The organism is Pseudomonas sp. 01L34 (genome assembly GCF_056400265.1).
The window spans coordinates 461374-685640 of record NZ_JBFTSX010000002.1; the positions used below are offsets into that span (position 1 = coordinate 461374).

Consider the following 224267-nt stretch of genomic DNA (forward strand, 5'->3'; position numbering starts at 1 on the left):
CTTCTGCCGCTCGATTTCTTCCTCTGTCGGTTCATCGGTCTCATCATCCAGGTCCGGACGCTTTGGTTCAGTGGCCATGCCCACCTCCCGTCCTCAAGGGATCATCCGTTAAGCGTAGAACAGTTTCGCCTCGGACGACTCAGAGCCACCAGCGCAGCAAAAAGAAAAAGCCCATGCTCAACAACATGCTGAGCAGAGTATTGCGGGTGTAAAGCACCAGGCCCACGGCCACCAGCGAACTGATCAGGTAGGGGTTGTCCCACTGCAGGTTCAACTGTTTGTCGGGCATGAACACAATCGGCCCGCAGATCGCGGTGAGCATGCCCGGCACCGCGAAACCGAGGAACTGCCGGGCATTGCTGCTCAAGCGCACCGGCAGCCGAGGTTCGAGAAAGACGTAGCGGTTCAGGAACACCAGCAGGCCCATCCCGATAATCACAGCCCAGACCATCATGTGCGCCCCACGTAGAGTTTGTTGCAGATAAAGCCCGCCGTCATGCCCGCCAACCCCGACAGCACCAGCGCCGAGCCCCATTGCCAATAGCTGAACAGCACCGAACAGAACAGCGAGACTGCCACGCAAACCACTGTCGGAACGTTGCGCACCACCGGCGTGATCAAGGCGATAAAGGTCGCGGCGATGGAGAAGTCCAGTCCCAAGTGTTCAAGGCCCGGAATGCTGCTGCCCAGCACAATGCCCGCCAGGGTGAAGAGGTTCCATGCGATGTAAAACGTCAGGCCCACACCGAGGGCGTACCAGCGATTGAACTGCTGTTTGTCATGCTGGCTGGTCAGGGCGAACAACTCGTCGGTGAGCAAAAAGCCCAGCCCGATACGCCAGCGGCCCGGCAACGGGGAAATCACCGAACGCATGCTCATCCCGTACAGCAAATGCTGGGAGGTCAGCAGCAGCGTGGTCAACAGAATCGAAAAGACCCCGGCGCCGCCCTTGAGCATGCCGATGGCGACCAATTGCGCCGCGCCGGCAAACACGATGCTCGACAGCCCCTGGCCTTGCAGGGGCGTGAGGTTGGCCTCGATGGCCATGGAACCGGCCAGCAATCCCCAGGGCGCGGTCGCCAGGGACAACGGCATGATGGCCGCGGCGCCACGAAGGAATGCAGTGCGCGGCATGAATGAGTTGGACATAACGCTCTACAACCAGGAAAAGTCTTCAGACTGTGCCAGCAGTCATGGCCGATGGCTTGAACAATCTTGCGCACTTGCAACGACTTCACGATTGACAAATACCCCGTCGGCTTTTAAAACTGGGCGCCTCATTCAGGGTGTAAGCAACCATGTCCGCAACCTTCAACCTCAACACTGTCGTCATTGGCTTGATTGCCAAGGCGCAAGGTTGCGTTGCGCACGCCCCTAAATCGAAGAAACAGTCGCTCATGTGACCGGGGCGCGCTGTCCCGTCAGATGAGCTGACAGGACATTGAGCGCGACGGACACCCCTCCTCTTGCTGACTTCCTTCTACGCTTCTGACGGTGACGAAATCGGTCAACCTTCAGGAGAAAGTGCATGTCATCGTTTCAAGGTATCTGGGTTCCCATCGTTACGCCGTTTCACGATGGCGCGATCGACTTCGCCGGATTGCGACGGCTGGTCAGTCATCTGCTGGAAAAAGGCGTCGATGGCATAGTGGTCTGCGGCACCACCGGGGAAGCCGCGGCGCTGGGTAAACACGAGCAACTGGCGGTGCTCGATGCGGTGCTGGAACAGGTTCCGCCAGAACGCGTGGTCATGGGCCTGGCCGGCAACAACCTCACCGAGTTGCTGCAATTTCAAAGCGAAATCCTGAAGCGTCCCCTGGCGGGCTTGCTGGTGCCGCCGCCGTACTACATCCGCCCTTCCCAGGCCGGCCTCGAAGCCTTTTTCAAGACCGTCGCCGATGCGTCCAGCGCCCCGATTATTCTCTACGACATCCCCTATCGCACCGGCATAGCCTTCGAGCAGGCGACCCTGCTCCGGATCGTCGCCCATGAGCGGATCGTCGCGATCAAGGACTGCGGCGGCAACCCAGCCAACACCTTGGCACTGCTCTCCAGCGGTAACGTCGACGTGCTGTGCGGCGAAGATAATCAGATCTTCGGCGCGCTATGCCTGGGGGCCAAAGGCGCAATTGCCGCCTCGGCCCATGTTCATCCCGAGCTGTTCGTGACGCTGTATCAACAGCTTCGCGACAACCGCTTAGCGGCCGGCCGAACGACCTTCTTCCAGTTGCTGCCACTGATCCACAGCCTGTTCATCGAGCCCAATCCCGCCCCGGTGAAAACTGCCCTGGCCCTTGAAGGATTGATCCGCGACGAGCTGCGAGCGCCAATGCAACGCAGCAGTGAAAGCACGACGGTGCGTTTGAAAGAAGTACTGACAGCGCTTGAAGGCGGCAATCGATAGAGCACAAGCGTCCAGCCCGAGTACCATGGAGCGATTCACCCAACACGTCAGGGAATCGACATGCTTTACCGAATCGCCGCCGACGGGCTGGTGCTGTCTCACTTGTTGTTCATTCTGTTCGTGCTGTTCGGCGGGCTGCTGGTGCTCAAATGGCGCCACCTGATCTGGTGGCACCTGCCCGCCGCTGCATGGGGTGTGATCGTGGAAATCTTCCACCTGGCGTGCCCACTCACCGAATGGGAAAACCGCATGCGCCACGCGGCCGGGCAAACCGGTTACGGTGGCGGTTTTATCGAGCATTACGTGTGGCCGATTATTTACCCGGCCGGGCTGACGCCCACGATTCAACTGGCACTGGGCAGCGTGGTGTTGGCGCTCAACGTGCTGATCTATGCGCGGCTGTTCCGGCAATGGAAGCATCCGACCCGTTCAGGCAGTAACCACCGGTCCGGTTGAACTCAGTTGGCGATAACACTCATGTTCCGGCCACTGGCCTTGGCCACATATAGCGCCTTGTCCGCGGCGCCGACAATGTCGTCGGGCTGGGCTTGCGAGGCCGGGTCGTAGGCGCAGACACCCACGCTGACCGTGACCACGCCCTCCACACCCTCAACGTGTTTGATGCCGGCCTGCTGAACCGCACGGCGGATGTTTTCTGCTACCAGAAACGCCCCCACGTAGTCGGTTCCGGGCAGCACCACCGTAAACTCCTCACCACCGAAGCGAGCCGCGAGATCGCCGGGGCGCTTGATGTTTTCGGTGATGATCGTGCTGATTTTGCGCAAACACTCATCGCCCGCCAAATGACCGTAGTGATCATTGAAGTTCTTGAAGTGGTCGACATCGATCATCAACAGCGCAAGATGGGTCTGGCTACGCCTGGCGCGGCCCATTTCCGCGAGAATGAACAGGTCGAATTGACGCCGGTTGGAAAGCCCGGTCAGTGCATCCTCCAGCGCCAGCAACTCCAGGCTGCGGTTGACCTCAATGAGTTTGTCCTGAGTCTCCAACAGATTGTTCTGAATATGATTCTGCTGCTTCATGAGGCGGATCAGGCGATAACCGAGAGCCCCCAGAAACCCCAGCAGCAACAGGACGATGCCCGCACTGAATATTGATTCCTGCCGCCAACTGGCCAGGACTTCATCCTTGTCGAGCCCGGCAAAGACGACAAGCGGATACCCCTCGACCCGTCGAAACCCCACGACCCGCACCACCCCGTCGACAAAGGACCTGACCGTTGCCGTACCGGAATCGCCCTTGGGCAACAGCTGGGTAAACAGCGGCCCTTTGGCAACACTGGTGCCGATATCGGCTTCGTTGAACGGGCGCCGAACGACGATGGTGGCGTCATCGGAGATCAGGTTGATCACGCCGTTATTGCCCATGTCGATGCTGTTGTACAAATCCAGGAAATGCTTGAGGTAGATCGAAGCCACCACCACGCCGGCAAACCGGCCATCAGGGTGATTGATCCGGCGTGACACGGTCATGATCCACTCACCGGTCGAGCGACTTTTTATCGACGGACCGATATGAGGGCCGCGGTCGGGATGATCACGGTGGTAGATGAAATATTCACGGTCGGAATTATTGGCATTGGGCGGTATGACGTTAATGGCGTTGGCGAGCCAGCGTCCTTCTTCATCGAACACGAACAGCCCATGGATCTGTACCAACTCACTGCGCTGAGCCTGGAGCAAACGTTGCAGTCGGGGAAATTTTTCCGGTTGCATGCCATCGATTTCGAGGCGGTCCACCAGGGAGAACAGTAGCGTGTCGGCCTGTTTGATCGATGCCTGCGCCTGCGAGGCCAGGGTTTGCGCCAGGTTGGACATCGCCACTTCGCTCTCACGCAGATGGTACTGACGCGAGTTCCAGCTTTCACCGATCACAATGGCCATCAAGGACAGGCACACCGAAATCAGCAGAGAAACCGCGTATCGAACCTTGAGCGTTGTCTCAACCGGCTCGGGCACCCAAGGCGTGGCGAACCGGGTGTGTTCAATACGATCTTTGACGGACGGATGCCCCATGACGCTCCCTGAATCCCTTATGACATGGCGAATTTTCCCGTTCGCCCTTTTAGCGCCAGCCAGCCGTGACCGGCGCTCAAACCATTACAACCCGATACCGATACGATAGGTGATTTGCACAAAAACGCTCATTGCCAGCGATCGTAATCGCTACATCGGCGTCTGTTTGATCGCCTCAAACCAGGCCGGATTCAATCGCCTCTGTTCGGTCTCGATGCCCAACGCGTCCATCCGTGCCTTGTGCTGGTCCATCTCTCGGGTCAGCTGACTTTGATCGCTGGAGTTGCCGTCCAACTGGTGCATCTGGCTCAGCCCCAAGTGATAAAAGCGCAGCAGCTTCATGGCGGCAGGGTCGCCCTGCTCCACCGCCGCCGTCACCTGGTGCATGACGTTGGTGACGCTCATCAGGCTGCGCTTGAGCTGCCAACCATAGACCGCTGGCGCCATCCACTCCTGCCTCCAGAACTTGCCGCGCATCAGCGCCACCGTCAGCAACAACGCGGCAAACACACCGCCCACGTTGAACCGCAGATTATCGCCGCCGGGTTCACCGAACAACGTCACCGCCGCCGTCGACAGCACCATCGCCAGCGCCAGGAACATCAGGGCGATGATCACCGTGCTGCGCCGCGTCTGGCGTCGATAGGTTTCGGCATTCATTGGCTGGATTTCGAACATCGCGACGGGGTTCCTTGCATCGATGGTAAAAGGCGCTGTGACAAAAAGACTGCGAGGCATTATCGCCTCCCCGAAGGATTTAGCTATGCTGGAGCTCCTTTTCATCTTTTCATCGTCAAACGGGAGCATGGCGATACAGCGCAGTTCGTGCCATCTTCATCATGGATACACACTATTCGGATGCCATGCGCCGTTGCTGGCGGGTGACATCGTTTTAAGGATCATTGAATGACCCAACGACATGTAATCAACGCCTCGGTCAGCCCTAAAGGCAGCCTGGAAACGCTCTCCCAGCGTGAAGTGCAGCAACTGAGCGAAGCATCATCCGGCATCACCTACACCCTCTTCCGCCAGTGCGCCCTGGCCATCCTCAATACCGGCGCCCACGTCGATAACGCCAAGACCATCCTGGAAGCCTACAAAGACTTCGAAATCCGCATTCACCAGCAAGACCGTGGCGTACGCCTGGAACTACTGAACGCCCCCGCCGACGCTTTCGTCGATGGCGAAATGATTGCCAGCACCCGTGAAATGCTCTTTAGCGCCCTGCGCGACATCGTCTACACCGAAAACGAACTCGACGCCTTGAGCATCGACCTGAGCACCTCCCAGGGCATCAGCGACTACGTCTTCCACCTGCTGCGCAACGCCCGCACCCTGCGCCCCGGCGTCGAGCCGAAAATCGTGGTGTGCTGGGGCGGCCACTCGATCAACACCGAAGAATACAAATACACCAAGAAAGTCGGCCACGAACTCGGCCTGCGCAGCCTGGACATCTGCACCGGTTGCGGCCCTGGCGTGATGAAAGGCCCGATGAAAGGCGCGACCATCGCCCATGCCAAGCAACGCATCCACGGCGGTCGCTACCTCGGTTTGACTGAACCTGGGATCATCGCCGCCGAGGCGCCGAACCCGATCGTCAACGAACTGGTGATCCTGCCGGACATCGAGAAACGCCTGGAAGCGTTCGTGCGGGTTGGCCACGGCATCATCATTTTCCCCGGTGGCGCGGGCACGGCCGAGGAATTCCTGTACCTGCTCGGCATCCTGATGCACCCGGACAACCAGGACCTGCCGTTCCCGGTGGTCCTTACCGGGCCGAAAAGCGCCGCACCGTATCTGGAGCAACTGCACGCCTTCGTCGGCGCAACCCTCGGTGAAGAAGCGCAGCAGCACTACGAGATCATCATCGACGACCCGGCCGAAGTGGCGCGGCAGATGACTCAGGGCCTCAAAGCGGTCAAACAGTTCCGCCGCGAGCGCAACGACGCGTTCCATTTCAACTGGCTGCTGAAGATCGACGAAGGCTTCCAGCGCCCGTTCGACCCGACCCACGCCAACATGGCCAACCTGCAATTGAGCCGCAACCTGCCGCCCCACGAACTGGCCGCCAACCTGCGCCGCGCGTTCTCCGGCATCGTCGCCGGCAACGTCAAGGACAAGGGCATCCGCCTGATCGAAGAACACGGGCCGTACCAGATTCGCGGTGATGCCGAGGTCTTGCAGCCGCTGGACCATTTGCTCAAAGCCTTCGTTGCCCAGCACCGGATGAAACTGCCGGGTGGCGCGGCGTATGTGCCGTGTTACCAAGTAGTGGCTTGAGACGCAAAACCTGTAGGTTTGGTTCGAAGTATCAGCGCTACTGAGTTGCCGGTTTGAACTGCCTGAAATGAGAAACCCCGCTTGATGCGGGGTTTCTTGTTTTTGGGGACTGAGTCAGTGGAGCCCACTGTGGCGAGGGAGCTTGCTCCCGCTGGGTTGCGAAGCGACCCCAAATCCAGCAACCGCATTTTTTTGGCACACCGCATATGCCGGTTTTGCGACTGCTGCGCCCGGACGCGGATCGGCCGGCGGGAGCAAGCTCCCTCGCCACAATGGGTCACTCAGTTCTGAGGATCGAGGTTATCCAGCACCCGGTTCACCGCCAACTCCCCAAGCATGACCACCGATTGAATCCCCAACATCACATTGCGATGTGGCATGTCCATCAGTCCGGCGAACTCACTGAGCATCATGCTCGCTGACGCCAGGGATTCGCAGGCGTTGACCAGCAGGGTTTCGTTATCGACCTTCGTACCCACATGGTAAATGGTGCTGGGTTTGCGCTTGGTGGCTTTGGGGATGGGTGGTTTGAGGTAGTGGTCGAGGGCGCGGTCGGCGGCTTCGTGGAGTTTTTTTGAATCGAGGGATTCGTAGGGGGGAAACGTCGTCGGTTTCCGGAGGATTTGGTGTTGGTTTGAACATAAATGAAGCTCCTTGATCAGTGGAGCCGACATCTATCGCTGCTAAACGAAGAAGGTGGCGGCTGTACGCGGGTTAGCAGACCAGGGATCAAGGAACCCGGCGCACCGAAGTGCCCCACGCATAGCCGCCATAACGCGAATGGCGACACTGACGTGCCTTGATATTCATCGAGCTGCTAAACCCGATCGCTGATTCGTCAGCGACCCGGAAACGATAGAGCCCGGCCTCAAGGCGCACAAGTCGGCGGATTCTGGCGTAGTCGTAGGCAACGGCGCAAGGCTGTGTAGCCTGAGTGAGTATCTGGAGATGTCGATTAAACATCGCCTGTTTATTGGTCTTACTGTGGATTTTGCGGTGGATGGGCTGGCCTCTTCGCGAGCAAGAGACTTGGCCTGCCCGTAGCAGCAGCCTCGCGGGCTCGGCAGCTGCTACAACAGATCGCTGACTAATCGCGCCGCAAGAGACTTGGCCTGGCTCGCCACATCAGTTACCGCCGTGCTCTCCCACCACATGCCGCGCAACGGCGGCCCCATGGCGAACAAACGGCTGGCGACCTGCCCATCGGCGCTTAAAACTGCGCCGTCAACCGCGGCGGCAATGCCCAATCCCAACGGCCCCGGCCGTACCAGCCCGCGAGCGAGCAATTGCTGGGGCAACGGCCGCGCCACCCGGCGCCAGTCGTATTCGATGCCGCTGGAGTTGATCAGCGCCGCGCCATGCACCACGCAGGTTTGCGCCTCACCACGACGACGAATGCGGATGCTGACCTCACCGTCCGACGCAGGCTCGAGCCCCTTGAACGATGCGGCATGAATCCGCAACCGCCCTTCCCCGTGTAGCCGCGCCACCAACTCGGCACTCAGCGGCGGCGAGCGATGGTGATGGCTTTCCCACCATGGCCGTACATGCCGCACAAATTGCCGGCGTTGCACATCGGTCGCCTGACTCCACAACCGCCCGATATGCGCCCGAACGGTATCCAACGGCGCTTGCCAGTCGATGCCCTGAGCGATGGCATCGCGGCAATGCCGGCGCAGTTCGCGCACCAGCTGACGCGGTGTGCGAATACTGTGGTCCTCGGCGAGAAAATCCACCCACGCCGGCGGTTGTCGGCGCACATGCGGCAGCAAACCATGACGGGAGAACACTTCGATCGGCCCACGATGCCCGGCCTGCTCCAGCGACACCACGGCATCGACCATGGTCAGGCCCGAGCCGATGATCAGCACCGTCGACTGCGGATCGAGTTGACGCATGGCGGCCACATCCCACGGGTCGAGTGCAGCTGCATTCAAACCGCTGGACTCGGTCTGCGGCGTGCGGGCGGCGGGAAACATTCCGGTCGCCAACACTGCGTAAGCGCCCTGCAATTGCTGCCCATCACTCAGGCTCAACCGCACCGAATCGCTCAACGTTTCCAGGTCCACCACCTCGGCCCGCACATGTTCGACACGCGCCCCCTTCAATGCGCCCACCGCCTGCGCTTCAGCAAGACGCTGCTGCACATAAACGCCAAACAGCCCGCGCGGCGGAAACAGTTCGCTGACCGGCACATGTTGCTCATCCGACTCCGGCCAGCCACCGGCGGCGATGTGTTCGGTCAGCCATTGGGTCAGGTCATCGGCGTTGTCCGGGTCGACGCTCATCCGCGCCGCGTTGCCATTGAGCGTATGCCCCAGTTCCACCGCGCTATAGGCTTCGCCACGGCCCAGTTCTGCCCGCGGCTCGATCACCAGAACCCGGCGCTGACCGGGCAAACGCAACAACTGCGCCGCCAGCATCGCGCCACTCAGGCCGCCACCGATGATCAGGATGTCAGCGTGGCGGATGGCGTCGCTCGCCTGTCCGCGTGGGGTGTCAGTCATGGCGTTCTCACTGGTCAATGTTTACCTGAATAGAAGTCATACAGATCGCCCCGTGTCAGTCACTCACCGGACGCTAGCCTGTGAAGCGAACTTGAGTGCCACGTTAATATTTTGCTCGGCCATCAGGAAGCTCACCTGCTCGTCTCGATGCCATCCCCACTGTTTCTCAGGAGCCGAACTTGAATATAATTTTCTTTTATTTCAATAGGTTGAATAATTATTCAAGAAACACTTGCAGCTTTAAAACAGCAAAGTGTTTATCCAGTGTTAGCCGGTAAACAGTCAAATCACCACATTACGCACAAACCGCGCCGCCACGTCCCCATCATTGCGATAAGAATGCGGTTGATGACTGGCAAACATAAAGAACTCGCCAGCCGCAATTTTCTGCGGCTGACCGCCAAGCATCAGGGTCAGGCAACCTTCGAACACATAAAGCTGTTCGCTGTAGCCTTCGGCATCCGGCTCCGAGGGGTAATGCTCGCCCGGTTCCAGGCGCCATTCCCAGAGTTCTACTTCGCGGGTGGCGGTGGCTTTGGCCAGCAGCACCGCTTTACTGCCCGGGATCGTACCGGCCCAGGCCAGTTCGTTGATGCGGCTCGGGTCGCGAGCGTCGGGGGCCTGGATCAGGTCGCTGAAGGCCACGTCCAGCGCTTCGGCCACGCGGTCGAGGGTGGTCAGGCTGACGTTCTTCTCGCCGGCCTCGATGGCCACCAGCATCCGGCGGCTGACCCCGGACTTTTCGGCCAGGGCGCTCTGGCTCATGTCGGCGGCGTGGCGCAGACGTCGCACGTTCAGGCTGACGTGCTGGAGGACCGAAGCCCGTTGGGTGGAATCTTTGTGCACTATATTGCTCACTGGGTGGCGTTGCGCAGTATACTGCCCAACTTCGGGCGCATTGTGCGTCTCCCTCAGATGGCGCGCAAGGTCATGACGTCAATGAACGCTTCTCATACTTCCCCCCGTTTCTCCCGGTTCAGCAAGGCCGAGTGCGTGCTGGTGCTGATTACCATGGTCTGGGGCGGGACCTTTTTGCTGGTGCAGCATGCGATGACCGTCAGCGGGCCAATGCTCTTCGTCGGCCTGCGTTTTGCCGCGGCGGCGAGCCTTGTTGCGCTGTTCTCCTGGCGCCATCTGCGCGAACTGACCCTGTTCGAACTCAAGGCCGGGGCGTTTATCGGCGTGGCGATCATGCTCGGTTATGGCTTGCAGACCGTGGGTTTGCAGAGCATTCCCAGCAGTCAGTCGGCGTTTATTACCGCGCTGTACGTGCCGTTCGTGCCGTTGCTGCAATGGCTGGTGCTGGGGCGTCGTCCGGGGTTGATGCCGAGCATCGGGATCATGCTGGCCTTTACCGGGTTGATGTTGCTGTCGGGGCCTTCCGGCGCTTCGTTCAATTTCAGCCCCGGTGAAATCGCCACATTGATCAGCGCCGTGGCGATTGCCGCGGAAATCATTCTGATCAGCACCTATGCCGGCCAGGTCGACGTGCGGCGGGTGACGGTGGTGCAATTGGCGGTGACGTCGGTGCTGTCGTTCCTGATGGTGGTGCCGACCCAGGAAGTGATTCCGGATTTCTCATGGTTGCTGTTGTGCAGCGCTTTAGGCCTGGGCGCGGCGAGTGCGGCGATCCAGGTGGCGATGAACTGGGCGCAGAAGAGTGTGTCGCCGACTCGGGCGACGTTGATCTATGCCGGGGAGCCGGTGTGGGCCGGGATTGCCGGGCGGCTCGCCGGGGAACGCTTGCCGGCGATTGCGCTGGTTGGCGCGGGGTTGATTGTGGCGGCGGTGATTGTCAGTGAGTTGAAGACCAAGGGGAAAGTTGTTCCCGAGATCGAAGAAGATTCGGTACAGGAAACCGAACACTGATCGTTCCCACGCGTGGGAACGATCGCGATCTCCTTTGAAACAATGATAAACAGGGTTTCTGCGTCTATCTTGTAGGATTCTGCGACAGCTTGGCGTTTGGTGATCGGGGAGCTGGCACGTATGATGCTTCACAAACTTCCGCAGATTAGAAGCCTATGTCCCTGATAGTTCTACTGCTTCTGCCTTTTATCGGCAGCTGTCTGGCAGCCTTGCTGCCGCACAACGCGCGTAATACCGAATCGCTGTTGGCTGGTCTGGTTGCCTTGATCGGCACCGTCCAGGTCGCCCTCTTGTACCCGCAAATCGCCCATGGCGGCGTGATCCGTGAAGAGTTCTTCTGGCTCCCCAGCCTGGGCCTGAACTTCGTGCTGCGCATGGACGGTTTCGCCTGGCTGTTCTCGATGCTGGTGCTGGGCATCGGCACGCTGGTTTCGTTGTACGCCCGTTATTACATGTCACCAGACGATCCGGTGCCGCGCTTCTTTGCGTTTTTCCTGGCGTTCATGGGCGCCATGCTGGGGTTGGTGATTTCCGGCAACCTGATCCAGATCGTGTTTTTCTGGGAGCTGACTAGCCTCTTCTCGTTCCTGTTGATCGGCTACTGGCACCACCGCGCCGATGCGCGACGGGGTGCTTATATGGCACTGATGGTCACCGGCGCGGGCGGTTTGTGTTTGCTGGCGGGGGTCATGTTGCTCGGCCATGTGGTCGGCAGCTATGACCTGGACAAGGTCCTGGCCGCCGGCGATCTGATTCGCGCGCATGCCCTCTACCCTATTCTGCTGCCCCTGATCCTGATCGGCGCCCTGAGCAAAAGTGCGCAATTTCCCTTCCACTTCTGGTTGCCCCACGCGATGGCGGCACCGACACCGGTCTCGGCGTATCTGCACTCGGCGACCATGGTCAAGGCCGGGGTGTTCCTGCTCGCGCGCCTGTGGCCGTCGCTGTCCGGCAGTGAAGAATGGTTCTACATCGTCAGCGGGGCCGGCGCCTGCACCCTGTTGCTCGGCGCTTACTGCGCGATGTTCCAGAACGACCTCAAGGGCCTGCTGGCCTACTCGACCATCAGCCACCTGGGCCTGATCACCCTGCTGCTGGGCCTGAACAGTCCGTTGGCCGCCGTGGCCGCGGTGTTCCACATTCTCAACCACGCCACGTTCAAGGCCTCGCTGTTCATGGCCGCCGGGATCATCGACCACGAAAGCGGCACCCGGGACATTCGCAAGCTCAGCGGCCTGGTCAAACTGATCCCGTTCACCGCCACCCTGGCCATGGTTGCCAGCGCCTCCATGGCCGGCGTGCCGCTGCTCAACGGCTTCCTGTCGAAAGAGATGTTCTTCGCCGAAACCGTGTTCATCAACGCCACGGCCTGGGTCGAGATGACCCTGCCGATCGTCGCGACCATCGCCGGGACGTTCAGCGTCGCCTACTCCCTGCGCTTCACCGTCGACGTGTTCTTCGGCCCGACCGCCACCGATCTGCCGCACACCCCGCACGAGCCGCCGCGCTGGATGCGCGCGCCGGTGGAGTTGCTGGTGCTCACCTGTCTGGTGGTGGGGATTTTCCCCGCTCAAGTGGTCGGCTCGCTGCTCGCCGCCGCCGCATTGCCGGTGGTGGGCGGCACGCTGCCCGAGTACAGCCTGGCGATCTGGCACGGCTGGAACGCACCGATGTTCATGAGCCTGATTGCCATGTCCGGCGGCATCGTGCTTTACCTGTTGCTGCGTAATCAACTCAAGCAAGGACGCTTCACGCACCCGCCGGTGATCAGCCGTTTCAATGGCAAGCGGCTGTTCGAGCGCAGCCTGGTGGTCATGATGCGTCTGGCCCGACGGCTGGAGCGGCGGATCAGCACCCGGCGCCTGCAAACCCAACTGTTTCTGGTGGTGCTCGCCGCCGTACTGGCCGGGGTGATCCCGATGCTGCACAGCAGCCTGAGCTGGGGTGACCGGGCGAAAATTCCGGGCTCGATCGTGTTCGTGATCCTCTGGCTGCTGGCGATTGCCTGTGCCCTCGGCGCGGCGTGGCAAGCCAAGTATCACCGGCTAGCGGCCCTGACCATGGTCAGTGTCTGCGGCCTGATGACCTGCGTGACCTTCGTCTGGTTCTCGGCGCCGGACCTGGCCCTGACGCAACTGGTGGTCGAAGTGGTGACCATGGTGCTGATCCTGCTCGGCCTGCGCTGGTTGCCGCGACGGATCGAAGAGGTGTCACCGTTGCCGAGCAGCCTGCGCAAGGCGCGGGTACGGCGGGTTCGCGACTTGCTGCTATCGACAGCGGTCGGTGGCGGCATGGCGCTGTTGTCCTACGCGATGCTGACCCGCCAGACGCCCAACGACATTTCTTCGTTCTACCTCAGCCGCGCCCTACCCGAAGGCGGTGGCAGCAACGTGGTCAACGTGATGCTGGTGGATTTCCGTGGCTTCGACACCCTCGGCGAAATCACCGTGCTGGTGGCCGTGGCCCTGGCGGTGTTCGCCCTGCTGCGACGCTTCCGCCCTCCGAAAGAAAGCCTGCAACTGCCGGCCCAACAGCGTCTGCTGGCGCCCGATGTGGTCACCGATCTGGTCAACCCGCGCCACGCCAGCGACACCGCGCTCGGTTTCATGATGGTGCCGGCGGTGCTGGTGCGCTTGCTGTTGCCGATCGCCCTGGTGATCTCCTTCTATCTGTTCCTGCGCGGGCACAACCAGCCGGGCGGCGGTTTCGTCGCTGGCCTGGTGATGTCGGTGGCGTTCATCCTGCAATACATGGTCGCCGGTACCCAGTGGGTCGAGGCGCAAATGAGCTTGCGGCCGCTGCGCTGGATGGGCACCGGGCTGTTGTTCGCCACCGTTACCGGGCTCGGGGCGATGGCGGTCGGGTATCCGTTCCTGACCACCCACACCTGGCATTTCGAGCTGCAGCTGCTGGGTGACATTCATATCGCCAGCGCGCTGTTCTTCGATATTGGCGTGTACGCCGTGGTGGTCGGTTCGACGCTGTTGATCCTCACCGCCCTCGCCCACCAATCGGTACGCGGTCATAAAACCAGCGCGCAAATCAGGCCCGCGGCCAAATCCGTTGTCACCCAAGGAGCCATCTGATGGAAGAAGTCATCGCAATCGCCATCGGTGTGCTGGCCGCGTCCGGCGTATGGCTGATCCTGCGGCCACGGACGTTCCAGGTGGTCATGGGCCTGTGCCTGCTGTCCTATGGCGTCAACCTGTTCATCTTCAGCATGGGCAGCCTGTTCATCGGCAAGGAGCCGAACATCAAGGACGGCGTGCCTCAGGATTTGCTGCACTACACCGACCCGCTGCCGCAGGCGCTGGTGTTGACCGCAATCGTCATCAGTTTCGCCATGACCGCGCTGTTCCTGGTGGTGCTGCTCGCCTCCCGGGGCCTGACTGGCACCGACCATGTGGATGGCCGGGAGCCTAAAGAATGATGGCGATGACTCACCTGATCGTTGCACCGATTCTGCTGCCGCTGCTGACCGCCGCCATGATGCTGATGCTGGGCGAGAAACACCGCCCGCTAAAGGCCAAGATCAACCTGTTCTCCAGCCTGCTGGGACTGGGCATTGCCGTAATGCTGCTGCAATGGACGCAGACCACCGGTGTGCCCGGCTCCATCGGCGTGTACCTGCCGGGCAACTGGCAGGCGCCGTTCGGTATCGTGCTGGTCGTCGATCGCCTGTCGGCGTTGATGCTGGTGCTGACCGGGATCATCGGCGTCAGCGCCCTGCTGTTCGCCATGGCCCGCTGGGACGGCGCCGGTTCGAGTTTCCACGCACTGTTCCAGATTCAGTTGATGGGCCTGTACGGCGCCTTCCTCACGGCGGACCTGTTCAACCTGTTCGTGTTTTTCGAAGTGCTGCTCGCCGCCTCTTACGGGCTGATGTTGCACGGTTCGGGCCGGCCGCGGGTGTCGTCGGGGTTGCATTACATCTCGATCAACCTGCTGGCCTCGTCGCTGTTCCTGATTGGCGCGGCGCTGATTTACGGCGTCACCGGCACGCTGAACATGGCCGACCTGGCGCTGAAAATCCCGCTGGTGCCGGAAGCCGATCGCGGCCTGCTGCATGCCGGCGCGGCGATTCTGGCAGTGGCGTTCCTGGCCAAGGCTGGTATGTGGCCGCTGAACTTCTGGCTGGTGCCGGCGTACTCCGCGGCCAGCGCGCCGGTAGCGGCGATGTTCGCGATCATGACCAAGGTCGGCGTCTACACCCTGCTACGCCTGTGGACGCTGCTGTTCTCCGGCCAGGCCGGGGCCTCCGCGTACTTCGGCGGCGACTGGCTGATCTACGGCGGCATGGCGACCATCGTCTGCGCCGCCGTGGCGATCCTCGCCGCGCAACGCCTGGAGCGCATGGCCAGCCTGAGCATCCTGGTGTCGGCAGGCATTTTGTTGTCGGCCATCGGTTTCGCCCAGCCGAACCTGATCGGCGCGGCGCTGTTTTACCTGGTCAGCTCGACCCTGGCCTTGAGCGCGCTGTTCCTGCTGGCGGAGTTGATCGAGCGTTCGCGTTCGGCCAACGAAATGCCACTGGACGATGACGGCGAGCTGCTGCCACGGCCCCTGGAATCCTTGCAGCCGCCCAAAGGCTTCAACCTCGATGACGACCAGAAAGCCGTGGTCGGTCAGGTGATTCCCTGGACCATGGCCTTCCTCGGCCTGAGCTTCATCGCCTGCGCTTTATTAATTATCGGCATGCCGCCGCTCTCCGGTTTTATCGGCAAACTCAGCCTGCTCAGCGCCCTGCTCAACCCGCTGGGCCTGGGTCATGGCAGCGACGAGCCGGTATCGAACGGCGCGTGGGGGTTGCTGGCGTTGTTGATCCTGTCCGGATTGGCCTCGTTGATCGCTTTCTCGCGTGTGGGTATCCAGCGTTTCTGGACCCCACAAGAGCGGCCATCGCCCTTGCTGCGTCGTCTGGAATGCGTGCCGATCATGGTTCTGCTGGGGCTGAGCATTGCGCTGACGTTCAAGGCTGAACCGCTGTTGCGCTACACCCAGGCCGCCGCTCAAGCATTGAATAACCCTCAGCAATACGTGATGGCGGTGCTCGGCACCCGTGCGGTGCCGAGCCCTGAAGCCAGGGCAGCACTGGTGGAGGTGCAACCATGAAGCGTCTGTTTCCTGCGCCGTGGTTGTCACTGTCCTTGTGGCTGCTGTGGCTGCTGTTGAACCTGTCGATGAGCCCCGGCAATGTGCTGTTGGGCGCGGTATTGGGCCTCTGTGCCCCACTGATGATGCGCAAGCTGCGGCCGTTGCCGATCCGCATTCGTCGCCCCGGGGTGATTTTGCGTTTGTTCTTGCTGGTCGGGCGCGATGTGCTGGTGTCCAACCTCGCCGTGGCCTGGGGCGTGCTCAATGCCGGGCGGCGTGCGCCTCGCTCGCGGTTCATCAAGGTGCCGCTGGACTTGCGCGATGCCAACGGTCTGGCGGCGCTGTCGATCATCTGCACGGTGATTCCCGGCACGGTCTGGTCGGAACTGGCGCTGGATCGCAGCATTCTGTTGCTGCACGTTTTCGATCTGGATGACGAAAACCAATTCATCCAGCACTTCAAGGCGACCTACGAGCGCCCCTTGATGGAGATCTTCGAATGAGCGAATTGCTGTCGAACGCGATCCTGCTGAGTCTGTTCATCTTTTCGCTGGCGATGATTCTGACCCTGATCCGCCTGTTCAAGGGCCCGTCAGCCCAGGACCGGGTTCTGGCCCTGGATTACCTGTACATCATCGCCATGCTGATGATGCTCGCGCTGGGCATTCGTTATGCCAGTGACACTTACTTCGAGGCGGCGCTGCTGATCGCCCTGTTCGGCTTCGTCGGCTCGTTTGCCCTGGCCAAATTCCTGTTGCGTGGCGAGGTGATCGAATGAACGCTGAACTGTCTTTGTGGGTGGAAATTCCGGTGGCGATTCTGCTGGTGCTCAGCAGTCTGTTTGCACTGATCGGCGCGGTCGGGCTGCTGCGGATGAAGGATTACTTCCAGCGCATGCACCCACCGGCGCTGGCCTCGACTTTGGGCGCGTGGTGTGTGGCTCTGGCTTCGATCATTTACTTTTCGGCGCTCAAGTCGGGGCCGGTGTTGCATGCCTGGCTGATTCCGATTCTGTTATCGATCACGATGCCGGTGACCACGCTGCTGCTGGCCCGGGCGGCGCTGTTCCGCAAGCGCATGGCGGGGGATGATGTGCCGGCGGAAGTGAGTAGTCGGCGCACGGAACCCGGGAGTTAGTTCAGGGATTTGTGTTGATTGGCGGGGTCTCTTCGCGGGCTTGCTCGCGAAAGCGATTGACCGCCCCCCCTCAGATCCAGGCCACTGCCAGCAACCCGGCCCCCAACACCAAGCACAACGGCGAATACGCCCAAGTGTCGAGCCGGGCAAACTTCGAATCCTTGACCTGCTTGAAGAACCCCACCAGATTCGAATCGCCGATCGCCCGAGCGAACATCAGCAGCGCAATCGCGCTAATCACCCATTGCAACGACCAGTGATGCACCGTGGGCAGATACAGTCCGACCCGCAAGCACACCAGCATCGCAATCAGCAGCAAACCCACCGCCACCAGCAGCGTGCCAAAGCCCGATGGCTTGAACGCCGGCCTTGATGCCTCACCGCCCTCCCCGGGTACGCTCGGTACCACCGCCTCGCTACCCCACTTGCCACCCGCCGCCCAATACAGGTGGATCAGGCTGATGACCAGAAAGATTGCAGCAATCCATTGCGCGACCAAAAGGCTCATATTCAGACGTCCCGTGTGAAATGTTGCAGCAGAATGAACTTCCTTGCGCGATTTTAAAAGCGCCCGGCACAAGCTGGCGAAGCCTGCAATCTTTTGACTTTGCTTCCAACGGCAAAATCAAAAGATCGCAGGCTTCTACGGGTTTTATGTACACCCGAGCAGTTTATTTCAGCTGGGCAGCGACTTTATCCGCCACATCCTTGGGCACCCAGGCCTGCCACACCTGCGGGTTCGCCTTCATGAACGCCTCGGCCGCTTGACGTGGCGGAGTGTGTTTTTCACTCATCTCCGCCAGGGCCTTGTTCAACGCTTCGATCGGTAAATCGACCTTGCTGAAGAACTCGGTGAGCTGTGGGTACTGTTTCTGGAACGGCGCGGACACACCGATGGACAGCTTCGAGGGCAGTGAGCGAGTCGGCTTCGGATTAGGGTTGTCGGCCTCGGTCAGGGTTTTCCAGGCTTCGGCGTCGAATGGCGGCTCTTGCAGTTGAATCAGCTTGAAACGGCCGAGCAATGGCGTCGGTGACCAGTAATAGAACAGGACTGGTTTGCCGCGACGAATCGACGAACTGATCTCTGCGTCCAGCGCCGCCCCCGAACCACTGCGAAAGTTCACGTAGCTGTCGTTCAGCCCATAGGCCTTGAGCTTCTGCTTGTTGACCACCTCCGACGTCCAGCCGATCGGGCTGTTCAGGAAGCGTCCCTTGCTCGGGGTTTCCGGGTCTTTGAACACATCCTTGTAGCGCGGCAGATCACTGACACTGCGCAGCCCCGGCGCCAGCGGCTTGATGCCCTTGGCCGGGTCGCCCTTGATCACGTATTCCGGCACCCACCAGCCCTCGGTGGCGCCCTTGACCGTATCGCCCAGGCTCGCGACTTTGCCCTCGGCCTCAGCCTTGACCCAGACCGGACTGCGGCCCGCCCACTCTTCGCCAATGACCTGAATGTCATTGTTGGCCAAGGCGGTTTCCAGGGTAATGGTCGTTCCGGGCAAGGTATCGGTCGGCAAGCCGTAGCCCTGCTCGACGATGATCCGCAGAATCTCGGTGATCAGGCTGCCACTTTCCCAATTCAGGTCGGCAAAGTGAATCGGTGCCTGGGCAGCGAATACCGGAACGGGTGAAACCAACAAGCCGAACGTGGCCAGGGTAGCGGCCAGTAACCGTCGTAATCCCTTCATGCTCTTGCACCTCGTGCTGTTCACAGCAATAGCAGGATGGCCTGACAAAGAAGACCACAAGCCTCTGAATACTCAGTCAACTGACTGTAGTAGAGGTTTCTGCTTTCGAGGGGCGAGGATTATTTTTCGGAAGGTTCCTGCAAGCGCGCAAGCTCTCTTCTGACCATGCTGGCGTACGCCGCCGGGCGCAACATATAAATCTGTGACGCTACCCAACTCAGCCAGGCTCCCTGCAGAACGGCCTTTTCAGCCAACAGGCGCTGGGCCTCGGCGTGTGCACTGGCCTGGTTCTGTTCATGGAAATCGGCGCGGGTCTGGGTCATTACTCGCTGGCCTTGAAGGTCACCAGTTCGCCTTTGCGCCACTTGGCGGCCTTGGCAGTCACGGCTTTCAGTGTCTTGGTCAGGCCTTCCTGCAATTGTTGGTGGGCCGCAAACACCATCACCACGCTATGACCTTCCTTGAACACAATGCCGTGGCCGTCTGCGGTGGTCACGAACGCGTAATCCCCCAGTCCGTACACCGTCAATTTGATTTCGCGGAACTTGATATCCAGTTTTCCGCCTTCGCGGCTGGGCAATACGGAAGCGCTGAAATGATCGCCGACCTTGAGTTTCAGCCCGGGCTTGTCGTCTACCACCAGCGCGGCTTCGGTGTCGATCTCGGCAATGTAAATGCCTTCAGCGTTCTGTTCGGTGATGTAGACGAAACGTGACTGAAACTGTTTAACCAGCTTTGCGCGCAAATCACCCAGTACGAACAAAGCATGCATATCGAGATTACTTACTGCCAAGGAAACATCCCCACATCTGAAAATGATGCCGCACGCAGGAAACGCGCACAGCAGAAAAAAGCGGCAATGCCGAGGTTTAGCCAAATGACCCGGGTCGTAATCCTGGAACGAGCAGAGGGCTCATTCATCGCGAGGTTTGGGAAGATTACTGGAACATCCCCCGCATCGTCTTGCCTGGCGGTCGTCAGAGGTTGAAGGAAAACGCCCTTCTGACGGCCAGAAAAACCGGATCACCAACTTTAGGGAAAAATCTCTTTAAAAAAAGCACTTTTCTGACATATCGCCAGTAAAAAATTGCTTTAGATGGGCAGCAATCGCCAACCAGTGAGAGCGATTCTAGAGCAGCCATGCTCACCGAGACTACCCAAAACAACGTACGCACGTCGGTAAAACCACGAAAAGGACTTCATATGTGCACACTGACTCACTTCGCCCAGCCTCACACACACCACACAAACGGCTCGTCACTTCTGCAATCGATAGTACTCCGCCAGCAGGATTTCCTCCCTGAAGCGCATCTGCTCCCGCGTTTTCAGGTGGTATTGGCCGGCAACGCCTTTTTCCACATCAGGGAAATATCCACCGGACGTGTCAGAGGTTTCCGCGCCGACCATAACGAAGCCTGCGCCCTTGCCCGCTCGCTCGAGTCTCGCAACTGACTCATCTTGCGGCATTCACATTTATAGACGTTTCGTCACGCCGGCGACTTAACTCAGCCGCCGGCAGGCAACTACTGCCATACTGCCCGCCCCATGAAACCCGTCTCCAGGGTGGACGGCGCTCAATACAACATAATATTTCAAAGGGAAGACTGCTACGTGACGGAATTTGATATCGGTGAATTTTTTATCCGGGGCGAAGCCAGAGAGGTCGACGGTGAATTCCAGGCAGTCATTATCATGCGCGCCAAACCACCGTTGACCACGGTGTCGTATCACCAGGTCGAAAAGGATCGCTGGTTCAAGACCGCGGAAGTCGCGACGATTGCCGCCCAAGAGTCCGCCAAAGCCCTGAAGCTTGCCGTCGATGACGGTGCGTTGAAGGGCTGACCATCGGGTTTGCAGTCTATGCTCATCCCTGCTTTGAACATCGTTATCGAACTCCCTGGTGCGCGGCCCCCTCAGATGCAATGAAGCCGCACCTCAGACCTCACGCCCGAGGCGATTGATTATCTGCAAGGAGATGAAGATGGATTCACCCACACATGACTTGAAAGGCTTGTTCGACCAGCTCGGCCTGGACTCCAGCGAAAAGGCCATCGACGATTTCATTGCCCTGCATTCACCGTTGCCCGATGACAAGAAACTCATCGATGCCGAGTTCTGGACTCCGCAACAAGCCGGCTTCCTCAAGGAACAACTGCGTGAAGACGCCGATTGGGCGCACGTGGTCGACGACCTGAACCTGCGCATGCACCAGATTCACTAGCTGAGGCTCAATGCAGGCTGTCGGGCATTTCGGCGTTCAATTGTGCCAACCAGGCAGCCCTGCACTCCTCGGCTTCATTACGACTGGAGAACACCGTCCCCCGGCGCTCACCGTTGAGCAGCACCACCCAACAGACGCTCTGCCCCATCGCTCGCAAACTGGCGGGCACGCCGCTGCCGATCATGACCGCGACATCGACTTTGCTTTGCATGCTGACCTCTCGAATTTCATTAGCGACCTAACTATGCAGGCATGTTAATGAGTTCATCCTCGAGGAAACAGCAACGGCGTTGCATAGCTTCGTTGCATATGCGGTAACAATTGCCAGGCTATCAGCGAGGCTTTTCCGGTTTGTAGCCCAACCGCAATCCACCCCAGTGGCGCCCCTTGAGCATGATCGGCACCGAGAGGTCGTGCATCAGTTCACCGGTGTCGCGGGTGTAGGTCTGCAACAGTACGGCCTGCTGGTGGCTGCCACAGCGAATCCCGGTGCGGTCGGCGAACTTGCGCTTGGTGCGGTTTTGCAGGGTATCGACCTGCACGTCGCCGGTCAGTGGCTGGCTGAACACCGTGTTGTGGGTCGGGACATACCCCTGCTGCGTGCAGGCAATGGCGAATACCAGGCCTTCGTGACGCGGCAGCAACGGTTCCTGAATCGCCGGCAAGACCTGATCGGTGTAACGGTCGAAGCGGGTCTGGTATTTGGTCGGGCTGGTGTTGGGGATCGTCTGATAATTGCGATCAAACAGGTCGTCGAGGCTGATCCGCCCCTGGTCGATATCCGCCTCGAAACGCGCGGCAATCTGACTCGCCCCTTCGCGGGCCAGGTCGTAAATCCGCTGGTGATAGTCATCCAGCCCGACTTCGGCAAGGCGTTCGCTGATGGTTTCGGCCTGCCCTTCCATTTGCACCGCCGCCTGGGCCAGGCGCTGGGTTTGCTGGTCACTGATCGCCAGGTCGCTGCGCATTTGTTCGATGGCGTGGAACAGGCTGTCGAGTTGTTCGCGATTAGTGTCCGCGCCCAGAGCGATTTCCCCGACCTGCCTTTCAACACCGGCGGCCAGGCGCGCGATGTTTTCCAGGTGCTGCCCCGTGTGCTCGACCTGCGCAACGCCAGTATTGAGGTCGCTGGCCAGTTGACGAATCTGCTCTACAACTTGCGCCGTGCGTTGTTGAATGTCAGCGACCATCTCCCCGACTTCGCCGGTCGCCGTCGCCGTGCGCGCGGCCAGGCCACGAACCTCATCGGCCACCACCGCAAACCCGCGACCGTGTTCCCCGGCCCGCGCCGCTTCGATGGCTGCGTTCAACGCCAACAGATTGGTCTGGCTGGCGATGGACTGGATCACCAGCGTGACCCGCTGGATATCGTCACTGCGCAGGCTCAGGGCTTCGATCAACTCGCGGCTGTTGCTGGCACGCTGACTGAGTTGATGCATGCGCGCGATGGACTCGATCAGTTCCGTACGCCCTGCCGCACTGCTCTGATGGGCTTCGCTCGCCGCGCTCAAGGCTTCCCGGCTGAGTGTCGAGGTAGCCTGTTCGGTGGCGATCATCACTTCAGCGCTGCTGACAATCTGTGCTGCGGCGCCGAGTTGCGATTGCAGCTTGTCGGCCAGTTGCTTGACCGAAAAGGCCACGCCGGCGGCCGACAAGGCGTTATGACTGGTGGTGTAGGAAAGATCGCGAGTCAAACCGGCGATGGCGCTGGCGTTGTCAGCCGGGGTTGCCTGCGGCAGCGTGCGCGAGCGCAGGCGCGGCAGCCAGATAATCAGCACAGCCAATGGCAGGCCAAGGTAAAGCGACCAGCCAGCCAATGCCATGCCACACAGCAAGAGCATCAGGGCGATGCTTTGCAGAGTCGGCGTGAGCCACTGGTTTTTCGGCAAAAGTACGGCTGCGGGCACTGCCCCAGCCAGAGACCCGTCTCGCATCATCGTTTGTCACCCCAGGCATCTTCTAATTGTTGTATCCGCATTAAACGCCACCACAAGGCCATTATCTATGGTCCGTTAGTAGTGGGGGGTTGCAGCAGATCAATAGAAGTGCACGGGTGTTTTCGCAGACGTCGAAAAGCAAAGATCGCAGCCTTCGGCAGCTCCTGCACGGGTTCACATAAACCTGTAGGAGCTGCCAAAGGCTGCGATCTTTTCAAGGCAGCCAGTTATTAGCTGGCTGCCTCACAGAATCAGGCCTGACGCTGGTGCTTGTCGATCTGCTCGTGACGTTCTTGAGCTTCGATGCAGTACTTGGTGGTCGGGCTGATCAGCAGGCGCTTGAGGCCAATTGGCTCGCCGCTGTCATCGCACCAGCCGAAGCTGTCTTCCTTGATGCGTTCCAGGGCCTGTTCCAACTGAGGCAGCATGCGCTGGTCGCGATCGATCGCGTTCACCAGCCAGGTGCGCTCTTCTTCGACAGAAGCTGCGTCAGCCGGATCGGCCGGGGTGTCCAGGCTCTCGATGGCGATGCGATTCTGTTCGATGCGCTCATGGGTTTCGACTTTCATGTTCTGCAACAGCTCAGAGAAAAAAGCATGTTGCTCGGCATTCATGTAGTCATCCGCCGGCATGGCCAGCAACTTGTCCTTTGTCATTGATATCTCTATAAAAAAACGTGCATTAAGGCGAATTAGGGAGCGTTCCGTTGAGCCTTGTGCGGTCATTGGAACGGCGCCGTTTATTCCAAGCGCCACCCGGCACTCAATTTACGAGGGGCGGCAGTCTAAGGCCGACTTGAGGCCTCAGCAACTGAAAAGACAGCAAATCTGTCCGACAAAGCCCTGAAAGTGCTCTATGGCGAGCTTTGAGGCGCTTATCGGAGTGCGTTTATAGCAAGAAATTCAGTCCAGCGGCTGTATATAGAAGACAAACGGCTGCGCCACGCGGGTCAGGCGTGGCGCAGTTTCGTCTTTCGTGTGGGTTTAGCGCTTGAGTTTGCGCTTGTTGCGGTACTGGTCGATGACCACCGCCACCACAATAATCAGCCCCTTGATAATGTCTTGAATATAAGCGTCAACACCGACAAAGGTAAAGCCGCTGGCCATGACCCCGAGAATCAATGCCCCGATTACGGTGCCAGTGATGCGCCCAACGCCACCGGCCAGGCTGGTGCCGCCGATGACCGCCGCGGCAATCGCGTCCAGTTCATAAGACATGCCCATCCCGGCCTGCCCCGTCGCGGCCCGTGCCGACGCCACCACCCCGGCCAGGCCGGCAAGCAACCCGGCGATGCTGTAGACAATCACCAGATGCCGCTTGACGTTGATCCCGGAGGTGCGCGCCGCCTGCATATTGCCGCCGATGGCGTAGGTGTATTTACCGTACTTGGTGTAGCGCAGGGCAATGTGAAAGATCACCGCCACCACCAGAAAGATGATCACCGGCATCGCGCCATGCCCAATGGCCGTGTAGGAATCCGAGAGCATGCTCACCGGCTGACCTTCGGTGTAGTAGCGCGCCAGACCGCGCGCCGAGACCATCATGCCGAGGGTGGCAATGAACGGTGGAATCCCGGTGATTGCAATGATGCTGCCGTTGATCGCCCCCGCCAGCAATCCCACCCCCAGCCCGGTGATCACTGGAATCCACACCGGCAAGTCAGTCAGGGACGGAAACACCGCCCGGGCAAAGTCCGAGGTCTGGGCCAGGCTGGCGGCAATCATCGCCGACAGCGCCAGCACCGAACCCGAGGAAAGGTCGATACCGGTGGTGATGATGACCTGGGTTACCCCGATTGCCAGCAGGCCGATGATCGACACTTGCAGGATCATCAGCACCAGGCGCTGAGAGTTCATCAGGAAGCTCTGGTCCCGCACGATCCAGCCGAACAGCTCGAAGACCAGGCCGATGCCGATCAGTACCAGGAAGATACTCAGCTCGGTCGGGAAGCGTCGACGACTCTTGACCGGTGCCATTGCAGGCTTGTTTTCCAGTATCGCGTTCATAACCACTCACCCTTCTATTGCGTCATCGACGGCGGCCATGGCCACCGCCGGCATCCATTAGTGAACCGCGGACATGCCCGAGGCCAGTTGCATCACTCGTTCCTGGGTCGCTTCGCTGCGGTCGAGGGTGCCCATCAGGTCGCCCTCGTGCATGACCATGACCCGGTCGCTCATGCCCAACACTTCCGGCAGTTCCGAGGAAATCATGATCACCGCCATGCCTTCGCTGGCCAGGTACGAGATCAGCCGGTAGATCTCGGCCTTGGCGCCGACATCGATGCCCCGGGTCGGCTCGTCGAGAATCAGGATTCGCGGGTTGGTCATCAGCCAGCGCGCCAGCAACGCCTTCTGCTGATTACCGCCGGACAAGGTATCGATGCACTGCTCCAGCGACGGCGTTTTCACCCGCAGCTTCTTGCACATGTCTTCACACAACGCGCGCAGGGCTTTCTGCTGGATGAAGCCGTTGCCGACGTAATGGGGCAATACCGCCATTTCCATGTTTTCCAGCACCGACAGGCACGGGAACAGGCCGCTGAGCTTGCGATCTTCGGTCAACAACGCGAAGCCCTTCTCGATGGCCATGTGCGGATCAGTGATGCGCACCACCTCGCCGTCGAGCCGGATCTCGCCACCGTCACTCGGAGTGATGCCGAAAATCGCCTCGGCGACATTGGTCCGCCCCGAGCCCATCAACCCGGCAATGCCCAGGATCTCCCCGGCATGCAGGTCGAAGGAGACATCCTTGAAAATGCCGTCCAGCTTGAGATCGCGTACCGACAGCAACAGATCGCCGATCGGCTTCTCGCGCACCGGGAACAACTGGCTCAGTTCGCGACCGACCATCATCGAAATCAGGCTGTCGCCGTCCATGCTGTCGGCCCGTTGCAGGCCGATGTAGGCGCCGTCGCGGAACACCGCCACTTCATCGGCGATGCTGAACACTTCGTTCATTTTGTGAGTGATGTAGATGATGCCTTTGCCCTGGCTCTTGAGGTCGGCAATGATCGAGAACAGGTGGGCTACTTCCTTATCGGTGATAGCCGAAGTCGGTTCGTCCATGATCAGGATGTCGGAGTCGTAGGACACCGCCTTGGCGATCTCGACCATCTGCCGTTCGGCGATGCTCAGGTTGCCCACCTGCTCTTCCGGGTCGAGATTGATCCGCAGCCGCTCCAGCAGTTTGGCGGTGCAGCGGTGCATTTCGCGGTGATCGATCATGTGCAGGCCGTTGAGCTGCTCGCGGCCGATCCAGATGTTCTCGGCGATGCTCATGTGTGGCATCAGGTTGAGTTCCTGGTGGATCATCGCAATCCCGGCCTGGAGCGCGGCCAGTGGCGTTTCGAAGACCACCGGCTTGCCCCGCAGGCGCAACTCGCCAGCGTCCGGCTGGTAGATGCCGGCAATGATTTTCATCAGGGTGGATTTGCCGGCACCGTTTTCGCCCATCAGCGCCAGCACGGAACCGGGACGCACCCGCAGCTGTACGTCGGACAAGGCCACCACACCGGGAAAACCCTTGCTGACGTTGATGATCTCCAGCAGGTACGGCTCATCGACAGGTGTTGCGGTTGGCTGGATACCCACCAACGGGGTGCTCGAAGCAGTCGCTGAAGCGAACATGATCAGGTACTCCATCAGCAAGGTCGCGTCGCAACCTTGCGTGCTTATTGTTGTTATCGAACGGACGGACTATTTGAACTGGTCAACGTTTTGCAAAGTGATCAAGCGATACGGCACCCACACGGCCTGCTCCACCGGTTCGTTCCTGGCCATTTTCACCGCCGTGTCGACCGAACCATCAGCCTGCCCCTTGGCGTCCTGGAACACCGAAACCAGCAGAGAGCCCTTCTTCACCGCGTTCAAACCGTCGGGCGTACCATCAACACCGGCGATCAGCACACTGCCTTTGGCGACACCCGCCTGTTGCAGGGCCATTGCCGCGCCAATCGCCATCTCGTCGTTGTTGGAGACGACCGCGTCGAACTTGCGGCCCTGGGTCAGCCAGTCGTTGACCAGGGTCATGCCCTTGTCCCGCGACCAGATGCCGCTCTGCTCTTGCTCGATCTTGATGTTCGGGTACTTGGCCAGCACCTCTTTTACGCCCTTGGTACGGTTGGTGGTGGAGTTGTTGGCCAAATCACCGAGCAGAATCACGATGTCGCCCTTGCCGCCCATTTTTTCCGCCAGGTACTGCATCTGCATCTGACCGGCCTCCAGATCGTTGGAGGCGACAGTGACCACGCCTTTGGGCAGGTTCAGGTCGTCGGGACGACGATTGACGTACACCAGCGGAATGCCGGCCTTGACCGCCGCTTCGGTAATTTTCTTGGTGGCGGCGGTATCCACCGGGTTGACCACAATGGCGTCGACCTTCTGGCTGATGAAGCTTTCTACCTGGCTCAACTGCCTGACCACGTCGCTGCGCGCATCTTCGAACTGCAGCTTGACGCCATCGGGATAGGACTTGGCTTTGGTGTCCATGGATTCGCGCAGGTAGGTCAGCCAGGTGTCATCGAACTGGGCCATGCTGACGCCGATCTTCATGTCCGCGAGTGCGGCACCGCTGGCGAGCATCAGGGACAAGGCGAGCGAGGCGAAACGGATCTTGGTCTTCATGAAAGGTCTTTCTCCACATTCTTGTTGGTTTTATGGATAAGGCGTGACGATTTCAGTAAGCGGGCAAGCGGACTATCGGCGCTCCCGGAATGCAGCAGACCAGGGCGCCCTTGCGTTCGACGCAAAGCAAGCGAGAGACGGAATGAAACGAGACGCGAGGCAGGTCGCGAGAGAGGTGCAGCGCGGAACGTAAAGCATGCAGAGCAGAGTTGAAGGTTTTCATCGACGGTACCTGGCTTTGTTTCTTGTTTTTGGTGCGTCCTTCACTCGTTCAAAGCCTGCTTGAGCGTGATCGGACGTTGATAGTCGGCAACCTGGAAACGACTTTATTGGAAAATAATTTCTATATCAACTCATTTTAGAATTTTATTCTGATTTTGTTCCATGGCTTTCAAATGCGCTCAACGCCACCACTTGATGGCGCTCGAAACTGAGCCGCGCAGCGTCTAGCACGCGGGTGGTCGCCAGTGCATCACGGGCCTCGACCGGCAGTGGGCCACCGCTCTGTAACGCGGTTTGTAGCTGCAAATAGAACTGGTTCCAGCAGCCTCGCTCGGACGGCACCCGCTCGCGCACCTCGCCCTGCTCGAACCAGCCCCAGCGACGATGCTCTTCGACGCCCCAGCGCTCGCCCTCGGATTTGGGCGTGAGCCCGGCCAGGGCCGACGCCTCTTGCCCGTCCAGACCGTCGACGCTGTAGCAGCCCTGGGTGCCGGTCACGCGAAAACGCGGGCCCGGGGTGTTTTGCAGGCAACTGCCACTCAGGTGCGAGATCACGCCACTGGCATGGGTCAGGGACATAAAGAAGCCGTTGTCGAAGGTCTGGCCTTTTTCGAGGTAATCCAGTTCGGCGTAAACCCGGGTGACGGGGCCGAACAACAGCAACGCCTGATCCACCAGATGGCTGCCCAGATCACGCAGGAAACCACCGCCGCTGCCGTTGTTCACCGACTGTGGCGAGTAGCGTTCGATCCGCGACTCGAAACGGGTGACCTGGCCCAGGGCACCAGACCCGATGAGTTTGCGTACGGTGAGGAAATCCGAATCCCAGCGCCGGTTCTGGTAGACGCTCAAATGCACGCCCTGACGCTCGGCCATGGTGATCAGGGTTTGCGCCTGTTGCGTATCGGCGGCGAACGGCTTGTCGCTGACCACCGCCACCCCGTGTTCGATGGCGTCGAGCACCAACGCCGGACGACCTTTGAGCGGCGTGGATACCACCAGCACATCAATCCCGGCTTCGACCAGTTGGCCAATGCTGTCGAAGGCCGGCACACCGGGATGTTCCGTGGCCAGCAGTTGTCGGCGCTCGGCGGAACGGGTGACCACGCCCACAAACGTCGCCGCCGGCAAACTGCTGATCAGCGGCGCATGGAAAAACCGGCCGCCATGGCCGTAACCGACAAGTCCGATACGCATGAAAGTATTCTCCTTATAGAACGCGGCCCCTGTGGGAGCGGGCTTGTGTATGCCGCGGTTATTGGCAGAGTTCGCGGGTCACGCGTTCGAGCATCATTCGGTTGGACTCGTCCGGCCGGTCTTCCCAGGCGAATACCGAGACGGTGGCGATGCCATCGAACTTGATCTCGCGCAAGGTGCCGAAAAACGCTTCCCAGTCGACCTCGCCCTGGCCGATGTCCAGGTGCTGGTGCACTGTGGCGGTGACGCCCGGCGGGTTGACGATATAGCGCAAGCCCGAAGAAGCCTTGTGGTTGTAGGTGTCGGCGATGATCAAGTGACTCAGCTTCGAGCCGGCGTACTTGAGCATCGAGGCGATGTCACCCACGCCATCGTCATAGAAAAACGTGTGCGGCGCGGCGTAGAGGTAGTTGATCCAGTCGCGGTCCAGACCGCGAATGATGTCCACCGACTCGTTGTTGCGCTCGCAGAAATCATAAGGATGGGCCTGGATATCGAGCTTGATGCCTTCGCGTTCGAACTCGGGGATCAGTTCGTCCATGGAACGCATGAACTGGTTCTCGCAGACCAACGGGTTGTCCGACTGGCCGGTGAACTCGGTGTTGACCAGTTCGCAGTCCATCTCCACGGCAATCTGGATCGCCCGCTTCCAGTTGCGCACGGCGGCCACGCGCAAACCTTCATCGGCGGCGGCCCAGTGGTACATGGGTAATAAAGAAGAGAGTTTGACCCCGGTGTCGCTCAGGGCTTTGCGAAATTCCTTGATCCGCGCCTTGTCGACTCGCGGGGCTTTATAGAACGGCAGGAAATCTTCTCGGGGCGACAGCTCGATGTGTTCGTAACCGAGCTCGGCGACCTTGTCGACCATCTTGCCCAGGGACAGGTTGCGGTACATGTAGGGGTCTAGTGCGATGCGCATGTTTTTTTGTTCTCCTTAACCAGAAATCGACACCATCCCCTGTAAGAGCGAGGCTTGCCCGCGAAGACGGACCTTCAGCCGACATCAATGTTGAATGTGTCGACGTCTTCGCGGGCAAGCCTCGCTCCTACAGGGGTCAGTGGTTAACCGTAGAAGCGTGGGCGATCAGGGAGTGCGACTTTGACGATCTGGCCGCTGTTCTGCGCCTCGATGCAAGCATCCGCAGCGACGGCGGCGGCGAAACCGTCCCACGCCGATGGCCCACCGACCTGCCCGGCGCGCACGCCATCGATGAACGCCTGCAACTCGACGTCGTACGCGGCGATGAACCGATCCTTCCAGTCCATCAGAATCGCATTGGACAGTTTCGCTCCGCTGCGCAGTTGAACCTGCGACGGCTCCGGCAGTTTGGCGATGCCCGTTTCCCCTACCACTTCGCACTGGATGTCGTAGCCGTACTGACAGTTGACGAACACTTCCACGTCGATGCGCGTGCCCTTGGCGGTTTCCAGCAACACGATCTGCGGGTCTTTCAAATGGGCGTGGGCCTTACTGGTCTTGCGCGGGAACACCACTTGCACCGACACATAATCGTCGTCGAGCAACCAGCGCAACACGTCCAGCTCATGGATCAGCGTGTCGGTGATCGCCATGTCGGTCTTGTAGTTTTCACCTACGGTCGGATTGCGGTGTGCGCAGTGCAGCATCAGCGGCTCGCCGATCTGGCCACTGTCGATCACCGATTTCAATGCCCGATAACCTTCATCGTACGGGCGCATGAAACCAACCTGCACCAGTCGCTTGCCGTGGGCCACTTCGGCCTCGACGATCTTGCGGCAGCCTTCGGCGGTGACCGCCAGCGGTTTCTCGCAGAACACCGGTTTGCCCGCCGCAATGGCCGCCAGCACGAACTCTTCGTGGCTCGGGCCCCAGGAGGTGACGAGGATTGCGTCGACGTCCGGTGCCTTGATCAACGCGTGGCCATCGGGATAGACCTCGGCGGTCAGCTTCAGATCGGAGACGACCTTGGCCGCTTGCTGCAAATTGATGTCGGTGACCGCGACAACCTGACTGTTGAGCAAGGTCTGGCTGCAACGACGGATATGGTCCTGGCCGATGGCCCCGGTGCCGATGACGCCGATACGCAACGAATTGGAAAGCGAAGACATATAAACACTCCTGTTGTTCGTTTCAGGGCAATCAGTATTGACGGGCCTTGGCCAATCGTTCGTTGAGGGTCTTGGCCACTGCGTCAGTGCGCGCGCTGGTGGAGACTTGCGCCACGCCGACCCGCCACCACGACAGGTATTTGTGAATCATGGTTTTGGGCAGGACCTTGATGTCGATCAGCGTCGACACCGTCTGCAACCGCGCATCCGCCAACGCGGCTCGCAGATCTTCAACCGTGTTCACCTTGTAGGTCTTGCAGCCGTAAGCCGCCGCGCTCATGGCGAAATCCACCGGCACGAAACCGCCATCGAGCTTGCCGGTTTCAGGATTGCGGAAACGGAACTCGGTGCCGAAGCTGTCCATGCCGTGTTCCATTTGCAGGTTGTTGATGCAGCCGAAGGTCATGTTGTCCAGCAACACCACGTTGATCTTGCGGCGCTCCTGGATCGAGGTTGCCAGCTCCGAGTGCAGCATCATGTAGGAGCCGTCGCCCACCAGCGCATAGACCTCGCGCTCAGGCTCGGCGAGCTTCACCCCCAGTGCCGCGTTCACCTCGTAACCCATGCACGAATAACCGTACTCGACGTGGTAGGTGTTCACACCCTTGCTGCGCCAACTGCGCTGCAAGTCGCCGGGCAGGCTGCCGGCGGCGGCGACGATCACCGCGTCATCGGCCAGGGTTTCATTGAGCACACCGAGCACCCGGCTCTGGGTCAGGCAGGAACCGGTCAGCTCGATGAATTCGCGCAGCACCGCCGGGTCCAGGTGGTCGTTGATTTCCGGCACGAAGTTTTGCGTCTGGTACTCGACCTGATAGATGCGGTCGACTTCCTCGTCCAGCTGCGCCCGGGCCTGTCGGGGTTGATCGCCCCAGCCGGAGCGATAGTCGCCCAACACAGCGGCCAAGGCGTTCAAGCCGGTTCTGGCGTCCGCCAGCAGTTGCACGCCATCGAGTTTCAGGGCGTCGCAAGGGCTGATGTTGAGGTTGAGAAATTGCACGTCCGGGTGTTTGAACAAGGATTTCGACGCGGTGGTGAAATCGCTGTAGCGGGTGCCGATGCCGATGATCAAATCTGCGTCCCTGGCCAACAGGTTCGCCGCCAGGCAACCGGTTTCGCCGATCCCGCCGACGTTCAGCGGATGGCTCGACACCACCGCGCTCTTGCCGGCCTGGGTTTCGGCGAAAGGAATATCGAAGCGCTCGGCAAAGGCCTGCAACGCTGCATTGGCACCGGAATACTTGACCCCACCGCCGCAGATGATCAGCGGTTTGCGCTTGCCGTTGAACAACGCCACGGCATCGCCAAGCATCGCTTCGGTGGCCGGACGGCGCTCGATGCGATGCACGCGTTTTTGCAGGAAGTAATCGGGATAGTCGTACGCCTCGGCCTGCACATCTTGCGGCAAGGCCAGGGTCACGGCGCCGGTTTCGGCGGGGTCGGTGAGCACGCGCATGGCGTGGATCGCCGCAGTCATCAGTTGCTCGGGACGGTTGATCCGGTCCCAGTATTTGCTCACGGCCTTGAACGCATCGTTGGTGCTGATGCTCAGGTCGTGGAACTGCTCGATCTGTTGCAACACCGGGTCTGGTTGGCGGCAGGCGTAGACGTCGCCGGGCAACAGCAGCAAGGGAATACGGTTGGCGGTGGCCGTCGCGGCAGCAGTCAGCATGTTCGCCGCGCCCGGGCCCACCGATGAAGAGCAGGCGTAGATCTTGCGCCGCAGGTGTTGCTTGGCAAAACCAATGGCCGCGTGGGCCATGCCTTGCTCGTTGCGGCCCTGATGGACGATCAGGTCGCCGCTGTCCTGTTCCAGGGCTTGCCCCAGACCCAGCACATTGCCGTGGCCAAAAATGGTAAAGATCCCGGCGACGAATTTGCTCTGGACCCCATCGACCTCGATGTACTGGTTATCGAGGAATTTCACCAGGGCCTGGGCCATGGTCAGTCTTGTTGTGGTCATGCTTGCACCTTTTCCGTATGCAAATCCGATGTCAGCTCAGGGATTTCTGCAGGTGATCCATACTCGCGCCGATCGCCGTCTGGATATCCGCCAGGTCATGGACGCTGTCGGCAAACGGTTCGAACGACAGGTAGCCGCTATAGCCGCTACTGAGCAAGGTGTCGATCTGCGCCGCATTGCCGAGGATGTCGCCCTCGCCCACCAGCACCCGATGGCCGTCACGAATGGTCGCCAGTGGCGCCTCGGCATCTTCGACGCCGGAGATGTGCACCAACCCGGTCAGTTCAGGGAAGAATTCATGCTCGCTGGCCAGGTGATGGTGGAAGGTGTCATGCACCAGACGAAACACATCCAGCCCTCCGATGGCCTTGATCGCATCGACTGCCGTGCGTTTGCGCCGCAGCGAGCATTCTTCGAAACCCAGCGGTTCGATGAAGCCGAGAATGCCGTGATCGCGCAGGATCGGTGCCAGTTCACTCAACGCCGTGCGCAGGCCGGACGCACGCTGCGCTTCGGTTCGTGGATCGGCGCGGTCGTTCAATGGGCACATCACCAAGCCCCGTGCGCCACAGTCACGGGCATAAGCGGCAAGCTTCAGGGCGTGTGCGCGGCGCTCGTCATTCCAGACATCGAACGGATACAGCGCGTTGATCGACAGCACAGTGATGCCTTTGGCCGCGCACAGCTCACGGACGTGTTCGGGTGCGGTGCCATCCTCGATCTCGACGCCTTTGAGGTCGTTGCGAATCTCGATGGCGTCGGCCTTGAGGGTCACCGCCAACTCGATGAACGCCGGCAGGGACAAACGTGGGGCGACCATACGGTTCAAGGCGAAACGCAGGGGTTTGCTCATTTTTTGTTGTTCTCCGCACACGTGAATTATTTGGCTGTCGGCATGCTGAATTCAGGGCCCTTGGCGATGCTGTCGGGCCAACGCTGCATCACGCTTTTGTAGCGGCTGTAGAAGCGAATGCCTTCTTCGCCATAAGCGTGGTGATCACCGAACAGCGAGCGCTTCCAGCCGCCGAACGAGTGCCAGGCCATGGGCACCGGAATCGGTACGTTGATGCCGACCATGCCGACCTTGATGCTGCGGGCAAACGAGCGGGCAATGCCGCCGTCGCTGGTGAAACAGGACACGCCGTTGCCGAATTCATGGGCGTTGATCAGCGCCACGGCGCTGGCGAAGTCCGGCACGCGCACAATGCCCAGCACCGGTCCAAAGATCTCTTGCTGGTAGATGCTCATCTCGGTCGTGACCTTGTCGAACAGCGTGGCGCCGACGAAGAAGCCTTTCTCGGCGCCCGGCACCTTGAAGTTGCGCCCATCGACAATCAGCTGCGCGCCCTGGGCCACGCCTTCGCCGATAAAACCCTCGACCTTGGCCTTGTGTTCGGCGGTCACTAGCGGCCCCATGTCGCTGTCGCCCTGCATACCGTTGCCGACCTTCAGTTGATCGATGCGCGGCAGCAGTTTGGCAATCAACTGGTCACCGACATCACCCACGGCCACGGCAATCGAAATCGCCATGCAACGCTCACCGGCCGAGCCGTACGCCGCGCCGATCAGCGCGTCCGCCGCCTGGTCCAGATCGGCATCGGGCATGACGATCATGTGGTTCTTCGCCCCGCCCAGCGCTTGTACACGCTTGCCGCGCGAGGTGGCTTGCTGGTGGATGTACTCGGCAATCGGCGTCGAGCCGACAAAGGAAATCGCCTCGATGTCCGGGTGTTGCAGCAAGGCATCGACCGCCGCCTTGTCGCCCTGGACCACGTTGAACACACCGTCCGGCAACCCGGCTTCGGTGAGCAAGCGAGCCATCAACAAACTGGCGGATGGATCACGTTCAGACGGTTTAAGGATGAAGCAGTTGCCGGTGACCAGCGCCAACGGGATCATCCAAAGCGGCACCATCACCGGGAAGTTGAACGGCGTAACGCCGGCGCAGACGCCCAATGGCTGGCGCAGGTTCCAGTTGTCGATGCCACCGCCGATGTTGTCGCTGAAATCGGTTTTCAGCAGGTTCGGCGCACCGCAGGCGTATTCGACGATTTCGATGCCACGGGTCACTTCGCCCTTGGCGTCGGAGAACACCTTGCCGTGTTCGCGGCTGATGATTTCGGCCAGTTCGTTGTGATGGCGGTCGAGCAATTCCTTGAACTTGAACATCACCCGCGAACGGCGCAGGGACGATTGCTCGGACCAGGCCGGGAACGCCTTCATGGCCGAAGCGACGGCCTCGTCCACGGTCTTCTGGCTGGCCAGCCCGACCCGCGCCTGAACGCTGCCGGTGGCCGGATTGAAGACATTGCTGAACCGCTCGCTACCGCTGTCCTGCACCTGACCGTCGATGTAATGACCTATGACCGGGGCGTCGCTCATTGTTCTTGTTCTCCCTTTGAATGTTGGAATTTAGAGATCCAGTAGCCAGCTGTGCTGCGGATCGTTATGGAACTGCCAGACGCGTTTCGGGCCGGCCATCACGTTCAGGTAATACGACTCATAGCCGTAGGGCACGCTGACCGGGTGATAACCCTTGGGCACCACCACCAGGTCGCTGTTTTCCACCGCCATGGCCTGATCGATACTGCGATCGTCGGTGTAGACCCGCTGGAACACGAAGCCCTGGGGCGGGTTGATCTGGTGGTAATAGGTTTCTTCGAGAAAGCTCTGGTGCGGCAGATCGTCGGTGTCGTGCTTATGCGGCGGGTAGCTCGACGAGTGACCGGACGGCGTACGCACTTCCACCACCAGCAGCGAATGGGCGGGCTCGGTGTCCGGCAAAATGTCGCAGACATAACGGGTGTTGGCGCCCTTGCCGCGCACGCTGCGTTTCATGCTGTCGGGCTTGATCAGTCGTGGGCCGAGGTTTTCGGCGGTGGAACCGGGCGCCGCGCACACGGCGATTTGCACGTCGCTCAACGCCACCACTTGGGCCTGGCTGCCGGGTGGCAAATACACGGCGAACGGTGATTTGTCTTCGAACACCGACTGACGATCGCCGATGTTGTCCCAGTCGAACGCGCCCTGCCCCGGTGCTTCACCCTTGATGCCGACCCGACCGCTGAGCAGCACCAGGCACAATTCCTTGTCGCCCGCGCTGACCGGTAGGGTTTCGCCAAGACTCAGGCGGTAAGCGGCAAAACCGACGTATTCCAGCTCTCCCTGCCCCAACTCGACCATGGTCCGGCCACGGGCATTGCTTTTGACCAGCAGGCTCATCGCGCGGTCCTCTCGTCGAGCAAGGCACGCAAGGTGTCGTAGCCTTTTTTCGCGTAGACGTAACTTGGTGCCACCGCCGGATCCTGCTCGGCTTCCACCACCAGCCAGCCGTGGTAGTCGGCGCCCAGCAGCACGTCGAGCAAGGCGCCGAAGTCGATGTCGCCATCGCCGGGCACGGTGAAGGTGCCGTTGATGATGCAGTCCGGGAAGCTCCACAGGTTGTTGCGCGCCAGTTGCACCACCGGTTTGCGCACGTCCTTGAAATGCACGTGGCAAACCCGTTCGATGTGTTTGCGTAGCACCTGCAACGGCTCGCCGCCGCCCATGTAGCAGTGGCCCGAATCGAACAGCAGTCCGACTTCGCTGCCGGTCAACGCCATCAGTTTGTCGATGTCGGCCGGGGATTCGACGTAGGCCCCCATGTGATGGTGATAGGCCAGACGCACGCCCTGGGACAGGGTGAAGCGCGCCAGTTCGGTGAGTTTGTCGGCATATTCTTGCCAGGCCTGCTCGGTGTGGAAACGTGGGCGCTCGACCAGTGGAATGCGCTGGCCTTGAATGGAGTCGGCGACTTCGCCATAGACCAGCACCTTGGCGCCGTTCTTCGCCAGCAGCTCGACATGGCTGCCGATGGCGTCGATTTCCTCGGCCACGGAACGGCGGGCCAGACGGCTGGAATACCAACCGGACACCAGCGCCAGGTCGTAAGGCCGCAGCACATCGCCGACGCCCTTGGCGTCCTTGGGGAACTTGCCGTTGAGTTCGAAGCCTTCGTAGCCGATGTCCTTGCCTTCACTGAGGGCGGTGCTCAACGGCGTCTCGCCACCGAGGGACGGCAGGTCGTCGTTGCTCCAGGAGATCGGGTTGATGCCAATTCGGATAGCGGGCATGGCTGCACCTTTTATTGTTTTCTAAATTACCGTTGAGTCTGAGGCCGCCTTCGCGGTGTGACGTCAAGCGCGGGCCGTGCGCCAGGCATCGATCAGTTCGACGAAGGTGCCCTGCACCTGGCGAATCAGTGCCTCGTCGTCGATTTCACCGGCCAGCCACGCGCGGCTCGGTTCCTGGAAGATCGTCCGACCCACGGCGAAACCACGGCAGGTCTGGCTCTGGCTGGCCTGTTGGAACCCTTCGGCCAAGGTCGCCGCCGGGGCATTCAGGCCCAGCAGCACCACGCCACGGCAATACGGGTCGCGTTCCTGGATCAGCTCGTCGAGTTGTTTCCACTCCTCGGCGCTTTGCGCTTCGATCTTCCACCACGCCGGGTAGATGCCCAGGTTGTAGAGGCGTTTGAGAGCGCGATAGAGCACGTCTGGATGCGGTGATGGGTGATCCTTGGGCGGAATGATCTCCAGCAGCAATTCATGCCCGCTGACCTGCGAGGCCTGGTACAGGCCCTTGATCTGCGCCTCCTGCTCCAGACGCAGCAGAGGCTCGTCGTCGGGATGGAATTGCACCAGGCATTTGATGATCTGTTCTTGCGGCCAGGCGATCAGGTTGCTGCCGATCGAGCGCCCGTGTTCGAACGCCAATGGCCGCGAACCCTGCACTTCCACTGGCCGCGCCACCCACCAGCCACGACCGGTGGCGGCGTTCAGCGAGTCCTGACCGAAACGTTGATCGGCCAGCAAGCCGACATCGGCGTCGACGCCCTGCTCACGCAAATCCGCCTCGACCCGTTCCACGGCTTTGATAAAGAGTTGTTTGAGTTCGCAGATGGCGCTCAGGTCGCGCCCGCCCTTGTGGGCCAGCTCCACCAGTTGCCCGCGATGATCGAAGGCAAAGATGAACAGTTGCTTCCACTGTTTGCGCGGCACGCTGACCTGATGCAGACGCTGCAATGTCACGTCCTGATCCGGCCGGGTGATCGGCACCGGGCTGTTGAACAGGTAATCGAGTTCGGCGCGGGTCGGCATCGCCGGGGCGCAGGCATGGCGCGACACCACCAGACCGCCGCAGGCATTGGCCAACTGGCAGCAGCGCTCGTCGCTGGCGTCCTCCAGCCAGCCACTGAGGAAACCCGACATGAAGGCATCGCCGGCCCCCAGCACATTCAGCACTTCGACGCGCACACCGGGATAGATCGCGCCGTCTTCGAGACGCGCCGGGATCGCCCCGTGAATCACCGTGCAACCTTGCGGGCCGAGCTTGACCACCAGGGTTGCCGCGCTCAGGCGCCGGACATTGCGCAGCGCGGTGAGCAGATCCTCGGAGCCGCCGGCGATCAGGAATTCTTCTTCAGTACCGACGATCAGGTCGAAACGCGGGAGGATTTTCTGCACGTGCTGGCTGACGTTCTGGTCGGCGACGAAACGGGTTTCGCCGTCCGCCTTGCCGGCCAGGCCCCAGAGCACCGGGCGGTAGTCGATGTCCAGGACCCGCCTGACGTTGTGCTTTTCGGCGTAGTCCAGCGCCTGAATGCTCGCCTTGTAGACACCGTCGGTGGAGAAATGGGTGCCGGTGATCAGCAGGGCTTTGCTGGAAGCGATAAAGGCTTCGCTGATGTCTTCGGCGCGCAACGCCATGTCGGCGCAGTTTTCGCGGTAGAACACCAGGGGAAAGGTTTCGCGATCCTTGAGGCCCAGCAGGACCATGGCGGTCAGGCGTTCCGGATCGACCTTGATGCCGCTGACGTCGCAGCCTTCACGGACCAGGGATTCAACGAGGAAACGGCCCATGTGGTCGTCCCCTACCCGGCTCAACATCGCCGACTTCAGCCCCAGTCGCGCGGTGCCGAAGGCAATGTTGGCGGACGAACCGCCCAGGTACTTGGCGAAGCTGCTCACATCCTCCAGCCGCGCCCCGACTTGTTGCGCATAAAGATCGACGCCAAGGCGTCCGAGGCAAATCAGATCCAATTGACGCCCACTGGCAAAACGAGTCTGGCCCATGCTGGCTCCTGTTATTTTTATCAGCCTGCGTCCGGGGCGATGAAGGCGCCGAACACTCTTGGTGGATGCAGACTAAAACGACCGGGGCCGAACAATCAATATTTATTCTATATATTTTTTACGTGGAATATTTTTTCCAATAAACTTTGATACAAGCGTTCCAGACACCGTGCATCGTTTCAGCAGGCCCCAGGCCGATTGCAAGCTCAAGATTTTATTCCGGCCTACCCTGTAGACTGCGCATAGCCAACCTATTGTCAGGGGATGACGAGAACCGTCATCCCTATAAGAACAAGCCAGAAGGATTTCTTATGTCCCGCACCGATCAGCCGGCTACGACCGAGAGCTCGCCCGACAGCGATCTCGCCAGCCCTCCGATCAATGCCGAGCGTCTGTTGCAGCTGATCACCGAGGAGTACGAAAGTCTACCGCGCCAGCTCAAACGCATCGCCAGTTACATGAGCCAGCAGAGCGACCGGATCATGGTCGACCGCATCAGCGACATCGCCCGCGAATGCGAAGTGCACCCGTCGGCCATCGTGCGCTTTTCCCAGCGCTTCGGCTTCAGCGGGTTCAGTGAAATGCAGGCGCTGTTTCGCGAGGCCTACACCCACAAGACCACGCCGGTGCAGAACTACCAGCAACGCATCCGCAGCATGATCGCCAACAAGTCACAGAAGGCCAACGGCGGCGACCTGGCGCGCGAATGCATCAACGCCACCCTGTCAGGCATCGAGCGATTGGGGCTGGAACTCGATGACCAGGCTTTCGACAAGGCCGTGGACCTGGTGGTGAATGCCGACAACATCTACGTGGTCGGGGTGCGCCGCTCGTTCGCGGTGGCCGATTACCTGGTCTACAACTTGCAACACACCAACAAGCGCATCCACCTGGTGTCGGGCCTTGGCGGCAGTTACCGCGAGCAGATGCGCAGCGTGCGCGCCAACGACCTGGTGATCGCCATCAGCTTCACGCCCTATGGCAAGGAAACCCAGCACTGCCTGCGCATCGCCCAGCACCATCAGGCGAAAACCCTGATCATCACCGACAGCAACCTCTCGCCATTGGCCAAGCGCGCCAACACCGTGCTGCTGGTCAACGAGGGCAGCTCGTTTGCCTTCCGTTCATTGAGTGCCACCTTGTGCCTGTGCCAGGCGCTGTTCATCGCCGTGGCTTATCGACTGGAATTGAAGGTCGATGAGATTCATGAGCAGGCAGGCTTTGAGGATTAGCCTTCGAGGATGAACAATAGGCCTGAGGATCAGCGCGAAATCGTTTGCACGTCGCTGAACCTCGGCTAAGGTTGTCCATCCCCAAGGACCGTCTGTAAGGAGAAACTCAATGAAACTGATCGGCATGCTGGATTCGCCCTACGTGCGGCGCGTCGCCATTTCCGCCAAATGCTTGGGCATCCCGCTGGAACACGCGTCGGTTTCGGTGTTCAGGCACTTCGAGCAGTTCCAGCAGATCAACCCGGTGGTGAAGGCGCCGACGCTGGTGCTGGATGACGGTGAGGTGTTGATGGATTCAACGCTGATCATCGATTACCTCGAAGCCCTGGCCGCTCCGGGTAAAAGCCTGATATCCGACAATCCGGCTCAACGCTTGCGCTCGCTGCGGCTGATCGGCCTGGCATTGGCGGCGTGCGAGAAGTCGGTACAGCTTTACTACGAACGCAACCTGCGGCCAGCGGAGATTCAGTACGCGCCTTGGGTGAAACGGGTCGAAGGACAATTGGCGGCAGCGTATTCGGCGCTGGAGCGGGAGCTGGAAAAGCAGCCGCTGAAGACCGATGGCTCGATTGCTCAGGATGGGATTAGCCTGGCGGTGGCCTGGAGTTTTACCAACCTGGTGGTGCCGGATCAGGTGGATGCTGCGCAGTTTCCACTGATCAACGCGTTCACGGCGTATGCCGAAGGGCTTGAGGTGTTTATCGATACACCGATCGAGTAGGCAATACGCAGTAAGCCCAAACACTGAAAATCCCTGTGGGAGCGGGTTCCGCATTGGGCAATGCTCACCACAGGGGCCTGACGATCTGGCTGATTACCGCTTGGCCAATTCCATAATCATCCGCGACAGCAAATAAATCCGCGGCGCCACGCTTTCGACCTCGGCGTACTCCTCAGGCGTATGGATATTGCCGCCGACAATCCCGAACCCGTCCAGCGTCGGCGTACCAACACCCGCGGACAAACTCGCATCTGCCGCCCCGCCGCTGCCTTCTTCCGTCAACTTGCGGCCAATTTCGCCGTAAATCCCTTGGGCCATGGCCATCAAGCGATCCGATTCCGCCGTTTGCGGCATCGGTGGCAAGCCGCGCTTGAGGCTGGTGGTGACTTGCGTATCAGCAATCAGTTTGTCCTTCGACACCCGCGCCAGGTCCTTTTCGATCCGGTCGAATTCCTCCGGCACCGCCGCCCGCACATCAGCCTTGGCCGTAGCCTGATCCGGAATCACGTTGGTGCGGTCGCCGGCCTTGAGCACGGTGAAGTTGATGGTGGTTTTCTTCTCTTCATCGCCCAGTTTGCCGAGTTGCAAAATCTGGTGCGCGGCTTCCATGGCAGCGTTACGCCCCAATTCCGGGGCAACGCCCGCATGCGCAGCCTTGCCTTTGACCTCGACCACGGCAGTGGCGCTGCCTTTGCGCCAGACCACCAGGCCATCGGCCGGGCGGCCCGGTTCGAGGTTGAGGGTCACATCGTGGGCCTTGGCGGTTTTCTTGATCAGGTCGGTGGCGACGTCCGAGCCGGTTTCTTCACTGGCATCGAGCAGGAAGGTGATCTGCGCGTAGTCCTTGAAGTCGAGGTTCTTGAGGATTTTCAGCGCGTAGATCCCGGCGACGATGCCGCCCTTGTCGTCCATCACGCCCGGCCCATAGGCGCGGCCGTCCTTGATGTGGAACGGACGCTCGGCGGCGGAGCCTTCCTTGAACACAGTGTCCATGTGCGCCATCAGCAGGATCTTCGCCTTGCCGGTGCCTTTGAGGGTAGCCAGCACATGGTTGCTCTCGTCCGGGGTGTTGGGCACCAGTTCGATGGTGGCACCCAGTTTTTTCAACTCTTCGATGGCGATGTCGCTCACCTGGGTCAGGCCCGGTTCATAGCCGGAGCCGGAGTCGATGTTCACCAGCCGTTCCAGCAGTTTCAGGGCTTCAGCCTTGTACTGTTCAGCATCGGCGAGGACTTGTTTGTGGGGTTCGGCGAAGGCTGCGGGGGTGAAGGTGCCGAGGGCGAGGGTCAGGCCAAGACTGGTGGCCAGGAAGGAACGCGGGAGCTTGAACGTCATGAATCGATCCTTGTTTCGTGTCGGGGGTCTTTAGACCCTACCTGACTACGACGCAAGGCTCTACACCGGATGCGACACATACAAACCTGCATGACCACACATTCCCTGTGGGAGCGGGCTTGTGTGGTTATTGGGTTACACAGAATCCAGCAACTCTTTACGCGGCTTGCCGTCGCCATGGCAAATGACGCGGTTACGGCCGGTGCTCTTGGCTTCGTAGAGCGCCTGGTCGGCGTCGTTGAGCCACAGGGTCGCTTCGTCGTGGGCCGGGTTGAAGGCCGCCAGGCCGATGCTCAAGCTGACCTTCAGCGCCGGGTTCTGCTCGTAACCCAACGTGGCGAAACGAGCACGCAGCGCATCCATCGCCACGGCGGCACGCTCCAGCGGCAGGTCCGGCAGCAGCACGCAGAATTCGTCGCCACCATAGCGCCCGGCGACATCGGCTGCCCGCAGGTTCTGCTTGAGAATTTTGCTCAGCTGACGCAAGACGATGTCCCCGGCGACATGGCCGTAGGTGTCGTTGATGGTCTTGAAATGGTCGATGTCGATCAACGCAATCGCCCCACCCTTCTGCTGGCGCCGGCAACGCTGAAACTCGATTTCCAGCTGGTCTTTCCAGGCGCCGTGATTCAGCAAGCCAGTCAGGCTGTCGGTGCGGCTCAGGGCCAGCAACTCGCGCTTGTGTCGGCCCAGAGTGTGGGCCTGACGGAAACAGACCCAGCCCAGGGACATCGGATAAATCGACAGTAAAGGTAAACAGGCGTATAGCTGAAATGGACTGGTTTGCGGGACAAAAGCCGGCATGAACACCAGCAGCCCGAGGCCGATCCCGAGGATCTGCGCGACGGCGCCCGCCAACAGAAAACGCACGCCACCGATGGCCACGTTGTGCATCGCCATCATCGACAGCGTAGCTGCGCTGGGCAGCGGATTGAACTGCATGGCGGCCACCCAGAAACCGCCGAGAAACGCGTCCACCAGAATGTTGCGGTGTTCGGCGTGATAAGGAATTTTCGCCCGACGCGCCCATTGATAGGCCACATGCGGCCAGATGACGCCGTTGAACAGCATCACCACCCAGACCCAGGGCGCGGGGTCGAGTGGATACATCCCTGCACCGACACACAATAGTCCAAGGGCCAGACCCAGGATGCGCGACCCATAAAGCCTCCTGGCCAATGAAAGTCCCTTTCCTCCCTTTTTTTCCATAGAGGCCTCTGTACTACTGAACCGAGCCTGACATCACATGGGTGAAAGTGATTGAAGTCTATCAGGGGAACGGCGAATAGCCATCACCGGATGACGGTCTGACAGCTGGTAGCTCCAATAGTGTGGCATCGCGATGAGGCGAGTGCCCAATGTTTGTCTATACATGAAGTAAGGGATCGATAAACCACGATAAACAGGAGGCCGCTGCAGAGGCTCCGCCAACCACCTTCCGTCCTGATCACTGCAAAAGGAATAGCCTGATGCTTTTGTTGGTTGTCGTTATCGCCGTTTTCGCGGCCTGGAGCTGGTTGAGCTACCCGGCCATCGGTTACTGGCTCTATGACTTGAACATGGCGCTGGAGGCCCGGCTGTATCGGTTGCACAAGCTTATCGTGCCGATCACCGAAATGACCGTCTCGACCTGGCAAGGCGGCCCCTACGAAGCCTCCAGCAACATACTGATGCTGCACGGCTACAGCGCCGACAAGAATATCTGGCTGCGCTTCGCCCGGCATTTTGTCAACGACTACCGGGTGATCATCCCCGACCTCGCCGGCCATGGCGAAACTGGTTTCAAGGCCGGCGGTGGCTACGACATTCCGGTCCAGGCCAAGCGGTTGATCCAGTTGCTCGATGTCTGCGGGGTCGAGAAGGTGCATGTGATCGGCAACTCCATGGGCGGCTACATCGCGGCATGGCTGGCGGCCAATTACCCCGAACGTATCGTCTCCCTGGCGCTGCTCGACCCGGCTGGCGTCACTGCCCCGGAACCCAGCGACATGGAGCGCCACCTGGCTCGCGGCCATAACCCGTTCCTGATTCATTCCCGCGAAGAGTTTCAGCATTTCTACGCCATGACCATGGCTTCTCCGCCATGGGTACCGGGGATCGTGCTGGACGCCGTCGCCCAGCGCTATGAACAGCAGCGCGACGAACTGGAAGAAATCTTCAGGGACTTCCGGGCCAGCCCGCCGATGGAGCCAAAACTGCCCGATATCAAATGCCCGGCGCTGCTGCTGTGGGGGCGCAAGGACCGCTTGATCGACGTCAGCAGCGTGCCCGTCTGGAGCAAGGGCATCGCCGATCTGCGGGTGGAAATCTGGGACGGTGTCGGCCACATGCCGATGGTTGAGCAGCCGACCAAAACAGCACGCTTGTACCGGGAGTTTTTGCGGGCGCATCACATGACCCCCACCGCCTCATAGCAGCTGCTACGAGTTGGCAGATAATTCGGGGGGGATGCTCGGCGATTCATACGAGGCGCGATTGATGAACATTCTTTACGACGAACGCATCGACGGCGCCCTGCCCAATATCGACAAGGCCGTGTTGCTCAAGGCCTTGCAACAGGAGGTGCCGGACCTGGACATCCTCTGGCGCGAGGAAGAACTCAAGCCCTACGAATGCGACGGTCTCTCGGCCTATCGCACCACGCCGATGCTGGTGGCCCTGCCCCGGCATCTTGAACAGGTGCAGGCACTGCTCAAGCTCTGTCATGCCCGGAACGTGCCGGTGGTGGCGCGCGGAGCCGGCACCGGGTTGTCCGGCGGTGCGCTGCCGCTGGACAAAGGCGTGTTGCTGGTGATGGTGCGATTCAACAACATCTTGCACATCGACCCCGCCGCCCGCACCGCACGGGTCCAGCCAGGGGTGCGCAACCTGGCGATTTCCCAGGCAGCGGCGCCCTTCGGTTTGTATTACGCGCCGGACCCTTCCTCGCAAATCGCCTGTTCCATCGGCGGCAACGTCGCGGAAAACGCCGGTGGCGTGCATTGCCTCAAGTACGGCCTGACCGTGCACAACCTGCTGAAACTCGAAATCCTGACCCTTGAAGGCGAACACCTGACCCTCGGCGCCGACTCGCTGGACGCGCCGGGGTTTGACCTGCTGGCGCTGTTTACCGGCTCCGAAGGCTTGCTGGGGATCATCACCGAAGTCACGGTCAAACTGCTGCCCAAACCCCAGGTCGCCAAAGTCCTGCTGGCCAGTTTCGATTCCGTGGAAAAGGCCGGTCTCGCGGTGGCCGAGATCATCGCCGCCGGGATCATTCCCGGTGGCCTGGAGATGATGGACAACCTGGCGATCCGCGCCGCTGAAGACTTCATCCACGCCGGTTACCCAGTGGATGCCGAAGCGATCCTGCTGTGCGAACTGGACGGCGTCGAAGCCGATGTCCATGACGATTGCGAGCGAGTCCGCGAGGTGTTGCAACAGGCCGGCGCCAGCGAGGTGCGCCAGGCCCGGGACGAGGCCGAGCGCGTGCGGTTCTGGGCCGGGCGCAAAAACGCCTTCCCGGCCATCGGCCGCCTCTCGCCGGATTACTACTGCATGGACGGCACCATACCCCGCCGCGAACTGCCCGGCGTACTCAAGGGCATCGCCAACCTGGCGCAAGAATATGGCTTGCGGGTGGCCAACGTGTTCCACGCCGGCGACGGCAACATGCACCCGCTGATCCTGTTCGACGCCAACCAGCCCGGCGAACTGGAACGGGCCGAAGCCCTCGGCGGCAAGATCCTCGAACTGTGCGTGAAAGTCGGCGGCAGCATCACCGGTGAACACGGCGTGGGCCGGGAGAAAATCAATCAGATGTGCGCGCAGTTCAACAGTGACGAGCTAACGCTGTTTCACGCCGTGAAAGCCGCGTTCGATCCGCAGGGTTTGCTCAACCCCGGCAAGAACATCCCGACCCTGCACCGCTGCGCGGAGTTCGGTGCGATGCACATCCACGCCGGGCAATTGCCGTTCCCTGATCTGGAGCGTTTCTGATGGCAGATTTCGATGCCAGTGCAACCCTGCTCGAGCAGGTCAGGCAGGCGCGGGAAAATTCCACGCCGCTGCGCATTCAGGGAGGGAACACCAAGGCGTTTCTCGGCCGTGAAGTGGCCGGCGAAGTGCTCGACACCCGCGCCCACTGCGGCATCGTCAGCTATGACCCGACGGAACTGGTGATCAGCGTTCGCGCCGGCACACCGCTGAGCGAACTGTTTGCCGCGCTGGATGCCGCGGGGCAAATGTTGCCCTGCGAGCCGCCGTCGTTCGGCGAAGGCGCCACGGTCGGCGGGATGATCGCGGCGGGGCTGTCCGGGCCACGGCGCCCGTGGGCCGGCTCGGTGCGGGACTTTGTCCTCGGTACGCGGGTGATCAGCGGTCTGGGCACTCACCTGCGCTTTGGCGGCGAAGTGATGAAAAACGTCGCCGGTTATGACCTGTCGCGCCTGATGGTCGGCAGTTACGGCTGCCTCGGGGTGCTGACTGAAGTCTCGCTCAAAGTGCTGCCCAAACCCCGGCAATGCCTGAGCATCAGCCTGGACATCGACTGCGCCCGCGCCTTGGCCAATCTGGCGCAATGGGGCCAGCAACCGCTGCCCATCAGCGCCGCCAGCCACGACGGCCAGCGTTTGTACCTGCGCCTGGAAGGCGGCGAAGGCTCGGTCGCGGCGGCCCATCAACGGCTCGGTGGCGAACCGTTGGACTCGGCCTATTGGTCCGACCTGAACGAACAACGACTAGACTTTTTCAATGAAGGCCTGCCGTTGTGGCGCTTGTCATTGCCCAATAACCTCGGGCCACTGGACTTGCCCGGCGAGCAACTGATCGACTGGGGTGGCGCGCAACGCTGGTTGAAATCAGCAGCCGATAACATTCAATCACTGGCTCAGCAGCACGGCGGCCATGCCACCTGTTTCAGCCATGGCGTCACAGAAATGCCTTTCCAGGCCCTGGCCCCGGCGCTGCTGCGCTATCACCGGCAACTCAAGGCGCAACTGGACCCGCAAGGGTTGTTCAACCCCGGCCGGATGTACGCGGAGCTGTAAGATGCAAACCAATCTCAGCGAAGAGGCCCGACAACTGCCCCGCGCCGAAGAAGCGGACAAGATCCTGCGCACCTGTGTGCACTGCGGTTTTTGCAACGCTACATGCCCGACCTATCAACTGCTCGGCGACGAACTGGACGGGCCGCGTGGGCGCATCTACCTGATCAAGCAAGTGCTCGAAGGCGCCCCCGCCACGGCCCAGGCCCAATTGCACCTGGATCGCTGCCTGACCTGCCGCAACTGCGAAACCACCTGCCCGTCCGGGGTGGATTATCACAACCTGCTGGACATTGGCCGCGCCGTGATCGATCAAGCGGTGCCACGCCCGGCCAGTCAACGACTGTTGCGTCAGGGCCTGCGGGCATTGGCGCCAAACCCGAACCTGTTCAAGACCCTGCTGCAGATCGGCGCCACTTTCCGGCCGTTGCTACCACGGGGGGTTGAGGCGAAGTTACCCCACGACCTCCCTGCTCCGGGCGAACGCCCCGTCCCTCGGCATGCGCGCCAGGTGTTGATGCTCGAAGGCTGCGTACAACCCGGTCTGTCACCGAACACCAACGCCGCGACGGCGCGGGTGCTGGATCGGCTGGGAATTAGTGTGATTACGGTGCTGGAAGCCGGCTGCTGCGGCGCGCTGGACTATCACCTCGACGCCCAAGCTGTGGGCCTGGACCGCGCCCGACGCAACATCGACGCTTGGTGGCCGTACCTGGAAAGCGGCGCCGAAGCCATCGTGCAAACCGCCAGCGGCTGCGGCGCATTCATCAAGGACTACGGGCATCTGCTGGAGCGCGACCCGGTTTATGCGGCCAAGGCCCGGCGAGTCAGCGAAATGGCCCTGGACCTGGTGCAAGTGCTGGCCGATGAGCCGTTGGAGCGAGTTTGCGCCGCCACCGACCGGCGGATCGCCTTTCACTGCCCCTGCACCTTGCAGCACGCACAGAAACTCGGCGGCGCGGTCGAGGCCGTGTTGACGCGGTTGGGCTTCAATCTCACAGCTGTACCCGACAGTCATTTGTGTTGCGGCTCGGCGGGCACCTATTCGATCACCCAACCGGAGCTGGCCCGGCAACTGCGCGACAACAAACTCAACGCCCTGGAAAGCGGCCACCCAGAAGTCATCGCCACCGCCAATATCGGCTGCCAGAGCCACCTCAACAGCGCCGGGCGCACCCCAGTCAGGCACTGGATCGAATTGGTGGACCAAGTGCTGCGTTGACCGAGCAGCCTGAGTGGCAAGAACAGTCCTTGGCAGAATGAAGTTCGTCAGAAACTTCGTTTGTCGGCGCCGCCGAAGGCTGCGATCTTTTCCGGCATCCGTTACGTCACTGCGCCAGGAATTTTTTTCATGAGCCACCCGAATTTCGTCAGCCCCGACCTGATCCGCCAACGCTTCTCCAAAGCGATGTCCGACATGTACCGCGAAGAAGTGCCGCTGTACGGCGCGCTGATGGAACTGGTGGAACAGACCAACCGCCACGTGCTGGACAGCGACCCGCAAATCGCCCGCCAGCTGCACAGCACCGGCGAAATCCAGCGACTGGACCTGGAACGCCACGGTGCAATCCGCGTCGGCACCGCCACTGAACTGGCAACCCTCGCCCGCCTGTTCGCGGTGATGGGCATGCAACCGGTGGGCTATTACGACCTGACCCCGGCCGGCGTGCCGGTGCATTCCACCGCGTTCCGTGCCGTGCATGAGGCGGCGTTGCAAGTCAGCCCGTTCCGGGTGTTCACCTCGCTACTGCGCCTGGAACTTATCGAAGACACCGAACTGCGGGCCTTTGCCCAATCAGTGCTGGACCAGCGTTCAATCTTCACCCCGGCTGCGCTGACGCTCATCGAGCGCGCCGAAACCCAGGGAGGGCTGACCGAATACGAGGCGCAGGACTTCGTCGCACAAGCCTTGGAAACCTTCCGCTGGCACCACAGCGCCACCGTCACCGCCGAGCAGTACCAACAACTCAGCGCCCAGCATCGACTGATCGCCGACGTGGTGGCGTTCAAAGGCCCGCACATTAACCACCTGACGCCGCGCACCCTGGACATCGACATCGTCCAGGCACAAATGCCCGCCCATGGCATTACCCCCAAAGCGGTGATCGAAGGCCCACCCCGCCGCCAATGCCCGATTCTGCTGCGTCAAACCAGCTTCAAGGCGCTGGACGAGCCGATCGCTTTTACCGATCAAGCCGAGATGCGTGGCAGCCACAGCGCCCGCTTCGGTGAAATCGAACAACGCGGCGCAGCGCTCACGCCTAAGGGCCGGGCGCTTTACGACCGTTTGCTCAACGCTGCCCGGGATGAGCTCAAAGAGTTCCCCAACGAAGCCAATGCCGCACGCTACAACGCGCTAATGACGCAGCACTTTGGCGAATTCCCTGACACCGTTGAGGATATGCGCCAACAGGAACTGGCGTACTTTCGCTACTTCGTGACCGAAAAAGGCCTGGCGGCGGATGGGCTGAAAGACGCGTCGCTGGAGGATTTGCTCCGCGACGGGTATGTACGGGTTGAACCGCTGGTGTACGAAGATTTCCTGCCGGTCAGTGCGGCGGGGATTTTTCAGTCGAACCTGGGGGACGCGGCGCAAACCCACTATGGCGTGCATTCGAACCAACAGGCGTTCGAAAAGGCGCTGGGACGGCCGACGATTGATGAGTTGGGCTTGTATGCCGAGACGCAGCGGCGATCGATCGAAGAGTGTTTTGCAGCATTGGGCTTGAAGGTTACCGATTAGGCGTTATGGCCGCGAAAAGATCGCAGCCCTGCGGCAGCTCCTGCAGGAATACGTATTTCATGCAGGAGGGGCCGCCTCGTCGTTCGTCGCGTCGTTGCAGGCACGGCACGTTTTCAACCTTTTAAGCCGCACCGCCCTTGGCCTGTTGCTCCAGGTGCAGTTGCAGCTCTGGATCGATCTTCAGCGCAGCGGCCAGTTCATCCAGATAATTGCGCTCGGCGTCCTGCTGATCGTCCACCAGCATCACGCTGGCCAGGTACATCTCGGCGGCCATGCCCGGGTCCTGAGCGGACTGCGCCACATCGGCGGCATCCAGCGGCCGGGCGACTTCGTCATCGAGCCATTGTTGCAGTTGCGGGTCGTCGGTATGGCGGCCGATTTCAGTGCTGATCATTTGTTTCTCGGCGTCGTCGATACGGCCGTCGGCCTTGGCGGCGGCGATCAAGGCGCGAAGGATGGCGTGGCTGTGGTCTTCGATTTCCGGACCGGACAACAGATCAACGGTACGCGGCGCCTGTTGGGGTGCCGAGGCCTGGCTGCGTTGCCATGCCTGATAGGCCTGGAAGGCCATCATCCCCAAAGAGGCCAACGCCGCATAGTTGGTGCCGCCCGAGCGCGATTGGCTTGAACCGCCCGAAGGGGAACCGCCGCCCAACAGACCACCGAGCAAACCTCCCAGACCTCCGCCGCCAGCACCTCCACTCGCGCTGCCACCCAACAGGCCACCGAGCAAGCCACCCAAGCCGCCTTGAGTCGACGCCGCACCACCACCTTGTTGCGACAACGAGCCCTGGCCGGCCCGCAGTAATTGCTCAAGCAAATCGCTGGTGTTCATGACGACGTCCTCATTGATGGGCAGAAACCAAGTCAGGCAACGATAGTCCTCGCCGGACATTCCGCCAACTCCGTCTGGCTGACGTCAAATGGTGCCCCTTCACACTCCTGACAGAAACTGACAGCGCCTCCTTTTATGCTGCGCCCACCTTCTAATGGAGCAACCCCATGATCACTCCCCGTTTCATTTTGCTTTTCGTGGACAACCCCGCCGTCAGTGCACGGTTTTATGAGTTTCTGCTGGAGCGCAAGCCCGTGGAAGAGTCGCCGACCTTCGCCCTGTTTGTCCTGGACGACGGCTATAAACTGGGGCTCTGGTCGCGGCATACCGCCGAACCTGCAACGACTGTAACGGGCGGCGGGACCGAGCTGGCGTTCCCGGTGGAGTCTGCCGAACAGGTCGATGCACTGTTTGCCAAGTGGAGCGCTCTCGGGCTGACCATGCTGCAAACACCGACCGAACTCGACTTCGGTCGCACCTTCGTCGCCCTTGACCCGGATAGCCATCGGCTGCGTGTGTTCTTTCCTCATTAAGCTGACAACACTGGCATACAACGCTCATGACGTACCCCGGATATTTCCGGGGTATTTTTTTGCGCGGCGTCTAAGATTCAAAGGTGGTGAACCTTATCCCCGAAAATCCGGTCGATACCTGCAACCCGATCCGGTTTGCCGACGCCCTCAATAGCAGGGTGATAACTGGCTGCTTCATTTTCTGGAGAACGCCCCCGTGATATCCACCGTACACATCGCCAGGCTCAAAGCATGGGGCGCCCATGGTTTTACCGCCACCGGCGTGGTCACTGCTTTCCTCGCGACCCTCGCCCTGCTGGAGAACCAGCCCACCCATTGCCTGCTGTGGCTGGGCGTGGCGCTGATCGTCGACGGGCTGGACGGCGCGCTGGCACGCAAGGTCAATGTGCAATCGGTGCTGCCGAGTTTCGACGGCTCGATCCTCGACCTGGTGATCGACTACCTGACGTATGTGTTTATTCCGGCGCTGTTCATCTACCGTTACATCCCGTTGCCGGACTACACCCTGCTGCTGACCGTGTCGCTGATTCTGGTGTCGTCGCTGTTCTGCTTCTGCAACGTCAACATGAAGAGCAAGGACAACTACTTCCAGGGCTTCCCCGCTGCGTGGAACGTGGTTGCGCTGTGCCTGTACATCATCGGTCCGTCGCCGTGGATCACGTTGCTCACCGTGATCGGCCTGGCGCTGTTGACCGTGACTCGAATGAAATTCCTGCACCCGTTCCGCGTGCGCCGCTTCATGCCGATCAACATTGCCGTGACGGCCATCTGGTTGCTGTGCAGCTTGTCGCTGGTGCTCAACCATCCGGTCATCAATCCACTGGTGATGGGCCTGTGGCTGCTGATGTCGGCGTACTTCCTGGGGATCTGCATCTGGCGCACGGCGCTGGAGTGGTTCGACGGCTCGCGGCTCAAATAGGCACTACGATCATGCCCATCCATATCGTGCGACTCGGCTCACCCCGCACCGCAAATGAAGGCCTGCGCCTGGGCACGGTACGCCGCCCGCCCCGTGGCGTACCGAAGGCCGAATTCGCCAGCCGTGATTTCTATGATGTGTGGCAACCGCTGCTGTCCCCCAGCTCCGAACTGGTGGCCGAAGCCAAAGCGGCAGAAGATGCCAAAGCCTGGGAGAACTTCAAGCGCAAGTTCAAGGCCGAGATGAACCATCCCGCGCCCAGTCAGCTGCTGGACCTGCTGGCCGCCCTCTCCCATCAAACCTCACTGGCCATGGGGTGTTATTGCGAAGACGAAGCGCACTGCCATCGCTCCGTATTACGGGAGTTGCTGGAGGCACGGGGCGCAAAAATTGTTTAGCCAAGATGCAGATTTGATCGCTCGCCCGAATGTTCACGGGCAAGCTGAATACACTTCATAGCCAGAATGGTCGTCGGGTCGATCAATGCCACTTGATGACCTTTGATCATGAAGGCCTCGCTATGCTGCAGCACCAGCGGCAACTCCGTGCATCCCAGGATAAGCACATCGGCGCCCAGTTCACACAAGTGCTCGGCGGCGATCAGGAGTTGGTCCCTGCAAAGGCCCTCGGTGAACCCGGCCTTGATCCCGAGCGACCCATAAATCGCATCCATGACCAACGCCTGGTAATCCACACCGGGGGCGATTATGTGCAGCCCGGCCCGCCGGGCGGCCTCGTGGTAGACCTGACTCTTGATCGTGCCCGACGTCGCCAGCAGCCCCACTGTTTTCCCGGCGCCATACCGCTGAACGATGGCCTCTACCGTCTCGGCAAGCATGTTCACAATGGGTACGCGCAAGTGTGCCTGGATGCCCTCGACGAATGCGTGGGCGGTGTTGCACGGGATCGCAATCGCATTGGCTCCTGCGCTTTCAAGCCGCTTGCAGGTGGCATACATCGCCATCGTCGGATCAGTTTCGTCATTCAACAAATTGGCGGTGCGATCAGGAATCTGGGGGTTTTGTTCGACCACCATCTTGATGTGCTCCTGGTCACGGCCGGCCGGTGTATGCGCAACCACCTTGCCCATGAAATCGACCGTTGCCGCAGGCCCCACCCCGCCGACGATCCCAAGCTTGAAGGGTGGGCGATTCGACTGACCTTTCTGCTGGGTCGCGAAGACGGCATAAATCTCATTGATATCCAGCACCGTGATGCCCCGCCGCTGCAGGTCGCCGCTGACCAACGAGAGCTCGGTCATGCCCGGCAAGACCATCGTGGCCCCCTGCTCCTGAAGCGACAGGCAGGCCTGATACACACATTCCAGCGGTACACCGTCAAGGTAGCCATCCTTGATGCCGTTGACGCCATACATCGCTTCCATCAACCCCGATTGTTCGTCAGCACCTGGATAAACGAGTTTGAAGTCGGAGCCGAAGTAGCGTTCGAACAAACCGGCGTGACGAACATAGTCTGAGGCGAGAATGCCCAATACCGTGCCGGGTTCAACAACATGGTCGATGTGCATGCGCAATGCGGCCATCATGTCCAGAACCGGTATGCCTATCTCCTCCTGGATCTCTTCGCGGAAAGTGTGACTGGCAAAACACGGCAGTACGATCGCGCTGACCCCGCTGGCCTCGAAAGTCTGACAGACCTGGAAAACATAGAACTTTCTGGAGGTCATGCTCGCGCCCCGATCCAACGGCATCAGCACATCTTTGAACGGGTGTTGCTCGAACAGGAAGTGATAGCGGCCTTGATCCTCCAGCACCGCCCTGGACTTCACCAACTTATAGAAAAGATCGCCGCCGGCCAGTGAGCCAAGCCCGCCGACGATGCCCAGTTTGTGTACCAATGAAGACTCACGGGATGGCTTTGATTTCGTTTTCATGGTGATAGCGCTCAGACAGTGGCTACAGAGCGAACAGGCAGCGGGGACGCCTTGGTTTGCGGCACGTCGTCCGGCTCTTCGAGAGGCTCGGATTTAGCGATCACGGCCGTTGCGATGCTGTTGCCCACCACGTTGGTGGCCGTCCTGGCCATATCGAGGAACTGATCAATACCGATGATCAGCAAAATGCCAGCCTCCGGCAGATTGAACATGGGCAACGTCGCCGCCACGACCACCACCGAAGCCCGGGCAACACCCGCCATGCCCTTGCTGGTAATCATCAGCGTCAGCAAGATCAGCAGCTGCTGCGTAAAGCTCAAATCAATGTTGTAGGCCTGAGCGATAAACATAATGGCGAAGGCTTGATACATCATCGAACCGTCGAGGTTGAATGAGTACCCCAGTGGCAGTACGAAACTGGATACCCGCTTGGGTGCGCCGAACTTCTCCAGGGCTTCCATGGTTTTTGGATAGGCGGACTCACTACTGGCTGTCGAGAATGCCAGCAGAATGGGTTCGCGGATCAACTTGCCCAGGGTAAAGACTGAACGCCCCAGAAACAGGTAGCCGGCAGCGAACAACACGCCCCATAGAATCACAATGCCCAGGTAGAACTCGGCAATCAGTTTTCCATAATCGACCAGCAAGCCGAGACCTTGGGTGGTGATGGCCGAAGCGATGGCGGCAAAGACACCGACTGGCGCAAAGGCCATGACATAGTCAGTGATCTTGAACATCACCTTGCCCAGTTCTTCAATGCTGTCGGTGATCTTCGTATAGCCAGCGCGCTTGATGCCTGCCAGCGCAAAGCCGAAAAACAAAGAGAACACTACAATTTGCAGAATCTCATTGTTGGCCATGGCTTCTGCGATGCTTCGAGGGAACACGTGACTGATGAATACCTTGAGGCTGAAGTCACCCGTGCTGACAACGGCCGGCGCCGCTGCGCCTTGAGTCACCTGCAGATCCAGACCCGCGCCTGGCTGGAACACATTCACCAGCAACATGCCAATGAACAGCGAAATGATTGAGGCCGACACGAACCAGATCATCGCCCTCGCGCCGATCCGCCCTACGGAACGGGAATTACCCATGCTGGCAATACCACCGACCAGTGTGGCGAACACCAAAGGCGCGATGATCATCTTGATCAACCGCAGGAAAATGTCCGTCACCATCGAGAAGTAGGAGGCGATCTCCCTGGCGGCTTTCTCATCCGCTGCGAAATGATGGCAGGCCCAACCTGCAAGGACGCCCAAGGCGATAGCCATCGCAATCTGGCGGGGTAGTCTGTTTCTTTTCACGGTGCATTTCCTCAAGTGGTTTTGTAGGTCTTTTTACTTGGCAGGAGACAAGATTGAAGTGCCCCGATGTTCTGCGGCAGCGGGGTTGTGGCACCGATTCTAAGGACGCCCTTCACGCCGGATGATGAGTAATCACCATAGGCTGATGCGTTTTTGGAATAGTTTGCGAAATTCCCTCAATGGCGCCATTGCACCGCAGTAAACTCTTCGCCAGAGACGCAGTGAGGTGCCAGCATGCAAACCAAATGGTTGGACGATCTTCTGGCGATTGCCGAATGGAAGAACTTTTCCCGAGCGGCGGAAGTGCGTTGCGTCACGCAGTCCGCGTTGTCCCGGCGGATTCGTTCACTTGAAGAATGGGTGGGCGCCGAACTGGTGGATCGCGGCACTTATCCTGTCCAGCTGACTCAAGCGGGCCGCAGCTTCTGTGAAGAGGGGCGCGAGGCGCTGTCGGCATTGCTGCAATTGCGCCTGGCCCTTCGCGAAGGCGAACGAATGCCGGGACGCTCGATTCAGGTCACTGCCGGGCACAGTCTTTCAATGACCTTTCTGCCTAAATGGCTCACCCAGTTTCAACAGCAGAATGAGCCCTTCAATGCTCGCGTGGTGGCCGCGAACATCCACGATGCGGTGATTGCGCTGGAGGAAGGTAGCTGCGATTTGATGATCGTCTACCACCATCCCCTCGCCCCGATCCAGCTCGACCCCGAGAAGTTCGGCAGCTTGACCCTGGGGCATGATTCGTTCGTTCCACTGTGCGCGCCGGACAATAACGGCAAACCGTTGCATCGGCTGCCGGGGACGGCCGCCAAGCCAGTGCCGCACCTGGCCTATACCGCGACCACTTTTTTGGGGCGCGTGGCCGATATCGTCATCAAGAATGCACCGACTGCTTGCGTGCTTGATCGTTGCTTTGAGGCGGACATGGCCATGTTGCTGATGAGAATGGCGATCGAGGGCTACGGCGTTGCCTGGCTGCCCCTGAGCGCCGTGACCGATGAACTGGAGCGAGGGCAATTGGTGCTGGCCGGCGGCGATGAGTGGAAGACCCGGCTGGAGATACGTTCGTATTGTTCGATCGCCAATCAGAACCCGACGATGCGCGAGCTTTGGAAGACGCTTGAGACCGCATCGCGAGCAAACCCGCTCCCACATTAGAACCGGACGAGGGGTTGATCATGGTCAATAATGAAAGGATTGAGATGTATTGAACGACCACCGTCTGCTCGCTTACCCACGGGAGGTTTGTCATGTCTGGTGAATCACGCTTCATGCTGGTCGCTTCACCGCTGATGGAACACAGCCCCGCCTTCGACCGGGCCGCGATGCTGGCCAAGGCCGAGGGGGCAGCCCTGCACATCGTGGCCTTCGACTATCTGGAAGGTCTGGCGACCGCCAGCCTGGTCAACGAAAAAGCCCTGGAACAGATGCGCCTGGGCTACGTCGAGCGTCACCGCCAGTGGCTTGAGGAACAGGCCCATCCCTTGCGCAAGATCGGTGTACACGTCACCACCGAGGTGGCCTGGGTCGAGCATCCGCTGGAGGAAATCCTGATTCACCTCAAAGAGCAGCCGATGGACGTGCTGATCAAGGCGCTGGAGCATCAATCGCGGCTGTCGCGACTGGTGTTTACGCCCCTCGACGTGCATTTGCTGCGCGAATGCCCGGTGCCGCTGCATTTCGTCAGCCATGCCACTCGCGCGTTGCCGCGCAAGATCGTCGCCGCGGTCGACCCGCTTCATCGCGACGATCACTACAAAAGCTTCAACGACAGAATCCTTCACGAAGCATCGAAACTGGCGAGCGCCTGCAATGCCGAGCTCGATGTGGTCTACGCCTGTGACCTTTCAGCCATCAGCGCGGATGAGTTCAACTTCTATAACGGTTCGGCGCTTTTCTCTTCAGGCCAGATCAAGACCCTGTTCGACCTCCAGGAGGATGCGTTCAACGAACTGGCCGCGCGCAACGGCATCGCGCCGGAGCAGCGGCACATGATCATGGGCAACCCGACCAAGGTACTGACCCACTACACCGAGACCCATGATGTGGATGTGATCGTCATGGGCCGGATCGGCCATCGCGGCATGGGCCGGTTGATCGGCAGCACGGTGGAGCATGTGCTGTACAAAATGCCATGCAGCGTGTGGGTGGTGTACACCGAGTCACTGGATGAGTGACTGCAACGGCTGAATACCAAATTGTGCACATACCTTTGTGGACGCGACCCCTGTGGCGAGGGGGCTTGCCCCCGTTCGGCTGCGAAGCAGTCGCAAAGCTTTTGGGCCGCTTCGCGACCCAACGGGGGCAAGCCCCCTCGCCACAGGGGTCGCGCCCACGGGGATTTTGTGTTCTCGACTCAGCGCCGGGTGATCACCACCTCCAGGTATTCGCCGGGCACCACCAGCGACCGCTCCCCTGCTCGGTTCAGGCGCTTGAGCAGTTCCGTCAGGTCGTGTTCCAGGGCGGCGGACCCTTCGGGTGGCAGGGTCGCAAAAGCCTTGTGAACCGGGCCATACCAGGTGCGGAAGGTGTCGATGAAATGGGCGGCCGAACGATAGCGGAAGTTGAATAAGCGTCGTGTCACCTGAAGCACGAAGTCGCGCTGATCGAAGTGCGAGTGCAACCACGCTTCGGAGCCCCAGTTTGAAGGTGGTTGAGCCCCTACGGGTGGCGGCATGTGGCGCCCCAGGACCTTGAACATCTGGCCAACGAAGCCTTCAGGCGTCCAGTTGGCAAGGCCGATCCGGCCTCCCGGGCGGCACACCCGCGCCAATTCCGCGGCAGCCTTTGGCTGATCCGGGGTAAACATCACCCCAAAGGTCGAGAGCACGGCATCGAAACTGGCATCCTCGAAAGGTAGCGCCTCGGCATCGGCCACCTGAAAGGTCACGTTCAGGTGTTCCGCCCGTGCCCGGTCTTCGCCGCGCTCAAGCAGCTTGGCCACATAGTCGGTGGACGTGACCTTACAGCCCCGGCGCGCAGCGGCAAGCGTGGCATTACCGTTGCCCGCAGCGACGTCCAGCACCCGCTCATCGCAGAGCAGGTCGCAGGCTTCAGCCAGTTGTTCGCCGACGATCTGTAAAGTGGTGCCGATCACGGCGTAGTCGCCGCTGGCCCACGCAGTCATCTGACGGTTTTTCAGGGCGGTGAGATCAATGGGTGTGCTCATGAAGTCTGCTCCGCTGCGGGTTGGAACGGGTCTCGGCTTACTCCGCCGTGGTGGGGTCGATGATGCTCATGACTCGGGAAACGCTGTTGATCGGAAAGCCACCTTGTTTGGCATGCTCCCTGATGAGTTCCTCGCTCGGCGCGATGTACACGCAATAAATCTTGTCGCCCGTGACGTAACTCTGCTGCCATTGCACTTGCGGCCCCAACCCGCGCAACACATCGCAGGATTTTTGCGAGATCGCTTTGAGTTCCTGCGGCGGCAGTGCGCCAGCTCCTGGAAGCTCGCGTTCAATAATGAACTTAGGCATAACCCTCTCCCTTTCATGATGGTGATGGCAGGGTCGCAAGTGACCCCGTCCACAAACTAAAGCTGCCGGACAGGTATCCGTCCTGCCCGGTCGTCCGGCAGACTCACGAAGTACGCCGGTCTCCGATGCATGGTCATGCGTTTGTAACGCAGGATTAACACCCGGCCCCGGGATTGCCGATGCGCCATGAATCAGCTCTTATGGGCCACCGCCTTTTGAAAGGATTCCCCCATGCCTCGCCTGGACTGGCTCACTCACCACATGCACCACAGCGACATCTTTGCTTCATGGATTCACCAACAATTCCACTATGAATACGCCGACCAGCCCTTGCCTCAGTGGCAACGGGAATTCGCTGACGGCCAATTCAACGGCACATGGCAATGTTTGATCGCCCTGGATGAAGACCGCCTGCTGGGTGGTGCGGCACTGGCCGCCGCCGACCTGGCTCACCGGCCTGACCTGGGTCCTTGGCTGGCTTGTGTGTTCGTCACACCCCAAGCAAGGGGAAAAGGATTAGCGGAGCGCTTGATTGAGGGGATATGCGCGCAGGCCAGGGAACGTGGCGTGGCGAAGATCTATTTGCACACCCGGGACCAGAGCGATTACTACGCCAGACGCGGGTGGACAGTGCTGGAGCGTTTTCAGGCCTGGGAAAACGACCAATGGCTCATGGTGCGCAACCTGTGAGCCATTGATTGGAAAGGTTACGCGGCAGGCGCCTTGGCCTCTTCCAACAGCTGCCGGATCATCTGCTCCTGAGACTCGTAGCGACCCTCGCCAAAGTGGCTGTAACGCACCTGCCCCTTGGCATCGATCAGGTAGTGAGCCGGCCAGTATTGGTTGTCGAAGGCGCGCCAGATCGCGTAGTTGTTGTCGATCGCCACCGGGTAGGTGATACCGAGTTTTTTCACCTGATCGCGAACGTTGTCGAGGATGCGTTCGTAGCCGTATTCCGGGGTGTGCACGCCGATCACCACCAGGCCGTCCTTTTCATATTTTTTCGCCCAGCCCTTCACGTAGGGCAAGGTGTGCTGGCAGTTGATGCAGTCATAGGTCCAGAAATCCACCAGCACCACCTTGCCGCGCAGGGAGTCGTTGCTCAGCGCTGGCGAGTTGAGCCATTCGACCGCGCCGGAGAGTGACGGCATCGCACCTTTGGCCGCGTCCATCGGGTCGGCCTTGACCTTGCTGACCAGGTAATCGACCACTTTCGGTACGGTTTCCAGCACCTGCTGTTCAACGGTCGTGACGCCTTCGGACGAAGTGCCGGCGAGCAGCCTGTTATCGGTTCCGGTGGCGATGACCGCCGCCGCGACCAACACCCCGGCACCGGCGCCGCGACGCAGCCAACCGGTGACCGGAATCGACGGTTTCAAGCGATTGACCAAGCCGCGACCGGCGAAGATCAAGGTGCCCAGTGACAACGCGCTGCCCAGGCCATACGCCACCAGCAGCAGGCTGGTCTGGGCGTTGGCGCCTTGCAGCATGGCGCCGGTGAGGATCACCCCGAGGATCGGCCCGGCACACGGAGCCCAGAGCAGACCGGTGGCGACGCCAATCATCACCGAGCCCAGCGGGCCGGACATTTTGCGAGTGTTGGGGTCGAGGCGATTGCCCAGCAACACGAACGGCCGCGCCAGCCAGCCGCCGATGCGCGCGGAGATCAGCGACAGCGCAAACAGCACCATCACGATCAGCGCCACATGGCGGCCGGTGTTGTTGGCTTGTATCACCCAATCGCTGCTGACCACGGCCAGGCTGGAGATCAGGGCGAAGGTCAGGGCCATGCCACCGAGAGTGAGCAGGATCGAGGTGCGTGTGCGTTTAACACCGGCAAACAGAAACGGCACGACCGGGAGGATGCAGGGGCTGAGGACGGTCAAAATGCCGCCCAGGAATGCGATGAGAAACATGGGGATCACCTTGAATATACGAGTCCGATGTGGGAGCGAGCCTGCTCCCACACTGGGAATATCGAGTTCATCGGAACAGTGCCTGGCTTCAAGCCATCTGGTTTTCCAACTGCTGGCCCTGTGGCGTCCGGCTGGAGCCGTTCTCTGCAACCAATTGCCCCTGCGGTGTGCGGCTGGAACCAGCCTCGGCCACCAGCGGCGTCAGTTGGAAGCAGGTGCTGCTGACACAGCTGCTCTGTTCAACAGCCGCGTTGGCATGAGCGGCGACGCCGGCTACGGAAAAGACGATGGCGGTCAAAAAGCGGGTGACGTTGTTCATGGAGTTCTTCCTGTTTCAAAAAAGGGATTGATAACGGGTGAGCAAAAGACTCAGTTGTCTTCGTTGCAGTTGTCAGCGAATTTGCGGTAATCAAGGGCCTGGGTTTTGCCTTGGGAATCCAGGTAGGTCATCCGCGCATTCACAATCCCGCAGGAAGGCGTGGCGTCCTCTTTCATCGACAGCACTTTCTGGATGTCCAGGTGCGTGCCATAGGTGTAGGTTTGCGGGGTGACATTGGCTTCGGCCCGGGCCGACAAGGTGCAGATGTTCAGGGCGGCAAACAGGCAGGCGGCGTAGACGGCTTTGGTATTCATGGTGGTTTCCTCGGGGCTTCAATGAGTCAATCGTTGCCAAATCGTTGATGGGGCCGAGGCGGTTTGGGTTCGCCTCGATGGAAGCCATTAGAAGCCCGCGAGGTATCCCGTCTGTGTCTGGAACAGGCGCGAGTAAATTGCTATGTATCAGCACCGGCCGGCGATACACAGCGATACAAAACCCCTGAAATCGGCTGTTTTTGCGTCCCCGTGTATCCGCCGACAGGCCAGATACACTGCAATACAAACCGCTGCGGGCGAGCGAGCCTTGACTCGGTAGACTGCGCGAAAACTCCTACTCAAGAGGCATGGCGACCATGGAACACGTCGATCACATTCTCATCGTGGACGATGACCGCGAGATCCGGGAACTGGTGGGCAATTACCTGAAGAAGAACGGCCTGCGCACCACCGTGGTGGCGGATGGACGGCAGATGCGCGCGTTTCTGGAGACCACGCCGGTGGACCTGATCGTGCTCGACATCATGATGCCGGGCGACGATGGCCTGCTGCTCTGCCGCGAGCTGCGCGCCGGTAAACACAAGGCCACGCCGGTGCTGATGCTCACCGCGCGCAACGATGAAACCGACCGCATCATCGGCCTGGAAATGGGTGCCGACGACTACCTGGTCAAACCGTTCGCCGCCCGTGAACTGCTCGCCCGGATCAACGCCGTGCTGCGGCGTACGCGGATGCTGCCGCCGAATCTGGTGATCACCGAAAGCGGTCGCCTGCTGGCGTTCGGTCGCTGGCGCCTGGACACCTCGGCCCGGCATCTGCTGGACCAGGACGGCACCATGGTCGCCCTCAGCGGCGCGGAATACCGTTTGCTGCGGGTGTTCCTCGATCATCCTCAGCGGGTGCTCAATCGCGACCAGTTGCTCAACCTGACTCAAGGTCGCGACGCCGATCTGTTTGACCGCTCCATCGATTTGCTGGTCAGCCGCTTGCGTCAGCGCCTGCTCGACGATGCCCGGGAACCGGCCTACATCAAGACCGTACGCAGCGAAGGCTATGTGTTTTCCCTGCCGGTGGAAGTGCTCGGTGCGCCGTCATGAACCTTGCGCTGCACTGGCCCCGCACGCTGGCCTCGCGGCTGTCGCTGATTTTCCTGATCGGCCTGATCCTCGCCCAGGCGCTGTCCTTTGGCGCGCAGTACTACGAGCGTTATGAAAGTGCGAAAAATACGATGTTGGGCAATCTGGAAACCGACGTTTCAACCTCCCTCGCCATCCTCGACCGCTTGCCCGCCAACGAACGAGCGAGCTGGCTGCAGCGCCTGGAACGCACCAACTATGGTTATCTGCTGAATGAAGGTTCGCCCGGCACACCGATGGCGCCCAGCGATGTGCCGATTGCCGTCCCCTCGATTCAGGACGCCATCGGCCATGAATATCCGCTGACTTTTACCGACATCCCCGGCCCGAAGAAACACTTCCAGGCCCATCTGAAACTGAAGGACGGCAGCCCCGTCACCATCGACGTGCGCCCCGCGATGGTGCCTTTGTCCCCGTGGTTGCCGGCGGTATTGCTGGGACAACTGGCGCTGCTGATCGCCTGCACCTGGCTGGCCGTGAGAATCGCCATCCGCCCGCTCACCCGCCTCGCCCAAGCCGTGGAAACCCTCGACCCCAACACCCACGCCGTGCACCTCGACGAAAAAGGCCCGACCGAAGTCGCCTACGCCGCCAGGGCGTTCAATGCGATGCAAGCACGTATCGCGGCGTATCTCAAGGAGCGCATGCAACTGTTGGCGGCGATTTCCCACGACCTGCAAACCCCGATCACGCGCATGAAACTGCGTGCCGAATTCATGGACGACTCCAGCGAAAAAGACAAACTGTGGAATGACCTCGGCGAGATGGAACACCTGGTGCGCGAAGGCGTGGCCTACGCCCGCAGCATCCATGGCGCCACCGAGGAAAGTCGCCGCACCGATCTGGATTCGTTCCTCGACAGCCTGGTGTTCGACTATCAGGACATGGGCAAAGACGTGCAGCTGGGCGGCAAAAGCGCCGCAGTCATCGACACCCGGCCCCATGCCTTGCGGCGAGTGCTGGTGAATCTGGTGGACAACGCGCTGAAATTCGCTGGCGCGGCTGAGTTGTGGGTGGAAACGAAGGCCGACGGCAGCTTGTCGGTGAAGGTCATGGACCGAGGGCCGGGGATTGCCGAAGAGCAATTGGCCCAGGTGATGCAGCCGTTCTACCGCGTGGAGAATTCGCGTAATCGCAGCACCGGCGGGACCGGGTTGGGGTTGGCGATTGCCCAGCAATTGGCGCTGGCGATTGGCGGGGCGCTGACCTTGAGCAATCGCGTGGACGGTGGGTTGTGTGCGGAGCTCAAGTTACCGAAGCCCCAATAAACACCGCAAATCCAATGTGGGTGTGGTGTTTGGGGGATTGTGTGCAGTCAGGCCCTTGTGGCGAGGGGGCTTGCCCCCGTTCGACTGCGAAGCAGTCGCAAAGCCCCCCCTAGCGAGCCTGACAAAACCGGATTGCTGATTTTGGGGCCGCTGCGCTGCCCAACGGGGGCAAGCCCCCTCGCCACAAAAGCCGCGCTAGACGTTATTCCGCAGGCCGAGCCCGCAACCGCCGTCCAATGACATCCAGCACATCGCACCCATCCCGTAACGGAATAGCGCAGAGCAAGGCAAAGTCACTGAGAATGAAGGATTCGCACTCGACCGAACCGCTCATCGACATGTTCTCAAGCACCTGAGTGACTGCGCGAATTCGATAGCTGGCAGCGTCATACAAAACATCGATCGGCGCGTGGGTATCGACGAACAGGGTGGGCATGTCGGTGCAGTTGCCGGTGAGGGCCATGAAGCGGTTTTCGGGGTGGGGGATTGGTTTTTCGTAGGGTGGATCGGGTGTAAGCGTCTTCATTGATTTAAGTCCTAACGTATGGATTGAAGCCGCCAGAAATCACTTCCACGCGAATAGGTGGCGGCTGTACGCAGGTGTGGAAGACCGGGACGTTAGGCACCCGGCGCACTCGAAAGCGCCCCGCGCACAGCCACCATGAAACACAGACGATAAAAAACGCCGAACTGGTGGCGCTTGATGCGCCTAACGATAGAAGGGCTTCCACGCCCTGTCACTGAATTTGCAGTGACCTCCCAAAGACTATCGATGAGGCGCGCTGCGCACCAGTTCATGGAAACCGCTACAACTTGAAGGAAACTTCCGACGACTTTGCCCAGAAATTTCGCACCTCCGTAAAAAATGATCTATTTAGACACCGGTGGGAAATAAGGTAATTTTCTTAAATTCCAGATCTAGAAAGTCATCGTCGCTGCTGCCGACAACGGTGCTGGCATTGCCGAACCTGATGATTCGTTCCATGTCCATCAGCGAAGGCAAATCAGTAGCACGGCTGGCCGTGTCCGCCGCCTGGTTGAACCAACGCTTGAGTTGTTTGCGATAGAGCCTCAGGGTCTCCGTAAAACCGTCGAGCTCCTGCTCAATGCGGGCGATATGCTCCATCAACGCACCGAACGGTATGGAGTGGAATGAAAAATCGGGTCAAACATGTGCAATCCCTCGCGCAGGAAATTCGGCGCGCGAGACTTTGCGGGGGATCGATCAGGAATGAAGTCGGGAAAGGTGGAAATGGATGTAGGGCGATTCGCTGATTAGCAGCGACTAAAGGCCGCTATGCCGATTACCCCCTCCCCATGCATCTGCCGCAACAACGCCAATCCACTATCGATAAAGGCCTGCGACCCCGCCGTCCCCGCCTCCACCGCCAGCCCTTCCAGTTGCGACCGACCATCGAGCTGAGGAAATTCCCCGATCCGCTGCAACAACCGCCACGCCAACGGGCTCAGTTCAGAGAAGCGCACACTCCAGTCTTCAGCCCGACGCACCAACAGCAACGTCGGCTGAGTCGGAGGCACTTGCGGCCGATAATCCGGCCCCACTTTTTGCACCGGCCAGCCATAGGCCAACGGCCAGGCCAGTGGCGAAACCTGCAACGGTTGATCCAGCAGCAGCCCTGCATCACCGGCGGGTAGCGGCTCGGCGTCGGATTGTTGCAGGGCCATTTCGACCCATTCGTAATGCGCCAGCTCGACCATGAACGGTGGCCACGGCCCATCGTTCAGCGCCAGCGGCATCGATGCGAGGAACTCGACAAACTCCCGGGCGATCTCGCCGAATTTTGGCGTGTGAGCGCGGTAGTCCCGCAGGAAGATTCGCACCAGAGAACGCCAGTCACTGTCCCCCAGGATTCTCACCAACACCGGAAAGGTGCCGCTGAGCAACGACGACAGATTGGAGAACACCAGGTCGCGATAAACCTGCGCCCGTGCCACATCCATCCCGGCAGGCGGTGCGCAGTGGTCGGGATCGCGCAGGTAACGAGTCAAGGTGTCTTGCTGCTGATATAGCGTCGGCTTATCCATGGTTAGCCTCCTGCTGCAGTCGGCGGATGGTCTGCAACTCGCTGACCAATTCAGAGAACGCCGGGTAGTTGAAGTCCCGCTCAAGCAGCGTCGGCTGTACGCCGAACCGCGCATACGCCTCGGCCAGCAAAGCCCAGACCACCGGTTTGACCGAGGCGCCGTGGGTGTCGATTTTCAGGGTGTCGGATTCGTCAAAATGCCCCGCCACATGCATCGCGACCACTCGCCCCGTGTCGATGCCCGCCAGAAACGCTTGCGGATCAGAACCGTGATTGATCGAGTTGACGTAGACATTGTTGACGTCCAGCAGCAGGTCGCAATCGGCTTCGCGCAGCACTGCGTTGGTGAACGTCAATTCGTCCATGTCCTGCTGCGGCGCGGCGTAGTAGGAGACGTTTTCCACTGCCAGGCGCCGACCGAGAATGTCCTGTGCCTGACGAATTCGGGCGGCAACGTGATGCACCGCTTCCTCGGTAAACGGCAACGGCAGCAGATCGTAAAGATGCCCGTCATCGCTGCAGTAGCTCAGGTGTTCGCTGTACAGCGGCACCTTGTAGTGATCGAGGAAAACCCGCACTTCCCGCAGAAACCCGACGTCCAGCGGCGCCGATCCGCCCAGCGACAAGGACAAGCCGTGACAGGACAACGGATAACACTCGGCCAGGGCACGAAACGCCGCGCCATGCGCGCCGCCGAAGCCGATCCAGTTTTCCGGCGCGACTTCCAGAAAGTCGAAAGCGCCCGCCGAGGCTGCTTGAAGGTCCTTCATCAAACCGCGGCGCAAGCCTAGCCCGACGGTCGCCTGCGCAGATGTGAGGGGAATTTGCATGGTGTCGATCTCATCCTGGGATCCGGTCTCCAGCGCCTGAACACTCAGTGCCGGCCGGCAGGCCCAGTCAAACGCCTCGGTGTGTCGGGTCTGTGTGCGCAAACACCCCTCTTCTCAGCGCACTGTATCGGACAGGCAGCCAGATACAGAGGGATACACGAACTAGACTTGTTGATTACCCCCGCAGGGGGGAGCCAGGACGCGGTTATCGTCCTGTTCATTCCCACGATCACCGCCCACAGGCGCATGCCTCGACAAACAATGCCTGCGGGCTGTGATCCTGCTGAAGGAGCACACAAGATGGACGAGGCCAGACTCAATGATTTCATGGGCAAACTGGTGAGCGACATGGGTGGCGCGGCGATGCTCGCCAACGTCATCCTCGGCGAAGAACTCGGCCTGTACCGGGCCATGGCCGACAGTCAGCCCGTCACCCCCGAAACACTCGCCGCGAAGACCGGCTGCAACACCCGCCTGCTGCGTGAATGGCTCAGCGCCCACGCCGCCTCCGGTTACATGGAACACCGCGACGGCCAGTTCCGCCTGCCCGAAGAGCAAGCCCTGGCGCTGGCGATCGAAGACTCACCGGTTTATGTAGCCGGCGGTATGGCGGTGGTTGCGTCGTTTTTCCATGACAAGGACAAATTGGTCAACGCTATGCGCGGCAACGGCGCCCTGCCCTGGGGCGATCACCATCCTTGCATGTTCAGCGGCACCGAGCGGTTCTTCCGCCCAGGCTACAAGGCGCATCTGGTCAGCGAGTGGCTGCCAGCCCTCGACGGGGTGGTCGCCAAACTGGAAGCCGGCGCGAAAGTGGCAGACATCGGCTGCGGCCACGGCGCCTCGACCGTGATCATGGCCCAGGCTTTCCCCGAGTCGCGGTTCGTCGGTTTTGATTACCACGCGCCCTCGATCACCGTCGCCACCCAGCGCGCAGAAGAAGGTGGCGTGTCCGGTCGGGCGCGGTTCTTCCAAGGCACCGCCAAGAGCTATCCGGGCGACGACTATGACCTGATCTGCTATTTCGACTGCCTGCACGACATGGGTGACCCGGTCGGCGCCGCAAAGCATGCCTATGAATCGCTCAAACCCGACGGCACGGTGCTGCTGGTGGAGCCCTTCGCCAACGACACGCTCGACGAGAACGCCAACCCGGTGGGACGGCTGTTCTACGCCGCCTCGACCTTTATCTGCACACCCAACTCGCTGTCCCAGGAGGTCGGCCTCGGGCTCGGTGCCCAGGCGGGCGAGGCACGGTTGCGCAAGGTCTTCACCGAGGCGGGGTTCACCCAGTTCCGGCGAGCCACGGAAACGCCGTTCAACCTGATTCTGGAGGCGCGTAAATAAGGGCAGGATCATCACCCAGACTGGCGAAACCCCAATCTCTGTGGGAGCGAGCTCGTGTGGCGAGGGGGCTTGCCCCCGTTCGACTGCGAAGCAGTCGTAAAACCAGTCACCGCGTTCTAAATCCAAGATCGCGGTGATTGGTTTTAGGGGTGCTTCGCGCCCCAACGGGGGCAAGCCCCCTCGCCACACAAGCCCGCCCCCACAGGTGACCGTGATCAGCTCAGACGCTCGCCAAGGTTTTCGGCCTTGAGAATATCGAACAACGCCTGCGCCGCTGCCGACAGTTCTTGCCCCGTCGTCAGCACCCCGATCGCCCGTTCCACCACCGGGTCGCGCAGGGTGATGCAACGCGCGCCCAGCTCGCGCATCTGCCCGGCGCACAACGCTGGCACCGCGCTCACGCCCAGTCCGCTGGCCACCATCCGCCCGACCGTTGCCAACTGATGACTTTCAAACTCCACCGGCAATTTCATGCCCCGCGCTTGCAAATGCTCTTCGAGCATCACCCGCACCGTGGACGGTCGCTGCAAGGTAATGAACGGTTCCTTGAGCAAGGTCTGCCAATCGATATAGCCCAAGTCCGCCAGCGGTGAATCAAGCGGCACCACCGCCACAAACCGGTCGATGTACAACGGGGTAAATTGCAGCGACGAACTCTGGGTCGGCTCAAACGCCACGCCCAGCTCCACCTGGCGGTCGCGGACCATTTCCAACACCTGCTCGTTGATCACGTCGTTCACCGTGACGTTGACCTTGGGATAACGCGCGCGAAAGGTCTTGAGGATCGGCGGCAGCAGGTTGCCGGCAAACGATGGCATCGCCGCCAGCGTCACGCGGCCGCGCTGAAGGGTGAAACGTTGGCGCAGTTCATCCTCGGCATTGTCCCAATCCGCAATCAACCGACGAGCCAATGGCAGCAGCGATTCACCCTCGGCGGTCAGAGCGACGTTGCGGGTATTGCGGGTGAACAGGCGCCCACCCAGGCCCTCCTCCAGCGCCTTGATGGTCAGGCTCAACGCCGACTGGGACAGGTGCAGCCGTTCGCAAGCCACGGCAAAGCTCAAACTCTGGGCCACGGCCAGGAAGGCGCGGATCTGTTTAACGGTCATGGCCACTGTCTCCAACATAGCGCGCACTCATTGGTGAGTTTTATCTATCAATCAACCTTAAAAATCAACTTAACAAATAAATCCTGTGGCGAGACACTCCCTCCCCATCCGGCTAGCCAGCCGCCCACAAAGAATAAAAGAGGTGCATATGGCAGGGTTCGACAAGCGCGTGTATTCCTATGAGGAAGCGATGGCCGGTCTTGAAGACGGCATGACCGTGATCTCCGGCGGCTTCGGCCTGTGCGGGATTCCGGAAAACCTCATCGCCGAGATCCGGCACCGGGGCACCCGTGACCTCACCGTGGTCTCCAACAACTGTGGCGTCGATGGGTTCGGTCTCGGCGTGCTGCTGGTGGACCGGCAGATCCGCAAAGTGGTGGCCTCCTACGTCGGCGAGAACAAACTGTTCGAAGACCAACTGCTTAAAGGCGAAATCGAAGTCGTCCTGACCCCCCAAGGCACCCTCGCCGAGAAAATGCGCGCAGGCGGTGCCGGCATCCCGGCGTTCTTCACCGCCACCGGCGTCGGCACTCCAGTCGCTGAAGGCAAGGAAGTGCGCGAATTCAAGGGCCGCCAGTACCTGATGGAAGAATCCATCACCGGTGACTTCGCCATCGTCAAAGGCTGGAAAGCCGACCATTTCGGTAACGTGGTCTATCGCCACACCGCCCAGAACTTCAACCCGCTGGCCGCCACTGCCGGCAAGATCACCGTGGTCGAAGTCGAAGAAATCGTCGAACCCGGCGAGCTGGACCCGTCGCAGATCCACACCCCTGGCATCTACGTCGACCGGGTCATTTGCGGCACGTTCGAAAAGCGCATCGAACAGCGCACCGTGCGTAAATGATCCCCTGCCCCCGGACCGAATGAAGGAATAACAACAATGGCACTTTCCCGCGAACAAATGGCTCAGCGCGTCGCCCGCGAAATGCAGGACGGCTACTACGTGAACCTCGGCATCGGCATTCCGACCCTGGTCGCCAACTACATCCCCGAAGGCATGGAAGTCATGCTGCAATCGGAAAACGGCCTGCTCGGCATGGGCGCCTTTCCGACCGACGCCGAAGTCGACGCCGACATGATCAACGCCGGCAAGCAAACCGTGACTGCGCGTATCGGCGCATCGATTTTCTCCTCCGCCGAATCGTTCGCGATGATCCGTGGTGGCCACATCGACCTGACCGTACTCGGCGCGTTCGAAGTGGACGTCGAAGGCAACATCGCCTCCTGGATGATCCCCGGCAAACTGGTCAAGGGCATGGGCGGCGCGATGGACCTGGTGGCCGGTGCGGACAACATCATCGTCACCATGACCCACGCCTCCAAGGACGGTGAGTCGAAACTGCTGCCCCGCTGCAGCCTGCCGCTGACCGGCGCCGGTTGCATCAAACGCGTACTGACTGACCTGGCCTACTTGGAAATCCACAACGGTGCGTTCATCCTCAAGGAACGCGCACCAGGCGTGAGCGTTGAGGAAATCGTCGCCAAGACCGCCGGCAAACTGATCGTGCCTGACCACGTCCCGGAAATGCAGTTCGCTGCCCTGTGAGGAATCCGTCCATGCAAGACGTTGTGATTGTTGCTGCCACTCGCACTGCCATCGGCAGTTTCCAGGGCGCGTTGGCCAATGTGTCCGCGGTGGACCTCGGTGCTGCGGTGATCCGCCAGTTGCTGGCGCAAACCGATCTGGACCCGGCGCAGGTCGATGAAGTGATCATGGGCCAGGTATTGACCGCCGGCGCCGGGCAAAACCCTGCGCGCCAGGCTGCGATCAAGGCCGGCCTGCCCCACACCGTACCGGCCATGACCCTGAACAAGGTCTGCGGCTCGGGCCTCAAAGCGCTGCACCTGGCGGCGCAGGCGATTCGCTGCGGCGATGCCGAGGTGATCATCGCCGGTGGCCAGGAAAACATGAGCCTGGCCAATTACGTGCTGCCGGGTGCCCGCACCGGTCTGCGCATGGGCCACAGCCAGATCGTCGACACGATGATCAGCGACGGTTTGTGGGATGCGTTCAACGATTACCACATGGGCATCACCGCCGAGAACCTGGTGGACAAGTACGGCATCAGCCGTGAAGCCCAGGACGCCTTCGCTGCCGCCTCGCAACAAAAAGCCGTGGCCGCCATCGAAGCCGGGCGTTTCGTCGATGAAATCACCCCGATCCTGATCCCCCAGCGCAAGGGCGATCCACTGGCCTTCGCCACCGATGAACAGCCGCGGGCCGGCACCACCGCCGAGTCCCTGGGCAAACTGAAACCGGCCTTCAAGAAAGACGGCTCGGTGACCGCCGGCAACGCCTCTTCGCTGAACGACGGCGCCGCGGCGGTGATCCTGATGAGCGCCGCAAAAGCCAAGGCCCTCGGCCTGCCGGTGCTGGCGAAAATCGCCGCGTACGCCAACGCGGGCGTCGACCCGGCGATCATGGGCATCGGTCCGGTCAGCGCCACCCGTCGTTGCCTGGACAAGGCCGGCTGGTCCATCGATCAACTGGAGCTGATCGAGGCCAACGAAGCCTTCGCCGCGCAATCCCTGGCGGTGGCCAAGGACCTGGAATGGGACCTGAGCAAGGTCAACGTCAACGGTGGCGCGATTGCCCTGGGTCATCCGATTGGAGCGTCGGGTTGCCGGGTGCTGGTGACCTTGCTGCACGAGATGATCAAGCGTGACGCCAAGAAAGGCCTGGCCACCCTGTGCATTGGTGGTGGTCAGGGCGTGGCATTGGCGATCGAGCGCTAGCCCGAGACCGCGTTGTCGTTCATCGCGAGCAGGCTCGCTCCCACAGGTGACCGCATTCTCCCGAGAGCACTCGGTTACCTGTGGGAGCGTGGCTTGCCCGCGACGACGGCGGCACAGTCAACATTGATGTCGCCTGACACACCGCTTTCGCGGGCAAGTCCCCTCACCACAACGGCTGGAAACCTCTGGCCCTCAGGCAAATTTCACCAGGTTCAAGACCGGCAACGGACCGCCCGGGAACTGCACCAGCCGCGCCCCGACACTCAGTTCGCCCAGATCGATTCCAAAGAAGCCCAATCGCTCGATCAGCGCTGCCACTTGAGCCTTGGCCTCGGCATCGTCACCAGAAAGAAACAACACTCGCCGCCCACCCTCCGCCGCCGGATCACTCTCAAGCAGATGCGCTTGAAGGTGATTGAAGGCCTTGACCACCCGCGCGCCAGGTACCCATTCGGCAAACACTTCACTGGACGGACGGCCCTGCAAATCCACCGCTTTGAACGATGGCGCCTCGATCGAATTGTTCGCGTCGATGACAATCCGCCCGCCGAAATCCGGCAATCCGGCCAGTGCCGTTGGCAATTTCGACCAGTTCACCGCGACCAGAACGATCGGCTGCGCGGCCGCTTCTTCACGGGTGCCGGCCCGCGCCGTCGGCCCGAGTTCTTCCACCAGTGAGGCCAGGGTTTCCGGGCCGCGGCTGTTGGCGATGACGACTTCAATGCCCTGACGGGACAATGCTTTGGCGAAGGCTGTGCCGATGGCGCCGGCGCCGATGATTCCGATAGTGCTCATGGTGTTCACTCCGTAGTGGGTTGGTGGAGTGAATACTGCGCTTGCCATTACTACTTTATTAGACGGTAATGAGTTGAATGATCTTCAAGTATTAATATCAGGTGTCTGAGATGGAAACACTCGCCAACCTCGAATCTTTCGTGCGCAGCGCTGAAACCGGCAGCTTCTCCGCCGCCGCACGGTTGCTCGCACTGACGCCCGCCGCCGTCAGCCGCAACGTGGCGATGCTTGAACGCAATATCGGTGTGCGGCTGTTCCAGCGCTCGACCCGCAAGCTGTCACTGACCGAAGCCGGCGAACGCTTTCTGGCCAGCATCGGCGGCAATCTGCAGGCGCTGCAGACGGCGATCAGTGCGGTGTCCAGTGATCGCGGGGAGCCGGCGGGGGTGCTCAAGGTCAGCTTGGCGCCGACGTTCGGCATTGACCACGTGTTGCCGCTGTTACCGGAATTTCTGGCGCGCTACCCGCTGATTCGCTTGGAATGGCACTTTGAAAACCGCCAGGTCGATCTGATCGCCGAAGGGTATGACGCCGCCATCGGCGGCGGTTTCGAGCTGACACCCGGGGTCGTCTCGCGGACGTTGGCAGCGGCGGATGTGGTGGCGGTGGCCTCACCGGCGTACATGGCCGGACGCACCCTGCCCAGCAGCCCGGCGGACCTGGCTCAGTACAACGGCATTGTGATGCGCGGCATTCGCACCGGGCGGGTGCGCCAATGGGTGATGCGGGATAGCGTGGGCAATGAAGCCAGCGCCGAGCTGAGTGAAAACATCGTGCTCAATGACCCTGCCGCCATGCGTGAAGCGGCCCTGCTCGGCCTTGGTGTGACGCTGCTGGTGTCGCCCGATGTCATCGCCCATATCCAGCACGGCGAACTGCTGCGCTTGTTGCCGGACTGGCATGCCGACGCGGGATCGATCTCGCTGTATTACCCGAGCCGCACGTTGATGCCGGCCAAGACCCGGGTGTTTATCGATTATCTGGTTGAGGCGTTTGAGCGGGGGTGAAGATCAAAAGAATGACTCAGCCCACAAACTGCAAAATCAACCAGCTGTTGGCCGCACTGATTACCGTAAACAATCCCCACGCCAACACCCGAGTTGGCAGCCGATTCACAAACGGCCCCATGAGCGTCTGATCGTTGGTCATGCGAATCAACGGGTACAACGCGAATGGCAGTTGCAGGCTGAGTACCACCTGACTCAACACCAGCAGTTTGCCGATTGCCCCGTCGCCCATCAGCCACACGCCGATAAACGCCGGGATCAGCGCCAGCCCGCGAGTGATCAAGCGCCGTTGCCAGCAGGGCAAGCGCAGGTTCAGGTAGCCCTCCATGATCACCTGGCCCGCGATGGTGCCGGTGAAGGTCGAGCTCTGCCCCGACGCCAGCAACGCCACACCAAACAACACGCTGGCCAACGCCCCGCCCACCAATGGATCGAGCAAGTGATAGGCATCCTGGATGTCCACCACGTCGGTGTGCCCGGTCTTGTGGAAGGCCGCGGAAGCAAGAATCAGGATCGCCGCGTTGACCAGCAGTGCCAGGGCCAGGGAGCCGATGGTGTCGATGCGCGCCAGTTTGACCGCGTCCTGCTTGCTGGCCAGGTCTTTGCCGATCATCCGCGTCTGCACGATCGAGGTATGCAGGAACAAGTTATGCGGCATCACCGTGGCCCCGAGAATGCCGATGGCCAGGTACAACGGCGCCGCATCGCCAATCGCCGAAAGTGACGGTGTGAAACCGCGAGCGACATCCGGCCAATAGGGTTTGATCAGCCACAGTTCGACAAAGAAACACGCGCCGATCGTGCCCACCAGCACCAGCATGATCGCCTCCAACCGGCGGAAACCCCGGTTTTGCAGGGCCAATACCAGCAACGTGTCGAACGCGGTGAGCGCAATGCCAAACGTCAGCGAACAGCCCAACAGCAAGTGGAACGCCAGGGCGCAGCCGAGCACTTCGGCGAGGTCGGTGGCGATGATCGAAATTTCCGCCAGCAGCCACTGGGTCCGTGCGGTCCGCGTGCTGTAGCGCTCCCGGCATAACTGCGCCAGGTCGCGCCCGGTGGCGATACCCAGACGCGAGCACAAACACTGCACCACCATCCCCGCCATGCTCGCCAGCAACACCACGAACAACAGGCTATAGCCAAACCGCGAACCGGCCTCGATGGCCGTGGCCCAGTTGCCCGGGTCCATGTAGCCGATGGACACCAGCAAACCGGGGCCGGCAAAACGCAGAACGCGCTTGTAGAACGAAGCACCAGGGTCAACGGCAACCGTGCCGGCCACTTCCGGTGGGCAAAACGGCGCGGTGCCGACTTTGGGCAAACTGAATTTCACGCAAGCATCCGTCAACAGGTGGGAGCGCGCAGCTTAGACGTTTCGCGCACCCGGGTGTAGGCGCTCAACGCTTGCGCAGAGACCGCCTTAAGCAATCCATCGCCCGCAATGCTAACGTGACCGGCTCACACAAATGGAGATGCGTGCGTGCTGATGCTCAAGCTGCTGGTGATCCCGGGGTTTCTGCTGCTGATTTCCCTGGCCGGTAAACGCTGGGGACCAAGCGTGGCCGGTTGGCTGTCGGGGTTGCCGGTGGTGGTCGGGCCGATTCTGTTGTTCCTCGCCATCGAGCAAGGCCATGTGTTCGCCGCTCAAGCGGCAACGGCGGCGCTGTCAGCCATGTTCGCGATGATTGCCTTCTGCGTGACGTATGCCCAGGTCGCACAACGCTTGAGCTGGCCGTGGGCGCTAACGATGGCGCTGCTGGTCTGGGCGTCGGTGGCTGTTGTGCTGTCGCTGATCCCGCCATCGCTGGCGCTCTCGGTGATCGCCGCCGCCACCGCGTTGCTGGCCGCGCCGTACCTGTTTCCCTCGGTGCAACCCGTCGTTTCAGGCCCGGCGCCCAAATCCGACAAACTGCTGCTGCGCATGATGGCTGGCGCCCTGCTCACGTTGGCCGTGACGCTGCTGGCCAGCACCGTCGGCGAGCGCTGGAGCGGATTGCTCGCAGTGTTCCCGGTGCTGGGCAGTGTGATGGCGGTATTTTCCCAGCAGACTCGCGGGCCAGCGTTTACGGCGGCGTTGCTGCGGGCTACAGCTACCGGGATGTATTCGTTCGCGGCGTTTTGTCTGGTGCTGGCGTTGGCGTTGCCGAGGTTCGGCTGGACGGGATTTGCATTGGGGATAGGCGCCTCGCTCGGGATGCTGTTGGTGACTAAACAACGGGCATTGCGCCCGGCGCCTTATCGTTTCAACGAACGGCAACGATGATCACCACACGCCTTGTGTAGCAGCTGTCGAGCTTGCGAGGCTGCTGCTACAAATCGTGATCCGTGGGATGATCGCCGTCATAGCGCGACCATCCCACGGAGAGTTTGAATGTCATTATTGAGTAAAAAAGCCGTTGTTCTGCTGCTGACAGCGGCTGCCAGCCTGGGGGCCTTGAATGCGCAGGCGGCCAAGGCCACTTCCAGCGACAAAGCGCCGACCCAGAAGGTCTCGATGCTCGGCGGCAAGTTCACCTTCACCCTGCCCAAGGGCTTCATCGCCAATCCGCTGCCCGCCGGCGACGCGGCCACCGGTACCGCCGGGGCGACGGGCACGATGTACACCAACCAGACCACTAAAACCGTGGTGATCGCCGCCGAAAACACCATTCCCGGCGGCGCCAACGTCAAGGACAACGACGGTGAGTTCCTCGACGCCACCGTGTCCGCCTTCGCCACCGAGCAACGCAACGCCTTGCCGGACTTCAACAAGCTGAGCGAAAAAAGCCTGACCCAAAAAGGCACGGGGCTGGGCCTGCGACAGATCGACAGCACCGCCACCCAGGGCGGCGGCATGACCCTCGACACCTCGCTGATGGCCGCCTCTGGCACTCGCATGGCCATCATTCAGGTCATCTCCCGCCCCAACGACAAAACCGGCCACGAAACGCTGGTGAACCAGATCATCTCCGGCAAATAAACCCGACCGGCTCAGGGATTGAGGCGCTGCAACCAGGCGCTCAAATCCTGCATCTCGGTGGCGCTGATACTGTGGCCGATACCTTCGTAGGCATGGAACTCGGGCTTGAGTGACAGGCTTTGCAACAGGCTGTCGGCCTCAGTGCCGTCGGTGTAGGGCAGGCGTTTGTCGGCGGTGCCATGACCGATGAAAATCGCCAGCGGCTGGCGTTTTTCATCCGGTTTGAGTTCGGACTTGAGCACCGGCAGGATGCGCCCGCTCAACGCCGCAATGCCGCCTACCGCCTCGGGATGACGCAACGCGACTTCATAGGACATGATCGCGCCCTGGCTGAAACCCACCAGGAATACCTTGTCCGTTTCAGTGTGATATTTCTTTGCCGCTTGTGCGACGAAATCCAGCAGCACCTGGCGGCTGGTTTTCAGGTCGTCAGTCTCGCCGTTATAGGCGCCCTCGCCCTTTTTGCGAAACCACTGGTAACTGCCCTCTTCCAACGTCATCGGCGCCCGCACCGACAGGTAGGTGTACTGCCGCGGCAATTCATCCTTGATGCCGAACAGGTCCTGCTCGTTGCTGCCGTAACCGTGCAGGAAAATCACCAAGGGCTGGTTACGGGATTCAACGTTGGCCTGTTCCAGGTACTTGAGCGGCAGATCGGTGTGTAGCGGGATTTCAGCGTGGACGGCGGTGGACGCCAGGAGCGTGAGCAGAGCGAGAAACTTCAACATAAACCTTCCTTCACAGCGCGCAGGATTCGGGGCAGAGCCTAACACTGTGAGGCGGGATGTCGAACTTTGTCCGGATCTCTGCGGCCCCGCCCCCCCCCCTGAAAAATGTCCTGCCAGAACCTCAGTCGTTGACCAGTTTCCCGACCCGGATCGGCTCACGTCCGGCGACTTTCGCCTGCCAGGTGCCCGGTTGCGTGTAGCGCCCGCGATCGATGGCAAACAGCACGCCGCTGGTTCCGGCGCACACGGTGGTGGCCCGGTCGCTCAATGGATCGACTACTTCAAACAACGCGTCGCCCCGCTCCACCCATTCACCTGAATTGCGCAGGAAACTGACCACCCCGTGATGCGGTGCAAACAGGTACTCGGTGCCTTCGAACGGCAGGCCCTCACAGCATTCGCTTGGCGCTTCCGGCCAGGTGCCGGTGATGAAACCCTGTTCAGCGAGGAACCCCAGGATCGCCTCACAATTGGCCTGGGCCTGATCGACCCGTGTATCGCCCATGCTGCCCAGCTCCAGCGTGGTCGCCAGGTTGGCCGGCGGGATCGCAGCCTCGGGAAAGGCCCGCGCCAGGCGCAACCACGGCGTAGAGCACGACTCATCGAAAGAGCTGCCGCCGGAATCCTCACACAACAACGCCACCCCGGCCTTCAGGCGAGCCGCCAGGGAGCGCCATTGCGGCCAATGCTGCGGCAAGGCATACAGGTGAATCGCCGCGTCGAAATCGCAATGCAAGTCGAGGGTGATGTCGGCCTCGCAGGCGTGGCGCAGCAGCAAGCGGTGCATGGCTTCCAATTGCGAAAGCGGTGCCGGCAGACCATCGAGCACCTGCCCCATGGTCTGGCGAATCAGTACGATGTTGGCCTGGGCGTCCCCCCCCAATTGATCGCCGATCAACTCAGCCACCGGTGCGCTGAGTTCAACGAACGAGCGGTTGAAGTTCTTGCCGCTGCCCAATTCGAAGCGACCCATGTGGCTGCCTTGCAGGTGCTGATCGAGGCCGATGGGATTGGCCACCGGCACCAGTTCGATGATGCCCTGAAGTTGCCCCTGGGTTTCGAGCTCGGCCAGACGCTTCTTCAGCTCCCAGGCGGTGCGCATGCCCGGCAGTTCGTCCGCGTGCAGACTGGCCTGGATGTAAACCTTGCGAGTACCCGCGCCATAACGAAACACGCTGAGCGTGCGTTCAGTCCCCAGATGGCTCCAGGGCAGTGAATGATCGATGCGTTGCATGGGGACTCCTGAATATCTGTGCGATGAGGCCATTCTTGTGGGAGCAAGCCTGCCCGCACCCACAAAGTCCAGCATGAAAAAATGGCCACCGCATCCACGGTGGCCACTTCTCTACGGCGTATTAATGGCCGTAAACATCGAAGTTGAAGTACTTGTCCTGCACTTGCTTGTACTTGCCGTTGGCGCGAATTTCAGTGATGGCGGTGTTGAATTTGTCTGCCAGCTCTTTATCGCCCTTGCGCACGGCAATACCGGCACCACCGCCGAAGTACTTGGCGTCTTCGTAGGTCGGGCCGACAAACGCGAAGCCTTTACCGGCATCGGTTTTCAGGAAACCGTCGTCCAGGTTGACCGAGTCGGCCAGCATCGCGTCAAGGCGACCGGCAACCATGTCCAGGTTGGCTTCCTGCTGGGAACCATAACGCACCAGGTCGATGCCGGCCGGCACCAGCACTTCGGTGGCGAAGCGGTCGTGGGTACTGGCGCGCAGTACACCCACTTTCTTGCCCTTGAGCTCGGTCAGTGGATCCTTGACGTTGGTGCCTTCCTTCATCACGAAGCGCGCCGGGGTGTGGTAGTACTTGATGGTGAAATCGACGTTCTTCTTGCGGTCGTCGGTGATGGTCATGGACGACAGGATCGCGTCGATTTTCTTGACCTTCAGGGCCGGGATCAGGCCATCGAACTCTTGCTCGACCCAAGTGCACTTCACTTTCATCTGTTCACACAGCGCGTCACCGATGTCCACGTCGAAACCGGTGAGTTTGCCGTCGGGGGTTTTCATCGAGAATGGCGGGTAACCGGCTTCGATCCCGAGGCGAATCGGTTTGGCGTCTTCGGCCACGGCGGTCAGGGACAACATCGACAGTGCCAGGGCACCGAACATCACTCGCTTCTTCATTTATAACTCCTGTGTGCGGAGGCTTTTATTGGCAGCTTTCGATTGGCAACTTTCGGCTAGTGAAGACCGAAGTGGCCGGCAGTCTAGAGCGGCTACAGGAGGGCAAATTGTGTTTAGGCGACAAATACTTATAAAAAAGAAGCCGAGGGATTCGACGCACTTGAAGTGTGCTCCGAGGTGGTGCAAGGACTGTAGGACAATCCTTTGCTTCAGACAAAACCTACACATTTTCGGGTACTGATCCGATCGAAGAGTCGCACTGGCGATGAACCTTTTTTTGCCTCACATTGACCCGCCAACCGCCCCCACAAGAGAAACGTGATGCCCGCGCTGAATCTGATCCAGCACCATCCTGCCGAAGGCCCCGGCGCCATTGCCGAATGGGCCCGGTCCCGAGGCATTACCCTGAACGTGTTTCGCGCCGACCTCGGTCAGTTGCCGTCGGTGAGCGCGACACCGCTGATTCTATTGGGTGGGCCTTATGAATCAGGTGCCGGGCCGGTATGGCTGGAAACAGAGCGTCAGTGGCTGGCGGGCAGCCTGGATCAGGGCGCGGCGGTGTTCGCGATTTGCCTGGGGGCGCAGTTGCTGGCGCTGAGCCTGGGCGGCAATGTGCGGCGGATGGCTCACACCGAAACCGGCTGGACTACCGTGACCTTTGCCGATGGCCAGACGCTGAAGGTGCTGGAATGGCACGAAGACGCGATCGATCTGCCGCCCTCTGCGCAGTTGCTGGCCAGCAGCCAGGTTTGTGAGCAGCAGATGTATCGCGTTGGCCCGACGCGGGTGGGGTTGCAGTTCCACCCGGAATGGAATGCTGAATCGGTGGCGATCCTCAATGAGCACTTTGGCGAGGAATCACCGCTGCCCCGGGAGCCACAGGACAGCGTCGCCTATGCAACGGTGTTTGACTGGTTGCGGGTGACGCTGGATGGATGGTGGACAGTATCCTGTGGCGAGGGGGCTTGCCCCCGTTCGGCTGCGAAGCAGTCGTAAATCCTTGGGGATCGCAGTGACTGGTTTGGGGCCGCTTCGCGACCCAACGGGGCAAGCCCCCTCGCCACATTTGATCACCTGTATCTGAACGTCAGCATTCACAACCAATGACTGTCTTGGCGGTGTGAGCAACCGCAACACTCAACTCAAACCCTTCATCCAGCCACCCGGTCACCCCGCCGATCATCTCCTTGACCGGGTAACCCAGCGCCGCCAGTTTCACCGCGGCCTTGTTGGCGCCGTTGCAGTGAGGTCCGGCGCAATAGACCACAAACAGCGTGGACTTCGGATAGGCCGCCAAGCCATCAGCTGTGATCAATCGACTCGGGATGTTGATCGCGCCTGGCACATGTCCGCGTTCGAACGCCAACGGTCCGCGCACGTCCACCAGAACAAAATCCACCTCGCCGGCCTCTTGGCTGCTGTAGACGTCGGAACAATCGGTTTCGAAGGTCAGACGATTGCTGAAGTGCATCAGGGCTATGGCGGACGGGGCTGCGGGAATCTCGCGAACCAGGCTAGGCATGGGCTGTACTCCAAAGTCTCAGTGGGTGTGAGAAAACTTTATCTGCTCCGGCCTTGCCGCTACAGTGGCGCACAAGACACTCACCGGGAATTTTCCGCCAAATGCAGCCCTCCCCAGGTTTAGTCGCGATTCTGGCCTACGACGGCCTCTGTACCTTCGAATTCGGCATTGCCGTGGAGATCTTCGGCCTGGCGCGGCCAGAGTTCGATTTCCCTTGGTACGAGCACCGCATCGTCGCCGTCGACCAAGGGCCGATGCGCGCCATGGGCGGCATTCAGGTGCTGGCCGACGGCGGGATGGAACTGCTTGAGCGCGCCCGAACCATCATCATCCCCGGCTGGCGCGACCGCAGCGCACCGGTGCCGGAGCCCTTGCTCGCCGCGCTGCGCCAGGCCCATGCCCGAGGCGCGCGGTTGCTGTCGATCTGTTCCGGGGTATTCGTACTGGCGGCCACCGGTTTGCTGGACGGTCACGGCGCCACCACCCATTGGCGCTACACCGCTGAACTGGCCGAGCGCTTCCCGAACATTCTGGTGGATCCGGACGTGCTGTATGTCGATTCGGGTCAGTTGATCACTTCGGCAGGCAGCGCCGCCGGCATCGATGCCTGCCTGCATCTGGTCGCGCGGGATTTCAGCACGCAGGTGGCCAACTCGGTGGCCCGGCGGTTGGTGATGTCGCCGCAACGCACCGGCGGCCAGGCACAGTTCATTCCGTCACCGGTCAGCCCGACGCCGCGCAGCGATCTGTCGCGGGTCATGCACTGGGCGCGGGAACGTCTGCATGAACCACTGGAGGTTCGCGACCTCGCCAGCGAGGCGGCCATGAGTGAGCGCACGTTTCTGCGGCGGTTCACCGAAGCCAGCGGTATGCCGCCCAAAGCGTGGCTGCAGCATGAACGCCTGGCCCGGGCCCGCGAGCTGCTGGAGAGCACGAATCAAAACACTGACCAGATTGCCCAGCACTGCGGTTATCGCTCGGTGGAGAGTTTCCGGGTGGCATTTCGCAGCGTGGTCGGCGTGCCGCCTTCGGTATATCGGGAACGGTTCGGGCGCAAGGTCAGTGCTGTTTGAATCATCTCAGTCCAGAGGCGTTACAGACCGCCCCATCATTCTTCATCAATGGCGATAAAAACAATAAGGACTCATGAGGAATCGCACTAACTTATCGCCAATCTTAATATCAAATATCTCGACTGCTCACCCGCCGCGATAAATAAAACGATATTAAAAATTACTCTTGCACAGCCCATTGCATATTTATCGGCGCCTGCTTAACTGCAAAAACTGCTGATGACAGCAGTGCCCGCAAATACCACGGAAGGAGTCGTTATGAGCAGTTCAACTCGCCATAGCATGCCCCCCTATGGGGTGGCCATCCAAGGCGCGATCAAGGCAGGCGACCTGCCGCAAATGAAGACGCTGTTGAAACAACGCGATGCATCCACACCAGAAAATAAAGAGCTAAACACTGCTTACGAGCAGTTGGTTAAGGAAATCGCACGCCTGGAAAAGCACTGATAGCTATTTCCGCGCCCCTTATTGCAATGGAGGCAATAATTATGTCTGGTTCTAATCAGCAACCTGTCGGCTTGTTCCCACTCTGCTACCGAATTGGCACTTCGGCCGCCGGCGCACAAAACCTGGCACTCAATCTTCTGGTTTTTACCCCAGATCAAACGGTAAGCGGCACTGCCGAAATTACTCAGGCCACTAACCCACCACTGGATGTGCACTCCGATGTCTGGGGCGAATACACCTACCTGACGGTCATGAGCCCTGGCGTCAGCAAGATCCTGATCACTGCTCAAGGTAATAACGGCGGCCCAGGCTCGAACTCAATCGTGAATTTCAAGTTGCATCTGGTGGTCGATAGCGACTGGAGAGAAGGTGTCGCCAATTACGAGTACTTCAATGGTGAACGGTGGGTCCAGGTCACTGCTCCCGCTCATCTTGTCGAGGCGGTACCCTCCAACGCTTATAAATCAGTGCCTTTGGAGCCCGGCCCGGTCATTCCAGCCTATCCACCGATCATGCCGCTGTACGCCGCACCGATTCAAAGTGCCATTGCCAGCGGTGACCTGGCCCAGATGAAAAACCTGGCCCGCCTGGCCCAACAACAACTGGATCAGCAACCCCAACTGCAGAGCGCGCTTGAAACGGCCAAGGGCGAAATCAGCCGGCAGGAACGCCGCTGACCCGCTCACGAAACATGCCCGAGTTGTCCAGAATACAAATAAGGGAGTAGCACCATGTCAATCGGACTTTTTCATACCCGCCTGAATGTCAGTAGTCACCTATTGGGCGCACCGGTTTTAACCCTGGATCTGCTGGTAGATACCGTAAAGAAAAAAGTCAGCGGGGTTGCCAGCATTTTCCAAAGCACCTATCCGCCTCTCAACTTCCGTGCCCGTGTATGGGGTGAATACTCCGAGGCCAAACTGGTGCCGACGGCCGAAAACCACATCATCCTCACCTTGGCGGGCAGCCCGAGCGGCCCTCTCAGCCAGATCGCCCAGACTTTCGGCTTGAAAGGCATTTTAGGCGCCGACTGGGCGAGCGGTTATGTCGACTACAAGTACCAGGACCAGGGTATCTGGCATTACGTGAAACACGCAGCTGTCAGCCAGGCTCCAGTGATTGAGCGCCCAGAGCATCCGCACCATGCGGTGCCGCTCTATGCCGTCGCGGTACAGCAGGCGCAAACCAGCGGTGACCTGGCGCAACTGAAGTCCGTGGTGAGCCAGGGTGAACAGCAATTGGCCAACAGCGGTGCCCTGCGCAGCGCTCTGGAGCAGTTGAACGCTGAAATCGCCCGCCTGGAGGCCCGCTAACCCCGGGCAGTTAAGCGCCCCCCCCTGTGGGAGCAGGCAAGCCCGCTCCCACAGACTCCGCGCTATAGACCAACAACAAAAGGTAAATCCGGTCGCGCCATTGACTCAAGGAAGGCGCGAACACTTCGATGGATTCGTGCCGCGCACGCGTTGGTGCGCAAGGATTTCCCATGTCAGACAGTCGCCCTGCCCGCTACCTCAGTGAAACCGACCTCAAACGCTACGTGCCGGTGCATGTGGTCTGGGAAATCACTCTGGCTTGCGATCTCAAATGCTTGCATTGCGGCTCACGCGCCGGCCATCGACGCCCCGATGAACTGAACACCCGGGAGTGCCTTGACGTCATCGATTCCCTGGCGGCACTCGGCACCCGCGAGATCACCCTGATCGGCGGTGAAGCCTATTTGCGCAAGGACTGGACCCAACTGATCCAGGCTATCCACGATCACGGCATGTATTGCGCGATACAAACCGGTGGGCGCAACCTGACGCCCGCGAAAATGCAGGCAGCGGTGGACGCCGGACTCAATGGCGTCGGTGTGTCACTGGATGGACTGGCCCCACTGCATGACGCAGTGCGCAATGTTCCGGGCTCGTTCGACAAGGCGGTGGACACCCTGCGACGCGCCAAACAGTCCGGGCTTGCGGTGAGCGTCAACACACAAATCGGCGCGGCCACGTTGCCCGACTTGCCCGAGCTGATGGACCTGATCATCGACCTCGGCGCCACTCACTGGCAGATCCAGCTGACGGTCGCCATGGGCAATGCCGTCGATCACCCGGAGCTGCTGTTGCAACCCTACCAACTGCTGGAAGTGATGCCGTTGCTGGCGCGCCTCTACCGCGAAGGGGTTGATCGCGGCCTGCTGATGAACGTGGGCAACAACATCGGTTACTACGGCCCTTACGAGCACATGTGGCGTGGCTTCGGCGACGAGCGCGTGCACTGGAGCGGCTGCGCCGCCGGCCAGACCGTGCTGGCGCTGGAAGCCGACGGCACGGTAAAGGGTTGCCCGTCATTGGCCACGGTTGGATTTTCGGGCGGCAACGTACGCAACATGAGCCTGCACGATATCTGGCATTACAGCGAAGGCATGCACTTTGGCCGCCTGCGGTCGGTCGACGACCTGTGGGGCTACTGCCGAGGCTGTTACTACAACGACGTCTGCCGTGGCGGCTGCACCTGGACCTCGCACTCCCTGCTTGGCAAACCCGGCAATAATCCCTACTGCCATTACCGCGCGCTGGACCTGCAAAAACGCGGGCTACGCGAGCGCATCGTCAAGCTCGAGGATGCGGCAAAAACCTCCTTCGCCGTCGGACGTTTTGATCTGATTACCGAGCGTATCGATACCGGCGAGAAGGTGAACAGCGTCAGCGACAGCGGCCAGGTGATCAAACTGGCCTGGGCGAACCAGGGCCAGAAATCGCCTGACGAAGGACGTATTCCACCGCAACTGGCGCTGTGTCGTGGCTGCTTGCAGTACATCCATGCACACGAAGTGACGTGCCCCCACTGCGATGCTGATGTCGCCGCCGCGGAAGCCGTGCACCAGACAGACCGTGCCCGGCAACAAGCGATCATCAACACTCTGACCAGCCTGCTGGGATTGCCGCAAAATAATTTGATGTAACGTTTATGCCGACGCATCATCAGGGAAGCGACCTCGCAGATCGCTTCCCTGGCACATCACCCGGCATGCGGGTCTGCGCGTTGCGAAAAGGACGGTTACTGAGCCGTTGGGTGTTCGACGATCAGCGATTCGATGTTCATTTTTTTCGCCCGGGTCAGCGCCGCCGTTATTTCAGCTTGCCTCGCCTGCGCCTCGGCTTGCGAGCCGAACGGCCCGACCAGAATACGAACCTTTCCATTTTCCTTCACGATGTTGGGAACGAAGCTGTGCTCAATCAACCAACCGCTCAGGTCACTGACCGCCTGGGGGGTCTCGCCACGCACTTCGACGTCCCACTGCGGGCCCGTTACCGCCGCGGGGACGGAGGCGACTGCCGGTTGCGGCTTTTGAGCGTCAACCCCTTTATCCTCACCGCATCCGGCCAGCGTCAGTACCGCGATTACCAAGACCATTTTGCGCACAACGCTTTCCTCCGAATGCTTAAAGCGGCGATTTTAACATCCATGGATCCATCCCGAGTGCCGCAAAATGGGCTCAAAACAACGAGAATGATGGTGGCGGCCTCTGTATAGTTACACCTTGGGAATTAATGCAGCATCTGCGCGTCAGAAAGAGGCACCCAAACCGTGAAACTTCGCACTAATCTATATCTAATACCGACCTCTGCACTGTCCGAATCAGGTGCCCTACAAAGCAATCAAGGAGAAAACCATGCTGATACTCACCCGCAAAGTCGGTGAAAGCATAAACATCGGTGATGACATTACGATCACCATCCTGGGCGTTAGCGGCCAGCAAGTCAGGATTGGCATCAACGCCCCGAAAGACGTTGCGGTGCATCGCGAAGAAATTTATCAACGCATCCAGGCTGGCCTGACCGCCCCGGACAAGCCGCAAACGCCCTGAATCCTGCTGCAGTCAGTAGCCAGCCCATTCTGCCTCGAGTAACGGCTGGCTAAGATTCAAGTGCCGCATCGTTCTGCGCTCCGTCTCTCTTTGCGATGCCATCGCAACACGGAGCCGATACTACTGCCCTGGCTCCTGCCATGACTGTCAGACGTTTCGGATTTGCAGCGAGAAAGAGCGCTCCCCTGCCCGGTTAGCCAAACGTCACACCACGCGCCATGCCCGTAGCCGCCACGACCATCAGCACCAGCAACAGCGCCTCGATATGACTGATACGGGCAAACAGCGTTGCGCGCCCGGTATCGATAGCCGCGCCGCGCCCCAGCGCAATCCGCCATTTGATCAGCGTCACCATCGGTGCAATCTCAAGCAACAGGATGACCACCAAGAGCGTCATCTTGAGATGAAACAGGGGTTGGTGAAGATAGTAATCAGTGCCTTTTTCGTACCCGCCAATGGCTCGTAGCCCACCCGTGATCAGCAGAGTGACTGCAGAGATCCCCCACAGATTATCTGCAATCAAAACACGGCGAGCGTCCCCTGCCCCGGCACTCAGACGACGTAACGCCGTACCGCGGGTCAGTACAGCCCAAAAACCCAGACCAAAGGCCAAGAGGTGAACCGCCGCCAGAAACCAGTGAGCCAGCATCGACATACTCCCATCAGGACAAAGTTGAATCAGCCTTACAGTAGTAGTCCATCGTGTCGGATTTGCTCACGCATGTAGCTGGGCTGATCTCCCGCACCTCGCCATCGGGCAAATTGCAGGCGAAAAAAAACCGGGTTCCTGATGGATACCCGGTTTTTGAGAGTCCTGGACTTAATCCAGTCGTTTCGAGATCGAAGTACGAGCGCTGCTCAACCCTTTCGTGTTGTGATCGCCAGGCGTAGTGGCCGAAATGGCAGAGGCCTTGGCAACTCCTCGCGTGTCCCTGGAATGCGCAATGCCCGAAGTGACTGCGCCATGGCCACGGTCACTGTTACGTTCGCTACCAAAGTGGTTGCCATTGACGCCACGGTCCCGGACGGCTTTGCCGGCGTGATCACTGCTCAAGCCTGCGCCACGGCCGACATGGGTGCCACTCAAGCCTGCGCCACGGCCGACGTGGTCGCTGCTCAAGCCTGCACCACGACCGACATGGGTGCCACTCAAGCCAGCACCAAGGCCGACATGGTCGCTACTCAAGCCTGCGCCACGGCCATTGCTACTGACGCCGCCGGAATGGCCGGAACCGCCGTTGCCGCCAATGCCACCATGACCACCACCGTTACCGCCGCCATTGCCACCACCGTTACCACCGCCACCGCCGCCGCCATTACCGCCACCCTTCGCGTAGGCAGAGCTCATGGTGGACAGTTCAGCGGGCAATAACGGGGCGGCTGCAAGCATCATCACGCAGGACATGACAGCAACAAAACTCTTGTTTTTAAATAGCATGGTGGGGTTCCGTGGAGGTTGATATTGCACGGAATAATTGACCGATTCGGCCCCACACAGTTCAAAGGCCGGCGACCAGTGGGCAGGCAATGTGCAGCTATCGAACCTGCACAGCGCTTCCCGTGATTTTTCTGATCGTTATGCTGCAAGGGCGCGATTGAAATTTATCGCCCTCACATCAATCGAACGCACCATTGAGCACCTCGTAGATGATCCCGGTAGCGATGGCCACCAAAATCAAGTCAGTGCCAGCCTGCTGCCACTCATAGCCATCGTAGTGGGGAAGCTGGCCGAGCAGACGGCCATCGAGTTTTTTAGCGATCCCCGGTGGTAGCGGCTTCCCGCGCGCGAGGTTTTTCTGAATACCCGGCGGCAAGGCGGGCCCCGGGCTCCAGTAGTCGCGATATCCACCGACGATGCCAAGGACGCTACCGTGGTTGATGCTCGGGCCGTGACTCCAATCGTCCCCTCCTGAACCTTTCCCTTTGTTGCCATGACCGGAGTTGCCATGGTCCTGGTTGTATTGCGGATTTCCCTTGCCGCCTCCCTGGCCCTTCCCGTTTCCGGGGTCAGCCAATGCAGTCACGGAACCAGACACCAAGGCAAGACACGTCATAGCGGCGATCAACGAGCGAGATCTAAACATATCCGTTCTCTCAGAAAGGGGATGCCCCCTGAAGAATGTAGACGGCTATGGCGGTATTAGTTCAGCAACAGTGTTTACTGGAAGTAAGGCGCCGAGTTGGCGTTTTTGAGGATTTTGCAAAAGCCAGGTAAATCGTAGACAACAAAAAAGGGCCCACCTTTCGGTGAGCCCTTCCAGACCGCCCAGCAGAGCGGATTTTGTTTGGTAGGCGCGATTGGACTCGAACCAACGACCCCCACCATGTCAAGGTGGTGCTCTAACCAACTGAGCTACGTGCCTGCTGTGAGGCGGCATTCTACGGAATTCCGGAGGGGTGTCAACACCTTTTTTTCACCTAACCCTATGAATATGCAAAATATTTAATTTCTCTGTGGCAAAGAAGATTTTCCGGTGGCTGGCGGTCGATTTTTAACTCGGGTAGGATCAATGCACTCGTAAAATATATTAAACAGAGGCTGCAGGATGGCGAACACTCCCTACCCAGAGTCCTATTACGCCGCGTCGGCCAATGCGGCGCCAGCGCGCCCGGCCTTGCAGGATGATGTAGAGACTGATGTCTGTGTAATCGGCGCCGGTTACACCGGCCTGTCCTCTGCCCTGTTCCTGCTGGAAAACGGTTTCAAGGTTACGGTGCTGGAAGCCGCCAAGGTCGGTTTCGGTGCGTCGGGACGCAACGGTGGCCAGATCGTTAACAGCTACAGCCGTGATATCGATGTGATTGAGCGCAGCGTCGGCCCCAAGCAAGCTCAGTTGCTGGGGCAGATGGCGTTCGAAGGTGGGCGGATCATTCGTGAACGAGTGGCCAAATATAATATCCAGTGCGACTTGAAGGATGGCGGTGTGTTCGCCGCCATTACCGACAAGCAGATGGGCCATCTGGAGTCTCAGAAGCGCCTGTGGGAGCGTTTCGGTCACACGCAGCTTGAGCTGTTGGATCAGCGTCGCATCCGCGAGGTAGTGGCTTGCGATCAATATGTCGGCGGCATGCTCGATATGAGTGGCGGGCATATTCATCCACTCAATCTTGCCTTGGGCGAAGCAGCAGCCGTGGAGTCGTTGGGCGGCACTATTTACGAGCAATCGCCGGCAGTGCGCATCGAGCGCAGTGCCAACCCGGTGGTGCATACGCCTCAGGGCAAGGTCAGGGCCAAGTTCATCATCGTCGCCGGCAACGCGTACATCGGCAATCTGGTGCCGGAGCTGGCGGCCAAGTCGATGCCCTGCGGGACTCAAGTGATCACCACCGAACCCTTGGGCGATGAATTGGCCAAGCGCCTGCTGCCTCAGGACTACTGCGTCGAAGACTGTAACTACCTGCTCGACTACTACCGCCTGAGCGCCGACAAACGCCTGATATTTGGTGGCGGCGTGGTGTATGGCGCGCGGGACCCGGCGAACATCGAGGCGATCATTCGACCGAAGATGCTCAAGGCCTTCCCGCAACTCAAAGACGTGAAGATCGATTACGCCTGGACCGGCAATTTCCTGCTGACCCTGTCGCGTCTTCCTCAGGTCGGGCGACTGGGCGATAACATCTACTACTCCCAGGGCTGCAGTGGCCACGGCGTGACGTATACGCACCTGGCGGGCAAGGTATTGGCCGAAGCATTGCGTGGTCAGGCTGAACGCTTCGACGCCTTCGCCGACCTCCCCCACTACCCGTTCCCCGGCGGGCAATTGCTGCGCACACCGTTCGCTGCGTTGGGCGCCTGGTATTACGGATTGCGGGACAAGCTCGGGGTCTGATCGACCGACTCAGGAGCGGCGACTTCTTGTAGCGAAGTCGCCGTCGAAGCCCAACAGATGTCAGTGGCGCGCAAAGTGACTCGGCCGTTGTAGCGCCGAGGCTGGATGCAGAAGGATCAGAGCGCAAAGGCGCGAAAGAAGAAAAAGCCAAATCGCAGACACAAAAAACCCCGGTCTTTCGACCAGGGTCTTTGCTATCGACTCGAAAATTGCCAACGGCCTTCTTCGTAGCTCCAAGGCGTTCAGTGGGCCTTGATGCAGATATGGCGCAGCGGACGGGACTCGAACCCGCGACCCCCGGCGTGACAGGCCGGTATTCTAACCGACTGAACTACCGCTGCGTATCGCTTTGAGCTGACGCTCAAGTAACTCGTCTGATTGAAACTTCGAGACTTTTCAATCTCGCTTTTCAATCTCGAACCAGGGTAAACCTGACTCGGAAAATATGGCGCAGCGGACGGGACTCGAACCCGCGACCCCCGGCGTGACAGGCCGGTATTCTAACCGACTGAACTACCGCTGCGCGTCGGTGGAGGCTTTTCAGCTTCCCTCTTGCTTACACAAGAGTCTCAAGAGTTGGTGGGTGATGACGGGATCGAACCGCCGACATTCTGCTTGTAAGGCAGACGCTCTCCCAGCTGAGCTAATCACCCTTTGCATCTCTGAGGCCGCGAAATTTACGCAGGTACCGAAGCTAAGTCAATACCCCGCTTGAAGTTTTTCTAAAAAAGACAAAATCGTGTCATTCCGGACGAGGCCGACAACCGTCAGACCGCTTTCGCGAGCAGGCTCGCCCCCACAGTGGACCGCGCTTCTTCAGACAACAGGCTTTCTAATGTGGGAACGGCCTGACTAAGGGCGGCGAGCCGACGATGATGGCGACACATTCAACATCAATGCCGGGGACAGTGCCCCTGCCCTGTTACTCGCTGTAAATCATCTTCTTGGTCATGCCACCATCGACCACAAACTCCTGGCCCGTGACAAAACCAGCGTTCTTCGACAACAACCAGGCCACCATTGCCGCCACGTCCTCGACAGTCCCTACCCTGCCCGCCGGATGCTGCGCATGATCAGCGTCAGTCAGCGGTTCGGCGCGCCGTGCCGCTGGATCCCGCGCATCGATCCAGCCGGGACTGACCGCATTGACGCGAATCTCTGGCCCCAAACTGATGGCCAGGGCGTGAGTCAGGGCCAACAGGCCGCCCTTGCTCGCCGCATAAGCCTCTGTGTCGGGTTCCGACTGCGCGGCGCGGGTCGAGGCCAGGTTGACGATCGCGCCGCTGTGAGCGCGCAGGTACGGCGCACAGTGCTTGGCCAACAGCATCGGCCCACTGAGGTTCACTGCCAACACCCGGTTCCAGTAGGCCAGGTCGAGGCTTTCCAGGGTGATGTTGTGCGGATCGGCCACCGCCGCATTGCACACCAGCGCATCCAGACGCCCGAACTGCCCCAGCACCTCGGCCACACCCAGCGCCACCTGCGCTTCATTCGCGACGTCCATGGCGATGAACCAGGCGTTTTCGCCGAGCACCTTCGCCACTTTCGAACCACGCTCGCGATCCAGATCGGTCAACACCACCTGCCAGCCTTCGCTGATCAGCCAGGCCGCAATGCCCAGGCCAATGCCGCGCGCGGCACCGGTGACCAGCGCGACGCGGCCATGGGTACCCGTGGTCGGCGACGACAACTCGATCACAAGGCAGCCAACCCGCGCGCCAGATCGGCTTGCAGGTCTGCCACGTCTTCCAGACCGACCGCAATGCGAATCAGGCTGTCACGAATCCCCGCGGCTTCACGCTCTTGCGGCGCCAGACGGCCGTGAGAGGTGGTGCTCGGGTGCGTGATGGTGGTTTTGCTGTCGCCCAGGTTGGCGGTGATGGAGATCAGGCGAGTCGCATCGATAAAGCGCCAGGCGCCCTCTTTGCCGCCTTTGACCTCGAAGCTCACGACCGCACCGAAACCCTTCTGCTGACGCTGGGCCAGTTCGTGCTGCGGATGGCTCTTGAGGCCGGCGTAATGGACTTTCTCGATGCCGTCCTGCTGCTCCAGCCACTCGGCCAGTTGCTGGGCATTGGCGCAATGCGCCTTCATGCGCAGGCTCAGCGTTTCCAGGCCCTTGAGGAAAATCCAGGCATTGAACGGACTCAGGGTCGGCCCGGCAGTGCGCAGGAAACCGACGACTTCCTTCATCTGCTCGCTGCGACCCGCCACGACACCGCCCATGCAACGACCCTGGCCGTCGATGAACTTGGTCGCCGAGTGCACGACAATGTCCGCGCCCAGCTTCAGTGGCTGCTGCAGCGCAGGCGTGCAGAAGCAGTTGTCGACCACCAGCATCGCGCCCTTGGCGTGAGCGATTTCCGACAGGGCGGTGATATCCACCAGCTCGGCCAGTGGGTTGGAAGGCGATTCCACGAAAAGCAATTTGGTGTTGGCCTTGATCGCCGCATCCCAGCCGGACAAGTCCGCCAGAGCTACGTAATCGACTTCGATGCCAAAGCGCTTGAAGTACTTCTCGAACAGACTGATGGTCGAGCCGAACACGCTGCGCGACACCAGCACGTGATCGCCGGCACTGCACAGGCTCATTACCACCGCCATGATCGCGGCCATGCCAGTCGCCGTAGCCACGGCTTGCTCGGCGCTTTCCAGCGCGGCAATGCGCTCTTCGAACGCGCGCACGGTCGGGTTGGTGTAGCGCGAGTAAACGTTACCCGGCACTTCACCGGCAAAACGCGCAGCCGCGTCGGCGGCGGTACGGAATACGTAGCTGGAAGTGAAGAACATCGGATCACCGTGTTCGCCTTCCGGCGTGCGGTGCTGACCGGCGCGTACGGCCAGGGTATCGAACGCTACGCCTTCGAGGTCGCTGTCCAGCCGACCGGCATCCCAATCCTGACTCATGCTGTCACTCCTTGCCTTGCTCTTTATTTAGTAGATACAAAACCGGCCCCTCAGGGCCGGTAGTTACTCAGTTGTTGTACAGATCAATGATCGCACTGACTGCCTGGGTCTTGACCTTGGAGGCATCGTTACGTGCCTGCTCGATCTTGTTCAGGTAAGCCTCGTCGACGTCGCCGGTGACGTAATGGCCGTCGAACACCGCGCAATCGAACTTGTCGATCTTGATCTTGCCGCCACCGACCGCTTCGATCAAGTCAGGCAGATCCTGATAGATCAACCAGTCAGCGCCGATCAGGTCGGCAACGTCCTGGGTCGAACGGTTATGGGCGATCAGCTCGTGAGCGCTCGGCATGTCGATGCCGTAGACGTTCGGGTAACGCACGGCCGGGGCCGCGGAGCAGAAATAGACGTTCTTGGCGCCGGCTTCGCGAGCCATCTGGATGATCTGCTTGCAGGTGGTGCCACGAACGATGGAGTCGTCCACCAGCATCACGTTCTTGCCGCGGAATTCCAGTTCGATGGCGTTGAGCTTCTGGCGTACGGATTTTTTCCGCGCAGCCTGACCCGGCATGATGAAGGTCCGACCGATGTAGCGGTTCTTCACGAAGCCTTCGCGGAACTTGACGCCCAAGTGGTTCGCCAGCTCCAGGGCCGCGGTGCGGCTGGTGTCCGGAATCGGGATGACCACGTCGATGTCGTGGTCCGGACGCTCGCGCAGGATCTTCTCGGCGAGCTTCTCGCCCATGCGCAGACGGGCCTTGTAAACCGAAACGCCATCGATGATCGAGTCCGGACGTGCCAGGTAGACGTGTTCGAAAATGCACGGGGTCAGCGACGGGTTGGTCGCGCACTGACGGGTGTGCAGCTTGCCGTCTTCAGTAATGTAGACCGCTTCGCCGGGTGCCAGGTCGCGAATCAGGGTGAAACCGAGCACGTCCAGCGAAACGCTTTCGGAGGCGATCATGTACTCGACGCCTTCATCGGTGTGACGCTGACCGAAAACGATTGGGCGGATGCCGTGCGGATCGCGGAAACCGACGATGCCATAACCGGTCACCATCGCCACGACTGCGTAACCACCGACGCAACGGTTATGCACGTCGGTGACGGCCGCGAACACGTCTTCTTCAGTCGGCTGCAACTTGCCACGCTGGGCCAGCTCGTGTGCGAACACGTTGAGCAGCACTTCCGAATCGGAGTTGGTGTTGACATGGCGCAGATCAGATTCGTAAATCTCCTTGGCCAATTGTTCAACGTTGGTCAGGTTACCGTTATGCGCCAGGGTAATGCCGTACGGCGAGTTGACGTAAAACGGTTGAGCTTCGGCCGAGGTCGAGCTGCCCGCGGTCGGATAACGCACATGGCCAATGCCCATGTGGCCGACCAGGCGCTGCATGTGACGCTGATGGAACACGTCACGCACCAGGCCATTGTCCTTGCGCAGGAATAACCGGCCATCGTGGCTGGTCACGATACCGGCAGCGTCCTGGCCGCGGTGCTGGAGGACGGTTAGCGCGTCATACAGCGCCTGATTGACGTTCGACTTACCGACGATACCGACGATGCCACACATGCGACGCAACCCCTACTTAATGGATCTGAACTGAACACAACTCACTGAGGCGTTTTGGCCGTCGGCAAGAGGTGCTCCTTGAACGGAATATCAGCGGGTACGCTGATTCCGCTGGCAAGCCACTGACTGCTCCACCCGAGGATCAGGTTTTTGGACCAGTCTGCGACCAATAGAAATTTTGGCACGAGCTGCGACTCTTTCCACCACTCGTCCTGCTGTACCGGCCCCAGGCTCAACAGCCCGACCGCCACGACCACCAGCAACACGCCACGCGCCCCGCCGAAAGCCATGCCGAGGAATCGATCGGTCCCGGATAGCCCGGTGACGCGAACCAACTCGCCGATAAGATAATTGATCATTGCGCCTACGATTAAAGTGGCGACAAACATGATGGCACAGCCCGTGATCACACGAGCCGACGGCGTAGCAATGTATCCGCCCAGGTACTCGGACAATGAACCACCGAACATCCAGGCAACGACTCCTGCGATGATCCAGGTCAGCAGCGAGAGTGCTTCCTTGACGAAGCCGCGGCTCAGACTGATCAAAGCGGAGATGGCGATGATTGCAACGATCGCCCAGTCAACCCAGGTAAATGGCACAGTGCAGCCTACAGACAGATGAGGCGGCGCATTTTAGCAGAGCCCATGGCTGTCGGTAAGCTGAGATTGTCAGTGCTTTTCAAATCGGGGTGATAGATTTAGCCGCGCTCAGGCTGGAAACGCACCACAAAACCCTTGAGGTTCTGCTGGCGACTCAACAAATCACGCAGACGATCGGCTTCCGCACGCTCGATCAGCGGCCCGACGAACACTCGATTCTTGCCATCGGCGGAGCGAATGTAGGCGTTATAGCCTTGGCTGCGCAGGGTTTTCTGCAAACTTTCAGCGCTCTCACGGCTCGCCAGGCTGGCCAGTTGCACCGACCAGCTGACCGACAGGCCATTGGCATCGACGCGACTTGGAGTAGCGACCGGCTTGGTCGGTGCAACCGCGATTGGCTGGGCAGGTGCCGGTACAGGCTTGGCAACTGGCGCTGCTGGAGGCGCGACTGGTTTGGCAGCCGGCGGCGCTGGCGCTACGGGAGCCGTTGGTGCAATCGGTGCCGACGGCGCTTGCTGCTCGGCAATTTCATCGTCGCTTGGCACAGGCTCTTGCGGCAATGCCTGTGGTTCAGGCACCGCGACCGGCTCGATCTGCACTTGCGGTAACGAGGAGGCATGCGGTGCGGCAGGCGCGTCGACCCTTACCTGGCGCTGTTCGTCCTGACGGGAAAACAGCATCGGCAAGAAAATCACCGCCAGCGCCACCAGCACCAAGGCACCGACCATGCGCTGCTTGTACGCCTTATCCAGCAAAGCCATTTGCCGCTTCCTCCGTGGAGTGCCGGGCCAGCCACTCAAGGGCCTCGGCGACACAATAAAATGATCCGAATAACAGAATCTCGTCGTCGCTCGTCGCCTGCGCGCACTGCCCTTCCAGGGCAGCAGCCACGCTGTCATAGGACGTAACCGAGGCGCCAAGGTTCTGCAACGCTGCGTGCAACTGAGCTACCGGCCGTGCCCGCGGCGAATCCAGCGGCGCGACGGCCCAATGCTGGACACTAGCATTCAATTCACCGACAACACCATCCAGGTCCTTGTCCGCCAACAACCCGAACACCGCCAGACGCTTGCCGGCCGGCGGTCGACTGGCCAGACGCCGAGCCAGATATTCTGCCGCGTGAGGGTTGTGCCCCACGTCCAGCAGCAGATTCAGACGCTTGCCCTGCCAGTCGAACTGCCGACGATCAAGACGACCGACGATCCGCGTCGCTTTCAACGCTTCAATAATCTGCGCATCCACCCAAGGCAAACCGAGCAGAAGGTAAGCCTGCAACGCCAGTGCAGCGTTTTCCATCGGCAGATCGAGCAATGGCAGATCGTGCAATTCGACCGCACACCCTTGAGCATCAACGCCGCGCCATTGCCAGTTGTAATCGGTGATACCGAGGTCGAAATCGCGCCCACGCAGGAAAAACGGGCAATTGAGCTCGCGCGCCTTATCCAGCAGAGGTTGAGGAGGATTCAGATCGCCGCACAGTGCAGGAGCGCCCCGGCGGAAGATTCCGGCCTTTTCGAAGGCCACGGATTCGCGGGTATCACCCAGGTAATCCGCATGGTCGACACCAATGCTGGTGACGAGCGCGATATCGGCATCCACCACGTTGACCGTGTCCAGGCGCCCGCCCAGGCCGACTTCCAGCACCACTGCATCGAGACCGGCCTGTTGAAACAGCCAGAACGCCGCCAGGGTGCCCATTTCGAAGTAAGTCAGGGATGTTTCGCCGCGACCCGCCTCGACCGCGGCAAAGGCTTCGCACAGCTGCGCGTCAGTGGCTTCGACACCATTGACCTGCACCCGCTCGTTGTAACGCAGCAGGTGCGGAGAATTGTAGACACCCACGTTCAGGCCCTGCGACCGCAGCAATGAAGCCACGAATGCGCAGGTAGACCCTTTGCCGTTGGTGCCGGTGACCGTGATCACCCGAGGCGCCGGCTTGCCCAGCCCCATGCGGGACGCTACCTGTTGCGAACGCTCCAACCCCATGTCGATGGCTGAAGGATGCAACTGTTCAAGGTAGGCGAGCCACTCGCCAAGGGTGCGCTCGATCATAGGTTCGCAGGTACCGGTGGGACCACGATCGGCTCGACTGGCGCGGCGACGAATTTAGGCGTCGGCTTGCCGGTCAGTTGTGCCAGCAGGTTGCCCAGACGGGGACGCAGCTCCTGACGAGGGATGATCATGTCGATCGCGCCGTGCTCCAGCAGGAACTCGCTGCGCTGGAAGCCTTCCGGCAGTTTTTCGCGAACGGTTTGTTCGATCACGCGCGGACCGGCGAAACCGATCAGGGCTTTCGGCTCACCGACGATCACGTCGCCGAGCATCGCCAGACTGGCGGAAACACCGCCGTAGACCGGGTCGGTCAGCACCGAGATGAACGGAATGCCTTCTTCGCGCAGACGTGCCAGCACCGCGGAGGTCTTGGCCATTTGCATCAGGGAGATCAGCGCTTCCTGCATCCGTGCACCACCGGAAGCGGAGAAGCAGATCATCGGGCAACGGTTTTCCAGGGCGTAGTTGGCGGCGCGCACAAAGCGCTCACCGACGATGGCACCCATCGAACCACCCATGAAGGAGAATTCGAAAGCCGACACCACGACCGGCATGCCCAGCAAGGTGCCGCTCATGGAGATCAGTGCGTCTTTTTCGCCGGTCTGCTTTTGCGCAGCGGTCAGGCGATCCTTGTACTTCTTGCCGTCACGGAATTTCAGACGGTCAACCGGCTCCAGGTCCGCGCCCAGTTCGGCACGACCTTCAGCGTCGAGGAAGATGTCGATGCGCGCGCGTGCGCCGATACGCATGTGGTGGTTGCACTTGGGGCAAACGTCCAGGGTCTTTTCCAGCTCCGGACGATACAGCACCGCCTCGCAAGACGGGCATTTGTGCCACAGACCTTCAGGCACCGAGCTCTTCTTGACCTCGGAACGCATGATCGAAGGGATCAGTTTGTCTACTAACCAGTTGCTCATGCTTTCTTTCTCCAGTACCGGCGGCCCGAACGCTCTGGTTCGCAGCCCCGCGTATGCCCTTGAGCTAAATTCATATGTGTAGCGATGATCGATGGATTGCCGGGTCAGCGAGACGCTGACCTGCGTACGACCCAAAAATTCTCAGCCATGCCTGCTTTGTGCAGGTGCACCTCTTTTGTACAGAGCAGTGGACGGCGGCAGTCTGCCAGCCGTCACATCAACGACGTGCTACCGCGTACCGCTTTGATGAATGCCTGAATCTTTGCGTGATCCTTGATGCCCTTGCTCGCCTCTACCCCTCCGCTGACGTCCACCGCGTAAGGCCGAACCCGGGCAATCGCCTCGGCGACGTTATCTGGCGTCAAGCCACCCGCCAGGATGATCGGCTTGCTCAAGCCTTGCGGTATCAGTGACCAATCGAAGGCTTCACCGGTTCCACCAGGAACACCTTCGACATAGGCGTCGAGCAAAATACCGCTGGCACTTGGGTATGCGTCACAAGCCGCCGCAATGTCATCACCGGCCTTGACCCGCAATGCCTTGATGTACGGTCGGTGCCAGCCTTCGCAATCAGCGGCGGTTTCGTCGCCATGGAACTGCAACAGGTCCAGTGGCACGGCGTCGAGGATTTCCCCCAACTCGCAACGGCTGGCGTTGACGAACAAACCCACGGTGGTCACGAACGGCGGCAAGGCCTTGATGATCGCCCTCGCCTGCTGGAACGTCACGGCCCGCGGGCTTTTGGCGTAGAACACAAATCCGATGGCATCGGCCCCGGCCTCAACCGCCGCCAACGCATCCTCTATGCGGGTAATCCCACAAATTTTGCTGCGAACGGCCGACATGTCGATAGAACCTCAGGGCAATTCCGGGAAAGTCCCGGATGGTATCAAAAGCGTTCGAAGGCGTCAGCCGTCAAGTTCCGAGAAGCCGGTGAGGAAGTGTGGGCCGATGTAACGCTCGGGCAATTCGAACTCGTCGCGATACTCGACCTGCACCAGATACAGACCAAACGGATGAGCCGTCACCCCACCGGAACGGCGAATGCGACTCTCCAGCACCTCTTTCATCCACTCCACGGGACGCTCGCCAGCACCGATAGTCATCAAGACGCCTGCGATGTTGCGCACCATGTGGTGCAGGAACGCACTGGCACGGATATCCAGCACGATCATTTTGCCATGGCGGGTAACGCGCAGGTGATGCAGCTCCTTGATCGGCGACTTGGCCTGGCACTGGCCGGCGCGAAAAGCACTGAAGTCGTGGGTGCCGACCAGATACTGGGCGGCCTCGGACATGCGCTCAACGTCCAGCGGGCGGTGGTTCCAGGTGATTTCTTCGTTCAGGTGCGCCGGGCGGATCTGATCGTTGTAGATCACGTAGCGATAGCGCCGGGCGATGGCTTTGAACCGCGCATGGAAATGCGCCGGCATGACCTTGGCCCAGCTGACGCTGATGTCGTGCGGCAAGTTGATGTTGGCACCCATGACCCAGGCCTTCATCGAGCGCTCTACCTGGGTGTCGAAATGCACCACTTGGCCGCAAGCATGCACACCGGCGTCAGTGCGCCCGGCGCAATGCAGCGACACGGGTGAGTCGGCGACTTTGGACAAGGCCTTTTCAAGAAGCTCCTGCACCGTGTCCACACCGGAGGCCTGACGTTGCCAGCCGCGATAACGCGAACCTTTGTATTCAACGCCCAACGCGATCCGGAAAAAGCCGTCGGCCGCCATTTCGGCGGCCGGATTATCTATATTTGCCAAGGGGTGACAGCCTGCTGATCTACGCAAAGGCAGGCATTATAAGGCCGCTGGACCGGGATACCAGTGTAACTGTGACACGGCGTTGAATGTACCAACCCCATCGCATCCCCCAAACAAAAACGGCAGCCTGGATGGGCTGCCGTTTTGTTTAAGCCTTACCGACGATTCACGCCAGACGCGAGAGCATTTCCTTGGCTTCGCTCTTCTGCCCCGCATCGCCCTCGGTCACCACCTCATTGAGGATGTCCCGAGCACCGTCATTGTCGCCCATGTCGATGTAGGCCTGGGCCAGGTCGAGTTTGGTGGCGACTTCGTCAGCGCCAGAGAGGAAATCGAGCTCGTCATCTGACGCGGCCAACGCATCTTCCTCGGTGAAGCTTGGCTCGCCGAGGCTCTGGGACAAACGATCCAGCTCGGCATTGACGTCGTTGAGTTCGCTTTCAAAGGCGTCAGGCTTATCCGGGGCGGCGTCCATTTCATCGGCCAGCGACAGATCGAAATCAGCCGGCAACTCCAGATCGTCGAGCGGCGCCTCGGTCACCTTTGGCGCCTCAGTGACGGTCGGCACTTCAGCGACAGGCAAGTCCTTGAGGTCGCCATCCAGGCTCAGCAGGAAGTCGTCTTCAGCCAGAGTCTCCGGGGAAGCATCGCCGCCCAGATCCATGTCCAGGTCGAAGTCCGACAGGTCGTCGAGGCTTTCCTTGATTTCAGTCTGTTGTTGCAACACCGACTCAAAGCTCAGGTCGTCGTCCAGCGGAAACTCATCCAGCTCAGCCAGAGACTCTGGTTCTGGCTCAGGCTGTGGCTGCGGTGCTGGCTCGACTGCAACCGCAGGCGTGATCGGAGTAGCCGCTTCCAGATCGTCGAGACTCAGATCGAAAGCACTGTCAAAGTCAGCCAATGCCGGTTCCGGGGCTTGCGGCTCGTCCAGCAGCAGGTCCTTGACGTACTGTGCGTCCAGCTCGGCGGCGATAGCTGCGGCGGCCAGACCACCCACCGCCGCGACCACCATGGCCGGGAAGCGGCTTTTCAGCTGTTCGACCCGGGCGAAGTTGTCGCCGTTGGCCACCAGTTGACGCTCCTGAGCGACGAACGCATCGCGATCGCCCTGCTGACCGTAGACTTCCATCAGCTTCAGGCGCAGGTCGCTGCGTTGCGGCTCTTGCTTGATAGCGTCTTCCAGCAGCGCGGCAGCCTGATTCAGGCGACCAGCCGCGATGTGCGACTGAGCCTGGACCAAGACGTCGTCAGAGCGTTCGGCGGCAGGCGCAACCAACGGTGCAGCGATCGGTGGCGTCATCACAACCGGGGCAATCACCGGGGCCGGTGCAGGTGCAGGCGTTGGTGCGGTCGCGAGTTTCACGCTTGGCGGCGGGACTTCCAGACCTTCGAAGCTGCTTTCCGGCAGGTCGAGGTCGGCGGAGAACTCTTGCTCCTCAGCCAAGGCACGGGCCATGCGCAGATGTTTTTCTGCTTCTTGCTGAGCTTTGCGGCGACGGGCCAGCAACAGCAGCAAGAGCAGCAGAACCACTGCACCGCCACCCACCAGACCCAGCAGGATCGGGTTGGTCAGCAGTTCGTTGAATTTCTGCTCGTCGGACGCCACAGGCGTCGGCTCGACGGCTGGCGCCGGAACGACTTCCGGCGCAGGAGCCGCCGGAGTCACTTCAACAGGCGTTGCCGCCGGGCTGGCTGCCAGCTCGGCCGACATCGCCGGAGCGGTCGTAGCCGCCGGTGCGCCCGCGCCGCCTTCGGCTTGCAGCTTGGCCAACTGATTATTCTTCAGTTCGATCAGGCGCTGCAGCTTGTCCAGCTGGCTTTGCAGGTCGTTCATGCGGCTTTTCAGTTCAGCGTTGTCACGGCGAGCCGTGTCGAGGCTTTCCTGGGTCACGGCCAGCTTGTTGCTCAAGGCTTTCGCATCACCGGCGGCACCTTTGCCACGGCCCTTGCCGGTGTCGGCAGAGACCAGGCTCAGCTTGTCCGTGGCGACTTGCGACGAAGCGCCATCACCGCGAGCACGCTTGGTGGCATCGAGTTGCTGCTGCCCGCTTCCAGGCTTCGCCACATAGCGACGACCGTGGCGCCATGCAGAGTTCTGCGCCGCGACTTCAGCGATGGCCTTGGGTTGCGGCAGGCTGGCGCTTTGCACCTGATCCGGCAGACGCAGCACCTGACCGGCTTTCAGCCGGTTGATGTTGCCGTCGATAAAGGCATCCGGGTTCAGCGCCTGGATGGCCAGCATGGTTTGCTGGATCGATCCACCGTTACGCGCCTTCGCGGCGATTTCCCATAAGGTATCGCGCGACGTGGTGGTGTATTGCGTCGATTTGGTCGCGCCGGTGACTGGCGCGGTCACCGCCTGGGCTGGCGCCGGTTGCGCGGCGGCATCGGCGGTTTGCGGCGAGAATTTTGACGGATCGAGCAGCACGCTGTAATCACGCAGCAGACGACCGCTTGGCCACATCACCTGAACCAGGAATTTCACCATCGGTTCGGACAGCGGTTTGCTGGAGGTGATGCGCAGGATGCTTTTGCCGCTGGCGTTAAGCACCGGTGTGAAAGTCAGGTCGTTGAGGAACGCCTGACGATCGACACCGGCCTTGGCGAAATCTTCGGGCGAGGCCAGGCTCGGCACCACTTCGGCAGCCGTGAGATCCTTGACGTCGAGCAACTCGATTTCTGCTACCAGAGGCTGGTTCAGCGTCGATTTCAGGGTCAATTCCCCAAGCCCGAGGGCATGCGCCATACCGGAGGACAGCGCCGAGGCGGCCGCTATTGCTAACACCAGTTTGCGAACTTGAACCATAGCCTCATCCTTTGTTTGAACATTCCTCGGCCAGCGAGAAGGTATTGATTGCCGCTGCCGTAAGGCGTTGCGCGCGACGGCGAAGGGTCGTCGCGCGCGATCGTTTCATTCATGCGACGAAAGCCCTGCGGGATGGCTCGCCTCAAGCATTCCAGCCAAACATGGTGTTCGGCTGGAACCACTAGAAAAAATTGTTGCCAAGTATCTTTTACAGCAGGTCTTTTATCAACAATTCAGCCACCTGCACAGCATTGAGCGCGGCGCCTTTGCGTACGTTATCTGACGTCAGCCACATGTTAAGTTCCGCCGGGTCGTCGATCCCGCTGCGAACCCGACCAACGTAAACCACGTCCTGCCCTACCGCATCGCCTACCGGAGTCGGGTAATCGCCCGCCTCGACCAGCTCGATACCGGGCGCCGCTTCCAGTGCCGCGTTGACTTTCGCCAGGTCGACAGCGCTCGATGACTGCAAGGTCACGCTATAGCTATCGCCAAAAAACACCGGGGCTTGAATGCAAGTGACGGAAATCTTTAATAAAGGCAGCGACAAGACCTGACGCAGCTCGCGCACCAGACGCTTTTCCAGCAACGTGTGGCCCTGAGCATCGGGCGCACCGACTTGCGCCAACAGGTTAAAAGCCATCTGTCGATCGAAGAAAGCCGGCTCCAGCGGACGCACGTTGAGCAGTTCGGCGGTTTGCCGGGCCAGCTCGCTGACCGCTTCGCGGCCCTGGGCAGAGACCGCCAGGCACGCCGTCAGGCTGATGCGTTGCAAGTCGAGCAAATCGAGCAGCGGCGCCAGCACCACCGCCAGCGCTGTCGCCGAAGGGCTTGGGCTGCTGACCTGGAAGGGCTTTTTCAGGCCGGTAAGAATTGCAGCATTGGCCTCGGGCACCACTTGCGGCGCCTGATCGGCCGGCAACGCGCCGGACAGGTCGATCAGCGAGCAACCGGCGGCCGTAGCGCGCGGGGCGAAACTGAGGGTCACCGCCGGACCGGCGGCGAAGAACACCAACTGGACTTTGCTGAAGTCGAACTCATCGACTTCGCGCACCCGCACGTTCTTGCCGCGAAACGGCACCGAGTGTCCGGCCGATTCACTGCTCGCCAGCAGGTGCAGATTGCCGACCGGGAAGTCGCGTTCTTCGAGAATCTGGACGAGTGTTTCGCCGACAGTACCGGTGGCGCCGATCACGGCAATATCGAAGGACTGGCTCATGGTTCTACCTCTGGCGAAACGGGGGGAGCGGCACTTTACCGGGTGGTTGGCGGTGAGGCAATTCACGCCATCGGTGGACAAAAAAAACCCGCACCTCTTTCAAGGCACGGGTTCTTTCATTGCATCAATAGATCAACGCTCAAGCAGGATCCGCAGCATGCGACGCAGCGGCTCGGCCGCGCCCCACAGCAGTTGGTCGCCAACGGTGAAGGCACCGACGAATTGCGAACCCATGTTCAGCTTGCGCAGACGACCGACCGGCACGTTCAGGGTGCCGGTGACTTTCGTCGGGCTCAGCTCCTGCATGCTGATTTCACGGTTGTTCGGCACCAGCTTGACCCAAGGGTTGTGCTGGCTGATCAGCCCTTCGATATCAGCGATCGGCACGTCTTTGTTCAGCTTGATGGTCAGCGCCTGGCTGTGGCAACGCATGGCGCCGATGCGCACGCAGATACCGTCCACCGGGATCGGGCTCTTGAAGCGACCGAGGATTTTGTTGGTTTCGGCCTGGGCCTTCCACTCTTCACGGCTCTGGCCGTTCGGCAGTTCCTTGTCGATCCACGGGATCAGGCTGCCGGCCAGCGGTACGCCGAAGTTTTCGGTCGGGTACGCGTCGCTGCGCATGGCTTCGGCAACACGGCGGTCGATGTCGAGGATGGCGCTGGCCGGATCGGCCAGTTGATCGGCGACAGCGCCGTGGGTCACACCCATTTGCTTGATCAGCTCACGCATGTGCTGCGCGCCGCCACCGGAGGCCGCCTGATAGGTCATGGCGCTCATCCACTCCACCAGACCGGCTTCAAACAGACCGCCCAGGCCCATCAGCATCAGGCTGACGGTGCAGTTGCCGCCGATGTAGTTCTTGGTGCCCGCGTCGAGCTGCTGGTCGATAACCTTGCGGTTCACCGGGTCCAGCACGATCACCGCGTCATCCTGCATGCGCAGGCTGGAAGCGGCGTCGATCCAGTAACCCTGCCAGCCGGCTTCGCGCAGCTTCGGGAACACTTCGCTGGTGTAGTCGCCACCTTGGCAGGTCAGAATCACGTCGAGGGTTTTCAGCTCTTCAATGCTGTAAGCGTCCTTGAGCGGAGCAATGTCCTTGCCCACGGACGGGCCTTGGCCACCGACATTGGAAGTGGTGAAAAACACCGGCTCGATAAGATCGAAATCCTGCTCTTCCAGCATCCGCTGCATGAGCACGGAACCGACCATGCCGCGCCAACCGATCAGACCTACACGTTTCATCGCAACTACACCTTCTTGAAAAGTGGGCCGCTGCTTTCAAGGTTGAAAATTGCAGCGGGCCAGAGAGATTACAGATTCCGCAGCGCGGCGACTACTGCGTCGCCCATTTCCTGCGTACCGACCTTGGTGCAACCAGCCGACCAGATGTCTCCCGTACGCAGACCCTGATCCAAAACCAGGCTCACGGCCTTCTCGATGGCGTCGGCCGCATCCTGCAGATTGAAGCTGTAACGCAGCATCATCGACACCGACAAAATGGTCGCCAACGGGTTGGCAATGCCCTTGCCAGCGATGTCTGGCGCCGAACCGTGGCACGGCTCGTACATGCCTTTGTTGTTGGCATCCAGCGACGCCGACGGCAGCATGCCGATGGAACCGGTGAGCATCGACGCTTCGTCGGAAAGAATGTCGCCGAACAGGTTGTCGGTGACGATCACGTCGAACTGCTTCGGCGCACGCACCAGTTGCATGGCGGCGTTGTCGACGTACATGTGGCTCAGTTCGACGTCCGGGTAGTCCTTGGCCACTTGCTCGACGATTTCACGCCACAGCTGGCTGGAGGCCAGCACGTTGGCCTTGTCCACCGAGCACAGCTTCTTGCCGCGTACGCGCGCCATGTCGAAACCGACACGGGCGATACGGCGGATTTCAGTTTCGCTGTATGGCAGCGTGTCGTAGGCCTGACGCTCGCCGTTTTCCAGCTCGCGCACGCCACGTGGCGCGCCGAAGTAGATACCGCCGGTCAGTTCACGGACGATCAGGATGTCCAGGCCGGCAACGATTTCTGCCTTCAGGCTGGAAGCCTCGGCCAGTTGCGGGTACAGGATCGCCGGACGCAGGTTGCCGAACAGGCCCAGTTGCGCACGGATTTTCAGCAGACCGCGCTCAGGGCGGATGTCACGCTCGATGGTGTCCCATTTCGGGCCGCCCACGGCGCCCAGCAGCACAGCATCGGCTGCGCGCGCACGGGCCAGGGTCTCATCGGCCAGCGGCACGCCGTGCTTGTCGATGGCGGCGCCACCGATCACGTCATGGCTCAGTTCGAAGCCCAGGCTGTACTTGTCGTTCGCCAGCTCCAGCACCTTGACCGCTTCGGCCATGATTTCCGGGCCAATACCGTCGCCTGGGAGAATCAGAATCTGCTTGCTCATGCTTTCCTCATGTCATCAGTCGGCGCGCCCTGGGGCGCGCCCGGAAAAATTCTATCGTTCAGCCATCAGCACCAGCACATCGGTGCTGAACGAACCATCGGCCTCAATCTCAAAATATTCGCGCACCTCGTTGCCCATCGATTGCTGCAACTCTAGGATCGCCGCGCGCATCACCTGCGGCGTACGCATGCGCTCGACCCAGGAGGTGTACTCCAGGCGCAACCGTTGACGCGTGGTACTGCGGGTATGCAACCCCGCTTCGCTGACCTGACGCAACCACTCGCCCGCAGAATAATCGCGCACGTGACTGGTGTCGCGCAGCACTTCGACGCTTTGCAGGTAAGTGTCGAACAACGGGCTGCCCGGCGACAACACATCGATGAACGCCGCCACCCCGCCCGGCTTCAGCACCCGGCGAACTTCGCGCAGGGCCACACCGAGGTCGCTCCAATGGTGCGCCGAATAGCGGCTGAAGACGAAGTCGAACTCGCCATCGGCGAATGGCAGACGCTCGGCGGCGCCGTTGACCGTGGTCACATTGCTCAAACCCCGGTCGACAGCGGCGGAGGCGACTACATCGAGCATCTGCTGGGACAGGTCGTAAGCGACTACTTCCCTGACCAGCGAGGCCACATGAAAACTCACATGACCGGCGCCGCAACCCAGGTCCAGTACCCGGGCATCGCCCTGCCCCGCCAGTTCAGCCTGTAGCAGCGCGAACTCGGTGCCTTGAGCGTGTACGGCGCTGCTCAGATAGGCCGAGGCCTGTTCACCGAATTGTTTTTGGACTACCTGGCTGTGCTGCGCGGTGCTGGTCATCGGGACTTCCTTTTTAGGTTTAACCTTGCGCTGTCTGGGCCTGCCCGCGAAGAGGCCGGCCCTGATTACATCGATTCCAGATCAATCTCAGGCGTCGCGAAACAACCATGGCTGGCTCGCGCGGTGCTTGGCTTCAAACGTGGCAATCGCCTCGTGATCCTGCAAAGTCAGGCCGATATCGTCCAGGCCATTGAGCAGGCAGTGCTTACGGAAGGCATCGATCTCGAAGCTCAGCACTTTGCCGTCCGGACGGGTCACGGTCTGGGCCTGCAGATCGATCTGCAACTGGTAGCCCGGGTTCGCTTCAACCTGCTTGAACAGCTCATCGACTTCAGCGTCGCTCAAGATGATCGGCAGCAAGCCGTTCTTGAAGCTGTTGTTGAAGAAGATGTCGGCGTAGCTCGGCGCGATGATGCTGCGGAAACCGTACTCTTCCAGTGCCCACGGCGCGTGCTCGCGGCTGGAGCCGCAACCGAAGTTCTCGCGGGCCAGCAACACGCTGGCGCCTTGATAACGCTCGGCGTTGAGGACGAAGTCCTTGTTCAGCGGGCGCTTGGAGTTGTCCTGATACGGCTGGCCAACGTCCAGATAACGCCATTCATCGAACAGGTTCGGACCGAAACCGGTGCGCTTGATCGACTTCAAGAACTGCTTCGGGATGATCTGGTCGGTGTCGACGTTGGCACGATCCAAAGGCGCGACAAGACCAGTGTGCTGGGTAAAAGCTTTCATGCTGCGCTCCTTTAGATCAATTCACGGACGTCGACGAAACGACCGTTCACAGCGGCGGCGGCGGCCATGGCCGGGCTGACGAGGTGGGTACGACCACCGGCGCCCTGACGGCCTTCGAAGTTACGGTTGGAGGTCGACGCGCAATGCTCGCCCGATTCCAAACGGTCCGGGTTCATCGCCAGGCACATCGAGCAGCCAGGCTCACGCCATTCAAAACCGGCCTCGATAAAAATCTTGTCCAGGCCTTCGGATTCAGCCTGAGCCTTCACCAGCCCCGAACCCGGCACCACGATGGCTTGCTTGATGGTCGAAGCCACTTTGCGGCCCTTGGCGATCACCGCGGCGGCGCGCAGGTCTTCGATCCGCGAGTTGGTGCAGGAACCAATGAATACGCGGTCCAGCTGAATGTCGGTGATCGCCTGATTGGCGGTCAAACCCATGTATTTCAAGGCGCGTTCGATGGAGTCACGCTTGACCAGGTCCATTTCCTTGGCCGGATCCGGCACGTTCTGGTCCACGGCCAACACCATCTCAGGCGAGGTGCCCCAGCTGACTTGCGGCTTGATCTGAGAGGCATCGAGCTCGACGACGGTGTCGAACTTGGCATCCGCATCGGAGACCAGGTCTTTCCAGGCTTCGACGGCCAAATCCCATTCCGCGCCCTTCGGAGCAAATGGACGGCCCTTGACGTAAGCCACGGTTTTTTCGTCGGCGGCCACCAGGCCAACACGGGCGCCGGCTTCGATGGACATGTTGCAGATGGTCATGCGGCCTTCAACGGACAGGTCGCGAATCGCGCTACCGGCGAATTCGATGGCGTGGCCATTACCGCCGGCGGTGCCGATCTTGCCGATTACGGCGAGGACGATGTCCTTGGCGGTCACGCCGAACGGCAATTTGCCCTCGACCAACACCAGCATGTTCTTCATTTTCTTGGCGACCAGGCACTGAGTGGCGAGCACGTGCTCGACCTCGGAGGTGCCGATACCGTGAGCCAGGGCACCGAATGCGCCGTGGGTCGAGGTGTGGGAGTCACCGCAGACCACGGTCATGCCCGGCAAGGTGGCACCCTGCTCCGGGCCGATGACGTGGACGATGCCTTGGCGGACGTCATTCATCTTGAATTCGACGATGCCGTATTCGTCACAGTTATCGTCGAGGGTCTGAACCTGCAAACGCGAGACCTGGTCGACGATCGCTTCGATGCCGCCCTTGCGCTCCGGGGTGGTCGGTACGTTGTGGTCCGGGGTCGCGATGTTGGCATCGATGCGCCAAGGCTTGCGCCCGGCCAGACGCAGGCCTTCGAAGGCTTGCGGCGAGGTCACTTCGTGGATGATGTGACGATCGATGTAGATCAGCGCAGAGCCATCGTCGCGCTGCTTGACCAAATGCGAATCCCAGAGCTTGTCGTAGAGCGTTTTGCCGGCCATCAGACGGTTTCCTCATCAGCTTGTTTCTATGCCCCGGATCTTGAGTAATTCAATAACCCCTTGGCTTGTGAGGTCGATCCTAGGGGGTTACATTAAATAACTCAAATTCATATTTTTTATGCTTTGCATAACCAACTGGAATGCCACTGAGACCTCATTATGGACCTCGCCAACCTCAACGCCTTTATCGCGATTGCCGAGACCGGAAGCTTCTCCGGCGCCGGCGAACGGCTGCACCTGACGCAACCGGCCATCAGCAAGCGCATCGCCGGGCTGGAGCAGCAATTGAAGGTGCGACTGTTCGATCGACTGGGCCGGGAAGTCGGCCTGACCGAAGCCGGCCGCGCCTTGCTGCCACGGGCCTATCAGATCCTCAATGTACTGGATGACACCCGCCGCGCCCTGACCAACCTGACTGGCGAAGTGACCGGTCGTCTGACATTGGCCACCAGCCATCACATCGGCCTGCATCGCTTGCCGCCCTTATTAAGGGAGTTCACCCGACGTTACCCGCAGGTAGCGCTGGATATTCAGTTCCTCGATTCGGAAGTGGCCTACGAAGAAATCCTCCATGGCCGCGCTGAACTGGCAGTCATCACCCTTGCACCGGAACCTCACACATTGGTCAAGGCCACGCCCGTGTGGGACGACCCGCTGGATTTCGTGGCCGCCCCGGAGCATCCGCTGATCAGCAACGGTGCGGTCAGCCTGGCGGACATTGCCCTGCACCCCGCGGTTTTCCCCGGCGGCAACACCTTTACCCACCACATCGTGCAACGCCTGTTCGAGGCCCAGGGCCTGACGCCGAACATCGCCATGAGCACCAATTATCTGGAGACCATCAAGATGATGGTCTCGATCGGCCTGGCCTGGAGCGTTTTGCCGCGCACCATGCTGGATGAGCAAGTGGCGCGCATACCTTTGCCGGGCATACAACTCACTCGCCAGCTAGGCTATATCCTGCACACCGAACGGACGCTGTCGAACGCGGCAAAGGCCTTCATGGCTTTGCTGGATGCACAAATCGATCAGCCAGGGACTCGCGGCTAAGCTGTGCTTCTTCTTTTGTGCTACGCCTATAGAGCCCCAAAACCCTGTGCCTAACGCCCAATTCAGCCCAAGGCCTGTCATCCATGCCCAAATCTGTTGAACGTATGCCGCCAATGCCGCGAATTCAGGCAATTGACCCAAAACGGTCCGAGCAGAGCTGGGAAAGCGCCCCACAGTTGCTCGCGGCCCTCAATGGTGCCCGACTGGGCGCCTGGTATTGGGACATCGAGCGCGGGCAGATCAGCTGGTCACGGGGTACTCAGGCGTTGTTCGGCTTCGATCCCCGGCAACCGTTGCCCGAGGATCTGGAATACCTCGACCTGCTGCCCCAGGAGGATCGGGCGAAAGCCATCCGCGCCTTCAATGCAGTGATCGCCGGCGCTCCGCTGGAGCAGGCCATGCACCACCGCATCCGCTGGCCCGACGGCAGCCTGCACTGGCTGGAAATCAACGGCAGCCTGCTACCGGACAAAAACGGCCGGCCACGAATGATCGGGGTCATCCGTGAAATCACCCACCAGCGCCAGCGTGAACAAGCGCTGAGCAGCTCGGAAAAACGCTTCGCCACGCTGTTCCACCTGTGCCCGAACATGGTGCTGCTGACCCGTCAGGAAGACGGCCTGATCAGCGAAGCCAACCAGTATTTCGAAAGCCTGTTCGGCTGGCCGGTGCAAGACGCAATCGGCAGAACCACACTGGAGCTGGGTCTTTGGGTCAACCCGGAGCAACGGGCGGAACTGGTCAAGGCCACCAAGGCCAAAGGTGAGCTGATCAACATGGAGGTGCAATTTCGCGCCAGCAACGGGCAGGTTCACGACGGCATTCTCAGCGCGCAAAAGGTCGAGCTCGAAGGCCAGCCCTATCTGCTGAGCACATTCCTTGACACCACCGAACGAAAAATCGCCGAGCACGCCCTCAAAGACAGCCAGGAACGCCTCGACCTGGCCCTGGATTCAGCACAACTCGGCACTTGGGACTGGCACATCCCCAGCGGCATGCTTTATGGCTCGGCGCGGGCCGCCCAGCTGCATGGTCTGGAGCCCAAACCCTTCCATGAATCCTTCGATGCGTTTTTCGAAGGTGTACCCGGTGAAGAACGCGACACCATGCGCGACGCTTACCGCAGCTTACGCGAAGGCCCCGCCGGCAATTATCAACTGACGTACCGCGTGCAGCTGCCGGACGGTAGTTCGCGCTACCTGGAAAGCCGCGCCAGACTCTACCGCGATGATGACGGCAACCCGCTGCGCATGGCCGGCACATTGCTGGACATCACCGAGCAAGTAGAGCGCGAACAGCAACTGATAGCGTCGGAAGAGAAATTCGCCACGTTGTTCCAGGTCAGCCCCGACCCGATCTGCGTCACGCGTCAGGACACCGGCCACTTCATCGAGATCAACTCCAGCTTCACCCAGACGTTCGGCTGGAGCACCACCGACGTCATCGGTCGCAGCGCCGACGAAATCGGCCTGTGGGACGCCTCGGCGAAAAGCCTGCAAAGGATTGAGCGAGTCATCCGCGAACAGGGCCTGAACAATGTGGCGATCATCGTTCAACACAAGGACGGGCAATCCCTGACCTGCGTGATCTCCAGCCGCCAGATCAGCGTCGGCGACCAGCCGTGCATCGTCACCACCCTGCGCGACATCACCCAACAGCAACGCTCGGAAGCGGCGCTCAAGGCCAGCGAAGAGAAGTTCGCCAAGGCCTTCCACTCAAGCCCCGACGCCATCACCATTACCGAGCGCGACACTGGACGCTATCTGGAGGTTAACGACGGCTTCTGCCGCCTGACCGGCTACCGTGCCGATGAAGTGGTGGGCCGCACGGTGTATCAGGTCGGCATCTGGGCCGAGGAGAAACAACGCTCGGCGTTGCTGGCCGAACTACAGATCAAGGGCCGGGTTCACCACCTGGAAATGCTCGGGCGCAACAAACGCGGCGAGTTGCTGACCGTCGAAGTCTCGGTGGAACCGATCACCCTCAACGAAACCGCCTGCCTGCTGCTGACCGCCCGGGACGTCAGCCTGCTGAAAAATGCCGAAGCGCAGATCCGTCACCTGGCCTACCACGACCCGCTGACCAACCTGCCGAACCGCGCGCTGCTGATGGACCGCCTGAGCCAGCAGATCGCCCTGCTCAAGCGCCACAACTTGCGTGGCGCCCTGATGTTCCTCGACCTCGACCACTTCAAGCACATCAACGACTCCCTCGGCCACCCGGTGGGCGATACAGTGCTGAAAATCATCACCGCGCGCCTTGAAGCCAGCGTACGCATGGAAGACACCGTCGCACGCCTGGGCGGCGATGAGTTCGTGGTGCTGCTCAGTGGCCTGGAAGGCTCACGCAGCGACGTCAGCGCTCAAGTCCGGGAACTGGCGGATACCTTGCGCGAATTGCTGTCCGAACCGATGTTCCTCGATGGACAGCGCCTGCAAGTGACGCCGAGCATCGGCATCGCGCTGATCCCCGACCACGGCTCGACCCCGACCGATCTGTTAAAACGCGCCGATATCGCCCTCTATCGCGCCAAGGACTCGGGCCGCAACACGACGCAGATGTATCACAACACCATGCAGAAGGCCGCCAGCGAACGCCTGCGCATGGAAACCGACCTGCGCCTGGCCCTTTCCCGGGGTGAATTCAGCGTGCAATACCAGCCTCAGGTGGACGCCCGCAACAACCGCATTACCGGCGCCGAAGCCCTGGTGCGTTGGCACCATCCGCAACTGGGCGCGCAATCGCCGACCGAGTTCATCAAGGTGCTGGAAGACAGCGGGCTGATTCTGGAAGTCGGCACATGGATCCTCGACGAAGCCTGTGCGGCCTTCAAAAGCCTGATCGCCAAAGGCCTGATCGACCCGCTCAATTTCAGCCTGTGCGTGAATATCAGCCCGCGACAATTCCGTCAGAACGACTTCGTCGAACGCATCGAGCACAGCCTCGGCAGCCACGACCTGCCCTGCTCGTTGCTGAAACTGGAAATCACCGAAGGCATCGTCATCCAGAACCTGGACGACACCATCAGCAAAATGCGTCGCCTGAAAAAACTCGGCGTGAGCTTTGCCATGGACGATTTCGGTACCGGCTATTCCTCGCTGACCTACCTCAAGCGCCTGCCGGTCGACACCCTGAAAATCGACCAGTCGTTCATCCGCGACGCCACCACCGACCCCAACGATGCCGAAATCATTCGCGCCATCGTCGCCATGGCCCGCAGCCTGGAGCTGGAAGTGATTGCCGAAGGGGTTGAAACCGAGGAGCAACTGGAGTTCTTGCAAGGGCTGGGCTGCCATTTGTATCAGGGGTATTTGCACAGCAGGCCGTTGCTGGTGGAGGAGTTTCAGAAACTGCTCAAATAGTCCGCATGGGAGACGTTCCGTAACAGGTGCTCCAATTGCCAGTTTTTCTTGCAACCTGTAGGGTCGCGCTTTTTTGTACTGCCTCAAAGAGATCAACCATGCAGGATGCAACCCTCTCCCGTCCGGCCTTGCTGGGCATCGACCTTGGGACCACCAATAGCCTGATCGCCGTTTGGCAGGAAGGTCAGGCGCAGTTGATTCCGAACGCCCTTGGCGATGTCCTCACCCCTTCAGTGGTCAGCCTCGATGAGGACGACAGCATTCTGGTGGGCAAGGCCGCCCGCGCCCGCCTGACCACCCATCCAGAACGTACGGTGGCGGCGTTCAAGCGTTTTATGGGCAGCGACAAACAGTTCGAACTGGGCGGACGGCAATTCAGCCCCGAAGAATTGTCAGCGCTGGTGATCGGCTCGCTCAAGCAGGATGCTGAAGCCTGGCTAGGCCGACCGGTGTATGAGGCGGTGATTTCGGTGCCAGCCTATTTCAGTGACGAGCAACGCAAACGCACGCTGTTTGCCGCCGAACTGGCAGGCCTGACGGTGTCGCGGCTGATCAACGAACCGACCGCCGCTGCCATGGCGTACGGGCTGCACGAGCAGAAGTTCGAGCGCACGCTGATTTTCGACCTGGGCGGCGGCACCTTCGATGTCACGGTACTGGAATACGCATTGCCGCTGATCGAAGTGCATGCCTCCACCGGCGACAACTTCCTCGGCGGTGAAGACTTCACCGCCGCGTTGTTGCAGGCCTGCCTGAAAGACTGGCAACTCCCCCCACAACAGATCGATAGCCAAGGGTTGGCCAGCCTGGGCGATGCTCTGGAGCAACTCAAATGCAAACTCGGCGAAGGCACCCAGCACCTGAGCTGGAACGGTGCCGGCGCCTTGCGTGAGTGGTCGCTGGATGAAGCCGCCGCGCTGAAAATCTGGGAACCGCTGCTGGCCCGGTTGCGCGCCCCCATCGAACAAGCCCTGCGCGATGCACGGCTCAAGCCTCGGGACCTCGACAGCCTGGTGCTGGTCGGTGGCGCAACGCGGATGCCTGTCGTGCAGCAGATGGTCGCCACGCTGTTCGGGCGCCTGCCCTATCGCCACCTCGACCCGGACACGATTGTCGCACTGGGCGCCGCTACCCAGGCAGCGTGCAAGGCCCGAGACAGCGCAATCGAGGAGCTGATTCTCACTGACGTCTGCCCTTACACGCTGGGCATTTCGAGCCGTCGCGGTGAGGACGTCAGCGGCGCCTTCTCGCCGATCATCGAACGCAACACCGTGATCCCGACTTCTCGGGTGCAGCGCTTCTACACCACCCATCCGCAACAAGACCACATCCGTATCGAGGTCTATCAGGGTGAGCGGCCGTGGGTGCGGGATAATATTTTCATCGATGCCTTCGACGTCGCGGTAGCACCCAGCGACCAGACGCAAGCCCTGGATGTGCGCTTCAGCTACGACATCAACGGTTTGCTTGAAGTCGACGTGACCCTGCTGGCCAGCGGCGAACGCCACAGCCACAGCATCGATCGCAGCCCCACCGGGCTCGACCCACAATCACGGAAAAGCAGCCATGAGCGGCTCAAAGCCCTGAAAATCCATCCACGGGACGCGCTGCCCAATCGCACTCTGCTGGCGCGACTGGAGCGTGCATGGACGCAAAGCCTGGGCGACGAACGCGAACAAATTGCCGATTGGCTGGATACTTTTACCGCCGTGCTCGGTGGCCAGCAATCGGTGGAGATTGCCAGCCATCGGTCACAACTCAATAAAGCACTGGATCAGCTGCGCCTTTAGCCATTAAGCCGCCGCAGAGTCGCCTGCAAGCCACCGGGCAGCGTGTCCTCACCGGCGCTGCCCGGCGGCACACCATAGCGGTTAGGCAGCTTGTCGCCGGGAAAGCCGAACAACACCAGAGGCAGGAACGGCAATACCGGCGTCAGACAGGCAAAGATCAGCAGCGTGGGAATCCCCCGCCCCATGTCATGCAGCCGACGCAGAATCGCACTGAGCAACAGCGCGATGCCCAGCAGCATGACAACTCCCAAGACAACGGTGCCATTGAGCAGCACCATGATCGGGGTGATCAGCACACCTCCCAGCACCTGCCCGATAAACGCCTTGCGCCCCAATCGAGAGCCCAAGCGCCAGACCGCAGTGGACGGCACCGGGCGCGTGTCGCTTTTGGCCAGGAGCAGACGCTCACTCCAGGACAGCAAGGCAGTCAATGCCAGACGCAGGCCCACACTGTTCGCGGCGTCATCCTTGCCACGCTGCAACTGTTGCAGCACCTTGGTCCTGGGCACTCCTGAGGCGCCATAACGAATCAGACTTTTCAGCGTATCGAGGACTTCATAGACCAGCAGCTTGTCGACGTCGAAATCCGTCAGCACTTTGCGCGGTGGCCAAACAGGCTCTCCTTTGATCAAACCATCACGAAACGCTTCAAACCAACCATCTTCACAACTGATAGCGGCGATGGATTGCAACAGTGCGCGATGCTGCTCGGCGTCAAGGCTCGGGTCGTGATACAGCACACCCCAGAGCAGCATCAGCCCCAGCAAATCCTCGCCGCACGCATCAGGATCACTTTCAATGCAGGTATAGAGCTGCGCATTAGCGGGCAGTGCTGCGCTGTCGAGGGCCTGTTGCACATTGAACAGCTGCTGCACGAGCAGGCCATGAACCGGGTCAGTACCTTGCAGCCACCCCAGCAAACCCGCGCAGTTACCTTGCTCGCGCTGCAGGCGCCGCAATAACGGCTGAAGCCGACTCAGGGGGTGAGCCGGGTTGAGCTCCAGTCGCTCCAGACATTGGGTATCGATCAACGTCAGCCAACGTTCCGGCTCTACGAACAACGCCAACAGGAATACTGTTTGAGCGTGCCATTGCCACGCAGCCTCGCCTTGCGCAATGACCGGCAGGACTGCGCCTCGCTGCCCCAACTGGACCAGCAGACTCAAGCTGCGCAAGTTCACGTCCGCTTCTGCGTCCAGCAAATCAAATACCTGATCGATCCGCACCAGGGCAGACTGATCGTAGCCCCGCAGCCTGCTCAGCCACAGGCGGCAAATCTTGTGCGGCTCGCCTTTTGTCAGCTCCTCGGCCAGTTTCGGTTCAACTGAACGACTGCTGAGAAAGGCCTTCATCGCCAACGGAATCGGCGCCTGGTTCAACCAACAGAGTTGCTGCTCTGCCTGATACTTGAATCCGGTCAACACCAACCCCTCAAGGGCATCGAACGGATGCGGCTCGTCCAGTATTTGTTGCAACAACCCCACATCCCCACGATGCAAGGCCCATGCATGCTGGTATAGACGCTGCAAGCGGGAATCCGCATGCTCTCCTAGCAGCAATGCCAGCAGAGGCAGTTCATCCCCCGTCATTCGCCAATCGACAAATGCGCCTGCCAAACCTTGCAGATCGAGTTGCCCGACCCCAAGCCAGCGAGCCAACGTTTCGGGACGCTGTGAAGGGCTGCCATATTCTTGAGTAACATCGTCAAGGTCATGGGACCAGTCACGGAAATTTTCCAAACGGTCGAATGCCTGGATCAGCAGTGCGAGAAAGTCCGGCTGACGTTTGGCACAAAGCTCCAGCAAGCAGCTTTCGGCCTTCGGATGACGGTACTCCAGCCAGAGCCGGATCCAGCAAGGCAGCGCTTGATCTTCAAGGCCCAACAAACTGCTTTGGCAAGCCAACAGATAAAGCCAATCGCTATCGTCTGGTGCTTGTCCCTGTCGTTCGACGCACAGTTGCAGCAGGCCTGCACCACCGATACCGGCTTGAGTGAACTGCACCAGTAAGCGCTTGATGAATACTTCGTCCGACGGCAGCGGCAGACAGGTGTGATGGCTGGCGAAGTCTTCGAATTCATGGAGCGGCCGATGCTCAAAGAGGTAGTCGAGGCTACGGGCATACCACAGGGTTTCCATCTGCACAGGCTCGGACCAGCCACTCATCAGTGTCGTGTCGAACGGGTCTGGCTTCTTGATGCGTTGCAGGAACTCTTCGACTTTATTCGCCTGCTCGAACTGCAGATCCAGCAGTTGATGCTCCCACCCCATTCGTTGCGCCAGCAGATTCGCGCAACGGTAAGACAACGGCCCGGCATTGGCCAATGGGTGAAACAACCCCCAACTGAGGTCATCAAGTGTGTCTAGAGGCAACTGATCCAACGCTTTGACAAATGCTCGCCAAGCCTGCGGATGGAAGCGACGAGCCGGATCTTCGAGCAACGCGTAAAAATCCACCAAGGTTTGCGGAATCTCGGGAACACCAGCGCCCTCCTCGTCGACGTCGACCTCTTCATGACGGGCAAAACGGGTGGCACTTTCATAGGCCTCACGCAACGCCTGAAAGCCTTCGGGATCACTCTCCGGGTGATGTTCCGGCAAACGCGCGCGGTAGGCATCTCGAATCAGTGCCTGGTCTTTGGTGGGTTCTATACCCAAGCGTATCCAGCAACTCATGACCAGTCGAACTCCCCCAGGGACGCCGGGCGCGGCGGCGGATCGAGGTCTATGTGCCAGGGCAAGTCGGTCAGGAAAGAAGGGATGTCGCGCGCAAGACCTCGTGCAATGAAAGCGCTACCCGAAGACTCCCCTTGCCGATCAAGCTCGTGAGCCATCTGTTCGTCGCTGTTACCCAGACAGCTCCAGAACGCGTGACCAGCCAAGAAACCGTTGAAATAAGAAAACCAACTACCGTAATGGTATTGCGCCCTTACAGCCAGTCGGGCATGCAACCAAAGACTCTCGGATAAATCGATCCACTCATTGCGCAAGCCACAGCGCAAGAGAAACCCCATACGCCCGAGATCCCAGGCCCTGATACCACCCGGTCCACACCCACCAAAGGTACGCCCGGCGAATTCGTGCAAATCGCGCTCACGGGGGGACAGTGTTTCAAGCAGTGCCTGCCATTCGCCAGGCAAGCAACGCTGCCACGCCCGATACGCTCCATCGAGGTATGAGGCATGACCGTCGTCCGCCATCCCTTCGAGCATGCTCAACAACTGCGGCCGGTCATTGATGCCCCAGCTGCATTGCAGGTCAATAAATTGCGGATCGGAGTAGAAAGCAGGCTCGTCGTAATCGGCACGAGGATTGAGGGCCACCATCGGCGCAGAAAGACCGCACAGCCAACGCTGTTGTATCTCTTCCATGAAAAAAAGCTCCGGGCCGACCAGGCAGAATGTGGGGGTCGGCAAAACTGGCGCGGATTGTAGAGAAGCCGCCATAAGGCGGTAAAGCTTGCATGACCGTTTTGGTGGAAAAACAAAAAGGCCCCGACAAGTCGGGGCCTTCATTCAGCGGGTTACAGCCTGTTCAGACGAATGTATTTCTTCCAATGACTCAGTGCTGCAGAGCCGGTTTTTCCGCCCCATTGATCGGGATGCGTTTGGCTTTCGCTTCTTCCGGAATCACCCGCAACAGCTCGATATTCAACAAACCGTTGCGCAGTTCGGCGGCCTTGATTTCGATGTGGTCCGCCAGACGGAACGACAGTTTGAAGGCGCGCTGTGCGATGCCTTGGTACAGGTAAGTGACGTTTTCGTCCGCGTCACGTTTGCCGCCACTGATGGTCAGTACACCTTTTTCTACTTGCAGGTCCAGGTCGTCTTCCTGGAAACCGGCGGCCGCCACAACGATGCGGTATTGATCATCACCGTATTTTTCAACGTTGTAGGGTGGATAGGTGCTGCCTGGCTCATTGCGCAGGGCGGTTTCGAACAGGTCGTTGAAACGGTCGAAACCTACCGAGGAACGGAACAGTGGGGCCAAGGAAAATGCAGTACTCATGATTCAAATCTCCTGAACATAATCAGCAAGTTTTTTTGTCTCCGCGACCCGAATTCGGCATCGCGTAATCCTTAGATAAGGACCGCTGATTACTTTTCAAGAGATTATTTTCAGATTTTTTTCAAGCAGATTCAGGCGGCCTCAGACACCTGCAACCCCAGTAAACGCGAGACCTGATCCAGCTCGGTTTCACGACGCAGGACGCCGAACAACTCTACCGCTTCGGGATAATTACGGGTCAGCATTGCCAGCCACTGCTTCAGGCGACCCGGCGATTGGCGTGGTGTCATCTGGGCCTTGGCTTGCAGCCAGAAATCCTGAATCAGCGGCAGCAGCTCGGTCCAGGTCATCTCGACGACCTCCTCACCGGCCCGCGCCGCAGCGATCTGCCTTGCCAGATCCGGACGCGACACCAGGCCACGACCGAGCATGATGTCTTCGACGCCGCTGATCTCGCGGCAACGTCGCCAGTCCTCCACGCTCCAGATGTCACCGTTGGCGAACACTGGCACCTTGACCACGTCCTGGACCCGCGGGATCCATTCCCAGTGAGCTGGCGGCTTGTAGCCATCCGTTTTGGTCCGCGCGTGAACCACGATGTGCGCCGCGCCGCCTTCGGCCAGGGCTGTGGCGCAAACCAGCGAGCCATCGGGACTGTCGAAGCCCAGGCGCATTTTGGCGGTCACTGGAATGTGTGCTGGCACCGCACGGCGGACATGTTCGACGATTTCGTTGAGCAGCTCAGGCTCTTTGAGCAGAACGGCGCCACCGCGCGACTTATTGACGGTCTTGGCCGGGCAGCCGAAGTTCAGGTCGATGACTTCGGAACCCAATTCGCAGGCCAGTGCAGCGTTTTCCGCCAGGCACACCGGATCGGAGCCAAGCAGTTGCACCCGCAGCGGCACGCCGGAGGCGGTACGGGCGCCGGTCAGCAGTTCCGGGCCGAACTTGTGGTAGTAGGCAGGCGTGAGCAGCTGATCGTTGATCCGAATGAACTCGGTTACACACCAATCGATACCGCCCACACGGGTCAGCACGTCCCGCAGGATGTTGTCGACCAACCCCTCCATGGGCGCCAAAGCAATTTGCATGAAAAACACACTCGACGAAAAACATGCGGCAGTTTACTGGTTTCGGCGTGCAGAAGGTATTTCGTCAGACCGGGCAGTGGCAAATGTGCGGACTGTGTCAGCTTGGAACTTGCAACGCCGAGCCATAGCCCTCGATGAATTCCGCCGGCATGCGCTTGGGCTTGCCGGTCGACAGTTCGATGCACACGAACGTGGTCTGCGCCCGCAGCAACGTCGAGTTGTCACTGGGGCGGATCAGCTGGAAGTGTCGGGTCATTCTCAGGCGCTGGTCCCAATCGACTATCCAGGTCGCCAGCTGCAGCTCATCGCCTTCGTAGGCCGCCGCCAGGTAATCGATCTCGTGCCGCACCACCGCCATAGCCCGGTCCAGCCGCCGATACTCGACCAGGTCCAGACCCAGCCGCTGCGAGTGACGCCAGGCACAGCGCTCGAGCCAGGTCACGTACACCGCGTTGTTCGCGTGGCCCAACCCGTCGATGTCTTCGGCGCCCACTTCCAGATCAATGATAAACGGCGTTGCCCGATCCCAGCCCATGCCCCACTCCCGGTCAGATTATTTCGACCGGGGCAGTGTAACGGAAGCTCAGGCCGATTGGCGCGATTGCAGGCTGCGACCGGCCAGCAGCGAGAGCACGCCATCGATCACCCGCGGATCGGCCAGGACCCGCTGATGACCGCCCTCTTCCAGGCGCAACAAGCGACTGTCGAACCAGGCTTCGTGAATCAATTGGGACTCCTTGACCGAGACAAAGCTGTCGTCCTCGGCATGGACAATCAGGCCTGGCATGTCGAGCTGATAGTGCGCGACATCCAGCGCAGCAGCACGCATGCCAACGTCTTTTTCGACCTGACGAATGAACGCCGAACGGGCTTTGGGCGGCAGGCGTACATAGCGCGCAAAACCGCGCAGCACCCCAAGGATTCGCGCCGGGGCGGCGATCGAGACCAGGGTTTCGGTGCGCAAGCCCAACTGCACCGCGAGCATGGCGCTGGCGCCGCCCATCGAGTGACCGATTACCGCTTGCAGCGGCGGTAGTTCAGCAGCTGCTTCAAGCATCGCCCGGGCGAACAGCACCACATTGGCTTCGCGTCCAGGCGAGCGACCATGAGCCGGGCCGTCCAGGGCGACCACGGTGTAACCGGCATCGACCAGCGCCGTGATCAGCGCGGCAAACTGCGTTGGCCGGCCTTCCCAGCCGTGCATCAACAACACCGCCGGGCCCTGCCCCCAACGCAGCGCCGAGAGGCCGAAGCGCAAGGTGATCCGCTCGGATTTCGCCAGCAGCGGCAATTCCCAATCACGCGGCGGCAACTCCCGCGGGGTCATGAATGCCAGACGCATCTTGCTCGCCACCAGCTTCGGTGCGAACCAGCCCAAGGTGCCATTAACGCCACGAACCCAGCTCAACGTGTTCATCGCCCATCTCCTCAGGCTGGATGCCTTTAGGTCACAGCACCGCCGATTTGGCGGCGCGCAGCAATCGATCGGACAACTCTCCTGGCCCCAGCGCCCGCGCCAGCGCCAAACCACCCACCATCAAGGCGATGTCGGCCAAGACCTTGTCGATGTCTTCCGGGCTGGCTGCCAACTGCGCGACCATCAATTCAATATGTTCATTCAACGCCACACGAAATTCGTCCGGCAGACGGCCCAGTTCACTGATCGACGCTGGAACCGGGCATGCCTGCTCGGTGGAATCACGGTGTTTGCGCGACAGGTAGAACGCTGCGACCAACGCGCGACGCTCTTCGCCGGTCAACTCGGCATCCATGTCGGCGATCAAGTCACGACGATGGCTGAGCAGCTGCTTGAACGCTTCCAGCATCAACGCGTCCTTGCTCTCGAAGTGCGCGTAGAAACCGCCGACCGTCAGGCCGGCCGCGCCCATCACTTCGCCCACGCTCGGCTCGGCCGGGCCGCGCTGGATCAGCGCTGCGCTGGCAGCCTTGAGGATGCGTTCGCGGGTTTGAGCTTTTTTATCGTTCATCGTTGCCTCCGAATATTACGACTAGAATATTATTCTCATAATAATTTTCCGCAAGTCGTGGATGTGACCGCTGGTCTGAAGAACAGTGTTGGGGAAAAAGGTGATTTGGCCAAACGCCAGACAAACAAAAGGGCCATTCAATAATTGAATGACCCTTAAAAATCCCGCAAAGCGGGTAATCGTGGCGTCCCCTAGGGGACTCGAACCCCTGTTACCGCCGTGAAAGGGCGGTGTCCTAGGCCACTAGACGAAGGGGACGCAAACCCTTCTATACAACTGATCAGTGCTGAGAGCTGATCGATTCAAGGCCGGTGTGGCCAGACCTTGAACTGTAAAATTGGTGGAGCTAGACGGGATCGAACCGTCGACCTCTTGCATGCCATGCAAGCGCTCTCCCAGCTGAGCTATAGCCCCGGATTTTTCGCCTCGCGGCGGAGCGACATCTTGCAACATCGCTTCTGTAAAACTGGCGTCCCCTAGGGGACTCGAACCCCTGTTACCGCCGTGAAAGGGCGGTGTCCTAGGCCACTAGACGAAGGGGACGCAAACCCTTCTATACAACTGATCAACGCTGAGTGTTGATCGCTTCAAGGCCGGTGTGGCCAGACCTTGAAGTGTAAATTGGTGGAGCTAGACGGGATCGAACCGTCGACCTCTTGCATGCCATGCAAGCGCTCTCCCAGCTGAGCTATAGCCCCTCATCGCTGAGGACGGGGCGAATCTTAATGGCGCATCGGAAAGCTGTCAAACTTATTTTTCAAAAAATTTAAAATTTTTTGCCGACATAACAATCACTTACCGCCCTCCCCCCGTAAATTCGGGGGAAGCGCCGAAGATCAGGATCAAAAGATCGCGGCCTTCGGCAGCTCCTACTGAGTCAAACGCCGTCAGGCAATCGCGCCCAGAAGCTTTTCCCACTCTTTGTTTTCTTTCTTCGACACGCCGCCCAGCAGGTCAATGGCCTGGCGCAGACGGAAACGGGTCAGGTCCGGACCGAGGATTTCCATCGCGTCGAGTACCGATACCGAACTGGCCTGCCCGGTGATCGCGGCAAACATCAGCGGCATGGCGTCACGCAGCTTCAGCTCCAGGGATTCGACCACCGCCTGAATCGTTGCGGTGATGCTGTCCTTCTCCCACTGACGCAGGCTTTCCAGCTTCCACAGGATCAATTGCATCAACTGACGAACCTGATCGCCCGAGAGCTTCTTGGATTCGAACAGTTTAGCGTCCGGATTCACGCCACCAGCGAAGAAGAAGCCAGCCAGCGGTGCGACCTGGCTGAAGGTTTCAACCCGGCCCTGCACGTGCGGCGCGATCTTCATCATGTATTCAGGGTTCAGCGCCCACTTCTGCACGCGAGCGGCGAACTCTTCCACCGGCAGGTCACGCAGCCACTGGCCGTTGAGCCACGACAGTTTCTCGATGTCGAAAATCGGCCCACCAAGCGAGACGCGGCTCAGGTCGAAGTTGTCGACCATTTCCTGCAGGGAGAACTTCTCGCGCTCGTCCGGCATCGACCAGCCCATGCGGCCCAGGTAGTTGAGCATCGCTTCCGGCATGAAGCCCATGCGCTCGTAGAACGTCACCGAGGTCGGGTTCTTGCGCTTGGACAGCTTGCTCTTGTCCGGGTTACGCAGCAGCGGCATGTAGCACAGCTGCGGCTGTTCCCAGCCGAAGTACTCGTACAGCAGGATCAGTTTCGGTGCCGAAGGCAGCCATTCTTCACCGCGCAGCACGTGGGTGATGCCCATCAGGTGGTCGTCGACCACGTTGGCCAGGAAATACGTCGGCAGGCCGTCGGTCTTCATCAGCACTTGCATGTCCATGCGATCCCACGGGATCTCGACATCGCCACGCAGCATGTCCGGCACCACGCACACGCCTTCGGTCGGCACTTTCATGCGGATCACGTGGGGTTCGCCGGCAGCCAGGCGGCGCGCGACTTCTTCCTTGGACAGCAACAGCGCACGGCCGTCGTAACGCGGGGTCTCACCGCGGGCCATTTGCTCGGCGCGCATCTGGTCCAGCTCTTCAGCGGTGCAGAAGCACGGGAAGGCATGGCCCATGTCGACCAGTTGCTGGCAGTACTTCTGGTAGATATCGCCGCGCTCACTCTGACGGTAAGGACCGTGCGGGCCGCCGACATCCGGGCCTTCGCTCCAGTCGATACCCAACCAGCGCAGGGCGTCGAAAATCTGCTGTTCGGACTCGCGGGTCGAACGCAGTTGGTCGGTGTCTTCGATCCGCAGGATGAACTCACCGCCATGCTGCTTGGCAAAGCAGTAGTTGAACAAAGCGATGTAAGCGGTACCTACGTGGGGGTCCCCGGTAGGCGATGGCGCGATGCGAGTGCGGACGGTGGTCATGGCATGTCTCAAAAAGAATGAAAAGCGAAGATCAAACAAGGGGCGAATGGTAACAGGCGATAGCCGCCCGGCTCCAGTGAGTGCGGGATTTAAGCGCCGCAGGAGCTGCCAAGGCTGCGATCTTTTGACTTTGCCTGTAAAAACAAGATCAAAAGATCGCAGCCTTCGGCAACTGCTACAGAGGGAGCGTCAAACCGCGATCAACCGCTCCCGCAGCTTGCCGATTTCGTCGCGCAGCTGCGCCGCGGCTTCGAATTCCAGGTCGCGGGCGAGCTGGTACATCTTCTCTTCCAGCTGACGAATGCGCTTGGTGATCTCGCTCGGCGAACGCAATTCGGCTTCGTATTTGGCGCTTTCCTCGGCAGCCTTGGCCATGCCTTTGCGCTTCTTGCTGCGCGAACCCGGCACAGTCGCGCCTTCCATAATGTCGGCGACGTCCTTGAACACCCCTTTGGGCGTAATGCCGTTGGCCAGGTTGAAGGCGATCTGCTTGTCGCGACGACGCTCGGTTTCGCCGATTGCCCGCTCCATGGAACCAGTAATCCGATCCGCATACAGAATCGCCCGGCCATTAAGGTTGCGTGCCGCCCGGCCAATGGTCTGGATCAGCGAGCGTTCGGAGCGCAGGAAACCCTCCTTGTCCGCATCAAGAATCGCCACCAGCGAGACTTCCGGCATGTCCAGGCCTTCACGCAGCAGGTTGATCCCCACCAGCACATCGAAGGTGCCGAGGCGCAAGTCACGGATGATCTCGACCCGCTCCACGGTGTCGATGTCCGAGTGCAGATAACGCACGCGCACGCCGTGATCGGCCAGGTAATCGGTCAAATCCTCGGACATGCGCTTGGTCAGCGTGGTGACCAGCACCCGCTCTTCCAGGGCTACGCGCTTGGTGATTTCCGAGAGCAAGTCGTCGACCTGAGTCAGCGCCGGACGGATTTCGATCTGCGGGTCCACCAGGCCAGTCGGGCGCACCACTTGCTCGACCACGCGCCCTGCGTGCTCCGCCTCGTAATTGCCCGGTGTGGCCGAGACAAATATTGTCTGCGGGCTGATGCCTTCGAACTCGTCGAAACGCATTGGCCGGTTATCCAGCGCCGATGGCAGGCGGAAGCCGTATTCCACCAGCGTTTCCTTACGGGACCGGTCGCCCTTATACATGGCACCGACCTGCGGCACGCTGACGTGGGATTCGTCGATCACCAGCAAGGCGTCGGCTGGCAGGTAGTCAAACAACGTGGGCGGCGCCTCGCCGGATGCACGGCCCGACAGGTAGCGCGAGTAGTTTTCAATGCCGTTGCAGTAACCCAGCTCCAGAATCATCTCCAGGTCGAAACGGGTGCGTTGCTCCAGCCGCTGGGCTTCCACTAGCTTGTTGTTGGAGCGCAGGTATTCCAGGCGCTCCTGCAACTCGACCTTGATCCCCTCGACGGCGTCGAGCAGGGTTTCCCGAGGCGTCACGTAATGGCTCTTCGGATAGAAGGTGAAGCGCGGCAGCTTGCGGATGACTTCGCCCGTCAGCGGATCGAAGGCGGACAGGCTTTCCACCTCGTCATCGAACAGCTCGATGCGGATCGCCTCAAAATCGGATTCCGCCGGGTGGATATCAATCACATCGCCGCGCACCCGGAAAGTCGCCCGGGCGAAGTCCACGTCGTTGCGGGTGTATTGCAAATCGGCCAGGCGACGCAACAGCGCACGCTGGTCGAGCTTGTCGCCGCGATCCACGTGCAACACCATCTTCAAATAGGTTTCCGGGCTGCCCAGACCGTAGATGCACGACACCGTGGTGACGATGATTGCGTCTTTGCGTTCCAGCAGCGCTTTGGTCGCGGACAGGCGCATCTGCTCGATGTGGTCGTTGATCGAGGCGTCCTTCTCGATGAAGGTGTCGGACGACGGCACATAAGCTTCGGGCTGGTAGTAGTCATAATAGGAGACGAAGTATTCAACGGCGTTGTTCGGGAAGAACGCCTTGAACTCGCCGTACAACTGCGCAGCCAGGGTCTTGTTCGGCGCCAGCACCAGCGTCGGGCGCTGCACTTGGGCGATCACGTTGGCGATGCTGAAGGTCTTGCCCGAGCCGGTCACACCGAGCAGCGTCTGGTGCGCCAGCCCGGCCTCGATGCCCTCGACCATCAGACGGATGGCTTCCGGCTGATCGCCGGCGGGCTCGAAGCGGGTGACTAGCTGGAATTCAGACATACATACCTCTGGTTCACTCTTGCCCGGTTAAGCCGGACAGGAACGAGAAAGACCGCAAACGACCGATGTCGCCCGAGGAAAAAACTGGATTGTGCTCAATGTGGAGCCGATTGCCATCCCTTTCAAGGCAAACGTCCTACATCGGGTAAAACCTTTGACGACGTCGCTCGACCAACGATCGAAAAATAATTGGAAAAACTTACCGTAAAAGCCGAATCGCCTGTCGCCATCAATCGCTGATGGCCTCTATACTAGCTCCCCGTTTGTGCACCGCTCTAGTGCATTCGGCTGGAGCGCGACACGTCCCTCCACACTCCATTCAGAGCCGCCGCAATAATGAGCCTGTTCTCCGCTGTCGAAATGGCACCACGCGATCCAATCCTGGGCCTCAACGAAGCATTCAATGCCGATACCCGTACCACCAAGGTCAACCTGGGGGTCGGTGTTTACTGCGACGAGCAAGGGCGAATCCCTCTCCTGCGCGCCGTTGTCGAAGCCGAGACGATTCGCGCCGCTCAACACGTTTCCCGTGGCTACTTGCCGATCGACGGCATCGCCGCCTACGACCAGGCCGTGCAGAAACTGCTGTTCGGCAATGACTCGCCACTGATCGCTGCTGGCCGGGTCATCACCACCCAGGCCGTCGGCGGTACTGGCGCGCTGAAAATCGGTGCCGATTTCCTCAAGCAACTGCTGCCGAACGCCGTCGTGGCGATCAGCGACCCGAGCTGGGAAAACCACCGCGCACTGTTCGAAACCGCCGGTTTCCCAGTACAGAACTATCGCTACTATGACGCCGCCACCCACGACGTTAACCGCGCCGGCCTGCTGGAAGACCTGAACGCCCTGCCGTCCGGCTCCATCGTTGTGCTGCATGCTTGCTGCCACAACCCGACTGGCGTCGACTTGAGCCCGGCGGACTGGAAAAACGTGCTGGACGTGGTGAAAGCCAAAGGTCACGTTCCATTCCTCGACATGGCCTACCAGGGCTTTGGCGACGGTATCGATGAAGACGCTGCCGCTGTGCGCCTGTTCGCCGAATCGAACCTGACCTTCTTCGTTTCCAGCTCGTTCTCCAAATCCTTCTCGCTGTACGGCGAGCGCGTTGGCGCCCTGTCGATCGTCAGCGAATCGAAAGAAGAAAGCGCGCGCGTGCTGTCGCAAGTCAAACGCGTGATCCGCACCAACTACTCCAACCCGCCGACCCACGGTGCAAGCATCGTCGCCGCTGTGCTGAACAGCCCGGTATTGCGTGCCCAGTGGGAAGAAGAACTGGCAGAAATGCGTCTGCGGATTCGCGGCATGCGCACCCAGATGGTCGACCTGCTGGCGAAAAACGCTCCACAGCGCGATTTCAGCTTCGTCGGTCGCCAGCGCGGCATGTTCTCCTACTCCGGCCTGACGGTTGAGCAAGTGACCCGTCTGCGCAACGAGTTCGGCATCTACGCCCTGGACACCGGCCGCATCTGCGTTGCCGCGCTGAACCAGAGCAACATCGACGCCGTGACCAAGGCCATCGTTCAGGTGATCTGAGTCGTCGCGTGACATGAAAACGGGAAGCCAAAATGGCTTCCCGTTTTTTATTGGCCTCAGATAAATCTCAAAGCAGCCGCTGCGCCCTTTAAACTCCCACAGGCTTTATGTACACCCGAGAATTCTTGCGAGAACCCACATGAAAAACGACGACCTACGCGCCGACCGCGATGAACTGGACCACTTCGTGCCCCGCTCCTCGGCCAAACGCGGTAATAACCTGGTGCTGCAAGTGGCCGCGGGCGTGTTCCTTGGCGGCCTGGCCTTGTGGCTGGTGCAACTGGCCGCCACGATGCTGTATGCCAAGCTGATGCTCGGCACCATCACTTTTGGCGGTTAGGCCAATTCGCTCGCACGCTGGCTGGCCGCGTCGTCATAGGCGACATAAAGCGACTCGGCCACCTGGCTTTTGATCGCCTTGGTGCTTTCCAGGCCCAGGACAAAACCTTCGGCCTTGCCGCCTGCGCGGTTCAGTTCTTCAGCGGTGCTGGCCTGAGTGATTGCGTCGAACAGTTTCTCGGCGTGCGGGCCGACACCTTTGGGCAAGCTGATCTGAGCGATGCTCATGGGAACACCCCACTGTTTCGGGGTGTGACGGCTGGGTGATTCATGGCGCATACCTTTTCGGCTGAGGGCCGGCAGCGCGTGTCACCACTTCCGGGCAGCCATGGTAGACCTCTCCCGCGCTTCTGGTAACCGCCGATGGCCGATAAACCTCCCTCTGATCCGATGAAAACATCAAATTGCCAACTGAGGCTTGACTTCTCTTTTTGAATCAGTAACATACACGCCATTCCGCGATAGCTCAGTTGGTAGAGCAAGTGACTGTTAATCACTGGGTCCCTGGTTCGAGTCCAGGTCGTGGAGCCAGACAAGGTTCCAGAGAAGGCTTTAAAAATCTCTGAAACCCCCGAAAAACCCGCCTTATGGCGGGTTTTTTCGTTTTGGCGTTCTGTCGGATTCCGGTGGATACCAACCATTTTAAGGGTAGATTTTGGGATAAAGGTCAGTTCGATAAAAGGGAGTACCCTTATGTCGCGCACTACTGCTCCACTCTCCGACGCCGCTTGCCGTTCGGCCAAGCCGACAGACCGCGCCTACAAGCTTTTCGACGGCGACGGCCTTTACCTTCTAGTCCAACCCAATGGCCGCAAAGGCTGGCGTCTCCGTTACGTCAAACCTGATGGCCGAGAAGGACTGACCTCATTCGGCAACTACCCCATCGTTGGCCTCGCGAATGCGCGCCGCAAGCGCTTGGAGGTCAAGCGAATGCTGGCGGATGGCATTGATCCCATAGAGACCAAGCACCAAGCCAAGACGGACGCTCTGATCAAAGGCCGCACCTTTGAAAGCGTTGCCCTCGGCTGGCACACGGAAATGTCAGCCAAGTGGGCACCGGACTATTCCAAGACAGTGATGAGCCGCCTCAAAACTCACCTCTTCCCGCTGATCGGCACCCGCGCCATTGTCGACCTTGATACCCACGACCTTATGCGACCCCTGGACGCGATTAAGAAGCGCGGAACGATAGACATTGCTTTAAGGGTACAAAACTACCTACAGAGCATCATGCGCGAGGCAAAGCGCCTCCGGCTTATCACCGTAAACCCTGCTTACGACCTCGTAGGCTCGATCAAAGCCTCGCGGGTCGTCCACCGCCCCGCCTTATCCTTATCGCGCTTACCTGAATTGCAGGAACGGATCGACACCTATAAAGGCCGCGCACTTACCCGGCTGACGGTCTTGCTGTCGCTGCACGTGTTTGTACGCTCCAGCGAGCTGCGCTTCGCCCGCTGGAGCGAGTTCGACCTCAAACGTGGCGTCTGGGAAATACCCGACACGCGACCAGCGTTGGAAGGCGTACCCTTTTCCACAAGGGGTACGAAGATGGCAGGCGATATCCATCTTGTACCCTTATCGCCGCAAGCGATCGCCCTGCTCGAGCAGATCCACGCAATCACAGGCAAATTTGACTTGGTGTTCGCAGGCGATACCAAGTCTTGGAAACCAATGTCCGAAAACACTGTGAACAGCGCGCTTCGGAAGATGGGGTACGACACCAAATCCGAGATCTGTGGGCATGGGTTTCGTTCGATGGCCTGTAGCGCACTGATCGAGTCCGGTTTGTGGACGGACACAGCCATCGAGCGGCAGATGAGCCACAAGGACCGCAACAACGTCCGCGCCGCTTACATCCACAAGGCCGAGTTCATCGAGGAGCGCAGGCTGATCATGAACTGGTGGAGTCGCTACCTTGAGACTAATAAGCAGAAGCATGTCAGCCCACGCGAATTCGCCAATCAGACGGGTGCGAATCTCACTCGCCTAAAAGCAAAACGTGGCGCAACTGAGTAAGCGCTCGGCCCTCATATCTCAGTGATCCGCTTGTCCACGCGGGTCCATCCAAACAGGGCTGCAAAGCCGCCTGTTTGGATGGACCTCACTTAAAAAATCTAAAGCCCACGCAATTGTCTGTGGAAAACCACTGATTTCCATTAGTGGATAATTTCATCCACAGCCGCAGAACTCCCGAAAATTCGAGCCTTGACCCGAATTCTCCACAGGCGTAGAAAAGGTCGGGCAAAGCGCCGTCGTTGACAGAGCCAGAACCTTTAAGGCTACGCCACGCCGTGGTGGCTCTCCCAAAGTGCGATTAGCGTCCGGTGGCTCGCACGATCACTCACCGAGTGATGGATGCCCACTTCAGATCATTGCCATTGCGGCAAATACATCCCCCTACCCAACTGCCCTGCAGCAACCTATCCGCGTGGCCATTTCATTGCGCCAACCTGCGCCCGTCTCTTTCTCCCGGAAAGAGACGGGCGCTCCTACCACTGCTGCAGCCCACCTCGTACAAGGCTTTGCGGCATTTCCCCTCGTGACAATCGGCGTGACAAACACCGAAATCACCAGCAACAGCGATGTAGATGATGGTGCCGCAGCCCACGGAATGGACTGCACCTGACTGACAGTCAGGTATGCCCCGGTCATCGCATCCCTGCCTTCACCTGACTCAAGATCTCGCGGCATTGGTCTCGTCAGCCAGCGCAGCCTCCACCCGCCCACTTCTTCGGAAGTGTTCAGGAGGCCAGATCATGAGATGCCCAAGCTCCCGGTCGTAAAGAGCCGCCAGTCCCGCGTTAGTGGACACCCCTCACAGGTCGCAGGGGCCTTGATCCCTGATAACACTCAACATCCTTGGCGGGATGACGTGGGGAAAGTTTCAAAGGTTTGGCTTCGAGAGGAGTTCGATCATGGCACCAGTGGGCAGGCGAGATAGACGCAATTTTGGCTATGGCCGGCAACTGAGTTATGCCGGGCCGCAGGCATTGCGCGATCTATTTGGCGGCGGGCATTACGGCACGGTGCAGGCGCACAGTGATCGCTGGCAGGCGTTTGTTCGGTGGTGTCGCTCGGAGGATGGACCAGGGTTTAACGATGCGCGACAAATTGATCGGCAGACCTTGTTGGACTACGCCGGACATCTGCGTCAGCAAGTTGAATAAGTGCGATATCGGCATCGCCACCGCGCAAAACCGGTTGTCCAGTGTGAATCGAACCATGACGACGCTTCGCGGCGATCAGTATGTGAGCGTCTCGACGATGCCTGACAGCAAGCGGTGCTGACAATCAACAGTCCAGTAATCGTCATCCCCATGAAGCGATTTTCTATTGTTCGAGACCAAATTATCAATACCTTCGATTGCGTTGATAGCGAAAATCAGCACGAACACATTGTATGCCTACCAACTGGATGGTAGTTTATTAGCAAGTTTTTAGATAACTGTAATTAACACCATCCCTGTGAGAATCCCATGCAAGATTGGAAGCAAACCCGCAAAGACATCAATACTCGCTTGGTAGAACTAAACGGCCTGTCTCCGGAAACGATGAAAGGCATGGCGGCGCTCGGCGCTGCCGGCGGCAAGACCAATCACCTGGACGCGAAGACCCGCGAACTGATCTCGCTCGCCGTGGCCGTGACCACCCGCTGCGACGGTTGCATCGCCTTCCACGCCGCCGAAGCCAAGAAACTTGGCGTCACCAGTGAAGAAGTCGCCGAAGCACTGGGCGTGGCAATCAACATGAACGCCGGTGCCGCGTTGGTGTACAGCACACATGTGCTGGACGCATTCGATAAGTCGTAAATCAAACACTGACTTTCAACCTGTTAACGACTTCGAGACTAATCATGAATAAGCTGCTCACCCCTTACGATCTGTCCGGTACTGCGCTAAAAAACCGGGTCGTTATGGCCCCCATGACCCGCACCCGGACCCTAGACAACATCCCTAACGAGTTCACCGCGCTGTATTACGCGCAGCGTGCTTCTGCTGGTCTGCTGATCACCGAAGGCCTGCCGATTTCCGACGAAGCCCGTGGCTACCTGTACACCCCAGGTATTTATGCCGACGAACACTTGCCAGGCTGGCGTCAGGTCACCGACGCGGTGCATGCCAAGGGCGGGAAGATCTTCGCGCAGTTATGGCACGTTGGCCGTATGTCCCATATTTCGGTGCATGGCATGGTTCCGGTTTCTTCGGGTACTCAGCCGGCGGTCGATACCACGGTGTATGCCTGGATCGAGCCTGGTGAATCCGGCGCTGTGCAGCCCAGCGTGCCCCGTGCGCTGGAAACGGAAGAAGTGAAACGTGTCATCGCTGACTTTGTGAAGTCTGCGCGTATGGCGATGGAGGCCGGTTTTGACGGTATCGAAATCATGGCTGCCAACGGGTTCCTGTTCGATCAGTTCCTCAGCAGCGCCTTGAACACCCGTACCGACCAGTACGGTGGCTCGATCGCCAATCGCCAGCGCTTTCTGCTGGAAACCATTGACGCGATTTCTGCCGAAATCGGCGGCTCGAAGATTGGCGTACGGTTCTCGCCGTTTGGCCGCCTGTATGACTTTGGTGTGTACGAAGGTGAAGCAGAAACCTGGATGAGCATGGCGGCAGCGCTTAATGAACGCGAGCTGGCCTACGTCCACCTGAACTACCAACCGACCATCGTCGCCGCTGAAACGCCGCCGGGGTTCGGCGCCGCGTTCCGTGAGGCCTACAAGGGTACCTTGATGGCCGCCGGTGGGTTTAACCAAGCCCTCGCTGAGTCGGAACTGGTTAAAGGTGAACTCGACTTGATCGCCTTCGGTACGGCCTACATCGCCAACCCCGATTTGGTGGAGCGCATGCAGAACGGCTGGCCACTGGCAGAGGGTGATCGCGCGACTTACTACGGTGTCAGCGATCGCATTGCCAAGGGTTACACCGACTACCCGGAATACGTTGCAGCCAAAGCCTGATTATTCGCTGTTTCATCACTGTCCACTTCAGACGTTAAGGAGCACACCATGCCTCTCGTTACCATCAAAGGCATTGAAGGCGTTTTTACCGACAAGCAGAAAGCCGAAGTCATCCAGAAAGTGACGGACGCCATGGTGTCTGTGGAAGGTGAAAACATGCGCGCCCTCACCTGGGTCATCTTCGAAGAGGTCAAAAGCGGAGATTGGGGAATCGCTGGCGAACCCGTGACTGCGCAGGACATATTGAAACTGCAAGTAGGTAAATAAAGGGTTCCATCCCCAAAAAGCGACTCTCTGGTCGGTGGGCATCTTCATGCCCAACGACCAGAGAGTTTTTTCGTTTTGAATGAACTCGCGATTTGTCGTGGAATGCTCCCAATGATTCTGATCATTACGCTCACCCTTACCCCGACAAATCCAAGGTTAACGAGGTGATGCTCAGGCAAGCCTCCAATAACCCGGATGTGGTCATACGCTCCCTTTATGACCTGTACCCGGACTTCAACGTCGATGTCCAAGCCGAGCAGCAATCCCTAGAACAGGCAGAGCTTCTGGTCCTGCAACATCCGCTGTACTGGTACAGCTGCCCGCCGCTGCTGAAATTGTGGATCGATAAAGCCTTCACCCAAGGGTGGGCCTATGGCAAAGGCGCCACCGCACTCAAAGGTAAGAGCTTGTTGTGGGCCGTGACCACCGGCGGCGAGCACGACCAGTTCGACATGGGTGACCACCCCCGGGTTTTCGGTGCTTGCCCAACCCCTGCATGCGACCGCGGCCTACTGCCAGATGCGCAGGCTGACGCCTGTGGCTGTCCACGGTGCTTTCAACGCTGTCCCTCGACCCTGCTTTCGCATTGTCCTTGGGCCGCAGGGCATTGGAGCAACTGGGCATTGGTCGTTACAAAGCCCGCGAACGAGCGGATCGATTCCGTCGCCTGAACCTGGAGATGCTGGAAAAAATGGCCGCGCAGCCGGTGGATGATACCGAGTTCAAGTATGACGCCTACAAACAGGCCAACGCGCTGTTAACGGAAATCTTCAACGAAGACCGCGCTCATCCCATCGATAACTGGTCCGGGGCAAATCCACACCCGAGGGATGAAAAAGAACGCCAGGCTGATCAGCCTGACCGCTGATGGAGGAGGTTCGGTTAAATCGCCTCTTCCAACTCCGAAAGAATGGCTTTTTTCATTGTTCCAACTGAACGGGATCCGGGCATGACCCGCAGCAGCCGCCCCTCATGGAACACCGCCAAGGATGGCACCGCCCGGATACCGTACATTTGCGCGATCGTCGGAGACACCGCCACATCAATCTTTGCAAAAGCCGCCAGGGAGTGAAGCTTTTCTTCCAAAGCATGAAAGACCGGCTTCATCTCGTGACAAGGCTTGCACCAGGACGCAGAAAACAGCACGACGCTGCTGCCTTTGGCCACAAAGCGGGCGAACTGCTGAGCACTCAACTTAACGATACGGCTCATTTGGATCTCGCTCTCAACATGGATGAAGGGCGGCACAACCCAGTGCCGCACCGCTTCTGCTGATCAAATTTTGCAGCCATCTATGCCGCAGACTTGACTGCTGAATGCGTCATCTTCGACTTTCGACTTCTCCTGCATCTTGTTCAGCGCTTCAAGAAAAGCAGCCTCAGGCTGAGCACCGGACAATGAGAAGGCATTATCGAATACAAACAAAGGCACGCCCGAACCTAGTTGCGCGGCGATATGTTCGTCTTCCTCCATCTCTTCGCGCAATTCAACGGATGACCACGCCCATTGGATTAACGCGTCCGAAACACCTGCGGCCTTGGCTATGGCCTCCAGGCTGCCGCGATCAAACAGCGACTGACCATAGGAGGTGCTTTGCTCATACAGCGCCTCGACCAAGCGTTTTTTAACGACTTCGTCCGCAACCGCCTTGACCAGTACATGGGCATCTGCGGTATCGCCAAACAGCATGCTGTCAAAGCGATAATCAAGCCCATCGGCCCGGCCATATTTACTGACGGTGTTCATCATCGCGACAGCGGAATCCGGATTGCCGAGCTTGCGTTTAAGGGCAGCGATCATAGGCTCTGGCGCTTGATTCGCCGCCAGACGATAGGCCTTGACGTTGACTTGTACATTGTCTTTTTCAGCAAATTTATCGAGCGCCTGCTCGAATCGACGCTTGGCTATCCAGCACCAAGGGCAAACAAAATCAGACCAGATATCCACTGCATATTTTTTCGAAGAAGTTTGCATGACTCGTCCTGTACTCAAAGAAATCAAGACCGCGCTACCAGCGTTTCAAGCAAATGATCGAAGCCTGCCAACGGGTCGGTTGATCGGCCCAATGTCCAATCGATAAGACTCGCGCCCTCCAGGCTGCTCAGCAGCATGAACGCGTAGGTCTCAACGGGTTTGTCCAGCGACCAGTTGCGCTGCCGGACCCCTGCATTGAGGGTGGCCTGAAGCCAATCGAGCTGGGTTTCAAAGAACGCCCGAGTGAGCCCTTGCAGCGACAGCGGCAGTGCCGCCATTTCTGCCGCCAGGGCACCACACAAGGGCAGCAGCCCCTCGTTGGCGCTAATGATGAAAAGCCGGGCAAAACCACGAAGCCGCAGCAACGGATCGACATGCATTTCTTCGATCGAACTGAGGGTCGCATCGAAGCGTTTGATGTAGTCCTTGATCAGCTCCGCGCCCAGGCTTTCCTTGGTCGGGAAGTGATGGTGAATACTGGCTTTTTTAATCCCGATCTGCGCCGCAAGATCGGCATAACTGAACGCGGAATAGCCCTTGGAGCGCATTTGGGTTTCCGCGGCTCTCAATAGCGCTGCTTTTGTCGTGATCGACATTGAAGACTCCTGCAGCCAGCATTCAGCCTTCTTTCACTTGTACTGAGTGAAGGCGTGAAAGCTCCCGCGATGGGAGCTTTCATCAGGCCGCGCTCGCCACTGTGGTCAGGCCCTAACAGCCATAATTCCAGCATCCACGTCCCAGATTGCGCCGGTCACCCAGGACGTCTTGTCCGACAGCAGGAACAGGATGGTGTTGGCGACGTCTTCGGGAACGCCGACTCGTCCCAGGGGGTGGAAATCGTTCAGCGATTTCATCGCTTCCGGGATCGCCTCTTTGTCCATGAACCCTTCATAGATCGAGGTGTGAACGATCCCTGGTGAGACGGCGTTGACCCGGATACCCGAGTGAGCCAATTCAATTGCCAGGTTGCGTGTCAGCGCATGCAGACCTGCCTTTGCCATGGAGTAGGCAGAGGCCGGTGAACCTGCCAATGCGGCCTGCGCACCGATGGAGCCAACATTGACAATTGCCCCTTCGCGCTTGGCAGCCAGCATGTTCTTGACCACTGCCTGGGTGATGAAGAAGGTCGCACGGTTCAGAGACAAGTACATGTCGTACTCGGCCTCATCGTGCTCGGTGAACGGCTTGGGAATAAAGATCCCGGCGGAGTTCACCATCAGGCTGATATCGCTATGGTTGGCATTGATTTCCTTGCGAACAAAATTCATGCCTTCTTCAGTCATCAGGTTGGCGACGATCACCGACACAGAGCCCAGCGGGCTCAGCTCGTTACGCACCGCATCGGCCTTGTCTTGCTTGCTGCCGGTGAGCACCACGCTGCCGCCTGCCTTGAGCACCATGCGGGCCGTTTCCAAGCCCATGCCACTGGTGCCACCGACAACTAGCAGTTTTTTACCTTTGAAAAAATCGTTCATTGCAGACTCCGGTTATCCAGAACTAATTAGGGTCGGCACCAAGGCGGCTGGCTGCCTGCTAGTGCACGCAAGGTTTGAATCTCTTTGAAACGAGCGAATCAGCCCTCACGCACTTCGAGGGTTGGCACCATGCGGATGGCTTTCGAGAAGTTGGCGTAGTTGACCGAGGTTTTGAGCACCACTTTGTGCAGCTCTTCAACGCGCTCACGGGAGGCGTCGGTGTGCAGTCGAATCACCACACTCACTTCGTCGTAACCTGGGTTGACGCTCTCGTCGAGGCCCAGGAAGCCTCGCAGGTCGAGGGTGCCGTCCGTTTCGATTTCCAGGCTGTGAATCTTGATACCCATCATTGCGGCGTTGGCGGCATAACCGACCGACATGCAGGCGTTGAGAGCGGCCATAAGCAGCTCTTGAGGGTTAGGCGCAGTGTTTTGGCCCAGCAATTCATTAGGCTCATCGGCGACGATTTCGAAATCCCGCGGATAGGTTTCACCGGCCAGACTGTAGCGATTGACTTTGGCCACAGAGCGAGTCTGGCCTTTCCACTGAGTCTTGACGTTGAAGCTCGCGTGGCGCTTGGTCGCGTCCTCAGCAACGCCTCGGGCAAACTGCTGGAGTGCGGCGACATCGATACCATTCAGGTTGTTGCTCATGTGTTCGTTCCTCTTCGGATGGACCGGGCGTTTGGCCCGGAAGAGAAACAAGCCTACCAACTAGTAGGTTGTTGATCAATAGATTATTCTTCTTATAACCAATCGTCAAAAAAACCAGCTTCGACAGAGTTTTCCTGAATAGGGATAACTCCGATAACAATGCAGTAATTTCTACTTAATCTTGTACTTCTAGTCACACACCGAAAGTGTAGACATGGGTAGGTATCCGCAACCCAAATGCGAGACTAGACGTACGCTCGTCAGATTGAGTGCGCGCAAAAAGAATTCAGAGAGTGTGAGCTAAGCGGCTGAAACCACTTACGAGGCGGGAAAACGGACCGAGCCAGCCGGGGCAGAATCGGTCGTTTTATGACGCAGAAAAAAGCTGATCGAACCTCAGTGATGCGTTTCGGTAACCCGAAGCCCATCTAAAATGAAATCAAATCCAGAAGACTGTTCGTAATTGTCGCTCAGCGCCCAAGATACAAAGCTGCCCCCTTCCAACGTATTCAAGATGAACCTGGCAACCTTCACGCCGTCCAGCTCAGCTTTGAGTTCCCCTGCCGCCTGGCCCAGTGCGATATTGGCCTGAAGCCAATTGAGATGGATTTCGAAAAAGTCCCGCGTCAATTCCTTTAGGCTTTCAGGCAAAGCCAGCAATTCCGCTGCCAGGGCGCCGCAGAGTGGAAGCATCGCGTTTTTACTGCTTTGCGCGAACATCAGGGCGAAGGCATTGAGCCGATCGATAATGCCGGTATTTTCATCATTGATGCATTCCAGCTGATTCTTGAACCGGAACAGATAACTCTCAACGATGGCGATCGCCAGACTTTCTTTGGTGGGAAAGTGGTGGTGAATACTCGCCTTCTTGATACCGATGTCTTCCGCCAGATCGGCATAGCTGAAGGCTGCGTAGCCCTTGGTACGCAACAGAATCTCAGCGCTGGTCAGGAGGTCGGAACGTGTACTCATGATGCCGTTTCCAAATTTATCAATGCGGCATCATAAATTAGTACTTCTTCATAAGACAGCGCTCAGGTTGCGCACCTATGAACCACCCACTGGAATCGGCCACAAGCAGTCAGCCGTTTCACAGCGCTGCATTCTCCTCAGTGAAATAGGCCCAACGTTAGATTATTAATTTTCTACTGTTGCCGCTGCCCCGCTCATGAGGTACTGAAAGAACTCGCATAAAATACTGGCTTGATTAGGATAATCGTAGGGATAGAGACTTTAGAAATCAGCATAAATTTATTGTAAAACAGGTACTTAAATTTTCATTCGAGTCCAGGTCGTGCCAGACAAGGTTTCAGAGAAAGCTTCGAAATTCTCTGAAACCCCGAAAAACCCGCCTTCCGGCGGGTTTTTTCATTTTGGTGTTCCGTTGAATTCCGATGAGTCCCAACCGTTTTAAGAGTGGAGTTTGGGATAAAGGTTAGTTCGATTAAAGGGAGCCCCCCCCTTATGTCGCGCACCACTGCTTCACTCTCCGATTCCGCTTGTCGTTCAGCCAAGCCCGCAGACCGCGCCTACAAGCTTTCCGATGGCGACAGCCTTTACCTTCCAGTCCAACTCAATGGCCGAAACGGCTGGCGTCTTAGATACGTCAAACCTGATGGCCGGTCGTATCGACGTAGTTTCGGCTTACACAGAATTTAGTTGCGTTGCATCGACCGGCTGAACCCACAGTCAATAACAGTCATTCAAACGCCACGGTTCAACGGGGCGCGTTCAAGCCACCCGTTGTAATCTCTCGTTTGCCTAACCTAGCGGGTTGGGATGAATGACGAGGCATCTAATGATGCCTCGTCATGAAGCTTAGGCTGGCTTGAAGCAATACGCGGCCAGCTTGTTACCATCGAGGTCCCTTGCGTAAGCCGCATAGGCGTCTGGAGCCCAGCTGCGTGGTCCAGGTTGTCCTTCACAAGTGCCGCCGTTGGCCAGCGCGGTTTCATGGAAAGCCTGAACAGCAGCCCGACTAGGAGCCTCGAAGCTGACGGTTACGCCGTTGCCGACGGTGGCAGGCGCACCGTTGGCAGGTTTCAGTACGAAGAACGAAGGAGCGCTCTCACCCCAAATCGAGCCATTGTCGTCCAGATCGGCGATGCGTTTTTGGCCCAGTGTACCCAGGACGTTGTCATAGAAGCTGCGCGCTTTTTGCAGGTTGTTAGTACCGACGGTCACATGAGTGAAAATGGTCATCTTGGTGCTCTCTTTGGTAGAAATGCGGTGGGTTGATATTGCAGTTTTCCCCAGGTGAGGCTCGCCCTGGCGGCCTTCGTCAAACCTGATGAGTTAGCGCTCAAAATGGACGACGGTGCGGATGCTTTCACCTTTATGCATTAGGTCGAAGGCTTTGTTGATGTCCTCCAACCCCATGGTGTGGGTGATGAACATATCCAGCGGTATTTCACCTTTTTGCGCGCTCTCGACATAGCTGGGCAGTTCGCTACGTCCTTTCACACCACCAAATGCCGAGCCACGCCAGACGCGCCCGGTCACCAGCTGAAAAGGACGAGTACTGATTTCCTGACCGGCTCCTGCGACGCCAATAATTACCGACTCGCCCCACCCCTTGTGACAGCACTCCAGGGCCGCGCGCATGAGATTGACGTTGCCAATGCATTCGAAGGAGTAATCCACACCACCCTCCGTCAGCTCGACTATCACGTCCTGGATCGGCTGGTTGTAATCCTTCGGGTTGATGAAGTCGGTGGCACCCAATTGCCTGGCGATCTCGAACTTGGCCGGGTTGATATCGATCGCGATAATTCGGCCGGCCTTGGCGATGGTGGCGCCGATGATGGCTGCCAGGCCGATGCCGCCAAGACCGAAGATGGCCACGCTGGCGCCCTCTTCCACCTTGGCCGTGTTGAGCACTGCGCCAATTCCGGTCGTCACACCGCAACCGAGCAAGCAGACCTTCTCTAGCGGAGCCTCCCCCGGGACTCTGGCCAGGGAAATTTCCGGCAGCACCGTGTACTCGGAGAACGTCGAGGTACCCATGTAGTGGAAGATGGGTTGGCCTTTATATGAAAAGCGGCTGGTGCCATCGGGCATCAGGCCCTTGCCTTGAGTCGCGCGAATTTTCTGGCAGAGGTTAGTCTTGCCGGACTTGCAAAATTTGCACTCGCCACATTCCGGGGTGTACAGCGGGATCACATGATCGCCCACCGCCACTGAGCTAACGCCCTCGCCGACCGCCTCGACGATGCCGCCGCCTTCGTGACCAAGGATCACCGGAAAGAGGCCTTCAGGATCAGCGCCAGAAAGGGTAAATGCATCGGTATGACAGACGCCGGTGGCAATGATGCGCACTAATACTTCCCCGGCCTGCGGCGGTGCCACGTCGACTTCGACGATTTGCAGGGGTTGATTGGCGGCGAAGGCTACAGCGGCTCGTGATTTGATCATTGTCTTTTTCCTGGGTGCCAAGAAGCACTTCGCTACGGGGCAAAGAAACAACATGAGTGGGGTTGGCCGTTAGAGATCACGCAAGGTGATACAACGTCGGCCAGGGAAAGGGCATCCCTGCCCTATGACGAGCTAGAGCGTCGCGTCGATTTTTTTCGCAGCCGCTTCACTGACCCAGGTGTGCCAGATTTCCGGGTGTTCCTTGAAGAAAATCTTGGCCAGCTTGGGAGAATCAATGTGCTCCTTGGTCATCCGGGCCAAGTTCTGGTTTAACAGGTCGATCGGCAGATTTACCTTCTCCAGCACGCTAACCAGTTCTGGCGCTTGCTCATGGAAAACGCTGGAGAGCCCCACTTTGATGCTGATTTTTTTGTCGACACCCGGCTTCTCTTCCAGCTTGACCAGATCGACCTGCCCCATCAACGGCGTCGGTGACCAGTAGTAGAACAGAATCGGCTCGCCACGCTTGTAGCTCGACAGGACGGCGGCATCCAGGGCCGGGCCGGTCCCTGGGCGGAAGTTGGTGTAGCTTGCTTCGAGGCCGTAACTTTTAAGCATTTCGCTGTTTTCCAGCTCGCAGGTCCAGCCGGCCGGGCAGTTGTAAAAACGGCCCTTGCTCGGCTCTTCCTGATCCTTGAAAAGTCCGGCGTATTGGGTCAAATCGGCGATTGCTTTCAAGCTGGGTGCCTTGGGCTTGAGGTTGCGTTTAGCATCGCCCTCGACCACATAACGCGGCACATACCAGCCTTCGGTTGCGCCAATGATTGGCGCGCCCACACCGACGACCTTCCCGCTGTCCGCAGCCTTGTTCCAGACTTCACTTCGACCGACCCACTCTTCAGCCAGCACTTGAATGTCGTTGCTCCCCAACGCGCTCTCCATGGTGATGGAGTTACCCGGCAACGTATCGATAGCACAGCCGTAGCCGTCCTTGAGCAGAACCTGCAACACGTCGGTGAGCAACATGCCGCTTTCCCAATTGAGCCCGGCGAACTTCACCGGTTTACCCGACTCGCACCAACTGGCGGCCTGGCTCGTTGCACTACCGGCCAACAGGCCGAGGGAAATCAGTGTGGCTGTAAGGGTTTTTTTGATTTTCACAATCGCACGCTCCAACACAGTGAACAGGGTTATGGCAGTGCAAGCATTCGCCACGTCAGTGGCGAACAATTGTCATCAACGTGGAACTCAAGCTCCTTGATGTATCGTCGGGAACCAATCTTCGCGCAGTCTCTGACCGGTCTGCATCGCATGCCCTGGATACGGTGGAGAGGTCCGTCCTGGACGCTCGAAGTAACGGATGTCGTCGCCGAGCCAGCGAAGCGACAACACGCGTCGACGCTGTGCCGATGCGTTGCCTCTGGCGCCATGCACCGTCCGGAAATCGAACAGCACCGCATCGCCAGGTTGCATCTCCCACTCAAGGACTTGCATGCCCTCTTCCGAATCCGGATCGGGAGCGTCGCGATACCCGTCAGCGTCTCTGTAAAAATCGCTTTGATCGGCCCAGTGGACGGGTTTTATCCCTTTCTCCCAGCGATGTGAGCCGGCAAGAAGCCGCAACGTCGACTCGCGTACCGGGTCCACGGGTATCCAGAAACTGACGTTCTGGTTGCCTTCGACAAAGTAGTAGGGAATGTCTTGATGCCACGGTGTGGCTTTCTGCGCACCCGGTTCCTTGACCAGCACATGGTCATGGAAGAACTGCGCAGAACGCGAACGCATGACAGCCGCAGCGACGGAGGCCGCTGGTGACTGCTCCACCATTGCGCGAAACTCTGGAATCCGCTGCCAGTTGCAATAGTCATCGAAAAAGCCGCCCGGCTTGTCATCCTTCTCGACGTATCGGCTGGCGTAAACGCCCGGCTCGGCCAGGTTGCGCTCAATACCGGCGGCAATGGTCTCGATCCAGTCACTGAAGATGCCGCGCAGGCAAACCGCCCCATCGCGCTGAAAGGCCTCGATGTCTTTTTCATTAATGGTGTATGAACTGCGTGTCATGACCTGAAACTCCCTCAAGCAAGAAATAAAGGTGGGCGCAGGACAAATATTTCATGACACTCAACGAAGATAAAATAATATGTATTGATTTATCACCAAAGAAAATCTTATGAATTTCAGCCTGCGACAACTCCGTTACGCACTCGCTGCGGCCAAACACAGCAACCTCACGCTGGCGGCCGAGGAGCTGCACGTTTCCCAACCCTCGATCTCCACGGCCATTACCGAGTTGGAACAGCTTTTCGGCCAGCCACTCTTTGTTCGCCAACGCGGGCTCGGCGTGTCCCTGACGCCGTTTGGCCGCACGGTGATGGCTCAGGCGAAACGGGTCTTGGCCGAAGCTCGGACCTTTTCGGATATCGGGACTGACAGCAGCGACTTTTCCGGGGAACTGGTACTGGGTTGCTACGAGGACCTGGCGCCTTATTGCCTGCCGCAGATCCTGAGACGCCTCCAACAGGACCATCCTCAGGTCACCGTCGATATGCGTGAAGGAGGGTTCGAATACCTAGGCAAGCGCCTCGCCGAAGGCGCCCTTGAGTTGGCACTGACGTACGACCTTGGATTGCCGGCAAACATGGAATGCATCGAGCTGCGCCAGCTCACGGCCCATGCCCTGTTGGCGGCTGATCACCCGTTGGCAAACGAGACCCATGTCAGTCTGCAAGCACTCAGCGAATGCAATCTGGTGGTGACTGACCAAATCCACAGCTGGCAGCACGTGCTGGACCTGTTCAACTTCTATGGGCTCTCGCCCGACAGCGTCCAGCGCACACACAGCTTCGAGTTTCAGCGCAGCCTGGTTGCCAATGGATTCGGCGTGGCGCTGACCTACACCAGACCCTTTGGCGATCATAGCTACGATGGTCAGCCGCTGGTCTGTCGCCCCATACGTGAAGAACTGCCCGCGCAACGCATCGTATTGGCTTATGACCAGCGCTACCCGTTAACGCCACCTGCCGAGGCGTTCAAAAAGCAAGCCGTGACCTGGTTCAAGGAACGGCTGCCGTTTGCCTCAAATTGAATAGTGCACAGGGCCCATCCCCAACCGGACGAGCCATTGGTTCAATGCCTCGTCTTGCGCTCCAGTAAACGCACACCGAGTGACAGCGGGTAACACAGTGCGAAGTAAATGGCACCTACGAGGATGTAGATTTCCAGCGGCATGAAATACACGCTACTTAAATCCTGAGCCCGCAGCATCAGATCCGGTGCCGCAATCAGCGAGGCCACCGAGGTGTCTTTCAACAGCGAGATCGCCACGTTGCCGATTGGCGCCAGCACGATGCGAATGGCCTGGGGCAACACGACCCAGCGCAACACCTTGAGATGAGGCATGCCAATCGCCTTCGCCGCTTCCACCTGCCCCTTGGGCACCGCCTCCAAGCCCGAGCGATAAATCTCCGACAGGTAGGCGGCCGCATTCAGCCCCAAGCCGATCATCGCTGCTTGAAACGAGCTGAACTGAACGCCGACTTCAGTCAGGCTGAAGTAGACAATGAACAGTTGCACCAAGGCCGGCGTACCGCGAAACACTTCGATGTAGATCAGCGCTGCACGGCGCAATGGCCGGTTACTTGAGAGCCTCGCCAACGCCACCAGCAAACCGACGACCAGACCGATGATCAGTGCGCCAAATGCCAACCGGAGCGTCGCCCAGGCCGCAGTCAGCAATTCGACATGGGTTGCTTCCCACAACTCGCCATAGCCCATATCAATGCTCCTTCACGACTTTGAGCCGCCGTTCTGTGCGCGCCGCCCAGTGGGACAGCACCAGGCTCAAGACCAGGTAGATGATCGCCAACAGGAAGTAGATGAGGTTAGTCTGGTAGGTTTCGCTGACCAGCATCCGCGCCTTGAACGTCAGCTCCGGCACCGCCGCTGCCGAGGCAAGGGAGGTGTCCTTGAGCAGGCCGATGGCGAAGTTGGCCATCCCCGGAATCGCCACCTTGAACGCCTGGGGCAGCACAATAATGCGCATCGCCAACGACCGTGTCATACCGATGGAAAACGCTGCCTCGCTTTGCCCCCGATCAATGGTGCGGATGCTCGAACGGAATACTTCCGACAGGATCGCCGCACCGTTCAGGCCAAAACCGATGATCGCCGCACCGATCGCCGGCAGCGTGATACCGATGTAGGTCAGCCCGAAGTACAGGATGAACAACTGGGTCAGGATCGGTATGTTGCGAAACACCTCCAGATACACACTGGCAATCAGGCTCAGCACCCGGCTGCGCGAAAGCCGCATCAACGCCAGGCAAAACCCCAGCAGTGTCGCCACCACAAACGCGGCGGCAGTGAGGCCGACTGTCGTCAGTGCACCGATGCCCAACACGTTCAAAAAGTACGGCAGCATCTCGATGGCTTTGTGCAGAGCAGTGGAATCGAACATCGATCAGTGCTCCTGAACGGCGCGGATGAACGAGCGGGTGCGTTCGATCTGGCTCTCGCGAAAGATCTGCCGGGGCGGGCCTTGCTCGACAATGTTGCCGTCGGCCATGAAGATCACCTGATCGGAGACGCTTTCGGCGAAATGCATTTCGTGGGTCACGATAATCATCGTCATGCCCTCTTCCGCCAGCTTGCGCATGACCGTCAGCACTTCGCCCACCAGTTCCGGGTCCAGCGCCGAAGTGGCCTCGTCGAACAGCATCAACTTGGGTTGCATCGCCAATGCTCGGGCGATGGCGATGCGTTGTTGTTGCCCACCTGAGAGCTGTTCCGGGTACACGTCACGCTTGGCGAACATGCCCACTTTGTTCAGCAGATCCTCGGCCAGTTCCACCGCTTCCACGCGACTGCGTTGTTGCACCTTGAGCGGGCCGAGGATGATGTTGTCCAGCACCGAGAGGTGCGGGAACAGGTTGAAGCGCTGGAACACCATGCCGATCTCGGTGCGCATCCGCGCCAGCTCCTTGTCGCTCATGGGCACTTTGCGGGTGCCCACCAGCCGCTGGCCGATCAGTTCGTTATCGATGTAAATGTCACCTTTGGTCGGCTCTTCCAGGTAATTGACGCAGCGCAGCAGAGTGGTCTTGCCCGAGCCGCTGGGGCCGATAAGCGAGATTTTCTGACCCTGCTGCACATTGAGGTCAATGCCTTTGAGCACGTCCAGGCTACCGAAGGACTTGTAGAGCCCCTCGATCCGCACCAGTGGAGTTGATTCAGCCATGAGCAATGTCCGTAAGTGGATGACGCAAACTGTGATCGCGACGTCGACTCAGGCGAAGGCCTGACTGAAATCTCGCGGTGGGTGCTCGAACGGCCCGATGAGGTTGCCCTTCTCGTCGCGGTCCACACCGATGCGCGGATCTTTGGCGGGAGGCACGAGGTAGTCGGGGTTCTTGATGCCGTACTTGGCGAGAATCGGTTTGATCTGATCGGTGCTTTTGAGCCACCGCAGGCCCTGGTTTATGCCATCGAACAAATCCTGATTCTGCGGATGAACACCCCAGATCGCCTCGAACTTGGCGGTAAGGCTGGGGAATTTCTCATCGTAGGACATGGGGATCTGTTTGAGCTTGAGGCTCGGGTCCTGAAGGATCATGTAGTCGATGGTCGGGGCATCCAACACGGCAAAATCCAGTCGCCCGGCGCGCACGTCTCGTAAACAGGAGTCGGTGTTGTCGTAGAGCTTGACCTCCTTCACGCCTTCGATTTTCTTCATGTCCGGGATTGTGAAATAGCCCGTAATGGCGCCGATGGTACGGCCCTTCACGTCGCTCACGGTGATGGAGGTTTCGAATGGCTCATTGTCGCGCATGATCACGTAGGCGCCGGTGTAGAACACAGGGTCGGTCAATAGCAAGATCTTCGAGCGCATCGGGTTCCAGGCGAAGTTGCCACCGAACCAGTCAGCCCGTCCCGACCTCACCGCTTCAACCACCGCCGGGAAGCCCATGGTCAGTACATCGAGCTTGAGTTCGAGGCGATCGGCAATGATTTTCAGCAATTCCAGATCGGTGCCGACCGGGACGCCTTCGCGTAGCGCGCCCAAGGGCATGTCGCCCAAGCACGCGGCGGTCAGGTAGCCAGGGCGCACGGTCTTGATCGGTTGCCCGGCAGCGAATGACATCGGTATCGGGCCTACGACGCTACTCAACAGCGCTGCCAGTGAACCGTAACCGGTGGCTTTGAGCAGCCCGCGCCGGGAGAAACCTTGGGTGTCGAATTTGAAGTCGGACATAGATCACCTATCGGGCAAATTATAGTTTTGGACCGTTTCAAGCCAAACAACTCAACCGCGCCATCCGTGGCTCTATTCCCCCTAAGTTTCACAACCGCGTCGACAACCCCGTCAGCAGGTCGATGGCATTGACGTGTGGCTTGCCAGCTGACTGCCGACGACGCTTGAGCAGCAGGTAAGCCGCAGAAACCGCGCCCAGACTCACAAGGCTGGCAAGGAACTGCGTACGTAGGGACTCCTGAAAGGCCATGGCGACCAAAACACCCGCAATCACTGCCACCACAGCATAGGACAGCCACGGAAACAGCCACATTTTGAGGGTCAGTCGCGCTGGCGCCGTGGCTTCCACCTGACGACGCACCTGGATCTGCGCCAGCGCCACCGCGAGGTACACAAACAGCATCACCGCCCCCGACGCGTTGACCAGAAACAAGAACACGCCTTCAGGAGAAATAATCGCCGCCATGATGGCGATGTAGCCGATCACACTACTCAGCAGCACCGCTGCCCGTGGGACTTTGCGCCCGGTTAAGGTCGACAGCTTGGCGGGGGCATCACCGCGCTGGCTGAGGCCGAACAGAATCCGCGACGACACGTACAAACCGGAGTTCAGCGCCGAGAGCACGGCCACCAACACCACCGCTTGCATGATCATTGCCGCACCGGGAATGTGCAGGACCTCCAGCGCCGCCACGAACGGCGAGTGCCCGGCGACGATCTGGCCCCACGGCACCACGCAGACAATCAGGAAAATCGAACCGACATAAAAGGTGATGACACGGAAGATCACCGAACGGGTCATGTTCGCCACGTTCTTCGACGGATCGTCGGATTCCGCGGCGGCGATGGTCGCAATCTCGGCACCGCCCACGGCGAAGATCACCGTCGGCACACCCGCCAGAATCGCGCCTACCCCGTAAGGCATGAAGCCGCGATCATTCACCAGATTACCCAACAGGTCGCTGGTGCTCGGCGCAAAACCGAACAGATAGGCTCCGACCACGAAAATGAAGACGATGATCGCGAACACCTTCAATGAAGCGAACCAATACTCGAATTCACCATAGGACTTCACGGACAGGCAGTTGATGGCAGTCATGATTGCCAACAGGCTCAGACCGATCATCCACGCCGGCAACGGTATCCATTGCTGAAGTATGTTGGCGCCAACCACGGCTTCCACCGCCACCACGATCACCCAAAAGTACCAGTACAACCAGCCACTGGTGAACCCGACCCAATTACCCAGGCCGATTCGGGCGTACTCGGTAAAGGAGCCGACGCCAGGCAAGGCCACGGCCATTTCGCCTAGCATGCGCATGACCAGCATCACCACGATGCCGGCAGCGAGATAACTCAGGAACGCTGCCGGGCCAATCGCCTGAATCGTTGCACTACTGCCGACAAACAGGCCTGCGCCGATGATCCCGCCGAGCGAAATCATTGTGATATGGCGTTGGCGCAGGGCCCCGCTGAGGCGTTGTTGGCCTGGTTTTGTATCGGTTGGGTGGGCGTTGCTCATTGGATGACCTCCGCTTTATTGGGTGGGGTCGATCGACCGGATAATTTCATCGAACACTTTGCGCGAGGGGGACAACACACCGGATACTCTGTACCTCCCGTTGGCAGGCTGAACAGTCGTTGGTGCTGGGGCGCCGAGGAAAAACTCGGCTGAAACGTTTCGATAGTCATGTGCGTACCCATTGGGCTGAGCATGGCAGCCATTTTCTTATTGTGTTGCATGACAAGCATTACAACTTACACACTAATCACGGATTTTTAGCTTGTCAATGGGCTTTGTATCGGATAAAAAGCAATACAAATTTGCTTATTGTCTTGCTACAGGCATGACAAGCAGGGATAAAGCACCATGAGTCAATTCGAACAACTGCTGGACGAGCTCAAAACCAGCGCCGCTTTGCAGCGCGACAAGGCCGAAACCCTTTATGCCCAACTGGCCGATTCACTGGCTGAGGCGATCGGTAACGGCAAGCTCAAACCCGGCGAGCGTCTGCCGCCTCATCGCGAGTTCGCCAGCGCGCTGGGGGTTAACATCACCACGGTGACCAAAGCCATGGCCGTGCTGCAGCAAAAAGGATTGGTCGAAAGCCGTCCGGGGCGTGGCACGCAAGTCGCTCAGCCACGGCATCCGGCGGCGCAGTTTCAGTCAGCGCCGAGCAACGACCCGGGTACCGTCGACCTGAGCGTCAACCGTCCGGCCACCGATGGCTTCAATCGGGTGCTGGCGCAGTTATTGCCGCGTCTTTCCAGCGACCCGCGCTTTGGTGACATGAAGGACTATCACCCGTCCGAAGGCCCGCTTTGGGCCCGTGAAGCCGCCGCGCAGTGGTTGCGCTACACCGGCGTCGAGGCCCAAGCCTCGCAGATGCTGATCGTCGAAGGTGCCCAGCATGGCATCGCCAGTACCTTGCGCAGCCTGACCAACAGCGGCGATACCGTGCTGGCCGACAGCCTGACCTATCAAGGCATCAATGCCTTGTGCCGCTCGCTGGGTCTGATCCTGATCGGCGTCGATGCCGACGCACGCGGCATGTCGCCCGAAGCGTTGCGCCTGGCTTGTGCCGAACATCAACCACGGCTGCTGTTTCTGGTGCCGTCGATCCATAACCCCACCGCCATTACCCTGGACGCCGAGCGCCGCGAAGAACTGGCCGCGGTGATCCGGGAAACCAACCTGCTGGTCATTGAAGACGACGTTTATCGGCCGCTACTGGATCAATCGCCGCCGGCCTTCGCGTCCCTGATGCCGGAACGGACGATTTATATTTCAGCCCTGTCCAAATGCATCGCGCCGGGGTTGCGCATGGGTTTTGTCATGGCCCCTCAACCGCTGGTGCAAGACATCGCTGCCATGCAGCGCATCGACTGCTGGAGCACTTCACCGCTAACGGCGCTGATCGCAACCCGGTTGATCGAGGACGGTCATGCCGACCAACTTGTCTCGGAACAACGCGAAGAACTGCGCATCCGCCAGTCGCTGCTCGCCACTCACCTTGAAGGTCTGGAATTCCAGCACAGCGCCACCGGCACCCACGCTTGGCTGATCCTGCCGGAACCCTGGACCGGCTCGCGTTTCGCCCGGCTGTGCCAGGACCGCGGCGTGGTGCTGCTCGCCGGAGGCGCCTTCACCTTGCGTCCGGAGCTCTCACCGCAAGCAGTGCGAATCAATATCTCGGCAGCCCTGTCACGGGAGCAGCTGATCAAAGCCTTGGGGGTTATCAGCCAACTGGCACGCCAGGGTCATCTCTATATGCACAACCGGATCTGAGGACATGACACAGCCAGTTCATTGCGAAATTGCCGTTATCGGCGCAGGTGTTGTCGGGGTGGCGACCGCACTCTGGCTACGCCGCCAGGGTTACCAGGTGTTGTTGCTCGAGCGCGACGCGATTGCCAGCGGTGCGTCCTACGGCAATGCCGGTACGCTGGCACCTTACGGCGTGATGCCGATTGCCCAGCCATCGTTGTTGAAAGCGATTCCATCGTTGCTGTTTTCGCAGGAGTCGCCCTTCGTCATCAACTGGGCGCGCCTGCCCCGGCTGATGCCGTGGCTGTTGCGATTTCTCAATGAATGTCGCGCTTCACGCTGTGAAGCCAACACCCTGGCCCTGACCAAAATACTCCAGCACACCTACAGCGGTTATGCGCCGTTGCTCACCGACTGCCCGCAGGCTGATCAGCATTTGCGTCACAACGGTTGCCTCTATGCCTACGGCACAGAGCAAGGTTTCGCCGGTGCGCAAGCGGCCATCGAGTTGCGCCGATCCCTGGGCATCGCGCAACAGGTATTGAGCTCGGCCGAAGTGGATCAACTGGAGCCAGCCCTCGCGGGCAAATCGGTGGCGGGCATTCTGTTTCCCGAGTCGTCCCACATGGATGACCCGCGAGCCTTCATTGAAGCGCTGGCCGCGCCGTTGATTGCCGAAGGCGCATTGCATCAGGCAACGATCACCGGTGTGCAACGCCAGGCCGATGGCCTACACCTGCGCAGCGCCGAAGGTCAGACCTACCGCGCCGACAGGGTTGTGCTGTGCGGTGGCGCCTGGTCTGCGGGGCTGGCACGCCAGGTCGGGGATCACATCCCGCTGGATACCGAGCGCGGTTATCACATCGAATTCGACTTGCAAGACACCTTACTCAACCGCCCCTGCTGCCCGGTGGAAAGCGCGTTTTACATGACGCCCATGGCCGGACGCCTGAGGGTGGCGGGCACGGTGGAACTCGGTTCAATCGACGACCCAGCCAATCCCAAGCGCTTCGATTATCTGGAGCGTCACGTGCGCTGCGTCATGGGCCTGACCCAACCGGTCGCGCGCAAATGGCTCGGCTTCCGCCCTTCCTTGCCCGACTCGTTGCCGGTCATTGGCCCGTCGCCGAACGAACCGCGATTGATCTACGCCTTCGGCCATCAGCACTTGGGCCTGACCCTTGCCGGCGCAACCGGCCAGTTGGTCGCCGACTGTGTCGCTGGCAAGGCGCCCCGGTGGCTGGATAGTTTTTCAGTGCAACGCTTCTGAGCGGCGCCTTTCCACAGGAGAGCAGTTGATGCAAACAATCGAACGCAAACATACTAACAAACGCATGAGCCAGATCGTCATCCACAACAACACCGTGTACCTGGCCGGACAAGTGGGCGATCCCCGGCACAACATTGCCGATCAGACCCGCGATGCTCTGGCGCGGGTGGATGCCTTGCTTGAGGAAGCCGGCTCCTCCAGGACTCTACTGCTGCAAACAACCATCTGGCTTGCCGACATGGCAGACTTTGAGGCGATGAACGCCGTATGGGATGCTTGGATACCAGTGGATCATGCTCCGGCCCGTGCTTGTGGCGAGGCGAAACTCGCTGATCCGAAGTTGTTGGTTGAGGTGATTGTCTGCGCGGCGCGGGGGTGAGTTTTTACGGCTTTCTTATACGCTAAAATACGGGCTTGATTAGGATGATCGTAGGGATATAAATTTTAAAAAATCAGCATAATTTCATTGCAAAACAGATGCTTATTGTTCTATTCGAGTCTAGGTCGTGCGCCATACAGCAAAATCGAAAAGCCCCTGAATCGAAAGGTTCAGGGGCTTTTTTGTGCATGCCATAAAGTCAAAAGATCGCAGACCGCAATCTTTTGACTATCTATCTTTAGACATGCTCACTGCTTTTCACATGCACCGCTCGCAAATCGGCGTGCCCATGGTCCATCTCCACCACCGGAATCTCATTCCCGTCGCAGTCGCGCAGTTTACCTTCGCTGAAGTAGTCCCCTTCCCGCAGCGCCGCCAGGTCTTGATAACGCAGGACTCGTTCAGTACCGGCGGCAAATACCGATTGCTGGTCCGAGTTGCCGGCCGTGAGGTGGTTGAAGGTCAGGTTCAGCACGATGGCCATGATCGCCGAGGAGCTGATGCCCGAGTGGAAGATCGTCGAGAACCAGCTGGGAAAGTGGTCGTAGAAGTTCGGGGCGGCGATAGGGATCATGCCGAAACCGATGGAAGTGGCGACGATGATCAGGTTGACGTTGTTGCGGTAGTCGACCTTGGACAGCGTCCGAATGCCGCTGGCGGCGACGGTACCGAACAACACGATGCCGGCGCCGCCGAGCACCGAGGTCGGCACGGCGGCAATGACCCGGCCCATGAACGGCAGCAATCCGAGCACCACCAGAAACACACCACCCGTGGCCACCACGAAGCGGCTCTTGATCCCGGTGACCGCCACCAGCCCGACGTTCTGGGCGAAGGCGCTTTGAGTGAAGGAGCCGAAGATTGGCGCGATCATGCTCGACAGCATGTCTGCACGCAAACCGTTGCCCAGGCGTTTTGAGTCGACCTTGGTGCCGATGATTTCACCGACGGCGAGGATATCGGCCGAGGTTTCCACCAGGGTCACCATGATCACGATGCACATCGACAGGATCGCGGCGAAGTGGAAGGTCGGCATGCCGAAATGGAACGGCGCCGGAAAGCCGAACATCGGCCCTTGGGTAACGGACGAGAAATCCGCCATGCCGAGGAACACAGCGATGACCGTGCCGATGACCATCGCCAGGAGGATCGACAAACGGGAAATGGTCGCGCTGCCGATCTTGCTCAATAGCAACACCAGCACCAGCGTCATCGCCGCCAGACCGATGTTCGCCATGCTGCCGAAATCCGGCGCATGGCTATTACCACCCATGGCCCAGCGCGCGGCCACCGGCATCAGCGTCAAGCCGATAGTGGTGATCACAATGCCCGTCACCAGCGGTGGAAAGAACTTGGTAATCCTTGAGAACACCGGCGTGATCAGCAAACCGATCAACGACGCGGCAATCACCGCCCCGAGAATCGACTGAAAGCCACCCTCCCCGCCACTGCTGACTATCGCGACCATGGTCGCAACGCCGGAGAACGACACGCCCTGCACCAGCGGCAACTGACAACCGAAAAACGGCAAACCCAGGGTTTGCAGCAATGTCGCCAGCCCCCCTGCAAACAATGAAGCAGCAATCAACAAACCGATGTCTGCCGGCGAGAGCCCGGCCGCCTGGCCGATGATCAAAGGCACCGCGACGATACCGCCGTACATGGTCAGAACGTGTTGCAGGCCATAAGCCATATTCGCGCCGATCCCAAGGTTTTCGTCCTCGGGCCGTTGGTGTGAAACATGGGGCGTTTTCATGGTTGGGGGGGTCCCTGGTTTTTGTTATGCGCACACTGTATTCAATACTCAGGACAACTGTCTATAGAGTTGTATACAACTGCCCAGTCAGATTATGGACACTTGTCCACGCCACCCTTTGGCCATAGCGCCTCCAACCCCAAACGTCTTGAAATACATCCCTGCGCCCCTATCCCTCCTCACCGCTAATCTTTTGCTTTCCAAGCGACCGCCGGCACGGACGCCTCCTCGCTTATACATATAAAGTATGCATAATAAAGTCATTCGAGATTCAGTATCACAGGGCAAAGAACGCGGCCAACAAACTAAAACATCAAGGCATCAGCCTCGCAGAGACAGAACCGGTGTTTTATGACGAACGAGCCCTGACTTTTCAGGACAACCATCATGATGAGCAGCGGTGGATCATCATGGGGCTGGATGCCAAAGGTCGCTTGCTGGTCGTTGCGTACACCTGGCGCGACCCGAATTTCGTGCGAATCATTTCCGCACGCATCGCCACCAAAGGCGAGCGTCGCCACTATTTGGAGGCTTGAACGATGAAAGACGAATACGACTTCAGCAACGCCAAGCGTGGAGCAATTGCCACAAGCAAAGGCAAGACCCGAATCACCATCATGCTCGACGATGTCGTCATAGAGGCTGCACGCGCTCTGGCAGAAAACGAGGGGTATGGCTACCAGACAGTGATCAACAATACTTTGCGCCAGGTGTTGCTCAGCGATAAAGGTAAAGCGGCGAAGCCCGATGAGAACGCCGCAGGTACAAACGTCGGGCATTTCAAAAAAGGCATAACCGCCTCGGAGCTGAAAAGCCTGGAGAAAAAATTGTCAGAGGCCCTCAGCGAAATCCATCACGTGATGGAGCTAGAAGTTCGTTCCTAGACACAAACCGCTTGAGTCGGCCAAATAAAAAAGGGCGGATTGATCAGATCCGCCCTTCGCGTGGTGCTCAGTTTGCCTGCGGCACCGGCTCGATCAACCGCTCCAGCACCGGCTCCAACGCCTCCTTCGCTGGCACCCGAATGTCGAACTCACGTTCCAGCAACCCGATCAACTCATCCACATCCGTCACCTGCCGCCGCTCGCTCTCACTGCCCAAGCGGTGAATGGCAAAACTGCCATTGTTCAGCGTGCGTCGCCATCCCTCCCCCGTCCGCGCCACCATCAATTGTTTGACGAAGGGCGATTCAGGATGAGCCGAGACGTACCAGTTACCGAGGGTGTAATCGATGTCTTCCTGACGTTGCAGATCGAAGATGTACATCGCCCGCCATTCACCGCCGACGTTGGCACGCAGGGTGTAACCGTCTGCATGCTGTTCGATGCGATAGGGTTCGTGGGGAGTGAGCTGTTCGTCCTCGGTGTCGAGGATCAGCGGTGCGGTGGGCACCATGCCGCCGAAGCCGACGTCGGTGATGTAGCGCACGCCGTCAAGGATCACCAGGCTCAAGCGGTGAGTGCGTGCGGTCCATGCGCCTTCGGGCTGGTTCATGACCACGCGACCGGTGATGCCGCGCGCCTCGAAACCCAGCGTCTGCAGCAAGGCCAGGAACAGGTTGTTGAGTTCGTAGCAGTAACCGCCACGGCCGTCGTGCAGGACTTTCTGCTCGATGGACGGCAGGTCGATGAGTACCGGTTGCCCTAACAGCGTGGTGAGGTTTTCGAACGGAAAAGCACCGGTGTGGCGCAACTGCAATTGACGCAGGGTTTCCAGGGTCGGCGCCGGGGGCGCGTCGAAACCCAGGCGTTGCAGGTACAGCGCAAGATTTGTCAGTCGTGGTTCGCTCATCGCTCAATCCTTATGCATGGAGCCCGCGGATCGCTCCGCCGATGGCCGCCATGTATAAGGGAAAAAGTGCTCGGGCCGATAATTGATTTCGCCAATCGCCGCTCACGCCAAAACTATCGCCGTTTGCGTGAACCCAATCGAATCCACGTCGGCGCGTGATCGCTGGCATGAGACTCGTTGCGAACCCAGGCGTCGACGCCGGCCTCTCGCAGATAAGGACTCGCTGCCTGATTGAGCAGCAGATGATCGATGCGCAGTCCCGAGTTTTTCTGCCAGTGCTGCCGGAAGTAGTCCCAGAAGGTGTAGATCCGCTCCTCTGGATACAGATGGCGCAGGGAATCAGTCCAGCCCTGATCCAGCAGACGCTGATAACACGCACGACTCTCGGGTTGCAGCAGCGCGTCCTTGAGCCAGGAGCGTGGGTTGTAGATGTCCATATCGGTGGGCACCACGTTGTAGTCGCCGGCCAGCACCACCGGATGGTCGCTGCCTTGCAGGTCCTTGGCGTACGAGATCAGCCGCTCGAACCACGCCAGTTTGTAATCGAACTTCGGCCCCGGCTGCGGATTGCCGTTGGGCAAGTACAGACACCCCACCAGAACCCCGTGCACGGCCGCTTCGATGTAGCGGCTATGGGTGTCACTGTCATCGCCCGGCAGACCACGCCGACGCTCCAGCGGTTGCGCATCGCGCGCCAGAATCGCCACCCCGTTCCACGCCGCCTGGCCCTGCCAGATAGCGCCATAACCGGCCGCCTCCAGCTCAGCGGCAGGGAATGCCCCGTCCACCGATTTGAGTTCCTGCAGGCAGGCGATGTCTGGCTGCTCCCGCGCCAGCCACGCCAGTAGATTGGGCAGGCGTGCACGCATGCCGTTGACGTTGAAGGTGGCGATTTTCAGGTTGTTCATGGTCCGACGCTCGCAACGGATGGGCGGTATCCCATTGTGACCGGGGGGCGCCACGGCAGTTGCCGTGGCGTACGTAACAGGCGACTAAAGGTGCGCGCCCTGCTGTGCAAAGTCTTCCTGCGAGACCTTGAGCAACGGCAGAAGTGCATACCTGTCCACCGGACGACTGAGGTAAAAACCCTGCACTTCATGACACTGATCCGAGATCAGGAAGTCCAGTTGCTCCAGCGTCTCGACACCTTCTGCAGTGACGGTCAGGCCCATCGCCTTGCCCAGGTTGATGATCGCCTGCACCACGGCGCGATCATTGCTGCCGCTGCTCATGGACGAAATAAAGCGTTTGTCGATCTTGATCCCGTCGAACGGGTACGTGCGCAAGTAACCCAGCGAGGAATAACCGGTGCCGAAGTCGTCCATGTTCAGGCGCACGCCCAACTCCTTGAGCGCATTCATGGTCGCCAAGGCGCCATCGACGTCGATGAGCATCACGTTTTCAGTGATCTCCAGCTCCAGCCGACTGGCGGGCAAGCGGGTCTGGATCAACGCTTCGCGCACGTCCTCGATCACATCGCTACGGGCGAATTGAACCGGTGACAGGTTGACCGACACCATCATCGCACCGGGCCAGGTCAGAGCGGTCTCGCACGCCTCGCGTAGCACCCAGCGGCCCAATGGCACGATCAGATCGGTTTGCTCGGCCAGCGGGATAAACGCGTCGGGACTCAACAAGCCTTGCACTGGATGCTGCCAGCGCAGCAGCGCTTCGACCGAGACGATGCGCTTGCCATCGACGTGATAACGCGGCTGGTAATGCATCACGAATTCGTTGTTCTTGATCGCCCGACGCAGGTCGGTTTCCAGTTGCCGGCGATGCTGGATCTGATCGTTCATGTGCGCGGCAAAATAGCACCAGGTCTTCTTGCCATCGGATTTGGCCTGATACAACGCGATATCGGCACAGCGAATCAGCTCCTGTGGAATATGCCCCTGGCGCCGACTCAAGGCGATACCGATGCTCGCGCCGATGTGCAGCGAGTGATGGTCGTAGTGAATCGGCTGATGCAGGCTGTCGAGCAAGCGCTCGCAAAACCGGTCGATTTCCGCGTGGCTGTCCATGCCATGGAGCACCAGCACGAACTCGTCGCCCCCCAGTCGGGCGACCAGATCAATTTCTCGTGTGCTCTCGCGCAAACGGGTGGCGACTTCCAGCAATACTGCATCGCCGGCCGGGTGGCCGAGGGAATCGTTGATCGGCTTGAAGTTATCCAGCTCGATCATCAACAACGTCAGCGCCGTCGACTGCTCTTTCAGTGCCAGCGCCTCATCGAGAAAACGCGCCAGTTTGTTGCGGTTCGGCAGGCCGGTCAGGGCGTCGTGCAACGACAGATGCTGGATCTGCGCATGGGCGGCGACTTCGTCGGTGATGTCGCTGGCCGTCCCGCGATAGCCCAGCACCGCGCTCTTGCGCTGAATCGGCCGTGCCGACACCCGACAGACCCGCTGTTGCCCCGATTGATCGCGGTAGGAACAGCGCAAATGGCTGACGGCTTGCTCTTCATCGAGTTTGTTCAGCCACAGTGACAACGACGTTGTATCGCAAAGGAGCAATTGCCCGATGTTCTGCCCCAGCCACTGCTGATCGGAGAACCCGGTGACGGTGCTGAAGCGCCCCGACAGATACGTGATGCAATGCTGGTCGTCGATTTCCCAGATCCAGTCGGACGCGGCCTCGGCCACCGCACGAAAACGCTCTTCACTGGCCTCCAGCGCCTGATTCGACAAATCGAGGCAGGTGTAACTGGCATCCACATGCCCCGACGTGCGCAGGACATAGCGAAAGAAATAAGCGGTCAACAACGCCAGAACCAGCAGCGCCCCGCCCAGTGGTGGCAACAGCGACCAGAGCAATTGATGACCCGGCCGCTGGAGCCGGGAGACCAGACTGTAACCGGTGCCAGCGAGGGCAATAGCGGGCTGACCGGGAGCGATGACGTTGTCGGGCGTCAGGCTCAAGTCGTGCAAACCGTAATCGACGCTCAAGGCGCTGAGCTTTTCAGGGTTCAGCTGGTCAACGTATATAAGCACCGAAGTGCTTTTGGGATCGACCGCCGGGCGTTCGTCATTGGGCACAATCGCGGCGGCCGACAGCAGCGCGGGTTTGCCCTCGAACAAGGTGTAGTGGCTGACGGGTTTGATGAGGTTCTCCTGACCCTGAACCTCGTCAATGAGCGTCGCCATCGAGGTCGACAGATAGGCCGCCGCCTCGTCCTGCACCTGAAGCCCACGCACCACGGCGTATTTTGTTCGCTGGGGATCGACCACGAAAACACCCTCGTAGTGGTCCATGGTGAACAGGGTCTTACCCAGGTTCTGCTCGACGTAGGCCCATTCCACATCGACCTCGCCGTTCAGGTGATCATAGGCCGACGTCCAGTTGGCATAACTGGCAATGTAGTTTTTCGTGGCGGTAATGCGGTTTTCCAGCGCGCGCTGGGTATAAAACGTGGTCTTGGCCAGGTCCTCGGCATCGAGCCGCCCGGCAATACTGAACAGGGCGATCAGCGCGATCAGCACCCCAACCACAAACAACAGACCGACCACCAACATCAGGTTGCGGGTAATCGGGGTATGGCGCGCAGGTGCAGCGGTGGTAACGGCAGACAAATCCATGCACTTGATCCTGTCAATCGATTGCTCGATCGGAATGAGACCGGTGGGCCGGTCGGTCAGGTGTGACAGCCAGGCTCTCTGCACTGACCATAGCAGGCATGCCCGATCATCGCTCCTGGACTGTAGCAGCTGCCGAAGGCTGCGTTCGGCTGCGGAGCAGTCGTAAAATCAGAGAGATCGCGGTACATCTGGCAGATCGCATTAGCCGGATTCACGACTGCTCCGCAGCCGAACGCAGCCTTCGGCAGCTGCTACATAGTGTGCATCGTTTCCCCCCCCAGCCATGGTGGAAAGCGTCATCGATCCGAGCGCATCAGCGCCTCGACGCCCCCTTCCATCGACAACACCGCCGAGCGATTTCGCCCTGAATGCTTGGCCTGGTACAGCGCCGCATCCGCGCGCTTGATCAACACTTCGGTGCTGTCGTGCGCCGTCGGCACAAACGAATAACAGCCAAGACTGACCGTCAGATAGCCCGTGGGCGAACCGCTGTGGGTGATGTTTTTGTCCATGACGCTGCGGCGGATTTGCTCGGCGATCGTCAGTGCTCCATGAATGTCGGTGTCCGGCAGCAACACCGCGAACTCTTCACCGCCGTAGCGCACCGCCAGATCGGCTTTGCGGTGACAGCAACTCTTCAGGGCCCGCGCCACTTCAGCCAGGCAATGGTCCCCGGCCACATGACCGTAAGTGTCGTTGTAGCGCTTGAAGTAATCGATATCGAGCATGATCAGGCCCAGCGAACTCGACCGCCGGGCACCGCGCCCGAACTCTTTCTCCAGCGCCCGTTCGAACAAGCGGCGGTTGGCCAACCCGGTCAGGCTGTCGTGGGTGGCGATCAGTTCCAGGGTTTTCTGCGCCTCGCGCAAATCCGCCTCGATGCGCTCGCCCGCGCGAACCTGATGAATGAACACCCAACCGAACAACCCCACGCCGAGGACAACCAGAGCGACGATCACACCGGATTGAATCGCCGTGTCGTACCAGTCCTTGAGGACTGCGTCTTTGGAGGATGCCGCCGCGACCACCACCGGATAGGCATCGAGCTGACGATAGCCATACAGCCGAGGGATGCCATCCACCACTGAGTCGATCATGGCGTTGCCGGACGTGGCGTTGGGCAAGAGTTTCTGAAAAATCTCGCCCTTAGCCAATGACCTGCCGATCTGCGATTCCACAAACGGCCGCCGCGCCAGCAGTGTTCCATCGGTCAATGCCAAAAACATCGCGCCGTTGTCGTCGAGGCTGAAGCTTTTGAAGAACTGATCGAAGTACGACATCTTGATCCCGGCCAGCAACACACCCTGGAAATGACCGCTCTGATCGTTTATCCGCCTGGAAACCGGAATGATCCACTCGCCATTTTCCCGACTACGAATGGCCGGGCCGATGTGCGCCAGGGTTGAGATGTTTTGCTGGTGAAACCTGAAATACTCGCGATCCGCCACACCAGCCCCGCGGGGTAGATCCTCGAACGACGTCACGGCCCATTGCCCCTGCCTGTCGAACAGAAATATCCCGTGCAACTGATGCAGCGCCTGCACCCGCCGGGCGAAGGTTTTCTGCAGGCGTGGCGTCTGGGCAGCGTCGAAACCTTCAGCCTGAATCCAGTCCACCAGACTGGTCAGTACCAGATCGGCCTTCATGAACGTGTCTTCGGCCTGCTGCGCCATGGCCCGGGTCAGGTTCGACGACGACACCTCGGCCAACGCCAGGTCATGCCGACGCGACTGCTCCAGTTGCAGGTAAAGCAGCCCACAGAGACAAAGGCATACCGCCGCAATGAACAGCACCGCAGCCTTGAGCAAAGGCAGTCGCTTCAAGGCACCGCCGGACGCGTGCTGCGGATCGTGAATGGGGATAGGCAAAAGTGAGTCCTGGAAAAGGGTAAGACATGGGCAACGGCCCAAAGCCCCTATTTTTTTGAGCGTAGTCTACGGGGTTGTGCGGGATAAACAGAGGATTGAGGGATAAATGGTTGTGTTTTAATTCCATGACGCAAGGCAAAACCACATGACCTTGAAGAAGCTACGATTAACTGACATCACGACAGGAAATCGAAATGAGTAAGGTAGACGAGCTCGCCGCGAAGCTTAAACAATCCCGGCAAACCAGTGCCGACGCGACCATCGCCGATCAAGCCATCGACAGCTGGCCCGCCCAGGTCTACGAGCTGTATCACCAGATCGAAGCCTGGCTGCAACCACTGATCGAGGTGGGCCTGAAGCTGCGACGCAATTCCACCCATGTATTCGAGAGTGCGCCGGACGGCGCGACTTACGATTACGCCATCGACCAACTGCTGATCGAAGGCAACCACCACGGCATCACCTTCGATCCCGTCGCGCGCCTCACCGTCGACGGTGCCGGGCGGATCGAAATCCACTCGACAGGCAAGGAGCTCGCCTTGTTACGAACCGTGAACGAACACGGCGAGACGCAGTGGTGGCTCCAGGCGAGCGAACAATCCGGACAACAACCGGATGCGATCGCGCTGACGGAACACAATTTGCTGCTGGCCGTGCAGGAAGGCTTGGGGCTTTAAGGCCTACAACTTGCTCTGCTCCGCTGCCACCGAGGGAGGCGCCGTTCGCCTCCCGTCCAGCGCCGGCCGCTCCGAAGGCAGATTCAACGCCCGCAATACCGGGGAGTCATAGCCATACACATCGGGCTTGAATGTCACGCGCCCATCAAGACTCAGGTCCACCGTCCAGTAGGCCAACAGCACCGGCACTTTCACCGGGAGCCTGATGTTCTCTGTCTTGCCGTTGGCTAACTGTTTTTGAATCCCTTCGCTGTTCCAGTGAACCGGATCGTTGAACAACAGCTCCACCAATTGCAGCGGGTTTTCTACCCGAATACAGCCGGAGCTGGTCGCGCGATTGGATTTCGCGAACAAATCTCGATGCGGCGTGTCGTGCAGATAAATCGAATACTCATTGGGAAAACGAATCACTACCTGCCCCAGCGAGTTATCCGACCCCGCATCCTGCCGCAAGGTGAGACCGCGCGGGTTGTCCCAATCGACAGTGGACGGATCAAGCACATTGCCATCTCGATCGATCACGCGAATCCGGCTTGCCTCAAGGTAACCAGGATTGTCGCGAATCTTCGGAAGCATGTCCTTGAGCAGAATCGTCGGTGGTACGGTCCAGGTGGGGTTGAACGTGACGTAGGTGATCGCGGATTGAAAAATCGGCGTGCTGCGAAACGGTTTACCGACCTGCACCCGTGAGCGCCAGATCGGTTTGCCATCGCGATAGAACGCGACTTTATACCCGGCGATATCGACCACGACGAAGGTGCCCTGAAGCTTGTACAGCAGCCATCGCGCCCGCTCCATGTTCACCCGCACCTGATCGATTCGCGCCTCGACCGGTACATTCAGCTCCGTGAGTGTCGCCGGCCCCGCTACACCGTCCGCCCCAAGGTATTGCTCAGTCTGAAACTTCTTCACCGCCGCGGTGACGGCGTCGTCGTAGTCGGTGCGAGCAGTTCCTTGCGCGGCGAGATAACCGCCCGCCGCCAAACGCGTACGCAGTAGAGCAACCGAGGCGTCGTCCATGCCGGGCCTGAGCGTCTGCCCTTCCGGGATCTTTGGCCAGCCACCCCGATCACGAACCTTGCGCAGTTGCGCCAGGCCATGGCGCAACGTGCCGTAAACCGCTTCTTGGGGCGGCGCCTGGGCAAAGGCGCGCGCAATGTCATGGCTATCGAGGGCGGCAAAAAACTTATTGACGTCCTCCCGAGGATCGACGCCAGCGGGGTCGAAGTTCCAGTGGATGTCCAACCGCGAAGGGTCGACCTTGCCGCGCCGCAACTGCAGCAGCGCCGTGATGAACGTCCGGGTGGCGGAGATATCAAAGGCTGCCCGTTGCCCGGGGGTTGGGGAGGTTGTCTGCATCAGCGTGTGGGCCTCGGCCAACTCGGCGATCCGGAAATCCGCGGGGTTCAGGCCATCGGCCTGGGTATCACCCAGGCTTTTCAACAACTGGGCGACATCGTCATCGTCCGTCCAGGCGGCGCGATAGCCACGATGGCTATAAAAATCCAGCACGACTCGGTTCACATCGACCCGTTGATGACGCGGCGAGGTGAGCAGCGGCGGAAACGCCGAACTCAATGGCGCCAACTCCGCCTGAATCGCTTGGCCGACATAATCACCGGGAGCCGCTTCGGCCACACTGCTAACGGGAGATACCGGCTCAATCGGCGAAGTTTGCGCGATCGCAGTGCCGCTTATCAGAAAGCCCATAAAAAATATGCGGCTTATGACGAATAACCTTGTTAACTGCGCCATGGATAATCCTTAATCTTCCGTTTTCAACCGGCTAGCGTCGTGCGCGCTGCTAGACTCGAAATATTCAGATGAGACTTGCATATGGCCCCACACCGCTTTGGCTGCTTAATGACGGCCCTGCTGCTGACTGCTTTTTTTTCATTACCGGCAGCCTACGCCGATTCGCTTGAAGCTGCCTTGGTCAAAGCGGCCCCCGATGCCAACGCCAAAGTCATTGCCTTGGCCGTTCGCGCCTCCCAATGCAGCCGGGCCCAAGGCACGTCCCCGGTGCAGAGACTCGCAGTGATCGATTATTCCCTGCCCTCGACGGTGCAACGTCTTTGGGTATTCGACCTTAAACAACGCAAATTGTTGTTCCATGAACTGGTCGCCCACGGTCGCAACAGTGGCGAGAACATGGCCAGCCAATTCTCCAATCAGAATGCCAGCTACGCCACCAGCCTGGGCTTGTACCGCACCCAATCCAGCTATGTCGGGCAGAACGGTTATTCCCTGCGCATGGAAGGCCTGGAACCGGGTTTTAACGACAACGCCTTCGAACGGGCGATCGTCATTCACGGCGCGCCTTACGTCAGCCCTGCCCTGGCGCGGGCCAATGGCCGGATTGGCAGAAGTCTCGGCTGCCCGGCGGTGAGGCCTGCGATTGCACATCGGCTGATCGACTCAATGAAGGATGGGCAGTTGTTATTTTCTTACTACCCGGATCAGCGTTGGTTGAAGTCTTCTTCGTATATCAATTGCGGTAACGCCACCGTGGCGGATTCGTCCAGGTCCAATAGCAGTCCTTGAACACCGCGTGAAACTGTCAAAACTGTAATCTTGGCCTCAGCCTGCTGAAAGGCACCGCCCGTTAGCCTCCTCCCCATTGAGTTCTCTTCCTTCCGCTCAGGATGGACCTGAGGGCTTCATCAGGCTGACGGACGGGATAAAACGGCATGCATTCCAACACCTCAAGACGCACCTTTGTGAAGGGCCTGGCCGCTGGCGGGGTGCTCGCTGGCCTCGGGCTGTGGCGCACGCCAGTCTGGGCGGTCACCAGCCCCGGCCAACCGAATGTGCTGGCCGGTACCGACTTCGACCTGTTCATTGGCGAATCCCCGGTCAACATCACCGGCAACCCTCGAACCGCGATGACCATCAACGGCGGCATTCCCGGCCCCCTGCTGCGCTGGCGTGAAGGCGACACCGTCACGCTGCGGGTGAAAAACAAACTCAAGGACAGCACGTCGATTCACTGGCACGGCATTTTGCTGCCGGCCAACATGGACGGCGTGCCGGGCCTGAGTTTTCACGGGATCGAACCGGACGGCATGTACGTCTACCAGTTCAAGGTCCGGCAGAACGGCACTTACTGGTACCACAGCCATTCGGGCTTTCAGGAACAGTCCGGGGTTTACGGGCCGTTGGTGATCGACGCCAAGGAGCCGGAGCCGTTCCAGTACGACCGCGACTACGTGGTGATGCTCACCGACTGGACCGACGAAGACGCCGTCGGCCTGATGAAAAAACTCAAGAAACAATCGGACTACTACAACTACAACAAACGCACTGTGGGCGACTTCATCCACGACGTCAGCGAGAAAGGCTGGGGCTCGACGGTGGCCGATCGCAAGATGTGGGCCGAGATGAAGATGAACCCCACCGACCTGGCGGACGTCAGCGGTGCCACTTACACCTACTTGATGAACGGCCAGGCGCCGAACATGAACTGGACTGGCCTATTCCGTCCCGGCGAAAAGCTGCGCCTGCGTTTTATCAACGGCTCGTCCATGACCTATTTCGACGTGCGTATCCCGGGCTTGAAAATGACCGTGGTCGCGGCGGATGGCCAACACGTCAAACCGGTGAGCGTCGACGAGTTCCGCATCGCGGTGGCGGAGACGTTCGATGTAATTGTCGAGCCGACCCAGGACGCCTACACGCTGTTCGCCCAATCGATGGATCGAACGGGTTATGCGCGAGGCACCCTGGCGGTGAAGGCAGGGTTGTCGGCGCCGATTCCAGCGCTGGATCCGCGACCGCTGCTGACCATGGATGACATGGGCATGGGCGGCATGGATCACGGCAGCATGGGCGGTGACATGGCGGGGATGGACCACGGTGCCATGCAAGGCATGAACGGTGGTGACATGCAGGGCATGGACGGCGGCGACATGCAGGGCATGGACAGCATGGCCGGAATGGATCACAGCAGCATGGCCATGGGTGGCATGGCCGGAATGCAATCCCATCCCGACACGGAAAAAAACAACCCGCTGGTGGACATGCAAGCCATGAGCACCACGCCAAAACTCGACGACCCGGGCATCGGCCTGCGCAACAACGGCCGTCGTGTGCTGACCTACTCCGACCTGCGCAGCACCTTCGAAGACCCGGACGGCCGCGAGCCCGGCCGCACCATCGAACTGCACCTGACCGGCCACATGGAGAAGTTCGCCTGGTCGTTCAACGGCGTGAAGTTCTCTGATGCCGAACCCGTGCGACTCAAGTACGGCGAGCGGGTTCGAGTGGTGCTGGTCAACGACACGATGATGACTCACCCCATTCATTTGCACGGCATGTGGAGCGACCTCGAAGACGAGAACGGCCAGTTCATGGTACGCAAACACACCATCGACATGCCGCCAGGATCAAAGCGCAGCTATCGGGTCACTGCCGATGCGCTCGGCCGCTGGGCCTACCACTGCCATCTCCTGTACCACATGGAAATGGGCATGTTCCGTGAAGTTCGTGTGGAAGAATAAGGCGCTACCCATGACCAGACTCACTCCGATCACTTTGACCCTCGTCACCATGGGCCTGACGCTCTCTTCGGCCATGGCCGCCACCGACAACATGCAGGGCATGGACCATAGCCAGATGCCGGGCATGGACCACAGCCAGATGCAGAGCGAGGATTACGGGCAAATGCAGCCCGCCGCGCCGACCCAAAGCCGCACGCCGATCCCGGCATTGACCGACGCCGACCGTGCCGCCGTTTTCGTCAGCCCCGCCGGCCATGACATGCACGACAGTGCGCTCAACTATTACTTCCTCGCCGACAAACTCGAATGGCAGGACGCCGATAACGGCAGCGCATTGGCGTGGGATCTGTCCGGCTGGATCGGCGGCGACATCGATCGCCTGTGGCTGCGCTCCGAAGGCGAACGCGTCAATGGCAAAACCGAAGACGCCGAGGTCCAGGCCCTCTGGGGTCACGCGATCAGCCCATGGTGGGACGTGGTGACCGGCGTGCGCCAGGACTTCAAACCCGGCGCCCCGCAAACCTGGGCCGCGTTCGGCGTGCAAGGCATGGCCCTGTACAACTTCGAAACCGAGGCCACCGCGTTCATCGGCGAAGGCGGTCAGACCGCTGCACGCCTTGAAGGCGACTACGACATCCTGCTCACCAACCGGCTGATTCTGCAGCCGACCGCCGAGCTCAACGTCTACGGCAAAAACGACCCGCAACGGGGCATCGGCTCCGGGTTGTCCAGCACCGAAGCCGGCCTGCGCCTGCGCTATGAAATCCGCCGGGAATTCGCGCCCTACATCGGCGTGACCTGGAACCGCACCTACGGCAAAACCGCCGATTACGCCAGGGACGAAGGCGAGGACCGCAGCGAAGCCCGACTGGTCGTCGGTGTTCGGCTGTGGTTCTAAACACTTCAACTCAAAAACCTAAAAACCAACCGCTTAAAGCGGTAAGAGGCCTTGCATGCGCACCATCAAAACCACCGCTGTCGCCATCGCACTTTCCACCGGGCTGCTCATGAGCGCACTGGCTCAAGCCCACCCGAAACTGCTCTCCTCCACTCCAACCGAAGGCGCGGACGGCGCAGCGCCCAGCAACATCGAGCTGCACTTCTCCGAAAACCTCATGACCCAATTCTCCGGCGCCAAACTGGTCATGACCGAAATGCCCGGCATGGCCCATTCCCCCATGCCGATGAAAGCCAAGGTCTCCGGCGGCAGCGACCCGAAAACAATGGTCATCACCCCGCTCTCGCCCCTGCCCACCGGCAGCTACAAAGTCGAATGGCGCGCCGTGTCTTCGGACACTCACCCGATCACCGGCAACGTTACGTTCAAAGTGAAGTGATTGATGAGCGACTCGGTCGGCATTGCCCTGCGGTTTGCGTTGTATGTGGATTTGATGCTGTTGTTCGGGGTAGCGCTTTTTGGGCTGTACAGCCTTAAAGGTCAGGAACGGATGTCCGGGGCGGTGCTGCCATTCCGCTCGATGCTGGCGGGGACGGCAGTGCTGGGCGCGGTGTTGTCCGTCGCCAGCATGGTGATGATGGCGAGCGCCATGAGCGGTGAAACGGACTTCGCCGAGCTGCGTCCGCACATCGAAATGATGCTGTTTGAGACGGATGTCGGCTTGGCTTGGGGGGTTCGCATTGTTGCGCTGGTGATCGCTGGCTTAGCGGTGATGCTCCGTGCATCTGGTTTCAGTTTATGGGTCGCGGCTTTTGCCGGTGCTGTCGCCCTCGCCAGCCTGGCCTGGAGCGGACATGGGGCGATGGATGAAGGCAATCGTCGCTTTTGGCATTTCGCGGTGGACATTCTGCACCTGCTGGCGGCGGGGGCTTGGCTTGGCGCGTTGCTGGCGTTTGCGTTGATGGCGAAGATCAACGCCCTGCAAACCGAAGCGCGCCTCAGGTTGCTGGCCCGCGCGGTTAATCGGTTTGAGGCGATTGGCGCGGCCATCGTCGTGGTCATCACGGTGACGGGGGTGGTGAATTATCTGTTCATCGTTGGGCCGAAGCTGGACGAGGTGTTTCTCAGCACTTACGGGATTCTGCTGTTCATCAAAGTGGTGCTGTTTGCCGGCATGCTGGTGCTCGCCGCGTTGAACCGGTTTCACCTCGGGCCGTTTCTGGAGCGGTCGTTGCGGGACGGGCAATACACGGTCGCCGCCAATGCGTTGCGGCGCAGCGTGGTGGTGGAATTGGCAGCGGCGGTGTTGATCGTGGGATTGGTGGCCTGGTTGGGGACGTTGAGTCCGGAGATGAAAATGGGCGAATTGTAGGGGCACAAGTACCTTTAGAAGGCGCGTAACAAAAGAGGTCGCCTTCCCCGACGTCCGGTGCCCTCCTTTATTTGCCTAGGTGAAAATCCCCTACTACCGTCAACAGTCAGAGGCGGCATTTACCGCTGTGGGCACTCGACATCAGGGAGCGAAATCGGGATGGCTTACAATTTAGCGTTGGTGAACCCCTTTAATGCAAAGGAATCAGCGGATTACGACGAAATATCTAGAAGCTGGCTTGATGCCTGGAAAGAAAAGTCCAAAAAAATAATGCCCCCACCCTCGGAAAGCGATTCAAAAAATTCATCTCCTTCTTTCAAAGAAGATGGAATAAAAAGATTAAGAGATGACGATGAGGAAGAAAAGGAACACCCGAGCAAGACACAAAAAACTTCGGCAATCATCTCTAAATACATAAGCAAAGGCTGCCTGGTGTCCGGTGGCCCCGCCGCCGAGCAGCTTGTTAGTTTTATTAGAACACTGATTGGAGACGGAGATCGAATTTACGTCCTGGGCCATTGTGAACCGGGAAGCTCCGTGCTTATGTCCTCGGAAGAAAAAGGCAAAGGTCAAACCGTCAACGCCAAAGAACTGGCAAGATTCTTTGACGTGTTATTTGGACTTAATAAGAGCTATGCGGGAAAAATCAAGATATTCGGATGCCATAGCGCACTGGGTTTGGGTGATACAAAATCCTTCGCCGAACAATTCAAGGATGCAATGAGGAAACGTGAATACCATAACTGCACCATTGAAGGGTATACAGCGTCAGTCAGAGGCTACGATGGCGAGCACAAAGTTGCGTTCATCGGAACCGCCGAAGAGCTAAAACGAGCCCAGATGGCTGAAATTCTGTATGCAGAAGAAACGATCAGCAAAGCTAAGCTCGACTCTTTCTATGAAAACAAAACCGCACGTCCCAGCACCCGGAGAGTGTCCTTCGCCTAGTTTCAGATAGTTTTAAGACAATAGGCTGACGCGTCGCTCAATCATTAAAGGGCGCAAAGGCTTAAGGGTTGACACCCAAGCGCCAAGGTGAAAAAAAGCGGCGCAATTATCGAAAGGAGTTCGAAAATGGCTGACGTGATGAAAGTAGTGGATGTCGACTTAAAAATACTTAAATCAAACCCACCGCAGCTACACATATCGGCAATTGGCCTGGTGAATTCTGGTGGATGGACAAACCCGAGACTGGAGCCACGGGTCTATATCCAGTTCCCACCGGACGGCATTCAGGACTTCGATTTTGTTGCTGATCCGCCCCAAGGGGCTGCTATACAGGTCATCCTTCCCATCGACGCATCAAAACTTTGGAAAGACCCGCCACTCGATAAACTCAAGGGAGTAAGAGTCCACTCTGCTAGCAACTCGATTGAAGCTCACCTTAAGAGTTCGAAGTCCGTGGCTTGTGGATAAACAACTCATATAGAGGGATACGTGTCGGGCCTTGCCTGACACGTATCAGCCATTGGAATGTCACCCTGGCAGCACAACAAACCTCTGTGGACGTCGTTTGATATGGATCAACAACGCCCTGCGACCGTGGCGTAAGTTCAAGATCACTCCCTCTAACGGGAACACAACATACCTTGGTCCGCAGCCATCCGACGCTGCCGATCCGCGTTATCAATGTGGAGATCGCCATGCACATCTACGTCAAGTCCCTCCTGGCCGCACTGGTCATGAGCAGCCCATTGCTGACGCTGGCTGCCGAATACCCCGAAACAACGCCCGCCGCCCCCTCCGAGGACGCAACCCAAGCCACGCCCATGCAAGACAAGGCCATGAGCGAACAGATGAAGAAAATGCAGGCGGCCCACGACAAAATGATCGCCGCCAAAACCCCGGCCGAACGCCGGGCAGCCATGCAGGAAGCCATGACTACGATGAGAACAAGCCTCGGCATGCTGCACGACAATTGCAGAGGTATGGGGATGGGCATGGGCATGTCCGGTGGCAAGGGCAGCTCGGATACGGCGATGATGGACATGATGATGAAAATGATGGATCAGCAATCCATGATGATGAAGATGCCGATGGGCCAATAAGCATCGCGCCATAGCCCCCGTCGTAGGCGGTTGGCATTGGCCGGCATAGCCGGACGACACCCCGGAAGATTTTCGTCAGAACGGAGCGCGTCACATGAACCACTCAAACCCCTCGACACCTCCAGCCACCTCATTCTGGCGCAGCAAACCCGGCATCGCGCTAGGCATGCTGCTGGTGATCGGACTGTTCTACCTGGCCCGCGAGCATTACGGTCATATCTACCCGCTTTTGCCCTATCTGATTCTATTGCTGTGCCCGCTGATGCACCTGTTCGGGCATCACCACGGCAGACACTGACCCATGCATCGCCATCTCGATCACCTCAAATCACCTGCTTTGGCGCAGCAGGCGGCGGAGCCGACGACCGAAAAAGAGTACACCTGCCCCATGCACCCGGAGATCCGCCAGCACAGTCCGGGTACATGCCCCAAGTGCGGCATGACCCTTGAGCCGGTGTTGCCCGAACTGGAGGAATCGGACAACCCTGAGCTCGCGGACTTTTCCCGGCGCTTCTGGTGGACCCTTCCTCTGACTCTGGCGGTGACCGCACTGGCGATGGGCAGCCATGGCTTGAGCCTGTTTCACGGCGCCACACAGAACCTGGTCGAACTGGTGCTCGCCACGCCCGTCGTGCTTTGGGCCGGCTGGCCGTTCTATGTGCGCGGCGCCCGTTCGGTCATCCAGCGCAGCCCCAACATGTGGACGCTGATCGGCCTCGGCACCGCGGCGGCCTTCCTCTATAGCCTTGCCGCCACCCTGACACCCGGCCTGTTTCCAGCCACCTTCATGATGGACGGCCGGGTTGGCGTGTACTACGAAGCAGCGGCGGTCATTATTTCCCTGACGCTGCTCGGACAGATGCTGGAACTCAAGGCGCGCTCGCAAACCTCGGCCGCGATCAAATCACTGCTCGGCCTGGCGCCCAAGACTGCGCGCCGGATCAACACCGACGGCAGCGAAACAGACATTGCACTGAGCCATGTGCACAGCGGCGACACCTTGCGCGTGCGCCCCGGCGAGAAGGTCCCGGTCGATGGTGTGGTGTTGCAGGGAGAAAGCGCGGTGGACGAGTCCATGCTCACAGGCGAGCCGGTCCCCGTGATGAAACGCCCTGGTGACGGGCTGATCGGCGCCACCCTCAATACCCACGGCAGCCTGGTGATGCAGGCGCAGAAGGTGGGCTCAGCCACCGTGCTTGCGCAAATTGTGCAGATGGTGGTCCAGGCACAACGCTCCAAAGCACCGATGCAACGCCTGGCGGACGTGATTGCTGGCTACTTCGTCATGGTGGTGATCGCCATTGCCGTCCTGACTTTTGTCGGCTGGGGGTTGTGGGGGCCGCAACCGAGCTGGGTGTTCGGCCTCATCAATGCAGTGGCGGTGCTGATCATCGCCTGCCCGTGTGCCCTCGGCCTGGCCACACCGATGTCGGTGATGGTCGCCACCGGCAAGGCGGCCAGCAGCGGCGTGCTCTTTCGGGATGCGGCGGCGATCGAAAACCTGCGCAAAATCGACACCCTGATCGTGGACAAGACCGGCACCCTCACCGAAGGCCGCCCGGCGTTTCACAGCGTCGAACCTGCGCCTGGCTACAGTGCTGACGAGGTGCTGCGCCTGGCCGCCAGCCTCGACCAGGGCAGCGAGCACCCGTTGGCCCACGCCATCGTCGAACATGCACGCGCCAATGGCTTGGTGTTGAGCACAGCGCAGACGTTCGAGTCGGCGTCAGGGATCGGCGTGCGCGGCCAGGTCGACGGGCACCGTGTTCAACTGGGCAACACCGCCCTGATGGCAGAAGCCGGCATCGCCCTGGAAGCCTTGCAACCTCAAGCCGAGCAACTGCGCAGCGACGGAACCAGCATCATGTACCTGGCCGTGGATGGCGTGCTCGCGGGGTTGCTCGCCGTCGCCGACCCGATCAAACCCACCACCCGGCTCGCTGTCGAACGCCTGCAGGCCGATGGCGTGCGGGTGATCATGGCGACCGGAGACGGCCTCACCACTGCCCGTGCCGTCGCCCGCCAACTGGGTATCGAAGAAGTCCACGGCGAGGTCAAGCCACAGGACAAGGAACGCCTGGCCGCCGCATTGCAGGAGCGCGGGCACCGAGTGGCAATGGCCGGCGACGGCATCAACGATGCCCCGGCCCTGGCCCGTGCCGATGTCGGTATCGCCATGGGCACTGGCACCGATGTCGCGATGAACAGCGCTCAAGTCACCCTGGTCAAGGGCGACCTGCTCGGCATTCTGCATGCCCGCAACCTGTCGGTGGCAACCGTGCGCAACATGCACCAGAACCTTGCCTTTGCCCTGGCCTACAACGCCATGGGTATCCCCCTCGCCGCCGGGTTGTTCTACCCGTTGACCGGGCATTTGCTGTCCCCGTTGGTGGCGGCACTGGCCATGAGCGTGAGCTCTGCCTCTGTGGTGTTCAATGCCTTGCGCCTGCGCCGGGCCGTGATTGACTGAGCACATTGCTGACAGCCAGGAAGCGGTTTCACTACACTGATCCAGCCTTGCCCCCCACTCCATCACAAAAGCCCGATAACAATGAAAACCATAAAAAGCACATTGCTGCTCAGTGGCCTGCTGGCGCTATCCTGCGGCGCTCAGGCAGAGCAAAGCCCTTCGCACCTGGACACCGTCCTGCAACAAAGCCAACTGCGCGTTTGCACCACAGGCGACTACAAACCCTATACCTTCAAAGGTGAAGACGGCGAATACTCGGGCATCGACATCGCCATGGCCCGCTCGCTGGCCGACAGCCTGGGCGTGAAGGTCGAGTGGGTCCAGACCACCTGGAAAACCCTGATGCCCGACATGCTCGCGGGCAAATGCGACATCGGCGTCGGCGGCATCTCCGTCACCCTGGAACGCCAGAAAAAAGCCTTCTTCAGCACCACCGTGGACGTCGACGGCAAAATCCCGCTGGTGCGCTGCGAAGATCAGGCGAAATACCAGACCCTCGAACAAATCAACCAGCCTTCGGTTCGCCTGGTCGAACCGGCCGGCGGCACCAACGAAGCCTTCGTCCACGCCTTCCTGCCCAAGGCGCAATTGCAGCTGCACGACAACGTGACCATCTTCCAGGAACTGCTGGACAAGAAGGCTGACGTGATGATCACCGATGCGTCGGAAGCGCTGTATCAGCAGAAACTCAAACCGGGGTTGTGCGCGGTCAACCCGACGCAATACATGCAGTATGGGGAGAAGGCATATCTGCTGCCGCGGGATGACATCAGCTGGAAGATGTATGTCGATCAGTGGCTGCATTTGGCCAAGGTGACGGGGAATTACCAGAAAATCCTCGGTCAGTGGATTGCGGTGCCAGAGGCTAAATAGCCCGTTAGTCCATTCCCCGTAGCAGCTGGCGCAGCCTGCGTTCGGCTGCGCAGCAGTCGTAAAATCAGAACACGCGGTTCATCAGGTAAATCACGCAACGGCGAAAACACCCCAGCCGTTGCGTCATTCCTTAGTCGTGCAGCAAGCCCGAGCTGTACTCATTAAAGCTGTTGCCGATCGCGCTCCCACCAAAGTTCACCTTGTTGGGGTTATGGCCATCGAATTGTTGGCAGCCTTCTGAAAAGCAGGAACTGGTGCTCACACCCGAACAGGCGCTCAAGAGCAAAGCACCGGTGATCAGCATGGCTTTGAAGAGGTTCGAGATCATCTTGTTGTTTCCTGTGGGCTGGAGGTGAGGCAGCACGGTCTTAGGTGGTCATCCTATGCCGCGAGCCTGCCCAACTTGATGAAACATTGCTGAGCGACAGCGTTGGTTCAGCATCCTTGTTTTTTCTGAAGCGACACACCTGCTCAATGGCGGCTTTGTGCGGGAGACCTTCGGGTCTGCCGGGTTCCTGGTTTCCCGGTCTTGCAGACCCGCGCACAGCTGCCACCGCATCGATTTGGGCGCTGCTTTCTCATTCCGTTTTCGCGGGCGCAGATCCGGCAGATCAGATAGTGCATATAAACATACACTCGATATTTCAATTTTTTCCAAAGGCGGAAAATTTCCCGGGGTGGGAGCTTTGTGCTCGCCTATACTAAAAAGATTGAACAGTGTCAGCGAGTGCGCTTAACAAGATATTGAAATTATTGAAATTCAGGCGTCTTTTGGAGTGACTGGTTAAAAAACATATTTCTGTGATGATCTGGTGTCGTGACGAGGATTTGACATGAACGTTTTGTTGAAAGAGCTTCTGACCTATCATCACGAAGTGTCTATGAAAATTACTCAGATCAAAGAGTTGCTGAGGAAAATCAGACATGAACCCGATGGAACTGATGACTGCAAGCTGTTGTTCACGATGCTGGAAGCCTTGCATGGTGATGCAGAGCGACACCACCATGAAAATGAAGAACTTATTCGGCTGGCCTTGCTAGCGACTGAGGCGCCGATCCACCAACGGGTCAAGGATATCGAGCGAGATCATCATGCATTTGGGCGCATTGCTGGACAGTTGAAGATACTGAAGGATACAACTCACGAAACGAGAGTAATTGCTGACACTATCGATGACTTCATCAAAAAATATTACGATCACATGGACGCCGAGGAGAATATTTTCTTTCCGGCGGCAGATAAGTGGCTGTCAGACGACCAGTGGCAGGAAATCAAGCATCAATGGCATTAATTGGAGCTCGCCTCATACGTTAAAAAATTAGCTACTACTTAGTACTGACCTCACTAAGTAATTACGCGAACACCACGTATTAACTTACAGGGGTGTCCGTATATCGATGGCTCTTTGTTGCAAGTCACTCAACCCCTTCCGTTCCTGTTTTCACTCGCTCTCAACTACCTCCGCTAGACTCACCTGAGCCCCGCAAGCCCAATCCTGATAAACTCCCCACCTCCCAGCCTCGGTCAGGCTGGTCGTTGGTAACTCAGCATCTCTCTTTTACGCAAACACGCTTATTTGAAATCGCCCATTTATTCTCGAGGTAATGGTGAGTCACTCTTCGGATCAACGTACTGACGAAAAAAGCCTGCCTCGATTATTGCTCGATCTACTTTGGCAAATCGCCGTACTGTTGATCCCGATTTTCCTCGTGGCGGTACTACCGCTGTTATGGGCACTCGGTGTGGTACTGGGTTGTACTGCCTTAATGTGGCTGACCGCGCGGGCCGGTTGGCAACGAACCGGCCGAGGGGCTGCACGGCTGATGACCTCTGCCGCACTAGGCCTGGGTTTTAATCTGGGCAGGGCTTTGCCGGCGTACTGGGATATTGCGGGGGCAGCGGCTGTGATGTTCTTCGGGCTGGCTTGCGTCAGTCACTTGGAAAGACGTTTTGGCCTGGTCGATAAAACACAGGCCAAGTCGTCACCGCTATCGCCTGGTCAGTCTTCAGGTGGCGCCAGTGCCTGGGGTGGGGACGAACCGCAGCAAACTCCCGAGGGCGAGCCCATCAGGGTGTTCAACTACAGCGAAATCGCCATGGGCGGGCCCGTGCTGTGCGATTACCTGTTTCCCGATGGGGTGCTGCTCCAGGGCCTTGGGTCGTCGGCTCGCTTCTCGAATGACGGACGTTATTTCGCCGCGCCTTTACCCTCGCGCCAAGCCTGGGGGTTGGTGATTCTGGATCGACAGTTGCGTCAGCTTTACCAGTGTTCGTGTGATGAATTTTGGGAACTGGATGCCTTTAACGACGGCATCCTGAGTGGGCGTTACAGTCCTCTGGTCGACAACGGCGCACGGGAGATCAGCCTGGAGCAACTGCTGACGACGGCTGAAAAGGTCAGCCTGGTGCCCGTTATTGACCTTTGGGTTGAGCCTGGTGACTGGCAAAAAAACCTTGCGCTCGACGCGTTCCGGCATACGTCTCCCGATGGTCAGCAAAGTTTGGACGCCTGTCTGGCGCTGCCGGCCAGCCTGCGTGAATTGCCACTGCCTTGCGCCCCGCTGATGAGCCCGGAATACCGCGTGAGCATAAACGGTGAGCCCACTTCGTTGCTGATCAGAGCCGATACCTCAATCATCTGGAATCACGATAGTCGCTCGTTCGCTTGCCATGCACGGATGGATGATGAGCAACCGCAAGCCCTCGAATACTGGCTCTGGCACGTAGACCGCGGCTGGCAAGCATTGCCTTGTCCGTGGCTATCCGCCGACAGCGAACCTTCCGTGGGTTGGAGCGACCCCCTGGAGCTGGATGACCACTACCTGCGGCTATCGTCCTACTTCGACTACCCGCAGCCTGATCGCGGTCGCTATGGTTATGGCTTGTACAGCATACACAGCGACTGTGAGTCTCAGGTGGGCCATGATCCGAACGGCCGGGTGCAGGTTGCGCAGCGGCACCTGACTCGCGTGCGGTTGGCCGTGCCTCTGGTGGGTGATGGACAGCGAGGCGCGACGATGGTCGAGTCGGCACCATTGACTGATGATACGCGGGCTCAATTTAGCTGGCGGCAAGACAACAGCCTGGGGCTCGGGGGTTACACCTGCAGGATTGGGGGCTGGGAGTTACCGGGCGTTTGGCTGCTCGATCATCGAGTTTCAGACACTGGACGTTACATCGCATTAATACCGTTCGCCCTGCCGCCCGCCACAGCAGGTCACGTGGTGGTGGTCGACGCACAGGAACGACAATTGATGAACAGCCCTCCTCTGTTGGTCGCACGATTGTTGGACTTTCGTGGGCCGAGACTGAGCCTGGCAGTGATTCGAGGTCGCCTGGATCAGGATCGGCAAAGCAGTCCATTGCAGCGCTTTGATCAATCGCCACCCGAGGCGGACGATGCCGCTGCATTTTGCCAGTATCGACAGGACTCCCGGCTTTACTACGAGTGGTGTGAGCTCAATGTCAGCCAACAAGGCCTGAGCGCCCTCCCCGATTGGCGCCTGGTTCAACAGCCACAGTCTGCAATCGCCGATGGAAACTTTGTCCAGCCAGCACCGATGGATAAAGATGCGGCGTGGCTGTTCGGTTGTGAAACCGAATACGCCGACAGTTGGCTACGCGTCCAAAGCCCACGCCTGGGCGGGCATTTGCTGACGGCGTCCGGTTGCGCCATCAGCCATCTCGCGCCCTCGATGATCTGGTCCGAGGATGCACGTTATCTCGCGCTGACTCGACTCCATACCAACGTCGACGATGACCACGGAGGTCGCTTGGCATGGCAGATCTTGCTGCTGGATGTCCAGGAGCGAACCTTGAGGCATTCACCTCAGTGGCTCCACAATCGACCACAGTTTGAAGGTTTTAATGCCAATGTCTTGAAGGTGCGTCTATTTCTGCGCGACTGGGAAGCCGAGGATGAAAGAGACCGAGGCTCAATCAGCGCAATGAAGTTGAGCGACCTGCTGGCACTCCCCGCCGAGTCCCTGTGCCCGCACGCAGGACTCTGGCTGACGAAGGATCAACTGTGTCACTCCGAAGCGTGGCAAGCATTGGATACATCGGCTTTACGCCATTGGCGCTAGTCACGTTCATCACTGGCGCTGGCATGGCGCGCAAATAGAGACGAAGCCGACTGAGGCACGTTCGGTTGAGTCACGTTATTAGATGTCGGGCCTGAGCTTAATCTTGCCTGACAATATCGGAACAGGCGTATCTGTGCCGTGTAACTGGTGCCGCCGTCGGTGCGCTTGCGTGCTCTGATCGTGGCCATAGTCAACTGGTACAATTGTTAAAGGGGTTGGTACATTGTATCAACGCCCCTCAAAACGCCCATTTACCCCCTAAAACCGGCTTTGAACACGTAGAGCGAAATGGTACAGAAATCAGCTACATACTCAGTAAATTCAAGCTCTACGGTGTCTAGACGCTTTAGCGTTGCGCCGATGATGGACTGGACCGACCGTCACTGCCGTTTCTTCCTGCGCCTGCTCTCCAAGCACGCCCTCCTCTACACCGAAATGGTCACCACCGGCGCGCTCCTCAACGGCGATCACGAGCGCTTCCTGCGTCACAACGAAGCCGAGCACCCGCTCGCCCTGCAACTCGGTGGCAGTGTTCCGCTGGACCTGGCCGCCTGCGCCCGCATGGCCCAGGAGCACGGTTACGACGAGGTAAACCTGAATGTCGGCTGCCCGAGTGATCGGGTGCAGAACAATATGATCGGCGCGTGCCTGATGGGGCATCCGCAGTTGGTGGCCGATTGTGTGAAGGCGATGCGTGATGCGGTGTCGATTCCGGTGACGGTGAAGCATCGGATCGGGATTAATGGGCGGGACAGTTACGAGGAGTTGTGTGATTTCGTCGGCACGGTTCGGGATGCCGGGTGCACGAGTTTTACCGTGCATGCGCGGATTGCGATTCTGGAGGGGTTGTCGCCGAAGGAGAACCGCGACATTCCGCCTCTGCGTTATGACGTGGCGGCGCGGTTGAAGGCGGATTTTCCGGAGCTGGAGATTATTCTCAACGGCGGGATCAAGACGCTCGAGGCCTGTCACGAGCATTTGCAGACGTTCGACGGTGTGATGCTGGGCCGTGAGGCGTATCACAATCCTTATGTGATGGCTGAGGTGGATCAGCAGCTGTTTGGCAGCACGGCGCCGGTGATCACTCGGGCCGAGGCGCTGGCGCAGTTGCGGCCTTATATTGCCGAGCATCTGCTGGCGGGTGGCGCGATGCATCACATCACTCGGCATGTACTGGGGCTGGGTACCGGGTTTCCGGGGGCGCGCAAGTTTCGGCAGTTGTTGTCGGTGGATATTCACAAGGCTAAAGAGCCGTTGGCGTTGCTGGATCAGGCGGCAGAGTTGTTGGAGGGACGTTAATCCCTCGTCACTCGCTTGTAGGTTTCGCGCGCCGGTGTCCGCGCTCTGTCTCGTTAGAAAATGGCCGCTTTGAAATGGCGGCCCTCACTTGTTCGGCCCGAGGTCTAATTCGCAAGCTGGTCAAATCGGTAAGCATTGAGGACATGACCCAGGCCTGCTCAGCACGCTAACCGTCACCTCCATTGAACCTGCCCTCCATTTCAGCATCGTATTTACCGAGACCACGCCCCGCCTTTCAAACATCCGTTTCCAGGATGTTGCCACTGGGGCCTTCGATACGCACATGCACCCTTGAGTGGCTGTCAGCGCTCGGGTAATGTCATTAGACCCATAGGACAGAGCACGCCCATGACTTCCAAGCTGGAACAACTCAAACAAATGACCACCGTGGTTGCCGACACTGGCGACTTCGAAGCAATCGCTCGCGTTAAACCCGTGGACGCCACCACCAACCCTTCCCTGCTGCTCAAAGCAGCGGCCATTCCCGGTTATGCCGAGTTGCTGAACGCTTGCGTCAGCGACTGCAAGGGCGATGTGGGCCTGGCCAGTGACCGTTTTGGTGTGGCGGTAGGACAAGAGATTCTGAAGGTAATTCCTGGCCGTATTTCCACTGAAGTGGATGCGCGCCTGTCGTTCGACACTGACGCCGTATTGAAGCGTGCGCACCGTCTGATCGACTTGTACGAAAAGGCCGGCGTTGGCCGTGACCGTGTGCTGATCAAGATCGCTTCGACCTGGGAAGGCATCCGCGCTGCCGAGAAGCTGGAAAAGGAAGGCATTCAAACCAACCTGACCTTGCTGTTCTCTTTCGCTCAGGCGGCGGCATGTGCTGACGCTGGAGTTTTCCTGATTTCGCCGTTCGTGGGCCGTATCTACGACTGGTACAAGAAGGCCACCGGCAACGACTACACCGGCGCGGATGATCCGGGCGTGCAGTCGGTGACGCGCATCTACAACTACTACAAGGCCAATGACTACAAAACCGTAGTGATGGGTGCCAGCTTCCGTAATCTGAATCAGATCGAACAGTTGGCCGGTTGTGATCGGTTGACCATCAGCCCTGATCTGCTGGAGAAACTGGCGGCGGATACCGGCAAGCTGGAGCGCAAATTGGTGCCGGGGCATACGGGTGAAGCGCGTCTGAGCTTGAATGAAGCGCAGTTCCGTTGGTTGTCCAACGAGGATGCGATGGCGACCGAAAAACTGGCTGAGGGCATTCGTCAGTTTGCTCGGGACCAGGAGAAGCTTGAGGCGTTGTTGCAGGCCAAGCTGTGATTTGAGTTAGCTGGATGCAAAAAGGGCGAACCATGGGTTCGCCCTTTTTTTGCGTTGAATTCGGGTAATGGGCTTAGCACTGGAAGATGTGGTGATTGTTAGGGCGCCTTCGCGGGCAAGCCCGCTCCCACAGGGAATTAATCAGTGACGCTCCAGCGCGTTCACCAGGTCATGAAACGCCTCACGGTTGGAGTCGTTCAGGCCCATGAGGATTTTGTGTGCTTCGAGGACTTTGATTCGCACCACTTCTTCGGACTGGTCCTGGTCTGGCAGGTCGGTCAGGCATTCAGGGCATGGGATCGGGCGGTCAACGATGTTGAACACTTGCTCGAAACCCATGGACTGCAGCAGACGGGTGATGTCTTCGTGGGTGGTGACGACAGTCGGCAACAGGCCGACTTTTTGCCGCGACAGGATCGACAGCTTGGCCAGCAGGCCCAGGGTGGTGCTGTCGATGCTACGGGTTTCGGTCAGGTCGATCACGATGGCGTTGAAGTTCAACGCAGTGAAGATCCGCTCAATAGTCGCATCCAACGCCGAACACAGGGTCAGGCGAACTTCACCGACGAACTTCAGGACGAAGGTGCCGTCCTGCTCGGCGAACTGGATTCTACCGGTACTCATTAAAGATTCCTGCTCAACACCAACAGGGCGATATCATCCGGCATCTCCCCTAGCGTGGCCAATCCAAAAACCTGGCGCAGACCATCCAGGCTGCCGCCCGCCGCTTTCACCCGTTGAGGCAAAGCAGCTTCTTTATCTTTGAGTGTGGGTTCTGGCAAAAGGTCCAGAATGCCATCAGACATCAGCGTCAAGCTGAATACCGGTGGCAGCTCCAGTACGTGATCTTCGTAGGAGGCTTCATTGAAGAGGCCCACCGGCAGACCACGCCCTTCCAGGTAACGAACACTGTCTGGCGTGTACAACACAGGCAACGGCAAATGACCGCCGATGCTATAGGTCAACAAACCTGTCTCCTCGTCGATGACCCCACCGACCATTGTGACGTGTTTACCCAGCTTACAACTGATCAGGCCCCGGTTGATATGACCAAGGACTTCTGAAGGCTTGAATTCCGGCAATGTGCCGTTGCGCTTGGATTCGAACAGCAAGCGCGTGGTCATGAACTTCAGCAGCACGGTAACGAAGGCTGAAGAGGCGCCATGACCGGAAACGTCCGCCAGGTAGAACGCTACCCGACGCTCGTCGACCCGAAAGTAGTCGACGAAATCGCCCGACAGGTACAGCGACGGGATGATCTGGTGCGCAAACTGGAACTCGTTGATGGTCCAGGGGCTCACCGGCAGCATGTTCATCTGCACCTGGCGACCGGCGTTCTGGTCTTCCTGGAGCAGGTTCAGGCTGGCTTCGAGCTCGCGGTTGGCCTTTTCCAGCTTCTCGCGGTAGCGCTGGTTTTCCAGCAGCAGACGCGCACGATCCAGGGCACGGCGCACGGAGTGCTCGAGTACGGCGAGATCTTCGAGAGGCTTGATCAGGTAGTCCGCTGCGCCCAGGCGCAGGGCCTCGACGGCGTCGTTCATCACACCGGCGCCCGAAACCACGATTACCGGGGTTTGCGGCGACAGTTCGGTGACCTGGCGAATGAGTTCGAGTCCGCCCATCTGCGGCATGCGCAGATCGCAGATGACCAAGTCGGGCTTGTCTTGCTCGAATACCTGAAGACCCTGCTGGCCATTGCTGGCCTGCAGGACACTGAAACCACTGTCTTCCAAGTAGGCCGCGAGGCTCGCACGCACTACTTCGTCATCATCGATTATCAGCAGCGTGGCACTGGTTTTTGGCATGTGGGCAAACGGCGCCAGAATTAGGTTGGCGTAGCAGGCTGGGCATTTGGCCCTGCACACACTACTGGATTCGCTTTCTAGCCTCTCTGCTGCACCGTTTTCGAGCGTTTGCCCTACTCACTGTTCCACCAGAGGTGCCCTTCTAAGGCGCAGACGGTACTCCCATCCGCGAGGCGTTTCAAGCTCACGCCGATGGTCGCTTGACGTCTTTACTTGTCAAATCACCGAGAGTTATAAGAACAGGCAAAACCGTAACCCAAAGGAAGGATCGAGCCCATGAGCCAAACCGATCGGGACTACAGCGAAAAGCGCGATTTCATCCGCATGCGGGTTGATGCCGATGTGTCGCTGATTCATGAAGGCGATGAGGTGCAAGCCGTCTGCATCGACCTTTCCAGCAGTGGCATGCAGCTGGAGGCGCCCCGCTCATTCAAGGTCGGTGACCGGCTCAGCGTGCGGATCGATTCCGATCACGCAGCGCTCAAAGGCCTTGAAGCCGACACCGAGGTGGTGTGGGTGAAAGCACAGGACGGTGGCGGCCAGAAACTCGGGCTTACAATCCTGAAGATGAAATAGCCCTGACTTCACCCGCAAGCCAAACGAAAGAAGGCGGCCAATTGGCCGCCCTCTTCGTTTTACCGGTCGAGATTAAAAATCGTCTTCGACCTTACCGTCCTTGACCTTGAATTCGCGGTTTTGCAGGTATGCATTGCGAATAAAGGTGTATTTGTCGCCAGTGACCAGTTTCTCGGCCGACAACAGGCTGGCGCGAGTGTCGACGATGTTCAGGCCGTAAATCGAGTTACGTACCGGTATATCGTTGATGTAAGGGTACGGACCGGTATAGCCATCGACATACTTGGAAGGCGTATCACGCAAGGTGCTTGGACCCAGCAGCGGCAGCATCACGTACGGGCCGCTGCCCACGCCCCAGTAACCGAGGGTCTGGCCGAAGTCTTCGTCGTTGCGGTGCAGGCCCATCTTGGTGCCCACGTCGAAGAAGCCCAGCAGGCCGAAGGTGGTGTTGAAGATCAAACGCGCGGTGTCGACGCCAGCCGCAGCGGGCTTGGCCTGCAACACGTCGTTGGCGAGGTTGGTCACATCGCCGACGTTGCGGAACATGTTGTGGATGCCGTCTTCCAGGAACTGCGGTGTGACGAACTGGTAGCCCTGAGCCAACGGCTTCAGTGCGTAGGTGTCGACAAAGTCGTTGAATTTGTAGATCGGGCGGTTGATGCTTTCCCAAGGGTCTTCTTCCGTGGCGGCCTGAGTCGCAAACGGAACCAGCAATACACTGGCACACATACAAAGCTGAGCGAGTCGATTGCTCCAGCGCATAGAAAAACTCCTTGGATTGTACTGACGCGGGCGCTTGGCCCAGGCGCAAAGACCGCTAGTATATGACGGAAAACCCGGTTTAGGCAGCATCGTGCACGATGGTCTACGAACGACGCCTCCTGACGGCGAGCGATTCACATCCGTGTCACTCGATTGTCATCGTCCACGAATAGCCTTGTCGCTATTTCAGGGACGTTTCCATGCCGCACGCCGAAGTCTTGCCCCTTGCCGCACCGAATCTGACCGCCGTGCTGTTCGGTCTCAGTGGTTGCCTGGTGGATTTCGGCGCGCGCACGCGTCTGCACGGCACCGTTTCTGCCGAGCACGCCGAGGTCACGCCCGGCGCCCTGGAGAGCCTGTCCAGCTTGCAGCGACAACGGATTCCCTGCGCCTGGCTTGATGAACTACCCCCTGCCCTCAGCCATTCTCTGGCCGTCGCACTTCCGGCCTGGATCAAATCTTTGCAACACTCGGAAACAATCAATCCATGGCCGGCCCCGAATGTCTGCTGGCAAGCCTTGATGGCGCTGAATGTCGAGCGCCTGGACGGTTGCGTGCTGGTCAGCGGCGAGCCGCGACTGCTGCAATCGGGCCTGAACGCCGGGCTGTGGACCATCGGCCTGGCGTCGTGCGGCTCGCTATGCGGGCTCGCGCCGAACGAATGGCAAGCCTTGAGCCAGAAGGAACGGGAACACTTGCGCGGCAAGGCGACGGTGCAGTTGTTCGGCCTGGGCGTGCATTCGGTAATCGATCATCTGGGCGAGCTCGACACCTGCCTGGCCGATATCAGCCTGCGTCGGCTCAAAGGCGAAAAGCCCTGACTGAGATCATGCAGGTTGCGCGCGAGTGGATTAATCTAAAGGTCAGCCATAGACCTTTTGGCGCGCCGCTGCGGTCTATGCCAGTGCCTATTGATAAAAGGAAGAACGCCATGCCCGCCCGCGAACTGCAAGATCAGCTCAATAAACTGCGCGAGCAATTGGAACAGAATCCGCCACTGACCGAAGCCGAGCGCGAAGACCTGCACGCGCTGATGCAACAGATCCAACTGGAGCTTGAGCTGGAAACCAAAACCCAGGACACCAACCTCGCCGACAATGTGAATCTGGCCGTCGAGCGCTTCGAACTCGAACATCCCACATTGGCCGGCACCTTGCGCAACATTGTGCAAGCCTTGGGCAATATGGGGATCTGAACCTGCCAGATGCAAAAAAGCCCCGCTATCGATAGCGGGGCTTTTTCATATCCGGGATGTGCAAATGCAATCCCACACTGGCTCTTTATTGTCGGACCAAGCGATGGTTCGGCAGTTGCACCTCTTCGGTGCTGCGATACGGGTTGATGTCCAATCCACCACGACGCACATACCGCGCGTACACCGTCAATTTCTCCGGCTTCAGCAACCGCTGCAGGTCGAGGAAAATCCGCTCTACGCACTGTTCATGGAAGTCCGAGTGCTGGCGGAAGCTCACGATGTATTCCAGCAAACTCGCGTGATCCAGCGCCGCGCCACGATACTCCACCACCACGCTGCCCCAGTCCGGCTGACTGGTGACCGGGCAGTTGGATTTGAGCAAGTGGCTGTGCACGCACTCTTCAACGATGCGCAACTCATCGCAACGCAGCAGTTCCGGACGCGGATGCTCATAGTTGCTGACACTGATGTCCAGGTCATCGATGCACACGCCCGGCAACGCCACGACGCCTTCCGCCTCTACCTCTTTCAGGCTGCGAACCCGCACGCCCACCGGTTTGCCGGCAGCGGCCGAGAGATCTTTCACCAGCGTCGCTTCAAGGCTCGCGGTGTCGGCAAATGGCGTCTGGTTCAGCGAGTTGAGGTACAGCTTGAACGACTTCGACTCGATGATGTTCGGCGAATCCGCCGGGATGCTGAATTCGCCGATCGCCACCACAGGCTTGCCGGACGGCAACAGCCACGACAGCTCGAAGCAGTTCCAGAAGTCCACGCCCTTGTACGGCAGGGTTTGCGCGGTCAGGCCCAACTCGGCCCATTTCGCGGCGCGCGGGATCGGGAACAGCAAGGACGGCGTGTAGGTGGCGATGTATTCGCTGGATTTGCCCAGCGGCGAATGTTCGGCTGCGGGATGCATGGCGGAAACCTGACTGAAGAATCAGCGGATTCTACCAGCCTTTGCTCCCGCCTTTGAGTGCTTACTGACTGACTGTCAGTTTGCCGACCATACCGGCCTGGTAATGGCCGGGGATGTTGCAGGCAAATTCCAGGTTAGTGGCCTTGGTGAAGGTCCAGGTCAGCTCGGCGGTTTTACCCGGCTCCACCAACACACTGTTGGGGTCGTCATGCTTCATGCCGTGATCCATGGCGCCATGATCCATTCCGGCCATGGAACCGTGGTCCATGGCCTTCATGCCTGTAGGCATCAGCATGCCGCTTTGCTGCATCTGGAGCATTTCCTGCTGATGCCTGGCATGCATCTGTGCATCGCCGAGGTTGAATTCATGCAGCAACTGGCCTTTATTCACCAGTACGAGACGCACGGTTTCCCCGGCCTTGATATCGAGGGTCTTGGGGCTGAAGGTCATATCGCCCATTACCACTTCGACGCTGCGGGTGGCCTGGGCGGCCGAGGCCGGTTGACCGAAATCGTAGGTCTGCGCCGGTGAGGCTTCCAGCCCTAAACTCAGAGTCAGCAAACAAGCGGCCAGTGCCAGACGCTTTTGCAAAAACATAGTCGCACTCCAACAAGATGAGGTTCAGCTTGTGGGAAACTCTACCCCGTCGGCTCTGCCAGCTACCTGACAGGCAGATTACAACTTTGTCAGGTTGGCCTGCTTCCTCGCCGCCCACGGTATAACGCACCTGTTCAAACTGCCCGAGTCGCCCATGAAACTGCTGATCGTCGAAGACCAACCGAAAACCGGCCATTACTTACGCCAGGGCCTGACCGAGGCTGGCTTCAACACCGAACTGGTGGCCGATGGCACCACCGGCCAGCAACTGGCCTTGAGCGGCGATTACGCCTTGTTGATTCTCGATGTGATGCTGCCTGGACGCGATGGCTGGCAGATTCTGCAAGCGGTGCGCAGTGCAGGCCTGGACACGCCGGTACTGTTTCTGACCGCACGAGACGCGGTGGAGGACCGAGTCCATGGCCTGGAACTGGGCGCCGACGATTACCTGGTCAAACCTTTCGCCTTCTCCGAACTGCTGGCCCGGGTTCGCAGCCTGCTGCGTCGCGGCAGCGCCACGCCCCAGGAAACCAGCTTGCAACTGGCCGATTTGCGCCTGGACCTGATCCGTCGCCGGGTCGAGCGTAACGGTCAGCGCATCGACCTGACCGCCAAGGAATTCGCCCTGCTGGAAATGCTCCTGCGGCGCCAGGGCGAAGTTCTGCCCAAGTCGCTGATCGCGTCCCAGGTGTGGGACATGAATTTCGACAGCGACACCAACGTCATCGAAGTGGCGATCCGCCGGTTGCGCCTGAAGATCGACGACGATTTCCCGAACAAGTTGATTCACACCGTGCGCGGCATGGGTTACGTCCTTGAAGAGCGCCCCGCCTGATGCGCCGGCTTTCATTAAGCAACCGCCTGGCACTGCTGTTTGCCGCCTGCACTGCGGTGGTGTCGTTGTTCGCCGGGGTGTTGTTCAGCCGCGCCAGCGAGGCGCACTTTGTCGAGTTGGACCAGCAGTTGCTGGATGACAAATTGATTGGTTTACGCCGGGCGCTGGATGACATTCAGGCCGGCGACGCCGAAGCCAGGTTGGCCGATGAATTGAGCCGACAGGCCGATCTTTCGCTGCGCATCATTAGCAGTGACGGCCAACGCATGTACGACAGCTCGCCCAGCGTGCCCAAAGATTTACCGCGCAAACCTGGCCTGTCGACGGTGAGCGACGATGGCACCGATTACCGCGTCCTGAATGCACCGCTGTTCCTCGACAAACCCGACTCACCGCAACTGACCTTGTTGCTGGACATCACCCATCACCAGCACTTTCTGCAGCGCATGCAGCACCTGATCTGGCTGACGGTCGGCCTCTCGGCCCTGGCCACCGCCCTGCTCGGTGCCTGGGCGGCGCGCAGTGGTTTGCGTCCGTTGCTGCGCATGAGTGCGGTCGCCAGCGGCGTGTCGGCGCAATCACTCAACGCCCGTCTGCCGGAAGCAGACATGCCACCGGAGCTTGCGGAAATGGCCCGCAGCTTCAACGCCATGCTCGGACGTCTCGATGACTCTTTTCAGCGGCTCTCGGCCTTCTCCGCCGACATCGCCCATGAACTGCGCACACCGCTGTCGAACCTGCTGACCCACACCCAAGTCACCCTCACCCGCCCTCGCCCCCTTGAGGATTACCGCGAGGCGCTGCACAGCAACCTCGAAGAACTGCAATGGATGGCGCAACTGGTCAACGACATGTTGTACCTGGCCAAGGCTGACCACGGTTTGCTGATGCCCAAGCGTGAACCGCTGGACCTGGCGGAAGAAGCGGATGTGCTGCTGGAGTTTTTTGCGCCGCTGGCCGAGGACGCCCGGGTGAAGTTGAGTCGTGACGGCCACGCGAGCATGCAGGGCGATCGCAGCATGTTGCGCCGGGCACTGTCCAATTTGCTGGACAATGCGTTGCGGTTTACCCCGGCTGGTGGTGAGGTGCGGGTAAAGATCGTCGAGCAACCGGCAGGCTTGAGCCTGACCGTTGAAAACAGTGGTGAAGGGATTTCCGAGGACCTGGTGCCGCGTTTGTTTGACCGCTTCTACCGGGCAGACCCCGCGCGCCGTGAAGGCAGCAGTGAGCATGCGGGATTGGGATTGGCGATCACCCAGTCGATCATCCGCGCCCATGGCGGGCAGATTCGTTGCGAATCGGCCCAGGGGTGGACGCGGTTTGTGATTGAGTTACCGCAAACCTGATCATTCCCACGCTCTGCGTGGGAATGCAGCCAGTGACGCTCTGCGTCACATCAGGAGCCGAACGCAGAGCGTCCGTTGAGGCATTCCCACGCGGAGCGTGGGAACGATCATTGGGGACTCACGAATACCGCAACGCGGTAGCCGGCTCGACTTTCGCCGCCCGCCACGCCGGATAAACCGTCGCCAGAAAGCTCATGATGAAACCGGCGGAGCAGATCAACAGCACATCCGCGCCCTGCAATTCGGACGGCAAGTTGCTGACGAAGTACACATCGGAACTGAAGATGTGCTGCCCGCTGACCCGCTCCATCCAGCCCACCAGTTCACTGACGTTCAACGCCGCGATCACGCCCAGCACGCCACCGATCAAGGTGCCGACAATCCCGATCACCGTGCCCTGTACCATGAAGATCGCCATGATCTGCCGAGGAGTGGCGCCGATGGTTCGCAGGATGGCGATGTCCGCGCCCTTGTCGTTGACCACCATGATCAGCGTGGCGATGATGTTGAACGCCGCCACGGCGACGATCATCAGCAACAACAGGCCGATCATGGTTTTTTCCATCTTCATCGCGCTGAACAGACTGCCCTGGGTGTGAGTCCAGTCGTCAGCCTTGTAGGCGGCGCCCAGGCCGGTCGCGATGTCGCTCGATACTTGCGGCGCGGCGTACAGATCCTTCACCGCCAGGCGCACGCTCTGTACCTGATTCGGTTGCCAGTGCTGCATCTGCGCGGCATCGGCCATGTGGATCAGCGCCATCGAACCGTCCAGTTCGGCACCGACCTTGAACACGCCCACCACGTTCAGCCGCTGCATGCGCGGGGTGATGCCACCCGGTGCATTGCTGACTTCCGGCACGATCAGGGTGATCTTGTCGCCGACGTTCAAGCGAAAGCGCCGCGCGGTGATCTCGCCGATCACCACGCCGAATTCGCCCGGCTTCAAGGCGTCGAGACGCCCCTGAACAATGTGCTTGGCAACGATCGAGACCTTGCTTTCCAGCGCCGGATCGACCCCGCTGACCTGGATCGGCTGCATGGTGCCCTTGTAGGACAGCATGCCTTCCATCTCGGTGAATGGCACGGCGGCGGTGACTTCAGGATTCTTCATCGCCGCGGCGGCCACCGGCTGCCAATCGTCGATAGGGTTCACGCCGACGATGGTCGCGTGGGGCACCATGCCGAGGATGCGCGAACTCATTTCGCGCTGGAAGCCGTTCATCACCGACAGCACCACGATCATCGCCAGCACGCCCAGGGCGAGGCCGATCATCGAGGTCATCGAGATGAAGGAAACAAAGCGATTGCGGCGCTTGGCGCGGGTATAGCGCGTGCCGATAAAGATCGATAACGGTCTGAACATTCGCTGGGGCACCGTATAAAAATAAAAGACCCGACGCACTGTTCAGTGTGCCGGGTTTCAGCCAATCAGATGGGGGTCAGGCAACCTTCCTGCAAATGCAGGACGCGATCCATCTGGCGAGCCAGGTTCATGTCGTGGGTCACCACCAGGAACGCCGTGCGCATCGAGGTGCTGAGTTCCAGCATCAAATCCTGAATGCCCTGGGCGGTGTGGGAGTCGAGATTGCCGGTCGGCTCGTCGAGCATCACCAGGCCTGGCTTGTTCACCAGGGCGCGGGCAATGGCCACACGCTGGCGTTCGCCACCGGACAATTCCGCCGGCTTGTGCTCCAGGCGATGGCCCAGCCCTACCCGCTCCAGCAACGCCGTCGCACGCTGACGCGCTTCCGGGATCGCGGTCTTGCCGATTAGCAACGGCATGCAGACGTTTTCCAGCGCGGTGAACTCAGGCAGCAAGTGGTGGAACTGGTAAACGAAACCCAGCGACCGGTTGCGCAACAGGCCACGGGCCTTTTCGTTCAGGGCCGAGAGCTCTTCACCGGCCAGCCAGACGCTGCCCTTGGTCGGCGTATCGAGGCCGCCCAGCAGGTTGAGCAAGGTACTTTTGCCCGAACCCGACGTACCGACGATCGCCACGCGCTCACCCGGATGCAGTTCCAGTTGCAGACCGGCCAGAACCTCTACCGATTCCGGGCCTTCCACGTAGGATTTGCCCAGGTTGCGGCAGCTCAAGATTGCTTTATCACTCATGCCCGACTCACTCATAACGTAGCGCCTCCGCAGGCTGGGTGCGCGCGGCACGCCAGGCTGGATACAGGGTGGCGAGGAAACTCAGGACCAACGCGGCGGCGCAGACCATCAACACGTCCTGGCTCTGCACTTGCGACGGCAGGTAATCGATGAAATACACGTCGGCGTTCAAGAACTTGTGGCCGATCAGCCCTTCCAGGGCCGCGATCGCGGCGCTGACGTTCAGCGCGGCGAAGATCCCGACCACGGCGCCGATCAGTGTACCGACCACACCAATGACCGTGCCCTGGACCATGAACGTCGCCATGATCGAACCCGGTGTGGCGCCCAGGGTACGCAGGATCGCGATGTCGCCCTTCTTGTCGTTCACCACCATCACCAGCGTGGAAATGATGTTGAACGCAGCAACGGCGACGATCAGCAGCAACAGCAGGCCGATCATGGCTTTTTCCATGCGGATCGCCTGATACAGATTGCCGTGGGTACGAGTCCAGTCGCGGGCGTAGTAACGGTCTTCGCCGAGCTGCTGGGCGATGGTCCACGCGGTGCGCGGTGCCTGGAACAGGTCGTCGAACTTCAGTCGCAGGCCCTGGACCTGATCCGGTTGCCAGCGGTGCAACCTGGCCAGATCCTGCAGATTGGTCAGGCCCAGATAGCCGTCCAGCTCACCGGCGCCGACATGGAAGATGCCGACCACGGTAAAGCGTTTCATGCGCGGGAACATCCCGGCCGGGGTCACGGTGACTTCCGGCGCGACAAACGTCAGCTTGTCGCCAACCGCCGCGCCGAGCTTGGCTGCCGCCTTGTCGCCGATGACGATGCCGAAACTGCCCGGCGCCAGGTCGTCGAGTTTGCCCTGCTGCATGAAGTTATCAATGATCGACACCTGCCGTTCCTGCACAGGGTCGATGGCATTGAGCAGCACTTTGGAAACCTTGCCGTTGTTGGTCAGCAGGCCCTGCATCTGGACGAAGGGCGCAACCGCCGCCACCTGCGGGTTCTGCTTGACCTTGGCGGCCAGGCTTTGCCAGTCGCTGATCGGCTCGCCGGACTCGATGGTTGCGTGGGGCACCATGCCCAGCACACGGGTGCGCATCTCATGATCGAAGCCGTTCATGACCGACAGCACCACGATCATCACGACCACGCCGAGGGCGAGTCCGATCATCGAGGTCAGGGAAATGAATGACACAAAATGATTGCGACGTTTTGCACGGGTATAACGCGTGCCGATAAATACGAAGAGAGGTCTGAACATGTCGGGGCTTGTTCGGAGGGAAAAGGAACGTCCTTGTGGCGGGGGTCGATAACCAGCTTTACACTCAGACCACCGCCGCTACCATGGGTTCGCCATGTCGACATTAGATGAAGAAGATCGCCGCGAATACTACCGTATCGAGGACACGATCGCACTGGAAATTCGGCCCCTGTCTGCTCCCGAAGCAGCAGGCCAGGAAGTGTTGCAGGATGCTTCCCCGCTATTCAACCTGCTCAGCGAACTGCACCTGAGCGAATTCGAGTCGCAACACCTGTTGCGCCAGATCAACGAACGCGACCGAGCCATCGCCGCGTTCCTCAAATCACAGAACAAACGCATCGATCTGCTGAGCCAGGTGGTCGCCCTGACCGTGCTCGGACAGATCGGCGAACCGCAGCCGGTGATCATCTCCGAAGGCGGCATCGACTTTCAGCATCCGACGCCCATTGCCGTCGGCGCGCACCTGTCGGTCAAGCTGGTGCTGATGCCACAAGCCCTCGGCCTATTGCTGCGGGCCCGCGTCACCCATTGCGACCGCAAGGGCGGCGGCTACGACGTCGGCACCGAATTCGAATACCTGTCCGATGCCCAGCGACAACTGCTGGCCCGCTACATCTTGCAGCGACAGGCACAAGAACGACGCCTGGCGCGCGAACAAAACGAAAACGGCCATTAATTAAGGAAGAACCGTGACTCTCATCTACGGCCATCGCGGCGCCAAAGGCGAAGCACCGGAAAACACCCTGACCAGCTTTCAGCAATGCCTCAAGCACGGCGTGCGCCGCTGCGAACTGGACCTGCACCTGTCCAAGGACGGCGAGTTGATGGTGATCCACGACCCGACCCTCAAACGCACCACCGACCGCCGCGGCAAAGTGGCCGAACACACGGCTGCGGAACTGGTGACCTACGACGCGCGCAAGGGCGGCCCAGGCTGGATCAAACCCTGCCCGATCCCGACGCTGGAAGAGTTGTTCGAAAAATGCGATTTCGAGCACTGGCAGCTGGAAGTCAAAAGCGCATCACGCACCCGTGCCGCAACCACCGTGCTGGCGATTCGCGAAATGGCCCAGCGTTTCGGCATACGGGACAAGGTCACGATTACCTCGAGTTCACGCGAAGTGTTGAAAGCCGCGCTGGACCTGGTGCCGGACGTGTCTCGCGGACTGGTGGCCGAGTACGCCTGGCTCGACCCGCTGAAGGTCGCGCAAAACTATGGCTGTGAGATGCTGGCGCTGAACTGGACCCTGTGTACGCCGGAACGCCTGCAGAAGGCGCAGCGTCAGGGGCTGCATGTGTCAGTGTGGACAGTCAACGAGCCCGCGCTGATGCGCAGGCTCGCCGACTTCGGCGTTGACAGCCTGATTACAGACTTTCCCGGTTTGGCCAGCGCCACGCTCGAGAATTGCTGAAATCGGTCTCCCCGGCCGGCTCAGGCCACCGGCCGGAGCCGCTCAAAAAAGCCGGTTGAGGCCATCGTACGCCGCTACCCGATAGGCTTCGGCCATGGTCGGGTAGTTGAACGTCGTGTTGACGAAGTACTTCAGGGTGTTCTGCTCGCCCGGCTGGTTCATGATCGCCTGACCGATGTGCACGATCTCCGATGCCTGATAACCGAAGCAGTGAACGCCCAGCACTTCCAGCGTATCGCGGTGGAACAGGATCTTCAGCATGCCTTGCGGTTCGCCGGCGATCTGCGCACGCGCCATGCCCTTGAAGAACGCCTTGCCCACTTCATACGGCACCTTGGCCTGAGTCAGCTCCTGCTCGTTCTTGCCGATCGAGCTGATCTCCGGAATGGTGTAGATGCCGGTCGGCACGTCATTGACGAAACGCCAGCTGCCGTTGTCGACGATGCTGCCAGCGGCCGAACGGCCCTGGTCGTGGGCGGCACTGGCCAGGCTTGGCCAGCCAATCACATCACCGGCGCCATAAATGTTCGGCACGCAGGTGCGGTAGTTCTCGTCGACTTCGATCTGGCCACGGCTGTTGACCTTCACGCCGATGTTTTCCAGACCCAGCTGATCGGTGTTGCCGGTACGGCCGTTGCACCAGAGCAAGGCGTCGGCCTTGATCTTCTTGCCGGACTTGAGGTGCAGGATCACGCCGTTGTCCACGCCTTCGACGCGGTCGTAGTCTTCGTTGTGGCGAACCGTGATGTTGTTGTTGCTGAAGTGATAGCTCAGGGCCTGGGAAATTTCCGAGTCGAGGAAGCTCAGCAACTGACCACGGTTGTCCACCAGTTCAACCAATACACCCAGACCACTGAAGATCGAGGCGTATTCGCAGCCGATCACGCCGGCGCCGTAAACGATGAGTTTACGCGGGGTGTGGCCGAGGCTGAGGATGGTGTCGCTATCGTAGATACGCGGGTGATGAAAATCGATGTCCGCCGGGCGATAAGGACGCGAACCGGTGGCGATGATGATGTGCTTGGCCACCAGTTTTTCGACCACGCCGTTGGCGCAGACGACTTCGATGGTTTGCTCGTCGGCGAAGCTGCCGGTGCCGAAGAACACGTCGACGCGGTTACGGGCGTAGTAGCCGGTGCGCGAGGCGACTTGTTTGGAGATGACTTTTTCAGCGCTTTTCAACACGTCCGGGAACGAGAACCAGCGCGGCTCACCAATGGCCCGGAACATCGGGTTGGTGTTGAACTGCATGATCTGCCGGACCGAGTGACGCAAGGCCTTGGACGGGATGGTGCCCAGGTGGGTGCAGTTGCCGCCGACCTGGCGACGGCTATCGACCATCGCCACCTTGCGCCCTGCCTTGGCAGCGTTCATTGCCGCGCCTTCTCCCGCCGGGCCGGAACCCAACACCACCACATCGTAGTTGTAGACAGCCATGCGTACTCCTCAGAACAGGCCGCGGCACCCTCGGCGCCTGCGGCTAAATCACGCCGATCGGCGGCGTGAAGGAACAATTTGGGGCCAGTGCAGAACCCGGACACAGTCTATAGAAGCGTCAACGCCGCGCACATTAACCCTTGGTCGCGTCGTAGGCTAGTTTTGCCTGCACTACAAAGCCATCGAAAAATGCTTTTGCAGCCGCAATCACTCGGTTTTCTCACCGGCCAGGCGCTCAAAAGCCTGATTGGTGCGTGTGACAAAACCTGTATCGGCACGAATCACAAAGAATGCAGCAATGTCATGCGTTTGGGCATATTCCCAACCCCGTTCAGGGCCAAGAATCAGCAACAGCGTCGATAAGCCATCGGCCATCAACGCTGAAGGATGAATCACCGTGACTGACGCCAGGGCGTGTAGGACCGGTGTTCCGGTGCGGGCATCGAAGGTGTGGGAATAGCGCCGGCCACCCTGCTCGAAATAGTTACGGTAGTCACCGGAGGTGGACACGCCATAGCCGTCGACGGCGATGACACGCTCGGCCACTTGCTGATCATCACGGGGTTCTTCCAGGGCGATGCGCCACGGTGAGCCGTCGAGTTTTTTACCGACGGCCTTGAGTTCGCCGGTGGCTTCAGCGAGGTAGTCGTGGATGCCCAGCGCTTCGAGTTCGGCGGCAATCGTGTCGACCGCGTAACCGGCAGCGATGCTGTTGAAGTCGACCTCGACCGCGGCATCCTTGCACAACTGGTCACCGTCAATGCGCAAGTGACGGTGGCCGACGCGCTGCTGCACCTCGGCCAGTGCTTCGGCGCTCGGGACTTTTTCCTCACGCGCCTGCGGGCCAAATCCCCAGAGGTTGAGCAGCGGCTCCACCGTCAGGTCGTAGGAGCCGTCACTTTGCAAAGACAAGCGCTCGCCGACGCGGACCAATTCGAGGATCGGCGCAGGCATTGTCTGGCAGTGGTTGGCGGGCAGGTTATTGAAGCGTTCGATGTCGGAGTCACTGCGATAGGTCGACATTTGCCGATCGACATCAGAGAGTATTTTTTCGACCTGGACGCGGACTTCCGCCGGTGCGGGAAGACCGGCATGGCGCACGTATTGGATCGAATAGCGACTGCCCATGGTCGGGCCGTCGAAGCGTTCCAGGCTGTCGCCGTTGCCACAACCGGACAAAATGCTGGCCAGAACCACAAGTCCACTCCACCGTCCAGTTAACAAATCTTCATCTCCCCTCAAAACCGCGCCCGCCATTATGGGCTTCAGAGCGCATGGGAGCGAGCCTGCTCGCGATAGCGGTGACCGGTTTTACGATTGCTGCGCAATCGAACGGGAGCAAGCTCCCTCGCCACATAGGTGCAGCGCTTTCAAACAAGATCGACCAGAGTGAGTACCTACACATGTCTTCCAATACGAGCAAAGGCAAAGCGATTTTTCGCGTTGTCAGCGGTAACTTTCTCGAAATGTTCGACTTCATGGTCTACGGCTTTTACGCCACGGCCATTGCCAAAACCTTCTTTCCCGCCGATAGCGCGTTTGCTTCCCTGATGCTGTCTCTGGCCACTTTCGGGGCCGGTTTCCTGATGCGTCCGCTGGGGGCGATTTTCCTCGGTGCCTACATCGACCGCCACGGCCGCCGCAAAGGCCTGATCATCACACTGGCGTTGATGGCCGCCGGCACGGTGCTGATTGCCGGTGTGCCGGGTTATGCCACGCTGGGCGTCGCGGCGCCGCTGATCGTATTGTTCGGTCGTCTGTTGCAGGGCTTTTCAGCAGGCGTGGAACTGGGCGGTGTGTCGGTGTACCTCGCCGAAATCTCCACACCGGGCCGCAAAGGCTTCTTCGTCAGTTGGCAGTCCGCCAGCCAGCAAGCCGCGGTGGTATTCGCCGGCCTGCTCGGCGTGGGTTTGAACCACTGGCTGAGCCCCGACCAAATGGGTGAGTGGGGCTGGCGCGTGCCGTTCCTGATCGGCTGCATGATCGTGCCGGCGATCTTCGTGATCCGCCGTTCGCTGGAAGAAACCCCGGAATTCCAGGCACGCAAACACCGCCCTACCCTGCGGGACATCGTCCGCTCGATCAGTCAGAACTTCGGCATCGTCCTCGCCGGCATGGCGCTGGTGGTGATGACCACGGTGTCGTTCTACCTGATCACCGCCTACACCCCGACCTTCGGCAAAGCCGAGCTGCATCTGTCGGATCTGGATGCGTTGCTGGTGACGGTGTGCATCGGCCTGTCGAACTTCTTCTGGCTGCCGGTGATGGGCGCGCTTTCCGACAAGATCGGCCGCAAACCTCTGCTGCTGGGCGCGACGATTCTGGCGATCCTCACGGCTTATCCGGCGCTGTCGTGGCTGGTGGCGAACCCCAGCTTCAGCCACTTGCTGATTGTCGAACTGTGGCTGTCGTTCCTGTATGGCTCGTACAACGGCGCCATGGTGGTGGCCCTGACCGAGATCATGCCGGTAGAAGTGCGTACGACCGGTTTCTCCTTGGCCTACAGCCTGGCGACCGCAACATTCGGTGGTTTCACCCCGGCGGCCTGTACGTACCTGATCCACGTGCTGGACAACAAGGCAGCGCCGGGGATCTGGCTCAGTGGCGCGGCGGTGCTGGGGTTGATCGCGACACTGGTGTTGTTCCGTGGCAATCGGCATGCGTTGCGCACGGCGCAAGCGGCTGTCATCAGAGGCGCTCACTAAAAGGAACGCAGTCAGGTGCAGAACCTGTAGGAGCGGGCTTGCTCGCGAAGAGGGAGTGTCAGTAAACACTGATGTTGCCTGACACACCGCCTTCGCGAGCAAGCCCGCTCCCACATTTAATCGGCGTGCCCCATAGGTTTTAGTTCGCTTCGGTCCACATGCAGCCAAGGCGGCCCCTCTGCAAATCTGGCCTCCAGCCATGTCTTGAACGCCATGAGCGTCGACTGCGCGATGTTCAGGCAGTATCGGTATTCGATTTTAGATGAACAATATAGGCTCACTGCAGTTCATTACTGCACACAGCGCAGCAATCCGAAACCCTCGGCAACAGGGCCACAGCAAGGGCCAGGAGAATCAGTGCCACGGCGACGGCAAACGTTATCCGCATGCCGCTGGCGACGGCTGCGGGAGACGCGCTGGTGATGTCTGTCGTCGCCGAAGCAAGCGCAAACACCGCGCCCATCACCGAAGCTCCAGTGATCAGGCCGAGATTGCGTGACAGGCTGAGCATGCCGGAAATCACGCCGCGCTGGTCCGGGCGGATGTCGGTCATGATCGCGGTGTTGTTGGCCGCCTGAAACAACGCGTAGCCGGCCGTGATCACCGCGATGGGCGCGAGGTAACCGAGGAGGCCGAACCCCGCTGGCATCATTGATAAAGCACTCGCGCCGAGCGCCATTGCCGCGAGCCCGAGACGGGTCATGCGCCGAGTGCCAAAACGGTCCACCAGGCGACCGGCCGGCACGCCGGTCAATGCAGCCACCAACGGTCCGACCGACAAGGCGAAACCGACAAGTGCCGTGCCGAGGCCAAGCGCACCCGAGAGATAAAACGGCCCGACCACCAGCGTCGCCATCATCACCGTCGAAACGAGCGCGCTCATGGCCAGGCTGGCGCTCAATCCCTGTTGGCGGAACAGCGCTAATGTGATCAATGGCGATGCGACCGTGGCCTCAACGAAGATGAAAAGCCCAACGCCGAAAACAGCCGCCAGCAGCAGCGCGACATTGAGCGGTCCAAATTCACCGTGCCCGAGCGTCATGGCCAGCGCGTACGCTGCGAGCGTCAGCGCCAGCAGCAATGTGCCGGCCTTGTCGAACCCCACCCGCCCCGCTTTCACTCGCCGAACATCCGCCGGTAAATAGCGATATGCGAGCCAGATGTTCAGCACACCCAACGGTATGTTGATCAGAAAAATCGCCTGCCAGCCAACGCTGGCAATCAACATCCCACCGAGCGACGGCCCCAGCGTGGTGCCGATCGCCGACATCGTTCCGAGCAACCCCATGGCGCTGCCGGTCTGCGCTTTCGGCACCGTCTCACCGACAAACGCCACGGTCAGCGCCAGCATGATCGCCGCCCCAAGCCCCTGCACCGCCCGGGCGCCGACCAGCCACCCAAGCGACGGCGCGACACCGCAGGCCAGCGATGACAGGGTAAAAATGGCGATGCCCACCAGTAGCAAACGCCGACGGCCGAGCATGTCGCCGAGCCGTCCGACGCTGACGATCAGCGTGGTGATCGCCAGCAGATACGCCAGAACAATCCACTGCACGTGTTGGAAGGAAGCATCGAACGCCTCGGCCAACGTCGGCAATCCCGCATTGGCGATGCTGGTGTCGAGTGAAGGCATCAACATCGACAGCGAAAGACTCGCAAGCGCCCAGCGCACCGAACCTGATTGAGTGATGGATTTCATTGTCTGGCCACATCTGAAAGGTAGAGCAGCAGCGTATGCCCGTGCGTGACAAGGCGGAAGGCGCAGCATTTGCACTTGATAGATGCGTTTGACGCCATGTCAGCCCCGCGCCGTGCTAACGTTGCGGCATGACCACTCCCGATCTCAATCTGCTGATTACCCTGGACGTGCTGCTCGCCGAAGGCAGCGTCGCCCGCGCCGCCCAACGACTGCGGCTGAGCCCGTCGGCCATGAGCCGAGCGCTGGCGCGGTTGCGCGAAACGACAGGCGACCCGCTGCTGGTCCGGGCCGGACGCGGCCTGGTGCCGACGCCACGAGCGCTTGAATTGCGCGAACACGTCAGTCGATTGGTGCAAGACGCCGAAGCGGTTTTGCGCCCCGCCGAACAGCTCGACCTCATGCAACTGGTTCGAACATTCACGCTGCGCACCAGTGACGGTTTCGTCGAAAACTTCGGCCCGGCGCTGATCGCCCGCGCCGGTGAGCAAGCCCCCGGCGTGCGTTTGCACTTCGTGCAGAAGCTGAGCAAGGACAGCGCCGCACTTCGCGACGGCTCGGTCGATCTGGAAACCGGTGTGGTTGGCGGCACGACCAGCCCGGAAGTGCGCACCCGGGCATTGTTCGAGGATCGTTTCGTGGGCGTCGTTCGCACGGGGCATCCGCTGAGCCAAGGCGAGGTCAGCGCCTCCCGTTACGCCGCTGGCCGGCACATCCTGGTTTCACGACGCGGGCTCGACAAAGGTCCGATGGATGAGGCTTTGGAAGCGCTGGGACTGCAGCGGGAGATCGTCACCGTCGTCGGCGGTTTCTCGGCCGCCCTGGCGCTGGCTCGCGCCTCGGACCTGATCGCCACCGCACCCGCCCGACACACCCGAAACTTGCGTGCCGGCCTGCACAGTTTCGATCTGCCGTTCGAGCTGCCGCCAATCACCATTTCGATGCTCTGGCATCCACGGATGGATGCCGACTCAGCGCATCGCTGGCTACGTGAATGTGTTCGAGAGGTTTGTGCGCGGCCCTGAGGAACCCTCAACCCTTCCTTTTCTGAAGCCCTTTCAACCGCACACTCGCCCGTTGCGCCGCCGCCATTTTTTCCGGACGCTTCATGCGTTTCCATTTTCTGATGTCATCCTTGGTGCGACCACAACTGACACACAGCTCACCACTGAGCTGGCAAACGGAAATACACGGATTTTCGATATCCTTGGCCACGTTTCAACCCCGCGTCGAGCGCTTGGGCGCCAGGCGTTGCTGCCAGTTGCCGCCATTGGCGCGCTGACATTGTTCTTCAGAATCAAACTGCACATGGGCCGCGACGGGGCTGACGAGAACGTCCGCTTCATTTAATGCTACGGCCGTCAGTTCGACCATGCGCTCGCCCTGCCCGCTCGCCAGCGCCTGATCCTTATGGGCCTGCGTATCGAAGACCCAAATCACCCGCAGGCTGGATGGAAAGGCGTCGTAATCGATTTCGTGGGTCAACCAGCAAAACCCGACTATTTCTGCTTTGGCTGTTTCGCACGCCTCGGTCAGAGTGGCGACCAGGCGACGTTCGATGTGTGCCTGATCGCGTTTGCTTAAAGACATCGGGTGGATCCTTGGGTGGCGGTCAACGAAAAAGGCCCATCATACGTGACCTCACTCGCCTTTTCGGCTCGTTCCTTAAACAAGACACGGAACGAATGCGAAGTTGATTTTCCCCTCAGACCTGCCGCCATCGTCCTACTTGCTTGTCTTTCGCATGTGTATCAGGGCGACACGGCGCCCATCCTGCGACACCCGCTCCTCAACCCCAAACGGCACAAACCCAAGCTGCGGATACAAAAGTAGCCCCGCCGTGTTCTCGTTGAAACACGAAAGCTGCACTTCGCTTGCCCGATGACGTTCAAACGCCAGCCCCACCATCGTTTCCACCAAAAACCTCGCGACACCTTTCCCCCGAGCCTTGGGTGAAACGATCACATTGCCGATCGCGCAAACGCCATCGCGCTCAAACGAATAAAAGTTAGCAAAACCGACAACCGCATTATCCCCTTCAACCACTGTTGAGTCCGAGCGTTGAGCTATTGATGCAAGCAGCTGAGCTTCCGTCAGCGGGTACTGCGCCTTCGGGAACATGAAAAAAAGCTCTTGGGGAGTTTGAGGAAAGTCGCAAATCGTCAACACGTCTTCAGCACTGACGGGGCGGTGGGTTAGCAGCATTGGTTTGGTTCCATCCAAAGGTCGATGCGACAGATTACGTTTTGCCGACGCTGGTTAAAAGAGACGCGCAACAGCGACTCCATCTCGACGGCTCAGATAAAAGACTATCCCTATCACCTCCCAATACTCCCCCTATTAGCTGACTGCTTTATAGGCGTCTAACCTTACTGGAGCGCTGGCGTCAGCCGGCCGGTTGAGACCTGAGAAGAGATACGAATGAGTCAGGAAACGTACTAGGCTTGCCGTGGGCCACCGTGCTGGCAACTCGATTGCCGCTATCCGGATTTCCCGTGTGACCACGACGATCAATTGATCGCACGGCTGCAGCCTATGTCATTGATTCCGCTCGTCGCTATTGCGTGCCCAACCCCGGGCCGGATAGCCGGATGAACACGACCAAAGGTAGCGCACACATGGCAAATGAATCGAAATGCCCGTTCAATCACGCCGCCGCTGGCGGTGGCACGACGAACCGCGATTGGTGGCCGAACCAACTGAATCTGAAGATCCTGCACCAGAACTCGCGGCTGTCCGACCCCACGGACGAGGGTTACAACTACGCCGAAGCGTTCAAAAAACTGGACTTTGCGGCGGTCAAGCAAGACCTGCATGCACTGATGACTGATTCACAAGACTGGTGGCCTGCGGACTTCGGTCACTATGGGCCACTGTTTATTCGCATGGCCTGGCACGCCGCCGGCACGTACCGCGTCGGTGACGGTCGTGGCGGTGCCGGCTCCGGTCAGCAGCGCTTCGCCCCGCTCAACAGCTGGCCGGACAACGTCAGCCTCGACAAGGCGCGCCGGCTGCTTTGGCCGATCAAGCAAAAGTACGGTCGCAACATCTCCTGGGCTGACCTGATCGTCCTCACCGGCAACGTCGCACTGGAGTCGATGGGCTTCAAGACCTTTGGCTTTTCCGGCGGCCGGCCAGACGTCTGGGAACCGGATGAGGCCGTCTACTGGGGCTCCGAAAACAAGTGGCTGGCAGGTGACACCCGCTACGAAAAAGACAAAAAAGAGCCCATGCAAGAACCCGGCGAAGGCCCTCTCGTCGCTGAGCCGGGGAAAAATGAGGACAGCCGCACCGAGGGCGGACGCAACCTGGAGAACCCGCTCGCCGCCGTGCAAATGGGCCTGATCTACGTCAACCCCGAAGGCCCGGAAGGCAACCCGGACCCGGTCGCTGCGGCGATAGATATCCGCGAAACCTTCGGGCGCATGGCAATGAATGACGAAGAAACCGTGGCGCTGATCGCTGGCGGCCACGCTTTCGGCAAAACCCACGGCGCCGGCCCTGCCGACAACGTCGGTGCCGAGCCCGAAGCCGCTGGCCTTGAACAACAGGGCCTGGGCTGGAAGAGCAAATTCGGCAGCGGTAAAGGCGGCGACACCATCACCAGCGGCCTGGAAGTGACCTGGACCACCACGCCCACCAAATGGAGCAACAACTACCTGGAAAACCTGTTCGGCTTCGAGTGGGAACTGACCAAGAGCCCGGCGGGTGCGAACCAGTGGACGGCAAAAGGCGGTGCTGGCGCGGGCATCATTCCAGATGCTCACGACCCGTCCAAGCGGCGTAATCCGACCATGCTGACCACGGACCTGTCACTGCGATTCGACCCGATCTATGAACCGATTTCGCGGCGCTTCCTCGCTAATCCGGACCAGTTGGCCGACGCCTTCGCCCGCGCCTGGTTCAAACTGATCCACCGCGACATGGGCCCCCTCTCCCGCTACCTCGGCCCGGAAATGCCCAACGAAGTACTCCTGTGGCAAGACCCGATCCCACCGGTCGACCATGCCTTAGTCAACGACAGTGACATCGCCGCACTCAAAGGCAAGCTCCTGGCCAGCGGCCTGACCGTCTCGCAACTGGTGTCGACCGCCTGGGCAGCGGCTTCCACCTTCCGCGGCTCCGACAAACGTGGCGGCGCCAACGGCGGACGCCTGCGTCTGGCCCCGCAGAAATCCTGGCAGGTCAACCAGCCTGAGCAACTGGCGAGCGTGTTGGCGAAACTCGAAAGCATCCAGAACGAGTTCAACAGCGCGCAAACCGGCGGCAAGAAAATCTCCCTGGCCGACCTGATCGTGCTGGCCGGTTGTGCCGGCGTCGAACAAGCGGCAAAAAATGCCGGCCATACCATCACGGTGCCTTTCACACCGGGACGCATGGACACCTCGCAAGAGCAAACGGACGTTGAATCCTTCGGCTACCTCGAACCCGCCGCCGATGGCTTCCGCAACTACCTCAAAACCCGCTACAGCGTACCGGCCGAGGCCCTGCTGATCGACAAGGCCCAACTGCTGACCCTCACCGCGCCGGAAATGACCGTGCTCATTGGTGGCCTGCGCGTGCTGAACACCAACGTCGGCCAAACCCAACACGGCGTGTTCACGAAGCAACCGGGAGCGTTGACCAACGACTTCTTCAAAAACCTGCTCGACATGGGCGTGGAATGGAAACCGGTCTCTGAGGCCAATGAAGAGTTCGAGGGGCGCGACCGCAAAACCGGCGATCTCAAATGGACGGGGACGCGTGTTGATCTGGTGTTTGGCTCGAATGCACAGCTGAGGGCGTTGGCTGAGGTTTATGCCAGCAACGACGCGAAGGAGAAGTTTGTGAAAGACTTCGTGGCAGCCTGGGTCAAGGTGATGAATCTGGATCGGTTTGATCTGAGGTGATGCCGGCGCTCAATCCAGCGTGAAAAAAGCCCACTGACCGTTACTGGTTCAGTGGGCTTTTCAAGTCTGGGTACACGACGGCTGTCACGCCATCAACGTCGCCCTGGCTCAAGCCAAAGTGGAACCGAATCACTAGCGATATAGGTATTTCCCAACTAGGGTTCTCTGTAGCGCATCACCGACGTGGCGAACCGAAGGAGCCAGATCAATTGATGAGGTCTTTTTGTGTCGCGGTCGCATTCGTAGCGCCCATCGTGTTGTCCACCACGGTCACGGCTGAAATACTTGCGCATAAGACAGCGCTCGCTTTTGTTGCTCAAACCCATGTGGGTGACAGCCTGCCAACACTGGCACTGCTGGCGGCAAAGAAAACACAAACCTTTGCGATGCTCATTGAAAAGTTAGGAAGTGAAAAAGCACACAGTGCCGTATCGAGCGAAATTGACGCGCTACTTCCGCAGTACCAGCCGAAATGGAATCAAAATCTTGCTGCGGCTTATGAGAAGGCTTTTACTGAAGAAGAGCTGTTATCACTCGCGTCTGAAGGCCAGGCATCCAAATACGCTGGCAAAGTGCTGGAACGGCGAACTGACATCGGTAGAGACATGCAGTCCAGCTCTACCCCGATACTGATTGCCCTTGTATCCGAGGCACTTAAAGCGGCCTATTCCAAGCATATTCGTTGAGGCGGTCTTGGCCCCCCTGCCATCAGCTTGTCCGAAGAAAACCAACGCCTCCCAGTGTGGAGGCGTTGTGCTTTTTGCTGATCGCAGGACGAGACTAAACGGGAGAAATCGTAGCCAGCGCGCCAATCAAAATGGTCAACACCAGAAATCCACCCAGGAAAATTGCCATCTTGCCCATGGGGCCTCCTACGCTATGAGTTTGCGGTGCAGCGGTTACCGCCACTGCTGACCGTGCCGTCATTGTGAGCCGCAGACTGATCCCATTACAGATGCAGATAGTCGAGAAAAATACGGATCAGATCCGCGATTCACGCCCCTGTAGGAGCTGCCGAAGGCTCGGGCCGCGTTCGGACGATCTTTTGATCTTAAACACGTCGCCCTGGCTATGTGGCATCTGCTAATGATTTCACATGAGTCGCAAAATCATCGTGTATCTGTTGAAACCCGCAGCGAAGGTAAAATGCCGACCCCTCAGGTGTATCCGTGGATAGGCGCACGACACGGAATCTCTGAGCCGCATATTCCAGAAGCTGCTGTACCAGAGCTTTACCCACATTCTGGCCCCTTGATGCACGCGCGACGTATACCCGCCGTAGCCTCCCGGTATCCGACCTGGCATATGGATCATATGAAAGACCACCGATGGCAATCAGTTGCCCGTTGCGGAAGGCTCCCAAAAGACATTCACCTGGTTGATCGAATCGATTCGACCCGTTTTTCCAATCTGCAACCAAGCGCGTGAGAAACCTGAAACCCTCTGTAACGGCCTCCGCTTCCAGTATCAGGATTTCCGGAGGAAGTGCTGATATCTGACGTATCGCCAGTTCGCCCGTTGACGTAATCACTCGACACACCTTGTTTGCATTGGCACCCTGCCTGACTCATCTATGTGGACACCACGGCGTCAGGTGTTTTACACACAACCTCGTAGGAACTGCCGAAGGCTGTGATCTTTTGATCTGACCCGAGACCTCAATCCACAATGAACAACTTCGCACCGCTAGTGGTAAACGAGCGATGTCCCTCGGCATCGTTGCCCACCTGATAGCTCATTCCGGCAGTCAGCGTGAACTGGCGGCCATCTTCCAGTTCTGTGTGTAACTCGCCTTCCAGGCACAACAGGATATGACCTCTCCAGCACCAGTGATCGGCCAGATATCCGGGGCTGTATTCAACCATCCGCACACGTATCGAACCAAACTGGCAGGTCCGCCAATAGGCCATGCCCGTCTGGCCGGCATGCTCGACCGGTTCGATCTTCGACCAATCGGTAGTCCCAAAGGGGATGGCGGTAAGGTCCATTATTGCCTCATCAACTTGAAGTGAATACGGACCCTATCAACCGGGCCACGCTGCCGATAGACACAGATAGCCCACATTTACGGAATACAGGCTTGAGAGCAAAAACTAGTTGCCCCGCCCGCCACCAAACGACCACTCATCTGCCGCTGTCGTGGTAATCACCACCATGACGTCCTCTGAGTCGATGCCCGGCGCTCGGCCCAGTTTCTCGACCAGGCTGCGATAAAAACGCTGTTTCGTCTCGATGTCTCGAGGGCGACCGGCAGTAATCGCGATCAGCACAAAGTCATCACTACGAGGACCGCCCAGGTAGTCGGGATCAAAGATCAGCTCGCCCGTTTCATGTTGGTGAATGACCTGGAATCGATCAGCCATCGGCACTTCGAAGCTTTCTACCAAGGCGTCGTGCAGCCCTTGTGAGAGGGCCTGTAAATACTCGGCAGACTTTCCCCGGTGCAGTGAAATACGTGCAAATGGCATTAAGACCTACTCCTGAAAATCCAACTGACAGGGGAAAACTATCAAGTCGCGATCATTCCGAATATCAGATTTAATAGCGGCCTTAGTCCCGAATTAATGGATGATTCGATGCGCCGTCCGACCTTCGATCTTGATGTGCTGCGTACTTTCGTGACCGGCGTGGAGTTCAACAGCTTTGCCAAGGCGGCAGATCGGCTCAATCGCTCGACGTCTGCCGTGAGCGCACAACTCAAGAAGCTTGAGGAACAGGTAGGCACGCCAGTGCTGTCAAAATCCGGTCGAGGGCTGGTGTTGACGCCGGTGGGTGAAACCCTGCTCAGCCATGCACGCCGACTGCTTGAACTGAACGACAGCATTTTCCAGACCCTGCACGAAAGCCAGACCGCCGCCACGGTACGCCTGGGGCTTCAGGAAGACTTTGGCGAACACTTTCTCAGCGACATTCTGCGACGCTACGTCAAGATGTACCCGATGGTGAGCCTCGAAGTCAGGATCGCACGTAATACCGAACTACTTGCATTGATCGACAGCGGTGGCCTGGACCTGGCCCTGTCTTGGGACACAGGGCACAAGTCCCCCTACGCCACGCACCTGGGTGAAACGCAGATGCACTGGATCGGGCCTCGTGACTCGTCCCCCATCAACCGCTCTGTCGATTCCCCCCTGCCATTGATCATGTTCGACGCCCCTTGCGTGTTGCGCAGCGCGGCCACCCAGGCACTGGATGAGGCGCGGATTCCCTGGCGAATCGCGCTGACCAGCCCCAGCGTTGGTGGAATCTGGGCGGCCGTTGCGGCCGGTTTGGGCCTCACGTTGCGAACCCGCATTGGTCTGCCAGGGCATCTCGCCGTGATTGCCGGTCTACCCCCGCTGCCGACCCTCGGCTATGTGCTTTATCGAGGGGCAGAACACTTGGCGCCTGCCCCCCGACAATTGGCTGCGTTGATACAAACGAGTCTGCAAGAGCAGGCGCTCAGTATGACTAGAGGCTCCCCCGCTTGATGCTGCCTAAAGCAGGTCGCTCAAAGTGTCGTACTTGTAGTACTGGCTGTAATTCAGAACATCTCGAGGTGTCACCTTTTCCGGAAAAGGGCTGTACATCGGGTCATCGATCCGATGGAACTTGAGCGTATCGGGAGCCGCTGCGTCAGGTACGTAAGCGGCGGCGGGATGCTTCGCTTGCCATGCCGCCCAGAGCCGGTCGACATTGCAATGATGCAGAAAAAACACCGGGTCGTTTGGCGAAGACGACAACCCCATGTCACCGCCGACCCACACATGGACGTTGTTGTGAATGCGTTCTTTGCCAGTCCATCCCTCGATGTAGTTGCGCGCACCACCGGTGGATTGCGCCGCGTCGTAGGGCACTTTGTCATACACGGTATTTTCCTGGATGACCTTGCGTACATTGGCTCGGCTGGGCAGCGCCCCACCTCCCCCCAGATAACGCACCAGGGGGCGGTTTACCCGGCCCAGTTCCATGGTGCGGCCATCACCCATCAGTCGTACCCGCCACTTCCCGTCCACGAACTGTCCAAGGTACTGATTCGACCAGATGACTGATGTCCTGGGGTCCTGAAGTTCCGCGTCAGTGTTCCAGTCCCAATATGGAATTCGAAAGTGTGGGTCATTTACCGCTTTGCGAAGCAACGATTCCAGCCGCACTAGAAAGTAGCGATGCCACGGTAAAAATGATGGGCCTCCATGCGCAGCATTCCTGGCCATCTGCCCCGCAGGCGTTGAAATCATCATGGCCCGGTGGTGCCAGGCCACCAAGGAGTCATAAATCGAGAGATTGGCCTGCCCAGGCCAGGGATTCAGCGCAGGATCCTTGAGCAGCTTCACCCCTTCGACGTATTTCTGAAGCGCCGCGAGATCTTTGACAGCATTAGACCTGATCATGATGTGCTCCGTGATCATGGTGAACGGGATGGTCGGAGTGCTCTCCCCCGTCGCCATTGCCCTTGGCGAAAGACTCGGGATAGGCATCGATCACCGCTGTCATCAAATCGAGAGCCGATCCGTAAGAAACGAATGGAGTGGCATGCGTATGGACCTGTCCAGCATCGTCCACAAACAGATGCGCCTGGACCGGAGCCCCATCCACCTCCACCTGGTAGGTGGTCACGATCCGGACAACGTGCCCTTTGTGATTAATCTCGCGAACCGTCCTGGCCTCATGGCCTGCATGCGGGTCCACGTACTCGGGAAACTGCTCCTTGATCCACGCAGGGTGCATTTTGTCAGGATCAGTGATGGATATCTCGGCGAGAGCAGCTATGTCGGGCGGGCTCGACAGCACGTTGGCTTCGGTAGCTGAGGGTTCAGGGCTGGAGACATTTTTCCTTGTCATGATTCCTCCTGGAGTGTGCCCCCGGACGATTGCCCGGACTGGCTGGAGAAAGTGTAGTTGGTGATGGGTAGAGATGCTGTTGAAGCCAGAATAATGGGACCGGATGCATCTCTCCTGGGGGGCGGACATTCAGTTTGAACACGGCTGCCAGTCCTCTGATCCCTTGCCAGGAAAGAATGATCAGAAAGACCAGTGGTGAGCCTTGACTTCATGGCTCCCAGTTATATGCCTGAACTGGTTGAGCACAGGCAGTTGGTGACCGTAGATACCGTCTTGAACTTCACCTACTCCTGCGGATCAATCTGACCCAACAGGATATTGACGTCAAAAAACAGAAGTCGCGCGATTACAGCTCAGGGGTTGGGCGTGAAATATAGGCCTATGATTTATATAGACTTTTAAAAAAGTCGGAATTGGTAGCGCAGAGTTATCTAGAGGCTTCTATTATTTCGTTATCGCCGAATTCGGCCCAATCATTGTTATGCGTCAACGACAACGCAAGCCCTTAATCAATAATTATGGGAGGGTAACATGTCGACAAAAAAAATAACTGCCTTACTCGTGCTGGCTTTTAGCTTTTTCGGAGTGACGAGTTGTGCCAACATAAGAAATTATTCAGAAGTCTCAAGCGAAAGAAACAAGAGCATTGTTCCTGATATTGACTATTATGACCTTGCATACAATGTAGATGTTATTGTGCTTCCTGCAGAAATAAAAACCAAAGAAAATACAGATACAGACAACAACTTTCCAGGTGAATTACAAATTTCAAACTGGGGAAATTCCATCAAGAATGCGACCCAGAAAGAAATTCATAACAGTGATCGCTTTATCGAATTTGGACATTACAGCGGCCGCATTGAAATAAGTACAGAAATATCTTCAGTATCTATAAGCAACGCCCGAGGCGGGACTCGATCGAAATGCAATGTTGTTTACACATATAAAGATTTAGCGGCAGGAAAAATACTCTCCAGGCATGACAGTGCCATTGAATTAATAGCGCCCCCCTCTGCCATACCAAAAACCAGCAATAGCTTTTCTTACAGCCTTGATCAACTGACATATGCTATTGCTCGCGAGGCGATTTCTGGCCTCATTCGATTGTCGCCTGTTGCCGACATCCAGCTAACGCAGAAGCAAGTGAAATTTTATAATTCAAATATCAAAAGAAAACCCAACCAAATTATTAGCTACGTGCCGATTGACAGTCTTATCCACAAGAACAAAAAAGAACTGAACTCTGCTTTTTCAATGGCCAAGAAAACGCAAAAAAATAGCAATAAGTCGACGAAAAAAAACAAGCCAACAGTTAAATTAGACACCGTCTCCGCTCCCGCCGCCCACCCTCTGAAATCTAATAAAGCTAGTGATACACTCACCGCAAACACCGTGACATCGAGTGACAACACTGTCAGTCAGAACTCAAGCCAGGCTGCGACTAAAAACAAGAAAGACGATAGTAATTCAAACGAAATAGCTAGTTCATCGGAGCGCTTGAAGGATGGGGCCATTAAAAACAATGAGCCCAATGATGACAGCAGTGGATATATAGCCACCCCGGAAAACCATCAACCTCAAATCGATGTATCGGCAGAGCAAGAAAGAGCATTGGATGAATGTTTGAAGAAGGAAAAAGAAAAGTTACAGGGAGCGACTGACAATGCCGCATCACGTACCGGATATACAACCGTGTCGGGACTCTATCAACCTCAAAACAAGATATTAGCAGTGCAAGAAAGAGCAATGGATGAATGTTTGAAGAAGGCAAAGGCAAAGTTACGGTGAGCGACTGGCAATGCTGCTTCACGTACCGGATATACAGTCGCGTCGGGACGCCAACCAACCTCAGAGCATTCAAACAGACTCCACAGAACCAAAGAACATATGGATTCAAGAACGACGAGGGACACAATGAGCAACTCATTCTTGGCTTCCATAATACAATGGACAAGTGTAACTCTTCTGATACTGATTATTCTTCGATGGTTCATGAAAGAGCAGATAAAGGAACGGACGACTGAGGAATCAGGACTATTGAGACTACCGAGAGGCGTCCTTATTGTTGGCCTTACTTGCCTCCTGGGATTCTCCGCTTTGGCAATTATCTCAAATATCATCAGCAATAAAACGACTACTGTGTGGACAACGGCTGGCTTTCTCAGTTTTGCGCTACTGGGACTCTATCTAGTTGCCGTTTATTTTCTCGAACGACACGAAGTCTCGGAGTACGGCCTTACATTCGGCCGAGTGTTCCGAAAGCACGGATATTTAAGTTGGGTCGAGGTTTGTAGTGTTCGATACTCTAGGGAGATGAATTACTTTCGGCTGGAAACGCATATGGGCAGTGTCGCGCGGATCTCGATCCTCTTCATGGGACTTCCCGAATTTGCAAAGCTGGTCCTCGTTAACGTCCCCCTTGAAATGATAGAACCTGGAACCTTGCCGGTTTTGGAAGCAATCGCAAACCGCAGCCCTGTTCAGTAAGGGAGGCGAAGATTTTTGGATTCAGAAAAGCAGGCGTATTACGCAAGGTTTGAGGCTACGGATAAATGGATAAAAAGCCTGGAATTGATGCATGACGATGAGTGAAACCGCTCTCCTCAGGTCTGCTTCACAGCCCAACGGGGGCAAGCCCCCTCGCCACAAAAAACGCGCCAAACTCAGGTATTGCGCTACCTGCCAGAGCTGAATCCCAGACACAAAAAAGCCCACTGACCGTCACCGGTCCAGTGGGCTTTTGACAGGGCCTCTAGTTACAGAGCCATATCCGTCGCAGCATTCTCTTTCACAGCCTTAGGCTTCTCAGCCGGAACAGCAGGAGCCGCTGCCTGACCAATCTCCGGCGGCGGAGTCAGCTCCAGCACCTTGGCGGTGTAAGCCCACTCTTGAGCCACTTTCTCAGGGCTGTTGTTCAGCTGAGTGCCGTAGCTAGGCACGATCTGGTGCAGTTTTTCCTGCCAGGCTGGGGTGGCAACCTTGTCCTTGAACACTTTCTGCAGCACGGTCAGCAGACCGGCGATGGTGCCGTCAGCGGAAGCAACGATTTCGGTACCCAACTTCAGCACGCCACCCGCGGCTTCATCACGCTTGATGATTTGCACGCGTTGACCGGCTTGCCACAGACTGCCCTTCCCTACGGCAGGATGAAGGAATTCCGATTTTTCCATTGACCTCTGAGAGGTCTCTTCAGCAAACAGGGCCTTCTGCTAGGCTAGGCGTCAGGATTAAAGGGCCACAGGGAGAAGGCAGGGTGCCTCACATTCGACACGTTATGGAAAAACCACCCAGAAATATTTGGAGACGCAGCTCCGTGCAGAACCAACGGCGCCAAAAACTTCAGTGATCAGTGTGCTATCAACCTCGGCGTGGCACTACGCCGGGCCGGCGCCAATCTCAGCAAGCTCAAGGATGTCCGCCACTGTTGGCAGCACCCCAAGAGCGAAGGGCATGTACTGGCAGCAGAAGAAATAGCGCAAGCGTTAAGCCAAGCCAAAATTCCCGGTATGCACGCCGTCAAAAAGATAAAGCCAAAGGACTTTGAGGATGATCTTGAAGGGCAACAAGGCATCATTTTTTTCAAGGACTTCTGGCGTCGAGGGAACGAGACCTTCAGCAATCGCAGCGGCGATCATATTGACCTATGGAACGGGCGTAGACTCACGGACTGGCTGAGCTCGTATTCAGTTGGGTTTTTCCATTGAGGGCAGTTTCTCCGACTACCACGAGTCGAAGGAAATATGGTTTGGGAAGGTCATATGAAAACTGTTAAAGGGGCGTTGTTCGTCATTCTTATTGTTGCCCTGGCCATTGGAGCGTTTAACTTGATATTCGTGGCAATGTCTGGCTACTTTGGGCCGTTCTACGAGAGTGAGGCAGACCAAAGTCGAAACTTTGCGATTTGGCTTTTGGGTAATGCGGGGGTTGGGTTGCTTTCGGTTTTCATGGGTGTCGTTTTGTATCGGCGATATCTTCGCAGACACAAAAAAGCCCACTGACCGTCACCGGTTCAGTGGGCTTTTGACAGGGCCTCTAGTTACAGAGCCATATCCGTCGCAGCATTCTCTTTCACAGCCTTAGGCTTCTCAGCCGGAGCAGCAGGAGTCGCCACCTGACCAATCACCGGCGGCGGAGTCAGTTCCAGCACCTTGGCGGTGTAAGCCCACTCTTGAGCCACTTTCTCAGGGCTGCTGTTCAGCTGAGTGCCATAGCTAGGCACGATCTGGTGCAGTTTTTCCTGCCAGGCTGGGGTGGCAACCTTGTCCTTGAACACTTTCTGCAGCACGGTCAGCATGATCGGTGCGGCAGTCGATGCGCCTGGCGATGCGCCCAGCAGGCCGGCGATGGTGCCGTCAGCGGAAGCAACGATTTCGGTACCCAGCTTCAGCACGCCACCGGCGGCTTCATCACGCTTGATGATTTGCACGCGCTGGCCGGCTTGCCACAGGCGCCAGTCTTCGGCTTTGGCATTCGGGAAGTATTCTTTCAGGGCATTCATGCGGTCTTCGTCAGACAGCATCAGTTGTCCTGCCAGGTACTCGACCAGTGGGTATTCCTTGATGCCGACGCGGGTCATTGGCCACACGTTGTGCGTGGTGGTGGTGCTCAGCAGGTCCAGGTACGAGCCTTCTTTGAGGAACTTGGTGCTGAAGGTCGCGAATGGGCCAAACAGGATGACGCGTTTGCCGTCCAGGACACGGGTGTCCAGGTGCGGAACCGACATTGGCGGTGCGCCAACGGAGGCTTTGCCGTAGGCCTTGGCCAGGTGTTGTTCGGCGATGGCCGGGTTATCGGTGACCAGGAACGAGCCGCCAACCGGGAAGCCTGCGTATTCCTGAGCTTCAGGAATGCCGGACTTCTGCAGCAGGTGCAGTGCACCGCCGCCCGCGCCGATGAACACGAACTTGGCGTCGGTTTCGGTTTTGGTGCCGTCTTTCAGGTTTTTGTAGCTGACGCGCCAGCTGCCGTCCGCGTTCTTGGTGATGTCTTGCACTTCGCTAGACAACTTCAAGTCGAATTTCGGTGTGGTTTGCAGGTGCGCAACGAACTGGCGGGTGATCTCGCCAAAGTTCATGTCGGTGCCGATCGGGCTCCAGGTGGCCGCGACTTTCTGGTTCGGGTCACGCCCTTCCATCATCAGCGGAACCCACTTCTTGATCACAGCCGGGTCTTCGGAGTACTGCATGCCGGCGAACAGCGGGCTTGCTTGCAGGGCTTCGTAGCGCTTCTTCAGGAACTTGATGTTGTCATCGCCCCACACAAAGCTCATGTGCGGAGTGGAGTTGATGAACGAACGCGGGTTCTTCAGCACGCCTTGCTGAACCTGCCAGGCCCAGAATTGACGGGAGATCTGGAAGGCTTCGTTGATTTCAACGGCTTTCGCGATCTGGACGTTGCCCTTGTCGTCTTCCGGGGTGTAGTTCAGCTCGGCCAGGGCGGAGTGACCGGTACCGGCGTTGTTCCAGCCGTTGGAGCTTTCCTGGGCGACGCCGTCGAGGCGCTCGACCATTTCCATCGACAAGTCGGGTTCCAGCTCATTGAGCCATACACCCAGCGTTGCACTCATGATGCCGCCGCCAATGAGCAGCACATCGACTTTCTTTGCCTCCGCGTAAGCGGACGTGATCCCCATCGACAAAGCCAGCCCCAGCAGGGCTGTGTTCAGTTTCTTAAACATTTGTAGCACCTATGATAAACGCCATCCGCCTCCAACCCTCATTCATGAGCAACCCAGGTTCACGGGTACGCAGGCAGCGTGCCGCGGGTTTCTGCATTCAGAAAGATTTGAAGGTGGGCACACAAGGCCGACGTGTCTCCATCGACCTCAGTTATATGTCCCTCGTGCACTGACTTCTTATCATTATTGGCTCAGCTACTTGAGCGACATTGATTCTGTCGCACGTCCGTGGACGTACGAACCGAATAAGTCAAACCAAGTTAATGCGACAGAATATCACGCCTCGGCCAGCCTGCGCGCCCGAAAGGACTCGACAGTCTAGACGGGACGAGGCCCGTGCTCGGCGTTTTTGCTCAAACGATCCAGCACAAACGCCTTGGCGTTGCGCGTCATTTGGTCGAGATGCCGGTCGCGCTGCTTCTCTGCATCGATCATTGCCCGCTTGCCGTGTTTTTGCAGCAGATACGTATGTATCTGCCGCACCTCCAAAGAACTGTAGATCGAGGTGACATCCAACAGGCCCATCAGGCCCTCAGTGGCGTGATCCCGGGTGTTCATCAGCACCTGAGTGCCGCGCACGCCCAGTACCTGGAAGCCCATCGACTCGAACCAGGGCACCTTGGCGACGGTGCATGTCAACTCGGCATGGGGGTAGCGACCGAGCATGTCTTGCAGCATCGCCCGTGCGACACCCTGTCGCCGGTGACTGGCCTGCACCGCCATGTACGCCACGCCGCAGGCCTCGGGATCGTCCTTGACCGGCAGGTACAGCAAAAACCCGATGACCTTCTCGGGATCTTCATCATCCATGGCGACGATCAGCTCGACCGCAATGCCTTTGGCGCCGCCGAGCGCTTCCAGGTAGAGATGAACCTCATAACCCACCGCGTATTGATAGACGTTGTACAACGGGTTGCTCGGCGCGATGCCTACCATGCTGATGTCGGTCAGGTTGTCGACGACCATCTGCAGAATCTGGCTGTTGATGGGCTCCGGGCATGGAGTGGCAAAGTGGGTGAGCTGGGGCATTGCGTTTCTGACTCCGGGATAAGGCTTACTGAGCATCAGCCCCGCCATTGTCACAGATCGAGCCCCTCGCAGGAAAATCAACGCTGCGGCGCGACGATGCGGAAGCGGATGTCGATGTCGTTGGAGACCACCGTATCGGCCCACTCCCCCTCCCCGATCTTGAAGTCGCTGCGTTTGAGAATGATGTTGCCATCGAAAATCCCGATGGCCTGCTCCGGCTTCAACAGCACCTTCACCTGCAACTCGCGCGTCATGCCCCTGAGGTTAAGTTTGCCGGTGATCAGATAGCGTTGATTGCCCAGCGCTTTTACCCGAGTCGATTCAAAGGTCGCCACCGGATAATCTGCCGTGTTGAACCAGGCAGGCTTTTGCAGCTCGGTATTGGCATCGCTGCTGCCGGCGTCGATGCTGGCAAGGTCGATGGTCATCCTGGCGTGGGCCGCGGTGGGGTTTGCCGTGTCGAAATCGAGCGTGGCGTCGAATTTGCCGAAGGTGCCGTACACCCTGGAGCCGAACTGGTTATAGGTGAAGGAGATCTTGCTGGCGGTGGTGTTGACCCGGGTGTATTCAACGGCTTGGGCACAGGGCAAGACGCCGATCGTGAGGATGGCGAGCAATGCGGCTAAACGCGGGAATCGAAGAGACATGGAATTCTCCGGGTGGAATGCCCTTCAGGGATTGAAGTGCAGCACCCGTGTGGCTGCGATAGCTGGACTTAAGCAAATATTCGAGGGTTATTCCAGCCCAGCAGAGCCCCTGCTCCTCAAAAGCCCGGCCCCACGGGTCTTTGGACTCGCCGGAAAGCCCGATGTGCCTAAAGTTGTGCTCTTGGCCGCCGACTCCCTTTTACTAACTCCTCTTACGAAGGACCGTAAAGTAGTGAACCTACAGCGTGAAATTGACGAGGTTTACGAAAGAAAAGCCTTCGAACGGCCACTGTTCTATTCCTACCCGGGAGGTTTGCGATTCAGCCTTTCCGAAAAGGGAACTGCCATTGAACAGTTTCTCCTGGCGCTTCAAAAAGCACGGTGCATTTGCGAGGACATATTCTCCGAGGAAGGATCGCTCGTTGTCTGTCTTCGTGTTCGTTCCAGAGCAAATCCATTTGCACACCGACCTGTTCTAGCGGAGCTTCGGGCGGCCGGTATCAAGATCCCCTCGAATCATTCCCGATGGCTTAACCCCATTCATCCGGACAATTGGTTTAATGAACATGAAGAAGAGCATTGGGCAAATGTCGCCTTTCATGCCCCATTGTCGCTACTTCAGAACTTTCTATGGTGTGCATTGGCGAAGGACATTGGAGACATTCGGCCCCGCCCGTTTTGTGACATCTACTTTTTCAACCTGAACCTGCAGGTTATGGCATTTCCCTACGATGATCGCGGCATGGATGTCGTCGGACCGAACAGGACTGCCCTGGCGCAGCTGTATCAGAAACATCAGCGTTTTTTACTAACCCATGATCGACCAGTGATGGATGAGGTATTCGGAGTCCAGGAACCCCATTGTAGATAACGCTGACAGCGACGCCTGGACTCCAAAAAATTTGGGCTCGATGGGGCGTGAAACAACCCGAACTGCTCTTCGATAAAGGAAAGTGCAATGCCACCGCTGATATGGGACCCGTTTGACCTTTTCAACGTACTTGGGGTTGCTCCTTCTGAAGGAGAGTCCGGGATCTCGCACCAGTACATCGTCGAACAGGGCGCTGTCAGACTGCAATTGACCATTTGGCAATTTGATTGCGATGTTGAAGTCCAGCTGTGGGCGGCTCCGCTACCAAACCCAATAGTGCGGTACTCAATGCTCGATTGCCCGGGTATACGCGTCGTTAACGATAAACGTGGTCGTTTTTTAGAGTTCGCTGCGTCTAATACCTTCTCGGGTCGCTACGACGGCTATTCAGTCATTCCTTACGGTTTAAGACTCTGGATTGATCCGCAAATTTTTCTTGAGCCATTCACCTACTCGTGATAGGTGCTCCCACGTCTTTACCCAGCCTGCCATTACTGGATAATGGCCCCCTGCCACAACCAGGCTCTGACCTTGATTTCTCAAGGTTTTATATTGCTACAGCCTGACAGTCACCTTCAAGGACGGACGATCGGCTACGGAACAAGGAATCAGCACCGTGATATCCCAGCAAGACTCAGCAATACCGCTTACCCGCACTCAGAAATTCACCTCGTTGATCACCCGCGGCATGGCAGGCCTCAGCGTCGTGCTGGGCGCCATGTGGGCGTTAATCACCTATGCCGTGCCGGACCCGAGCGTGTTCGGTTTCAGCTTCATCAGCTGGAAAAACGTGGTCCTGCTGGTGAGTGCATTTATATTTCTGGGAGCCGTTTCAATTGGCTGGCAGATTCGTAATTTCACGCCGATGCTCCGCGGCGCGTTGCAGTTTTTCATGATCGCCGGCTTGTCTTTCGGCTTCTTCATCCTAGGCACCGAATACGCCAAGCCCTCTTTCGAGTTCGCCAAACTGCAAGCCAAAATAGTCGAAAACGAAGGCAACAACCTGCTCGGCAAACGCATGGAAGTGCTGGATAACATTCGCATCGAACTGGAGGGTTGCGAGAACATCGGCCGTCTGCCCACCTGCACTTTTGAACTGACCAATCTGAACGTAGACCGCAGCTTTCGCTTCGACGACGGCACCCGGCTATTCGACGAGTCTGGCGGTCCACTGAAGTTCGAGTCGATCCGGGTGGGCCAGGTCGAGGACAACGCCTGGCTGCGCTTTCAGCTGATTCGCAACGTACCTACACGCGTTACGCTGATCTTCCAGCAGAGCAACAGCAAACTCAGCAAAACACCAGCGATCAAGTTGGTGTTTCGAGATGGGAATGATGAGACGCTTACCGTCAAATTCAGTGAGATTGTAATGCGCTAGTTGTTGGAATAAAGGCTCTCTACCGACCACTACGGCGTAGGCACATACTCTTCGGTAATAACGAGACTATGTATAAGCCCCAACCACCCACTTCACTTTCTCCAGCGCCTCCCTGAGCGCCCCCATCTCCACGGAGCCCAGCGCCAGGCGAAACGCATGTGGAACGTTGGCCGATGTGGCAAACGGTTCGGCGGTTGAAACCGAGACGTTTTCCCGCATCAACGCCATGGCGATCTGGTCGGCCCGTGCGTCTTCCGACAATGGCAGCCAAAGAAAATACGACGAGGGGTGGCGAATACAGCGCAGCCCCGCCAGTACCTCGCCGGCCACGATTTGCCGGGCCTGCGCGTCCCGGCGCTTTTCGGCTTCCAGTTGCATGACGGTGCCGTCGTCAAGCCAGGTGGTGGCAATCGCCGTCATCACACCCGGGGTATTCCAGGTGGTCGCTTTGATTGTGCGCTCCAGCGCGGGCACGTTCTGCAGGGGGGCGGCGACGAAGCCGACGCGCAGTCCGGTGGCCACGCTTTTGGAGAGCCCTGACACATAAATCGTCCTCTCGGGGGCGAGTACCGCCAGCGGCGCGGGTGGATTTTCGGCGAGGAAGGCGTAAGCGGCGTCTTCTATGATCAGCAGCCCATGCTGGCGCGCAATCGTCACCAGGTATTCCCTTTGCTCGGCACTCATCACCCAGCCCAGCGGATTGTGCAGGGTCGGCATCGTGTACACGGCCCGCACGCGTCGATGCCGGCACAGGCTTTCCAGCGCTTGCAGATCAGGCCCGTGATCGAGCACCGGAATGGGCACGATTTCAAGGTGCAGCGTGTCGGCCAGGGCCTTGAACCCCGGGTAGGTCAACGCGTCCGCGGCAATCACGTCACCGGGTTGCAACAGCGCCATCATCGTCACCGCCAGCCCTTGCTGGGCGCCGGTGACGATCAGCACTTGCTCAGCCTCGACCGTCAGCCCTCGAACGCGCAGATGGCGCGCCACAGCGGCGCGCTCATGGGGTCGCCCGGCGTGTGGCTGGTAGCGCAGCAACGCTTCCAGATCACCTGCCGAGGCGAGCTGACGCAGGGCATTGCGCAACAATTCGGCCTGCCCGGGAAGCGCCGGATAGTTGAAGTTCAGGTCGGTCATGCCGGCGGCAACGCTGTGTTGATCGATAGCCTGGTTGGGCGACCATGAGGTTTCCCTGACGAACGTCCCCCGCCCCGTCTCCCCGCTGACCAGGCCCATGGCTTCCAGCTCCGCATAGACCCGGCTAGCCGTCACCAGGGCCAGGCCTTCCGTGGTCGCCAACTGACGGTGAGTCGGCAAGCGTGTGCCCGGCAACAGGCGCCCTGAACGAATATCCGCGGCAAACGTATCCACCAGTGATTTGTAGCGGGAACGAGGCATGAGCAGATGTATCCATGACAATATTTTGATTGTATTGAGTTTCGTCCATACGATGCCTTCCATGCAACCTGAGCATGAAGGGGATCCAGAATGGAACGCACATCGAACCTGCAACAGCACACCACGGAAAGGACCGCGAGCGGATGGCTCAACGGGTTCATTGGCGTGCTCATCTTCAGCGGCTCGCTGCCGGCGACACGGGTGGCCGTTCTACAGTTCGACCCGGTCTTCCTGACGGTTGCCCGGGCCAGTATCGCTGCCATTGTGGCGCTGTGTTTGCTGTTGCTGTTCAAGGAAAAACGCCCGGCCAGGCATCAGTTGCTCTCCCTGGCCATCGTGGCCCTGGGCGTTGTATTAGGGTTTCCGCTGTTGACCGCACTGGCGCTGCAATATGTAACGTCTGCGCACTCCATCGTCTTCGTTGGCCTGTTGCCGCTCGCCACCGCAGCGTTCGGGGTCTGGCGCGGCGGCGAGCGGCCCCGGCCGGTGTTCTGGTTCTTCTCGGTGCTGGGCAGCCTGCTGGTGGTGGGGTTTGCCGTCTCCCAAGGCCTGACGGCCTCTCCTGCAGGAGACATTCTGATGTTGCTGGCGATCCTGGCGTGTGGGTTGGGCTATGCCGAAGGTGCGAAGCTTTCCAAGACTCTGGGAGGCTGGCAGGTGATTTCCTGGGCGCTGGTGCTGTCGCTGCCCGTCATGGCGCCGTTGACCTGGTTGCTGGCCCCGCCTTCGCTCTCGGCAATTACCCCGCCTGCGTGGTTGAGCCTGGCTTACGTCTCGCTGTTCAGCATGTTGATTGGCTTTGTGTTCTGGTACCGCGGGCTGGCTCAGGGCGGGATTGCCGCCGTCGGCCAGCTTCAGTTGCTGCAGCCGTTTTTCGGCTTGGCACTGGCTGCCACGTTGCTGCATGAGCAGGTCAGCCTTGCCATGCTGGGGGTGACCGTGGCGGTGATTCTTTGCGTGGCCGGGGCACGAAAGTTCTCGAAATAGACGGCTCGCGTGGCGAAACGAATCGGCCAGGGGCTTTTTTTAGAGCCCCTTTTCTATAGTGGCCAGAGCACTAAAGAGGCCCCGTCAGCTCCACGCTGTCGCGGTACTCCGGCACCGAGACCGACCAGCCCAGCTCCAGGCTGATGCGCCGGCGCAATACATCCGAGGCATTGGGTTCGCCATGTACCACATAGGTGTGTTTCGGTGGCCGCTTGAAGCCGCGCAGCCACAGCATGATTTCATCGCAGTCGGCGTGTGCGGACAGGGTTTCCATCGGCACCACTTCGGCGCGGATCGGCACGTCCTTGCCGTGAATACGTACCGACGGGGCGCCTGCGATGATCTGCGCGCCGCGGGTGCCGCCCGCCTGAAAGCCCGGCACCAGCAGCGTATTGAGTGGGTTGGGCGCCAGCGCCTTGAGGTGGTGCAGCACCCGCCCGCCAGTGGCCATGCCGCTGGCGGCGATGATCACCGCGGGTGTGCGCTGCTGGTCCAGCTCGATGGAATCTCTGGTTGAGCGCACAAAACGCGTGACACGGCACATGCCTTCGCACTCTTCCAGGGACAACCGGTGTTCACTGCGAAAGCGCTGGTACAAGCGCGTGACGTCGGTGGCCATGGGGCTGTTGAGGTAGATCGGCAGGTCGGGAATCGCGCGTTTTTGTTGCAAGCGATACAGGTGATACATCAGCAACTGCGCGCGACCGACCGCGAACGATGGCACCAGCGTGATACCATGGCGCAGCGCGGCACGGGTGATGACCTCGGCCAGTTGATCCTCCGGGGGCTCGTCGGGATGCCGACGGTCACCATAGGTCGACTCCACCAGCAGATAATCGGCCTGCTCGATCGTCTCCGGGGCAAACATCAATGGATCGTTCGGCCGCCCCAGATCCCCGGAAAACACCAGGGTCATGCCATCGGCGACGACTTCCACGGTCGCTGCGCCCAGAATATGCCCGGCACCGCGCAACAGAATGCTCATCCCCGGGACAATGTCGACCCGGTGGTGCAACTGCACCGGCCGCAGCAATTTCAATGCCCGCTCGGCGTCTTGCTCGGTGTACAGCGGCAAGGCCGGAGAGTGTTTGGAGAAGCCGTGGCGATTGGCGAACTCGGCCTCTTCTTCCTGCAAGCGGCCGCTGTCGCACAGCAGGATTTTCACCAGTTCACAGGTGGCTGGCGTCGCATACACCGGGCCGCGATAACCGTTGCGCACCAACACCGGCAGGTAGCCGCTGTGATCCAGATGAGCGTGGGTCAGCACAATGGCTTCGAGGTCGCGAACCGGCAACTGGAACGGGTCCCAGTTGTGCAAGCGCAGTTGTTTATAGCCCTGGAACAGACCGCAATCGATCAGCACATGCTGGTCGCGATGTTCCAGCAAATACTTGCTACCCGTGACCGTGCCCGCAGCACCGAGAAATGTCATTCGCATGGCCGTTTCCTTGAGCATTCATGGAGCACTATTGATCGCTCCTTTGCGCTTGTGGGCAGTTGATTTTTATCAATCTAGGTCACACTGGTTCATATTCTCTGTCGAGCCGCGGCAATGGCTTGATGATCGTCAGGCTGCAAGGCGACCGGTTCAATACGCTTTCCGCCGTACTGCCGATGAACATATCGATCCCGCGATGGTAGGTCGTTCCCAGCACCACCATGTCGAAGGCATGTTGTTGCGCGAAATGGGCAATGACCTTGGGAGGGATGCCTGGCAGCAGATGGCGCCGTTGTTTCTCGACTCCGTAGCGTTCGGCAAGCGCTTCAAAGGCCTCCAACTGGGCATCGTTGACCACGTCTCCCAAACTGCCATCGAGAGTCGCCGTCGGCACATTCACTTGCGCCTCGCCCAGCTCCGACCAGCCGCTGACATTGAGCAGGTGCAAGGTGG

Annotated in this window: 218 protein-coding genes, 9 tRNA genes and 5 pseudogenes (2 of these 232 only partly in view); 98 read left to right on the top strand and 134 right to left on the bottom strand. The window is 59.3% G+C overall.

Annotation, left to right across the window (positions count from 1 at the left end; genetic code table 11):
- The 3 genes from AC1DQM_RS06560 to AC1DQM_RS06570 form a co-directional block, all read right to left on the bottom strand.
- On the bottom strand, positions 1 to 78 hold the beginning of the coding sequence (locus tag AC1DQM_RS06560; protein ID WP_018927999.1) for a hypothetical protein. The gene continues 81 nt to the left of window position 1, outside the view; 78 of the gene's 159 nt are visible here — the first part of the coding sequence; it begins with the start codon at positions 76 to 78; the stop codon falls past the left edge of the window.
- 61 nt (positions 79 to 139) lie between these two features.
- Positions 140 to 451 carry an AzlD domain-containing protein gene (locus AC1DQM_RS06565; RefSeq protein ID WP_162830927.1) on the bottom strand — a complete coding sequence of 104 codons (312 nt, stop codon included), beginning with the start codon at positions 449 to 451 and terminating at the stop codon, positions 140 to 142.
- A complete protein-coding gene (locus AC1DQM_RS06570) occupies positions 451 to 1149 on the bottom strand; it encodes an AzlC family ABC transporter permease (protein ID WP_018928001.1) in 699 nt (232 codons plus the stop codon). The genes AC1DQM_RS06565 and AC1DQM_RS06570 overlap by 1 nt, the downstream gene beginning before the upstream one ends.
- 379 nt (positions 1150 to 1528) lie before the next feature.
- Between AC1DQM_RS06570 and dapA the strand changes: the two genes are divergently transcribed.
- Together dapA and AC1DQM_RS06580 are read left to right on the top strand one after the other, a co-directional pair.
- On the top strand, positions 1529 to 2404 hold the full coding sequence (dapA, locus tag AC1DQM_RS06575) for a 4-hydroxy-tetrahydrodipicolinate synthase (RefSeq protein WP_138867237.1): 876 nt from the start codon (positions 1529 to 1531) through the stop codon (positions 2402 to 2404).
- A 60-nt stretch (positions 2405 to 2464) separates the two neighbouring features.
- Positions 2465 to 2860, top strand: coding sequence for a DUF2784 domain-containing protein (locus AC1DQM_RS06580; RefSeq protein WP_111453837.1), 396 nt, complete (start codon positions 2465 to 2467; stop codon positions 2858 to 2860).
- 2 nt (positions 2861 to 2862) lie between these two features.
- On the opposite strand, the gene AC1DQM_RS06585 is transcribed toward AC1DQM_RS06580, so the two are convergent.
- Both AC1DQM_RS06585 and AC1DQM_RS06590 read right to left on the bottom strand, forming a co-directional pair.
- Complete coding sequence (locus AC1DQM_RS06585; RefSeq protein ID WP_111453836.1) at positions 2863 to 4440, bottom strand: sensor domain-containing diguanylate cyclase; 1578 nt, start codon at positions 4438 to 4440, stop codon at positions 2863 to 2865.
- Positions 4441 to 4590: 150 nt separating this feature from the next.
- Entirely contained in the window at positions 4591 to 5118 is a 528-nt protein-coding gene (locus tag AC1DQM_RS06590; protein ID WP_138867236.1) for a DUF3087 domain-containing protein, read from the bottom strand.
- 228 nt (positions 5119 to 5346) lie between these two features.
- Here AC1DQM_RS06590 and ppnN point away from each other — a divergent pair, with 228 nt between their 5' ends.
- Positions 5347 to 6720 carry a nucleotide 5'-monophosphate nucleosidase PpnN gene (gene ppnN / locus AC1DQM_RS06595; protein WP_018928007.1) on the top strand — a complete coding sequence of 458 codons (1374 nt, stop codon included), beginning with the start codon at positions 5347 to 5349 and terminating at the stop codon, positions 6718 to 6720.
- A gap of 281 nt (positions 6721 to 7001) precedes the next feature.
- On the opposite strand, the pseudogene AC1DQM_RS06600 reads toward ppnN, so the two are convergent.
- The 3 genes and pseudogenes from AC1DQM_RS06600 to AC1DQM_RS06610 form a co-directional block, all read right to left on the bottom strand.
- Positions 7002 to 7362, bottom strand: a pseudogene (locus tag AC1DQM_RS06600) (DUF6124 family protein).
- Positions 7363 to 7790: 428 nt separating this feature from the next.
- Positions 7791 to 9227: an FAD/NAD(P)-binding protein gene (locus tag AC1DQM_RS06605; protein ID WP_138867235.1), complete on the bottom strand. Its 1437-nt coding sequence runs from the start codon at positions 9225 to 9227 to the stop codon at positions 7791 to 7793.
- A 282-nt stretch (positions 9228 to 9509) separates the two neighbouring features.
- Positions 9510 to 10073: a helix-turn-helix domain-containing protein gene (locus AC1DQM_RS06610; protein ID WP_018928010.1), complete on the bottom strand. Its 564-nt coding sequence runs from the start codon at positions 10071 to 10073 to the stop codon at positions 9510 to 9512.
- Between AC1DQM_RS06610 and AC1DQM_RS06615 the strand changes: the two genes are divergently transcribed.
- From AC1DQM_RS06615 to AC1DQM_RS06645, 7 genes are all read left to right on the top strand, one after another.
- Positions 10068 to 11096 (top strand): DMT family transporter, encoded by a 1029-nt coding sequence (locus AC1DQM_RS06615; RefSeq protein ID WP_138867234.1) that lies wholly within the window; start codon positions 10068 to 10070, stop codon positions 11094 to 11096. The genes AC1DQM_RS06610 and AC1DQM_RS06615 overlap by 6 nt on opposite strands.
- Positions 11097 to 11251: 155 nt before the next feature.
- Positions 11252 to 14182, top strand: coding sequence for a monovalent cation/H+ antiporter subunit A (locus AC1DQM_RS06620; RefSeq protein ID WP_192379420.1), 2931 nt, complete (start codon positions 11252 to 11254; stop codon positions 14180 to 14182).
- Positions 14182 to 14526 carry a Na+/H+ antiporter subunit C gene (locus tag AC1DQM_RS06625; protein WP_007935994.1) on the top strand — a complete coding sequence of 115 codons (345 nt, stop codon included), beginning with the start codon at positions 14182 to 14184 and terminating at the stop codon, positions 14524 to 14526. Before AC1DQM_RS06620 ends, AC1DQM_RS06625 begins: the two co-directional genes overlap by 1 nt.
- On the top strand, positions 14523 to 16208 hold the full coding sequence (locus AC1DQM_RS06630; protein WP_111453830.1) for a monovalent cation/H+ antiporter subunit D: 1686 nt from the start codon (positions 14523 to 14525) through the stop codon (positions 16206 to 16208). The genes AC1DQM_RS06625 and AC1DQM_RS06630 overlap by 4 nt, the downstream gene beginning before the upstream one ends.
- A complete protein-coding gene (locus AC1DQM_RS06635) occupies positions 16205 to 16693 on the top strand; it encodes a Na+/H+ antiporter subunit E (protein WP_018928014.1) in 489 nt (162 codons plus the stop codon). Before AC1DQM_RS06630 ends, AC1DQM_RS06635 begins: the two co-directional genes overlap by 4 nt.
- The gene (locus AC1DQM_RS06640; RefSeq protein ID WP_007935991.1) at positions 16690 to 16968 is read left to right on the top strand and encodes a K+/H+ antiporter subunit F; all 279 of its coding nucleotides are present in this window, start codon (positions 16690 to 16692) and stop codon (positions 16966 to 16968) included. The genes AC1DQM_RS06635 and AC1DQM_RS06640 overlap by 4 nt, the downstream gene beginning before the upstream one ends.
- Positions 16965 to 17327 carry a Na+/H+ antiporter subunit G gene (locus AC1DQM_RS06645; RefSeq protein WP_018928015.1) on the top strand — a complete coding sequence of 121 codons (363 nt, stop codon included), beginning with the start codon at positions 16965 to 16967 and terminating at the stop codon, positions 17325 to 17327. Before AC1DQM_RS06640 ends, AC1DQM_RS06645 begins: the two co-directional genes overlap by 4 nt.
- A 70-nt stretch (positions 17328 to 17397) precedes the next feature.
- On the opposite strand, the gene AC1DQM_RS06650 is transcribed toward AC1DQM_RS06645, so the two are convergent.
- The 4 genes from AC1DQM_RS06650 to AC1DQM_RS06665 form a co-directional block, all read right to left on the bottom strand.
- Complete coding sequence (locus tag AC1DQM_RS06650) at positions 17398 to 17835, bottom strand: DUF3995 domain-containing protein (RefSeq protein WP_138867232.1); 438 nt, start codon at positions 17833 to 17835, stop codon at positions 17398 to 17400.
- Between the two features lie 163 nt (positions 17836 to 17998).
- Positions 17999 to 19015, bottom strand: coding sequence for an ABC transporter substrate-binding protein (locus AC1DQM_RS06655; RefSeq protein ID WP_064617035.1), 1017 nt, complete (start codon positions 19013 to 19015; stop codon positions 17999 to 18001).
- Positions 19016 to 19134: 119 nt separating this feature from the next.
- The gene (locus AC1DQM_RS06660; RefSeq protein ID WP_007935975.1) at positions 19135 to 19338 is read right to left on the bottom strand and encodes a hypothetical protein; all 204 of its coding nucleotides are present in this window, start codon (positions 19336 to 19338) and stop codon (positions 19135 to 19137) included.
- Positions 19338 to 19808, bottom strand: a complete 471-nt coding sequence (locus tag AC1DQM_RS06665; RefSeq protein WP_026286571.1) for a hypothetical protein — start codon at positions 19806 to 19808, stop codon at positions 19338 to 19340. The genes AC1DQM_RS06660 and AC1DQM_RS06665 overlap by 1 nt, the downstream gene beginning before the upstream one ends.
- A gap of 410 nt (positions 19809 to 20218) precedes the next feature.
- On the opposite strand from AC1DQM_RS06665, the gene AC1DQM_RS06670 reads away from it, so the two are divergent.
- From AC1DQM_RS06670 to AC1DQM_RS06680, 3 genes are all read left to right on the top strand, one after another.
- Positions 20219 to 20467 (top strand): hypothetical protein, encoded by a 249-nt coding sequence (locus AC1DQM_RS06670; protein WP_081626538.1) that lies wholly within the window; start codon positions 20219 to 20221, stop codon positions 20465 to 20467.
- A gap of 159 nt (positions 20468 to 20626) precedes the next feature.
- On the top strand, positions 20627 to 20857 hold the full coding sequence (locus AC1DQM_RS06675; RefSeq protein WP_138867231.1) for a hypothetical protein: 231 nt from the start codon (positions 20627 to 20629) through the stop codon (positions 20855 to 20857).
- Positions 20858 to 20996: 139 nt separating this feature from the next.
- A complete protein-coding gene (locus AC1DQM_RS06680; RefSeq protein WP_018928021.1) occupies positions 20997 to 21236 on the top strand; it encodes a DUF2789 domain-containing protein in 240 nt (79 codons plus the stop codon).
- A 7-nt stretch (positions 21237 to 21243) separates the two neighbouring features.
- Here the strand turns inward: AC1DQM_RS06680 and AC1DQM_RS06685 are convergent, their stop codons facing one another.
- The 15 genes from AC1DQM_RS06685 to AC1DQM_RS06755 all read right to left on the bottom strand — a co-directional run bounded on the left by AC1DQM_RS06685 (position 21244) and on the right by AC1DQM_RS06755 (position 39381).
- Positions 21244 to 21447, bottom strand: a complete 204-nt coding sequence (locus tag AC1DQM_RS06685; RefSeq protein WP_018928022.1) for a hypothetical protein — start codon at positions 21445 to 21447, stop codon at positions 21244 to 21246.
- A 121-nt stretch (positions 21448 to 21568) separates the two neighbouring features.
- Positions 21569 to 23173 (bottom strand): methyl-accepting chemotaxis protein, encoded by a 1605-nt coding sequence (locus AC1DQM_RS06690; protein WP_064617033.1) that lies wholly within the window; start codon positions 23171 to 23173, stop codon positions 21569 to 21571.
- Between the two features lie 251 nt (positions 23174 to 23424).
- Positions 23425 to 23829, bottom strand: coding sequence for a TraR/DksA family transcriptional regulator (locus AC1DQM_RS06695; protein WP_007935965.1), 405 nt, complete (start codon positions 23827 to 23829; stop codon positions 23425 to 23427).
- Between the two features lie 327 nt (positions 23830 to 24156).
- On the bottom strand, positions 24157 to 25179 hold the full coding sequence (locus AC1DQM_RS06700) for an ABC transporter permease (RefSeq protein WP_018928024.1): 1023 nt from the start codon (positions 25177 to 25179) through the stop codon (positions 24157 to 24159).
- A 57-nt stretch (positions 25180 to 25236) separates the two neighbouring features.
- Positions 25237 to 26802 (bottom strand): sugar ABC transporter ATP-binding protein, encoded by a 1566-nt coding sequence (locus AC1DQM_RS06705; RefSeq protein WP_018928025.1) that lies wholly within the window; start codon positions 26800 to 26802, stop codon positions 25237 to 25239.
- 69 nt (positions 26803 to 26871) lie between these two features.
- Positions 26872 to 27798 carry a sugar ABC transporter substrate-binding protein gene (locus tag AC1DQM_RS06710; RefSeq protein WP_064617031.1) on the bottom strand — a complete coding sequence of 309 codons (927 nt, stop codon included), beginning with the start codon at positions 27796 to 27798 and terminating at the stop codon, positions 26872 to 26874.
- A gap of 366 nt (positions 27799 to 28164) precedes the next feature.
- Positions 28165 to 29217: a Gfo/Idh/MocA family protein gene (locus AC1DQM_RS06715; protein WP_138867230.1), complete on the bottom strand. Its 1053-nt coding sequence runs from the start codon at positions 29215 to 29217 to the stop codon at positions 28165 to 28167.
- A gap of 58 nt (positions 29218 to 29275) precedes the next feature.
- Complete coding sequence (locus AC1DQM_RS06720) at positions 29276 to 30136, bottom strand: sugar phosphate isomerase/epimerase family protein (protein ID WP_007939382.1); 861 nt, start codon at positions 30134 to 30136, stop codon at positions 29276 to 29278.
- Positions 30137 to 30279: 143 nt separating this feature from the next.
- Positions 30280 to 31305 (bottom strand): bifunctional inositol 2-dehydrogenase/D-chiro-inositol 1-dehydrogenase, encoded by a 1026-nt coding sequence (gene iolG, locus AC1DQM_RS06725; protein WP_018928028.1) that lies wholly within the window; start codon positions 31303 to 31305, stop codon positions 30280 to 30282.
- A gap of 31 nt (positions 31306 to 31336) precedes the next feature.
- A complete protein-coding gene (gene iolD, locus AC1DQM_RS06730; RefSeq protein ID WP_138867229.1) occupies positions 31337 to 33268 on the bottom strand; it encodes a 3D-(3,5/4)-trihydroxycyclohexane-1,2-dione acylhydrolase (decyclizing) in 1932 nt (643 codons plus the stop codon).
- Positions 33269 to 33299: 31 nt separating this feature from the next.
- Positions 33300 to 34121, bottom strand: a complete 822-nt coding sequence (locus tag AC1DQM_RS06735) for a TIM barrel protein (RefSeq protein WP_086945492.1) — start codon at positions 34119 to 34121, stop codon at positions 33300 to 33302.
- Positions 34122 to 34147: 26 nt separating this feature from the next.
- Positions 34148 to 35650, bottom strand: a complete 1503-nt coding sequence (locus tag AC1DQM_RS06740) for a CoA-acylating methylmalonate-semialdehyde dehydrogenase (protein ID WP_064617027.1) — start codon at positions 35648 to 35650, stop codon at positions 34148 to 34150.
- Between the two features lie 30 nt (positions 35651 to 35680).
- Positions 35681 to 36490 (bottom strand): 5-deoxy-glucuronate isomerase, encoded by an 810-nt coding sequence (gene iolB / locus AC1DQM_RS06745; protein ID WP_138867228.1) that lies wholly within the window; start codon positions 36488 to 36490, stop codon positions 35681 to 35683.
- The gene (iolE, locus tag AC1DQM_RS06750) at positions 36487 to 37380 is read right to left on the bottom strand and encodes a myo-inosose-2 dehydratase (protein WP_019649283.1); all 894 of its coding nucleotides are present in this window, start codon (positions 37378 to 37380) and stop codon (positions 36487 to 36489) included. The genes iolB and iolE overlap by 4 nt, the downstream gene beginning before the upstream one ends.
- Before the next feature lie 63 nt (positions 37381 to 37443).
- Positions 37444 to 39381, bottom strand: a complete 1938-nt coding sequence (locus AC1DQM_RS06755; protein ID WP_138867227.1) for a bifunctional 5-dehydro-2-deoxygluconokinase/5-dehydro-2-deoxyphosphogluconate aldolase — start codon at positions 39379 to 39381, stop codon at positions 37444 to 37446.
- Between the two features lie 311 nt (positions 39382 to 39692).
- Here AC1DQM_RS06755 and AC1DQM_RS06760 point away from each other — a divergent pair, with 311 nt between their 5' ends.
- Complete coding sequence (locus tag AC1DQM_RS06760; RefSeq protein ID WP_138867226.1) at positions 39693 to 40613, top strand: MurR/RpiR family transcriptional regulator; 921 nt, start codon at positions 39693 to 39695, stop codon at positions 40611 to 40613.
- 109 nt (positions 40614 to 40722) lie between these two features.
- Positions 40723 to 41334, top strand: coding sequence for a glutathione S-transferase (locus AC1DQM_RS06765; protein ID WP_018928035.1), 612 nt, complete (start codon positions 40723 to 40725; stop codon positions 41332 to 41334).
- A gap of 93 nt (positions 41335 to 41427) precedes the next feature.
- Here the strand turns inward: AC1DQM_RS06765 and AC1DQM_RS06770 are convergent, their stop codons facing one another.
- The gene (locus tag AC1DQM_RS06770; protein ID WP_138867225.1) at positions 41428 to 42669 is read right to left on the bottom strand and encodes a M20/M25/M40 family metallo-hydrolase; all 1242 of its coding nucleotides are present in this window, start codon (positions 42667 to 42669) and stop codon (positions 41428 to 41430) included.
- A gap of 135 nt (positions 42670 to 42804) precedes the next feature.
- Positions 42805 to 43878, bottom strand: a complete 1074-nt coding sequence (locus tag AC1DQM_RS06775; protein WP_138867224.1) for a diguanylate cyclase — start codon at positions 43876 to 43878, stop codon at positions 42805 to 42807.
- Between the two features lie 260 nt (positions 43879 to 44138).
- On the opposite strand from AC1DQM_RS06775, the gene AC1DQM_RS06780 reads away from it, so the two are divergent.
- The 5 genes from AC1DQM_RS06780 to hglS all read left to right on the top strand — a co-directional run bounded on the left by AC1DQM_RS06780 (position 44139) and on the right by hglS (position 50436).
- Complete coding sequence (locus AC1DQM_RS06780; RefSeq protein ID WP_111453820.1) at positions 44139 to 45083, top strand: alpha/beta fold hydrolase; 945 nt, start codon at positions 44139 to 44141, stop codon at positions 45081 to 45083.
- A gap of 64 nt (positions 45084 to 45147) precedes the next feature.
- The gene (gene glcD, locus AC1DQM_RS06785) at positions 45148 to 46647 is read left to right on the top strand and encodes a glycolate oxidase subunit GlcD (RefSeq protein WP_138867223.1); all 1500 of its coding nucleotides are present in this window, start codon (positions 45148 to 45150) and stop codon (positions 46645 to 46647) included.
- Positions 46647 to 47696: a glycolate oxidase subunit GlcE gene (glcE, locus tag AC1DQM_RS06790; protein WP_138867222.1), complete on the top strand. Its 1050-nt coding sequence runs from the start codon at positions 46647 to 46649 to the stop codon at positions 47694 to 47696. Before glcD ends, glcE begins: the two co-directional genes overlap by 1 nt.
- A gap of 1 nt (position 47697) precedes the next feature.
- Positions 47698 to 48915 (top strand): glycolate oxidase subunit GlcF, encoded by a 1218-nt coding sequence (gene glcF, locus AC1DQM_RS06795; protein WP_138867221.1) that lies wholly within the window; start codon positions 47698 to 47700, stop codon positions 48913 to 48915.
- 129 nt (positions 48916 to 49044) lie between these two features.
- A complete protein-coding gene (gene hglS, locus AC1DQM_RS06800) occupies positions 49045 to 50436 on the top strand; it encodes a 2-oxoadipate dioxygenase/decarboxylase HglS (protein WP_064617019.1) in 1392 nt (463 codons plus the stop codon).
- A 121-nt stretch (positions 50437 to 50557) separates the two neighbouring features.
- Here hglS and AC1DQM_RS06805 read toward each other — a convergent pair whose 3' ends face one another.
- Positions 50558 to 51331: a tellurite resistance TerB family protein gene (locus AC1DQM_RS06805; RefSeq protein WP_138867220.1), complete on the bottom strand. Its 774-nt coding sequence runs from the start codon at positions 51329 to 51331 to the stop codon at positions 50558 to 50560.
- A gap of 107 nt (positions 51332 to 51438) precedes the next feature.
- Between AC1DQM_RS06805 and AC1DQM_RS06810 the strand changes: the two genes are divergently transcribed.
- The 3 genes from AC1DQM_RS06810 (at position 51439) to AC1DQM_RS06820 (ending at position 53121) form a co-directional block, all read left to right on the top strand.
- Entirely contained in the window at positions 51439 to 51804 is a 366-nt protein-coding gene (locus AC1DQM_RS06810; protein ID WP_018928044.1) for a VOC family protein, read from the top strand.
- Positions 51805 to 52000: 196 nt separating this feature from the next.
- Positions 52001 to 52723: a phosphatidylcholine synthase gene (pcsA, locus tag AC1DQM_RS06815; protein WP_018928045.1), complete on the top strand. Its 723-nt coding sequence runs from the start codon at positions 52001 to 52003 to the stop codon at positions 52721 to 52723.
- A gap of 11 nt (positions 52724 to 52734) precedes the next feature.
- Positions 52735 to 53121: a DUF488 domain-containing protein gene (locus tag AC1DQM_RS06820; protein ID WP_477745889.1), complete on the top strand. Its 387-nt coding sequence runs from the start codon at positions 52735 to 52737 to the stop codon at positions 53119 to 53121.
- On the opposite strand, the gene cuyB is transcribed toward AC1DQM_RS06820, so the two are convergent.
- Together cuyB and AC1DQM_RS06830 are read right to left on the bottom strand one after the other, a co-directional pair.
- On the bottom strand, positions 53118 to 54617 hold the full coding sequence (gene cuyB, locus AC1DQM_RS06825) for a cysteate racemase (protein WP_477745890.1): 1500 nt from the start codon (positions 54615 to 54617) through the stop codon (positions 53118 to 53120). The two genes, AC1DQM_RS06820 and cuyB, sit on opposite strands and share 4 nt — an antisense overlap.
- Before the next feature lie 11 nt (positions 54618 to 54628).
- Entirely contained in the window at positions 54629 to 55921 is a 1293-nt protein-coding gene (locus AC1DQM_RS06830; protein ID WP_477745891.1) for a dicarboxylate/amino acid:cation symporter, read from the bottom strand.
- 234 nt (positions 55922 to 56155) lie between these two features.
- Here AC1DQM_RS06830 and AC1DQM_RS06835 point away from each other — a divergent pair, with 234 nt between their 5' ends.
- Both AC1DQM_RS06835 and AC1DQM_RS06840 read left to right on the top strand, forming a co-directional pair.
- Positions 56156 to 57079, top strand: coding sequence for a LysR substrate-binding domain-containing protein (locus AC1DQM_RS06835; protein WP_018928049.1), 924 nt, complete (start codon positions 56156 to 56158; stop codon positions 57077 to 57079).
- A gap of 92 nt (positions 57080 to 57171) precedes the next feature.
- Positions 57172 to 58098 (top strand): universal stress protein, encoded by a 927-nt coding sequence (locus tag AC1DQM_RS06840; protein WP_064617013.1) that lies wholly within the window; start codon positions 57172 to 57174, stop codon positions 58096 to 58098.
- Positions 58099 to 58277: 179 nt separating this feature from the next.
- Here AC1DQM_RS06840 and AC1DQM_RS06845 read toward each other — a convergent pair whose 3' ends face one another.
- Both AC1DQM_RS06845 and AC1DQM_RS06850 read right to left on the bottom strand, forming a co-directional pair.
- On the bottom strand, positions 58278 to 59090 hold the full coding sequence (locus AC1DQM_RS06845; RefSeq protein ID WP_086945479.1) for a class I SAM-dependent methyltransferase: 813 nt from the start codon (positions 59088 to 59090) through the stop codon (positions 58278 to 58280).
- A gap of 37 nt (positions 59091 to 59127) precedes the next feature.
- Positions 59128 to 59400 (bottom strand): DUF4242 domain-containing protein, encoded by a 273-nt coding sequence (locus AC1DQM_RS06850; protein ID WP_258613662.1) that lies wholly within the window; start codon positions 59398 to 59400, stop codon positions 59128 to 59130.
- 231 nt (positions 59401 to 59631) lie between these two features.
- Between AC1DQM_RS06850 and AC1DQM_RS06855 the strand changes: the two genes are divergently transcribed.
- Entirely contained in the window at positions 59632 to 60090 is a 459-nt protein-coding gene (locus AC1DQM_RS06855) for a GNAT family N-acetyltransferase (protein WP_477745892.1), read from the top strand.
- Positions 60091 to 60107: 17 nt separating this feature from the next.
- Here the strand turns inward: AC1DQM_RS06855 and AC1DQM_RS06860 are convergent, their stop codons facing one another.
- From AC1DQM_RS06860 to AC1DQM_RS06870, 3 genes are all read right to left on the bottom strand, one after another.
- On the bottom strand, positions 60108 to 61316 hold the full coding sequence (locus AC1DQM_RS06860; RefSeq protein ID WP_477745893.1) for a cytochrome c biogenesis protein DipZ: 1209 nt from the start codon (positions 61314 to 61316) through the stop codon (positions 60108 to 60110).
- An 88-nt stretch (positions 61317 to 61404) separates the two neighbouring features.
- Positions 61405 to 61635 (bottom strand): hypothetical protein, encoded by a 231-nt coding sequence (locus AC1DQM_RS06865; RefSeq protein ID WP_477745894.1) that lies wholly within the window; start codon positions 61633 to 61635, stop codon positions 61405 to 61407.
- 50 nt (positions 61636 to 61685) lie between these two features.
- Positions 61686 to 61949 carry a DUF2790 domain-containing protein gene (locus tag AC1DQM_RS06870; RefSeq protein WP_019649304.1) on the bottom strand — a complete coding sequence of 88 codons (264 nt, stop codon included), beginning with the start codon at positions 61947 to 61949 and terminating at the stop codon, positions 61686 to 61688.
- 317 nt (positions 61950 to 62266) lie between these two features.
- Here AC1DQM_RS06870 and AC1DQM_RS06875 point away from each other — a divergent pair, with 317 nt between their 5' ends.
- Together AC1DQM_RS06875 and AC1DQM_RS06880 are read left to right on the top strand one after the other, a co-directional pair.
- Positions 62267 to 63007, top strand: coding sequence for a response regulator (locus AC1DQM_RS06875; RefSeq protein ID WP_026286577.1), 741 nt, complete (start codon positions 62267 to 62269; stop codon positions 63005 to 63007).
- A complete protein-coding gene (locus AC1DQM_RS06880) occupies positions 63004 to 64314 on the top strand; it encodes an ATP-binding protein (RefSeq protein ID WP_018928058.1) in 1311 nt (436 codons plus the stop codon). Before AC1DQM_RS06875 ends, AC1DQM_RS06880 begins: the two co-directional genes overlap by 4 nt.
- Before the next feature lie 202 nt (positions 64315 to 64516).
- On the opposite strand, the gene AC1DQM_RS06885 is transcribed toward AC1DQM_RS06880, so the two are convergent.
- The 4 genes from AC1DQM_RS06885 to AC1DQM_RS06900 form a co-directional block, all read right to left on the bottom strand.
- Positions 64517 to 64840 carry a hypothetical protein gene (locus AC1DQM_RS06885; protein ID WP_477745895.1) on the bottom strand — a complete coding sequence of 108 codons (324 nt, stop codon included), beginning with the start codon at positions 64838 to 64840 and terminating at the stop codon, positions 64517 to 64519.
- Positions 64841 to 65188: 348 nt separating this feature from the next.
- On the bottom strand, positions 65189 to 65440 hold the full coding sequence (locus AC1DQM_RS06890; RefSeq protein WP_305412016.1) for a hypothetical protein: 252 nt from the start codon (positions 65438 to 65440) through the stop codon (positions 65189 to 65191).
- A 149-nt stretch (positions 65441 to 65589) separates the two neighbouring features.
- Positions 65590 to 66360 carry an HvfC family RiPP maturation protein gene (locus AC1DQM_RS06895; protein ID WP_477745896.1) on the bottom strand — a complete coding sequence of 257 codons (771 nt, stop codon included), beginning with the start codon at positions 66358 to 66360 and terminating at the stop codon, positions 65590 to 65592.
- Complete coding sequence (locus AC1DQM_RS06900; RefSeq protein WP_477746016.1) at positions 66353 to 67189, bottom strand: HvfB family MNIO-type RiPP peptide maturase; 837 nt, start codon at positions 67187 to 67189, stop codon at positions 66353 to 66355. Before AC1DQM_RS06900 ends, AC1DQM_RS06895 begins: the two co-directional genes overlap by 8 nt.
- Positions 67190 to 67489: 300 nt before the next feature.
- On the opposite strand from AC1DQM_RS06900, the gene AC1DQM_RS06905 reads away from it, so the two are divergent.
- Positions 67490 to 68536, top strand: coding sequence for a class I SAM-dependent methyltransferase (locus AC1DQM_RS06905; protein WP_086945472.1), 1047 nt, complete (start codon positions 67490 to 67492; stop codon positions 68534 to 68536).
- A gap of 215 nt (positions 68537 to 68751) precedes the next feature.
- On the opposite strand, the gene AC1DQM_RS06910 is transcribed toward AC1DQM_RS06905, so the two are convergent.
- A complete protein-coding gene (locus AC1DQM_RS06910) occupies positions 68752 to 69645 on the bottom strand; it encodes a LysR substrate-binding domain-containing protein (RefSeq protein ID WP_477745897.1) in 894 nt (297 codons plus the stop codon).
- A gap of 148 nt (positions 69646 to 69793) precedes the next feature.
- On the opposite strand from AC1DQM_RS06910, the gene AC1DQM_RS06915 reads away from it, so the two are divergent.
- The 3 genes from AC1DQM_RS06915 to AC1DQM_RS06925 are packed head-to-tail and all read left to right on the top strand — an operon-like array spanning position 69794 to position 72384.
- Complete coding sequence (locus tag AC1DQM_RS06915; RefSeq protein ID WP_477745898.1) at positions 69794 to 70492, top strand: CoA transferase subunit A; 699 nt, start codon at positions 69794 to 69796, stop codon at positions 70490 to 70492.
- A gap of 36 nt (positions 70493 to 70528) precedes the next feature.
- A complete protein-coding gene (locus tag AC1DQM_RS06920) occupies positions 70529 to 71194 on the top strand; it encodes a CoA transferase subunit B (RefSeq protein WP_019649314.1) in 666 nt (221 codons plus the stop codon).
- Positions 71195 to 71205: 11 nt separating this feature from the next.
- Positions 71206 to 72384 carry an acetyl-CoA C-acetyltransferase gene (locus AC1DQM_RS06925; RefSeq protein ID WP_019649315.1) on the top strand — a complete coding sequence of 393 codons (1179 nt, stop codon included), beginning with the start codon at positions 71206 to 71208 and terminating at the stop codon, positions 72382 to 72384.
- A gap of 192 nt (positions 72385 to 72576) precedes the next feature.
- Here AC1DQM_RS06925 and AC1DQM_RS06930 read toward each other — a convergent pair whose 3' ends face one another.
- Positions 72577 to 73179: an NADPH-dependent F420 reductase gene (locus AC1DQM_RS06930; RefSeq protein WP_018928066.1), complete on the bottom strand. Its 603-nt coding sequence runs from the start codon at positions 73177 to 73179 to the stop codon at positions 72577 to 72579.
- A 110-nt stretch (positions 73180 to 73289) separates the two neighbouring features.
- Here AC1DQM_RS06930 and AC1DQM_RS06935 point away from each other — a divergent pair, with 110 nt between their 5' ends.
- Complete coding sequence (locus tag AC1DQM_RS06935) at positions 73290 to 74186, top strand: LysR family transcriptional regulator (RefSeq protein ID WP_018928067.1); 897 nt, start codon at positions 73290 to 73292, stop codon at positions 74184 to 74186.
- 16 nt (positions 74187 to 74202) lie between these two features.
- Here AC1DQM_RS06935 and AC1DQM_RS06940 read toward each other — a convergent pair whose 3' ends face one another.
- Positions 74203 to 75522, bottom strand: coding sequence for an Nramp family divalent metal transporter (locus AC1DQM_RS06940; RefSeq protein WP_018928068.1), 1320 nt, complete (start codon positions 75520 to 75522; stop codon positions 74203 to 74205).
- Between the two features lie 147 nt (positions 75523 to 75669).
- On the opposite strand from AC1DQM_RS06940, the gene AC1DQM_RS06945 reads away from it, so the two are divergent.
- Together AC1DQM_RS06945 and AC1DQM_RS06950 are read left to right on the top strand one after the other, a co-directional pair.
- Positions 75670 to 76452 carry a hypothetical protein gene (locus AC1DQM_RS06945; protein ID WP_477745899.1) on the top strand — a complete coding sequence of 261 codons (783 nt, stop codon included), beginning with the start codon at positions 75670 to 75672 and terminating at the stop codon, positions 76450 to 76452.
- 108 nt (positions 76453 to 76560) lie between these two features.
- A complete protein-coding gene (locus AC1DQM_RS06950) occupies positions 76561 to 77148 on the top strand; it encodes a DcrB/PsbP domain-containing protein (protein WP_477745900.1) in 588 nt (195 codons plus the stop codon).
- An 11-nt stretch (positions 77149 to 77159) separates the two neighbouring features.
- On the opposite strand, the gene AC1DQM_RS06955 is transcribed toward AC1DQM_RS06950, so the two are convergent.
- The 3 genes from AC1DQM_RS06955 to AC1DQM_RS06965 all read right to left on the bottom strand — a co-directional run bounded on the left by AC1DQM_RS06955 (position 77160) and on the right by AC1DQM_RS06965 (position 80011).
- A complete protein-coding gene (locus AC1DQM_RS06955) occupies positions 77160 to 77876 on the bottom strand; it encodes an alpha/beta hydrolase (protein WP_477745901.1) in 717 nt (238 codons plus the stop codon).
- Positions 77877 to 77997: 121 nt separating this feature from the next.
- Positions 77998 to 79110 carry a succinylglutamate desuccinylase/aspartoacylase family protein gene (locus AC1DQM_RS06960; RefSeq protein WP_457326972.1) on the bottom strand — a complete coding sequence of 371 codons (1113 nt, stop codon included), beginning with the start codon at positions 79108 to 79110 and terminating at the stop codon, positions 77998 to 78000.
- A gap of 121 nt (positions 79111 to 79231) precedes the next feature.
- Entirely contained in the window at positions 79232 to 80011 is a 780-nt protein-coding gene (locus AC1DQM_RS06965) for an ABC transporter substrate-binding protein (protein ID WP_018928073.1), read from the bottom strand.
- Between the two features lie 321 nt (positions 80012 to 80332).
- Here AC1DQM_RS06965 and AC1DQM_RS06970 point away from each other — a divergent pair, with 321 nt between their 5' ends.
- Positions 80333 to 81007, top strand: coding sequence for a type 1 glutamine amidotransferase (locus AC1DQM_RS06970; protein WP_477745902.1), 675 nt, complete (start codon positions 80333 to 80335; stop codon positions 81005 to 81007).
- Positions 81008 to 81098: 91 nt separating this feature from the next.
- Here AC1DQM_RS06970 and AC1DQM_RS06975 read toward each other — a convergent pair whose 3' ends face one another.
- The gene (locus AC1DQM_RS06975; protein ID WP_477744443.1) at positions 81099 to 81533 is read right to left on the bottom strand and encodes a rhodanese-like domain-containing protein; all 435 of its coding nucleotides are present in this window, start codon (positions 81531 to 81533) and stop codon (positions 81099 to 81101) included.
- 101 nt (positions 81534 to 81634) lie between these two features.
- Between AC1DQM_RS06975 and ftrA the strand changes: the two genes are divergently transcribed.
- The 5 genes from ftrA (at position 81635) to AC1DQM_RS07000 (ending at position 86000) form a co-directional block, all read left to right on the top strand.
- Positions 81635 to 82606: a transcriptional regulator FtrA gene (gene ftrA / locus AC1DQM_RS06980; RefSeq protein ID WP_477745903.1), complete on the top strand. Its 972-nt coding sequence runs from the start codon at positions 81635 to 81637 to the stop codon at positions 82604 to 82606.
- Positions 82607 to 82864: 258 nt separating this feature from the next.
- Positions 82865 to 83053 carry a DUF1843 domain-containing protein gene (locus AC1DQM_RS06985; RefSeq protein ID WP_477744441.1) on the top strand — a complete coding sequence of 63 codons (189 nt, stop codon included), beginning with the start codon at positions 82865 to 82867 and terminating at the stop codon, positions 83051 to 83053.
- Between the two features lie 41 nt (positions 83054 to 83094).
- Positions 83095 to 83730 (top strand): DUF1842 domain-containing protein, encoded by a 636-nt coding sequence (locus AC1DQM_RS06990; RefSeq protein ID WP_477744440.1) that lies wholly within the window; start codon positions 83095 to 83097, stop codon positions 83728 to 83730.
- Between the two features lie 54 nt (positions 83731 to 83784).
- Complete coding sequence (locus AC1DQM_RS06995) at positions 83785 to 84366, top strand: DUF1842 domain-containing protein (protein WP_018928079.1); 582 nt, start codon at positions 83785 to 83787, stop codon at positions 84364 to 84366.
- Positions 84367 to 84536: 170 nt separating this feature from the next.
- Positions 84537 to 86000, top strand: a complete 1464-nt coding sequence (locus tag AC1DQM_RS07000) for a GDL motif peptide-associated radical SAM/SPASM maturase (RefSeq protein WP_305412005.1) — start codon at positions 84537 to 84539, stop codon at positions 85998 to 86000.
- A 95-nt stretch (positions 86001 to 86095) separates the two neighbouring features.
- Here AC1DQM_RS07000 and AC1DQM_RS07005 read toward each other — a convergent pair whose 3' ends face one another.
- Entirely contained in the window at positions 86096 to 86461 is a 366-nt protein-coding gene (locus tag AC1DQM_RS07005) for an SPOR domain-containing protein (protein ID WP_477744439.1), read from the bottom strand.
- Positions 86462 to 86711: 250 nt separating this feature from the next.
- On the opposite strand from AC1DQM_RS07005, the gene csrA reads away from it, so the two are divergent.
- A complete protein-coding gene (csrA, locus tag AC1DQM_RS07010; protein WP_007938114.1) occupies positions 86712 to 86906 on the top strand; it encodes a carbon storage regulator CsrA in 195 nt (64 codons plus the stop codon).
- Between the two features lie 193 nt (positions 86907 to 87099).
- Here the strand turns inward: csrA and AC1DQM_RS07015 are convergent, their stop codons facing one another.
- The 4 genes from AC1DQM_RS07015 to AC1DQM_RS07030 form a co-directional block, all read right to left on the bottom strand.
- Complete coding sequence (locus AC1DQM_RS07015) at positions 87100 to 87555, bottom strand: DUF2214 family protein (RefSeq protein WP_477745904.1); 456 nt, start codon at positions 87553 to 87555, stop codon at positions 87100 to 87102.
- Positions 87556 to 87726: 171 nt separating this feature from the next.
- The gene (locus AC1DQM_RS07020) at positions 87727 to 88344 is read right to left on the bottom strand and encodes a hypothetical protein (RefSeq protein ID WP_477745905.1); all 618 of its coding nucleotides are present in this window, start codon (positions 88342 to 88344) and stop codon (positions 87727 to 87729) included.
- Between the two features lie 178 nt (positions 88345 to 88522).
- Positions 88523 to 88990, bottom strand: coding sequence for an anti-virulence regulator CigR family protein (locus tag AC1DQM_RS07025; RefSeq protein WP_007935023.1), 468 nt, complete (start codon positions 88988 to 88990; stop codon positions 88523 to 88525).
- A 202-nt stretch (positions 88991 to 89192) separates the two neighbouring features.
- Positions 89193 to 89269: transfer RNA gene (locus tag AC1DQM_RS07030), tRNA-Val, on the bottom strand.
- 183 nt (positions 89270 to 89452) lie between these two features.
- Between AC1DQM_RS07030 and AC1DQM_RS07035 the strand changes: the two genes are divergently transcribed.
- Entirely contained in the window at positions 89453 to 90736 is a 1284-nt protein-coding gene (locus AC1DQM_RS07035; protein WP_018928085.1) for an NAD(P)/FAD-dependent oxidoreductase, read from the top strand.
- Positions 90737 to 91000: 264 nt separating this feature from the next.
- Here AC1DQM_RS07035 and AC1DQM_RS07040 read toward each other — a convergent pair.
- The 19 genes from AC1DQM_RS07040 to leuC all read right to left on the bottom strand — a co-directional run bounded on the left by AC1DQM_RS07040 (position 91001) and on the right by leuC (position 109952).
- Positions 91001 to 91077 (bottom strand) — tRNA-Asp (locus tag AC1DQM_RS07040).
- A gap of 105 nt (positions 91078 to 91182) precedes the next feature.
- Positions 91183 to 91259, bottom strand: a tRNA-Asp gene (locus AC1DQM_RS07045).
- A gap of 54 nt (positions 91260 to 91313) precedes the next feature.
- A tRNA-Val gene (locus tag AC1DQM_RS07050) sits at positions 91314 to 91389 on the bottom strand.
- A gap of 269 nt (positions 91390 to 91658) precedes the next feature.
- Positions 91659 to 92435: an SDR family oxidoreductase gene (locus tag AC1DQM_RS07055; RefSeq protein WP_018928086.1), complete on the bottom strand. Its 777-nt coding sequence runs from the start codon at positions 92433 to 92435 to the stop codon at positions 91659 to 91661.
- Positions 92432 to 93643, bottom strand: coding sequence for an O-succinylhomoserine sulfhydrylase (locus AC1DQM_RS07060; protein ID WP_018928087.1), 1212 nt, complete (start codon positions 93641 to 93643; stop codon positions 92432 to 92434). The genes AC1DQM_RS07055 and AC1DQM_RS07060 overlap by 4 nt, the downstream gene beginning before the upstream one ends.
- A 67-nt stretch (positions 93644 to 93710) precedes the next feature.
- Positions 93711 to 95216 (bottom strand): amidophosphoribosyltransferase, encoded by a 1506-nt coding sequence (purF, locus tag AC1DQM_RS07065; protein ID WP_018928088.1) that lies wholly within the window; start codon positions 95214 to 95216, stop codon positions 93711 to 93713.
- Positions 95217 to 95257: 41 nt separating this feature from the next.
- Complete coding sequence (locus tag AC1DQM_RS07070; protein ID WP_018928089.1) at positions 95258 to 95818, bottom strand: CvpA family protein; 561 nt, start codon at positions 95816 to 95818, stop codon at positions 95258 to 95260.
- A gap of 98 nt (positions 95819 to 95916) precedes the next feature.
- Positions 95917 to 96579, bottom strand: coding sequence for an SPOR domain-containing protein (locus AC1DQM_RS07075; RefSeq protein ID WP_018928090.1), 663 nt, complete (start codon positions 96577 to 96579; stop codon positions 95917 to 95919).
- A complete protein-coding gene (gene folC, locus AC1DQM_RS07080) occupies positions 96563 to 97870 on the bottom strand; it encodes a bifunctional tetrahydrofolate synthase/dihydrofolate synthase (RefSeq protein ID WP_477745906.1) in 1308 nt (435 codons plus the stop codon). The genes AC1DQM_RS07075 and folC overlap by 17 nt, the downstream gene beginning before the upstream one ends.
- Positions 97867 to 98787, bottom strand: a complete 921-nt coding sequence (gene accD / locus AC1DQM_RS07085) for an acetyl-CoA carboxylase, carboxyltransferase subunit beta (protein WP_007935172.1) — start codon at positions 98785 to 98787, stop codon at positions 97867 to 97869. The genes folC and accD overlap by 4 nt, the downstream gene beginning before the upstream one ends.
- 212 nt (positions 98788 to 98999) lie before the next feature.
- Positions 99000 to 99632 carry a phosphoribosylanthranilate isomerase gene (locus AC1DQM_RS07090; protein ID WP_018928092.1) on the bottom strand — a complete coding sequence of 211 codons (633 nt, stop codon included), beginning with the start codon at positions 99630 to 99632 and terminating at the stop codon, positions 99000 to 99002.
- Positions 99633 to 99695: 63 nt separating this feature from the next.
- A complete protein-coding gene (gene truA, locus AC1DQM_RS07095; RefSeq protein WP_018928093.1) occupies positions 99696 to 100520 on the bottom strand; it encodes a tRNA pseudouridine(38-40) synthase TruA in 825 nt (274 codons plus the stop codon).
- Between the two features lie 196 nt (positions 100521 to 100716).
- The gene (locus tag AC1DQM_RS07100) at positions 100717 to 103356 is read right to left on the bottom strand and encodes a motility hub landmark protein FimV (RefSeq protein ID WP_477745907.1); all 2640 of its coding nucleotides are present in this window, start codon (positions 103354 to 103356) and stop codon (positions 100717 to 100719) included.
- Between the two features lie 208 nt (positions 103357 to 103564).
- Positions 103565 to 104575: an aspartate-semialdehyde dehydrogenase gene (locus AC1DQM_RS07105; protein ID WP_477745908.1), complete on the bottom strand. Its 1011-nt coding sequence runs from the start codon at positions 104573 to 104575 to the stop codon at positions 103565 to 103567.
- 132 nt (positions 104576 to 104707) lie between these two features.
- Positions 104708 to 105820, bottom strand: coding sequence for an aspartate-semialdehyde dehydrogenase (gene asd, locus AC1DQM_RS07110; protein WP_007935182.1), 1113 nt, complete (start codon positions 105818 to 105820; stop codon positions 104708 to 104710).
- Between the two features lie 68 nt (positions 105821 to 105888).
- Positions 105889 to 106971: a 3-isopropylmalate dehydrogenase gene (leuB, locus tag AC1DQM_RS07115; RefSeq protein WP_007935187.1), complete on the bottom strand. Its 1083-nt coding sequence runs from the start codon at positions 106969 to 106971 to the stop codon at positions 105889 to 105891.
- A 51-nt stretch (positions 106972 to 107022) separates the two neighbouring features.
- Complete coding sequence (locus tag AC1DQM_RS07120) at positions 107023 to 107790, bottom strand: class I SAM-dependent methyltransferase (protein WP_018928096.1); 768 nt, start codon at positions 107788 to 107790, stop codon at positions 107023 to 107025.
- 87 nt (positions 107791 to 107877) lie between these two features.
- A complete protein-coding gene (gene leuD / locus AC1DQM_RS07125; protein ID WP_018928097.1) occupies positions 107878 to 108522 on the bottom strand; it encodes a 3-isopropylmalate dehydratase small subunit in 645 nt (214 codons plus the stop codon).
- An 11-nt stretch (positions 108523 to 108533) separates the two neighbouring features.
- A complete protein-coding gene (leuC, locus tag AC1DQM_RS07130; protein WP_258673278.1) occupies positions 108534 to 109952 on the bottom strand; it encodes a 3-isopropylmalate dehydratase large subunit in 1419 nt (472 codons plus the stop codon).
- Positions 109953 to 110111: 159 nt separating this feature from the next.
- On the opposite strand from leuC, the gene AC1DQM_RS07135 reads away from it, so the two are divergent.
- From AC1DQM_RS07135 to AC1DQM_RS07145, 3 genes are all read left to right on the top strand, one after another.
- A complete protein-coding gene (locus tag AC1DQM_RS07135) occupies positions 110112 to 111002 on the top strand; it encodes a LysR family transcriptional regulator (RefSeq protein WP_018928099.1) in 891 nt (296 codons plus the stop codon).
- An 83-nt stretch (positions 111003 to 111085) separates the two neighbouring features.
- Entirely contained in the window at positions 111086 to 114364 is a 3279-nt protein-coding gene (locus AC1DQM_RS07140; protein ID WP_028939637.1) for a sensor domain-containing protein, read from the top strand.
- A 98-nt stretch (positions 114365 to 114462) separates the two neighbouring features.
- The gene (locus AC1DQM_RS07145) at positions 114463 to 116154 is read left to right on the top strand and encodes an Hsp70 family protein (RefSeq protein ID WP_477745909.1); all 1692 of its coding nucleotides are present in this window, start codon (positions 114463 to 114465) and stop codon (positions 116152 to 116154) included.
- On the opposite strand, the gene AC1DQM_RS07150 is transcribed toward AC1DQM_RS07145, so the two are convergent.
- From AC1DQM_RS07150 to uvrB, 13 genes are all read right to left on the bottom strand, one after another.
- The gene (locus tag AC1DQM_RS07150) at positions 116151 to 118829 is read right to left on the bottom strand and encodes a DUF805 domain-containing protein (protein WP_477745910.1); all 2679 of its coding nucleotides are present in this window, start codon (positions 118827 to 118829) and stop codon (positions 116151 to 116153) included. The two genes, AC1DQM_RS07145 and AC1DQM_RS07150, sit on opposite strands and share 4 nt — an antisense overlap.
- Positions 118826 to 119524, bottom strand: a complete 699-nt coding sequence (locus tag AC1DQM_RS07155) for a DUF1266 domain-containing protein (RefSeq protein ID WP_477745911.1) — start codon at positions 119522 to 119524, stop codon at positions 118826 to 118828. Before AC1DQM_RS07155 ends, AC1DQM_RS07150 begins: the two co-directional genes overlap by 4 nt.
- A gap of 190 nt (positions 119525 to 119714) precedes the next feature.
- On the bottom strand, positions 119715 to 120161 hold the full coding sequence (locus AC1DQM_RS07160) for an Hsp20 family protein (protein WP_018928101.1): 447 nt from the start codon (positions 120159 to 120161) through the stop codon (positions 119715 to 119717).
- Positions 120162 to 120292: 131 nt separating this feature from the next.
- Entirely contained in the window at positions 120293 to 121252 is a 960-nt protein-coding gene (locus tag AC1DQM_RS07165; RefSeq protein ID WP_018928102.1) for a tRNA dihydrouridine synthase, read from the bottom strand.
- Between the two features lie 97 nt (positions 121253 to 121349).
- Positions 121350 to 121787, bottom strand: coding sequence for an acyl-CoA thioesterase (locus tag AC1DQM_RS07170; protein WP_019582115.1), 438 nt, complete (start codon positions 121785 to 121787; stop codon positions 121350 to 121352).
- 48 nt (positions 121788 to 121835) lie between these two features.
- Positions 121836 to 122669: an alpha/beta fold hydrolase gene (locus AC1DQM_RS07175; RefSeq protein WP_018928104.1), complete on the bottom strand. Its 834-nt coding sequence runs from the start codon at positions 122667 to 122669 to the stop codon at positions 121836 to 121838.
- A gap of 31 nt (positions 122670 to 122700) precedes the next feature.
- A complete protein-coding gene (locus AC1DQM_RS07180) occupies positions 122701 to 123240 on the bottom strand; it encodes a TetR/AcrR family transcriptional regulator (RefSeq protein ID WP_019582113.1) in 540 nt (179 codons plus the stop codon).
- Positions 123241 to 123422: 182 nt separating this feature from the next.
- Positions 123423 to 123498 (bottom strand) — tRNA-Glu (locus AC1DQM_RS07185).
- A gap of 80 nt (positions 123499 to 123578) precedes the next feature.
- Positions 123579 to 123654 (bottom strand) — tRNA-Ala (locus AC1DQM_RS07190).
- Positions 123655 to 123707: 53 nt separating this feature from the next.
- Positions 123708 to 123783: transfer RNA gene (locus AC1DQM_RS07195), tRNA-Glu, on the bottom strand.
- A 79-nt stretch (positions 123784 to 123862) separates the two neighbouring features.
- A tRNA-Ala gene (locus AC1DQM_RS07200) sits at positions 123863 to 123938 on the bottom strand.
- Between the two features lie 189 nt (positions 123939 to 124127).
- Positions 124128 to 125609: a glutamate--tRNA ligase gene (gene gltX / locus AC1DQM_RS07205; protein WP_018928106.1), complete on the bottom strand. Its 1482-nt coding sequence runs from the start codon at positions 125607 to 125609 to the stop codon at positions 124128 to 124130.
- Positions 125610 to 125798: 189 nt separating this feature from the next.
- The gene (uvrB, locus tag AC1DQM_RS07210) at positions 125799 to 127814 is read right to left on the bottom strand and encodes an excinuclease ABC subunit UvrB (protein ID WP_019582112.1); all 2016 of its coding nucleotides are present in this window, start codon (positions 127812 to 127814) and stop codon (positions 125799 to 125801) included.
- Between the two features lie 336 nt (positions 127815 to 128150).
- On the opposite strand from uvrB, the gene AC1DQM_RS07215 reads away from it, so the two are divergent.
- Together AC1DQM_RS07215 and AC1DQM_RS07220 are read left to right on the top strand one after the other, a co-directional pair.
- Positions 128151 to 129347: an amino acid aminotransferase gene (locus AC1DQM_RS07215; RefSeq protein ID WP_086945457.1), complete on the top strand. Its 1197-nt coding sequence runs from the start codon at positions 128151 to 128153 to the stop codon at positions 129345 to 129347.
- A gap of 139 nt (positions 129348 to 129486) precedes the next feature.
- On the top strand, positions 129487 to 129687 hold the full coding sequence (locus tag AC1DQM_RS07220) for a hypothetical protein (protein ID WP_007935214.1): 201 nt from the start codon (positions 129487 to 129489) through the stop codon (positions 129685 to 129687).
- Here AC1DQM_RS07220 and AC1DQM_RS07225 read toward each other — a convergent pair.
- Positions 129684 to 129914, bottom strand: a complete 231-nt coding sequence (locus AC1DQM_RS07225) for a hypothetical protein (RefSeq protein WP_018928109.1) — start codon at positions 129912 to 129914, stop codon at positions 129684 to 129686. The two genes, AC1DQM_RS07220 and AC1DQM_RS07225, sit on opposite strands and share 4 nt — an antisense overlap.
- A gap of 227 nt (positions 129915 to 130141) precedes the next feature.
- Between AC1DQM_RS07225 and AC1DQM_RS07230 the strand changes: the two genes are divergently transcribed.
- The 8 genes and pseudogenes from AC1DQM_RS07230 to AC1DQM_RS07265 form a co-directional block, all read left to right on the top strand.
- Positions 130142 to 130217 (top strand) — tRNA-Asn (locus AC1DQM_RS07230).
- 162 nt (positions 130218 to 130379) lie between these two features.
- Complete coding sequence (locus AC1DQM_RS07235) at positions 130380 to 131702, top strand: tyrosine-type recombinase/integrase (RefSeq protein WP_477745912.1); 1323 nt, start codon at positions 130380 to 130382, stop codon at positions 131700 to 131702.
- 899 nt (positions 131703 to 132601) lie between these two features.
- A pseudogene (locus AC1DQM_RS07240) lies at positions 132602 to 132944 on the top strand (integrase domain-containing protein); the annotation flags it as partial.
- A gap of 218 nt (positions 132945 to 133162) precedes the next feature.
- Entirely contained in the window at positions 133163 to 133495 is a 333-nt protein-coding gene (locus AC1DQM_RS07245) for a carboxymuconolactone decarboxylase family protein (RefSeq protein WP_014860758.1), read from the top strand.
- Between the two features lie 44 nt (positions 133496 to 133539).
- A complete protein-coding gene (locus AC1DQM_RS07250) occupies positions 133540 to 134646 on the top strand; it encodes an alkene reductase (protein WP_304630285.1) in 1107 nt (368 codons plus the stop codon).
- Between the two features lie 48 nt (positions 134647 to 134694).
- Complete coding sequence (locus AC1DQM_RS07255) at positions 134695 to 134913, top strand: tautomerase family protein (RefSeq protein ID WP_071550870.1); 219 nt, start codon at positions 134695 to 134697, stop codon at positions 134911 to 134913.
- 167 nt (positions 134914 to 135080) lie between these two features.
- Positions 135081 to 135483 (top strand): annotated as a pseudogene (locus AC1DQM_RS07260) (NAD(P)H-dependent oxidoreductase); the annotation flags it as partial.
- A gap of 13 nt (positions 135484 to 135496) precedes the next feature.
- Positions 135497 to 135781 (top strand): annotated as a pseudogene (locus AC1DQM_RS07265) (glutathione-regulated potassium-efflux system protein KefC); the annotation flags it as partial.
- Positions 135782 to 135795: 14 nt separating this feature from the next.
- Here the strand turns inward: AC1DQM_RS07265 and AC1DQM_RS07270 are convergent.
- The 6 genes from AC1DQM_RS07270 to AC1DQM_RS07295 all read right to left on the bottom strand — a co-directional run bounded on the left by AC1DQM_RS07270 (position 135796) and on the right by AC1DQM_RS07295 (position 139987).
- Positions 135796 to 136125, bottom strand: a complete 330-nt coding sequence (locus tag AC1DQM_RS07270; protein WP_477745913.1) for a thioredoxin family protein — start codon at positions 136123 to 136125, stop codon at positions 135796 to 135798.
- A gap of 63 nt (positions 136126 to 136188) precedes the next feature.
- Positions 136189 to 136887 carry a DsbA family oxidoreductase gene (locus AC1DQM_RS07275; RefSeq protein WP_477745914.1) on the bottom strand — a complete coding sequence of 233 codons (699 nt, stop codon included), beginning with the start codon at positions 136885 to 136887 and terminating at the stop codon, positions 136189 to 136191.
- 23 nt (positions 136888 to 136910) lie between these two features.
- The gene (locus AC1DQM_RS07280; protein ID WP_477745915.1) at positions 136911 to 137483 is read right to left on the bottom strand and encodes a TetR/AcrR family transcriptional regulator; all 573 of its coding nucleotides are present in this window, start codon (positions 137481 to 137483) and stop codon (positions 136911 to 136913) included.
- A gap of 105 nt (positions 137484 to 137588) precedes the next feature.
- Entirely contained in the window at positions 137589 to 138362 is a 774-nt protein-coding gene (locus tag AC1DQM_RS07285) for an SDR family NAD(P)-dependent oxidoreductase (protein ID WP_477745916.1), read from the bottom strand.
- A 98-nt stretch (positions 138363 to 138460) separates the two neighbouring features.
- Complete coding sequence (locus AC1DQM_RS07290; protein WP_477745917.1) at positions 138461 to 139015, bottom strand: OsmC family protein; 555 nt, start codon at positions 139013 to 139015, stop codon at positions 138461 to 138463.
- Positions 139016 to 139411: 396 nt separating this feature from the next.
- Positions 139412 to 139987 (bottom strand): TetR/AcrR family transcriptional regulator, encoded by a 576-nt coding sequence (locus AC1DQM_RS07295; RefSeq protein ID WP_071550876.1) that lies wholly within the window; start codon positions 139985 to 139987, stop codon positions 139412 to 139414.
- 492 nt (positions 139988 to 140479) lie between these two features.
- Here AC1DQM_RS07295 and AC1DQM_RS07300 point away from each other — a divergent pair.
- Positions 140480 to 140659: pseudogene (locus AC1DQM_RS07300) on the top strand (integrase arm-type DNA-binding domain-containing protein); the annotation flags it as partial.
- 174 nt (positions 140660 to 140833) lie between these two features.
- Here AC1DQM_RS07300 and AC1DQM_RS07305 read toward each other — a convergent pair.
- From AC1DQM_RS07305 to AC1DQM_RS07320, 4 genes are all read right to left on the bottom strand, one after another.
- Positions 140834 to 141217 (bottom strand): VOC family protein, encoded by a 384-nt coding sequence (locus AC1DQM_RS07305; RefSeq protein WP_477745918.1) that lies wholly within the window; start codon positions 141215 to 141217, stop codon positions 140834 to 140836.
- A 93-nt stretch (positions 141218 to 141310) separates the two neighbouring features.
- A complete protein-coding gene (locus AC1DQM_RS07310) occupies positions 141311 to 142429 on the bottom strand; it encodes an S-(hydroxymethyl)glutathione dehydrogenase/class III alcohol dehydrogenase (protein ID WP_477745919.1) in 1119 nt (372 codons plus the stop codon).
- A 132-nt stretch (positions 142430 to 142561) separates the two neighbouring features.
- Entirely contained in the window at positions 142562 to 143530 is a 969-nt protein-coding gene (locus AC1DQM_RS07315) for an ABC transporter substrate-binding protein (protein ID WP_477745920.1), read from the bottom strand.
- A gap of 87 nt (positions 143531 to 143617) precedes the next feature.
- Positions 143618 to 144430: a phytanoyl-CoA dioxygenase family protein gene (locus tag AC1DQM_RS07320; protein ID WP_477745921.1), complete on the bottom strand. Its 813-nt coding sequence runs from the start codon at positions 144428 to 144430 to the stop codon at positions 143618 to 143620.
- Between the two features lie 109 nt (positions 144431 to 144539).
- Here AC1DQM_RS07320 and AC1DQM_RS07325 point away from each other — a divergent pair, with 109 nt between their 5' ends.
- The gene (locus AC1DQM_RS07325; protein WP_477745922.1) at positions 144540 to 145454 is read left to right on the top strand and encodes a LysR family transcriptional regulator; all 915 of its coding nucleotides are present in this window, start codon (positions 144540 to 144542) and stop codon (positions 145452 to 145454) included.
- Positions 145455 to 145495: 41 nt separating this feature from the next.
- Here the strand turns inward: AC1DQM_RS07325 and AC1DQM_RS07330 are convergent, their stop codons facing one another.
- The 5 genes from AC1DQM_RS07330 to AC1DQM_RS07350 all read right to left on the bottom strand — a co-directional run bounded on the left by AC1DQM_RS07330 (position 145496) and on the right by AC1DQM_RS07350 (position 150141).
- Positions 145496 to 146143, bottom strand: a complete 648-nt coding sequence (locus AC1DQM_RS07330; RefSeq protein WP_477745923.1) for an amino acid ABC transporter permease — start codon at positions 146141 to 146143, stop codon at positions 145496 to 145498.
- A gap of 1 nt (position 146144) precedes the next feature.
- Positions 146145 to 146825: an amino acid ABC transporter permease gene (locus AC1DQM_RS07335; protein WP_477745924.1), complete on the bottom strand. Its 681-nt coding sequence runs from the start codon at positions 146823 to 146825 to the stop codon at positions 146145 to 146147.
- Between the two features lie 3 nt (positions 146826 to 146828).
- Positions 146829 to 147605, bottom strand: a complete 777-nt coding sequence (locus AC1DQM_RS07340; protein WP_477745925.1) for an amino acid ABC transporter ATP-binding protein — start codon at positions 147603 to 147605, stop codon at positions 146829 to 146831.
- Positions 147606 to 147653: 48 nt separating this feature from the next.
- Positions 147654 to 148619 carry an ABC transporter substrate-binding protein gene (locus tag AC1DQM_RS07345; RefSeq protein ID WP_477745926.1) on the bottom strand — a complete coding sequence of 322 codons (966 nt, stop codon included), beginning with the start codon at positions 148617 to 148619 and terminating at the stop codon, positions 147654 to 147656.
- Positions 148620 to 148707: 88 nt separating this feature from the next.
- Positions 148708 to 150141 (bottom strand): amino acid permease, encoded by a 1434-nt coding sequence (locus AC1DQM_RS07350; RefSeq protein ID WP_477745927.1) that lies wholly within the window; start codon positions 150139 to 150141, stop codon positions 148708 to 148710.
- 348 nt (positions 150142 to 150489) lie between these two features.
- On the opposite strand from AC1DQM_RS07350, the gene AC1DQM_RS07355 reads away from it, so the two are divergent.
- From AC1DQM_RS07355 to AC1DQM_RS07365, 3 genes are read left to right on the top strand one after another with little or no spacing between them, the layout of a single operon-like run.
- Positions 150490 to 151908: an aminotransferase-like domain-containing protein gene (locus tag AC1DQM_RS07355; protein WP_477745928.1), complete on the top strand. Its 1419-nt coding sequence runs from the start codon at positions 150490 to 150492 to the stop codon at positions 151906 to 151908.
- Positions 151909 to 151912: 4 nt separating this feature from the next.
- Positions 151913 to 153157 carry an NAD(P)/FAD-dependent oxidoreductase gene (locus AC1DQM_RS07360; RefSeq protein ID WP_477745929.1) on the top strand — a complete coding sequence of 415 codons (1245 nt, stop codon included), beginning with the start codon at positions 151913 to 151915 and terminating at the stop codon, positions 153155 to 153157.
- A 28-nt stretch (positions 153158 to 153185) separates the two neighbouring features.
- Complete coding sequence (locus AC1DQM_RS07365) at positions 153186 to 153536, top strand: RidA family protein (protein WP_477745930.1); 351 nt, start codon at positions 153186 to 153188, stop codon at positions 153534 to 153536.
- 238 nt (positions 153537 to 153774) lie between these two features.
- Here the strand turns inward: AC1DQM_RS07365 and AC1DQM_RS07370 are convergent, their stop codons facing one another.
- The gene (locus AC1DQM_RS07370) at positions 153775 to 155292 is read right to left on the bottom strand and encodes a nucleobase:cation symporter-2 family protein (RefSeq protein WP_477745931.1); all 1518 of its coding nucleotides are present in this window, start codon (positions 155290 to 155292) and stop codon (positions 153775 to 153777) included.
- A gap of 254 nt (positions 155293 to 155546) precedes the next feature.
- Between AC1DQM_RS07370 and AC1DQM_RS07375 the strand changes: the two genes are divergently transcribed.
- Together AC1DQM_RS07375 and AC1DQM_RS07380 are read left to right on the top strand one after the other, a co-directional pair.
- Positions 155547 to 155828 (top strand): BrnT family toxin, encoded by a 282-nt coding sequence (locus AC1DQM_RS07375; protein WP_477744452.1) that lies wholly within the window; start codon positions 155547 to 155549, stop codon positions 155826 to 155828.
- A 3-nt stretch (positions 155829 to 155831) separates the two neighbouring features.
- On the top strand, positions 155832 to 156176 hold the full coding sequence (locus AC1DQM_RS07380) for a BrnA antitoxin family protein (protein WP_018928112.1): 345 nt from the start codon (positions 155832 to 155834) through the stop codon (positions 156174 to 156176).
- 67 nt (positions 156177 to 156243) lie between these two features.
- On the opposite strand, the gene AC1DQM_RS07385 is transcribed toward AC1DQM_RS07380, so the two are convergent.
- The 4 genes from AC1DQM_RS07385 to AC1DQM_RS07400 all read right to left on the bottom strand — a co-directional run bounded on the left by AC1DQM_RS07385 (position 156244) and on the right by AC1DQM_RS07400 (position 162529).
- Positions 156244 to 157083, bottom strand: coding sequence for an arylamine N-acetyltransferase family protein (locus AC1DQM_RS07385; protein ID WP_457326959.1), 840 nt, complete (start codon positions 157081 to 157083; stop codon positions 156244 to 156246).
- Positions 157084 to 157196: 113 nt separating this feature from the next.
- Complete coding sequence (gene xth, locus AC1DQM_RS07390; RefSeq protein ID WP_477744429.1) at positions 157197 to 157991, bottom strand: exodeoxyribonuclease III; 795 nt, start codon at positions 157989 to 157991, stop codon at positions 157197 to 157199.
- An 84-nt stretch (positions 157992 to 158075) separates the two neighbouring features.
- Entirely contained in the window at positions 158076 to 160661 is a 2586-nt protein-coding gene (locus AC1DQM_RS07395; protein ID WP_477745932.1) for a bifunctional diguanylate cyclase/phosphodiesterase, read from the bottom strand.
- Positions 160662 to 160957: 296 nt separating this feature from the next.
- Positions 160958 to 162529 (bottom strand): sensor domain-containing diguanylate cyclase, encoded by a 1572-nt coding sequence (locus AC1DQM_RS07400; protein WP_064616978.1) that lies wholly within the window; start codon positions 162527 to 162529, stop codon positions 160958 to 160960.
- Positions 162530 to 162723: 194 nt separating this feature from the next.
- Between AC1DQM_RS07400 and AC1DQM_RS07405 the strand changes: the two genes are divergently transcribed.
- Positions 162724 to 163206, top strand: a complete 483-nt coding sequence (locus tag AC1DQM_RS07405) for a hypothetical protein (protein ID WP_064616977.1) — start codon at positions 162724 to 162726, stop codon at positions 163204 to 163206.
- Positions 163207 to 163209: 3 nt separating this feature from the next.
- Here the strand turns inward: AC1DQM_RS07405 and AC1DQM_RS07410 are convergent, their stop codons facing one another.
- A complete protein-coding gene (locus tag AC1DQM_RS07410; RefSeq protein ID WP_477745933.1) occupies positions 163210 to 164961 on the bottom strand; it encodes a L,D-transpeptidase family protein in 1752 nt (583 codons plus the stop codon).
- An 81-nt stretch (positions 164962 to 165042) separates the two neighbouring features.
- On the opposite strand from AC1DQM_RS07410, the gene AC1DQM_RS07415 reads away from it, so the two are divergent.
- From AC1DQM_RS07415 to AC1DQM_RS07465, 11 genes are all read left to right on the top strand, one after another.
- The gene (locus AC1DQM_RS07415; RefSeq protein WP_018928119.1) at positions 165043 to 165750 is read left to right on the top strand and encodes a murein L,D-transpeptidase catalytic domain family protein; all 708 of its coding nucleotides are present in this window, start codon (positions 165043 to 165045) and stop codon (positions 165748 to 165750) included.
- Between the two features lie 146 nt (positions 165751 to 165896).
- A complete protein-coding gene (locus AC1DQM_RS07420; protein ID WP_477745934.1) occupies positions 165897 to 167705 on the top strand; it encodes a copper resistance system multicopper oxidase in 1809 nt (602 codons plus the stop codon).
- Between the two features lie 10 nt (positions 167706 to 167715).
- Positions 167716 to 168603 carry a copper resistance protein B gene (locus AC1DQM_RS07425; protein WP_018928121.1) on the top strand — a complete coding sequence of 296 codons (888 nt, stop codon included), beginning with the start codon at positions 167716 to 167718 and terminating at the stop codon, positions 168601 to 168603.
- Positions 168604 to 168658: 55 nt separating this feature from the next.
- The gene (gene copC, locus AC1DQM_RS07430; protein WP_018928122.1) at positions 168659 to 169042 is read left to right on the top strand and encodes a copper homeostasis periplasmic binding protein CopC; all 384 of its coding nucleotides are present in this window, start codon (positions 168659 to 168661) and stop codon (positions 169040 to 169042) included.
- Between the two features lie 3 nt (positions 169043 to 169045).
- Positions 169046 to 169975 (top strand): copper homeostasis membrane protein CopD, encoded by a 930-nt coding sequence (copD, locus tag AC1DQM_RS07435; RefSeq protein WP_018928123.1) that lies wholly within the window; start codon positions 169046 to 169048, stop codon positions 169973 to 169975.
- A gap of 159 nt (positions 169976 to 170134) precedes the next feature.
- Positions 170135 to 170923 carry a hypothetical protein gene (locus tag AC1DQM_RS07440; RefSeq protein WP_477745935.1) on the top strand — a complete coding sequence of 263 codons (789 nt, stop codon included), beginning with the start codon at positions 170135 to 170137 and terminating at the stop codon, positions 170921 to 170923.
- Positions 170924 to 171049: 126 nt separating this feature from the next.
- The gene (locus tag AC1DQM_RS07445; protein ID WP_018928125.1) at positions 171050 to 171391 is read left to right on the top strand and encodes a hypothetical protein; all 342 of its coding nucleotides are present in this window, start codon (positions 171050 to 171052) and stop codon (positions 171389 to 171391) included.
- Between the two features lie 227 nt (positions 171392 to 171618).
- Positions 171619 to 172023 (top strand): hypothetical protein, encoded by a 405-nt coding sequence (locus AC1DQM_RS07450; protein WP_064616971.1) that lies wholly within the window; start codon positions 171619 to 171621, stop codon positions 172021 to 172023.
- A gap of 94 nt (positions 172024 to 172117) precedes the next feature.
- Positions 172118 to 172321, top strand: coding sequence for a DUF2933 domain-containing protein (locus AC1DQM_RS07455; RefSeq protein ID WP_018928127.1), 204 nt, complete (start codon positions 172118 to 172120; stop codon positions 172319 to 172321).
- 90 nt (positions 172322 to 172411) lie between these two features.
- Entirely contained in the window at positions 172412 to 174493 is a 2082-nt protein-coding gene (locus AC1DQM_RS07460) for a copper-transporting P-type ATPase (protein ID WP_245220349.1), read from the top strand.
- A gap of 81 nt (positions 174494 to 174574) precedes the next feature.
- Entirely contained in the window at positions 174575 to 175366 is a 792-nt protein-coding gene (locus AC1DQM_RS07465; protein ID WP_477745936.1) for a transporter substrate-binding domain-containing protein, read from the top strand.
- Between the two features lie 130 nt (positions 175367 to 175496).
- On the opposite strand, the gene AC1DQM_RS07470 is transcribed toward AC1DQM_RS07465, so the two are convergent.
- Complete coding sequence (locus AC1DQM_RS07470) at positions 175497 to 175694, bottom strand: hypothetical protein (RefSeq protein ID WP_019582096.1); 198 nt, start codon at positions 175692 to 175694, stop codon at positions 175497 to 175499.
- A 505-nt stretch (positions 175695 to 176199) separates the two neighbouring features.
- Here AC1DQM_RS07470 and AC1DQM_RS07475 point away from each other — a divergent pair.
- From AC1DQM_RS07475 to tal, 4 genes are all read left to right on the top strand, one after another.
- The gene (locus AC1DQM_RS07475; RefSeq protein ID WP_477745937.1) at positions 176200 to 176658 is read left to right on the top strand and encodes a hemerythrin domain-containing protein; all 459 of its coding nucleotides are present in this window, start codon (positions 176200 to 176202) and stop codon (positions 176656 to 176658) included.
- A gap of 313 nt (positions 176659 to 176971) precedes the next feature.
- A complete protein-coding gene (locus AC1DQM_RS07480) occupies positions 176972 to 179452 on the top strand; it encodes a hypothetical protein (RefSeq protein ID WP_477745938.1) in 2481 nt (826 codons plus the stop codon).
- A gap of 288 nt (positions 179453 to 179740) precedes the next feature.
- Positions 179741 to 180751, top strand: coding sequence for a tRNA dihydrouridine(20/20a) synthase DusA (gene dusA / locus AC1DQM_RS07485; protein ID WP_477744419.1), 1011 nt, complete (start codon positions 179741 to 179743; stop codon positions 180749 to 180751).
- 348 nt (positions 180752 to 181099) lie between these two features.
- Positions 181100 to 182026, top strand: a complete 927-nt coding sequence (gene tal / locus AC1DQM_RS07490) for a transaldolase (protein ID WP_018928139.1) — start codon at positions 181100 to 181102, stop codon at positions 182024 to 182026.
- Between the two features lie 141 nt (positions 182027 to 182167).
- On the opposite strand, the gene rssC is transcribed toward tal, so the two are convergent.
- Both rssC and rssB read right to left on the bottom strand, forming a co-directional pair.
- Positions 182168 to 182650, bottom strand: coding sequence for an anti-sigma factor antagonist RssC (gene rssC / locus AC1DQM_RS07495; protein ID WP_007935262.1), 483 nt, complete (start codon positions 182648 to 182650; stop codon positions 182168 to 182170).
- A complete protein-coding gene (gene rssB / locus AC1DQM_RS07500; RefSeq protein WP_477745939.1) occupies positions 182650 to 183831 on the bottom strand; it encodes a two-component system response regulator RssB in 1182 nt (393 codons plus the stop codon). Before rssB ends, rssC begins: the two co-directional genes overlap by 1 nt.
- 276 nt (positions 183832 to 184107) lie before the next feature.
- Here rssB and AC1DQM_RS07505 point away from each other — a divergent pair, with 276 nt between their 5' ends.
- Positions 184108 to 184407 (top strand): PilZ domain-containing protein, encoded by a 300-nt coding sequence (locus AC1DQM_RS07505; RefSeq protein ID WP_007935265.1) that lies wholly within the window; start codon positions 184108 to 184110, stop codon positions 184405 to 184407.
- Positions 184408 to 184479: 72 nt separating this feature from the next.
- Here the strand turns inward: AC1DQM_RS07505 and AC1DQM_RS07510 are convergent, their stop codons facing one another.
- Entirely contained in the window at positions 184480 to 185169 is a 690-nt protein-coding gene (locus AC1DQM_RS07510; protein WP_138867187.1) for an MlaA family lipoprotein, read from the bottom strand.
- A 200-nt stretch (positions 185170 to 185369) separates the two neighbouring features.
- Here AC1DQM_RS07510 and AC1DQM_RS07515 point away from each other — a divergent pair, with 200 nt between their 5' ends.
- Both AC1DQM_RS07515 and AC1DQM_RS07520 read left to right on the top strand, forming a co-directional pair.
- Positions 185370 to 185990, top strand: a complete 621-nt coding sequence (locus AC1DQM_RS07515) for an HAD family phosphatase (RefSeq protein WP_477745940.1) — start codon at positions 185370 to 185372, stop codon at positions 185988 to 185990.
- Positions 185991 to 186100: 110 nt separating this feature from the next.
- Positions 186101 to 186364 carry a DUF4404 family protein gene (locus AC1DQM_RS07520; RefSeq protein ID WP_018928143.1) on the top strand — a complete coding sequence of 88 codons (264 nt, stop codon included), beginning with the start codon at positions 186101 to 186103 and terminating at the stop codon, positions 186362 to 186364.
- 85 nt (positions 186365 to 186449) lie between these two features.
- On the opposite strand, the gene queF is transcribed toward AC1DQM_RS07520, so the two are convergent.
- Positions 186450 to 187280, bottom strand: coding sequence for an NADPH-dependent 7-cyano-7-deazaguanine reductase QueF (gene queF / locus AC1DQM_RS07525; protein WP_477745941.1), 831 nt, complete (start codon positions 187278 to 187280; stop codon positions 186450 to 186452).
- A gap of 61 nt (positions 187281 to 187341) precedes the next feature.
- On the bottom strand, positions 187342 to 187878 hold the full coding sequence (gene copI, locus AC1DQM_RS07530; protein ID WP_477745942.1) for a copper-resistant cuproprotein CopI: 537 nt from the start codon (positions 187876 to 187878) through the stop codon (positions 187342 to 187344).
- A gap of 154 nt (positions 187879 to 188032) precedes the next feature.
- Here copI and AC1DQM_RS07535 point away from each other — a divergent pair, with 154 nt between their 5' ends.
- Positions 188033 to 188713, top strand: a complete 681-nt coding sequence (locus AC1DQM_RS07535; RefSeq protein WP_064616953.1) for a heavy metal response regulator transcription factor — start codon at positions 188033 to 188035, stop codon at positions 188711 to 188713.
- A complete protein-coding gene (locus AC1DQM_RS07540; protein WP_477745943.1) occupies positions 188713 to 190059 on the top strand; it encodes a heavy metal sensor histidine kinase in 1347 nt (448 codons plus the stop codon). Before AC1DQM_RS07535 ends, AC1DQM_RS07540 begins: the two co-directional genes overlap by 1 nt.
- A gap of 118 nt (positions 190060 to 190177) precedes the next feature.
- On the opposite strand, the gene AC1DQM_RS07545 is transcribed toward AC1DQM_RS07540, so the two are convergent.
- From AC1DQM_RS07545 to AC1DQM_RS07555, 3 genes are all read right to left on the bottom strand, one after another.
- Positions 190178 to 191422 (bottom strand): lipoprotein-releasing ABC transporter permease subunit, encoded by a 1245-nt coding sequence (locus AC1DQM_RS07545; RefSeq protein ID WP_018928148.1) that lies wholly within the window; start codon positions 191420 to 191422, stop codon positions 190178 to 190180.
- A gap of 65 nt (positions 191423 to 191487) precedes the next feature.
- On the bottom strand, positions 191488 to 192171 hold the full coding sequence (gene lolD, locus AC1DQM_RS07550) for a lipoprotein-releasing ABC transporter ATP-binding protein LolD (RefSeq protein WP_018928149.1): 684 nt from the start codon (positions 192169 to 192171) through the stop codon (positions 191488 to 191490).
- A 7-nt stretch (positions 192172 to 192178) separates the two neighbouring features.
- Positions 192179 to 193429, bottom strand: coding sequence for a lipoprotein-releasing ABC transporter permease subunit (locus tag AC1DQM_RS07555; protein ID WP_018928150.1), 1251 nt, complete (start codon positions 193427 to 193429; stop codon positions 192179 to 192181).
- 94 nt (positions 193430 to 193523) lie between these two features.
- Here AC1DQM_RS07555 and AC1DQM_RS07560 point away from each other — a divergent pair, with 94 nt between their 5' ends.
- Positions 193524 to 194105, top strand: coding sequence for a PilZ domain-containing protein (locus tag AC1DQM_RS07560; RefSeq protein ID WP_028939700.1), 582 nt, complete (start codon positions 193524 to 193526; stop codon positions 194103 to 194105).
- 13 nt (positions 194106 to 194118) lie between these two features.
- The gene (locus AC1DQM_RS07565; protein ID WP_018928152.1) at positions 194119 to 194841 is read left to right on the top strand and encodes a glycerophosphodiester phosphodiesterase; all 723 of its coding nucleotides are present in this window, start codon (positions 194119 to 194121) and stop codon (positions 194839 to 194841) included.
- Positions 194842 to 194883: 42 nt separating this feature from the next.
- Here AC1DQM_RS07565 and sthA read toward each other — a convergent pair whose 3' ends face one another.
- Both sthA and AC1DQM_RS07575 read right to left on the bottom strand, forming a co-directional pair.
- The gene (gene sthA / locus AC1DQM_RS07570) at positions 194884 to 196278 is read right to left on the bottom strand and encodes a Si-specific NAD(P)(+) transhydrogenase (RefSeq protein WP_477745944.1); all 1395 of its coding nucleotides are present in this window, start codon (positions 196276 to 196278) and stop codon (positions 194884 to 194886) included.
- Positions 196279 to 196485: 207 nt separating this feature from the next.
- Positions 196486 to 197535, bottom strand: a complete 1050-nt coding sequence (locus AC1DQM_RS07575; RefSeq protein WP_477745945.1) for an FAD:protein FMN transferase — start codon at positions 197533 to 197535, stop codon at positions 196486 to 196488.
- A 146-nt stretch (positions 197536 to 197681) separates the two neighbouring features.
- Between AC1DQM_RS07575 and tcuC the strand changes: the two genes are divergently transcribed.
- Positions 197682 to 198983: an MFS transporter gene (tcuC, locus tag AC1DQM_RS07580; RefSeq protein WP_064616948.1), complete on the top strand. Its 1302-nt coding sequence runs from the start codon at positions 197682 to 197684 to the stop codon at positions 198981 to 198983.
- 277 nt (positions 198984 to 199260) lie between these two features.
- On the opposite strand, the gene AC1DQM_RS07585 is transcribed toward tcuC, so the two are convergent.
- Positions 199261 to 200682 (bottom strand): MFS transporter, encoded by a 1422-nt coding sequence (locus AC1DQM_RS07585; protein ID WP_477745946.1) that lies wholly within the window; start codon positions 200680 to 200682, stop codon positions 199261 to 199263.
- Between the two features lie 128 nt (positions 200683 to 200810).
- On the opposite strand from AC1DQM_RS07585, the gene AC1DQM_RS07590 reads away from it, so the two are divergent.
- The gene (locus AC1DQM_RS07590; RefSeq protein ID WP_477745947.1) at positions 200811 to 201704 is read left to right on the top strand and encodes a LysR family transcriptional regulator; all 894 of its coding nucleotides are present in this window, start codon (positions 200811 to 200813) and stop codon (positions 201702 to 201704) included.
- A gap of 7 nt (positions 201705 to 201711) precedes the next feature.
- Here the strand turns inward: AC1DQM_RS07590 and AC1DQM_RS07595 are convergent, their stop codons facing one another.
- The 3 genes from AC1DQM_RS07595 to AC1DQM_RS07605 form a co-directional block, all read right to left on the bottom strand.
- Positions 201712 to 201894, bottom strand: a complete 183-nt coding sequence (locus AC1DQM_RS07595) for a DUF1289 domain-containing protein (protein WP_081626539.1) — start codon at positions 201892 to 201894, stop codon at positions 201712 to 201714.
- Between the two features lie 3 nt (positions 201895 to 201897).
- A complete protein-coding gene (locus AC1DQM_RS07600) occupies positions 201898 to 202269 on the bottom strand; it encodes a hypothetical protein (RefSeq protein ID WP_028939704.1) in 372 nt (123 codons plus the stop codon).
- Positions 202270 to 202404: 135 nt separating this feature from the next.
- Positions 202405 to 202884: a GNAT family N-acetyltransferase gene (locus tag AC1DQM_RS07605; RefSeq protein WP_096480712.1), complete on the bottom strand. Its 480-nt coding sequence runs from the start codon at positions 202882 to 202884 to the stop codon at positions 202405 to 202407.
- Between the two features lie 386 nt (positions 202885 to 203270).
- On the opposite strand from AC1DQM_RS07605, the gene katG reads away from it, so the two are divergent.
- Together katG and AC1DQM_RS07615 are read left to right on the top strand one after the other, a co-directional pair.
- On the top strand, positions 203271 to 205568 hold the full coding sequence (gene katG / locus AC1DQM_RS07610) for a catalase/peroxidase HPI (RefSeq protein WP_477745948.1): 2298 nt from the start codon (positions 203271 to 203273) through the stop codon (positions 205566 to 205568).
- A gap of 254 nt (positions 205569 to 205822) precedes the next feature.
- The gene (locus AC1DQM_RS07615) at positions 205823 to 206254 is read left to right on the top strand and encodes a hypothetical protein (RefSeq protein WP_477745949.1); all 432 of its coding nucleotides are present in this window, start codon (positions 205823 to 205825) and stop codon (positions 206252 to 206254) included.
- Between the two features lie 383 nt (positions 206255 to 206637).
- Here AC1DQM_RS07615 and AC1DQM_RS07620 read toward each other — a convergent pair whose 3' ends face one another.
- The 3 genes from AC1DQM_RS07620 to AC1DQM_RS07630 all read right to left on the bottom strand — a co-directional run bounded on the left by AC1DQM_RS07620 (position 206638) and on the right by AC1DQM_RS07630 (position 208036).
- On the bottom strand, positions 206638 to 207099 hold the full coding sequence (locus tag AC1DQM_RS07620; protein ID WP_477745950.1) for a GNAT family N-acetyltransferase: 462 nt from the start codon (positions 207097 to 207099) through the stop codon (positions 206638 to 206640).
- 127 nt (positions 207100 to 207226) lie between these two features.
- Positions 207227 to 207556, bottom strand: a complete 330-nt coding sequence (locus tag AC1DQM_RS07625) for a DHCW motif cupin fold protein (protein WP_305411942.1) — start codon at positions 207554 to 207556, stop codon at positions 207227 to 207229.
- Between the two features lie 105 nt (positions 207557 to 207661).
- Positions 207662 to 208036 (bottom strand): tautomerase family protein, encoded by a 375-nt coding sequence (locus AC1DQM_RS07630; RefSeq protein WP_477745951.1) that lies wholly within the window; start codon positions 208034 to 208036, stop codon positions 207662 to 207664.
- A gap of 108 nt (positions 208037 to 208144) precedes the next feature.
- Between AC1DQM_RS07630 and AC1DQM_RS07635 the strand changes: the two genes are divergently transcribed.
- Positions 208145 to 209038: a LysR substrate-binding domain-containing protein gene (locus AC1DQM_RS07635; protein WP_477745952.1), complete on the top strand. Its 894-nt coding sequence runs from the start codon at positions 208145 to 208147 to the stop codon at positions 209036 to 209038.
- 6 nt (positions 209039 to 209044) lie between these two features.
- Here the strand turns inward: AC1DQM_RS07635 and AC1DQM_RS07640 are convergent, their stop codons facing one another.
- Together AC1DQM_RS07640 and AC1DQM_RS07645 are read right to left on the bottom strand one after the other, a co-directional pair.
- Entirely contained in the window at positions 209045 to 209938 is an 894-nt protein-coding gene (locus AC1DQM_RS07640) for a tyrosinase family protein (protein ID WP_258673077.1), read from the bottom strand.
- Entirely contained in the window at positions 209925 to 210389 is a 465-nt protein-coding gene (locus AC1DQM_RS07645) for a hypothetical protein (RefSeq protein WP_086945383.1), read from the bottom strand. Before AC1DQM_RS07645 ends, AC1DQM_RS07640 begins: the two co-directional genes overlap by 14 nt.
- Positions 210390 to 210920: 531 nt before the next feature.
- On the opposite strand from AC1DQM_RS07645, the gene AC1DQM_RS07650 reads away from it, so the two are divergent.
- Complete coding sequence (locus tag AC1DQM_RS07650; protein WP_477745953.1) at positions 210921 to 212177, top strand: hypothetical protein; 1257 nt, start codon at positions 210921 to 210923, stop codon at positions 212175 to 212177.
- 968 nt (positions 212178 to 213145) lie between these two features.
- On the opposite strand, the gene AC1DQM_RS07655 is transcribed toward AC1DQM_RS07650, so the two are convergent.
- A complete protein-coding gene (locus tag AC1DQM_RS07655; protein ID WP_477746017.1) occupies positions 213146 to 213589 on the bottom strand; it encodes a malate:quinone oxidoreductase in 444 nt (147 codons plus the stop codon).
- A gap of 168 nt (positions 213590 to 213757) precedes the next feature.
- On the opposite strand from AC1DQM_RS07655, the gene AC1DQM_RS07660 reads away from it, so the two are divergent.
- Both AC1DQM_RS07660 and AC1DQM_RS07665 read left to right on the top strand, forming a co-directional pair.
- A complete protein-coding gene (locus AC1DQM_RS07660; protein ID WP_477745954.1) occupies positions 213758 to 214093 on the top strand; it encodes a T6SS effector amidase Tae4 family protein in 336 nt (111 codons plus the stop codon).
- A gap of 54 nt (positions 214094 to 214147) precedes the next feature.
- Positions 214148 to 214387 (top strand): hypothetical protein, encoded by a 240-nt coding sequence (locus AC1DQM_RS07665; RefSeq protein ID WP_477745955.1) that lies wholly within the window; start codon positions 214148 to 214150, stop codon positions 214385 to 214387.
- A 38-nt stretch (positions 214388 to 214425) separates the two neighbouring features.
- Here AC1DQM_RS07665 and mqo read toward each other — a convergent pair whose 3' ends face one another.
- From mqo to AC1DQM_RS07680, 3 genes are all read right to left on the bottom strand, one after another.
- Positions 214426 to 216066, bottom strand: coding sequence for a malate dehydrogenase (quinone) (gene mqo / locus AC1DQM_RS07670; protein ID WP_477745956.1), 1641 nt, complete (start codon positions 216064 to 216066; stop codon positions 214426 to 214428).
- A gap of 318 nt (positions 216067 to 216384) precedes the next feature.
- The gene (locus tag AC1DQM_RS07675) at positions 216385 to 217095 is read right to left on the bottom strand and encodes a GNAT family N-acetyltransferase (RefSeq protein WP_138867168.1); all 711 of its coding nucleotides are present in this window, start codon (positions 217093 to 217095) and stop codon (positions 216385 to 216387) included.
- A gap of 77 nt (positions 217096 to 217172) precedes the next feature.
- The gene (locus AC1DQM_RS07680) at positions 217173 to 217742 is read right to left on the bottom strand and encodes a YceI family protein (RefSeq protein WP_064616936.1); all 570 of its coding nucleotides are present in this window, start codon (positions 217740 to 217742) and stop codon (positions 217173 to 217175) included.
- Between AC1DQM_RS07680 and AC1DQM_RS07685 the strand changes: the two genes are divergently transcribed.
- From AC1DQM_RS07685 to AC1DQM_RS07695, 3 genes are all read left to right on the top strand, one after another.
- Positions 217741 to 218613, top strand: a complete 873-nt coding sequence (locus AC1DQM_RS07685) for a DUF3885 domain-containing protein (RefSeq protein ID WP_245846272.1) — start codon at positions 217741 to 217743, stop codon at positions 218611 to 218613. The genes AC1DQM_RS07680 and AC1DQM_RS07685 overlap by 2 nt on opposite strands.
- An 87-nt stretch (positions 218614 to 218700) precedes the next feature.
- The gene (locus AC1DQM_RS07690) at positions 218701 to 219072 is read left to right on the top strand and encodes a hypothetical protein (RefSeq protein WP_018928174.1); all 372 of its coding nucleotides are present in this window, start codon (positions 218701 to 218703) and stop codon (positions 219070 to 219072) included.
- Positions 219073 to 219229: 157 nt separating this feature from the next.
- A complete protein-coding gene (locus AC1DQM_RS07695; protein WP_018928175.1) occupies positions 219230 to 219991 on the top strand; it encodes a hypothetical protein in 762 nt (253 codons plus the stop codon).
- Between the two features lie 66 nt (positions 219992 to 220057).
- Here the strand turns inward: AC1DQM_RS07695 and AC1DQM_RS07700 are convergent, their stop codons facing one another.
- Positions 220058 to 221389, bottom strand: a complete 1332-nt coding sequence (locus AC1DQM_RS07700; RefSeq protein WP_138867167.1) for an aminotransferase-like domain-containing protein — start codon at positions 221387 to 221389, stop codon at positions 220058 to 220060.
- Positions 221390 to 221479: 90 nt separating this feature from the next.
- Here AC1DQM_RS07700 and AC1DQM_RS07705 point away from each other — a divergent pair, with 90 nt between their 5' ends.
- Complete coding sequence (locus AC1DQM_RS07705; RefSeq protein WP_477745957.1) at positions 221480 to 222376, top strand: DMT family transporter; 897 nt, start codon at positions 221480 to 221482, stop codon at positions 222374 to 222376.
- A gap of 70 nt (positions 222377 to 222446) precedes the next feature.
- Here AC1DQM_RS07705 and AC1DQM_RS07710 read toward each other — a convergent pair whose 3' ends face one another.
- Both AC1DQM_RS07710 and AC1DQM_RS07715 read right to left on the bottom strand, forming a co-directional pair.
- The gene (locus AC1DQM_RS07710; protein ID WP_477745958.1) at positions 222447 to 223814 is read right to left on the bottom strand and encodes an MBL fold metallo-hydrolase RNA specificity domain-containing protein; all 1368 of its coding nucleotides are present in this window, start codon (positions 223812 to 223814) and stop codon (positions 222447 to 222449) included.
- A gap of 79 nt (positions 223815 to 223893) precedes the next feature.
- Positions 223894 to 224267, bottom strand: the final stretch of a protein-coding gene (locus tag AC1DQM_RS07715) for a universal stress protein (RefSeq protein ID WP_477745959.1). It continues 562 nt past the right edge of the window; the window shows 374 of its 936 coding nt (coding positions 563-936); its start codon lies beyond the right edge, outside the window — the gene reads right to left on this strand; it ends in the stop codon at positions 223894 to 223896.

Coding starts and splice junctions, on each gene's coding strand:
- AC1DQM_RS07555 (WP_018928150.1), bottom strand. CDS start 193,429: ATGTTCAGACCTCTCTTCGTATTTATCGGCACGCGTTATACCCGTGCA.
- AC1DQM_RS07075 (WP_018928090.1), bottom strand. CDS start 96,579: ATGGCTTTGCTGGATAAGGCGTACAAGCAGCGCATGGTCGGTGCCTTG.
- AC1DQM_RS07355 (WP_477745928.1), top strand. CDS start 150,490: ATGAGTCAATTCGAACAACTGCTGGACGAGCTCAAAACCAGCGCCGCT.
- AC1DQM_RS07225 (WP_018928109.1), bottom strand. CDS start 129,914: ATGAGCATCGCTCAGATCAGCTTGCCCAAAGGTGTCGGCCCGCACGCC.
- AC1DQM_RS07275 (WP_477745914.1), bottom strand. CDS start 136,887: ATGCAAACTTCTTCGAAAAAATATGCAGTGGATATCTGGTCTGATTTT.
- AC1DQM_RS06910 (WP_477745897.1), bottom strand. CDS start 69,645: ATGACCGTTAAACAGATCCGCGCCTTCCTGGCCGTGGCCCAGAGTTTG.
- iolB (WP_138867228.1), bottom strand. CDS start 36,490: ATGAGCCTGCTGGTCAAAAGCAATGCCCGTGGCCGGACCATGGTCGAG.
- AC1DQM_RS07035 (WP_018928085.1), top strand. CDS start 89,453: ATGGCGAACACTCCCTACCCAGAGTCCTATTACGCCGCGTCGGCCAAT.
- copC (WP_018928122.1), top strand. CDS start 168,659: ATGCGCACCATCAAAACCACCGCTGTCGCCATCGCACTTTCCACCGGG.
- AC1DQM_RS07335 (WP_477745924.1), bottom strand. CDS start 146,825: ATGTTCGATTCCACTGCTCTGCACAAAGCCATCGAGATGCTGCCGTAC.
- AC1DQM_RS06740 (WP_064617027.1), bottom strand. CDS start 35,650: ATGAGCGACGCCCCGGTCATAGGTCATTACATCGACGGTCAGGTGCAG.
- AC1DQM_RS07360 (WP_477745929.1), top strand. CDS start 151,913: ATGACACAGCCAGTTCATTGCGAAATTGCCGTTATCGGCGCAGGTGTT.
- AC1DQM_RS06700 (WP_018928024.1), bottom strand. CDS start 25,179: ATGAACGCGATACTGGAAAACAAGCCTGCAATGGCACCGGTCAAGAGT.
- AC1DQM_RS07685 (WP_245846272.1), top strand. CDS start 217,741: ATGGAATTCTCCGGGTGGAATGCCCTTCAGGGATTGAAGTGCAGCACC.
- AC1DQM_RS07665 (WP_477745955.1), top strand. CDS start 214,148: ATGAAAACTGTTAAAGGGGCGTTGTTCGTCATTCTTATTGTTGCCCTG.
- AC1DQM_RS06720 (WP_007939382.1), bottom strand. CDS start 30,136: ATGCGCATCGCACTAGACCCCTACATGTACCGCAACCTGTCCCTGGGC.
- AC1DQM_RS06990 (WP_477744440.1), top strand. CDS start 83,095: ATGTCTGGTTCTAATCAGCAACCTGTCGGCTTGTTCCCACTCTGCTAC.
- AC1DQM_RS06960 (WP_457326972.1), bottom strand. CDS start 79,110: ATGCAACGCATCGATCATTCACTGCCCTGGAGCCATCTGGGGACTGAA.
- AC1DQM_RS06865 (WP_477745894.1), bottom strand. CDS start 61,635: ATGAACAACGTCACCCGCTTTTTGACCGCCATCGTCTTTTCCGTAGCC.
- AC1DQM_RS07180 (WP_019582113.1), bottom strand. CDS start 123,240: ATGAACGATAAAAAAGCTCAAACCCGCGAACGCATCCTCAAGGCTGCC.
- AC1DQM_RS07690 (WP_018928174.1), top strand. CDS start 218,701: ATGCCACCGCTGATATGGGACCCGTTTGACCTTTTCAACGTACTTGGG.
- AC1DQM_RS06850 (WP_258613662.1), bottom strand. CDS start 59,400: ATGCCTAAGTTCATTATTGAACGCGAGCTTCCAGGAGCTGGCGCACTG.
- tal (WP_018928139.1), top strand. CDS start 181,100: ATGACTTCCAAGCTGGAACAACTCAAACAAATGACCACCGTGGTTGCC.
- AC1DQM_RS07705 (WP_477745957.1), top strand. CDS start 221,480: ATGGAACGCACATCGAACCTGCAACAGCACACCACGGAAAGGACCGCG.
- truA (WP_018928093.1), bottom strand. CDS start 100,520: ATGGCGGCCGACGGCTTTTTCCGGATCGCGTTGGGCGTTGAATACAAA.
- AC1DQM_RS06625 (WP_007935994.1), top strand. CDS start 14,182: ATGGAAGAAGTCATCGCAATCGCCATCGGTGTGCTGGCCGCGTCCGGC.
- AC1DQM_RS06985 (WP_477744441.1), top strand. CDS start 82,865: ATGAGCAGTTCAACTCGCCATAGCATGCCCCCCTATGGGGTGGCCATC.
- AC1DQM_RS06810 (WP_018928044.1), top strand. CDS start 51,439: ATGATCACTCCCCGTTTCATTTTGCTTTTCGTGGACAACCCCGCCGTC.
- leuB (WP_007935187.1), bottom strand. CDS start 106,971: ATGAGCAAGCAGATTCTGATTCTCCCAGGCGACGGTATTGGCCCGGAA.
- katG (WP_477745948.1), top strand. CDS start 203,271: ATGAACACGACCAAAGGTAGCGCACACATGGCAAATGAATCGAAATGC.
- AC1DQM_RS07630 (WP_477745951.1), bottom strand. CDS start 208,036: ATGCCATTTGCACGTATTTCACTGCACCGGGGAAAGTCTGCCGAGTAT.
- xth (WP_477744429.1), bottom strand. CDS start 157,991: ATGAACAACCTGAAAATCGCCACCTTCAACGTCAACGGCATGCGTGCA.
- iolD (WP_138867229.1), bottom strand. CDS start 33,268: ATGACCACAACAAGACTGACCATGGCCCAGGCCCTGGTGAAATTCCTC.
- AC1DQM_RS06670 (WP_081626538.1), top strand. CDS start 20,219: ATGTGCACACTGACTCACTTCGCCCAGCCTCACACACACCACACAAAC.
- AC1DQM_RS06870 (WP_019649304.1), bottom strand. CDS start 61,949: ATGAATACCAAAGCCGTCTACGCCGCCTGCCTGTTTGCCGCCCTGAAC.
- AC1DQM_RS07150 (WP_477745910.1), bottom strand. CDS start 118,829: ATGAGTTGCTGGATACGCTTGGGTATAGAACCCACCAAAGACCAGGCA.
- AC1DQM_RS07415 (WP_018928119.1), top strand. CDS start 165,043: ATGGCCCCACACCGCTTTGGCTGCTTAATGACGGCCCTGCTGCTGACT.
- AC1DQM_RS06710 (WP_064617031.1), bottom strand. CDS start 27,798: ATGAAGACCAAGATCCGTTTCGCCTCGCTCGCCTTGTCCCTGATGCTC.
- AC1DQM_RS07585 (WP_477745946.1), bottom strand. CDS start 200,682: ATGAAATCCATCACTCAATCAGGTTCGGTGCGCTGGGCGCTTGCGAGT.
- AC1DQM_RS06635 (WP_018928014.1), top strand. CDS start 16,205: ATGAAGCGTCTGTTTCCTGCGCCGTGGTTGTCACTGTCCTTGTGGCTG.
- glcD (WP_138867223.1), top strand. CDS start 45,148: ATGAACATTCTTTACGACGAACGCATCGACGGCGCCCTGCCCAATATC.
- AC1DQM_RS07170 (WP_019582115.1), bottom strand. CDS start 121,787: ATGGGCTGGGATCGGGCAACGCCGTTTATCATTGATCTGGAAGTGGGC.
- AC1DQM_RS07710 (WP_477745958.1), bottom strand. CDS start 223,814: ATGCGAATGACATTTCTCGGTGCTGCGGGCACGGTCACGGGTAGCAAG.
- AC1DQM_RS07700 (WP_138867167.1), bottom strand. CDS start 221,389: ATGCCTCGTTCCCGCTACAAATCACTGGTGGATACGTTTGCCGCGGAT.
- AC1DQM_RS06875 (WP_026286577.1), top strand. CDS start 62,267: ATGGAACACGTCGATCACATTCTCATCGTGGACGATGACCGCGAGATC.
- AC1DQM_RS07105 (WP_477745908.1), bottom strand. CDS start 104,575: ATGAGCCAGTCCTTCGATATTGCCGTGATCGGCGCCACCGGTACTGTC.
- AC1DQM_RS06775 (WP_138867224.1), bottom strand. CDS start 43,878: ATGGAAAAAAAGGGAGGAAAGGGACTTTCATTGGCCAGGAGGCTTTAT.
- AC1DQM_RS07650 (WP_477745953.1), top strand. CDS start 210,921: ATGTCGACAAAAAAAATAACTGCCTTACTCGTGCTGGCTTTTAGCTTT.
- mqo (WP_477745956.1), bottom strand. CDS start 216,066: ATGTTTAAGAAACTGAACACAGCCCTGCTGGGGCTGGCTTTGTCGATG.
- ppnN (WP_018928007.1), top strand. CDS start 5,347: ATGACCCAACGACATGTAATCAACGCCTCGGTCAGCCCTAAAGGCAGC.
- AC1DQM_RS07310 (WP_477745919.1), bottom strand. CDS start 142,429: ATGATCAAATCACGAGCCGCTGTAGCCTTCGCCGCCAATCAACCCCTG.
- AC1DQM_RS06975 (WP_477744443.1), bottom strand. CDS start 81,533: ATGCCTAGCCTGGTTCGCGAGATTCCCGCAGCCCCGTCCGCCATAGCC.
- AC1DQM_RS06855 (WP_477745892.1), top strand. CDS start 59,632: ATGCCTCGCCTGGACTGGCTCACTCACCACATGCACCACAGCGACATC.
- AC1DQM_RS06995 (WP_018928079.1), top strand. CDS start 83,785: ATGTCAATCGGACTTTTTCATACCCGCCTGAATGTCAGTAGTCACCTA.
- AC1DQM_RS07450 (WP_064616971.1), top strand. CDS start 171,619: ATGCACATCTACGTCAAGTCCCTCCTGGCCGCACTGGTCATGAGCAGC.
- AC1DQM_RS06935 (WP_018928067.1), top strand. CDS start 73,290: ATGGAAACACTCGCCAACCTCGAATCTTTCGTGCGCAGCGCTGAAACC.
- AC1DQM_RS07145 (WP_477745909.1), top strand. CDS start 114,463: ATGCAGGATGCAACCCTCTCCCGTCCGGCCTTGCTGGGCATCGACCTT.
- dusA (WP_477744419.1), top strand. CDS start 179,741: ATGGTACAGAAATCAGCTACATACTCAGTAAATTCAAGCTCTACGGTG.
- AC1DQM_RS07345 (WP_477745926.1), bottom strand. CDS start 148,619: ATGTCCGACTTCAAATTCGACACCCAAGGTTTCTCCCGGCGCGGGCTG.
- AC1DQM_RS07470 (WP_019582096.1), bottom strand. CDS start 175,694: ATGATCTCGAACCTCTTCAAAGCCATGCTGATCACCGGTGCTTTGCTC.
- AC1DQM_RS07060 (WP_018928087.1), bottom strand. CDS start 93,643: ATGAGTCAGGATTGGGATGCCGGTCGGCTGGACAGCGACCTCGAAGGC.
- tcuC (WP_064616948.1), top strand. CDS start 197,682: ATGTCTTCCAATACGAGCAAAGGCAAAGCGATTTTTCGCGTTGTCAGC.
- AC1DQM_RS07520 (WP_018928143.1), top strand. CDS start 186,101: ATGCCCGCCCGCGAACTGCAAGATCAGCTCAATAAACTGCGCGAGCAA.
- ftrA (WP_477745903.1), top strand. CDS start 81,635: ATGCAGCCCTCCCCAGGTTTAGTCGCGATTCTGGCCTACGACGGCCTC.
- AC1DQM_RS07155 (WP_477745911.1), bottom strand. CDS start 119,524: ATGGAAGAGATACAACAGCGTTGGCTGTGCGGTCTTTCTGCGCCGATG.
- AC1DQM_RS07600 (WP_028939704.1), bottom strand. CDS start 202,269: ATGTCTTTAAGCAAACGCGATCAGGCACACATCGAACGTCGCCTGGTC.
- iolE (WP_019649283.1), bottom strand. CDS start 37,380: ATGCCCGCTATCCGAATTGGCATCAACCCGATCTCCTGGAGCAACGAC.
- AC1DQM_RS06895 (WP_477745896.1), bottom strand. CDS start 66,360: ATGGATAAGCCGACGCTATATCAGCAGCAAGACACCTTGACTCGTTAC.
- AC1DQM_RS06585 (WP_111453836.1), bottom strand. CDS start 4,440: ATGGGGCATCCGTCCGTCAAAGATCGTATTGAACACACCCGGTTCGCC.
- AC1DQM_RS07380 (WP_018928112.1), top strand. CDS start 155,832: ATGAAAGACGAATACGACTTCAGCAACGCCAAGCGTGGAGCAATTGCC.
- lolD (WP_018928149.1), bottom strand. CDS start 192,171: ATGAGTGATAAAGCAATCTTGAGCTGCCGCAACCTGGGCAAATCCTAC.
- AC1DQM_RS06690 (WP_064617033.1), bottom strand. CDS start 23,173: ATGATGCGAGACGGGTCTCTGGCTGGGGCAGTGCCCGCAGCCGTACTT.
- AC1DQM_RS07545 (WP_018928148.1), bottom strand. CDS start 191,422: ATGTTCAGACCGTTATCGATCTTTATCGGCACGCGCTATACCCGCGCC.
- AC1DQM_RS07340 (WP_477745925.1), bottom strand. CDS start 147,605: ATGGCTGAATCAACTCCACTGGTGCGGATCGAGGGGCTCTACAAGTCC.
- AC1DQM_RS07025 (WP_007935023.1), bottom strand. CDS start 88,990: ATGTTTAGATCTCGCTCGTTGATCGCCGCTATGACGTGTCTTGCCTTG.
- AC1DQM_RS07100 (WP_477745907.1), bottom strand. CDS start 103,356: ATGGTTCAAGTTCGCAAACTGGTGTTAGCAATAGCGGCCGCCTCGGCG.
- hglS (WP_064617019.1), top strand. CDS start 49,045: ATGAGCCACCCGAATTTCGTCAGCCCCGACCTGATCCGCCAACGCTTC.
- AC1DQM_RS07560 (WP_028939700.1), top strand. CDS start 193,524: ATGTCGACATTAGATGAAGAAGATCGCCGCGAATACTACCGTATCGAG.
- AC1DQM_RS07370 (WP_477745931.1), bottom strand. CDS start 155,292: ATGAAAACGCCCCATGTTTCACACCAACGGCCCGAGGACGAAAACCTT.
- rssB (WP_477745939.1), bottom strand. CDS start 183,831: ATGCCAAAAACCAGTGCCACGCTGCTGATAATCGATGATGACGAAGTA.
- AC1DQM_RS06755 (WP_138867227.1), bottom strand. CDS start 39,381: ATGGGCCAGACTCGTTTTGCCAGTGGGCGTCAATTGGATCTGATTTGC.
- copI (WP_477745942.1), bottom strand. CDS start 187,878: ATGTTTTTGCAAAAGCGTCTGGCACTGGCCGCTTGTTTGCTGACTCTG.
- iolG (WP_018928028.1), bottom strand. CDS start 31,305: ATGTCTTCGCTTTCCAATTCGTTGCGTATCGGCGTCATCGGCACCGGG.
- AC1DQM_RS06620 (WP_192379420.1), top strand. CDS start 11,252: ATGTCCCTGATAGTTCTACTGCTTCTGCCTTTTATCGGCAGCTGTCTG.
- AC1DQM_RS07255 (WP_071550870.1), top strand. CDS start 134,695: ATGCCTCTCGTTACCATCAAAGGCATTGAAGGCGTTTTTACCGACAAG.
- AC1DQM_RS07635 (WP_477745952.1), top strand. CDS start 208,145: ATGCGCCGTCCGACCTTCGATCTTGATGTGCTGCGTACTTTCGTGACC.
- AC1DQM_RS06820 (WP_477745889.1), top strand. CDS start 52,735: ATGCCCATCCATATCGTGCGACTCGGCTCACCCCGCACCGCAAATGAA.
- AC1DQM_RS07365 (WP_477745930.1), top strand. CDS start 153,186: ATGCAAACAATCGAACGCAAACATACTAACAAACGCATGAGCCAGATC.
- leuC (WP_258673278.1), bottom strand. CDS start 109,952: ATGGCCGGCAAAACGCTCTACGACAAGCTCTGGGATTCGCATTTGGTC.
- AC1DQM_RS06880 (WP_018928058.1), top strand. CDS start 63,004: ATGAACCTTGCGCTGCACTGGCCCCGCACGCTGGCCTCGCGGCTGTCG.
- AC1DQM_RS07445 (WP_018928125.1), top strand. CDS start 171,050: ATGGCTGACGTGATGAAAGTAGTGGATGTCGACTTAAAAATACTTAAA.
- AC1DQM_RS07535 (WP_064616953.1), top strand. CDS start 188,033: ATGAAACTGCTGATCGTCGAAGACCAACCGAAAACCGGCCATTACTTA.
- AC1DQM_RS06900 (WP_477746016.1), bottom strand. CDS start 67,189: ATGCAAATTCCCCTCACATCTGCGCAGGCGACCGTCGGGCTAGGCTTG.
- leuD (WP_018928097.1), bottom strand. CDS start 108,522: ATGAAAGCTTTTACCCAGCACACTGGTCTTGTCGCGCCTTTGGATCGT.
- AC1DQM_RS06885 (WP_477745895.1), bottom strand. CDS start 64,840: ATGAAGACGCTTACACCCGATCCACCCTACGAAAAACCAATCCCCCAC.
- AC1DQM_RS07575 (WP_477745945.1), bottom strand. CDS start 197,535: ATGGCGGGCGCGGTTTTGAGGGGAGATGAAGATTTGTTAACTGGACGG.
- AC1DQM_RS06905 (WP_086945472.1), top strand. CDS start 67,490: ATGGACGAGGCCAGACTCAATGATTTCATGGGCAAACTGGTGAGCGAC.
- AC1DQM_RS06840 (WP_064617013.1), top strand. CDS start 57,172: ATGTCTGGTGAATCACGCTTCATGCTGGTCGCTTCACCGCTGATGGAA.
- AC1DQM_RS07220 (WP_007935214.1), top strand. CDS start 129,487: ATGAAAAACGACGACCTACGCGCCGACCGCGATGAACTGGACCACTTC.
- AC1DQM_RS06925 (WP_019649315.1), top strand. CDS start 71,206: ATGCAAGACGTTGTGATTGTTGCTGCCACTCGCACTGCCATCGGCAGT.
- AC1DQM_RS06760 (WP_138867226.1), top strand. CDS start 39,693: ATGTCCCGCACCGATCAGCCGGCTACGACCGAGAGCTCGCCCGACAGC.
- AC1DQM_RS07235 (WP_477745912.1), top strand. CDS start 130,380: ATGTCGCGCACTACTGCTCCACTCTCCGACGCCGCTTGCCGTTCGGCC.
- glcF (WP_138867221.1), top strand. CDS start 47,698: ATGCAAACCAATCTCAGCGAAGAGGCCCGACAACTGCCCCGCGCCGAA.
- AC1DQM_RS07165 (WP_018928102.1), bottom strand. CDS start 121,252: ATGCAAATTGCTTTGGCGCCCATGGAGGGGTTGGTCGACAACATCCTG.
- AC1DQM_RS07280 (WP_477745915.1), bottom strand. CDS start 137,483: ATGTCGATCACGACAAAAGCAGCGCTATTGAGAGCCGCGGAAACCCAA.
- AC1DQM_RS06685 (WP_018928022.1), bottom strand. CDS start 21,447: ATGCAAAGCAAAGTCGATGTCGCGGTCATGATCGGCAGCGGCGTGCCC.
- folC (WP_477745906.1), bottom strand. CDS start 97,870: ATGATCGAGCGCACCCTTGGCGAGTGGCTCGCCTACCTTGAACAGTTG.
- AC1DQM_RS07540 (WP_477745943.1), top strand. CDS start 188,713: ATGCGCCGGCTTTCATTAAGCAACCGCCTGGCACTGCTGTTTGCCGCC.
- AC1DQM_RS06735 (WP_086945492.1), bottom strand. CDS start 34,121: ATGAGCAAACCCCTGCGTTTCGCCTTGAACCGTATGGTCGCCCCACGT.
- AC1DQM_RS07285 (WP_477745916.1), bottom strand. CDS start 138,362: ATGAACGATTTTTTCAAAGGTAAAAAACTGCTAGTTGTCGGTGGCACC.
- AC1DQM_RS06765 (WP_018928035.1), top strand. CDS start 40,723: ATGAAACTGATCGGCATGCTGGATTCGCCCTACGTGCGGCGCGTCGCC.
- cuyB (WP_477745890.1), bottom strand. CDS start 54,617: ATGAAAACGAAATCAAAGCCATCCCGTGAGTCTTCATTGGTACACAAA.
- AC1DQM_RS07625 (WP_305411942.1), bottom strand. CDS start 207,556: ATGGACCTTACCGCCATCCCCTTTGGGACTACCGATTGGTCGAAGATC.
- AC1DQM_RS06835 (WP_018928049.1), top strand. CDS start 56,156: ATGCAAACCAAATGGTTGGACGATCTTCTGGCGATTGCCGAATGGAAG.
- AC1DQM_RS07270 (WP_477745913.1), bottom strand. CDS start 136,125: ATGAGCCGTATCGTTAAGTTGAGTGCTCAGCAGTTCGCCCGCTTTGTG.
- AC1DQM_RS07440 (WP_477745935.1), top strand. CDS start 170,135: ATGGCTTACAATTTAGCGTTGGTGAACCCCTTTAATGCAAAGGAATCA.
- AC1DQM_RS07090 (WP_018928092.1), bottom strand. CDS start 99,632: ATGTCGGCCGTTCGCAGCAAAATTTGTGGGATTACCCGCATAGAGGAT.
- AC1DQM_RS07505 (WP_007935265.1), top strand. CDS start 184,108: ATGAGCCAAACCGATCGGGACTACAGCGAAAAGCGCGATTTCATCCGC.
- AC1DQM_RS06605 (WP_138867235.1), bottom strand. CDS start 9,227: ATGACTGACACCCCACGCGGACAGGCGAGCGACGCCATCCGCCACGCT.
- AC1DQM_RS07425 (WP_018928121.1), top strand. CDS start 167,716: ATGACCAGACTCACTCCGATCACTTTGACCCTCGTCACCATGGGCCTG.
- AC1DQM_RS07215 (WP_086945457.1), top strand. CDS start 128,151: ATGAGCCTGTTCTCCGCTGTCGAAATGGCACCACGCGATCCAATCCTG.
- AC1DQM_RS06920 (WP_019649314.1), top strand. CDS start 70,529: ATGGCACTTTCCCGCGAACAAATGGCTCAGCGCGTCGCCCGCGAAATG.
- AC1DQM_RS06770 (WP_138867225.1), bottom strand. CDS start 42,669: ATGACGTTCAAGCTCCCGCGTTCCTTCCTGGCCACCAGTCTTGGCCTG.
- AC1DQM_RS06890 (WP_305412016.1), bottom strand. CDS start 65,440: ATGGAGCATATCGCCCGCATTGAGCAGGAGCTCGACGGTTTTACGGAG.
- rssC (WP_007935262.1), bottom strand. CDS start 182,650: ATGAGTACCGGTAGAATCCAGTTCGCCGAGCAGGACGGCACCTTCGTC.
- AC1DQM_RS07680 (WP_064616936.1), bottom strand. CDS start 217,742: ATGTCTCTTCGATTCCCGCGTTTAGCCGCATTGCTCGCCATCCTCACG.
- purF (WP_018928088.1), bottom strand. CDS start 95,216: ATGTGTGGCATCGTCGGTATCGTCGGTAAGTCGAACGTCAATCAGGCG.
- sthA (WP_477745944.1), bottom strand. CDS start 196,278: ATGGCTGTCTACAACTACGATGTGGTGGTGTTGGGTTCCGGCCCGGCG.
- AC1DQM_RS06695 (WP_007935965.1), bottom strand. CDS start 23,829: ATGACAAAGGACAAGTTGCTGGCCATGCCGGCGGATGACTACATGAAT.
- AC1DQM_RS07175 (WP_018928104.1), bottom strand. CDS start 122,669: ATGAACACGTTGAGCTGGGTTCGTGGCGTTAATGGCACCTTGGGCTGG.
- AC1DQM_RS06580 (WP_111453837.1), top strand. CDS start 2,465: ATGCTTTACCGAATCGCCGCCGACGGGCTGGTGCTGTCTCACTTGTTG.
- AC1DQM_RS07350 (WP_477745927.1), bottom strand. CDS start 150,141: ATGAGCAACGCCCACCCAACCGATACAAAACCAGGCCAACAACGCCTC.
- AC1DQM_RS07605 (WP_096480712.1), bottom strand. CDS start 202,884: ATGCTGCTAACCCACCGCCCCGTCAGTGCTGAAGACGTGTTGACGATT.
- AC1DQM_RS07405 (WP_064616977.1), top strand. CDS start 162,724: ATGAGTAAGGTAGACGAGCTCGCCGCGAAGCTTAAACAATCCCGGCAA.
- AC1DQM_RS07135 (WP_018928099.1), top strand. CDS start 110,112: ATGGACCTCGCCAACCTCAACGCCTTTATCGCGATTGCCGAGACCGGA.
- AC1DQM_RS07640 (WP_258673077.1), bottom strand. CDS start 209,938: ATGATCAGGTCTAATGCTGTCAAAGATCTCGCGGCGCTTCAGAAATAC.
- AC1DQM_RS06930 (WP_018928066.1), bottom strand. CDS start 73,179: ATGAGCACTATCGGAATCATCGGCGCCGGCGCCATCGGCACAGCCTTC.
- AC1DQM_RS06715 (WP_138867230.1), bottom strand. CDS start 29,217: ATGCGTATCGGACTTGTCGGTTACGGCCATGGCGGCCGGTTTTTCCAT.
- AC1DQM_RS07000 (WP_305412005.1), top strand. CDS start 84,537: ATGTCAGACAGTCGCCCTGCCCGCTACCTCAGTGAAACCGACCTCAAA.
- AC1DQM_RS06845 (WP_086945479.1), bottom strand. CDS start 59,090: ATGAGCACACCCATTGATCTCACCGCCCTGAAAAACCGTCAGATGACT.
- AC1DQM_RS07140 (WP_028939637.1), top strand. CDS start 111,086: ATGCCCAAATCTGTTGAACGTATGCCGCCAATGCCGCGAATTCAGGCA.
- csrA (WP_007938114.1), top strand. CDS start 86,712: ATGCTGATACTCACCCGCAAAGTCGGTGAAAGCATAAACATCGGTGAT.
- AC1DQM_RS06950 (WP_477745900.1), top strand. CDS start 76,561: ATGTCATTATTGAGTAAAAAAGCCGTTGTTCTGCTGCTGACAGCGGCT.
- AC1DQM_RS07295 (WP_071550876.1), bottom strand. CDS start 139,987: ATGAGTACACGTTCCGACCTCCTGACCAGCGCTGAGATTCTGTTGCGT.
- AC1DQM_RS07245 (WP_014860758.1), top strand. CDS start 133,163: ATGCAAGATTGGAAGCAAACCCGCAAAGACATCAATACTCGCTTGGTA.
- AC1DQM_RS06705 (WP_018928025.1), bottom strand. CDS start 26,802: ATGTTCGCTTCAGCGACTGCTTCGAGCACCCCGTTGGTGGGTATCCAG.
- AC1DQM_RS06965 (WP_018928073.1), bottom strand. CDS start 80,011: ATGAAGAAGCGAGTGATGTTCGGTGCCCTGGCACTGTCGATGTTGTCC.
- AC1DQM_RS07015 (WP_477745904.1), bottom strand. CDS start 87,555: ATGCTGGCTCACTGGTTTCTGGCGGCGGTTCACCTCTTGGCCTTTGGT.
- AC1DQM_RS07515 (WP_477745940.1), top strand. CDS start 185,370: ATGCCGCACGCCGAAGTCTTGCCCCTTGCCGCACCGAATCTGACCGCC.
- AC1DQM_RS07290 (WP_477745917.1), bottom strand. CDS start 139,015: ATGAGCAACAACCTGAATGGTATCGATGTCGCCGCACTCCAGCAGTTT.
- AC1DQM_RS06570 (WP_018928001.1), bottom strand. CDS start 1,149: ATGTCCAACTCATTCATGCCGCGCACTGCATTCCTTCGTGGCGCCGCG.
- AC1DQM_RS06780 (WP_111453820.1), top strand. CDS start 44,139: ATGCTTTTGTTGGTTGTCGTTATCGCCGTTTTCGCGGCCTGGAGCTGG.
- AC1DQM_RS07330 (WP_477745923.1), bottom strand. CDS start 146,143: ATGGGCTATGGCGAGTTGTGGGAAGCAACCCATGTCGAATTGCTGACT.
- gltX (WP_018928106.1), bottom strand. CDS start 125,609: ATGACCACCGTCCGCACTCGCATCGCGCCATCGCCTACCGGGGACCCC.
- AC1DQM_RS07475 (WP_477745937.1), top strand. CDS start 176,200: ATGAACGTTTTGTTGAAAGAGCTTCTGACCTATCATCACGAAGTGTCT.
- AC1DQM_RS06590 (WP_138867236.1), bottom strand. CDS start 5,118: ATGTTCGAAATCCAGCCAATGAATGCCGAAACCTATCGACGCCAGACG.
- AC1DQM_RS06680 (WP_018928021.1), top strand. CDS start 20,997: ATGGATTCACCCACACATGACTTGAAAGGCTTGTTCGACCAGCTCGGC.
- AC1DQM_RS07020 (WP_477745905.1), bottom strand. CDS start 88,344: ATGCTATTTAAAAACAAGAGTTTTGTTGCTGTCATGTCCTGCGTGATG.
- AC1DQM_RS07320 (WP_477745921.1), bottom strand. CDS start 144,430: ATGACACGCAGTTCATACACCATTAATGAAAAAGACATCGAGGCCTTT.
- AC1DQM_RS06860 (WP_477745893.1), bottom strand. CDS start 61,316: ATGTTTCTCATCGCATTCCTGGGCGGCATTTTGACCGTCCTCAGCCCC.
- queF (WP_477745941.1), bottom strand. CDS start 187,280: ATGCATCCCGCAGCCGAACATTCGCCGCTGGGCAAATCCAGCGAATAC.
- uvrB (WP_019582112.1), bottom strand. CDS start 127,814: ATGTCTGAATTCCAGCTAGTCACCCGCTTCGAGCCCGCCGGCGATCAG.
- AC1DQM_RS07510 (WP_138867187.1), bottom strand. CDS start 185,169: ATGCGCTGGAGCAATCGACTCGCTCAGCTTTGTATGTGTGCCAGTGTA.
- dapA (WP_138867237.1), top strand. CDS start 1,529: ATGTCATCGTTTCAAGGTATCTGGGTTCCCATCGTTACGCCGTTTCAC.
- AC1DQM_RS06630 (WP_111453830.1), top strand. CDS start 14,523: ATGATGGCGATGACTCACCTGATCGTTGCACCGATTCTGCTGCCGCTG.
- AC1DQM_RS07420 (WP_477745934.1), top strand. CDS start 165,897: ATGCATTCCAACACCTCAAGACGCACCTTTGTGAAGGGCCTGGCCGCT.
- AC1DQM_RS07460 (WP_245220349.1), top strand. CDS start 172,412: ATGCACCCGGAGATCCGCCAGCACAGTCCGGGTACATGCCCCAAGTGC.
- AC1DQM_RS07455 (WP_018928127.1), top strand. CDS start 172,118: ATGAACCACTCAAACCCCTCGACACCTCCAGCCACCTCATTCTGGCGC.
- AC1DQM_RS06645 (WP_018928015.1), top strand. CDS start 16,965: ATGAACGCTGAACTGTCTTTGTGGGTGGAAATTCCGGTGGCGATTCTG.
- AC1DQM_RS07675 (WP_138867168.1), bottom strand. CDS start 217,095: ATGCCCCAGCTCACCCACTTTGCCACTCCATGCCCGGAGCCCATCAAC.
- AC1DQM_RS06915 (WP_477745898.1), top strand. CDS start 69,794: ATGGCAGGGTTCGACAAGCGCGTGTATTCCTATGAGGAAGCGATGGCC.
- AC1DQM_RS07385 (WP_457326959.1), bottom strand. CDS start 157,083: ATGAGCGAACCACGACTGACAAATCTTGCGCTGTACCTGCAACGCCTG.
- AC1DQM_RS07410 (WP_477745933.1), bottom strand. CDS start 164,961: ATGGCGCAGTTAACAAGGTTATTCGTCATAAGCCGCATATTTTTTATG.
- glcE (WP_138867222.1), top strand. CDS start 46,647: ATGGCAGATTTCGATGCCAGTGCAACCCTGCTCGAGCAGGTCAGGCAG.
- AC1DQM_RS06655 (WP_064617035.1), bottom strand. CDS start 19,015: ATGAAGGGATTACGACGGTTACTGGCCGCTACCCTGGCCACGTTCGGC.
- AC1DQM_RS06805 (WP_138867220.1), bottom strand. CDS start 51,331: ATGTCCGGCGAGGACTATCGTTGCCTGACTTGGTTTCTGCCCATCAAT.
- accD (WP_007935172.1), bottom strand. CDS start 98,787: ATGAGCAACTGGTTAGTAGACAAACTGATCCCTTCGATCATGCGTTCC.
- AC1DQM_RS06640 (WP_007935991.1), top strand. CDS start 16,690: ATGAGCGAATTGCTGTCGAACGCGATCCTGCTGAGTCTGTTCATCTTT.
- AC1DQM_RS07395 (WP_477745932.1), bottom strand. CDS start 160,661: ATGGATTTGTCTGCCGTTACCACCGCTGCACCTGCGCGCCATACCCCG.
- AC1DQM_RS07120 (WP_018928096.1), bottom strand. CDS start 107,790: ATGACCAGCACCGCGCAGCACAGCCAGGTAGTCCAAAAACAATTCGGT.
- AC1DQM_RS06565 (WP_162830927.1), bottom strand. CDS start 451: ATGGTCTGGGCTGTGATTATCGGGATGGGCCTGCTGGTGTTCCTGAAC.
- AC1DQM_RS07465 (WP_477745936.1), top strand. CDS start 174,575: ATGAAAACCATAAAAAGCACATTGCTGCTCAGTGGCCTGCTGGCGCTA.
- AC1DQM_RS07160 (WP_018928101.1), bottom strand. CDS start 120,161: ATGAGTACTGCATTTTCCTTGGCCCCACTGTTCCGTTCCTCGGTAGGT.
- AC1DQM_RS06660 (WP_007935975.1), bottom strand. CDS start 19,338: ATGACCCAGACCCGCGCCGATTTCCATGAACAGAACCAGGCCAGTGCA.
- AC1DQM_RS07250 (WP_304630285.1), top strand. CDS start 133,540: ATGAATAAGCTGCTCACCCCTTACGATCTGTCCGGTACTGCGCTAAAA.
- AC1DQM_RS07645 (WP_086945383.1), bottom strand. CDS start 210,389: ATGACAAGGAAAAATGTCTCCAGCCCTGAACCCTCAGCTACCGAAGCC.
- AC1DQM_RS07325 (WP_477745922.1), top strand. CDS start 144,540: ATGAATTTCAGCCTGCGACAACTCCGTTACGCACTCGCTGCGGCCAAA.
- asd (WP_007935182.1), bottom strand. CDS start 105,820: ATGAAACGTGTAGGTCTGATCGGTTGGCGCGGCATGGTCGGTTCCGTG.
- AC1DQM_RS06970 (WP_477745902.1), top strand. CDS start 80,333: ATGCCCGCGCTGAATCTGATCCAGCACCATCCTGCCGAAGGCCCCGGC.
- copD (WP_018928123.1), top strand. CDS start 169,046: ATGAGCGACTCGGTCGGCATTGCCCTGCGGTTTGCGTTGTATGTGGAT.
- AC1DQM_RS07590 (WP_477745947.1), top strand. CDS start 200,811: ATGACCACTCCCGATCTCAATCTGCTGATTACCCTGGACGTGCTGCTC.
- AC1DQM_RS07305 (WP_477745918.1), bottom strand. CDS start 141,217: ATGACCATTTTCACTCATGTGACCGTCGGTACTAACAACCTGCAAAAA.
- AC1DQM_RS06650 (WP_138867232.1), bottom strand. CDS start 17,835: ATGAGCCTTTTGGTCGCGCAATGGATTGCTGCAATCTTTCTGGTCATC.
- AC1DQM_RS06955 (WP_477745901.1), bottom strand. CDS start 77,876: ATGTTGAAGTTTCTCGCTCTGCTCACGCTCCTGGCGTCCACCGCCGTC.
- AC1DQM_RS07480 (WP_477745938.1), top strand. CDS start 176,972: ATGGTGAGTCACTCTTCGGATCAACGTACTGACGAAAAAAGCCTGCCT.